General features: G+C 71.9%; 175 protein-coding genes and 2 pseudogenes (1 of these 177 cut by a window edge). 83 read left to right on the top strand and 94 right to left on the bottom strand.

The genetic code is table 11. From position 1 onward, the window contains the following. Nucleotides 1-12: 12 nt before the first annotated feature. Nucleotides 13-657: pseudogene (locus DP939_RS08205) on the bottom strand (ABC transporter ATP-binding protein); the annotation flags it as partial. An 87-nt stretch (nucleotides 658-744) separates the two neighbouring features. Between DP939_RS08205 and DP939_RS08200 the strand changes: the two are divergent. The 4 genes from DP939_RS08200 to DP939_RS08185 all read left to right on the top strand — a co-directional run bounded on the left by DP939_RS08200 (nucleotide 745) and on the right by DP939_RS08185 (nucleotide 4,357). Then, on the top strand, nucleotides 745-1,848 hold the full coding sequence (locus DP939_RS08200) for a sensor histidine kinase (RefSeq protein ID WP_147267922.1): 1,104 nt from the start codon (nucleotides 745-747) through the stop codon (nucleotides 1,846-1,848). Then, complete coding sequence (locus DP939_RS08195; protein ID WP_113979981.1) at nucleotides 1,845-2,468, top strand: response regulator; 624 nt, start codon at nucleotides 1,845-1,847, stop codon at nucleotides 2,466-2,468. The genes DP939_RS08200 and DP939_RS08195 overlap by 4 nt, the downstream gene beginning before the upstream one ends. 120 nt (nucleotides 2,469-2,588) lie before the next feature. Next, complete coding sequence (locus DP939_RS08190) at nucleotides 2,589-3,008, top strand: YciI family protein (RefSeq protein ID WP_113979980.1); 420 nt, start codon at nucleotides 2,589-2,591, stop codon at nucleotides 3,006-3,008. Beyond that, nucleotides 2,981-4,357 (top strand): RNA polymerase sigma factor, encoded by a 1,377-nt coding sequence (locus DP939_RS08185; protein WP_225878103.1) that lies wholly within the window; start codon nucleotides 2,981-2,983, stop codon nucleotides 4,355-4,357. Before DP939_RS08190 ends, DP939_RS08185 begins: the two co-directional genes overlap by 28 nt. Before the next feature lie 3 nt (nucleotides 4,358-4,360). Here DP939_RS08185 and DP939_RS08180 read toward each other — a convergent pair whose 3' ends face one another. Together DP939_RS08180 and DP939_RS08175 are read right to left on the bottom strand one after the other, a co-directional pair. After that, nucleotides 4,361-4,927, bottom strand: coding sequence for a hypothetical protein (locus tag DP939_RS08180; RefSeq protein ID WP_113979978.1), 567 nt, complete (start codon nucleotides 4,925-4,927; stop codon nucleotides 4,361-4,363). Between the two features lie 311 nt (nucleotides 4,928-5,238). Beyond that, complete coding sequence (locus DP939_RS08175; RefSeq protein WP_113979977.1) at nucleotides 5,239-6,444, bottom strand: FAD-dependent oxidoreductase; 1,206 nt, start codon at nucleotides 6,442-6,444, stop codon at nucleotides 5,239-5,241. Nucleotides 6,445-6,499: 55 nt separating this feature from the next. On the opposite strand from DP939_RS08175, the gene DP939_RS08170 reads away from it, so the two are divergent. Continuing rightward, nucleotides 6,500-7,234: a TetR/AcrR family transcriptional regulator gene (locus DP939_RS08170; protein WP_158578504.1), complete on the top strand. Its 735-nt coding sequence runs from the start codon at nucleotides 6,500-6,502 to the stop codon at nucleotides 7,232-7,234. On the opposite strand, the gene DP939_RS08165 is transcribed toward DP939_RS08170, so the two are convergent. Then, nucleotides 7,231-7,803 (bottom strand): dihydrofolate reductase family protein, encoded by a 573-nt coding sequence (locus DP939_RS08165; protein ID WP_113979976.1) that lies wholly within the window; start codon nucleotides 7,801-7,803, stop codon nucleotides 7,231-7,233. The two genes, DP939_RS08170 and DP939_RS08165, sit on opposite strands and share 4 nt — an antisense overlap. A gap of 73 nt (nucleotides 7,804-7,876) precedes the next feature. On the opposite strand from DP939_RS08165, the gene DP939_RS08160 reads away from it, so the two are divergent. Further along, nucleotides 7,877-8,449 (top strand): TetR/AcrR family transcriptional regulator, encoded by a 573-nt coding sequence (locus tag DP939_RS08160; RefSeq protein ID WP_113979975.1) that lies wholly within the window; start codon nucleotides 7,877-7,879, stop codon nucleotides 8,447-8,449. Nucleotides 8,450-8,455: 6 nt separating this feature from the next. On the opposite strand, the gene DP939_RS08155 is transcribed toward DP939_RS08160, so the two are convergent. Both DP939_RS08155 and DP939_RS08150 read right to left on the bottom strand, forming a co-directional pair. Next, nucleotides 8,456-10,810 carry a M4 family metallopeptidase gene (locus DP939_RS08155; RefSeq protein WP_113979974.1) on the bottom strand — a complete coding sequence of 785 codons (2,355 nt, stop codon included), beginning with the start codon at nucleotides 10,808-10,810 and terminating at the stop codon, nucleotides 8,456-8,458. A gap of 124 nt (nucleotides 10,811-10,934) precedes the next feature. Beyond that, on the bottom strand, nucleotides 10,935-13,097 hold the full coding sequence (locus tag DP939_RS08150) for a hypothetical protein (protein ID WP_147267920.1): 2,163 nt from the start codon (nucleotides 13,095-13,097) through the stop codon (nucleotides 10,935-10,937). 103 nt (nucleotides 13,098-13,200) lie between these two features. On the opposite strand from DP939_RS08150, the gene DP939_RS08145 reads away from it, so the two are divergent. From DP939_RS08145 to DP939_RS08130, 4 genes are all read left to right on the top strand, one after another. Continuing rightward, the gene (locus tag DP939_RS08145; RefSeq protein ID WP_113979972.1) at nucleotides 13,201-14,619 is read left to right on the top strand and encodes a M28 family metallopeptidase; all 1,419 of its coding nucleotides are present in this window, start codon (nucleotides 13,201-13,203) and stop codon (nucleotides 14,617-14,619) included. Nucleotides 14,620-15,088: 469 nt separating this feature from the next. Next, nucleotides 15,089-15,649, top strand: coding sequence for a hypothetical protein (locus DP939_RS08140; protein WP_113979971.1), 561 nt, complete (start codon nucleotides 15,089-15,091; stop codon nucleotides 15,647-15,649). A 343-nt stretch (nucleotides 15,650-15,992) separates the two neighbouring features. Beyond that, nucleotides 15,993-16,985: an ATP-binding cassette domain-containing protein gene (locus tag DP939_RS08135; RefSeq protein WP_113979970.1), complete on the top strand. Its 993-nt coding sequence runs from the start codon at nucleotides 15,993-15,995 to the stop codon at nucleotides 16,983-16,985. After that, nucleotides 16,982-17,785 (top strand): ABC transporter permease, encoded by an 804-nt coding sequence (locus DP939_RS08130; RefSeq protein ID WP_113979969.1) that lies wholly within the window; start codon nucleotides 16,982-16,984, stop codon nucleotides 17,783-17,785. Before DP939_RS08135 ends, DP939_RS08130 begins: the two co-directional genes overlap by 4 nt. On the opposite strand, the gene DP939_RS08125 is transcribed toward DP939_RS08130, so the two are convergent. The 3 genes from DP939_RS08125 to DP939_RS08115 are packed head-to-tail and all read right to left on the bottom strand — an operon-like array spanning nucleotide 17,775 to nucleotide 20,305. Further along, nucleotides 17,775-18,740, bottom strand: a complete 966-nt coding sequence (locus tag DP939_RS08125) for a DUF3500 domain-containing protein (RefSeq protein WP_113979968.1) — start codon at nucleotides 18,738-18,740, stop codon at nucleotides 17,775-17,777. The genes DP939_RS08130 and DP939_RS08125 overlap by 11 nt on opposite strands. Then, the gene (locus tag DP939_RS08120) at nucleotides 18,737-19,411 is read right to left on the bottom strand and encodes a DUF6518 family protein (RefSeq protein WP_113979967.1); all 675 of its coding nucleotides are present in this window, start codon (nucleotides 19,409-19,411) and stop codon (nucleotides 18,737-18,739) included. Before DP939_RS08120 ends, DP939_RS08125 begins: the two co-directional genes overlap by 4 nt. A gap of 9 nt (nucleotides 19,412-19,420) precedes the next feature. Next, a complete protein-coding gene (locus tag DP939_RS08115; RefSeq protein WP_113979966.1) occupies nucleotides 19,421-20,305 on the bottom strand; it encodes a LysR family transcriptional regulator in 885 nt (294 codons plus the stop codon). Between the two features lie 100 nt (nucleotides 20,306-20,405). Between DP939_RS08115 and hglS the strand changes: the two genes are divergently transcribed. From hglS to DP939_RS08025, 18 genes are all read left to right on the top strand, one after another. Further along, nucleotides 20,406-21,785 (top strand): 2-oxoadipate dioxygenase/decarboxylase, encoded by a 1,380-nt coding sequence (gene hglS / locus DP939_RS08110; protein ID WP_199565014.1) that lies wholly within the window; start codon nucleotides 20,406-20,408, stop codon nucleotides 21,783-21,785. A 67-nt stretch (nucleotides 21,786-21,852) separates the two neighbouring features. Next, nucleotides 21,853-22,956: a phosphotriesterase family protein gene (locus DP939_RS08105; protein ID WP_113979964.1), complete on the top strand. Its 1,104-nt coding sequence runs from the start codon at nucleotides 21,853-21,855 to the stop codon at nucleotides 22,954-22,956. Between the two features lie 9 nt (nucleotides 22,957-22,965). Further along, nucleotides 22,966-23,721, top strand: coding sequence for a TetR/AcrR family transcriptional regulator (locus tag DP939_RS08100; RefSeq protein ID WP_199565013.1), 756 nt, complete (start codon nucleotides 22,966-22,968; stop codon nucleotides 23,719-23,721). A gap of 83 nt (nucleotides 23,722-23,804) precedes the next feature. Continuing rightward, nucleotides 23,805-26,600: an aminotransferase class III-fold pyridoxal phosphate-dependent enzyme gene (locus DP939_RS08095; protein WP_158578503.1), complete on the top strand. Its 2,796-nt coding sequence runs from the start codon at nucleotides 23,805-23,807 to the stop codon at nucleotides 26,598-26,600. 117 nt (nucleotides 26,601-26,717) lie between these two features. After that, entirely contained in the window at nucleotides 26,718-28,361 is a 1,644-nt protein-coding gene (locus tag DP939_RS08090) for an ABC transporter substrate-binding protein (protein ID WP_158578502.1), read from the top strand. Nucleotides 28,362-28,364: 3 nt separating this feature from the next. Continuing rightward, on the top strand, nucleotides 28,365-29,309 hold the full coding sequence (locus DP939_RS08085; protein ID WP_113979961.1) for an ABC transporter permease: 945 nt from the start codon (nucleotides 28,365-28,367) through the stop codon (nucleotides 29,307-29,309). After that, nucleotides 29,306-30,205, top strand: coding sequence for an ABC transporter permease (locus DP939_RS08080; protein WP_113979960.1), 900 nt, complete (start codon nucleotides 29,306-29,308; stop codon nucleotides 30,203-30,205). Before DP939_RS08085 ends, DP939_RS08080 begins: the two co-directional genes overlap by 4 nt. Beyond that, nucleotides 30,202-31,179 (top strand): ABC transporter ATP-binding protein, encoded by a 978-nt coding sequence (locus tag DP939_RS08075; RefSeq protein WP_113980114.1) that lies wholly within the window; start codon nucleotides 30,202-30,204, stop codon nucleotides 31,177-31,179. Before DP939_RS08080 ends, DP939_RS08075 begins: the two co-directional genes overlap by 4 nt. After that, on the top strand, nucleotides 31,172-31,969 hold the full coding sequence (locus tag DP939_RS08070; protein WP_113979959.1) for an ABC transporter ATP-binding protein: 798 nt from the start codon (nucleotides 31,172-31,174) through the stop codon (nucleotides 31,967-31,969). Before DP939_RS08075 ends, DP939_RS08070 begins: the two co-directional genes overlap by 8 nt. After that, a complete protein-coding gene (locus DP939_RS08065) occupies nucleotides 31,966-33,420 on the top strand; it encodes an amidase (protein ID WP_113979958.1) in 1,455 nt (484 codons plus the stop codon). Before DP939_RS08070 ends, DP939_RS08065 begins: the two co-directional genes overlap by 4 nt. Nucleotides 33,421-33,459: 39 nt before the next feature. Further along, on the top strand, nucleotides 33,460-34,341 hold the full coding sequence (locus tag DP939_RS08060) for an amidohydrolase family protein (RefSeq protein WP_113979957.1): 882 nt from the start codon (nucleotides 33,460-33,462) through the stop codon (nucleotides 34,339-34,341). Next, a complete protein-coding gene (locus tag DP939_RS08055) occupies nucleotides 34,338-35,882 on the top strand; it encodes a class I adenylate-forming enzyme family protein (protein ID WP_113979956.1) in 1,545 nt (514 codons plus the stop codon). Before DP939_RS08060 ends, DP939_RS08055 begins: the two co-directional genes overlap by 4 nt. A 34-nt stretch (nucleotides 35,883-35,916) precedes the next feature. Further along, nucleotides 35,917-37,353, top strand: a complete 1,437-nt coding sequence (locus DP939_RS08050; protein WP_113979955.1) for a gamma-aminobutyraldehyde dehydrogenase — start codon at nucleotides 35,917-35,919, stop codon at nucleotides 37,351-37,353. A 78-nt stretch (nucleotides 37,354-37,431) separates the two neighbouring features. After that, nucleotides 37,432-38,949 (top strand): ABC transporter substrate-binding protein, encoded by a 1,518-nt coding sequence (locus tag DP939_RS08045; RefSeq protein WP_113979954.1) that lies wholly within the window; start codon nucleotides 37,432-37,434, stop codon nucleotides 38,947-38,949. A 2-nt stretch (nucleotides 38,950-38,951) separates the two neighbouring features. Next, nucleotides 38,952-39,899, top strand: coding sequence for an ABC transporter permease (locus DP939_RS08040; protein WP_113979953.1), 948 nt, complete (start codon nucleotides 38,952-38,954; stop codon nucleotides 39,897-39,899). Further along, nucleotides 39,896-40,717: an ABC transporter permease gene (locus DP939_RS08035; protein WP_147267919.1), complete on the top strand. Its 822-nt coding sequence runs from the start codon at nucleotides 39,896-39,898 to the stop codon at nucleotides 40,715-40,717. The genes DP939_RS08040 and DP939_RS08035 overlap by 4 nt, the downstream gene beginning before the upstream one ends. Further along, a complete protein-coding gene (locus DP939_RS08030; RefSeq protein WP_113979951.1) occupies nucleotides 40,714-41,643 on the top strand; it encodes an ABC transporter ATP-binding protein in 930 nt (309 codons plus the stop codon). Before DP939_RS08035 ends, DP939_RS08030 begins: the two co-directional genes overlap by 4 nt. After that, nucleotides 41,640-42,611 carry an oligopeptide/dipeptide ABC transporter ATP-binding protein gene (locus DP939_RS08025; protein WP_113979950.1) on the top strand — a complete coding sequence of 324 codons (972 nt, stop codon included), beginning with the start codon at nucleotides 41,640-41,642 and terminating at the stop codon, nucleotides 42,609-42,611. Before DP939_RS08030 ends, DP939_RS08025 begins: the two co-directional genes overlap by 4 nt. Here DP939_RS08025 and DP939_RS08020 read toward each other — a convergent pair. Next, entirely contained in the window at nucleotides 42,566-43,234 is a 669-nt protein-coding gene (locus DP939_RS08020; protein ID WP_113980113.1) for a DJ-1/PfpI family protein, read from the bottom strand. The genes DP939_RS08025 and DP939_RS08020 overlap by 46 nt on opposite strands. 54 nt (nucleotides 43,235-43,288) lie before the next feature. On the opposite strand from DP939_RS08020, the gene DP939_RS08015 reads away from it, so the two are divergent. Together DP939_RS08015 and DP939_RS08010 are read left to right on the top strand one after the other, a co-directional pair. Next, the gene (locus DP939_RS08015; RefSeq protein ID WP_113979949.1) at nucleotides 43,289-44,812 is read left to right on the top strand and encodes a GMC family oxidoreductase; all 1,524 of its coding nucleotides are present in this window, start codon (nucleotides 43,289-43,291) and stop codon (nucleotides 44,810-44,812) included. Between the two features lie 57 nt (nucleotides 44,813-44,869). Then, on the top strand, nucleotides 44,870-46,552 hold the full coding sequence (locus DP939_RS08010; RefSeq protein ID WP_113979948.1) for a DEAD/DEAH box helicase: 1,683 nt from the start codon (nucleotides 44,870-44,872) through the stop codon (nucleotides 46,550-46,552). Between the two features lie 8 nt (nucleotides 46,553-46,560). On the opposite strand, the gene DP939_RS08005 is transcribed toward DP939_RS08010, so the two are convergent. Together DP939_RS08005 and DP939_RS08000 are read right to left on the bottom strand one after the other, a co-directional pair. Next, a complete protein-coding gene (locus tag DP939_RS08005) occupies nucleotides 46,561-47,193 on the bottom strand; it encodes a hypothetical protein (protein WP_113979947.1) in 633 nt (210 codons plus the stop codon). Between the two features lie 111 nt (nucleotides 47,194-47,304). Beyond that, nucleotides 47,305-47,883: a protoglobin domain-containing protein gene (locus DP939_RS08000; protein ID WP_113979946.1), complete on the bottom strand. Its 579-nt coding sequence runs from the start codon at nucleotides 47,881-47,883 to the stop codon at nucleotides 47,305-47,307. Nucleotides 47,884-47,967: 84 nt separating this feature from the next. Between DP939_RS08000 and DP939_RS07995 the strand changes: the two genes are divergently transcribed. Beyond that, on the top strand, nucleotides 47,968-48,636 hold the full coding sequence (locus DP939_RS07995) for a type 1 glutamine amidotransferase (RefSeq protein WP_113979945.1): 669 nt from the start codon (nucleotides 47,968-47,970) through the stop codon (nucleotides 48,634-48,636). A gap of 13 nt (nucleotides 48,637-48,649) precedes the next feature. Then, nucleotides 48,650-49,336, top strand: coding sequence for an MOSC domain-containing protein (locus tag DP939_RS07990; protein WP_113979944.1), 687 nt, complete (start codon nucleotides 48,650-48,652; stop codon nucleotides 49,334-49,336). On the opposite strand, the gene DP939_RS07985 is transcribed toward DP939_RS07990, so the two are convergent. Together DP939_RS07985 and DP939_RS07980 are read right to left on the bottom strand one after the other, a co-directional pair. Beyond that, nucleotides 49,300-50,556, bottom strand: coding sequence for an AMP-binding protein (locus DP939_RS07985; RefSeq protein WP_158578501.1), 1,257 nt, complete (start codon nucleotides 50,554-50,556; stop codon nucleotides 49,300-49,302). The genes DP939_RS07990 and DP939_RS07985 overlap by 37 nt on opposite strands. Nucleotides 50,557-50,643: 87 nt before the next feature. Further along, on the bottom strand, nucleotides 50,644-52,509 hold the full coding sequence (locus DP939_RS07980; RefSeq protein ID WP_113979942.1) for a hypothetical protein: 1,866 nt from the start codon (nucleotides 52,507-52,509) through the stop codon (nucleotides 50,644-50,646). A 190-nt stretch (nucleotides 52,510-52,699) separates the two neighbouring features. Between DP939_RS07980 and DP939_RS07975 the strand changes: the two genes are divergently transcribed. From DP939_RS07975 to DP939_RS07965, 3 genes are all read left to right on the top strand, one after another. Further along, the gene (locus DP939_RS07975) at nucleotides 52,700-54,217 is read left to right on the top strand and encodes a hypothetical protein (RefSeq protein ID WP_113979941.1); all 1,518 of its coding nucleotides are present in this window, start codon (nucleotides 52,700-52,702) and stop codon (nucleotides 54,215-54,217) included. A gap of 9 nt (nucleotides 54,218-54,226) precedes the next feature. Next, the gene (locus tag DP939_RS07970; protein ID WP_113979940.1) at nucleotides 54,227-55,150 is read left to right on the top strand and encodes a phosphotransferase family protein; all 924 of its coding nucleotides are present in this window, start codon (nucleotides 54,227-54,229) and stop codon (nucleotides 55,148-55,150) included. A gap of 73 nt (nucleotides 55,151-55,223) precedes the next feature. Beyond that, nucleotides 55,224-55,394, top strand: coding sequence for a 3-alpha domain-containing protein (locus tag DP939_RS07965; RefSeq protein WP_225878116.1), 171 nt, complete (start codon nucleotides 55,224-55,226; stop codon nucleotides 55,392-55,394). Here DP939_RS07965 and DP939_RS07960 read toward each other — a convergent pair. Together DP939_RS07960 and DP939_RS07955 are read right to left on the bottom strand one after the other, a co-directional pair. Then, nucleotides 55,358-56,488, bottom strand: a complete 1,131-nt coding sequence (locus tag DP939_RS07960; protein WP_113979938.1) for a winged helix DNA-binding domain-containing protein — start codon at nucleotides 56,486-56,488, stop codon at nucleotides 55,358-55,360. The genes DP939_RS07965 and DP939_RS07960 overlap by 37 nt on opposite strands. Before the next feature lie 24 nt (nucleotides 56,489-56,512). Beyond that, nucleotides 56,513-57,247, bottom strand: coding sequence for an alpha/beta fold hydrolase (locus DP939_RS07955; RefSeq protein ID WP_113979937.1), 735 nt, complete (start codon nucleotides 57,245-57,247; stop codon nucleotides 56,513-56,515). Nucleotides 57,248-57,325: 78 nt separating this feature from the next. Here DP939_RS07955 and DP939_RS07950 point away from each other — a divergent pair, with 78 nt between their 5' ends. Next, nucleotides 57,326-58,300 (top strand): helix-turn-helix transcriptional regulator, encoded by a 975-nt coding sequence (locus tag DP939_RS07950; RefSeq protein WP_113979936.1) that lies wholly within the window; start codon nucleotides 57,326-57,328, stop codon nucleotides 58,298-58,300. Nucleotides 58,301-58,352: 52 nt separating this feature from the next. Here the strand turns inward: DP939_RS07950 and DP939_RS07945 are convergent, their stop codons facing one another. Both DP939_RS07945 and DP939_RS07940 read right to left on the bottom strand, forming a co-directional pair. Beyond that, on the bottom strand, nucleotides 58,353-58,853 hold the full coding sequence (locus tag DP939_RS07945) for a GNAT family N-acetyltransferase (RefSeq protein WP_113979935.1): 501 nt from the start codon (nucleotides 58,851-58,853) through the stop codon (nucleotides 58,353-58,355). A gap of 58 nt (nucleotides 58,854-58,911) precedes the next feature. Continuing rightward, entirely contained in the window at nucleotides 58,912-59,715 is an 804-nt protein-coding gene (locus DP939_RS07940; protein WP_113979934.1) for a crotonase/enoyl-CoA hydratase family protein, read from the bottom strand. A 101-nt stretch (nucleotides 59,716-59,816) separates the two neighbouring features. Here DP939_RS07940 and DP939_RS07935 point away from each other — a divergent pair, with 101 nt between their 5' ends. Then, nucleotides 59,817-61,163 (top strand): aminotransferase-like domain-containing protein, encoded by a 1,347-nt coding sequence (locus tag DP939_RS07935; RefSeq protein WP_113979933.1) that lies wholly within the window; start codon nucleotides 59,817-59,819, stop codon nucleotides 61,161-61,163. A 3-nt stretch (nucleotides 61,164-61,166) separates the two neighbouring features. On the opposite strand, the gene DP939_RS07930 is transcribed toward DP939_RS07935, so the two are convergent. Both DP939_RS07930 and DP939_RS07925 read right to left on the bottom strand, forming a co-directional pair. After that, nucleotides 61,167-62,534 (bottom strand): Dyp-type peroxidase, encoded by a 1,368-nt coding sequence (locus DP939_RS07930; RefSeq protein WP_113979932.1) that lies wholly within the window; start codon nucleotides 62,532-62,534, stop codon nucleotides 61,167-61,169. Nucleotides 62,535-62,750: 216 nt separating this feature from the next. Next, entirely contained in the window at nucleotides 62,751-63,593 is an 843-nt protein-coding gene (locus tag DP939_RS07925) for an aldo/keto reductase (protein ID WP_113979931.1), read from the bottom strand. A gap of 745 nt (nucleotides 63,594-64,338) precedes the next feature. Here DP939_RS07925 and DP939_RS07920 point away from each other — a divergent pair. After that, a complete protein-coding gene (locus DP939_RS07920) occupies nucleotides 64,339-67,482 on the top strand; it encodes a S8 family serine peptidase (protein WP_158578500.1) in 3,144 nt (1,047 codons plus the stop codon). An 86-nt stretch (nucleotides 67,483-67,568) separates the two neighbouring features. Here the strand turns inward: DP939_RS07920 and DP939_RS07915 are convergent, their stop codons facing one another. The 3 genes from DP939_RS07915 to DP939_RS07905 all read right to left on the bottom strand — a co-directional run bounded on the left by DP939_RS07915 (nucleotide 67,569) and on the right by DP939_RS07905 (nucleotide 72,136). After that, nucleotides 67,569-68,717 carry a chymotrypsin family serine protease gene (locus tag DP939_RS07915; protein WP_113979929.1) on the bottom strand — a complete coding sequence of 383 codons (1,149 nt, stop codon included), beginning with the start codon at nucleotides 68,715-68,717 and terminating at the stop codon, nucleotides 67,569-67,571. Between the two features lie 149 nt (nucleotides 68,718-68,866). Continuing rightward, nucleotides 68,867-70,039: a chymotrypsin family serine protease gene (locus DP939_RS07910; RefSeq protein ID WP_113979928.1), complete on the bottom strand. Its 1,173-nt coding sequence runs from the start codon at nucleotides 70,037-70,039 to the stop codon at nucleotides 68,867-68,869. Nucleotides 70,040-70,696: 657 nt separating this feature from the next. Beyond that, complete coding sequence (locus DP939_RS07905) at nucleotides 70,697-72,136, bottom strand: MFS transporter (protein ID WP_113980112.1); 1,440 nt, start codon at nucleotides 72,134-72,136, stop codon at nucleotides 70,697-70,699. A gap of 93 nt (nucleotides 72,137-72,229) precedes the next feature. Here DP939_RS07905 and DP939_RS07900 point away from each other — a divergent pair, with 93 nt between their 5' ends. Next, a complete protein-coding gene (locus tag DP939_RS07900; protein WP_113979927.1) occupies nucleotides 72,230-72,751 on the top strand; it encodes a MarR family winged helix-turn-helix transcriptional regulator in 522 nt (173 codons plus the stop codon). Between the two features lie 160 nt (nucleotides 72,752-72,911). Here DP939_RS07900 and DP939_RS07895 read toward each other — a convergent pair whose 3' ends face one another. Together DP939_RS07895 and DP939_RS07890 are read right to left on the bottom strand one after the other, a co-directional pair. Continuing rightward, nucleotides 72,912-73,463 carry an ArsR/SmtB family transcription factor gene (locus DP939_RS07895; RefSeq protein WP_199565012.1) on the bottom strand — a complete coding sequence of 184 codons (552 nt, stop codon included), beginning with the start codon at nucleotides 73,461-73,463 and terminating at the stop codon, nucleotides 72,912-72,914. Between the two features lie 24 nt (nucleotides 73,464-73,487). Further along, on the bottom strand, nucleotides 73,488-73,955 hold the full coding sequence (locus DP939_RS07890) for a MarR family winged helix-turn-helix transcriptional regulator (protein ID WP_113979925.1): 468 nt from the start codon (nucleotides 73,953-73,955) through the stop codon (nucleotides 73,488-73,490). Nucleotides 73,956-74,019: 64 nt separating this feature from the next. Between DP939_RS07890 and DP939_RS07885 the strand changes: the two genes are divergently transcribed. From DP939_RS07885 to DP939_RS07870, 4 genes are read left to right on the top strand one after another with little or no spacing between them, the layout of a single operon-like run. Next, on the top strand, nucleotides 74,020-75,267 hold the full coding sequence (locus DP939_RS07885; RefSeq protein ID WP_225878102.1) for a multidrug effflux MFS transporter: 1,248 nt from the start codon (nucleotides 74,020-74,022) through the stop codon (nucleotides 75,265-75,267). Nucleotides 75,268-75,320: 53 nt separating this feature from the next. After that, nucleotides 75,321-75,737, top strand: a complete 417-nt coding sequence (locus tag DP939_RS07880; protein ID WP_113979924.1) for a hypothetical protein — start codon at nucleotides 75,321-75,323, stop codon at nucleotides 75,735-75,737. Then, nucleotides 75,734-76,135: a YciI family protein gene (locus DP939_RS07875; RefSeq protein WP_113979923.1), complete on the top strand. Its 402-nt coding sequence runs from the start codon at nucleotides 75,734-75,736 to the stop codon at nucleotides 76,133-76,135. The genes DP939_RS07880 and DP939_RS07875 overlap by 4 nt, the downstream gene beginning before the upstream one ends. Continuing rightward, nucleotides 76,132-77,391, top strand: coding sequence for a sigma-70 family RNA polymerase sigma factor (locus DP939_RS07870; protein ID WP_225878101.1), 1,260 nt, complete (start codon nucleotides 76,132-76,134; stop codon nucleotides 77,389-77,391). The genes DP939_RS07875 and DP939_RS07870 overlap by 4 nt, the downstream gene beginning before the upstream one ends. A gap of 1 nt (nucleotide 77,392) precedes the next feature. On the opposite strand, the gene DP939_RS07865 is transcribed toward DP939_RS07870, so the two are convergent. Continuing rightward, nucleotides 77,393-77,950 (bottom strand): GNAT family N-acetyltransferase, encoded by a 558-nt coding sequence (locus tag DP939_RS07865; protein WP_113979922.1) that lies wholly within the window; start codon nucleotides 77,948-77,950, stop codon nucleotides 77,393-77,395. 151 nt (nucleotides 77,951-78,101) lie between these two features. Between DP939_RS07865 and DP939_RS49260 the strand changes: the two are divergent. The 5 genes and pseudogenes from DP939_RS49260 to DP939_RS07845 all read left to right on the top strand — a co-directional run. After that, a pseudogene (locus tag DP939_RS49260) lies at nucleotides 78,102-78,173 on the top strand (hypothetical protein); the annotation flags it as partial. 181 nt (nucleotides 78,174-78,354) lie between these two features. Further along, nucleotides 78,355-78,852, top strand: coding sequence for an SDR family oxidoreductase (locus tag DP939_RS07860; protein WP_225878100.1), 498 nt, complete (start codon nucleotides 78,355-78,357; stop codon nucleotides 78,850-78,852). Between the two features lie 12 nt (nucleotides 78,853-78,864). Continuing rightward, the gene (locus DP939_RS07855) at nucleotides 78,865-79,290 is read left to right on the top strand and encodes a cupin domain-containing protein (RefSeq protein ID WP_113979921.1); all 426 of its coding nucleotides are present in this window, start codon (nucleotides 78,865-78,867) and stop codon (nucleotides 79,288-79,290) included. A gap of 25 nt (nucleotides 79,291-79,315) precedes the next feature. Then, nucleotides 79,316-80,284 (top strand): sigma-70 family RNA polymerase sigma factor, encoded by a 969-nt coding sequence (locus DP939_RS07850; protein ID WP_225878099.1) that lies wholly within the window; start codon nucleotides 79,316-79,318, stop codon nucleotides 80,282-80,284. After that, on the top strand, nucleotides 80,281-80,934 hold the full coding sequence (locus DP939_RS07845) for a sigma-70 family RNA polymerase sigma factor family protein (RefSeq protein WP_113979920.1): 654 nt from the start codon (nucleotides 80,281-80,283) through the stop codon (nucleotides 80,932-80,934). The genes DP939_RS07850 and DP939_RS07845 overlap by 4 nt, the downstream gene beginning before the upstream one ends. A 9-nt stretch (nucleotides 80,935-80,943) precedes the next feature. On the opposite strand, the gene DP939_RS07840 is transcribed toward DP939_RS07845, so the two are convergent. The 8 genes from DP939_RS07840 to DP939_RS07805 form a co-directional block, all read right to left on the bottom strand. Next, the gene (locus tag DP939_RS07840; protein WP_147267918.1) at nucleotides 80,944-82,146 is read right to left on the bottom strand and encodes a hypothetical protein; all 1,203 of its coding nucleotides are present in this window, start codon (nucleotides 82,144-82,146) and stop codon (nucleotides 80,944-80,946) included. A gap of 98 nt (nucleotides 82,147-82,244) precedes the next feature. Continuing rightward, nucleotides 82,245-83,450 carry an MFS transporter gene (locus tag DP939_RS07835; protein ID WP_113979918.1) on the bottom strand — a complete coding sequence of 402 codons (1,206 nt, stop codon included), beginning with the start codon at nucleotides 83,448-83,450 and terminating at the stop codon, nucleotides 82,245-82,247. Nucleotides 83,451-83,474: 24 nt separating this feature from the next. Further along, on the bottom strand, nucleotides 83,475-84,410 hold the full coding sequence (locus DP939_RS07830) for a diiron oxygenase (protein ID WP_147267917.1): 936 nt from the start codon (nucleotides 84,408-84,410) through the stop codon (nucleotides 83,475-83,477). A gap of 521 nt (nucleotides 84,411-84,931) precedes the next feature. Then, nucleotides 84,932-86,374: a sensor histidine kinase gene (locus DP939_RS07825; protein ID WP_113979916.1), complete on the bottom strand. Its 1,443-nt coding sequence runs from the start codon at nucleotides 86,372-86,374 to the stop codon at nucleotides 84,932-84,934. Next, nucleotides 86,371-87,057, bottom strand: a complete 687-nt coding sequence (locus DP939_RS07820; protein WP_113979915.1) for a response regulator transcription factor — start codon at nucleotides 87,055-87,057, stop codon at nucleotides 86,371-86,373. Before DP939_RS07820 ends, DP939_RS07825 begins: the two co-directional genes overlap by 4 nt. Further along, nucleotides 87,054-87,554: a GerMN domain-containing protein gene (locus tag DP939_RS07815; protein ID WP_199565010.1), complete on the bottom strand. Its 501-nt coding sequence runs from the start codon at nucleotides 87,552-87,554 to the stop codon at nucleotides 87,054-87,056. The genes DP939_RS07820 and DP939_RS07815 overlap by 4 nt, the downstream gene beginning before the upstream one ends. A gap of 98 nt (nucleotides 87,555-87,652) precedes the next feature. Next, nucleotides 87,653-88,828: an acyltransferase family protein gene (locus DP939_RS07810; protein WP_199565009.1), complete on the bottom strand. Its 1,176-nt coding sequence runs from the start codon at nucleotides 88,826-88,828 to the stop codon at nucleotides 87,653-87,655. Further along, nucleotides 88,828-89,589: an SGNH/GDSL hydrolase family protein gene (locus tag DP939_RS07805; protein ID WP_147267916.1), complete on the bottom strand. Its 762-nt coding sequence runs from the start codon at nucleotides 89,587-89,589 to the stop codon at nucleotides 88,828-88,830. The genes DP939_RS07810 and DP939_RS07805 overlap by 1 nt, the downstream gene beginning before the upstream one ends. A gap of 722 nt (nucleotides 89,590-90,311) precedes the next feature. Here DP939_RS07805 and DP939_RS07800 point away from each other — a divergent pair. Beyond that, entirely contained in the window at nucleotides 90,312-91,460 is a 1,149-nt protein-coding gene (locus DP939_RS07800) for a hypothetical protein (protein WP_147267915.1), read from the top strand. A 356-nt stretch (nucleotides 91,461-91,816) separates the two neighbouring features. On the opposite strand, the gene DP939_RS07795 is transcribed toward DP939_RS07800, so the two are convergent. After that, nucleotides 91,817-92,392, bottom strand: coding sequence for a TetR/AcrR family transcriptional regulator (locus tag DP939_RS07795; protein ID WP_225878098.1), 576 nt, complete (start codon nucleotides 92,390-92,392; stop codon nucleotides 91,817-91,819). Nucleotides 92,393-92,511: 119 nt separating this feature from the next. Between DP939_RS07795 and DP939_RS07790 the strand changes: the two genes are divergently transcribed. Then, a complete protein-coding gene (locus DP939_RS07790) occupies nucleotides 92,512-93,381 on the top strand; it encodes an SDR family NAD(P)-dependent oxidoreductase (protein ID WP_158578499.1) in 870 nt (289 codons plus the stop codon). A gap of 336 nt (nucleotides 93,382-93,717) precedes the next feature. Here DP939_RS07790 and DP939_RS07785 read toward each other — a convergent pair whose 3' ends face one another. After that, a complete protein-coding gene (locus tag DP939_RS07785; RefSeq protein WP_113979909.1) occupies nucleotides 93,718-97,101 on the bottom strand; it encodes an indolepyruvate ferredoxin oxidoreductase family protein in 3,384 nt (1,127 codons plus the stop codon). A gap of 54 nt (nucleotides 97,102-97,155) precedes the next feature. Between DP939_RS07785 and DP939_RS07780 the strand changes: the two genes are divergently transcribed. Together DP939_RS07780 and DP939_RS07775 are read left to right on the top strand one after the other, a co-directional pair. Further along, complete coding sequence (locus DP939_RS07780) at nucleotides 97,156-97,725, top strand: Lrp/AsnC family transcriptional regulator (RefSeq protein WP_225878097.1); 570 nt, start codon at nucleotides 97,156-97,158, stop codon at nucleotides 97,723-97,725. A 238-nt stretch (nucleotides 97,726-97,963) separates the two neighbouring features. Continuing rightward, on the top strand, nucleotides 97,964-98,815 hold the full coding sequence (locus DP939_RS07775; RefSeq protein WP_225878096.1) for a hypothetical protein: 852 nt from the start codon (nucleotides 97,964-97,966) through the stop codon (nucleotides 98,813-98,815). Nucleotides 98,816-99,503: 688 nt separating this feature from the next. Here the strand turns inward: DP939_RS07775 and DP939_RS07770 are convergent. Beyond that, nucleotides 99,504-99,761 carry a MerR family transcriptional regulator gene (locus tag DP939_RS07770; RefSeq protein ID WP_113980105.1) on the bottom strand — a complete coding sequence of 86 codons (258 nt, stop codon included), beginning with the start codon at nucleotides 99,759-99,761 and terminating at the stop codon, nucleotides 99,504-99,506. Between the two features lie 724 nt (nucleotides 99,762-100,485). Here DP939_RS07770 and DP939_RS07765 point away from each other — a divergent pair. From DP939_RS07765 to DP939_RS48625, 3 genes are all read left to right on the top strand, one after another. Beyond that, on the top strand, nucleotides 100,486-100,965 hold the full coding sequence (locus DP939_RS07765) for an STAS domain-containing protein (protein ID WP_113979908.1): 480 nt from the start codon (nucleotides 100,486-100,488) through the stop codon (nucleotides 100,963-100,965). 219 nt (nucleotides 100,966-101,184) lie between these two features. Next, the gene (locus tag DP939_RS07760) at nucleotides 101,185-101,394 is read left to right on the top strand and encodes a hypothetical protein (protein ID WP_113979907.1); all 210 of its coding nucleotides are present in this window, start codon (nucleotides 101,185-101,187) and stop codon (nucleotides 101,392-101,394) included. Continuing rightward, a complete protein-coding gene (locus DP939_RS48625; protein WP_263972304.1) occupies nucleotides 101,388-101,510 on the top strand; it encodes a hypothetical protein in 123 nt (40 codons plus the stop codon). The genes DP939_RS07760 and DP939_RS48625 overlap by 7 nt, the downstream gene beginning before the upstream one ends. A gap of 43 nt (nucleotides 101,511-101,553) precedes the next feature. Here the strand turns inward: DP939_RS48625 and DP939_RS07755 are convergent, their stop codons facing one another. The 4 genes from DP939_RS07755 to DP939_RS07740 form a co-directional block, all read right to left on the bottom strand. Next, nucleotides 101,554-102,354, bottom strand: a complete 801-nt coding sequence (locus DP939_RS07755) for a hypothetical protein (protein WP_113979906.1) — start codon at nucleotides 102,352-102,354, stop codon at nucleotides 101,554-101,556. Beyond that, nucleotides 102,351-102,956 (bottom strand): papain-like cysteine protease family protein, encoded by a 606-nt coding sequence (locus tag DP939_RS07750; protein ID WP_158578498.1) that lies wholly within the window; start codon nucleotides 102,954-102,956, stop codon nucleotides 102,351-102,353. Before DP939_RS07750 ends, DP939_RS07755 begins: the two co-directional genes overlap by 4 nt. A gap of 276 nt (nucleotides 102,957-103,232) precedes the next feature. Continuing rightward, nucleotides 103,233-104,420, bottom strand: coding sequence for a cytochrome P450 (locus DP939_RS07745; protein ID WP_225878095.1), 1,188 nt, complete (start codon nucleotides 104,418-104,420; stop codon nucleotides 103,233-103,235). Between the two features lie 99 nt (nucleotides 104,421-104,519). Further along, on the bottom strand, nucleotides 104,520-105,371 hold the full coding sequence (locus DP939_RS07740; RefSeq protein WP_113979903.1) for a polysaccharide deacetylase family protein: 852 nt from the start codon (nucleotides 105,369-105,371) through the stop codon (nucleotides 104,520-104,522). 167 nt (nucleotides 105,372-105,538) lie between these two features. Between DP939_RS07740 and DP939_RS07735 the strand changes: the two genes are divergently transcribed. Next, the gene (locus tag DP939_RS07735; protein ID WP_147267914.1) at nucleotides 105,539-106,144 is read left to right on the top strand and encodes a hypothetical protein; all 606 of its coding nucleotides are present in this window, start codon (nucleotides 105,539-105,541) and stop codon (nucleotides 106,142-106,144) included. An 8-nt stretch (nucleotides 106,145-106,152) separates the two neighbouring features. On the opposite strand, the gene DP939_RS07730 is transcribed toward DP939_RS07735, so the two are convergent. Further along, a complete protein-coding gene (locus DP939_RS07730) occupies nucleotides 106,153-106,737 on the bottom strand; it encodes a TetR/AcrR family transcriptional regulator (protein WP_113979901.1) in 585 nt (194 codons plus the stop codon). 83 nt (nucleotides 106,738-106,820) lie between these two features. Between DP939_RS07730 and DP939_RS07725 the strand changes: the two genes are divergently transcribed. After that, entirely contained in the window at nucleotides 106,821-107,765 is a 945-nt protein-coding gene (locus tag DP939_RS07725) for an aldo/keto reductase (RefSeq protein WP_113979900.1), read from the top strand. 27 nt (nucleotides 107,766-107,792) lie between these two features. On the opposite strand, the gene DP939_RS07720 is transcribed toward DP939_RS07725, so the two are convergent. Together DP939_RS07720 and DP939_RS07715 are read right to left on the bottom strand one after the other, a co-directional pair. Then, nucleotides 107,793-108,413 carry a hemerythrin domain-containing protein gene (locus tag DP939_RS07720; RefSeq protein WP_199565008.1) on the bottom strand — a complete coding sequence of 207 codons (621 nt, stop codon included), beginning with the start codon at nucleotides 108,411-108,413 and terminating at the stop codon, nucleotides 107,793-107,795. A gap of 34 nt (nucleotides 108,414-108,447) precedes the next feature. Then, nucleotides 108,448-109,113 carry an FMN-dependent NADH-azoreductase gene (locus tag DP939_RS07715; RefSeq protein ID WP_199565007.1) on the bottom strand — a complete coding sequence of 222 codons (666 nt, stop codon included), beginning with the start codon at nucleotides 109,111-109,113 and terminating at the stop codon, nucleotides 108,448-108,450. Nucleotides 109,114-109,187: 74 nt separating this feature from the next. Here DP939_RS07715 and DP939_RS07710 point away from each other — a divergent pair, with 74 nt between their 5' ends. Then, nucleotides 109,188-109,676, top strand: coding sequence for a MarR family winged helix-turn-helix transcriptional regulator (locus DP939_RS07710; RefSeq protein WP_113979897.1), 489 nt, complete (start codon nucleotides 109,188-109,190; stop codon nucleotides 109,674-109,676). An 82-nt stretch (nucleotides 109,677-109,758) separates the two neighbouring features. Here the strand turns inward: DP939_RS07710 and DP939_RS07705 are convergent, their stop codons facing one another. From DP939_RS07705 to DP939_RS07575, 27 genes are all read right to left on the bottom strand, one after another. Further along, nucleotides 109,759-110,325 (bottom strand): NAD(P)H-dependent oxidoreductase, encoded by a 567-nt coding sequence (locus DP939_RS07705; protein WP_113979896.1) that lies wholly within the window; start codon nucleotides 110,323-110,325, stop codon nucleotides 109,759-109,761. Then, on the bottom strand, nucleotides 110,322-111,269 hold the full coding sequence (locus DP939_RS07700) for a pseudouridine-5'-phosphate glycosidase (RefSeq protein ID WP_113979895.1): 948 nt from the start codon (nucleotides 111,267-111,269) through the stop codon (nucleotides 110,322-110,324). Before DP939_RS07700 ends, DP939_RS07705 begins: the two co-directional genes overlap by 4 nt. A gap of 29 nt (nucleotides 111,270-111,298) precedes the next feature. Next, nucleotides 111,299-112,210: an EamA family transporter gene (locus DP939_RS07695; protein ID WP_113979894.1), complete on the bottom strand. Its 912-nt coding sequence runs from the start codon at nucleotides 112,208-112,210 to the stop codon at nucleotides 111,299-111,301. A gap of 86 nt (nucleotides 112,211-112,296) precedes the next feature. Further along, nucleotides 112,297-112,947, bottom strand: coding sequence for a uracil phosphoribosyltransferase (gene upp / locus DP939_RS07690; protein WP_199565006.1), 651 nt, complete (start codon nucleotides 112,945-112,947; stop codon nucleotides 112,297-112,299). Beyond that, nucleotides 112,944-113,615, bottom strand: coding sequence for an HAD family hydrolase (locus DP939_RS07685; protein ID WP_113979893.1), 672 nt, complete (start codon nucleotides 113,613-113,615; stop codon nucleotides 112,944-112,946). Before DP939_RS07685 ends, upp begins: the two co-directional genes overlap by 4 nt. After that, a complete protein-coding gene (locus DP939_RS07680) occupies nucleotides 113,615-114,535 on the bottom strand; it encodes a shikimate dehydrogenase (RefSeq protein WP_113979892.1) in 921 nt (306 codons plus the stop codon). Before DP939_RS07680 ends, DP939_RS07685 begins: the two co-directional genes overlap by 1 nt. Further along, nucleotides 114,528-115,334, bottom strand: coding sequence for a 4'-phosphopantetheinyl transferase family protein (locus tag DP939_RS07675; protein WP_113979891.1), 807 nt, complete (start codon nucleotides 115,332-115,334; stop codon nucleotides 114,528-114,530). Before DP939_RS07675 ends, DP939_RS07680 begins: the two co-directional genes overlap by 8 nt. Nucleotides 115,335-115,423: 89 nt before the next feature. Further along, nucleotides 115,424-117,109 carry a class I adenylate-forming enzyme family protein gene (locus DP939_RS07670; protein ID WP_113979890.1) on the bottom strand — a complete coding sequence of 562 codons (1,686 nt, stop codon included), beginning with the start codon at nucleotides 117,107-117,109 and terminating at the stop codon, nucleotides 115,424-115,426. A 4-nt stretch (nucleotides 117,110-117,113) separates the two neighbouring features. Then, nucleotides 117,114-118,970 (bottom strand): AMP-binding protein, encoded by a 1,857-nt coding sequence (locus tag DP939_RS07665; protein ID WP_113980103.1) that lies wholly within the window; start codon nucleotides 118,968-118,970, stop codon nucleotides 117,114-117,116. A 23-nt stretch (nucleotides 118,971-118,993) separates the two neighbouring features. Next, entirely contained in the window at nucleotides 118,994-120,316 is a 1,323-nt protein-coding gene (locus tag DP939_RS07660; protein ID WP_113979889.1) for an aspartate aminotransferase family protein, read from the bottom strand. Then, on the bottom strand, nucleotides 120,313-121,362 hold the full coding sequence (locus DP939_RS07655) for an HAD-IIIC family phosphatase (protein ID WP_113979888.1): 1,050 nt from the start codon (nucleotides 121,360-121,362) through the stop codon (nucleotides 120,313-120,315). The genes DP939_RS07660 and DP939_RS07655 overlap by 4 nt, the downstream gene beginning before the upstream one ends. Further along, complete coding sequence (locus DP939_RS07650; RefSeq protein ID WP_113979887.1) at nucleotides 121,359-122,510, bottom strand: acyl-CoA dehydrogenase family protein; 1,152 nt, start codon at nucleotides 122,508-122,510, stop codon at nucleotides 121,359-121,361. The genes DP939_RS07655 and DP939_RS07650 overlap by 4 nt, the downstream gene beginning before the upstream one ends. A 14-nt stretch (nucleotides 122,511-122,524) precedes the next feature. Beyond that, nucleotides 122,525-122,776, bottom strand: coding sequence for an acyl carrier protein (locus DP939_RS07645; RefSeq protein ID WP_111167523.1), 252 nt, complete (start codon nucleotides 122,774-122,776; stop codon nucleotides 122,525-122,527). Nucleotides 122,777-122,788: 12 nt separating this feature from the next. Beyond that, on the bottom strand, nucleotides 122,789-123,673 hold the full coding sequence (locus DP939_RS07640) for a 3-hydroxyacyl-CoA dehydrogenase family protein (RefSeq protein ID WP_113979886.1): 885 nt from the start codon (nucleotides 123,671-123,673) through the stop codon (nucleotides 122,789-122,791). 18 nt (nucleotides 123,674-123,691) lie between these two features. Further along, nucleotides 123,692-129,166 (bottom strand): type I polyketide synthase, encoded by a 5,475-nt coding sequence (locus DP939_RS07635; protein ID WP_113979885.1) that lies wholly within the window; start codon nucleotides 129,164-129,166, stop codon nucleotides 123,692-123,694. 38 nt (nucleotides 129,167-129,204) lie between these two features. Continuing rightward, on the bottom strand, nucleotides 129,205-130,437 hold the full coding sequence (locus DP939_RS07630) for an MFS transporter (RefSeq protein ID WP_113979884.1): 1,233 nt from the start codon (nucleotides 130,435-130,437) through the stop codon (nucleotides 129,205-129,207). Next, nucleotides 130,434-131,750, bottom strand: coding sequence for an ATP-grasp domain-containing protein (locus tag DP939_RS07625; protein WP_199565005.1), 1,317 nt, complete (start codon nucleotides 131,748-131,750; stop codon nucleotides 130,434-130,436). Before DP939_RS07625 ends, DP939_RS07630 begins: the two co-directional genes overlap by 4 nt. 23 nt (nucleotides 131,751-131,773) lie before the next feature. Beyond that, nucleotides 131,774-135,637 (bottom strand): non-ribosomal peptide synthetase family protein, encoded by a 3,864-nt coding sequence (locus DP939_RS07620; protein WP_113979882.1) that lies wholly within the window; start codon nucleotides 135,635-135,637, stop codon nucleotides 131,774-131,776. Between the two features lie 9 nt (nucleotides 135,638-135,646). Then, entirely contained in the window at nucleotides 135,647-136,981 is a 1,335-nt protein-coding gene (locus DP939_RS07615) for an MFS transporter (protein ID WP_113979881.1), read from the bottom strand. Further along, nucleotides 136,978-138,432, bottom strand: coding sequence for an FAD-dependent oxidoreductase (locus tag DP939_RS07610; protein WP_113979880.1), 1,455 nt, complete (start codon nucleotides 138,430-138,432; stop codon nucleotides 136,978-136,980). The genes DP939_RS07615 and DP939_RS07610 overlap by 4 nt, the downstream gene beginning before the upstream one ends. Continuing rightward, on the bottom strand, nucleotides 138,429-140,468 hold the full coding sequence (locus tag DP939_RS07605; protein WP_263972306.1) for a molybdopterin oxidoreductase family protein: 2,040 nt from the start codon (nucleotides 140,466-140,468) through the stop codon (nucleotides 138,429-138,431). The genes DP939_RS07610 and DP939_RS07605 overlap by 4 nt, the downstream gene beginning before the upstream one ends. A gap of 94 nt (nucleotides 140,469-140,562) precedes the next feature. After that, nucleotides 140,563-141,636: a 3-deoxy-7-phosphoheptulonate synthase gene (aroF, locus tag DP939_RS07600; RefSeq protein ID WP_113979878.1), complete on the bottom strand. Its 1,074-nt coding sequence runs from the start codon at nucleotides 141,634-141,636 to the stop codon at nucleotides 140,563-140,565. A gap of 86 nt (nucleotides 141,637-141,722) precedes the next feature. Continuing rightward, nucleotides 141,723-142,352: a mycothiol-dependent nitroreductase Rv2466c family protein gene (locus tag DP939_RS07595; RefSeq protein WP_113979877.1), complete on the bottom strand. Its 630-nt coding sequence runs from the start codon at nucleotides 142,350-142,352 to the stop codon at nucleotides 141,723-141,725. Beyond that, nucleotides 142,349-143,428, bottom strand: a complete 1,080-nt coding sequence (gene hisC, locus DP939_RS07590) for a histidinol-phosphate transaminase (protein ID WP_113979876.1) — start codon at nucleotides 143,426-143,428, stop codon at nucleotides 142,349-142,351. The genes DP939_RS07595 and hisC overlap by 4 nt, the downstream gene beginning before the upstream one ends. A 234-nt stretch (nucleotides 143,429-143,662) precedes the next feature. Further along, entirely contained in the window at nucleotides 143,663-143,866 is a 204-nt protein-coding gene (locus DP939_RS07585; RefSeq protein ID WP_113979875.1) for a MerR family transcriptional regulator, read from the bottom strand. After that, the gene (locus tag DP939_RS07580) at nucleotides 143,863-144,366 is read right to left on the bottom strand and encodes a hypothetical protein (RefSeq protein ID WP_147267913.1); all 504 of its coding nucleotides are present in this window, start codon (nucleotides 144,364-144,366) and stop codon (nucleotides 143,863-143,865) included. The genes DP939_RS07585 and DP939_RS07580 overlap by 4 nt, the downstream gene beginning before the upstream one ends. A 100-nt stretch (nucleotides 144,367-144,466) precedes the next feature. Further along, nucleotides 144,467-145,378: a hypothetical protein gene (locus DP939_RS07575; RefSeq protein ID WP_113979873.1), complete on the bottom strand. Its 912-nt coding sequence runs from the start codon at nucleotides 145,376-145,378 to the stop codon at nucleotides 144,467-144,469. A gap of 169 nt (nucleotides 145,379-145,547) precedes the next feature. Here DP939_RS07575 and DP939_RS46060 point away from each other — a divergent pair, with 169 nt between their 5' ends. Further along, on the top strand, nucleotides 145,548-145,700 hold the full coding sequence (locus DP939_RS46060) for a hypothetical protein (RefSeq protein ID WP_158578497.1): 153 nt from the start codon (nucleotides 145,548-145,550) through the stop codon (nucleotides 145,698-145,700). Between the two features lie 71 nt (nucleotides 145,701-145,771). Here the strand turns inward: DP939_RS46060 and DP939_RS07570 are convergent, their stop codons facing one another. The 3 genes from DP939_RS07570 to DP939_RS07560 form a co-directional block, all read right to left on the bottom strand. Beyond that, nucleotides 145,772-148,873, bottom strand: coding sequence for an AfsR/SARP family transcriptional regulator (locus tag DP939_RS07570; protein ID WP_113979872.1), 3,102 nt, complete (start codon nucleotides 148,871-148,873; stop codon nucleotides 145,772-145,774). A gap of 406 nt (nucleotides 148,874-149,279) precedes the next feature. Further along, nucleotides 149,280-150,224, bottom strand: coding sequence for a methionyl-tRNA formyltransferase (locus DP939_RS07565; RefSeq protein WP_113979871.1), 945 nt, complete (start codon nucleotides 150,222-150,224; stop codon nucleotides 149,280-149,282). A 65-nt stretch (nucleotides 150,225-150,289) separates the two neighbouring features. Continuing rightward, the gene (locus tag DP939_RS07560) at nucleotides 150,290-151,399 is read right to left on the bottom strand and encodes an alpha/beta hydrolase-fold protein (protein WP_113979870.1); all 1,110 of its coding nucleotides are present in this window, start codon (nucleotides 151,397-151,399) and stop codon (nucleotides 150,290-150,292) included. 36 nt (nucleotides 151,400-151,435) lie between these two features. Between DP939_RS07560 and DP939_RS07555 the strand changes: the two genes are divergently transcribed. The 8 genes from DP939_RS07555 to DP939_RS07520 all read left to right on the top strand — a co-directional run bounded on the left by DP939_RS07555 (nucleotide 151,436) and on the right by DP939_RS07520 (nucleotide 172,719). Continuing rightward, nucleotides 151,436-152,491: a FecCD family ABC transporter permease gene (locus DP939_RS07555; RefSeq protein ID WP_113979869.1), complete on the top strand. Its 1,056-nt coding sequence runs from the start codon at nucleotides 151,436-151,438 to the stop codon at nucleotides 152,489-152,491. Beyond that, on the top strand, nucleotides 152,488-153,546 hold the full coding sequence (locus DP939_RS07550; RefSeq protein WP_113979868.1) for a FecCD family ABC transporter permease: 1,059 nt from the start codon (nucleotides 152,488-152,490) through the stop codon (nucleotides 153,544-153,546). The genes DP939_RS07555 and DP939_RS07550 overlap by 4 nt, the downstream gene beginning before the upstream one ends. Before the next feature lie 32 nt (nucleotides 153,547-153,578). Continuing rightward, nucleotides 153,579-154,394: an ABC transporter ATP-binding protein gene (locus tag DP939_RS07545; protein ID WP_113979867.1), complete on the top strand. Its 816-nt coding sequence runs from the start codon at nucleotides 153,579-153,581 to the stop codon at nucleotides 154,392-154,394. Nucleotides 154,395-154,487: 93 nt separating this feature from the next. Next, entirely contained in the window at nucleotides 154,488-155,552 is a 1,065-nt protein-coding gene (locus tag DP939_RS07540; protein WP_113979866.1) for an iron-siderophore ABC transporter substrate-binding protein, read from the top strand. A 2-nt stretch (nucleotides 155,553-155,554) separates the two neighbouring features. After that, nucleotides 155,555-157,327, top strand: a complete 1,773-nt coding sequence (locus DP939_RS07535; RefSeq protein WP_113979865.1) for an ABC transporter ATP-binding protein — start codon at nucleotides 155,555-155,557, stop codon at nucleotides 157,325-157,327. Between the two features lie 66 nt (nucleotides 157,328-157,393). Further along, nucleotides 157,394-168,226 (top strand): non-ribosomal peptide synthetase, encoded by a 10,833-nt coding sequence (locus DP939_RS48620; protein WP_113979864.1) that lies wholly within the window; start codon nucleotides 157,394-157,396, stop codon nucleotides 168,224-168,226. Next, nucleotides 168,213-169,913 carry an ABC transporter ATP-binding protein gene (locus tag DP939_RS07525; protein WP_113980102.1) on the top strand — a complete coding sequence of 567 codons (1,701 nt, stop codon included), beginning with the start codon at nucleotides 168,213-168,215 and terminating at the stop codon, nucleotides 169,911-169,913. The genes DP939_RS48620 and DP939_RS07525 overlap by 14 nt, the downstream gene beginning before the upstream one ends. A 391-nt stretch (nucleotides 169,914-170,304) precedes the next feature. Next, nucleotides 170,305-172,719, top strand: coding sequence for a tetratricopeptide repeat protein (locus DP939_RS07520; protein ID WP_158578496.1), 2,415 nt, complete (start codon nucleotides 170,305-170,307; stop codon nucleotides 172,717-172,719). Between the two features lie 11 nt (nucleotides 172,720-172,730). Here DP939_RS07520 and DP939_RS49080 read toward each other — a convergent pair whose 3' ends face one another. Beyond that, on the bottom strand, nucleotides 172,731-173,228 hold the full coding sequence (locus DP939_RS49080; protein WP_113979862.1) for a MarR family winged helix-turn-helix transcriptional regulator: 498 nt from the start codon (nucleotides 173,226-173,228) through the stop codon (nucleotides 172,731-172,733). A 112-nt stretch (nucleotides 173,229-173,340) separates the two neighbouring features. On the opposite strand from DP939_RS49080, the gene DP939_RS07510 reads away from it, so the two are divergent. Both DP939_RS07510 and DP939_RS07505 read left to right on the top strand, forming a co-directional pair. Next, nucleotides 173,341-174,306 (top strand): alpha/beta hydrolase, encoded by a 966-nt coding sequence (locus DP939_RS07510; protein WP_113979861.1) that lies wholly within the window; start codon nucleotides 173,341-173,343, stop codon nucleotides 174,304-174,306. A gap of 135 nt (nucleotides 174,307-174,441) precedes the next feature. Then, the gene (locus DP939_RS07505; protein WP_113979860.1) at nucleotides 174,442-175,209 is read left to right on the top strand and encodes an FMN-dependent NADH-azoreductase; all 768 of its coding nucleotides are present in this window, start codon (nucleotides 174,442-174,444) and stop codon (nucleotides 175,207-175,209) included. Nucleotides 175,210-175,518: 309 nt separating this feature from the next. Here the strand turns inward: DP939_RS07505 and DP939_RS07500 are convergent, their stop codons facing one another. The 10 genes from DP939_RS07500 to DP939_RS07455 form a co-directional block, all read right to left on the bottom strand. Then, nucleotides 175,519-176,757, bottom strand: coding sequence for an FAD-dependent monooxygenase (locus tag DP939_RS07500; protein WP_113979859.1), 1,239 nt, complete (start codon nucleotides 176,755-176,757; stop codon nucleotides 175,519-175,521). Nucleotides 176,758-176,868: 111 nt separating this feature from the next. Continuing rightward, nucleotides 176,869-177,195, bottom strand: coding sequence for a putative quinol monooxygenase (locus DP939_RS07495; protein WP_113979858.1), 327 nt, complete (start codon nucleotides 177,193-177,195; stop codon nucleotides 176,869-176,871). A 196-nt stretch (nucleotides 177,196-177,391) separates the two neighbouring features. After that, entirely contained in the window at nucleotides 177,392-179,017 is a 1,626-nt protein-coding gene (locus DP939_RS07490) for a flavin-containing monooxygenase (RefSeq protein WP_225878093.1), read from the bottom strand. Between the two features lie 67 nt (nucleotides 179,018-179,084). Beyond that, nucleotides 179,085-179,729, bottom strand: a complete 645-nt coding sequence (phzG, locus tag DP939_RS07485) for a phenazine biosynthesis FMN-dependent oxidase PhzG (RefSeq protein WP_113979856.1) — start codon at nucleotides 179,727-179,729, stop codon at nucleotides 179,085-179,087. A gap of 32 nt (nucleotides 179,730-179,761) precedes the next feature. Next, entirely contained in the window at nucleotides 179,762-180,625 is an 864-nt protein-coding gene (locus tag DP939_RS07480; protein ID WP_113979855.1) for a PhzF family phenazine biosynthesis protein, read from the bottom strand. Beyond that, nucleotides 180,622-182,526, bottom strand: coding sequence for an anthranilate synthase family protein (locus tag DP939_RS07475; protein ID WP_113979854.1), 1,905 nt, complete (start codon nucleotides 182,524-182,526; stop codon nucleotides 180,622-180,624). The genes DP939_RS07480 and DP939_RS07475 overlap by 4 nt, the downstream gene beginning before the upstream one ends. Continuing rightward, nucleotides 182,523-183,146 (bottom strand): isochorismatase family protein, encoded by a 624-nt coding sequence (locus tag DP939_RS07470; RefSeq protein ID WP_113979853.1) that lies wholly within the window; start codon nucleotides 183,144-183,146, stop codon nucleotides 182,523-182,525. Before DP939_RS07470 ends, DP939_RS07475 begins: the two co-directional genes overlap by 4 nt. Before the next feature lie 29 nt (nucleotides 183,147-183,175). Continuing rightward, a complete protein-coding gene (locus DP939_RS07465) occupies nucleotides 183,176-184,348 on the bottom strand; it encodes a 3-deoxy-7-phosphoheptulonate synthase (RefSeq protein ID WP_113979852.1) in 1,173 nt (390 codons plus the stop codon). Between the two features lie 101 nt (nucleotides 184,349-184,449). Continuing rightward, nucleotides 184,450-184,938 carry a PhzA/PhzB family protein gene (locus DP939_RS07460; protein ID WP_113979851.1) on the bottom strand — a complete coding sequence of 163 codons (489 nt, stop codon included), beginning with the start codon at nucleotides 184,936-184,938 and terminating at the stop codon, nucleotides 184,450-184,452. A gap of 120 nt (nucleotides 184,939-185,058) precedes the next feature. Continuing rightward, entirely contained in the window at nucleotides 185,059-186,123 is a 1,065-nt protein-coding gene (locus DP939_RS07455; protein WP_225878092.1) for a ParB/RepB/Spo0J family partition protein, read from the bottom strand. Nucleotides 186,124-186,820: 697 nt separating this feature from the next. On the opposite strand from DP939_RS07455, the gene DP939_RS07450 reads away from it, so the two are divergent. Both DP939_RS07450 and DP939_RS07445 read left to right on the top strand, forming a co-directional pair. Further along, nucleotides 186,821-187,714 carry a sigma-70 family RNA polymerase sigma factor gene (locus DP939_RS07450; protein ID WP_113979849.1) on the top strand — a complete coding sequence of 298 codons (894 nt, stop codon included), beginning with the start codon at nucleotides 186,821-186,823 and terminating at the stop codon, nucleotides 187,712-187,714. A gap of 42 nt (nucleotides 187,715-187,756) precedes the next feature. After that, complete coding sequence (locus DP939_RS07445; protein WP_113979848.1) at nucleotides 187,757-188,152, top strand: VOC family protein; 396 nt, start codon at nucleotides 187,757-187,759, stop codon at nucleotides 188,150-188,152. Between the two features lie 130 nt (nucleotides 188,153-188,282). Here the strand turns inward: DP939_RS07445 and DP939_RS07440 are convergent, their stop codons facing one another. Beyond that, on the bottom strand, nucleotides 188,283-188,822 hold the full coding sequence (locus tag DP939_RS07440; protein ID WP_113979847.1) for a sigma factor-like helix-turn-helix DNA-binding protein: 540 nt from the start codon (nucleotides 188,820-188,822) through the stop codon (nucleotides 188,283-188,285). A gap of 370 nt (nucleotides 188,823-189,192) precedes the next feature. On the opposite strand from DP939_RS07440, the gene DP939_RS07435 reads away from it, so the two are divergent. After that, nucleotides 189,193-189,711 (top strand): hypothetical protein, encoded by a 519-nt coding sequence (locus tag DP939_RS07435; protein ID WP_147267912.1) that lies wholly within the window; start codon nucleotides 189,193-189,195, stop codon nucleotides 189,709-189,711. A gap of 71 nt (nucleotides 189,712-189,782) precedes the next feature. Here the strand turns inward: DP939_RS07435 and qcrB are convergent, their stop codons facing one another. From qcrB to DP939_RS07415, 4 genes are all read right to left on the bottom strand, one after another. Further along, nucleotides 189,783-191,489 carry a cytochrome bc1 complex cytochrome b subunit gene (gene qcrB, locus DP939_RS07430; RefSeq protein ID WP_113979845.1) on the bottom strand — a complete coding sequence of 569 codons (1,707 nt, stop codon included), beginning with the start codon at nucleotides 191,487-191,489 and terminating at the stop codon, nucleotides 189,783-189,785. Continuing rightward, nucleotides 191,486-192,601, bottom strand: a complete 1,116-nt coding sequence (qcrA, locus tag DP939_RS07425) for a cytochrome bc1 complex Rieske iron-sulfur subunit (RefSeq protein WP_113979844.1) — start codon at nucleotides 192,599-192,601, stop codon at nucleotides 191,486-191,488. The genes qcrB and qcrA overlap by 4 nt, the downstream gene beginning before the upstream one ends. Beyond that, nucleotides 192,598-193,560, bottom strand: a complete 963-nt coding sequence (sigJ, locus tag DP939_RS07420; protein ID WP_113979843.1) for an RNA polymerase sigma factor SigJ — start codon at nucleotides 193,558-193,560, stop codon at nucleotides 192,598-192,600. Before sigJ ends, qcrA begins: the two co-directional genes overlap by 4 nt. Nucleotides 193,561-193,942: 382 nt before the next feature. Beyond that, the gene (locus tag DP939_RS07415) at nucleotides 193,943-195,139 is read right to left on the bottom strand and encodes a PucR family transcriptional regulator (RefSeq protein ID WP_199565004.1); all 1,197 of its coding nucleotides are present in this window, start codon (nucleotides 195,137-195,139) and stop codon (nucleotides 193,943-193,945) included. 493 nt (nucleotides 195,140-195,632) lie between these two features. On the opposite strand from DP939_RS07415, the gene DP939_RS07410 reads away from it, so the two are divergent. Then, entirely contained in the window at nucleotides 195,633-196,538 is a 906-nt protein-coding gene (locus tag DP939_RS07410; protein ID WP_113980101.1) for a DUF4394 domain-containing protein, read from the top strand. Between the two features lie 119 nt (nucleotides 196,539-196,657). Here DP939_RS07410 and DP939_RS07405 read toward each other — a convergent pair whose 3' ends face one another. Beyond that, entirely contained in the window at nucleotides 196,658-197,170 is a 513-nt protein-coding gene (locus DP939_RS07405; RefSeq protein ID WP_113979841.1) for a hypothetical protein, read from the bottom strand. Between the two features lie 134 nt (nucleotides 197,171-197,304). On the opposite strand from DP939_RS07405, the gene DP939_RS07400 reads away from it, so the two are divergent. Then, entirely contained in the window at nucleotides 197,305-198,867 is a 1,563-nt protein-coding gene (locus DP939_RS07400; protein ID WP_113979840.1) for a TIGR03086 family metal-binding protein, read from the top strand. 117 nt (nucleotides 198,868-198,984) lie between these two features. Here DP939_RS07400 and DP939_RS07395 read toward each other — a convergent pair whose 3' ends face one another. Next, a complete protein-coding gene (locus DP939_RS07395) occupies nucleotides 198,985-199,929 on the bottom strand; it encodes an ABC transporter permease (protein WP_113979839.1) in 945 nt (314 codons plus the stop codon). A 70-nt stretch (nucleotides 199,930-199,999) separates the two neighbouring features. Here DP939_RS07395 and DP939_RS07390 point away from each other — a divergent pair, with 70 nt between their 5' ends. Further along, on the top strand, nucleotides 200,000-200,653 hold the full coding sequence (locus DP939_RS07390; protein WP_199565003.1) for a response regulator: 654 nt from the start codon (nucleotides 200,000-200,002) through the stop codon (nucleotides 200,651-200,653). Between the two features lie 163 nt (nucleotides 200,654-200,816). Then, the gene (locus DP939_RS07385) at nucleotides 200,817-202,055 is read left to right on the top strand and encodes a sensor histidine kinase (RefSeq protein WP_147267911.1); all 1,239 of its coding nucleotides are present in this window, start codon (nucleotides 200,817-200,819) and stop codon (nucleotides 202,053-202,055) included. 152 nt (nucleotides 202,056-202,207) lie between these two features. On the opposite strand, the gene DP939_RS07380 is transcribed toward DP939_RS07385, so the two are convergent. Then, complete coding sequence (locus tag DP939_RS07380; protein WP_225878091.1) at nucleotides 202,208-203,350, bottom strand: alpha/beta hydrolase family protein; 1,143 nt, start codon at nucleotides 203,348-203,350, stop codon at nucleotides 202,208-202,210. A 135-nt stretch (nucleotides 203,351-203,485) separates the two neighbouring features. Continuing rightward, nucleotides 203,486-205,096 (bottom strand): FAD-binding oxidoreductase, encoded by a 1,611-nt coding sequence (locus DP939_RS07375; protein ID WP_113980100.1) that lies wholly within the window; start codon nucleotides 205,094-205,096, stop codon nucleotides 203,486-203,488. 160 nt (nucleotides 205,097-205,256) lie between these two features. Between DP939_RS07375 and prcB (DP939_RS07370) the strand changes: the two genes are divergently transcribed. The 7 genes from prcB (DP939_RS07370) to DP939_RS07340 form a co-directional block, all read left to right on the top strand. Then, nucleotides 205,257-206,093: a proteasome subunit beta gene (prcB, locus tag DP939_RS07370; protein ID WP_113979835.1), complete on the top strand. Its 837-nt coding sequence runs from the start codon at nucleotides 205,257-205,259 to the stop codon at nucleotides 206,091-206,093. Between the two features lie 576 nt (nucleotides 206,094-206,669). Next, nucleotides 206,670-208,508 carry an acyl-CoA dehydrogenase family protein gene (locus tag DP939_RS07365; protein ID WP_158578495.1) on the top strand — a complete coding sequence of 613 codons (1,839 nt, stop codon included), beginning with the start codon at nucleotides 206,670-206,672 and terminating at the stop codon, nucleotides 208,506-208,508. A gap of 37 nt (nucleotides 208,509-208,545) precedes the next feature. Continuing rightward, entirely contained in the window at nucleotides 208,546-216,855 is an 8,310-nt protein-coding gene (locus DP939_RS07360; RefSeq protein ID WP_113979833.1) for a non-ribosomal peptide synthetase, read from the top strand. After that, nucleotides 216,852-222,551 (top strand): type I polyketide synthase, encoded by a 5,700-nt coding sequence (locus DP939_RS07355; RefSeq protein WP_113979832.1) that lies wholly within the window; start codon nucleotides 216,852-216,854, stop codon nucleotides 222,549-222,551. Before DP939_RS07360 ends, DP939_RS07355 begins: the two co-directional genes overlap by 4 nt. Nucleotides 222,552-222,653: 102 nt before the next feature. Continuing rightward, nucleotides 222,654-229,367: a type I polyketide synthase gene (locus tag DP939_RS07350; protein ID WP_113979831.1), complete on the top strand. Its 6,714-nt coding sequence runs from the start codon at nucleotides 222,654-222,656 to the stop codon at nucleotides 229,365-229,367. Nucleotides 229,368-229,411: 44 nt separating this feature from the next. Next, nucleotides 229,412-230,239, top strand: a complete 828-nt coding sequence (gene prcB / locus DP939_RS07345; RefSeq protein ID WP_199565002.1) for a proteasome subunit beta — start codon at nucleotides 229,412-229,414, stop codon at nucleotides 230,237-230,239. Nucleotides 230,240-230,622: 383 nt separating this feature from the next. Further along, on the top strand, nucleotides 230,623-230,686 hold the 5' end (the start) of the coding sequence (locus DP939_RS07340; protein ID WP_113979830.1) for a S1 family peptidase. It continues 1,061 nt past the right edge of the window; only the first 64 of its 1,125 coding nucleotides appear in the window; it begins with the start codon at nucleotides 230,623-230,625; its stop codon lies off the right edge, out of view.

The raw sequence follows: 230,686 nt of genomic DNA, 5'->3' as shown, positions 1-230,686 counted from the left end.
GGTGCCCGGCCGTACCAGCTCGGTGATCTCCGCGTCGGCACGCAGCCTGCCCCCGGCCAGCACGATCAGGCGGTCGGCGGTGACCGCCATCTCGCTCATCAGGTGGCTGGACACGAGGATGGTCCGGCCCTCGGCGGCCAGCGACTTGAGCAGGTCGCGCATCCAGCGGATGCCCTCGGGGTCGAGCCCGTTGGCCGGTTCGTCGAGTACCAGCACCTCCGGGTCGCCGAGCAGGGCCGCGGCCAGGCCCAGCCGCTGCTTCATGCCCAGCGAGAACGCGCCGACCCGCCTGCCGCCCGCGTCGCCCAGCCCGACCAGTTCCAGCAGCCCGCCGATCCGTGCCGCGGAGATGCCGTTGGAGCGGGCCAGCCACCGCAGGTGCTGCTCGGCGCGCCGCCCGCCCTGCACCGCGGTCGCGTCCAGGAGCGCGCCGACCTTGGTGAGAGGGTGGTCGAGTTCGCGGTAGGGCATGCCGTGCACCTCGGCCCGCCCGGCGGTGGGCCGGTCCAGGCCGAGGATCAGCCGCATGGTCGTGGTCTTTCCCGCGCCGTTCGGCCCGAGGAAGCCGGTGATCCGGCCGGGGGCGACCGTGAAGGAGAGGTCGTCCACGGCGAGCGTCCCGGCGAAGCGTCTGGTCAGTCCGGTCACTTCGATCATGTCGTCCACGATCGGGCGGGGGCGGCCCGGTCCGCATCGGTCCTGGGACCGATACGGGACGCCGGACCGCCGGGCTAGGTTCGTACCGTGCGTGAACCGATCCGTCCTCCCCTGCTCAGCCGGATACCCGGCTGGGCCTGGGTGACGGTGGACACGGCGGTCGCGCTGCTGCTCACGGCCAGTTTCATCGGGCTCGTCGCGTCGCGGAGCGTGTCCGCGCCCGGCGTACTCGACTACGCGGGGGCGCTGGCCACCGGCCTTCCGGTGGCGGTCCGGCGGCTGTGGCCGCGCGCGGTGTTCGTGGTCGTCCTGGTGGGCGGGCTCGGCATGCGCGAATTCCTGCTGCCGCACGCCGACGCGCTCTGCCTGCCGCTGGTGCTCTACACGCTGGCCACCCGGGAACGGGCCGTCCTCGCGCTGGTCGCGGCGGCGGGGGTGGGCGTGCAGGGGGTGGCCGAAGTCCCGCTGACGGACGAGGTCCGAGACCGGGCCGGGCTGGTGCTGGCGGTCATGGCGGCCTGCTGGGCGGCCGGTACCGCGGTACGCCAGCGCAGGCGCTACACCGAGCAGCTCGCCGCGCAGGCCGAGGAGCGGGCCAGGGCCGAGACCACCGCCGAGCGGCTGCGGATCGCCAGGGAACTGCACGACGTGATCGGGCACGGACTCAGCACCATCGCGGTGCAGGCGGGCGTGGCCGGGCATGTGGGCGAGGCCGCGGAGATGAGCCGTACGCTCGCCTCGATCGAGGAGACCAGCAGGTCGGCCCTGCGCGAGACCCGGCGGCTGCTCGGCGTACTGCGCGAGGACGGCGCGGCCGACCTCGCCCCCGCCCCCGGGATGGCGGATCTCGGCGCGCTCGTCGCCCGGACCAGGGCGGCCGGGCTCGCGGTGGAGCTGGACATCGACGGAGAGGCGGAGGGGGAGATGGACCTGACGGTCTACCGGATCGTCCAGGAGGCGCTGACCAACGTGCTCAAACACGCGGGGGCCCGGCGCGCCCGGGTGCGGATCGAACGGCGGCGGGCCGAACTCGTCGTGGAGGTCACCGACGACGGCACGCGCGGGCAGGCGCGGCCGTACGGGCACGGCTTGACCGGGCTGCGCGAGCGGGTGCACCTCTTCGGCGGCGAGTTCGAGGCGGGGGCCCGCCCGGTGCGCGGCTTCCGGGTGATGGCGAGGCTGCCGCTGTGATCGGCGTACTGGTGGCCGACGACCAGCCGCTGATCAGGGCGAGCTTCCTGCGGCTGGTCGACGCCGCACCGGGCTTTCGCGCGGTGGGCGAGGCCGCGACGGGCGCGCAGGCGGTGGCGGCGGCCGGTCGCGAGCGTCCGGGGCTGGTGCTCATGGACGTACGCATGCCGGAAATGGACGGCATCGAGGCCACCCGCCGCATCTGCGCGGCCCGGCCGGAGACGCGGGTGCTCATCGTCACCACGTTCGACCTGGACGAGTACGTCTACGGCGCGCTGCGCGCGGGCGCGGCGGGCTTCCTGCTGAAGGACACCCCGCCCGCCGAACTGCTCAGAAGCATGAACATCGTCGCCGCGGGCGAGTCACTGCTGGCCCCGGCCGCCACCCGGCGGCTGATCCGGCGGTACGTGAACCCGGGCGCCGACCCCCTGGAGATCACCGAACGCGAGCGTGAGGTCCTGGTCCTGGTGGCCAGGGGCCTGTCCAACGCGGAGATCGCGCAACGCCTGTACGTCAGCCTCAGCACGGTGAAGACGCACGTCAGCAGCCTGCTCACCAAGCTCGGCGCACGCAGCCGGGTCCACCTGGTGATCGCCGCCTACGAGGCCCGCCTGGTCTGAGCCCGGCACTCGCGAGATGCCGGGAAAAAACTTCGTCTAGCGTGTCGATCCATGGGAGTGCCGTTCGACCTTGGGGTGAAAGGGTCGAAAGGGCGGCCCGGTGGAACAAGGAGAGCCACGATGGCGAAGTACATGCTGATCATGCGCGGGACGGACGAGACCATGGAGGCGATGTCGAAGGTCTCCTTCGACGAGATGCTGGAGACCATGGGGCGCTTCAACGACGAGTTGATCCGGGCCGGGGTGCTGGTCGCCGCCGAGGGCCTGGACGACCCGGCGCAGGGCGTGGTGGTCGACTTCAGCGGCGAGACGCCGGTGGTCACCGACGGCCCGTACGGCGAGACCAAGGAGCTGTTCGGCGGCTACTACATCCTCGACGTGGCCACCAAGGAGGAGGCCGTGGAGTGGGCCAAGCGGATCCCGCGGATGCCCGGCTCCAAGTGCGAGGTCCGCCGGGTGCCGAGCATCGAGGAGTTCCCGCAGGACAACGAGTGGATCATCAACGAGCGGGCGTGGCGCGAGCGGACCGGCCAGCTCTGATGCCCACGGCCGAGTACGACCCGCCGGGCCTTGAGCCGGGCACCGGGACAGGCACCGGGTCAGGCGCCGAGCCGGGCACCGAGTCGGCGCGGCGGGCCGTCGAGGCCGTGTGGCGGATCGAGTCGGCGCGGATCGTCGCCGCGCTGGCCCGCTACACCGGCGAACTGGAACTCGCCGAGGACGTCGCCCAGGAGGCACTGGCCGAGGCGCTGGTCACCTGGGCGCGTGAGGGGGCCCCGGCGAATCCGGTGGGCTGGCTGCTCACGACCGCGCGGCGGAGGGCCATCGACGGCTTCCGCCGCCGGTCGGGGCTGGACGCGCGGTACGCCATGCTGGCCGGGCGGCTCGACGAGGGACAGGCCGCCGCGGGCGCGGTGGACCCGGCGCAGCGGCAGGACGACCTGCCGTGGGACCCCGACCGGGTGGACGACGACATCCTGGCGCTGATCTTCATGGCCTGCCACCCGGTGCTGTCGCCGGAGGCCCGGGTGGCCCTGACGCTGCGCGCGGTGGGCGGCCTGTCCAGCGAGGAGATCGCGCGGGCGTTCCTGGTGCCGGTGCCGACCGTCCAGGCGCGGATCACCCGGGCCAAGAAGACGATCGCCGCGGCGGGCGTGCCGTTCGAGCAGCCGCCCGCCGCCGAACGCCGCGAACGGCTCGGCGGTGTGCTCAGCGTGCTGTACGTGATCTTCACCGAGGGCTCGACGGCGACCTCCGGGGATCGCCTGCTGCGCGCCGACCTCGCGTACGAGGCGATCCGGCTGGCCCGGATGCTGGCCGCGCTGCTGCCCGGCGAGCACGAGGTGTACGGGCTGCTCGCGCTGTTCGAGCTGACCGCCGCGCGCTTCCCGGCGCGTACCGGCCCGGCCGGCGAGGCCGTACTGCTTGAGGACCAGGACCGCCGGCTGTGGGACCGCTCGGCGATCCGGCGCGGCCAGGCCGCCCTGGCCCGGGCCGCCGCCGGTCGCGGCCTCGGGCCGTACGGCCTGCAGGCGGCCATCGCCTCCTGCCACGCGTCGGCGTCCTCGGTGGCCGAGACCGACTGGGAGCGGATCGTGCTGCTGTACGAGGCGCTGGGCCGGGTGGCCCCCTCGCCCATCGTCGAACTCAACCGCGCGGTCGCCGTCGCCATGGCGGCCGGACCGGATTCGGCGCTGTCCATCGTGGACGAACTGGCCGCCTCCGGCCGGCTGGCGGGCTCCCACCTGCTGCCGGGCGTACGCGGCGAGCTGCTCGCCCGCCTCGGCCGTACCGCCGAGGCCCGCGCCGAACTGGAGTTCGCCGCCCGCCTGTGCGGCAACGCCCGGGAGCGTTCTGTACTCCTGCGCAAGGCCGCCCACCTCCGCTGACACCTAGGGCAGCAGGACGAGCGCGAGCCCGATCACGATGTCCACGACGCCGCACCACTCGGCGAACGAGCGGGCCACGACCTTGTTGGCCCGCAGGTGCGCGAAGTCCCACACGCCGTGGAAGAACCAGCCCGCCGCCACCAGGTAGCGGCCCAGCTCCGGATCGACGGCCAGCCCGGCCAGCGCCAGCCCGCCGAAGATCAGCATCCCGAGCGCCTGCGTCCGCAACGCGCCGTCCCTGCGCACCTGCCCGTCCACCCCCGCCCAGACCAGTACGACCAGCGCGATCCCGCTGAGGACGACGGCGGCCGGGATGTCCAGCGCCTGAAGTCCGAAGACGGCCACGGACCCGATCCCGAGCCCCGGCCACGTCCACTCGCGCCGCCGCAGCTTGGCCATCACCAGGTACAGCAACGGCAGCAGCGGCAGAATGTGCCCGAACCCGCCCACCCCCTGCCCCGGCCCGCCACCACCGATCATCAACGCCGCCCCGGCCAGCGCCAGCGCGGTCGGCCACCGCCCCTTCAGCCAGGTGGTCCAGCTCGTGCTCTGTGTGGTGGTGCTCGCCATCGGAGGACTCCTTCTGTGCCGGTCCGGGGTGTCTACCGGCAATCGTCGGGGAGCCGCCCGAGCGGGCGTAGTGCCGAAACCACAGCGACCGGCATGCCGATGTCACCTGTGCGCATGACATCTGTCATGCGGTGATTCCGGAGGTGAGACGGAGGCCGTTGAGGACGAGGGCGGCCGCCGACAGGGCGGAGAACACCGCCCAGGCGCGGAGGTCGTGATCGCGGGCCCGCAGGTGGGCGGCGAGGGCGGCGAATCGCGGTCATTACCGTGGGGACGTATCGGCGTCCGAGACCGTAACACCCCGGCCCTGACTAGCCCGCCGTGACCGTGCCCCAGTCGAGGTGGTGGTCGTAGAGCCAGTCGTTCTGGGGGTAGGTGCCGGTTCGGGTGGCGTGGCGCATGGCCAGGGTCATGATCAGGTCGCGGGGGAGTCTGGCGAGGGGGCTCAGGGCCTTCCAGTCGCCGGTGCGTTCGCCCTGCTTGACGACGCGTTCGACGCGGTGGCGGCGCAGGCGCTCGTAGCCGCTGAAGGCGGCCTCGATGTCCGGGGCGTCGCGCAGGCATCTGGCCAGGACGACGGCGTCCTCGATGGCCATGGCCGCGCCCTGGCCGATGGAGGGGGCGGTGGCGTGGGCCGCGTCGCCGATGATGATCATGCGGTCGCGGTGCCAGGCCGGTACGGCGGGCATGGTGTAGGTGATCCAGCCGGAGAAGATCCGGGGGGTCGCGGCGACGATGTCCCAGGCGAGGCTTCGGTCGCCCGCGAAAGCGGTGGTCAGGCGGGTGCGCCACTCGTCGGTGGTGATGGCGGCGATCTGGGCGGGGCTCGGTTCGGTGGGCTGGGCGGGATTGGCCGCCCACCACACCTCGCCGTCCGGGTGCCTGGTGAAGACGAAGAAGCAGCGCTTGCCGAAGACGGCGTGCATCAGGCCGGGCTCGGCGTCGGTGGCGACGCCTCGGACGTACCCGCCGGTGTTCAGCAGTCCGGTGTACCGGGCGGCCGGGGCCGCCGGGTCGATGATCCGGCGGACCTGCGAGCGCAGGCCGTCCGCGCCGATCAGCAGGTCGGCCTCGGCCGTGCCGCCGTCGGCGAACGTCGCCCGCACGCCGTCGCGGGTGCTGGTGGCGTCGATCAGCCGCCTGCCGTACTCGATCGGCACCCCGCGGCGTACGGCGTGGTCGCGCAGGAAGCGGTACAGGTCCGCGCGCTTGACCGTGCGGCTCACCAGGCCGTGGCCCGTCGTGCCGCCTGTGCCGTACGGCAGCTCGCCGAGCCTGCGGCCCGAGCCATTGGTGATCCGGATCTTCGGCGTGTCGAAGCCGAGGCCGTCGATGTCGAGGTCGAGCGCCTGTAACGCGTCGAGCGCGTTGACCGCGAGGGTGAGGAAGGCGCCGGCGTTGTCGGCCGTACGGTCGTACGCCTCGCACACCACCGGCGTGATGCCCGCCTTGCGCAGGGCGATGGCCACCGACGTCCCCGCGATGCCGCCGCCCACGACGAGTGCTGTGTATGTCATACACCGAGTGTATGACATACACTTGGCGGGACGTCTACCCCGAAGGTTGGAAACGATGGACGACACGCTCGGCCGGCTCTGGGCCCGGCTGGACGATCCGGCCCCCGAGCGCCGGGCCGGGCTGAGCCTGCCGCGCATCGCGCGGGCGGCGGCCGAGGTGGCCGACGAGGGCGGCCTCGACGCGGTGTCCATGGCCAGGGTCGCCGAACGGCTCGGTTTCACCACCATGGCGCTGTACCGCCATGTGCGCGGCAAGCAGGAGTTGCTGCTGCTCATGCTGGACTTCGTCGCCGAAGTGCCCGCCGAGCTGGACGAACCCGCCGCCGACTGGCGATGGGGCCTGCGGCGCTGGTGCCGGGCGCAGTGGGAGATGCTGCGCGCCCACTCCTGGATCGTGCGGCTGCCCATCACCGGGCCGCCGGTGACGCCCAACCAGCTCGCCTGGACCGACCGAGCCCTGGCCGTACTGCGCGGCACCGGCCTCAGCGAGGCGGACAAGGCCGGGGTCGTCCTGCTGGTCGCCAACTACATGCACAGCTCGGCCCGGCTCGGCGCCGACCTGGGCCCGGCCGCCTCCGGCGAGTCGATCGCCGCCCACAGCGCGCTGCTCGGCTCGCTGGCCGACGCCCGCCGCTACCCGGCGCTGCGCGCGGCGGTGGACGCGGGCGCGTTCGACTATCCGGCCGGCGCGCCGGAGGAGGAGCGGCGCTTCGACTACTCCTTCGGCCTGGACCGGATTCTGGACGGTGTGGAGTGCCTGATCCGGTCCGGGCGCGGCGGTGGTCGCTAGGCCCTGGTGAGCCAGGTGACCTGGGCGCCGTTGTCGAAGGACTCGTGGTGGGTGGGGGTGAACAGCGTGGGCTGAAAGCCCCCGGCGAACATCGGGACGCCCGCGCCCGCCACCACCGGGTAGCGCTTCAGCACGATCTCGTCGATCTCGGGGAGCAGCGCGGCGGCCAGGTTGCCGCCGCCGGCGAGGTAGACGTCCATGCCGGTGTCCTCCGCCTTGAGCCGCCGGACCAGCCCGATCGGGTCGCCGGGCACGAGCTCCACCGTCGGGTCGTCGATGGTCAGCGTGCTGGACACGACGTACTGCCGCAGGTGGGCATAGGGGCTGGTGATGGAGACGTCCAGCGCGGGCTGGTACGTGCCGCGCCCCATCACCAGCGTGTCGAAGGCCCGGTTGGGCGCGTCCGTCAGGCCGACGTGTGCGCGAATGTGGGTGGGCACGACCTCCGGGTAACGGGCGTTGATCCAGGCGGCCATCTTGTCCGACAACGGGTAGAAGTCGATTTCGCCGCCGGGGCCCGCGATGTAGCCGTCGAGCGATACGCCCACGTAGTACACGAGCTTTCGCATACCGATCAACTCCTGATGTAGTACTATGACTGAAGTGGTTTCACCGTAGTACTACACATGGAGTGGTGTCAACATGCGCAGCAACCCCGAGCGGCGGAAGGCGCTGATCGACGCGGCCATCGAGGTGCTGGCCAGGGACGGCGCGCGCGGGCTGACCTTCCGCGCCGTCGACGCCGAGGCCGCCGTGCCCACCGGCACCGCCTCCAACTACTTCGCCAGCCGCGACGAGCTGTTCACCCAGGTCGGGGGCCGGATCTACGAGCGGCTGCTACCGGATGAGGCGGTCATGGCCAGGAGCCGGGAGGGCGTACAGGACCGGGCCCGCTACGCCGAGCTGATGCACGAGGTGGTGGGCCGGGTCACCGCCTTCGGCTCCGGCTACCTGGCGCTGCTGGAGCTGCGGCTGGAGTCCACCCGGCGGCCCGAGCTGCGCGCCGTGCTCACCCAGCGCATCCGCGAGGACATCGACGCCAACCTCGCCCACCACGCCGCCTCCGGCCTGCCCGGCGACCCGACCTCCGTACTCCTCCTGTACCTAGCGCTGAACTGGCTCATCGTCGAACGGCTGACGCTCCCGGACATCTTCGACGAGCAGCAGGTCCACGACCTGGTGGAGGTCGCCGTACGCAGGTCACTCGGCGAGTGACGGGTCCTACAGGAGCCGCCACAGGGCGGGGACCTTCGGCGGGACCCGCCCCGGCCTGGAGGTGTGCGCCTTGACGCAGATGTACTCCTGGCCGGCATAGGCGACGATGGCATCGACCGCGTACCGGGTCCATGGTCGCCAGCGGGCCGGGGGCACCAGGACGCTCAGGTCCACCGATCCCGACACCGGGCCGTTGGCGTACACGTGTACCACGCCGGTCGCCGGCCGGACGTCCGGCGGCACGGTGACGGTCACCTTGGCACTCTCCCCGGCGGTGATCTCGGTCCGGTCGAAAGCGGTCGTGATCCAACCGCTGCCGGCCGAGGAGAGCTTCACGACGATCGGCGGGCCGTCGGGCGCTTCCGTGATCAGGGTGGCCGTGCCCGTCAGTTCGTCGTCGAGCCGCAGCGTGTCCGGTTCCATCCGCATGCGCAGCGACGGCGGCCGTTTGAGGATGGTCAACAGGTAGGTGACGGACTTGACGTCCTGGATCGCGCGGGCGGTGAACGTGATCGGGTAGTTCCCGGGGGCCGCCCAGGACGCTGTCTCGATCTTCACCGCCACAGGACGGCCGACCTCGAAATACGGCGGATGCCTCACCGTGACCCCCGCGGGGGCGCCGCTGGAGGTGAGCGACAGTTGCGGAGCGGGATCATGGTCGGTCTGGGAGCGGATCAACGTCCACTCCGAATCGCCCGGGTAGAGCGCGGTTCCGGGAGGTGCGGGCGGCAGAAGGTCGAACCGCACCTCGCACTCCACGATCAGCTCGCCCGGCTGGGTGGACACGCCCACCGACTCCCAGGCGTCCTTGACCGCGCCCGCCTCCTTGCAGGAGCCGCCGAAGAGCCCGTACGCGACCTCCACCGTCGCCCTCCGGGCCTCGCCCGGGCTCCAGCGGGCGGTCTTGAGCTGGAGCGCGGACACGAAGACCGCCGCGGCCTTCCTGATGCCGATGCCCCGCACCTCGCCGCCCCTGCACACAGGGCTCGGCGGGTTGCCGTTGGCCGGGTTGCTGCCCTCGGCGAGCAGGTAGAACCAGTGGTTCTGCGCGCCCGCGCCGGGGTGGGCGTCCGTGGGCGGCGTCGGGGTGAAGCAGCCCGGGTGGCCGTCGATCCGCGCCGGGTCGTACATGTTGCGGATCGGCCCGGTACCGAACAGGTCCATCTCCTCGCCGACCAGGTAGTCGGGCTCGTCGAGCGCGGCCGGGTGCCCGACGTAGTGCTCCAGGATCGCGCCCAGGATGTCGCCGGTGGACTCGTCCAGCGCCGCGCCCCAGCCGGGGCCGCCCGAGCCGCCGGAGCCGGAGAACTGGTAGACGGCGTGGCCGTACTCGTGGCCGACCACGTCGAGCGGGGTGGTCTGCTTGGTCCCCGCGAGGTTGCGGCCCATGTTCACCTCGGAGCCGGACCAGGTGGCGTTCGGCATGTTGTAGCCGACCTTGGCGGGGAAGCCGTGGCCCTGGCCGTCGATGCCGTTCCGGCCGGTCCAGTCGCGCAGCATGTCCCACTGGCGCTGGACGCCGAACAGCGTGTCCACGCAGGCGGTCTCGTGATCGGTGCCCGAGCCGTCGCCCCACTCGTCGTCGGGGCCCTCGAAGACCGCGCTCGCGGTGCCGCACTCGATGCCGGGGCGGGACGGGTCGCGCAGTGCGTACCCGGTCTCGGTGGCGGCGGTGCCGATGGTCACCGGGGCGCCGTTGTAGTGGGAGTGGCCGACGGCCTGCTTGATCGCGTCCTGCTTCTCCAGGACCTTTCCGCCGGCCGCGTCCACGAAGACGTGCGGCTCGGCCGGGAGCCCCGCCGGGGAGCGGCCTTCCGCGACGACCTCCCAGGCCAGGCGGGGGGCGGACCCGGTGACGTGGACCAGCAGCCGCGCCGACCGGACCGTGGCGTCCGGGCCGCTCGCGGCGCGGGCGATGGTACGTGCCTGCCGCTCGCCGATCTCGGGGGTGACCGGTACGTCGATCTCCGCCTGCTGGGCGGTGGTGGTGTGGTGCAGGGTCCGGCCGTCCCGGCTGATCATGAAGTTGACCTCGCCGCCGTACACGGGCAGGCCCCGGTACGTCCGGGGGAACGACAGGAACTGCAGGCCGCCCGCGCCGAAGACGGTCCGGGGCGCGCCGAACCGGTCGCCGGAGGAGCGTTCGATCACGCCCTGCCCGCCGGTCAGCGCCCGTGTCGCCAGGTCAAGGGCCCTGGCCTGGGCCTCCTTGTCCGGCGGGGCGTACATCGGCGGCTCGGGCGCGGTGGTGGCGGGCTTGGCCGGTGTCCGCGCGGCGGCGCTCGGTGGGGATGTCAGGGCCGACGCCATCGCGGCGGCCACGAGGGCGCACATGATCGCTCTGCGCGTGGTGCGTTGCATTCGCGATGACCCCTCTCCCGAAATCCCTCATCAAGGGCCGAAAGGAGCCTGGCCGGGCCGGGCTGCACTCAACGTGACAGCGGGCGGGTGGGCTGCCCACCCTTCGCCTTTGCATAACCCCCTGTTATGGGCTGTCGCTGGACTTGGCGTGGACGGTGAGGTCGTCGCCCCGGCCGGGGAACGCCATGATCAGCAGGCGCTGGCCCACGTTGTCGCCGTTCTGGCGGATCCAGGAGTAGTGGACGCGGATTCGGTACCGGCCCTTGCCGCGCACCGCCAGGTCGGGCAGGGGCGTGCCGCCCATCGCGTCGGCGAAGCGGATCTCACCGCTCAGGTTGTGGAAACCGGCCTCCGCGACGTGCTCCCAGCCCTTGGTCTCCACCGGCGGGCGGCGGGTGTAGGTCTCGGTGGTGACGCACAGCGGGGGGTCGGTGTACGTGTCGATGCTGAGCACCCCGGGGCCACCGCTCAGCACGCCGCTCCGGTACGGCGGGTCGGTGAGCAGGGGGTCCTCCGTGATCTCCGGCTCGTACGCCACCAGACTGCCGTAGTCGGTGTACACGGGCTCGGGCTGCCGGATCGCCGTCACCGGCTCGATGCGCGGCCGGTGCCGGGGCGCCCGCGCGCACACCTGCCGTTCGGCCTCCTGGAACAGCCACAGGTCGATCTCCTCCGCGGCCCGATCGGCCGCGACGATCGCCTGCGCACTGGGGCAGATCGGGGCGAGGGTGCCGGCGAACCGGCGTACGTCGAGGCCGTCGGCCCGCTGGGCGCGGGCGAGTTCGGCGGGGTCGTTCCTGCTGAAGACCCCGCACAGGGCGCGGCCGTACCGCAGGGCGGCCCGGTCGGCGACCTCCAGGAGCGCCGGCAGCGGCTTCGACCGGCGCAGGTCGCACAGGTACGCCCGCTCGCCGGTGAGCGGGCGCGCCGGATCGTACTCGGCGGGGCAGGCCCCCTGCGTGGTCACCGGCCCGGCGGCCAGGTCGCCCGCCGGGAGGAAGCAGAGCGCCAGGGACGCGGCGGTCACCGAGGCGATGACGTGGGAGCGGGTCCGGTACGCCGGGCCGCCGCCGTACTGGAGGACCAGCACCAGCGCGGCGGCCACGAACGCGGCGCCGTACCACAGCGGCGACACGCCCACCGGGCGCGGGGCGGTGGTCAGCGCGGCGATCGACCCGAGCCCGGCGGCGGCGAACAGGACGGCCGCCGTGACGCGTACCTGACGGAGGGTCCTGCGCACCACCGTGACCAGCACCAGGACCGCCATCCCGCCGACCCCGACCAGCACGTCGGCGGCCTGCCAGAGCCTCATCAGCGGGGGCTGATAGCCGGACGGAAGGGCCCATTCCGGGCCGATCCATGTGGGTACGCCGTGGGCCAGGTTCACGGCGGCGGGGATCAGCGGCAGCACGATCGCGACCAGCGCCGGGAGCCGCCGGCCGATCGGCTTCCGGGGCGGCGCGGTGGGCGCGGGCTTCGCCCGTCGGGGCGCGCCGGCTTCGTGCGCGGAGCGGGCGTACCAGGCCACCGTGAGCACGTTCGCCAGCGCGTAGAGGCCCGCGCCCGGCACCAGGAGATCGATACCGACGATGGAGGACAACTCGAAGGAGAGGACGAGCGGCAGGGAGAAGGGCGCGAGCCCGGTGGAGGCGGCCCCCACCCACACGACGCCCCGGCTCCACCTGCCGTCGCGCGCCTGGGCGATGAGGGCGAGGATCGTCCAGACGACCCAGGGCACGCCGTGGAACGAGACCAGACCGAGAATCCCGGCCAGGGCGGTGGCGTCGAGTGCGCCCGCCATCTTCGCGCCGAGCGCGGTCACTTTGGCGAGCACACCGATCAGGAGCATGCCGACCCGGAACGTGGCCGGTGCGCCGTCCAGCGCCCGGAAGAACAGCACCACCAGGGCGAGTCCGGCGGGGAGTCCGGCGATGTCCAGCCAGTCCGGCAGGCGGCCCGGGATCGCGGCGATCACCGCCAAGGCCGCGTTGAGGTAGAGCGCCCAGCGCAGCAGGCGTACGTTGCGGTCGAGTACGGGCCTCTCCCCGGCGACCGGCCCGCGCAGTATCTGCCAAAGGGCCCAGCCCTGCCCGGCGGCGATGAGGACCAGGAGCAGGATGTCCCACCAGGGGAGATCCGATTCCGTTCGGATCGGCAGATGCGTCACGGCCAGGAGAAGCGCCCTCGGGTCGCCGCCGGTCAGCGCGATGACACCGGACACGGCGGTCACCAGCACATGACCGAGGGCGAGCAGTGCCGCCGATCGGCCGAAACGGTATCGGCGCACGAATTTCCTCGGGGTCGGCCGATGAATCGCCTCACCCTAGCGGATGAAGGACGTCGATTCGCGGGCCCTGGCATTCCTCGTCGATCAGGCGTTTATTCGAGTCATGGAATCGAGTCATCCGCATTCGGGCAGGCGTACATTCCTCACCGCGTCCGCCGCCACCTTGTCCACGCCCATACTGGCCGACGCCGCACTCGCGTCCGACACGGCGGACGGGCCGGGACGCCCGATACGGCCGCAGCGGCCCGGCCGCGAACTGCGCGCGTTGTTACGCGAGATCGACCCCCGGCGGATCGAGGCCGACATACTCCGGATGGTCGCGTTCGGCACCCGGCACACACTGTCCACCCAGACCGACCCGGTACGCGGCATCGGCGCGGCCGTCGAATGGGTCCACGCCAGGTTGCAGGCGGTCGCGGCGGCCTCGGGCGGCCGGATGACCGTCGAGAAACAGTCCTTCGTGCAGCCGGTCTCCCCCCGGGTCCCCGCGCCGACGACCATCACCAACGTCGTCGCCACCCTGCGCGGCGACGCCTCACCCGCCCGCCTGTACGTCGTCACCGGCCACCTCGACTCCCGGGCCTCCGACGTCATGAACGCCACCGCCGATGCCCCCGGCGCGGACGACGACGCCTCCGGCGTGGCGGTGGTGCTGGAACTGGCCCGCCTCTTCGCCACCCGCCGTACCCGGGGGACGCTGGTGTTCGCCGTGGTCAGCGGCGAGGAGCAGGGCCTTTACGGGTCGGCGCACCTGGCGGCGAAGCTGAAGGAGGCGGGCGCGGATGTGCAGGCGATGTTCAGCAACGACATCGTGGGGGCCGGCTCCGGGTGGGACGGCACCCGGCCGGAACCGCACACGGTCCGCCTGTTCGTGGAGGGCGTGCCGACCACCGAGACCCCGCAGGAGGCGGCCCTGCGGCAGTCGGTCGGCGGCGAGAACGACGGGCCTTCGCGGCAGCTCGGCCGTTTCGTGAAGGACGTGGCGGAGAACGACGCGACGGGCATGAAGGTCCGCGTCATCTGGCGCCGCGACCGGTACCTGCGCGGCAGCGACCACATCTCCTTCATTCGTCAGGGATATCCGGCGGCGCGATTCACCGAGCCCCGGGAGAATTACGCCCACGAACACCAGGACGTACGCGTGGAGAACGGCGTCCAGTACGGCGACCTGCCGGAGTTCGTGGATTTCGACTACACGGCGAGGGTCGCCAAGGTGAACGCCGCGACGTTATGGTCTCTGGCCCAGGGCCCCGGCACCCCGAAGAACGTCACGATCGACGCGGCCACCCTGACCAACGACACCACCCTTCACTGGGACCGCGACCCCGACCCGGGCATCGCGGGGTACGAGGTCATCTGGCGAGAGACCACCTCCCCGGACTGGACCCACGCCATCGACGTCGGCGACGTCACCACCGCCACCATCGACCTGGCCAAGGACAACGTCCAATTCGCCCTCCGCGCCACAACCCCCGACGGCCACCGCAGCCCCGCCGCCTTCCCCCGCGCCACCACGACCTAGCCGATCGGCCGGCCGAGTCCGTAGATCGCACAACCCTCGAAGTCCGGTGCGGCTGGGGCCGTGGCCCGGTGGTGAGGGTCGGCGTGGTTCGGCCTGGTACTCACCTCTCGGATGAGGTCCCAGGACTTCCGCCGTGGCCTGCTGGTACACGGCATTGAGGTGCCTGTGGTGTCGGGCGAGGCGCCCACGGTGGGGGTGGGCGGACATGTAGATGGGGCCGTGGCTGTGGTGAGAGGTGCGGCGTGTGGGCGGCCCGTACGGTGATACCTCAGAAGACACCACCAGGCATTCTCGCTGCCGAGAAGAACTTTGGGACGCCAGGTCTGGCGTCTTGGCTGACGTCATGGTGACGTCGTGGCTGGTGGGGGCGGGCTTGTGTGCGGTGGGCTGCGATAGATCGCGGGTTGTGGCGTCGTGCCGATCGAGGTGGCGTCTTGCGGTGACGTCAGAAATGCGTCATAGTGACGTCATGGACCTCACGCCCTACGTTGAGAACCTTCGTCGCGAGCTGGCGACCGCCGCCGAGGCCAATGGCCCCGATGCTCGTGAGCTGGCCGAGCGGCTCACCGCTCCCCTGGAGTCGGCCGTCCGGCTCACCCTGCTCGAAGCGTTGTCCGCCGCTGCCGGTGAGATCACCCGGGATCTCGCGCCGGGATCGGTCGATATGCGGCTGCGTGGGCGCGACCCCGACTTCCTGGTGACCCCGCCGCGCGCCGAGCGGCCGGCCAGGGAGACGTCCGGGAGCAGCCTGCGCAGCGCACTGGCCGGGGCCGTGGAAGTCGCGATGGGCGTCCGCGCGCCCGTCACCGACCCGGCGGACAACGACGACGGCGGCACCTCGCGGATCACCCTCCGTGTCCCCGATCACCTCAAGACGCGCATCGAGGAGGCCGCCGGCCGGGAGGGTCTTTCGGTCAACGCCTGGCTCGTCCGAGCCGTGTCCGCCGCACTCCAGCCCGCCGGCGGCGCTCACCCCACCGGTCCGGCCGACAAGCCGTCCGGCGGCCACTACACCGGCTGGGTGCGCTAGCCGCACCGGTCGTTATCAGCGGCGTTGCCGGTGCCGGCGATTCCGCCATGTTGCCGTGCCGTTCTACCGGTCGCGCTGACGGCAGCGGCCGTAGGTCGTAATTCCCGCCGCCGGTGTCGGCGGTGTCGTTCATGACCGTGGTGCAGGCCGCCCCGGTCGCGGCAACGACGTCAGGCCGTTGGCCACGAGGACCGCGCCGGGCGTGCCGCTCACAAGAACCGCCCCGGGTCTGCCGGCAGTACTGCTCCAGCGGCAATGGCGACCACGCCGATCGTGTCGGTCGCTCCTGCCGTCATGCCGAAAACCCGAGGCCTTTTCCAATGCCGAAAGAAGGAGAAACCCTATGCCCCCCGCGATCGTGGCCGAAGGACTGACGAAGAAGTTCGGCGAGGTCAAGGCCCTGGACGGGATGGAGTTGTCCGTTCCCGAGGGCACGGTGTTCGGCCTGCTCGGTCCGAATGGCGCAGGTAAGACCACCACCGTACGCATTCTCACCACCCTGCTCGCGCCCGATGCCGGGTACGCCACCGTGGCCGGGTTCGATGTCGTGCGGGACGCGCGTGAGTTGCGTGGGCACATCGGGGCGTCCGGTCAGTACGCCGCCGTCGATGACCACCTCACCGCCGCCGAGAACCTGGAGATGGTCGGCCGCCTGTACCACCTGGGCGTCAGGCGCAGCCGTCGGCGTGCCCGCGAGTTGCTGGAGCGCTTCGACCTGGTGGAGGCGGGCGACCGGCCGGTACAGGGCTTTTCTGGCGGTATGCGGCGGCGGCTCGACCTGGCGGGGGCGCTGGTCGCCGACCCGCCCGTGCTGTTCCTGGACGAACCCACCACCGGCCTGGACCCTCGGGCCCGGGCGAGCCTGTGGGAGGTGGTGGCCGAGCTGGTCGCGTCCGGTACGACGGTCCTGCTCACCACGCAGTACATGGAGGAGGCCGACCGGCTGGCCGACCGCATCGCGGTGGTCGATCACGGCAGGGTGATCGCGCTCGGTACCGCCGACCAGCTCAAGGAACAGGTCGGCGGCGACCGTATCGAGCTGTCGCTGACCAGCGCGGCCGACCTGGAGGCCACCAGGCGTACCCTCGCGCCGCTGGCCGTCGGCGAGCCGCAGGTCGATCCGGCCGCCTTCCGGGTCACCATCCCGGTCACCGGCGGCGCCGCCGCGCTGACCACGGCACTCGGCCACCTGGCCGCCGAACGCATCGTCGTACGCGACGCCGGGCTGCGCCGTCCGACCCTCGACGACGTGTTCCTGACCTTGACCGGCCACGAGGCCGCCGCCCCGGCTGGCACCCCCGGCACCACGATGAAGATCAAGGAGAGCGCGCGATGAGCACCCTGCAGATGGTGATCGCGGACAGTGTGACGATCACCAAGCGGAATGCGTTGAAGATCAGGCGGGCGCCCGACCTGCTGGGTGGCGTGGTGATGCTGCCGATCGTGTTCGTGTTGCTGTTCACCTACGTCTTCGGCAGCATGATCAGCCTGCCCGGCATGTCGTACGGCGAGTACCTGCTCCCCGGGATCTTCGTGCTGACGATCGTGACGGGCGCGCAGATCACCGGATACACCCTCACCCAAGACCTCCAAAAGGGCGTCTTCGACCGCTTCCGCACGCTCCCCATGGCCCCGTCGGCCGTACTGACCGGGCAGACCCTCAGTGACCTGATCACCAACGTGACCAGCATCGTCACCATGGCCGTCGTCGGCCTGCTGGTCGGCTGGCGGATCAATGGTTCGCCCTGGGAGGCGATCGGCGGGTTCCTGCTGCTCCTCCTGTTCGCCTACGCCTTCTCGTGGGTGACCGCGACGGTGGCGCTCAGCCTGCGGACCCCCGAGGTCTTCAACAACGTCGCCACCCTCGTGTCGTTCCCGCTGGTCTTCCTGTCCAACGCGTTCGTGGACAGCGCGCGGTTGCCCGGCCTGTTGCGGCCGATCGCCGACTGGAACCCGGTGTCCACGATGGTCCAGGCGGCGCGTGAGCTGTTCGGCAACACCAGCGCCGCGCTGCCCGTGCCGGACGCCTGGCCGCTCCAGCACGCCGTGCCGGTGTCGCTGTTGTGGTCGGTCCTGCTGCTGGTGGTGTTCGTGCCGCTGGCCACCCGCCTGTACCGCAGGTCGGTCAGCCGCTGAGCCGGTGGTCGTCGGCGTAGTGGCGGGCGAGCAGGTCGCCACCCCAGTCGTGGCGGGGGTCGCGCCAGACGGAGTGGACGTGGTTGGCGTCGTCCTGGGTGTTGTCGTACTCCAGCAGGAACGTCGGACCGGCCACGCGGTAGTAGTGCCCCTCGCCGCGCCGGTCCGATCCGGCCCAGGCGAAGGTCACCTGGTCCAGGCCGGCATCGAGGACGCGTCGCCAGCTCGCCTCGGCGTACCCGGCCGGGGCGCGCTGGAAGTAGCGGCGGACGAGCCGTTCCAGCAGGTCCTGCGAGGACGCGGACAGGCCCCCGTACGCCACCCCCGGCGCGAAGCCCGCCAGTTCCACGACCGGATCGACGCGGGTGAGGATGTCGTCGGGCGCGGTCTCCGCGACGATCGCCGCGTGCCGCTGGTGCGGGGCGAGGCCGGCGAGCAGCGCCCGGCCGAGTTCCTCCTCCTCGGCGAGCACCCGCAGTCCGCGCTGCGGGCCGGAGAGCACCATGGCCGGTTCGGAGCCGAGGAAGCTCGGGGTGACCGTGCACTCGCCGCCCGCCACCGTGACGTGGACGGCCAGGTGGTGCCCGTTGACGCGCCACATCCACGGGCCGTCGCCCGCCGGGTCGCCGAAGATTCGGAACCAGTACCGGTCGCCGTCGATCTCCTCCACGCCGGTCACCAGCCTGCGCCTGATCCGCTCCAGCGCGATGATCGCGCGGGCGACCTCCGCCCCGGCCGCGCCGCACCCGGCCTCCAGCAGGGCCAGGGCAAGTTCCTCCTGATCGGCGGTCATCTCGACCAGCGGCAGCCCGGGGCGCGGGCCCGGCAGGTAGCTCCACTCGGTGCGTTCCGCCGAGCCGAACCCCGTCCGCGCCGCAGCCGCCCGCTCGCCGTCGAGCGCGGCGAGGAAGCGCAGCGCCGCCTCCCGCATGGCCGGTACGTCGGCACCGCTCATCTGAATCCTTCCGTGAGTGCACGCCTGCGGCGTTCGGCGAGGCCGAAGCGCACGACGATGAAGCCGATGGTCAGGGCGGCGAGGGTCCAGACGACGGCCTGCCCGATGCCCCGGACCACGTCGTTCCTGCCGGGCGGGAGCACGGCCATCTGCACGGCCGCGCCGACCGGCACGACCAGCCGGGCGAGCAGCCCGGCCACTCCGGGCCGCTTGATGTACGCCCCGGCGACACCGAGCGGCGGCCCGAGGAGGACGGCGAGAACGAACCAGTACGCCCCGCCGAACTCGTACCAGCGGTGGAAGTCCCCGCTGCGGACGGCGTCCGCGAGGTCGTAGGCGGCGGTGGCCGTGACCAGGGCCAGCGCACCGGCGATGGCGGCGTGCCACAGTTCCGCCGTACGGCCGAGCCCGCTGCGGCGGGTGAGCAGCCAGCCCGCCGCGACCGCCGCCCCCGCCCAGGCCCAGCCGGAGTCGATCATCAGGCTGACGATCTCCGGACCGGACCACCCGCTCATGGAGTAGTCCCGGCTCTCCAAGTCGTGCAGGCTGATCGCGATGCCGTTCACGATGGACGTCGCCGCCCCGAACGCCGCCCCCAGCGCCACCGCGCCCACCAGAATCCACACGCTCTGTAATGAGCCCGTACGGCCGGACTCCTGGCTGTTCGTCATGGTTTCTTCCTACCGCACAACCGACCGGTGCAAGGTGGCCAGCGCGGCGGGAAGCAGCGGGTTGGTGTTGGCCGCGCGGTGCAGGGCCAGGACGTCGCGGTATGCGGCGGGGGAGTCCAGCCGGGTGGCCTGGACGCGTTCGTCCGCGACATGACCGAGGGCCGGGACGATCGCCACGCCCAGCGTCGCCGCGACCAGTTGCCGCACCACGTCGTAGTTGTCGCTGCGGAAGGCCACCGCGGGCGCGAACCCGGCCGCCGCGCAGAGCCGGGCCAGCGACAGCGCGCCGCCGGTGCCCTCCCGGCTGGCGATCCAGCGTTCCCCGGCGAGCGCCGGCAACTCCGGCGGCTCCGGGTGCGCGCGCCCGGGACGCAGCAACAGCAGATCGTCGCGGAGCAGGTGGTGGGTGGTGAGCCCGTCCGGCCACTGCCGGGGGATCAGCGCGTACTGGTAGACGAGGGCCAGGTCCAGCGTGCCGTCCTGCACCCGGGGGAGGAGTTCGTCCGGCTCGCCCTCCTCCAGCAGGATCTCCGCGCGCGGGTACCGGGCGGCGAACGCCGACAGCGCGGCCGGGATCAGCCGTACGCTCGCCGTCGGGAAGCTGCCCAGCCGCAGCCGCCCGGTCGCGCCGCCGGCCAGTTCGCGGGTCTGGCGGCCGAGGTCGGCGAGGTCGGCCAGCACGCGTTCGCTCAGCTCGGCCAGCCGGTACGCGGCGGCGGTGGCCCGCACGCCCCGCGCCTCGCGCTCGAACAGCACCAGCCCGGAGTCCTTCTCCAGGGCGGCCATCTGCTGCGACACGGCCGAGGCCGTGTAGCCCAGCTCACGTCCGGCCGTCGCGAACGAACCGGTCCGGCACACCGCCCGCAGGGTGAGCAGGTGCAGGGGTTTGAGCATGCGGCCACCTCCAGACCAAGCAGTCCTTGGCCTCAGCCCTGAAATCTATCGCTCTGCTGGGGCTTGGCTTCCCGGCGGGGCTCCCCCCAAGGTGGGACGCATGCCAGTGATACCGCAGCGGCGGCTGCGCGCGGCCTTCGCGCGGCGGCTGTCGGAGATGTACGGCCAGGAAGTGCCCGCCTACCGGACCCTCGTCGAGGTGTCGCGCGAGGTCAACGACGCGGTCCTCGCCCGGCTCGGCGGCGACGCCGAACGACTGGGCTCCATCGACCGGGTCTCCGCCGAACGCCACGGCGCGATCCGCGTCGGCACGCCCGCCGAACTCCAGCAGGTCGCCCGGATCTTCGGCGCGCTCGGCATGCGCCCGGTCGGCTTCTACGACCTGCGCGACGCCGCCACCAGCGCCGTTCCGGTGGTCTCCACCGCCTTCCGCCCGGTCGAGGCCGACGAACTGGCCTACAACCCGTTCCGGGTGTTCACCTCGATGCTCACCCCGGCCGACCGGCGGTTCTTCGACCCGGACCTCGGCGCGCGCCTTACGGCGTTCCTGGCCGCCCGCGAACTCTTCCCGCCCGAACTGCTGGACCTCGCCGACCGGGCCGAACTCGACGGCGGGCTGCCGGAGCAGGCCGCCGAGCGCTTCCTGGACCTGGCCGCCCGCTCGTTCGCGCTGTCCACCGAGCCGATCGACAAGTCGTGGTACGAGACGCTGGAGCAGGTCTCGGCGGTCGCGGCCGACATCGGCGGCGTGGCGAGCACGCACATCAACCACCTGACGCCGCGCGTGCTCGACATCGACGACCTCTACCGGCGGATGACCGAGCGCGGCATCACCATGATCGACAAGATCCAGGGGCCGCCCCGCTGGTCCGGCCCGGACGTACTGCTCCGCCAGACGTCGTTCCGCGCCCTGGCCGAGCCGCGCCGCCTGCGGCTGCCGGACGGGCGGGTCGAGACGGGGGCGCTGCGGGTCCGGTTCGGGGAGGTCGAGGCGCGCGGCATCGCGCTCACCCGCGCGGGCCGGGAGCGTTACGACGCCCTGATGACCAGGACCGACACCGGCGCCCCGGACGCCGCCCGGAAGATATGGGAAGACGACCCGGAGGGCTTCCCCGCCAGCGAACGCGGCCTCGCCGTCGAGGGCCTGGGGTACTTCACCTACCATGCGGTCACCGACCGGGCCCCGGACGGGCGGCGGCCCAGTGCGGACCTGGCCGACCTCATCGACCAGGGCTGGGTGCGCCCCGAGCCGATCGTCTACGAGGACTTCCTGCCCCGCTCGGCGGCCGGGATCTTCCAGTCCAACCTCACCGGCGAGGGCCGCAGGGACGACAGCCGGGACGCCGCCGGCTACGACGCCGACCGGCTCGCCGAGGCGATCGGCCGCCCGGTGCTCGACCCGTACGCCCTCTACCAGGACATCCAGGACCGTTCCCTGGAAGAGGTGGCCCGAGCCCTCGACCTCCCCGCGATCAAGTAGCAGGGCTCCCCGCGATCAACCGACAGCAGAGCTACTTATTTGTACAAACGATCGATAGACTAACTGCATGACAGAACTTCCCGGACGCCGCGTGCGTACCGTCCTCGGAGACGTCGAACCCGCCGCGCTCGGGCACACGCAACCGCACGAGCACGTGCTGAGCGACATGTCGGCCATCGTCAGGTCCTGGGGGACCGCACCGGTGGCCTCGGAGGCCGGTCGGCAGGCGGGTGTCCGGCAGGAGTTCCCCGCGTCGGTCCGCGCACGGGCCGCGGAGCCGATACGCCTGGACAACTACGACTGGATCCGGCGTACCGTCCTGAACCTCGACAACCTGCAACTGCTCTCCGAGCAGGACGCCACCGAGGAGCTGACCCACTACCGCCTCGCCGGAGGCGGCACGGTGGTCGACTCCTCGCCGGTCGGCCTGGGCCGCGACCCGCTCGGGCTGGCCCGGGTCTCGCGCGGCAGCGGCGTCCACATCGTGATGGGCAGCGGCTACTACGTCCGCGACTACCACCCGGCGGGCGTGGCCGACGCGTCGGCCGAGGCCATCCGCGACGAGATCGTCACGGACGTTCAGGAGGGCGTCGGCGACACCGGAGTACGCGCGGGCCTGATCGGCGAGATCGGCCTGAGCCACCCCGTCCACCCGGACGAGGAGAAGGTGCTGCGCGCCGCGTGCCGCGCCCAGGCGATCACCGGCGCGGCGTTGCAGATCCATCCGGGCCGCCACCCGGGAGCGCCGCTCGCGGCGATGCGGACCATCGCGGACGCGGGCGGCGACCCCGCCCGCGTGATCATGTCGCACATCGACCGCACCCTGTGGCAGGCCGATGACCTGCTGGAACTGGCCCGCACCGGCTGCTACCTGGAGCTGGACCTGTTCGGGCAGGAGTCCAGCTACTACGCCTTCAACCCCGACGCGCGCCGCCCCAACGACCGCACCCGGGTGGAGTGGGTCCAGTCGCTGATGGCGGCGGGGTTCACCGACCGCCTGCTCATCGCGCAGGACATCTGCCAGAAGGTCTACCTGCGCAGGTACGGCGGCCCCGGGTACACCCACATCCTGGAGAGCGTGCTCCCGCTGATGCGCCGGATGGGCCTGTCCGCGGCCGAGATCACCACGCTCACCGTGACCAATCCCGCGACCGCACTGGCTGTGGGATAGTCCTGAATCATGGCCACGACCAACCAGACCGGCGGGAGTCCGCGGGGCAGGGGCGGCCGGATGAAGCCCAGCGCTCCCCGCCGCGCGCAGTCGGCGCGCACGCAGTTCCAGTTGCTCCGCACGGCCTGCCGCCTCTTCTCCGAGCGCGGCTTCCACGGCACCGGCATCCGCGACATCGCCGAGGCGGCGGGCGTCGCCGTGTCCGGCATGTACTACTACGCCTCCTCCAAGGACGAGCTGCTCGAAGCCGTCACCCGCAGGGTCATGGACGTGCTGGCCACCGGCAGCGCCGAGACGGTCCGCGAGATCGACGACCCGGCCGGGCGGCTGGCCGCGCTGATCGCCGTCCATGTCGCCTTCCATGCCCGAAATCCGCGTGCCGCCCAGGTCGCCGACCATGAGTTCCAGGCGCTGACCGGGCAGGCCCGCGAGGAGGTGCAGCGGCTGCGCGACGCCTACGAGGAGGTGTGGGCGGAGACGCTGCGGGCGGGGGTTCGCGCGGGCGTGTTCGAGGACCGCGGCAGCGTCGCGCGGCTGGCCCTGATCCAGATGGCCACGGGGGTGGCGCACTGGTACCGGCCGGGCGGCGAGCTGGACATCCCGCAGTTGTGCGAGCGGTTCGCCGACATGGGCCTGGCCCTGATGGGCGCGAACCACGACGGCCGGCTGCTCCGCGTCCGCGATCTCGCGCTGCCCGCGCCCGAGGTGTTGCTCGAGCGCGTCGAGCTGCCCATCGAGCCGCGCGACGAGGAGCCCGCCTCCTGAGAGGCGCGTCACATCAGGGTCTTGACATGGCCGACTATTTGAGCGATCGTTCGATCACACACAACGTCGGAAGGAGAGACGGCGTGACCCCCACGGCCAATGACCACGACGCCGCCCCCACCCTGGCGGAGGACTCGGCGCGGGTGGCGGAGGTCGTCCGGCGGCAGTACGGGCTGGACGGCCGGGTCCGGGCGCTGCCCGGCGAGCGGGACCGCAACTTCCGGCTGGTCACCGAGCAGGGCGACGGCTACGTGATCAAGGTCCACGCCCCCGGCGCGGACCCCGCCGAGCTCGACCTCCAGGACGCCGCCCTGCTCCACCTGGCGGGACACCCGGTGCCACGGCTGATCCCCTCCCTCGACGGCCGCCGTTCGGTCACCGTCACCTGGGACGACGGGCCGCGGATCGTGCGGGTCCTCACCTGGCTGGCGGGCCGCCCCTGGGCCGACGTCGAGCCCACCGAGGCGCTGCTGCACGACCTCGGCCGCCAGGTGGCCGCCATCGACGCCGCGCTGAGCGACTTCACCCACCCGGCGATGGGCCGCGACCTGGTGTGGAACCTGACCAGCGCGCCCCGGGTCGCCAAACTGGCCGCGCTGCTCGACGACGACCTCATGCCGCTGGTCACCGAGGTCTTCGACCGGTACGCCGAGCACGTCGTCCCCCGCCTCGCCGCCCTGCCGCACCAGGTCGTCCACAACGACGCCAACGAGCTGAACATCCTGGTGGACGACGACGGCGGGATCGCCGGGCTGATCGACTTCGGCGACCTGGTGTGGACCCCGCGGGTCTGCGGGCTGGGGGTGGCGCTCGCGTACGCCATGCAGGGCCACGCCGACCCGCTGCGCGCGGTGCTGCCGCTGGTGCGCGGCTACGACGAGGTGGCCCCGCTGCGGACGGACGAGCTCGCGGTGTTGTTCGACCTCGCCCGGACCCGCCTGGCGATGAGCCTGTGCATGTCCGCCCACCAGCACGCCAACGACCCCGGCAACGACTACCTGCTGGTCAGCCGGAACGGCGTGGCCGACGTACTGCGGAAACTGGCCGGGACGAGCCCGGACCTGGCGCACTTCGCGCTGCGCGACGCGGTCGGCTTCGCGGCGAACCCGGCGGCCCGCGCGGTGCGGCGGCACTTCACCTCCGGCGAGGCCCGCCCGGTCTCCGTGCTGGACGAGGTCCACCTGGGCGGACGCCACGGCGAGCGGACCCGCGAGGGCGTACGTCTGGGCCGTGACCTGCGCACGGACGCCTCCGTCACGGTCCGCTGCCCGCTCCCCGCCGTGGTCCACGCCGTCCGGGGCGACACCGTGACGCTCGCCCACCGCACCGACGACGACGTGCCGTTCTGGACCCTCTACCGCGGCGTCACCGGGCCGCTGCGCCCCGGCGGCGTACTCGCCCCCGGCGACCCGCTCGGCGCCACGAACGGCAAGAACCTGCGGCTGCACCTGCTGACCCACCTGCCCGACCGCGTACCCGACCTGGTCGAGGCCGCCGAGGCGGACCTGTGGACGAGCGTCAGCATCGACCCCAACCTGCTGCTCGGCCACCGCGGCGGCGGCGCGGCCCGCACCGGCAGGGACGCCGCCGCGCTGGCCGTCCGCCGCCGCACCAACTTCAGCCGCGCGCTGGGCCTGTCCTACAGCGAGCCGCTGCACATCGTCCGCGGCGAGGGCGCCTACCTCTACGACGAGGCCGACCGGCCCTGGCTGGACATGGTGAACAACGTCTGCCACGTCGGCCACTGCCACCCCCGGGTGGTCGAGGCCGTCTCCCGGCAGGTCGCGCTGCTCAACACCAACACGCGCTACCTGCACGAGTCGGTCGTCGCGTACGCCCACCGGCTGGTCGAGCTGCTGCCGGACCCGCTGCGGGTTTGCTTCTTCGTCAACTCCGGCTCCGAGGCCAACGACCTGGCGCTCCGGCTGGCCAGCGCGCACACCGGCGCGCGGGACGTACTGGTCCTGGACCACGCCTACCACGGCCACCTCAGCTCGCAGGTCGCGCTGAGCCCGTACAAGTTCGACGGCCCGGGCGGGCAGGGCGGGCCCACCACCACGCACGTCTGCGAGCTGCCCGACCCCTACCGGGGACGGCTGCGCGCGGGCCGCGACGACGACCTCGGCCCCCGGTACGCCGCCCCGGTCGCCTCCCACCTGGCCACCCTGAAGTCCCGGGGCCTGCGCCCCGCGGCGTTCTTCGCCGAGTCGCTGCAGAGCTGCGGCGGCCAGATCGTCTACCCCGACGGCTACCTGCGCGCCGCCTTCGAGCACGTGCGTCAGGCGGGCGGGGTCTGCGTCGCCGACGAGATCCAGGTGGGCCTGGGGAGGGTGGGCCGGCACTTCTGGGGATTCGAGACCCAGGACGCCGTGCCCGACATCGTCACCCTCGGCAAGCCGCTCGGCAACGGGCACCCGCTGGCCGCCGTGGTGACCACTCCGGAGATCGCCCGGTCCTTCGAGACCGGGATGGAGTACTTCAACACCTTCGGCGGCAACCCCGTCTCCGCCGAAGCGGGCCTCGCGGTGCTCGACGTCATCCAGGACGAGCGCCTCCAGGCCAACGCCCGCGCCCGCGGCGATCAGCTCCTCGCCGGGCTGCGCCGGTTGCGGGAGCGACATCCCCTGATCGGGGACGTACGCGGCGAGGGCCTGTTCATCGGCATCGAGCTGAGCCTGCCCGGCCGCGCGCCCGCCACCGCGCAAGCGGCGGCGGTCAAGGAGGCGGTGAAGGCCCGCGGCGTACTGATCTCCACGGACGGGCCGGACGCCAACGTCCTGAAGATCAAACCTCCCCTCGTGCTGACCGAGGCGGACTGCGATCTGTTCCTGGATGTCCTCGCCGACGCGATGATCCAGGTAGAAGCACATATTCAGTAAGAAACGCCCCTTGACGCGGGCACTTGATTGAGCGATCGTTCGACTACTTATCCCCCCCAGGAGGGGCGTAAGCAGCCCCTGGCGAACTTGGCGGTACAGATGCAAGGCGTGCGGAGAATGACCATCGCGGCCACAACGGCCGGGCTGATGCTGATAACGACCGGCTGCTACCGGGACACCGGCGGCGGCACGACCGGAACGGCGGCACCGGACGCCGCGCAGCAGCGGCAGGACCTCGTCACCACCACCCCGCCCGGCAAGGGCGAGGTGGACCGGATCACCTGGGCGCTCTACCGGGGCACCACCTCCATCGACCCGATCACGGCGGGCGACTATCCGGAGATCACCGTGACCAGCCTGATGTGCGAGGCGCTGTTCCGGCAGTCGCCGGACGGGACGGTGGAACCCGGCCTCGCCACCAAAATCGACTATCCCGACCCGAAGACCGCCGTCCTGACCCTTCGCGAAGGCGTCACCTTCTGGGACGGCTCCCCCATGACCAGCGAGGACGTCGCCTTCAGCATCGAGCGCAACATCGATCCCAAGCAGGGCGGCTACTGGGGCCCCGTGGTGGGCCGGATCGCGTCCGTCAAGGCCACCGGCCCGCTTGAGGTCACCCTGAAGCTCAAGGAGCCGGACTACTGGCTCCGCAACGTCTTCTCCTACATGCCGGGCATCGTGGTCAACAAGCGCTATGTCCAGGCCAAGGGCAAGGACTACGGCACCGTCAAGGGCGGCGCCATGTGCACCGGCTCCTACAAGTTCGGCCAGTGGCGCACCGGCGACGTGCTCTCCGTGGTGCGCAACGACGCGTACTGGAACAGCTCGGTCAAACCGCTGGTCAAGCAGATCGACTTCAAGGGCATCCCGGACGAGGCCACGCTCACCGCGGCCCTGGTCACCGGCGAGGTGGACGGGGGTTACATGGAACTCCCGCTGTCCACCCTGGACCAGGTCCGCGCCAGCGGCACGGTGAACATCCACCGCGGCCCGTCGTTCCTGATCGACGCGATGATCATCGCGGACATGGGCAGGGGCGTGCTGTCCGACGCGCGCGTGCGCCGGGCGCTGTCGATGGCCATCGACCGCGAGGGGTACATCCGCACCCTCTACAAGGGCACCGCCCAGCCGGCCCGCGCCCTCGGCACCCCCGCCACGTGGGGATACGAGCGCGAGACCTTCCAGCGCGCCTATGAGGCGCTGCCCGAGCCGAAGGTGGACCTCGAAGCCGCCCGCAAGCTCGTCCAGGAGGCCGGGGCGACCGGCAAGACCGTGCGGTTCGGCTTCAGCAACGAGCTGAACAAGCTCGTCACCGAGGCCAACCTGGTGCGGTCGGCGGCCGAGAAGATCGGGCTGAAGCCCGAACTGAAGGCGGTCTCCGCCGACGCCTACAGCGGGTTCTTCCTGGACCCCAAGGCCCGCGCCGACGTGGACGCCTTCTTCACCACGAACTACCCCAACTGGGCCGACCCCGCCGCCCTCTACGCGTCGCTGTCCGTGCCCGGCGGCCCCCAGGACTACGGGAGCTACCGCAACAAGAAGACGGCCGACCTGCTCGAAAAGGTGCGCGGCACCGAGGACCCGGCCAAGCGCGCCGAGATGACCGTCGAGGCACAGACGCTGCTCGCGGAGGACCTGCCCTGGATCCCGGTCGTCGCGCCGGACACGGTCCTGGTGCTCAACAAGAAGCTCACCGGGGCGACCGTGTCCTCCCACCACCTGTACGCGCCCTGGGCCGACCAGCTCGGAGCGGTGGGGTAGCCGGTGGCCGCCTATCTCATCCGCCGGGCCATCATGCTGGTGGGGACCCTGCTGGTGTCGAGCTTCGTGGTGTTCGCCGGCCTGTGGGCCGCGCCGGGCAACCCGCTCGCGACACTGTCGGGGGGCCGGTCGCTGCCGCCGGAGGCCGTGGCCGTCCTGGTCGAGCGGTACCGCCTGGACGACCCGTTCTTCGTGCAGTACGCGAACTGGCTGGCCAACGCGGTGCGGGGCGACCTCGGCATGTCGATCACGCTGCGGCAGGACGTGTCGGACCTCATCGCCTCCCGCGCCGGGACGACGCTGTCCCTGATCGTCTACGCCGCGCTGATCGTGCTGGTCGTCGGCATCGCGTTCGGGCTGCTGGCGGCGCTGCGGCCGGGGTTCTTCGACTCCCTGGTGGTGGTCTGCACGGCGATGGTGGTGGCCGTCCCGCCGTTCGTCGCGGCGATCGTGCTGATCGGGATCTTCGCGGTGACGCTGCGGTGGCTGCCCGCGCTGGGCAACGGCGCCGGCTTCTGGGATTCCATCCGGCACCTCACGCTCCCGGCCTTCGCCCTGGCCGCGTCCGCCACGGCGGCCGTGGCCCGGGTGACCCGGACCTCGGTACGCGAGCAGATGGGCCGCGAACACGTACAGACCGCGATCAGCCGGGGCATCCCGTACGCGACCGTCGTCCGCCGGCACGCCCTGCGCAACGCCGCCGTCCCGATCGCCACGCTGGCCGGGATGACGGTGGCCTCGATGATCGCGCTGTCGGCGGTCGTGGAGCGGGCGTTCGGCCTCAACGGGCTCGGCGCGTACCTGGTCACCTCCGCGCTGTCGAAGGACTTCAGCGTCGTGCAGGGCATCGCGCTCGTGCTCGTCACCGCGTTCGTGCTGGTCAACACCCTGGTCGACGTAGGGGCGGCGATGCTCGACCCGCGCATCAAACTAGGAGGCCGATCATGACCGTGGTATCGGCGACGATACGGCCCGGCCGCGCCGGGCGCGGCGGGCGCGGGAGACTGGGCGCGCTGGGCATGGCCGCGGCGGGCGTGATCGTCCTGGCGGTCGTGCTGGCCGCGGTCGGCCCCATCCTCACCACCGCCGATCCGAACGCCAGCGACATCACCCACGCCTACGGGGCTCCGGCGCCCGGACATCCGCTGGGGTTCGACGGGCAGGGCCGTGACCTGCTCGCGCGGCTGCTCACCGGGGCGCGGACCTCGCTGCTCGGACCGCTGTGGATCGTCGCGCTGAGCATGGCCGCCGGGACCGCCGTCGCGATCATGGCGGCGTGGGTCGGCGGCTGGCTGGACTCGGTGGTCTCCGCGGTGCTCGAAGTGATGTTCGCCTTCCCCGGCGTCCTGCTGGCGATGCTGGTGGCCGCCGTCTTCGGCCCCGGCCTCAACGCGGCGGTGCTCGCCCTGGCCGTGGCGTACATCCCCTACATCGCCCGGCTGGTGCGCAGCGCCGCGCTGGCCGAGCGGCGCAAACCGTACATCCAGGCGCTGGAGGTGCAGGGCGCGGGCGCGCTGTCGATCTGCGTCCGCCACCTCGTACCGAACCTGCTGCCGATCATCGCCGCCCAGGCGACCCTGTTCTTCAGTTACGCCATGGTCGATCTCGCGATCGTGTCGTTCTTCGGGCTCGGCGTGCAGCCGCCCGACGCCGACTGGGGCACCATGGTGGGCGGCGGGCAGTCCGGCGTCCTCCAGGGCTACCCGGCCGAGTCACTGCTGGCCGGCGGCTGCATCGTCGTCCTGGTGGTGGCCTTCAACCTGCTCGGCGAGCGGCTGTCGGAGGGCCGCCCGACGAACCGCCCATGGCCGTGGCGGCGCACCCGCGCGGGAGGTGCCGCATGAGCGCCATTCTCGACATCAGCCACCTGACCGTGACCCTGCCCACGCCGGACCGGCCCAAGCCGGTGCTCAGCGACGTCTCACTGAGCATCGCCGAGGGCGAGGCGGTCGGCCTGGTGGGGGAGTCCGGGTCGGGCAAGTCCATGACGGCCCGCTCGATCGTGCGGCTGCTGCCGCCGGGCGCGCAGGTGGAAGGGACGATCCGGTACCAGGGCACCGACGTGGGCACGCTGCGCGGCGCGGCGCTGCGCGAACTGCGCGCGGGCGTCCCGATGATCTTCCAGGACCCGCGGGCGCACATCAACCCGGTGCGCACGATCGGCGACTTCCTGACCGAGGCGCTGCGCATCCGCGGCCGGGTCGGCCGCAGGCAGGCCGAACAGCGCGCGGCGCAGGTCCTCGGTGAGGTCGGCATCCCCGACGGCGCGCGGCGGCTGCGCCAGTACCCGCACGAACTGTCCGGCGGGCTGCTGCAACGCGTCATGATCGCGTCCACCCTGCTCGCCGAGCCGAAACTGCTGCTGGCCGACGAGCCCACCACCGCGCTGGACGTCACCACCCAGGCCGAGGTCATGGCCGTACTGGACGAACTGCGCCGCGAGCGCGGGCTGGCCATGCTGTTCATCACCCATGACCTGGAACTGGCGGCGGCCGTCTGCGACCGCACCGCGGTCATGTACGCGGGCCGGGTGATGGAGGTACGCGCGTCGGCGGCGCTGCACGACGACCCGCTGCACCCGTACACGGCGGCGCTCACCGCCGCGCGCCCCGCCCTGGACCGGCGGGCCGACCGGCTGGCGACCATCCCGGGCCGCCCGCTGTCGGCGTTCGAGGCCCCGGACGGCTGCGCCTTCTGCGAGCGCTGCCCGCACGTACGCGAAGGCTGCCGCACCAAGCGGCCCGAGCTGCGGTTCCTGTCCGACGGCGAGGTGGCGTGCCTGCGCGCCGAGGAGTTGCAGGCGGCGTCCCATGGCTGAACCCATTCTTGAGCTGGCCGGGCTCCGCAAGACCTTCGGCGACGCCGTCGCCGTGGACGACCTGAGCCTCACGCTGCCTCCGGCGGGCGCGGTGGCCATCGTCGGCGAGTCCGGCTCCGGCAAGACCACCGTGGCCCGCATGATCGTCGGCCTGGAACGGCCGACCGCGGGCCGGATCACCGCCTGCGGCCGGGACCGTTCGACGCCGCCCCGCTCGGCGCGGGAACGGCGCAGGCGCGGCGGCGAGGTCCAGATCGTCTTCCAGGACCCGTACTCCAGCCTGGACCCCCGGCAGAGCCCGGGCGCGGCCGTGGAGGAGGTGCTGCGGCTGCACACCTCGCTGTCCGCGTCCCGGCGGCGCGAGCGCGTCGCCGAACTCGCGGACCTGGTCGGCCTCTCCGACCGCCACATGGCCGCGCTGCCCGCCGCGCTGTCCGGCGGCCAGCGCCAGCGGGTGGCCATCGCCAGGGCCCTCGCCGCCGAGCCCCGCATCCTGATCCTGGACGAGTCCGTCGCCGCGCTCGACGTGTCCATCCAGGCGCAGGTGCTCAACGTACTGGCCGACGTACGCGAGCGCACCGGCGTCGCGTACCTGTTCATCAGCCACGACCTGGCCGTGGTCCGCCAGGTCGCCGACGACATCGTGGTCATGCGGCACGGCTCGATCGTCGAGCGCGGCCCCGCCGCCCAGGTGCTCGACCAGCCCAGCCACCCCTACACCCGCCTGCTGCGCGCGAGCGTGCCCCGCCCCGGCTGGCGTCCCACCCGCAAGGAACAGGAGAAGGCATGACGGAGACCGTCCAGGCCGGGGATCTGCGCGATCCCGCGGGCACCGGACCCGAGGGCTGGCCGAGCGCCACCGAACTGGCCGAGCGCGTCGCCGCCGGCGAGATCGGCTCCCGGGAGCTGGTAGAGGACTACCTGGCCCGCATCGACCGGGTGAACCCGGCGCTGAACGCGTTCTGCCACGTCGCCCACGACGAGGCCCGCGCCACCGCCGACGCCGCCGACGCGAAGGTCGCCAAGGGCGAGTCGCTGCCGCCGTTCCACGGCGTGCCGATCGCGATCAAGGACCTGCACCCGGTGCTCGGCTGGCCGCTGTGCAGCGCCTCCAACGGCATCGAGCACACGGTGATGGAGTACGACGCCCACGCGGTGCGGGCGCTGCGCGAGGCGGGCTTCGTCTTCGTGGGCGGCACGACCTCGCCGGAGTTCGGCACGGTGTCGGTCACCGAGTCGCTGCGGCACGGCGCGACCCGCAACCCGTGGGACCTGGAACGGAGCCCCGGCGGCTCCAGCGGCGGTTCGGCCGCCGCGGTCGCGGCGGGCCTGCTGCCGATCGGGCACGCCTCCGACGGGGCCGGGTCCATCAGGGAGCCCGCCAGCTACTGCGGGCTGGTCGGGATGAAGCCCAGCCGCGGCCTGGTGCCCTCCGACGCCCACTACATGGAGGGCTTCGCCACCGAAGGCGTGCTCACCCGGACCGTGCTGGACACCGCCGCCGTACTGGACGTGTTCGCCAACGCCCCCCGCCCCACCTGGTACGCCCCGCCCCGCCCGGAGGTGCCGTTCCGCGAGCGTGCCCAGCGCGATCCCGGACGGCTGCGCATCGGCCTCAACCTGCAGCCCGCGTTCGCCGCCCAGGTGGACCCGGCCGCCGAAGCCCTGCTCCGCAAGGCCGCCGACCTGCTCGCCGACCTCGGGCACGAGGTGGTCGAGCAGCGCGTGCCCGGCCTGGACCCGGAGTGGTTCACCACCCGCTTCGACATCCTGTACGCGACCGGCTCGGCCGACTGCGTGGTCACCGACGAGTCCGCCATCGAACCGCTCAACCGGACGCTGCGCGAGGCCGCCCGCGGGATGGACGCCATGACGTACGTCACCGCGATCCTGGACCTCCAGATCCGGTCGGCCGAGATGTACCGGGCCTGGGACGAGGTGGACGTCCTGCTCACCCCGACCAACCCGGTGCTCGCCCCGCGCATCGGCTCGCTGTGGGAGGGCCAGGAGGAGGACCCCTGGCTGCCGCTGCGCCGGGCCGAGGAGACCGCCTCGCTCACCGTGCTGGCCAACATGCTGGGCCTGCCCGCGATCTCCGTTCCGCTGGTCGAGCGGGACGTGCCGCTCGGCGTCCAGCTCATCGGGGGCCGCTGGCAGGACGGCACCGTCCTCGCCCTGGCCGGGCAGCTCGAACGCGCCCACCCCTGGCGGCACCGCAGGCCCACCGGCCTCCCCCTCTGACGACCCCCTGTGACAGTCCAACCCCCGGAGGAACATTCCATGGATTCGGCACCTTCGACGATCATCGATTTCCGCGTGCGGGTGCCCAGCTCCGTCCGGCCCCCGATCGCCGCGGGCGGCGAGGTCTACACGCAGTACGAGGCCGTGCTCGACATCGGCGCGGGCTGGCACAAGGGCATGGACGAACTGCTGGCCGAGATGGACCTGGCCGGCATCGGGCACGCCGTGCTGCACGCCGAGTTCGAGCACGGCGACTACGCCGACGCCCTCAACGAGGAGGTCGCCGAGCAGGTACGGCTGCGCCCGGACCGTTTTTCCGGGTTCGGTACCGTGTCGCTTGAGCCCTTGTCGGTGATGCGCGCGGTACGTCAGGTCGAGCGCGTCGCCGCGCTGGGCCTGAAAGGGATCAACGTGCAGCCGTCCTTCTTCGGCCTCGCCATCGACGACCGCCCGCTCTACCCGGTCTACTCCAAGGCCACCGAACTGGGCCTGGCGGTGGCCATCCACACCGGCGTCAACTACTCGCGCAACCACCCCATCGAGGCCGAGCGCCCGGTCCGGCTGGACCAGGTCGCCTGCGACTTCCCCGAGGCGACCCTGATCGCCTGCCACGGGGCCTGGCCGTGGGTGCCGGAGATCGTCGCCGTGGCCCGCCGCCACCCCAACGTGCTCATCGACTTCGGCGGTCTCGCGCCGAAGTACCTGGGCGTGCAGGGGTCGGGGTGGGAGATGATGCGGCACTTCATGGACCGGCTGCTGCGCGAGCAGATCCTGTTCGCCACCGACTGGCCGGTCTTCCCGCACGGGCGGGCGCTGGCGGAGTGGCACGGCCTCGGCCTGCGCGCCGAGACCCTGGACGCGCTGCTGCACGACAACGCCAAGCGGCTGCTGTCGCCCCGTGAGGAGGCTGTGCTGATATGAGTGTTCCCCGGTTGCCGCGCGTCACCGACTATGTCGATCACTGGGCCGAACGCCATCCCGGCCGGGAGGCCCTGGCCGGTGAAGGCGGACGCTGGACGTACGCGCGGCTGCGCGACGACGTGGACCGCTGCGCGGCGGCGCTGCTGGCCGCCGGTGTACGGCGCGGCGACCGGGTCGCGCTGATCGGCGATCCGCAGCCCGAGTGCTTCGTGGTCTTCCTGGCCACGGCGAGCATCGGCGGCATCTGGGTGGGGCTGAACCCGAAGTACACCACCGCGGAGCTGACCCATGTGGTCGCCGACAGCGAGCCCGCGGTGCTGTTCTCGATGATCGACCAGGAGGAGTCCCGCCTGGCGGCGCTCGCCGCGGGCCGATCGATGCCGGTCGTCACCCGGGCCGGTGAGATCCCCGGCCTGTCGGTCTCCTACAAGTCCTTCGTGGACGCGGGGGCGGGCGTGTCCGGGGAGACCCTGGCCGCGGCCCGCCGCGAGGTCGAACCGGCGGACCCGGCGGCGATGATCTACACCTCGGGCAGCACCGGGCGGCCGAAGGGCGCGCTCGTCCCGCACCACGGCCTGGCGTACTGCGGCGTGGTGCAGGCCGGGCGGTGGTATGGCGAGGCCCCGCGCAAGCTGTGCGACCTGCCGCTCAACCACATCGGCGGCCTCGGCGACATCAGCACGTCGGTCCTGGTCGCCGGGGGCACGATCGTCTACCTGCCGCGTTTCGACGCTGCGGGCGCGCTGCGCACGGTGGAACGCGAACGCCTCACCCACCTGTACTGCATCCCCACCCAGTTGCTGGCGATGGTCGCCACGCCGGAGTGGCGGGAGCGGGACCTGAGCTCGCTTGAGCACATCATCTGGGGCGGGGCCGCCGCGCCGCTGAGCCTGCTGAAGATCCTTTCCAAGACCGGGGCCAAGCTGGCGACCAGCTACAGCCTCACCGAATCGACCGGCTCGGTCACCTACACCGATCCGGACGACTCGCTGGAGACGATGTCCTGGAGCGTCGGCCGGGTGGACCCGCACTACGAGGTGACGCTGCGCCGGGCCGACGGCCTGCCGTCCGCGCCGGGCGAGGCCGGGGAACTCCTGATCAGGGGCGACTTCATCACCCGCGGCTACTTCCGCGACCCGGTCGCGACCAGGGCCGCGATCGACGAGGACGGCTGGCTGCACACCGGCGACCTGGCGACGGAGGAGCGGGGCGGGCACATCCGCCTGGTGGGCCGGTTGAAGGAGATGTTCAAGTCCGGCGGGTACAACGTGTACCCGCGCGAGATCGAGATCGCGCTCGAAGAGCACCCGGCCGTGGCGCTGGCCGCCGTGGTCGGCGTGCCGGACGAGCGCTGGGGCGAGGTCGGCCACGCGTTCGTGGTCGCCCGCGCCCCGGTGACCGAGGCCGAGCTGCGCGAGCACGCCCGCGCGCGGCTGGCCAACTACAAGGTCCCCAAGGTGTTCCGGCTGGAGACCGAGCTGCCCAAGCTGGCGGTCGGCAAGGTCGACAAGGTACGACTGCGCCGGCTCGCCGCGTCCTGAAAGAGCCGGTCGAGACCTGAAAGAGAGAGAACCAATGTCGGACATCCGCGTCCTGCGGAATTTCATCGACGGCGAGTCCATCGATCCGGTCGACGAAGGGCAGATCATCCCCGTGGAGAACCCGGCGACGGGCGAGATCATCGCCCACAGCCCGGGTTCGGGGGCCGCCGACGTCGATCGGGCGGTGGCCGCCGCCCAGGCGGCCTTCCCCCGCTGGTCCGCCACCACCCCGGGCGAACGCGCGCTCGCCCTGCTCCGCCTGGCCGACATCGTCGAGGAGCACGGCGACGAGCTGGCCGAGCTGGAGTCGGCGGAGACCGGCAAGCCGCTCCACGTCGCGCGGAGCGAGGAGATCGGCACCATGTCCGACAACCTGCGCTTCTTCGCCGGTGCGGCGCGCAACCTGGAGGGCAAGGCGGCGGGCGAGTACGTCGAGGGCTACACCTCGATGATCCGCCGTGAGCCGGTCGGCGTGGTCGGCCAGATCACGCCCTGGAACTACCCGATGACCACGGCGGTGTGGAAGCTCGCCCCGGCGCTGGCCGCCGGCTGCACGACCGTGCTCAAGCCCGCCCCGACCACGCCGTCCACCACGGTCCGGCTCGCCGAGCTGGCCGCGGCCGTCCTGCCGCCCGGCGTGCTCAACGTCGTGGCGGGCGGCAACGAGCCGGGGGCCGCGCTGGTCGAGCACCCCGACGTCGAGCTGGTCTCGCTGACCGGCTCGGTGGAGACCGGCATCTGGATCGCCGAGCACGCGGCCAGGACGCTCAAGCGCGTCCACCTGGAGCTGGGCGGCAAGGCCCCGGTGGTGGTCTTCGGCGACGCCGACCTCGAAACGATGCTGGAGATCGTCGCGGGCGCCGGTTACTACAACGCGGGCCAGGACTGCACGGCGGCCACCCGCGTCCTGGTAGCCGACGCCCTGTACGACGAGGTCGTGTCCGGTCTGGCGGCGCAGGCGGGCAAGTTCGTGATGGGCGACCCCCGCTCCCCGGAGACCACGCTCGGCCCGCTCAACAGCGGCGTCCAGCGCGAGCGGGTGGCGGGGTTCGTGGACCGCCGTCCCGCGCACGCCGAGATCGTCACCGGTGGCCGCGCGCTCGACGGGCCCGGCTACTTCTACGAGCCCACGGTCATCGCGGGCCTGCGGCAGGACGACGAGCTGATCCAGCGGGAGATCTTCGGCCCGGTGATCACGGTCCAGCGCTTCTCCACCGAGGAGGAGGCGGTGGCGATGGCCAACGGCACGCCGTACGGCCTGGCCGCGTCGGTGTGGACCCGCGACGTCGGCCGCGCCCTGCGGGTGTCGAAGGAGCTGCGGTTCGGCGGCGTCTGGATCAACGACCACGTCCCGCTCGCGTCGGAGATGCCGCACGGCGGCTACAAGCGGTCGGGCTACGGCAAGGACCTGTCCTCGTACGCGCTTGAGGACTACACGCACGTCAAGCATGTGATGGCCAGCCTGCGCTGAGCCGAGGTGCCCCTCGTCGGGGGACTGGAGAGGCACGCCACTAGTTTTATAGAACGTTCAATTTACAGGTGGGCGAAAATGAGGATCAAGATCGCGGCGTGCCTCCTGCTCGCAATGACCATGGCGCTTGGCGGTTGTGGAACCGCCGAACCTCCCGCCGACGGCCCTCCGGGTCGCGGCGGGAGCCTCACCATCCTGCGTGCCGCCGACATCGACGGCTGGGACCCCGACAAAGCCATCCAACTCGCCACTTTCCAGACGCTGCCCCAGGTGATGGAGGGGCTGGTCCGCCCCTCGTCCGACGGGGCCTCGATCCAGCCCGGCCTGGCCGAGAAGTGGACGCTCGACGCCAAGGCCAAGACCATCACCTTCACCCTGCGTGAAGGGCTGACCTTCAGCGACGGGACGCCGCTGACCTCCAAGGACGCGGCGTTCTCGGTCGGCCTGTGGCGCAAGGGCCTGTCCATGGGCACCCTGTACGGGGCCATCACCGGCACCGCCACCCCCGATGACCGGACGCTGGTCATCAAGATGAAGAAGGCGAGCACGTTCACGCTCGCCTGGCTCGGCAACGGGTCCTCGATCATCGTGCCGAAGGACTTCGGCGGCAAGAGCCGCGCGGACTTCTTCACCAAGCCCGTCGGCGCCGGGCCGTTCGTGGTGTCCTCCTACCAGCCGGGCCAGCGCCTCGTCCTCGAACGCAACCCCCGCTACCACGACCCCGCCCGCCCGTACCTGGACCGCCTGGTCTACGACGTGGTGGCCGACCCCAACCAGCAGCTCCTGCGGTACCAGAGCCGCCAGGCCGACGCCATCGAGGCCGTCCCGCTCGACCTGGCCGCCCAGATCCCCGAGGAGGAACGCGTACTCGTCCACCCCTCGGCCACCATCCACGGCATCTTCGTCAACGCCACCAAGGCCCCGGGCGACGACATCCACTTCCGGCGCGCGGTGAGCCTGGCCATCGACCGCGCCCGGTACGCCCAGGCGGTGTTCGGCGGCCTCGCCGCGCCCGCGACCGGCGGCCTGCCGCCCCGGGTGCAGGGCTCGGTCGGCTGCGGCTGCACCTACGAGACCGGCATCGATGCGGCCAAGGCCGAACTGGCCAAGTCCTCCTACCGCCCCGGGACGAAGGTCGAGCTGGTGGTGGACGCGACCACCCCGTTCTCCACCCGCGCGGGCGAGACCGCGGCGGCCCAGCTCCGCGCCATCGGCATCGACGTCGATCTGCAGAAGCTGGAGGTCCAGGTACTGGTGGACCGGCAGGCCAAGGGCGCCTACCACCTGTCCCTGGGCGAGGTCGGCAGCGTCTCCCCGACCGTGGGCGACATCTTCGGCCTGATCGTCGCCACCGGCGGCCTGTACTCCGGCCTGCCCATGAAGACCATCGAGGACGCCTTCGACCGGCTGGAGGTCGCGCGTACCGACGAGGAGCGCGGAGCCGCGGTACGGGTCGCCGAGACCTGGATCCACGACAACCTGCCCTACATCCCCACCGCCTTCCCCGACCGGCTGTTCGCCGTGTCGCCGAAGGTCAAGGGGCTCACGGTCACGCCCTTCCTGTCCTACCCCGCCGACCAGCTCCGGGCGGGCTGAGCATGTCGGCCGGACGGCTGCGTTTCGTGGCCGCCAGGCTGGTCCAGGTACTGCCGGTGCTGACCGCGCTGCTGCTCATCGTCGTGCTGCTCCAGCAGTTGATGCCGGGCGACCCGGCCCGGGTCATGGCCGGGCCGCGCGCGACCGTCGAGCAGGTCGCCCAGGTACGCCGGGACCTGGGCCTCGACCAGCCGATCTTCCTGCAGTTCTGGGCCTACCTGACGAACCTGGTCGAAGGGGACCTCGGCCGGTCCAACCGGACCGGCATCCCGATCTCCGCCATCATCGGCGACCGCGCGGGCGCGACACTGTGGCTGCTTGCGGGCGGGCTCGTGGTCAGCACCGCGCTGGCCGCGCCCGCCGCGCTGCTCCTGGCGCTGCGCCCGCGATCGGTCGCGGCCCGGATCTGCGCCCGGTCGCTGACCATCCTGGTCAACTGCCCGCCGTTCTGGATCGGCCTGATGCTGGCCTCGGTGCTCGCGCTGCGCACCGGCTGGCTGCCGGTCGGCGGCTTCGGTGAGACGTTCGGCGAACGGCTGCGCTCGATGGTCCTGCCGTCGCTCACCATCGGGCTGGCCGCGATGCCGCTGCTGGCCCGCAGCGGGGCGGGCAGCCTGCGCCAGGTGCTGGCGGCCGACCATGTGACGACCGCGCGTTCGCTGGGGATCACCGGCCGGCCGCTGGTCCGGCGGCACCTGCTGCGCAACGCGATGCCGCCGGCGGTCACGCTGCTGGCCGTCCAGGCCGCCGCGCTGCTGTTCGGCGCGGTCGTGGTCGAGCAGACCTTCGGGCTGCCCGGCCTGGGCGCGGAACTGGTCAGCGCGGCCGGTCAGCGGGACTTCCCGGTGGTCCAGGCGCTCACGCTGATCTTCGGCTGCGGCATCATCCTGATCAACCTGCTGGCCGACCTGGCGGTCGCGCTGCTCGACCCGAGGACGACGTGGCGATGACGGCGGTGACCTTCATGTGGGCGCGCCGCGGCCGGGTGCGCTGGGTCGCGGTGACGTTGCTGGCGCTGGTGATCCTCGCCGCGATCTTCGCGCCCGTGCTGAGCCCGGCCGACCCGGCGCAACAGACACTGGACCAGCTCCGGCCGCCGAGCGCCGCCCATCCGCTCGGCACGGACGCGCTGGGCCGCGACGTGCTGTCCCGGATGCTGTACGCGCTGCGCACCGACCTGCTGCTGATGGTGTTCGCGGCGGGCCTGCCGATGCTGGTGGGCACGGTGATCGGCGCGCTGGCCGGATACTACGGCGGGCTGCTGGACGCGGCGGTGCGCTGGACGGCCGACATCTTCCAGGCGCTGCCCGTGTACGTGCTGCTGATCGCGTTCGTGTTCGTGCTCGGGCCGGGGACGCCGTCCCTGCTGGTCGCGTTCGGCACGCTGGGCTGGATCGTGTACGCCCGGCTGATCCGCACCGAGGTGCGCCGGGTGCGCGAGCGCGACTACGTCTCGGCCTCCTACCTGCTGGGACTGTCGCACACCACGGTCCTGGTCAGGCACGTACTGCCGAACTCGCTGCGCCAGTCCCTGGTCTACCTGACCACCGACATGGGGCTGGCGCTCCAGGGCATCGCGGTCCTGTCGTTCTTCGGGCTCGGCGTCGAGGCCGGGACCCCGGAACTCGGCGCGATGGTGGCCGAGGCCCAGGTCCTGCTGCGCAGCCACTGGTGGCTGGCGGCGTTCCCCGGACTGATGATCATCGTGATCGGATCGAGCGTCGCGGCGCTCGCCGATCGGTTCAACGAGGGCGGTGAGGCGGGATGACACTGCTCGCCGTGGACGAGCTGCGCGTCACCGTACGCAGGCGCGGCACCGAGCTGACCGTGCTCGACGGCGTGTCCTTCGCGGTCGGGGCCGGGCAGTGCCTGGGCATCGTCGGCGAGTCGGGCTGCGGCAAGTCGCTCACCCTGCGGGCCACGATGGGACTGCTGCCGCCCGGTGCCACGCGTACCGGCGGCGACATCCGTGTGGGCCGCGACGGGCTCGCGATGGTCTTCCAGGACTCCCACGCCTCCCTGGACCCCACCATGCGCGTCGGGAGCTTCCTCGCCGACGTCGTGCGGCGGCGGCGCGGCGGCACGCGGGCCGCCGCCCGGCGGCAGGCGGCGGAACTGCTCGCCGCCGTCGGCGTACCGGACCCGGAGCTGCGGCTGCGGGCCTACCCGCACGAACTCAGCGGCGGCACCCGCCAGCGGGTCGCCATCGCGCTGGCCCTGGCCACCGACCCGCGCGTCCTGCTGTGCGACGAGCCGACCACCGCGCTGGACGTGACCTTGCAGGCCGAGATCCTGCGGCTGCTGGACACCGCCCGCGCCGAACGAGGGCTCGGCGTCGTCCTGGTCAGCCACGATGTGGCGGTGATCCGCCAGGTCGCCGACGTGGTGGCGGTGATGTACGCCGGGCAGATCATCGAGGCGGGCCCGGCCGCCGAGGTGCTGGACCGGCCGCGGCACCCGTACACCCGGGCCCTGATCAGCGCGGTCCCCGCGCTGGACGGGCCGGTGGGCCCGTTCCGCCCGATCCCGGGCACCCCGCCCGACCCGGCGGCCTACACCCCCGCCTGCCGCTTCCTGCCGCGCTGCGGCCATGACGACGCGGCCTGCCGGGGTCAGGTGCCCGGCGTCCACGCGCTCGACCTGCTGCACCGCTCGTCGTGCGTGCACTCGATCCGTCCCAAGGAGCACGCATGAGCGAGCCGGTACGCGTGGAGAACCTGACCGTGAACTACGCCGTGCGGACCGGGCTGCTGCGGTCCCGCAGCGTCCGCGCGGTGGACGGGGCCGACCTGACTCTCGCCAAGGGCGAGATCCTGGGGCTGGTGGGGGAGAGCGGGTGCGGCAAGTCCACGCTCGGCCGGGCGATCGTCGGCCACGCCCGCCCGACGGACGGCAGGGTCCTGCTGGACGGCCTGCCCACGCCGAAGCGGCGGCCACCGGGCATGCGCCGCCGGGTCCAGATGATCTACCAGGACCCGGGGTCGTCCCTCGATCCGCGCCGCACGGTGTTCCAGACGCTGGCCGAACCGCTGCGCGCGCATCGGGCCGTCCCCGCCGATCAGGTCGGCCCCCGGGTCCGTGAACTGCTCGGCATGGTCGGCCTGGGCGAGGAGCACCTGCGCGTACGGCCGCGCGAACTGTCCGGCGGGCAGCGGCAGCGCGTCGCCATCGCCCGCGCGCTCGCCGTGGAGCCGGACGTGCTGGTCGCCGACGAGGCGGTGGCCGCGCTGGACGCGTCCGTGGCCGGGGCGGTGCTCAACCTGCTGCGCGAGCTGCGCGAACGGCTCGGCCTGACGGTGCTGTTCATCTCCCACGACCTGGCCACGGTACGCGGGCTGTGCGACCGGGTGGCGGTGATGTACCTGGGGGCCATCGTGGAGGAGGGGCCGGTGGCGGACGTCTTCGCGAACCCCGGCCATCCGTACACGCGCGTCCTGCTCGACGCGGTGCCCTCGCGCGATCGGCGGCGGCCCGGAGGCCCGCCGCTGGGCGAGCCGCCGAGCCCGCTGCACCTGCCGTCCGGCTGCCGGTTCCATCCGCGCTGCCCGGCGGCGGAGGAACGCTGCCGCACGACCGCCCCGCCGGAGGTACGGCGGGGCGGCCGGCGGGCCGTCTGTCACTTGGCTTCGGAGGCCGTGAGCTGGGCCCACGAGGGGCCGTAGGAGCGGGACAGGGCGTCCCGCATGAACTGCGTGATCTCGGCCGGGGCCTTCTCCACCGAGCCGGAGTCGTGCGGCGGCTGCGGGTCGTACTCGATGCCGAGCTGCACCGCCTGGGCGTACCGGGCGCCCTGGAGCCGGTCGCAGACCGTCAGCGCCATGTCGATGCCGGAGGAGACCCCGGCCGCCGTGATGATCTTCCCGTCCTCGACCACCCGTTCCGACACCGGCTCTGCCCCGAAACAGCGCATGCTCTCCAGCTCGTACCAGAACGTCGTGGCGCGGCGGCCCTGGAGCAGGCCCGCCGCGCCGAGCAGCATCGAGCCGGTGCAGACCGAGGTCGTCCAGACGGTGGTCTCGTGCACCTGGCGCAGCCAGGACAGGATCGTCTCGTCGGCCAGGTAGCGCGTGGTGGTGCTGCCGCCGGAGACCACCAGCAGGTCCGGGCGCGGCATGCTGTCCAGTGGCTCGGCGACCAGCCCGAAGCCCGGCTGGTCGGCGGCGACCATCCCCGGCGTCGCGGACACGAACCGCACCTTGGCGTCCGGCAGGCGGCTCAGCACCTCGAACGGCCCTGTCACGTCCAAGGCGGTGAATCCGTCGTAGATGAAGATGGCGACGTCCACGTTCGGCACCTGCTCTTCCGTTGATTTTATCGTTCGATCGATTAAACTCCCTCCATGGTAAGCGCCAGGAACGTCCCAGACCAGCTCGTGCGCGCGGATGTCGCGGTCATCGGCGGCGGCACGGCCGGGGCGGTCGTCGCCGGGCGGCTGATCGAGAACACCTCCCTGTCCGTGGTGGTCATCGAGGCCGGTCCGGACTACGGGCCGCTGGCCGCCGGGCACTGGCCGCGCGAGCTGCTGGACAGCACGACGCTGCCGGAGACCCACGACTGGGGCTACCGCGGTCCCGGCGCTGCCCCCGGCGCCGAGCTGGCGTTCGAGCGGGCCCAGGTGGTCGGCGGCTGCTCCGCGCACAACGGCTGCTCGCAGACCGCCGGGCTCGCCTCCGACTACCTGGCGTGGGGGCTGACCTGGACCGGGGAGACGCTGGCCGGGGCGTTCAAGGAGAGCGCGGCCCGGCTGCGCGTCCGGCATGACGACGACGACCAGCTCACGCCCTTCCAGGCCGCCGCGATGGCCGCCATGGTCGAATGCGGCCTGCCGCGCACGGACGACCTGGACGACCTGTACGGCGGCGCGGGCTGCGGCCCCTCGCCGGTGAACAACCCCGGCGGCGTGCGCTGGAACACCGGGTTCGCCTATCTCGATCCGGTGCGCGAGGAGGCCCGGCTGCGGGTCATCGACCGGGCGGTGGCCGACCGGCTGGAGTTCGACGGGCCGGCGGTGCGCCGGCTGCACCTGCTGCGCGGCGCGGACCGGCTGGTCGTGGAGGCCGATCGGTTCGTGTTGTGCGGTGGCGCGTACGGCAGCCCGGAGGTGCTGCTGCGCAGCGGCGTCGGCCCGGCGGGCGAACTGCGCGCGCTCGGCGTACGGCCCGTGCTCGACCTGCCCGGCGTCGGCCGCAACCTGCACGACCACCCCATGGCCGAACTCCGCTACGCCGCCGGTCCCGAACTCGCCCGCAGGCTCACCGACCACGCGCGGCTGCGGCCCCTGCCGGACGAGCAGGTGATCGGCAAGGCCCGCTCGGCCGCCGGACGCGAGCCGTACGACCTGCACCTGCTCCCGTGGACCGGCCGCACGGACGACGGCTGGATGTGCGTGCTGCCCGCCGCCTGCCTCACTCCGCGCTCGCGCGGGACGCTCCGGCTCACCTCGCCCGACCCGCTGGCCAGGCCCGTGATCGACCACGCGTACCTGACCGACGACGCCGACCTCGCGGCGCTGTGGGACGGCGTCGAGCTGTGCCGGAGCATGGCGGCCTCGGCGGCGCTGGGCCCGCTGCTCGGCGAGCCGCTGGACGAGTTCACCGCCGACCCGAGGCCGGACCGGCTGCGCGCGTCCGCCGCGCACTACTGGCACCCGGTGGGCACCTGCGCGCTCGGCCCCGACCCGGCGGCGGGCGCGGTGGTGGACCCGGCCGGGCGCGTGCACGGCAGCGACAACCTGTGGGTCATCGACGCCTCGATCATGCCGGTCATCCCGCGGGCCACCACCAATCTGCCGGTCGTGGCCCTCGCCGAACACCTCGCGGGCGCATTGGCCGATAATGGGTGGGCGGGGAGTGGCCTATCGTAATCATCCGATACAGTGAACCGGCCTTGTCCATTACTGATCTTGGAGGAGGCGCGGACGATGACCGTGGAAGCGTCCGAGGACACAGCCAGCTTCGCCGATCTGACCCTGCGACCCGAGCTGCTGAACGCCCTGTCCGCACTGGGGTACGAGGAGCCCACCCCGATCCAGTGCGAGGCGATCCCGCCGTTGCTGGAGGGGCGCGACCTGCTCGGGCAGGCGGCCACCGGCACCGGCAAGACCGCCGCGTTCGCGCTGCCGGTGCTCCAGGGCATCCCGCCGCGCGACGGTGACGGCGACCCGGTGGCGCTGGTCCTCGTACCCACCCGCGAGCTGGCCGTGCAGGTGTCGGAGGCGTTCCACCGCTACGGCCGCGACCTCGGCGCGCGCACCCTCCCGATCTACGGCGGGGCCCCGATCGGCCGCCAGTTGCAGGCGCTCAAGCGCGGCGTCGACGTCGTGATCGCGACCCCCGGGCGGGCGCTCGACCACATCGCCAGGGGCACCCTCCGACTCGGCGGCGTGCGCACGGTCGTGCTGGACGAGGCCGACGAGATGCTCGACATGGGCTTCGCCGACGACATCGAGGAGATCCTCCAGGCGACCCCCGAAGACCGCCAGACCGTGCTGTTCTCGGCGACGGTCCCGCCGCGCATCAACGGCATCGCCCGCCGCCACCTGAGCGACCCGGTCCGCATCGAGATCCGGCGCGAGCCCGCCGAGCCCGGCACCGCCCCGCTGGTACGCCAGAGCGCCTACGTGGTCGCCCGCGCGTACAAGCCCGCGGCGCTCGGCCGCCTGCTCGACGTCGAGGCCCCCACCGCCGCCCTGGTCTTCTGCCGCACCCGCGAGGAGGTCGACCAGCTCACCGAGACGCTGAACGGCCGCGGCTACCGCGCCGAGGCGCTGCACGGCGGGATGAGCCAGGAGCAGCGCGACCGGGTGATGACCCGGCTGCGCAACGGCACGGCCGACCTGCTGGTCGCCACCGACGTGGCCGCCCGCGGCCTCGACGTCGAACAGCTCACCCACGTCGTCAACTACAACGTGCCCTCCGCGCCCGAGTCGTACGTCCACCGCATCGGCCGCGTCGGCCGGGCGGGCCGCGAGGGCGTGGCCCTGACGCTGGCCGAGCCGCGCGAGCACCGCATGCTCAAGGCCATCGAGCGGGCCACCGGTCAGCGGATCAGCGTCGAGAAGATGCCCACCGTCGCCGACCTGCACGCCCGCCGCCTGGAGCTGACCCGGGCCGCGCTGGAGGAGACCCTGCTCCAGGACGACCTGGAGACCTACCGGGTCGTGATCGAGTCGCTGACCGACGAGTTCGAGCTGATGGACGTGGCCCTCGCTGCGGTCAAGCTCACCCACGAGTCCGGCGGCGGCTCCCTCGACGAGGAGGAGATCCCCGAGCCCGCCCAGCGCCCTGTCCAGGACAAGCGCGCCCGCCGCGAGCCGGGCGGCGGCCAGAAGTGGCGCGACTTCGCCCCGAGCCGCGGCATGGTCCGCCTCTTCCTCGGCCTCGGCCGCAACGCGGGCGTCCGCCCCCAGGACCTGGTCGGCGCGATCACCGGCGAATCCCGCCTGAGCGGCCGCGACATCGGCGCCATCGAGATCTCCGACCGCTTCTCCCTGGTAGAGGTCCCGGAAAACGCCGCCGAAGACGTCATCCACGCCCTCCGCCGCACCACCATCAAGGGCCGCAAACCCACCATCCGCCGCGAACGCCACACCCCCCGCCGCTGAAACCCCCGCTATCTGGGGCGGGCTGGGCGGATCAGGGCTTCGCTGCCGATGGGGGTGAAGCCGGTGGTGAGGAAGCTCCGGAGGGAGCGGGCGTTGCCGGGGGCGATGGCGGCGAAGATGGGGTGGCCCGCGGGGATAAGGGTGAGTGCGTCGCGGAGGAGGGCGGCGCCGGTGCCCTGGCCGGGGCGGGTGGCCTCGATGCCGAGTTCGAGGCGGCCGGCCAGGCCGTGGGCGAGGGTGACCAGGCCGCGGGCGTCGCCGTGAACGCGTACCGCGCCGCGGGTCTCGCGGGCGAACCGTACGCGTGGATGGCGGTCGGCGTCGGCGCGTTCGGGCAGGCGCGGAGGGCCGCCCGTGCCGCGGGCGACCAGGGTGACGTCGGTGACGCCGACCCAGCCCTGCGGCCCCGCGAGGTGGCACAGGAAGCCGGGGGCCAGGCAGGCCCCGTAGCCATCGGGCCGGTGGGCCTCGATCTCCCGGTACGGCAGCGCGGTGGCGACCACAGCGTGCCCCGTGAAGGCCACCGAGCACTCCAGCCCATCCGGCAGCGCCGGGACCACGGTGGCCCCGCCGTCGGCTTCGGGGAAACGACCGTCGGCGGCGTTCAGGAAGTAATCAAGGAGTGGATGTTGCTCTGACATGTCCGCCTTCGGGGCATAGAAGCTATCGATGCCTCATTGTCAGCGGTCATGCGGATGACCGCGCTCCGGCCCTCGGCTTCCCCCCGGAGCGCGGCCACAGGTGGTTCGCCGTCACCACTCCTTGCCGTCGCCGTAGGCACGGGCCCACAGCGCGACCTGGAGGACGACGGCCTTGAACCACGCCTGGAACATGGCCTCGACCTGCTCGGCGGAGTGGCCCTTGCGCTCCAGGAACGGCCGGATCGTGGCGGTGATCGGGTAGATCAGCGCGATGACGTGGCGCAGCGCCACGTAGGACGGGGCGTTGGCCGAGTCGGTGTGGTTCTTCTTCGCGGACGTGTGACGCAGGCCGATCTCGTGCTGGTAGTCGAGCCAGCTCTGGTCGTACGGCCGGCGGCAGGTGTCCAGGATCCACTGCCCGAAGCGGACGCGCACCCGGGCGAGGTACTGCTCCACAGGCTGACCCTCGGGCGTGGAGAACGAGGCCAGCAGGTGCGGGTTGGCGCCGACGAAGCCGTACCAGACGTCCAGGACGTCTTCGACCTGGCTCTCCAGCACATCGCCCGCCAGGCGCAGCGCCTCTTCGTCGTCCGGACCGAACAGGACGCTCGCCCGCAGGTCCGAGAGGTCGTCAAGCGTGACCGGGGACGTCGCGTTCTGGCCGTAGGTGTACCCGTCGATGACCGACACCGATCCTCCTCATATAGTTAGGACTCCTATGTTTATAGTGGGCATCATGGACCACACGGCACGGCAGGGTCAAGGAGGGCTCGCATGACGAACTGGTTAGTGGTGCAGCACATCGACTTCGAAGGGCCGGGCGGCATCGCGTCCGTCGCGGCCGAACGCGGCGTCGTACTCGAAACGCGCAAACCGTACCTCGGCGACGCGCTTCCCACCGTGGACGAGATCGACGGCCTGGTGGTGATGGGCGGCCCGATGGGCGCGCTCGACGACGACGATCACCCGCACCTGGCCACCGAGCGGGCGCTGCTCGCCGAGGCGGTCAAGCGCGGGATGCCCGTGCTCGGCGTCTGCCTGGGCGCGCAGCTCATGGCCGCCGCGCTGGGCGCGGAGATCCTCCAGGGGCCGGCCCCGGAGATCGGCCTCGGCACGGTCTCGCTGACCGAGGACGGGCTGCGCGACCCGGTGTTCGGCCCGGTGGGACGGCTGCTGCCGGTGTTCCACTGGCACGGCGACACGTTCACCGCGCCGCCGGGCACGGTACGGCTGGCCCAGTCCGCGAACTACGCCAACCAGGCGTTCCGGGCCGGGGACCGGGCGTACGGCCTGCAGTTCCACGTGGAACTCGACGGCGGCCTGCGCGACGCCGTCACGCCGCACCTGCCGGAGGACGTGAAACTCGACCCCGGGGAGGCGGACGTCGTGGAGCAGACCGGGCGCGCCCTTCTCGGCCGGTTGCTGGACCGGATGCTGTCATGAAGGTGCTCGATTCATGAAAGTGCTCGCGATCTACGTCGGCCGGGTCGGTTCCCTCCAGTGGCAGGGCCGGCCCGTGCCGTCGGGCTTCGTCAAGTCCCCCGCGCGGGGGCCGGTGAAGCTCAGCGTGGACGGGCTCGACGGCGACGAACAGGGCGACCCGCGGCACCACGGCGGGCCGGACAAGGCCGTGTGCGTCTATCCCGGCGAGCACTACCCGCACGTGGAGGCGGCCTTCGGCGGGCGGTTCGGCCCGGCGGGCTTCGGGGAGAACTTCACCACGGAGGGTTTGGTCGACTCCGAGGTGGTGATCGGCGCGACGTACCGCGTCGGCACCGCGATCGTCCAGGTCAGCCAGCCCCGGCGGCCGTGCTACAAGATGGCCGCCCGCCACCCTGAGATGCTGAACGCCGAACGACTGCCCATCACCCTGCAAGCGATGTCCCGTACCGGCTTCTACCTGCGCGTCCTCACTCCCGGCCAGGTCGAGCCCGGCCAGTGCTTCCACCTCCTGGACACCCCCGCCCACGGCCTGACCGTCGCCGAGGTCAACCGGGTCATGAACGTGGACCGGCGCGACCTCGACGGTGTACGCCGCCTGCTCACCGCCCGCGCCCACCTCCCCGCCCACTGGGTGGACACCCTCACCGCCCGCCTCGCCGACCGCTACGACGACGACTCCGCCCGCCTGGAGGGCGCCTGACCGGCTCCGCGCGGCCGACCGGTGGGGAGCTTCGCCGAGTGCAGTAACGGCCGGTCCTGGATGGTGATGGTGATGTGCTCGCGCGGCAGGCCGAGGTATTCGGCGGCGTGATGAACCAGTTCGCGGGCGGAGGGAGGGCTGGTGGGGGTGAGGAGCCGGATGGTCGCCTGGCCGGGGGATGGGTGGCGGACGAGGGCACAGCGGTGCCTGAGGAGCGGCCCGAGCGCGTCGAGGGTGTCGCGTGGCCACCGGCCTCCGATGGGGTGATCGTCGGCGCGGCCCAGAATACGCAGGCGGCCGTCGTGGTCGATCTGGCCGAGGTCGGTGGTGCCCAGTACCGGCCCAGGGAGGGGTTCGGCAAGGTCGAGCGGGACGGCCAGGGCCGGGGTTGCGAGGTTGATGAGCGGTCGCCCTTGTTCGCGGGTGATGGTGGCGGTCACCCCGGGCATGGCGGTGCCGACGGTGCCGAGGGAAGCGGCGCCGGCCTGGGTGTCGAAGTGGGTGAGGGATGCGGTTTCGGTGAGCCCATATCCTTCGCGGACGTCGATGCCGTGGTCGCGGTAGTGGGTGATGGCCGTGGTGCTGAGGGGGGCGCCACCGGAGTCGATCATGATGCGGGCCGGTAGGGGGTCATGCCCGGTGGCCTGGTCGAGTACGACGGGGTTGGCCAGGACGATCACCCGGTCGGCGGTGTTCGCCAGGTGTGCCGCGTCCGTGAGCACCTCGGAGAAGGTGCGGCTCAGGTGCAGGCGGGCGCCCAGCCGGGCGGCGAGGAGCACACCGGCGATGAACGGGAAGTTGTAGGAGACCGGCAGCGCGGTCACGATGACGCTGTCCTGGGTGACCTGGTAGATCGTCTCGTACCAGGCGGTGACGGTGTCGAGCCGGCCCAGGGTGAGACCGTACGCACGGGGATGTCCAGTGGTGCTTCCGGAGCTGAACAGCGAAAGGTCCCAGCCGGTGCGTACCTCGGTGCCGTACACCGGCATGGCCTGGCAGGTGCCTCCGGTGCTTACGTTGATGCCGGACCCGCTCGGCAGACACAGGTCCCGCAGGCGATGACCAGTACCGCGGGGCGGGAGCACGACCCGGTGGCCTGCCTCAAGCGCCAGGTGGGCGAGTACGGCCAGGCCGGGCTGATCCTCCCCGATCAGCAGCAGCGTGCGCGTCGTGGTTTCCCGAGTGGGGGCGAGGTGCGCGGCAAGAGCACGGGCGGGCATCGGCTCCATACCGGGAGCGGAAATCATCCAGTCACGCATGCCAGACCCCCACGGTGACTGGCCGCGACGAATGCGCCCGGGGCGGGATCAGCCATCGCAGAGCGCCAGGCGTCCAGTGGTGGCGTTGAAGTGCACGGTGACCAGACGCAACGGCAGGTCCAGCAGGTTCAGCAGGGCGCGGACCCGGTGCTGCTGGACCTCGTAGTAGTCCTCCAGCACGTTCAGGTGGGCGTAGACGGGGTCGGCTCCGGCGAGGACGTCGTTCACCAGGGCGGTGATGTGGCGGTCGGGCCGGTGCGGGTTGGTGACATCCGCGAAGCGGCGGTAGTAGTCCTGCAGGGCCGCGATGGTGGTGTCGTGCCCGCCCGCCGCATTGGCGCGATCATGACGGGACAACAGCGCGGCGGCGTGCTCATGGACGCCGGCGTCGAGCTGGTAGCGGTCGGTGAAATAGGCGTCGAAGCGCTTCGGGGCGCTGCGGTAGATCAGCAACGCGGCTTCGAAGAAGACGCATCCGGTGGTCGCGGCGCCGTCGATGTCCTCGAACAGCTCGCAGTGGGTGCCATCCTCCAGGGGCAGGTACAGGTTGCCGCCGCGCCGCTGCAGGTGGCCCGCCGGTCGGCTGTTGCGCAGCCGCTGGAACAAGGCGACCACGATCGCCCGGATGATCGGGGAGGATTCACAGATCAGGTGCATCGGCACCGGTCCGAAGGTGCGCCGCAGGAACCGGCGGTAGGACTCCGGGGTGAGACGGACCAGGACGTGGTCGTCGTCCATCATCGGCGTCAGCGCGACCGGCCGTCTCTGGCGGGCGGCCAGCATCCCGAGCAGTGCGGCGCCGATCGCGACACCGGCGTCCTGGTCGGCGTCGAGGTCGCGGTCCAGGTGGATGTGCCCGGCTTCCATGCTGACCACTTCCGGGCCGGTGTAGGCGGCGAGCCGTTCGCAGGCCCGCGTGGCCAGGTCCGCCGGGTCGGCGGGGGCGACGGCGGCGGGGGCGGACAGTTCGGCCGCGACGCGCGCGGCTTCGGTCACCACGGCCGAGGTGGGTCCGGTGGAGCGGACCTGGTGGTCGCAGATGGTCGTGGCGGTATCGGGCGGCAGGTGGGTGATGGCGGGCAGCGTGTCGCTGACCCGGCCGAAGGCGTCCCGTCCCGGAGTCCCGGAGGGCTGGTGGCGCCAGGCGACGACGGTGGTGCCGGTGGTGGCGTCGACCTGGGCCACGGCAAGTTCGACGGCGACGCCGAGGCGTTGTTCGTGGCAGTGCGCCCACAGCGCCAGCGCGGCCTCGGCCGGGGTGAGGTATTCCAGCAGGGCGGACAACTCGAAGCGGAACTGACGGCGCAGGCGGCGGCGTTCGCAGCGGACGACCACCCAGTAGTCGGGGCTGACGGTCGGCGAAGCGGTGGTCAGGTCGTCGGCCACCTCCGACTCCACCGCCCCTTCGCTGCGAAGCCAGGGAAGCGGCAGGGCACGACCACGCTGGATCAGCCGGGAGCGGGCGACGATGATCAGCTCTGACAGGACCTTCAACGCGTCCGGCAGCCGGTCCGAACCGCGCAGTCGTCGTAGCGCATGTTCGGCGGCACCGGTGTGCAGACCGAGTTGCCCCAGGTCGACGATGCGGGAGAAGTGCACGAGTTCTTGCTGCAGCTCGCTCGGGAGGCCGGTCACCTCGGCGGTGCCGCGCTCAAGGAAGGCCGCGGTCAGGTCCACCACGTCGACCGGTGCCGCGCCGGTCGCGGCGGCGGTGAGCGCGTCCAGGAAGCAGGCCGGCACCTGCGGGCCGTGCAGCGCGATCAGCGCCACCAGGCGGCGGACCAGACGCTCCAGCGCGCTGTCGAGCGCTTCGGCGGGCAGCGTGGCGGTGGTCGCGTGGTCCAGCGGCGAGTACGCGGCCAACAGGTCACGGCTGGCAACGGTGCGATCCCGGTAGGTGGTGGTGAGGATCATGGCATCTCCCATTGCTCGGAGCTGGGGGATCGATGCCTGCACTCAACACCAATGATGAGGACGTCGCCGACCCCGTACGGCGGGGCGGTCGGTGGTAGAGAGAACACCCCGCCAGGGGTGTTCCGCCGCCCGTGCTCCGCAGTACGGTCCGGGGGTGAGTCGTGCTCGTGCGGGGCAGGAACAGCCTCCGATGGACGATGGCGGCCCGCTGGCCCGGCTTCGGCGGCTCCGCGACGGGATGGCGCGCCGGGGAGCGGCAGGCGACCAGATCGCTGCCGTCCTGATCGAACGTTTCGGCGTCAACCCCAGGGTGGCCTTCCGGCACGCGGCCGGACTGACGCAGTCCCAGGTCGCCGACCGCTACAACCGGAACTGGCCCGCGACCGTGCCCAAGACCCGTAAGGACGTCTCCTATTGGGAGTGCTGGCAAGGCCCCGGGGCGGGCACCTCGGCTTCGGCCCGCGCGCCCTCATACGGCGATCTCATCCGCCTCGCGCAGGTGTACGCGTGCTCGGTGGACGATCTTCTCCTGGGCCCGCGGCGTGGTGCCGATTCGGCCCCGATCGAGGTGTCCTATCAGGTCATCACCGACATCCTGTCGAGTCTGGGGGTGGTCGATTACGCTGAAACTCTCGATGGCGGCGGCGCGGCTTCAATCACGCTCCGAGCCGCCGTCGGTGAAGGGAGCATCACCGTGAGATTGTCCCGTCGCCAATTCACCGAACTGCTGGCCACCGGCGGCCTGGCCGCGCTGCTCCCCGACGACGCCCTGGCGGCCGTGACCGCCGACGCAGGCGTCACCGACGACATGTCCACCTGGCGCAGGACCCTGTCCGCACATCAGGCAGGGCACCATCTGCTGACCCCGCAGGCGCACATCGCGGCGCTCACCGACGTGCTCGCGGACGTCTCCGCGGTGCGCGAGGAGGCTTCGAGCGAGCTGCGCCCGAAGATGCGGCGCATTCAGGCCGAGTACGCCGAGCACATCAGTTGGTTGTGCCGGGAGGCCGGAGACCTCACCTCCTGCTGGCGGTGGGCCGACCGCGCCGCGGGGTGGGCGCTGGAGAGCGGCGACACCGCGATGGGGACCTACATGATGCTCCGCCGCGCCACCGTCGCTCTCGACCATGGCGACCACGTGCGCGCCACCGAACTCGCCCGTGCCGCCCGCCGGACCAAGCACGCCATCCCCGCGGCTCTGGACGCCGCCGCCCAGTTGTACCAGGCCCGCGCCGAGGCGATGACCGGGAAGATCGCGGAGGCTCGGCTGGACGGGGCCGACGAACTGCTGGCGCAGGGGCGGCATCGTGACGATGGCCCCGCCTACCTCCGGTACTACACGCCGGAATTCGGCGAGCTGCAGCGCGCAACCTGCTACGTGACCGCCGGGATGCCGAGCCGTGCGGTGACGATCCTGCAAGCGCGTATCACCAGCCTGCCGAACACCCACCACAGGGATCGCGCCGTTCATCTGGTCCGGCTGGCCACCGCCCACGCCGTGGACCGGGCCCCCGACGCCGCCGCGATCGCCGGTCTGGGCGCTCTCATCGAGGCCCGCCGCGCGGGATCGGTGCCCACCGTCACCGATCTGGAACGAGTGGACGGGATCTTGACGCGTGGCTGGCCCCGCCAGCCCAAGGTCCGGGAGTTCCACGACGCGCTGATCAGCGCCCAGGCGGCCGTCCAACCGAGCCACCCCGCCACCTGAGCTACGCTCATGACCGCCCTCCGGCCTACCTGGGACCAACTTCCCGCGCCTTTGCGCGAAGGGCTGGCGACGCGGCTCGGCACGATCGTCGATGCGCGGACGCAGACCGGCGGATTCACCCCTGGCCTGGCCGCCAGGCTGGTCACGAAGACCGGCGAGTCCATCTTCGTGAAAGGCATCCCCGCCGACCATCCGCTCGCCGATCGGTACCGCTGCGAGGCTGCGACCGTTGGAGCCCTGCCCACGTCGGTCCCGGCACCCGCGCTTCGGTGGACCGACGACATCGCCGGCTGGGTCGTACTCGCCTTCGACGACATCCCCGGCCATCACGCCGACCTCTCACCGAACTCACCGGACGTCGCCCGCGTGGTCACCGCCGTCGCGGGCCTGGCACACACGCTCACCCCTGCCCCGATCACGGCTCCCCGCGCGCAGGTCGAACTCGCCCAGCTGGTCCACGGCTGGGCGGTACTCGCCCAAGACCCGCCAGATGACCTGGCCGGTTGGCCACGACGCCACCTCCACGCCCTCGCCGAACTTGAATCGACCTGGCTCAACGTCGCCGACGGCGACACCATGCTGCACGGTGATCTACGACCGGACAACTTCCTGCTCACCGATCAGGCGACCTGGATCATCGACTGGGCACAACCCTGCGTAGGTGCCGCCTGGATCGACCTGGTCGACCTGGTACCGCACCTCATTCTGGGGGGCCACCCGCCGGCGGATGCCGAGCAGGCGATCGCCGTCCCTCTCTCCTGTCTCGGGGTCGACCCGCGGGTGGTCACCGGCTATGCGGCGGCGTTCGCCGGCTATTGGGCACGGGTGTCGCGGCTTCCGGCTCCACCCGGCGTGCCCCGGCTGCGCGCCTTCCAGGCGCGCGCCGCTCAGGCCGCCTGCGCTTGGACCGCCCACCGAACCGGATGGATATGACCGCGTCACGGTGCGTGCGGTGGGTTGACCGAGTGGGCGACCGCGGCATCTAGCGAATGATCCGGCGACGGGCCTGACCGTCGCCGAGGTCAACCGGGTCATGAACGTGGACCGGCGCGACCTCGACGGTGTACGCCGCCTGCTCACCGCCCGCGCCCACCTCCCCGCCCACTGGGTGGACACCCTCACCGCCCGCCTCGCCGACCGCTACGACGACGACTCCGCCCGCCTGGAGGGCGCCTGACCGGCTCCGCGCGGCCGACCGGTGGGCCGGACAAAGCGGGTGACGGCCGAGACCTCCCTATCGATCAGCGCCTGGACCTGCGGCGACAAGGGCTCGAACGCGTCCACCTGAACACGGCGTCCGGCGTCACGGCGGGTCCATGTGGCGATGGCCAGGCCGTCCGCGATGACCGTGGGGCGGATGACGCCGCCGCCTGACCAGACCCGGCCGAGGTGAGCGGCGGGAACGGACGACTCCCGGGTGCGGTGCCCGACGAGGTAGTCGTCGTAGGCGGGCAGCAGCCGCACATCCGGGGTGGTGGGAATGCCCGGAGATTCCGCTTTCCATCCGGCCGGCACGCTCAGCGTCCCGTACTCGGTGATCGAGCCGGTCCGCGCCAGCGTCTTCCAGGCTCTGCGGGCCAGGGTGACCGGCAGGCCCGACCAGACGGCGAAGTCGTCCACCCCGGCGGGCGCGTGGGCGTGAAGGTAGCGGCGGGCCAGCTCGGCGGCGGCGGTGTCCTCGTCCCACGCCGGGTCCCCGGCGGTGGCCGGCAGCCAGTCGTCGAGCAGGACATACATGGCCTCATCGCCGCGCCGAGGGCCGTGACAGAGAACTCCGGTGAGCGCCGCGTGGCGGATCAGGTGGAACGGCGCCTGCCCCTCCGGTCGAACGCCGGCAGCGGCCAGGTGCTCCGTCAGTTCGGCCCGGGTGAGCGGTCCGTGCGCGGCGAGGACGCGCCGGAGCAGCCGGTCGGCGCGCTCGCGCGTTCCGCCGTCCAGGCCGAGCCGGTGATAGCGGTGGCCGGTCGCGGCGAGGATACGGGGAGCGAACAGCCGCAGCAGCCGGCGGGCATCCGAGCCGGGGACGGTGTGCAGGGTTCCGCGCATGAACCAGCCGCGGACGATGCTCCGATCGTCCTCGTAGGCCGCCCGGACGTCCTCCGCGCTGATGTCCTGTCCCCGTACGCGGATGCCCAGGTCCGCCGCCGCGGCGTCCTGCGCCTGGATGGCGAAGACGCGCCGCACGACGGCCTCGGCGGAGGTCTCCCGGACCCCGTCGGTCAGGGCTTGCGCGTGGGCCCGCATTCCACGGATGAGCTGCTGCGTCAGCATCGGATGTGCCGTCCCCCGGCAGCGTCAGGAAACGGTCGTGTGCAGGACGTCGGCGAGTTCGCCGGGCGCGGACAGCATCGGCCAGTGGCCGGTGGACAGGTCGAATCGCCGCCACGGCGGCTGGTTCATGAACGCCAGCATCGGCACTCCGGCGTCCAGCATCCCTCGGAAGTCGTCGCAGGCGATCACGACGCGGTCCACGCCGGGCCCCGGCTCGGCCAGGCCGGTGAGCCGTTGCTCGTACGTGCCGAACGGCTGGGGCACGGCCTTCGCGCGCATGAGGTCGCGCTGGTCCTCGCCGAGCCCCGCCAAACTGCCGAACGAGCCGAGAACCTCGAAGGACGGCACCGGCAGCCGCCACCCCTCCCCGTGGTCGGCGACCTGCTTGCTCAACTCCTCCGCCGCCTGCGGCGGCATGAGGTCCAGCATGCCCATGCCCTCGGCGAACGGGGCGCTGTCGAGGTAGACCAGACGCTCCAGCCGCGATCCCAGGCGCCCGGCCGCCCCCGTGACGGGAGCGGCGGCGTAGCTGTGCGCCACCAGGGTGACATTCCGCAGGCCGTGCTGGTCGACGGCCGAGACGATGTCGTCGATGTGGGTGTCCAGGTTCGTTTCCGCGGTCGCCTGGCCGGCGCGTTCGCCGAGACCTGTCAGCGTCAACGGCAGCACGGTGTGGCCGCGCTCCCGCAGCGCACGGGTGGTGTCCTCCCAGGCCCAGGCACCGAGCCAAGCGCCGGGAACGAGTACGAAAGCAGCCACGAGATTCTCCCTTTCGAGGTGGTAGGACGAGCGTAGAGTCGATACAGGACAGTTTCCGCCCTGTATAGTGAGTGATCCATGTCTCATCCCCTGACGCGCGTGCTCGCCCTGCTCGAACTCCTCCAGACGCACGCGGGGCTCACCGGCGCCCAGCTCGCCGACCGCCTGGGCACCGACGTCCGCACCGTGCGCCGATACACGGCGCACCTGCGGGAGCTGGGCATTCCAGTGGAGTCCGACCGTGGCCGCTACGGCGGCTACCGGCTGGCCCGCGGCTACCGGATGCCGCCCCTGATGCTCACGAACGACGAGGCGCTAGCGGTCGTCCTGGGCCTGCTCGCCGGCGAACGGCTGGGCATGCACAGCACCGCGCCGGCCGGCGCGGGCGCCCTGGCCAAGGTCGAGCGAGTACTGCCGCAGGCCCTGCGGGAACCGCTCGCCGCCATGCGCGACACCCTGTCGTTCACCGCCGGCACCGTGAACGCCCAGGCCCCCGAAACCGGCGTCCTGCTGGCCCTGGCCCAGGCCTCCCGCTCCCACCAGAGCGTCGCCCTGCGCTACCGGTCATGGCACGAGGAGCACAGCGAACGCGACATCGACCCGTACGGCATCGTCTTCCACTCCGGGCGCTGGTACGTCATCGGCCACGACCACCTCCGCGAGAGCCTGCGCACGTTCCGCATCGACCGGATCGCCTCCGTCACGCCCCGCGACGCCACCTTCACACCCCCCGCTGGCTTCGACCCGGTCGCCCACCTCACCGCCGCCCTGGCGCAGGCCCCCTACCGCTGGGAGGTCGAGGTCCTCATCGACGGCCCTCTCGGCGAGATCGCGCGACGGCTGCCGAAGAGCATCGCCACCCTCACCGCCCGGCCCGACGGCGTCCTGATGCGCGTCCGGGCGGAACGCCTGGACGGCATGGCCCACCTCCTCGCCTCCCTGGAATGGCCCTTCACCATCCACGGCCCCGACGAACTGCGCCAGGCCCTCAAGGACCTGGCGAGCCGGCTCACCGCGGCCGCCGAGCGGCAACCGGGGGCCGTGTCGCGGTAGATCATGGATTCACCGCGACAGCGGCCCGTGTCGTGCACCCGCCGGATGCCGGTCAGGCGGTCGTGAAGGAGATCCACACGTCCGGGGGCACATCAGGCCGGTCCGGGACCGGCCGGCGTTCCTCCGTCCACGAGTCGCCGGCGATCTCGGTGGCCACGCGCCGCCAGAACGCGACGGCCGCCGTGTTGGAGTCCTGGAAGGCGATCTTCCAGGGGCCGGGGTGCCGGGAGATCACCTCCCGCACGACCTCCATCCCGATCCCCGAACGGCGCGCGCCGCGCACCACGAAGAAACTGTTCAGCACACGCGCCGGGCCGGACACCGCGCGGACGAACGAGAACCCGACCGGCCGGTCTCCGCTGGTGAACAGGTAGGCCGCCCAGTCGTCGTCCTCGAACACCGGGCGTAGCCGGTCGCTGTGATAGGTGCCGTCGGGGCTGGGCAGCCCGCCCTGGAAGTCCGCCATATCGTGGCGGAACATGAGCCAGAGCCGCTCGACGACGGGACGGTCCGCGGCGTTCACGGGACGCACGGTCGCTTGAAGAGTGGTCATACGAACAGATTCGGCCGGAAGCGAATCCGGCCGTATGGATGAAGCCAGCAGATCACGTTCACAACCTGACCACCTGCCCCACTGAGGTGCCGGTCCGGCCCTTCCGGTCCAGGAAGCGGTCCAGACCGGCCCGGACGCCCTCGGTGGGGACGGTGGCCGCGAAGGAGGCCGCCTCGACGGCCAGGGCCTCGTCGATGGGGAGGTTGAGGCCGCGGGTGACCGCGCGCAGGCACGCCGTCACCGCCGTGGGCGCGTGCCGTACCACGCGGGCGGCCAGGTCGCGGGCCGCGCCGAGCAGGTCGGCGGCCGGTACGACGGCGTTGACCAGGCCGATCTCGGCCGCCCTGGCCGCAGGGATGGGGTCGCCGGTGAGGATCATCTCCAGCGCGCGCTTGCGTCCGACGTGCCGGGGCAGCCGCTGCGACCCGCCGAACGGCGGCGGGAAGCCGAGCGTGATCTCCGGCTTGGCGAACCGCGCGTGCTCGGCGGCGACGGCCAGCGGGGCGGCCTCGACGATCTCGCAGCCGCCGCCGTACGCCAGGCCGTTGACCGCGACGATCACCGGCTTGGGGAACTCCTCGACGCGCCGGGTCAGCCCGTGGCCGCGCCGGACGATCTCGCGCAGCGCCCGTTCCGGGCCGCCCGCGATGCTGGCGGCCAGTGACGGGATGTCGGCCCCCGCGCTGAACGCCCTGCCGCCCGCGCCGGTCAGGATGACTGCGTGCACGGAGTCGTCGGCCTCGGCGCGGTCGAGTTCGGCGAGCAGCGCGTCGATCAACGGGTAGTCCAGGGCGTTGAGCTTGTCCGCCCGGTCGAGGGTGAGGGTGAGCAGGTCGCCTTGGTGGTCGCGCCGGACGCTCATGCCGGGTGCTCCGTTTCGCCGGGGACGTGAACGCGTCCAGGCTAGGAGCGCCGATCCAGGACGATCCAATCATCGTCCTGGATACACATAGGCTCGGGAGCATGCGCTCGCCGTCGTACAAGGCCATCGTCGAGGAGTTCGCCGCGGACATCAGGTCCGGCGCGCTGCCGGGCGGCACCCGGCTGCCGCCGCACCGCGCGCTGGCCCGCAGCCGGCGGATCGCGCTCGCCACCGCCACCCGGGTGTACGCCGAGCTGGCCGCGCTGGGGCTGGTCGTGGGGGAGCCGGGGCGGGGCACGTTCGTGCGGGCGCTGTCCGGCTACGACGGCCTGGACCCCTCCCGCGCGCTGCCGGTGCCGCGCGTGGCCGACCTGTCGTTCAACCAGCCGCTGGCCCCCGGCCAGGGCGACCTGCTGCGGCGGTCGCTGCGCGCGCTGGCCGCCTCGGGCGACGCCGAGGCGCTGCTGCTCCAGCACCCGCCGGGCGGGCGCGGGCAGGACCGGGCGATCGTGGCCACCTACCTGCTCGGCCGCGGGATCGACACCGTACCGGACACCGTGCTGCTGACCAGCGGCGCCCAGCAGGCCCTGGACACGGTGCTGCGCGGCCTGGCCCGTCCCGGCGACGTCGTGGCCGTGGACGCGCTCAGCTATCCCGGCATCAAGCTGCTGGCCGCCGCGCACGGTCTCGATCTCGCGCCGATACCCGTGGCCGTGCCGCCGACCGGGCCCGGCCCCGATCTCGACGCGCTCGACGGGCTCTGCCGTACCCGGCGGGTGCGCCTGATCTACGCCATCCCGACCGTGCACAACCCGCTCGGCTGGGTGCTCGATCACGAGCAGCGCGCCCGCCTGGCCGCCATCGCCCGCGCGCACGACTGCGTGATCGTCGAGGACGGCACGTACGCGTTCCTGGAGGCGGCCCCGCCGCCGCCGGTGCAGGCCCTCGCCCCCGAGCGCACCTGCTACGTCGCCGGGCTGTCGAAGAACGTGGCGACCGGGCTGCGGTTCGGCTTCGCCGTGGTGCCGCCCCGGTACGCCGGGGCGATCACCAGGGCGCTGCGCGCGGCGGCGTGGGGCGCGCCCGGGCTGATCACCGCGCTGGTCACCGGCTGGCTGGCGGACGGCACGGTCGAGCGCCTGGAACGCGCCCGCCGCGAGGACGCCGCCGCCCGCCAGGAGATCGCCAGGGACGTACTGGCCGGGGTGCGCGTCACCGCGCACCCCGCCTCTTACCTGGTGTGGCTGGAGCTCCAGCCGCACCAGCGCCCCGACCGGGTGGCGGACGCGCTGGCCGGGGCGGGCATCCTCGTCTCGACCGCCGACGCCTTCGCCACCGGGGCGTACCGGCCGCACGCGCTGCGGCTGGCCCTCGGCACACCGCCGCGCGACGAACTCGCCCCGGCGCTGCTCAGGCTGCGGCGGACTCTCGACGAGATCCCGATGTGACGCCTACAGGCCGCGCAGATAGGCGAGGGACGGCATGAAGAAGTACTCGCCGCCCTTCATGGTGATCGTCTGCGCCACCTGCGGGATCGGGGACGACAGCTCCGGCTGCCCCCAGACCTTGGGGAACGTCACCTTGATGTCCCGCTCCCCCTGGCCGATCACCGGATCGTGGCCGGTGCCCGGGACCTGGAAGTCCGGCGCGTTGGCCCACTTCTCCTGGGTGAACTCGAACTGCTTACTCAGTTCGCCGTTGAAGGACATGAACAGCAGCCCGACCCCCGTGCTCGGCCGGTTCTCCGGCGGGGAGTCGTCGGTCGGGTCGTCGGTGCGCACGCCGTACGTCTGCCCGCGCCGGACCATCAGCACCTCCCGCCCGAACGACCGCGGGTTGCTCTTGCGGATGTGGCTGCTGAACGGGCACTTGCTCCCCGGGTCGGCGTCGAAACTGAAATCGTTGCTCACCGGCCCGCCCGCGGGCAGCGGCTTGTCGGTCAGCGGCGTGCCGTCGCGGAAGCGGCCGAACAGCATCGCCCCCGCCCGCTCGCGGTCCGCGCCGACCAGGCCGAGTTCGTCGGCGAGGTCGCGTTCGATCTGCTGGAACGCCCGGACGTCCTGTTCCAGCTTGCGGAACACGAAGTAGCTGCCGTGGTGGGCGACCGGATTGGGCGCGAGCGGGTCTTGGAGCAGGATGTTCTCCAGCGGGAGAAACGGGTCCCAGTGCTCCTTCGGCTCCTTGTCCACCTCGTCCTTGAGGAACAGCGGCTGGCTGCGGCCGTCCACGTAGCCGAAGTGCTCGATGCCCTCACCGGCGGCGTTGTGCATGCCCCGGCCGGTCTCCTCGCCGAGCACCCGGGCCGACCGGGGCAGCTCGGCGATGATCTCCCTGCGGAGCCGCGCGACCGGTTCGGGCCGGGCGTCACCGATCAGGATCACGGCGTGGATGTCACGCTGGTAGGCGTGCTCCCATTGGTCGGCGGGCGGGTCGTTGACCACGGCCACCCGCTGCTTCATTCCGTCGTGAAATACCACGTCGGTGAACTTTTGTACCTCTTCTGCCGAATGTCCGAGATCCCGGTATCCGGCCTTGCTCATACCGACCCCCACATAAGGAGTGCCGCGCTTGCCGCTAAGATTGAAGTCGCGCACTTCGGCGAGGTGCTTACGCGCCGACTTCACCCTCCTGGCCAGCCCGCGAAGAAACCGGCGGCCCTCTCTGGCGTTGTTGAACCGTACGAACAGCACGGACAGGTGCTCGCGCACGTGGGCGCGCAGGATGTTCGCCTGCAGATTGTCGAGCATCGCCTTGGTGTCCGGGTCGAGCGTGGCCGAATCCCAGGCCAAGGGTTGATCGTTTTTCAGGTCGACGGGCATGCCGTCTCCTTTCCCCCTGTGTTGATGCGTGCGATTTCACCCACTGGGTGTAACCGGGCCCCCTACGCATTCCCCACACATTAAGACTCCCGGGGGAGCGGATTTGTTTCCGCAATTCGGGAAATCTCGCTTTTTTCTTTTGTGGCTATAATGCCGGAGGGGTCGCCGCCCCTCGCCGATGTCGTCCCGGCGCGACCCCCGCGGCGTGGGGGGCCGTCAGCCGAGCTTGGCCAGCCGGTCGAACTGCTCGTCGCTCAGCCGTACGTCGGCCGCGCCCATGTTCTCCTCAAGGTGCGCGATCGACGAGGTGCCCGGGATCGGGCACATGATCGGCGACCGGTGCAGCAGCCAGGCCAGCGACACCTGTACCGGCGTCGCGCCGACCTCGGCCGCGACCTCCGCGAGCGGGCCGGTGCGGGCGGCGTGCGCGCCGGAGGCGACCGGCTCCCAGGGTACGAACATCAGGCCTTCGCGCGTGCAGTGGTCCACGACGTCCTCGTCCGTGCGTGAGTACACGTTGTACTGGTTCTGGACGCCGACGATCTCGACCGTCCGGCGTGCCTCCTCGATCTGCGCGACCGACACCTGCGACAGCCCGACATGCCGGACCTTGCCCTCGTCCCGCAACCGCGCCAGCACCCCGAACTGGTCGGCGGCCGGGACCTTCGGATCGATACGGTGCAGCCAGAACAGGTCGATGACCGGCAGGCGCAGCCGCCGCAGGCTCAGCTCGACCTGCTGGCGTAGGTACTCCGGCCGCCCGAGCGCCACCCACTCGCGGGGCGAGGGCCGGGACTGCCCCGCCTTGGTGCCGATCAGCAGCCCCGCCGGGTACGGGTGCAGCGCGCGGGCCAGCATCTCCTCGCTGGTGCCGGGCCCGTAGGAGTCGGCGGTGTCGATGTGGTTCACGCCCAGCTCGACCGCCCGCCTGGCCACCGCCAGCGCCGATGCCTCGTCGGCGGGAGGTCCCCAGGAGTGCGGGCCGGTCAGGTGCATCGCGCCGAAGCCCAGCCGGTTGATCTCCAGGCCGTCCCCGATGGTGATCGTGCGCGCTGTCATGTCAGGTCCATTCTTCACGGGTGCGTCTCGTCGGCATGCGTACTGACTCGATCATGCACGGTCCGTCGCCGCGCCCGCATGGAATCGGGCACACCCAACACGCGGAATCGGCCGTGCCCCGGCCGCATGAGCAGTGCGCCCGGGGCTCGTGGCCGCCCTGGGGGGCGGCCCGTGTCCGTATCGCGCGGCGCGTATCGCCGGAAATGGCGGCCGTCATGACGCGGCCCGGCCCAACAATGGCACTCTCCGTGGTTTTACTATTGTAAAAAGCAATGGTGAGCGGCCATGTCGTGACTCCTTGACATATCCCGGTATGGAGATTCGGCCGTACGGTCATGACGATTGGAGTGATTTGTGCTAGGAGTGGAAGGTCGCCTTGGTAATTAGGCGACGATGAGCCGACAGGAGGACCTGTGTCTCACCCCCCACAGAACCAGGTCTCGGCAGCGAGCGTGTTCATGCCGCCGATTCCTTGCACGACGCGCGACCTCGGAGCGCGCCGATGATACGGAAAACGATTACCGCAACAATTGGCCTGGTCACCGCGGTCGGACTCGGCTTACCGCCGGGCTCGGCGAACGCGGCCCCGACACAGAGCGCCATCAATCGCGCACTCGGCGATTCCGCGCTGGCAGCTCGGATCCCCTGCCAGTTCGAGAATTCGCTATCGGAGTCCGGCCCGCGTTCGACCGCCACGAAATCAGTGGAGGATGTCAAGCCGCGACTACCCGCTTTCGTCACCCTGGTGACCGGAGACCGGGTCAAGCTCTACGCTCAAGGCGAATCGGGCCCCACTTACGAGATCGAGCCCGGGCCCGGCAGGGACAAAGTACGGTTCACCGCTCAGGAACGCGATGGTCACCTGAGCGTTTACCCGGCCGACGCGCTGCCGCTCGTCGGGCGCGGGCTCGTGGACAAGCGCCTGTTCGACGTCACGCAGCTTGTGGCGTGGGGCTACGACGACTCGCGCAGTGCGGAGGTGCCCCTGATCGTCCGGTCGCCTGCGGTGCCGCGCCTCACCGCCAAGGCGGCCAAGACCGGCTGGCGCAGCGAAGCGCTCGACCTGTCCGGGGTGAAGGTCACCAAGGACGGCGCGGAGCAGGCGTGGAAGCAACTGACGGCGGGTGCGTCGGCCCGCTCGCTGGCCTCGGGCGTCACCAAACTGTGGCTGGACGGCAAGCGCACGCCGTACCTCGCGGAAAGCGTCAAGCAGATCGGCGCCCCTGCCGCCTGGCAGCGCGGCCTGACCGGCAAGGGCGTGACGGTGGCCGTGATCGACAGTGGCTACGACGAGCGGCACCCGGACCTGGCGGACAGTGTCACCGCCAAGGCGGATTTCACCGGCACCACTGGTGGTGTCCAGGACGAAATGCACGGGCACGGCACCCACCAGTCTTCGATCATCGCCGGCTCCGGGAAGGCGTCGGGGGGCAAGTACCGGGGAGTCGCGCCGGACGCCAAGCTCGCCATCGCGAAGGTGGCATGCTCTGATGGATACACCGACTCCTACGCTCTCCGGGGAATGGACTGGGCCGCGGGCGAGGCCAAGGCCAAGATCGCCCTGTTGAGCCTCGGCACGACGTTCGACAGCCAGATCCCCGACCTGCTCGAAGAGGCGGTCAACACCCTGACCGAGGTGTACGGGACGCTGTTCGTCGTCGCCGCCGGCAACTACGGTCCGGGCAAGACCACGCTTGGCAGCCCCGGCAGCGCGGACGCCGCGCTCACCGTCGGCGCGGTCTCCAAGAGCGACAGGCTGGCCGACTTCTCCTCTCGCGGGCCACGTGCCGGCGATCACGCGGTGAAGCCGGACATCACCGCGCCCGGGGTGGCGATCACCGCGGCGATGATCGTTGGAACCGGCCCGGAGAATGGCCAGTACTCGGCGGAAAGCGGCACGTCCATGGCCGCGGCGCACGTCGCGGGCGCGGCGGCGCTGCTCGCCGAGGCGCATCCGGACTGGACGGCGGAGCAGTTGAAGGGTGCCCTGATCGGGACCGCGGTGCCCAACCCGGAGAACGGCCCCTATGAGCAGGGGGCCGGGCGCGTCGATGTGGACGCGGCGACCAAGCTGAACGTAACGGCCACGCCGGGCAACGTGTGGACGACACTGCCATACGGTGAGGACGCCCCGGTCAGGAAGACGATCACCTACACCAACTCGGGCGACCGGACGGTCTTCCTTGACCTGCGCATGGAGAGCGCCCAGCCGGGTGTCGCCCTGCCGGCCGGGCTGCTCAAGCCGTCGGCGCAGCAGATCAAGGTGCCCGCGCACGGTCAGGCGACGGTGACGCTGGACATGGCACGCGCGGACGTCGAACCCGGCGAGTATCCGGGCGTCCTCGTGGCGTCGTCCGGCCAGGACGTCGTGCTGCGGACGCTGGCCGGGACGTATGTCGAGCCCGAATCGTACGACGTCGACTTCAGATTCATCGACCGCAACGGTGATCCCGCGATCTGGTCCGAGGCGCTGGTGTACAGCCTGGAGCGCAACTGGGTGGAGTACGTTCCGCTCAGCCAGGGCGAGGGCAGCGTCAGGCTGCCGGCGGGAGACTGGACGATGCAGGGAGGGGTCCACAACTACATATCGGGCGAGACCTACGACGTCATCTCGCACGAATCGATCAAGGTGGACGCTGACCACCGTGAGGTGGTCGTGGACGCCCGGGACGGGAAAGCCGTCAAGTTCGGTCTGGACGACCCTGACGGTTTCCAGGACTCGTCCCTGAACACGGTCACGACCCACTTCGGGGGCGAGCGCTTCTTCAGGTCGATGTACAACGGCACCATCGGGGGGCTTCCAATAGGGGAGTTCTACGTCATCCCCTCAAAGGTGCCTGATCTCACCTACCAGATGCATAACGCGTGGTCCAGGCTGGGCGGCGCCGATGCTGTGCGGTATGACCTGGTCAAGGAGCATTCGGGCGGCCTGCCGGACGACCCGGTGTACGACTTCGAGGTCAAGGACCTGGCGAAGATCACCATGACGATCCGGGGATCGGGCGTACCGGCCCACGGGGCGGCTGTCGCAGTGGGGCCCGCGGGGATGGGCGTCCAGTCCACCAGGGCGCGGGTGCCGGGCACTCTGATCAACTACCGCACGTTCGTACTCGGTCAGAGGTGGGACACCGTGATGCATGTGGGGCCCACTCACTCCATCTTGAGCTTGGGCAATTTCCTCCGAGGGAAGACGGCCAGTGAGACGTGGAACCAGGCCGTCCTCGGTCCGGGTCTCCAACTGGGCGACCTTGTCATAGAAGGCAATGATCTGCACTACTCGGGCGGCCGTCAGTTCGCCGACCCGGTGACCCGGCGGACCGGATTCGAATGGATGAGCGAGGGCGAGGTGTCGCTCAGGTCGGGCGGCAAGCTGCTCAAGCACCTTCGCTGTTCGGATCTCCGGCTGGGACTGCGGTGCGGCTTCGTGGCCAGACTGCCTGACGAGCTCGCGTCGTACACACTGACGGAGGTCAGCACCCGGCCCACGACGTACGCCTCGCTCGCGACTCGGGTGGAGACGAGCTGGACCTTCGACGGGGAGAAGACCCCGGTGCCCTGGGCGGTCCGCCGCCTCGCCGCGCGAATCTTCCCGGCCGGACTGGACGAGCTGAACCGGGCCAAGCGCACCGTGACCGTTCCGATCGCCATTCGCCTTGACTGTCCCGAATGCCTGGCCACCGTGATAAAGCGGATTACCGTGGAGGCGTCCTACGACGACGGAAAGACCTGGCAACCGCTCCAGGTCCGCGGCTCGGGATTGATGGACCACGCGGTCATGCTGAAACCACCCGCGAGGGGGGATTATGTATCCCTTCGGGTGAACGCCACCGCGACCGACGGCAAAGGACTCACCCAAACGGTCATCCGCGCCTTCGGGCTCAAGGATTGACCGTAGAATACCGTTCGCGCTGAGAACGAGTGCCCCCGCCCCGGGAACCTGCTGGGGCGGGGGCGTCGTTCAGTTCGCCGGAAGGGTCACTGCGTCAGCACACTGACACCGAAGTCGGTGATAGCGGTGGAAACCGGCTGGAACAGCAGTTTCGCCCCGATAATGGCGCTGAGCGAACCCTTGGCCATCGCCCCATTGCTCCCGTACAGCGTGTAGATGGGAGTGCCGCTGGCCCCCCGGGTGGGGGGCAGGCCACCGAGCAGGGTGGCCTCGAGCAGGTGGGTGACGGTGGTGGCCTCGCCGCGGGAGTTCGGGATCATGACGGTGAAGACGTTCCCGGTCACCTGGTAGGTGGCGGCCCCGATCGCCGCGCCGCCGGCGGTGACCACCTCACCGGTGTAGATGTACTCCCAGCCCTTGACCGGCAGGTCGGGATCGATCTGCCCTTCGGCGGCCGTGGGGATCAGCAGCAGATCGTGTCCGGCGTTCTTCTCGGACACGGTGCCGACCACCTGGCCGTTCTGCTGGAACTCATCGCCCACCTCGGCGCAGTGCCCGGCGGTCAGGAGGTAGGTCTGGTTGTCCTTGGTGACCGGAAATCCGCTGGTGCACGTGCTGTCCGGGGTCGCGGTGACGTTGGTGATGGGCTCCCCGGCGTGGAAGGGCGGGCCCGAGGCCGGGATGGGAACGTCGCGCTCCTCGGTCGTGTACGGCACGTTCACCGGCGGCAGGCCCAGGTTGTTCCGGTCGGCGTTCTTGCGGATGAGCACGATCAGGCCACTGGAGTCGGGGGCGATCCCCACTCCGATGACCGGCCCGGTCATGTTCGCCTCGATGTGCCGGCCGATGATCTCGACCTGGCTCCTCAGCTCGGCCAGTGAGTAGGCGGCGGGCCGGATCTCGACCGGGGCGTGCCGGCGTGCCTCGGCCAGTGTGGGGTTCAGGGACGCGGGCGGGGTGCCCTTCCAGAACAGGTGCAGGGCGGTGTCGGTCACGACGATGTTGCCGTAGCCACTGTTCGCGCCGTTCTCCACGGCGGTGCGGATGATCCGCGCGGCCTTCAGTACGCCCTCGCGGTCCGCGGCGCTCTTCGCCGGCCGCGGAATCTGGTAGGTGATCCTGTGCGCGCCCGGTTCGGGGTCCGGGATCGGGCTCGCCATCGCGCCGGTGGCGGACAGGGTGAGTCCGGCGGTACCGGCCAGCGCGATGACCGCGAAAGTAAGTCTGCTGCGCACCGGAGTTTCCTTTCGGAAAAGAAGTGGGGGGAATTGAAAGGTCCCCGGCGAGCGGAGAGGCGACCCGCCGGGGAGGGTGACTGGGATCAGCCGGTCATTGGAATGGTGTTATGCGTGGATTTTCTTCAGCGTTGTGCGCGGATGAACGGTCAGTTCGTCAGCGGGGAGACGCCGAAGTCGGCGATCGCGTTGGTGAACGGCGCGAAGAAGAGCCGGTTGCCACTGACCGCGGAAGCCGAGCCCTTGGCGGCCACCTTCACACCGAAGTCGGTGAAGATGGGCGCGCCACTGTCGCCACCGGTCGCCGGCGGCAGGCCGTTGATCTGGGCCGCCTCGATCTGCTGGGTGATGGTGGTGAGGACACCGAAGGTGTCCCGGACCGTCAGGGTGTAGACGTAGCCGGTCACCTGCAGGTTGGCGACCGTGCCGCTGCCCGCGCCGGAGGACTTCACGAGCTCGCCGACGTAGACGTAGTCCCAGCCCGCGACGGCCCGCTTGTTGTTGGTCGTAGCGGTACCGTCGTAGATGTTCCCGGCCGAGTTGGCCTGGACCAGCAGCAGGTCGTGCGCCGTGTGCTTCTCGGTCGCCGTGCCCACCGTGGTGGCGCCGTTCTTGAACTGGTTGCCGACGTTGCCGCAGTGCCCGGCGGTCAGCAGGTAGGTCTGGCTGTTCTTGGTCACCGGGAACCCGCCGGTGCAGGTGTACTGCGCCCCGGGCGCCTGGTTGGAGAGGACGTTGCCGCCCGAGAACGGGGCCGTGTCCGCCTGACGCGAGGTCAGCTCGGGCACGGCGCTCTTCTCGGTCGTGTAGTCCACGCTCAGCGACGGGATGCCGAGGTTGCCGGGGTTGGCGTTCTCCCGGATGAGCAGGATGAGGCCGCTCGCGTCAGGAGCGAACCGCACCCCGATGACCGGGCCTTCGAGGTCGTTCTTGATGTCCTGCGCGACGAGCTCGGCCTGGGCTCGCAGCTCGGCGTCCGAGTAGTCGGCGGGCAGGACCTCGACCGGGGCGTTGTCCCGGGCCGAGGCGAGGTACGGGTTCAGGCTGAGGGGCGTCTGGCCCTTCCAGAAGAGGTGGACGCCGTCGCCGCTCACGACAATGCTGCCGTAACCGGAGTTGACGCCGTCCTCCACGGCACCGCGAAGGATCTTCGCGGCCTTCTGGACGGCCTCGGGGTCCACGGCGCTCTTCGCCTGGCCCGAGATCTGATAGGTGGACGCCGACGTGTCACCGCCGGCCTTGAGGGTGTGCGCCTGGCTGGCGGTCGCACCGGCCATCGGCAGGGCGAGCCCGGCCGCAGCGGCGAACGCGACTAACGTCAAAGACAGTCTCTTACGCACCGAGTAGTCCTTTCGGAATCTCACATGGGCGTATTACCCGTGTAACGGATCCCTGCCTCTCCGAAACGCCGATTCCATGAACGGCATGCAAAGGCAGGGCGAACGACGGTTACTTGATGACCACTCCCCGATATGACCGTTCGGCCTAATGGCTGCTGTCCCGGATCAGACAGTACATAGACATGCCGAAATCTTCAAACAAGTTCGGGCGGTGGCCTAACTGGCAATTTTTATCGTCCCGCTTACCTCTGAACCGATTCGTCAGGATATCCCTGCGACGGGAAGTGCTCTACTCCAGTAAGGGTAAGCAAACCTTACCCGCAAGGTAAGTAACGATCACCGAGGGAATTGGTGGTGACGCGAAGAGTGGGGAGCGGGCCGATATCGGCTCGGAGTCAGATGTCGAGTTATGACCTTCGTCACAGAGTGCTTCCCTGCCGGGAATGTGCTTTTCGGCGGCGGCTTCCCGATGTGCTGCCGCTCAGGCGAACGCGCAGGTCAAAAGATTGTGGACCGATTGATGAAACGGTCCATATTGTATGCGCAACGACCATTCGATGGCCCGGAATCATGATTTATGGCCGACCGTGCAATGAGTCCATTTCGTTATATTCCATGTGGTGGGTCGGTGGAATGAAGCTATGGAACACGCTGGGAATCCGCGTTCTGCGGCCTTCCGGCCGTGACGGAGCGGGCCGGTACGAGCAGTAGTCCGGCGACCACCGCCGCCACCAGGAGGACGGTGCTGCCCGCGTAGGCGAGCCGGAACCCGCCGGCGGCGGCCTCCCTGGGGGCGGCGCCCGACTCCAGCAGGGCGGTGGTCTGGGTGGCGGCGAGGGTGGCGAGCACCGCCGTGCCGATCGCGGAGCCGAGTTGCTGCACGGTGTTCAGCAGGCCGGAGGCCACGCCGGTGTGCTCGGGCGTGCCGACGGACATGGCGACCCCGACGAGGGCCGGTACGGCGCCGCCCATGCCGACGCCCGCCAGCAGCAGCGCCGGGAGCACGTCGGCGAAGTACTCGCCGTCCACCGGCGCCCGTACCAGCAGCGCCAAGCCCAGCGCGGTGATCGCCAGCCCGGCGGCCAGCACCGGGCGCGCTCCGAAGCGGGCGATCAGCCGGGGGCCGAGCCAGAGGGTGACGACGGCGTTCGACAGCGGAGTGGGCACGAACGCGAAACCGGTCATCAGCGCGTCCAGCCCGAGGACCTGTTGCAGATACAGCGCGGTGAGGAACTGGAAGCCCATCATCCCGGCCACGGTCAGCACCATGACGACGTTGCCCGCCGCCACCGGGCGGACGCGGAGGAGGCCCAGCGGCAGCAGCGGGGCGGCGGCCTTCGCCTGCCGCAGCACGAACCCGGCCAGCAGCGCCGCCGCCAGCAGGAACAGCGACCAGCGCCCGGCCGCCGGGCCGGTGTCCACGATGACGTAGACCAGCAGCATTGCCCCCGCGATGACCAGGACCGCCCCCAGCACATCGACGCCCGCCCGCAGGCCCTGGCCGCGGTCCCGCTCGACGACGGCGAGCGTCGCCGCCACCACCGCGATCCCGATGGGGACGTTGACCAGCAGGGTCCAGTTCCAGCTCAGGCTCTGGGTGAGCACGCCCCCGGCCAGCATGCCGATCGAGGCGCCCGCGCCCTGCACGAAGCTGAACACCCCGAGGGCCCGGCCCTGCTCGCGCTGCCCGGGGAACAGCGTCACGATCATGCTGAGCACGACCGACGAGGCCAGCGCCGCGCCCGCGCCCTGTACGGCCCGGAAGGCGATCAGCATGGCCTGGTTCGCGGCGAGCCCGCACAGCAGGGACGCGACCGTGAACACGCACAGCCCGATCACGAACATCCGGCGCTTGCCGACCAGGTCGCCCAGCCGCCCGGAGATCAGCAGCAGGCCGCCGAACGGGACGAGGTAGGCGTTCACCACCCACGCCAGGTTCGGTGTGGTGAAGCCGAGGTCGGCCTGGATCGCGGGCAGCGCGACCACGACGACCGTCGCGTCGAGCACCAGCATCAGCGACGCCAGGCAGATCACGACGAGCGCGAGGCCGCGCGATCTGCCATGGGGGAACGGTGTCATGAGCATATCCCGTCTCTCGACTGACCATCAGTATGACTGACTAACAGCGGGACAGATTAACAGGCGGATCAACGAGGCGCTAACCTCGGGTTCATGACACGGGCCGAGCCCGACCCGCTGCCGAGCGGGCTGGGCGACAATCTGGAGTGGCTGATCGCCCAGTGCTTCCGCGCCCACATCGCCGCGCTGGAGCGGGCCATGTCCGGCATTCCGCACGGGCTACGCGGCTACCAGGTGCTGTGCGCCGCCACCCACGGCAGCGCCCGCAACCAGGCCGAACTGGGCAGGCAGCTCAACATCGACCGCACGAGCATGGTCTACCTGGTGGACGCGCTGGTGACAGCGGGCCTGGTGGAGCGGATGACCGATCCCGGCGACCGGCGCAACAACCTGATCTGCCCCACCGCCGACGGGCGGGCCCGCTTCGCGGAGGCGCAGGCCGCGGTGTCGGGCGCCGAGTCCGAGACCCTGGAGCCCCTGCCCGCCGCCGACCAGGACCGCTTCCGCGAACTTCTGCGCACGATCGTCGCCCACCACCTGTCCGCCGGCTACGAGACCAACCCCTACGAGGCGGCCATCCGTACCACGGCCAACGGCAGGGGAACCTCCCGGTAGCCGCCGTCCGGTGGAGCCGCAGGTGCGAAGTTGGCTGTGCGCCGTGCGGCTGCCTACTCTTTTCGCAGGGAGACGCGTCGCGTGAGAGCACGCCGTGAGGCGTGGTGATGCGCATCCCGTGGCCGCCGGGTTGCCGCTCGGCGGCCACAGCCGTCTTCGGCTAGGCGTCCTCCGGTACGTCGGGGAAGGCGACGAAGTACGTCATGACCTCCCGCGCGTCGCCCTCGCCCTCCTCAGGAGCCGCGTACTTGTGGAGGAGATCCAGGTACTCCAGGAAGAACCGTTCGAGCTGGGCCAGCGTGACCTTGATGGTGCCCCGGGAGTAGGGCTCGGCGTCGCGCCACGGGCCGAGGCGGTCGCGGGCCCGCTCGAACCGCTCGTGCGCCTCGGCGTACTCCGCCGACCACAGCCGGTTCAGCCAGTCCAGCGCCTCGCGGGTCTCGGTGTCCTGCTCGCTGTGGCGCGGGAAGCGCAGCTCCCGGTTGGTGGCCCGCCACCAGCGCTCCCGCCCCGAGGTACGCCCGGGCACCTCCTCGACGAACCCGTTGTCGGCCAGCACGCGCAGGTTGTAGCTGGTGCCCCCGGTGGTGACCCCCAGTTCCTTGGCCAGGCTCGTGGACGTGGCCTCGCCCCGTTCCAGGCAGCGCAGGATCCGCTGCCGCAGCGGATTGGCCAGCGCCTTCAGCGCCGCCGGATCGGCGATCTCATCCACAACCACACGATAAGTAATGCATGACTACTCGTGCAATCCGCCCGGCCGGGCGAGTTCGCGTACCGCGGTCTGGAGGGCCTGCAAGGAGGGGATCGCGGCCAGGACGGCGGCGCGGTCGGCGGCGGGCAGGGCCGCGAGGGCCTGGTCGAGGAGGGCGGCGCGGGCGCGTTCCACATTGTGGACGTTGCGGATCGCCTGCGCCGTGGGCAGCACACGGGTGGCCCGCCGGTCCGCCGGGTCGGTCTCGCGCACGACCAGCCCCGCGGCGGCCAGCCTGCGCAGCGCCGCGCTGACGTTGCTCGGCTTGATCCGCAGCTCGGCGGCCAGCCGCCCCGGGCTCATGCCCGGCCGGTGGACGACCAGTTTGATGACGTCCACCTCGGTCTCCGGCAGCGGCTCGACGCCCGCGACGCGCCGGCCCGTGCGCATCAGGTCGCGGGTGAGGTCGCGCAGCGCCGACCCGAGTGACAGCAGGTCGGAATTTCGCTCCACACCCTCGTTGCTACCATAATTTTACTTATGCCCGCATAATTATCGGGTGAGGGAGTCCACTCACGTGTCGCGTTCTGTCACGCCCCCCGGTGTGTCGGGCGTCCTTCTGCTCGTCCTGGCGCTGCTGTCCACGATGGCGCCGTTCGCCATCGACATCTATCTGCCCGCGTTCACCGGCATGGCCGCCGACCTCGCTACCAGCGCCTCGGCCGTACAGCTCACCCTGACCACGTGCCTGATCGGCCTGGCCACCGGGCAACTGGTGATCGGCCCGCTGTCGGACCGGTTCGGCAGGCGCGGGCCGCTGCTGGTCGCGACCGTCGTCGCCGCACTCGCCGGGCTGGCCTGCGCCCTCGCGCCGAACGTGTGGGTGCTCATCGCCGCGCGCTTCGTCCAGGGGTTCGCCGGTTCGGCCGGTCTGGTCATCGCCCGCGCGGTCGTCGCCGACCGTACCGGGGGCACGGCCGCCGCCAGGATCTTCTCCCTGCTGGGCAGCATCGGCGGGGTCGCCCCGGTGGTCGCCCCGCTGGTCGGCGGCCTGCTCGTGCCGCTCGGGTGGCGCAGCGCTTTTTGGGTGCTCACCGGCATCAGCGTGGCCATGCTGCTCGGCGCGCTGCTCGCGGTGCCCGAGTCGCTGCCGCCCGAACGCCGCCACACCGGCGGCATGGCGGCGACCGGCCGCACGATCCGGCGGCTGTTCACCGACCGTGGCTACGTCGGCTACTCCCTCGCCCTGGCGCTCGGCTTCGCGGGCATGATGGGGTACATCTCCGCCTCGCCGTTCGTCCTGCAGAACGTGCTCGGCCTGTCCACCACCGCCTACACGATCGCCTTCGCGGTGAACTCCTTCGGGATGATCGTCGCGGGCCTGATCAGCTCCCGCCTGGTCGGCCGGCTGCGCGCCGAGACGCTGCTCACCGCCGGGCAGTGCGTGGTGTGCGGGCTTTCGGTCGTACTGCTGGCGATGCTCATCCTGCGCCTCCCCGCGGCGGCGGTGCTGCCGGTGCTGTTCGTGGCGGTCGCCTGTACCACCTTCATCATGGGCAACGGCACGGCGCTGGCCATCGGCCGGGTCCCGTGGGCGGCGGGCACCGCCGCCGCGGGCCTCGGGGCGTTGCAGTTCGCGTCCGGCGCGGTCGTGTCCCCGCTGGTCGGCATCGCGGGCGAGGACACCGGGCTGCCGATGGGCGTCACGCTGGTGCTGACCTCCCTCCTCGGCCTGGCCGCCCGGCTGCTGGGCCGGGGCCTGCCTCCCGCGGACCGCGAAGAAATTTCCGAGGAAGTCGTCGAGAAGGTGTCGAGAGGGTCCTGAGGTCTCCGACAGAGGGGGTGAAGGCACGGAGAGCACCCCCGAAGGAGAGTGTCATGACCACCACCGCCAACGCCCTGCACAGCCTGGAGCCCCTGGTCGGCACCTGGATCATCGACGGACCCGGCCTGTCCGGCACCGCCCGCTACGAGTGGATGGACGGCGGCGGCTTCCTGGTGCAGCACGTCGAGCTGGACAGCGACGGCGAGATCACCCGCGGGGTGGAGTACATCGGCCTGCACGCCGAGAGCGGCGAACTCCGTTCGCACTTCTTCGGCGCGAAGGGCGAGATCCTGGAGTACATTTACCAGCTCACCGGCGATACCTTGACGATCTGGTACGGCGGCGTCGGCTCCCCGGCGAAGTTCGTCGGCACGTTCGACGCCGGCCGCGGGCGCAACACCGGTGCCTGGCAGTGGCCGGGCGGAGGCTACGAGTCGAACATGACGCGGGTGGAGGAACCGGCCCGATGAAGTACATGATCATGACCTTCGGCGACGCGTCGGCGTGGGACACGCTCGGCCTCGGCGGCACGGAGGCGACCTGGTCGCAGGAGGAGGTCGCCGCGCACTTCAGCGCCATGTCCGGCTTCTACGCCGACCTCGCGGCCTCCGGCGAGATGGTCACCGGGTTCGGCCTGGCCGACCCCTCCCACACCATGACGGTGGAGATCCGCGACGGGCGGCCGGTGGCCTCCGACGGGCCGCTGGCCGAGGCGAAGGAGGTGCTGGCCGGGTTCGGGATCATCGACGTGGCCTCCCACGACCGGGCCGTCGAGCTGGCCGCGCGGTTCGCCGCGATCGTGCGCAGCCGGGTGGAACTCCGCCCGATCATGGAGCCGGGGGCGGACGACCCCGGCCGGAAGATGTGACCCTGTCCCGGCCGATCGAGGACCTGCTGCGCGAACTCGCGCCGCGGGTCCTCGCCGCGCTCACCCGCCGGTACGGCCACTTCGACCTGGCCGAGGAGGCGGTCCAGGAGGCGCAGCTCGCCGCCGCGAACCAGTGGCCGGAGCAGGGCGTACCGGACAACCCGCCCGGCTGGCTGACCACCGTGGCCACCCGCCGCCTGACCGACCTGCTGCGCAGCGAACAGGCCCGCAGGCGGCGCGAGCAGCAGGAGGCGTTCCGCGCGCTGCCCGGCGACCTGCTGGCCCCGGCGGCCGACGAGCCGCGCCCGCCCGGCGACCAGGACGACACCCTGCTGCTGCTGTTCCTGTGCTGCCACCCCGCGCTGAACCCGCCCGCGCAGGTCGCGCTCACCCTGCGCGCGGTCGGCGGCCTGACCACCGCCGAGATCGCCCGCGCGCTGCTGCTGCCCGAGGCGACGCTGGCGCAGCGGATCAGCCGGGCCAAGAAGCGCGTCCTGGAGGCGGGCGGACGCTTCCGGATGCCCGGCGACGACGAACGCGCGCGCCGCCTCGATGTGGTGCTGCACGTCGTGTACCTGATCTTCAACGAGGGGTACACGGCCACGGCCGGGGAGTCGCTGTACCGCGGCGACCTGTGCGCCGAGGCGATCCGCCTGGCCCGGATGACGCACCGGCTGGCGCCCGACGTACCCGAGGTGAGCGGCCTGCTGGCCGAACTCCTGCTCACCGACGCCCGCCGCGCGGCCCGTACCGGCCCCGACGGCGAACTGATCCCGCTCGCCGAACAGGACCGCGGCCGGTGGGACCGGGCCATGATCGACGAGGGCATCGCGCTGCTGACCGAGACGCTGCCGCGCCGCCGTCCGGGCCCCTACCAGTTGCAGGCGGCCATCGCCGCCGTGCACGCGGAGGCGGCGCGGTTCGAGGACACCGACTGGGCGCAGATCGTCGCCCTGTACCAGGTGCTGGACCGGCTCGCCGACAACCCGGTGGTCACGTTGAACCGCGCGGTGGCGGTGGCGATGCTGAGCGGCCCCGAGGCCGGGCTGGCCGTACTGGAGACGGTGGCCGCCGACCGGCGGATGGCGGGCCACCACCGGGTGCACGCCGTACGCGGGCACCTGCTCGAACGCGCGGGCGAGCGGACGACCGCGGCGGAGGAGTACCGTACCGCGGCCCGGCTCACCACCAGCCTGCCCGAACGCCGCTACCTGCGAGGCCGCGCCGCCCGGCTGGAGGTCGCGGACCCGGCCTGAGTCAGGCGGCACGCCACTGGTCGCGGGTGATCGCGTACTCGACCTCGCCGAGGTCGGTGCCGGGCAGCGGGTCGTCGAAGTCGAGGTGGAAGGTGCGGACGTACCGCATGCCGATGGTGGCCATGGTGGCCCGCGAGGCGGCGTTGACGGCCATCGTCTCGGCGAAGACCCGCGTCAGCCCCAGGTCCTCGAACCCGTGCCGGAGCAGTTCCCTGGCCCCCTCACTGGCCAGGCCGCGCCGCCAGTGGTGGCGCAGCAGCCGGTACCCCAGCTCGGCCTGCCCCTCGACCGGCCCCTGGTCGGCGCGCGCGGGCGGCTCCAGGATCCACCACCCGACGAACTCCCCGTCCACGAAACCGGCCCAGAACCCCAGCCCCGGCACCCGCTCGGCCGCCGCGAGCCGCCGCTTGTGCTGGACCTCGACCTCCGCGCGGCTGCGGGCCTCCCCGAGATAGCGCATGACCTCGGGGTCGGCGTCCAGCTCGACCTCGTGCTCCAGGTGCTCGTCGGAGAGGGGGACGAGCGTGATGCGGGCCGTGTGCAGCGTCGCCTGTGCCATGTGACGCATTCTCGCGTCCGGGTAGCCCGTACAGAAAACAATTTTCCCGGAAGCTGTCACAACGGCCGATGCCGTCCGGTCATAGCCGACGACCGGGGCGGCGAGCGGCCTCCCGGGGACCGAATCGGAACCGGAACGGGAAGGATTCGCCATGAAGATCGTGGTAATCGGCGGGACCGGCTTGATCGGGTCGAAGCTGGTCGCGCGGCTCGGTGAGCAGGGGCACGAGGCCGTGGCCGCGTCCCCCGGCACCGGGGTGAACACCCTCACCGGCGAAGGGCTCGCCGAGGTGCTGACCGGCGCGTCGGTGGTGATCGACGTGTCCAACTCGCCGTCGTTCGAGGACGCCGCGGTCATGGAGTTCTTCGAGACCTCCACCCGCAACCTGCTCGCCGCGGAGACCCGTGGCCGGGGTCGGGCACCACGTGGCGCTGTCGGTGGTGGGCACCGACCGGCTGCCCGGCAGCGGATACTTCCGGGCGAAGATCGCCCAGGAACGGCTGATCGAGAAGTCCGGCATCCCGTTCTCGCTGGTCCACGCGACCCAGTTCTTCGAGTTCGTGCGGGGCATCGCCGAGTCGTCCGCGGACGGCGACACCGTGCGGATCGCGCCGGTGCTCTTCCAGCCCATCGCGGGCGACGACGTCGCCGACGCGGTCGCCGAGGTCGCGGTGGGCACGCCGTCCAACGGCAGGGTCGAGGTGGCCGGGCCGGAGCGGGTCCGGATGGACGAGTTCTTCCGCGACGTGCTGGCGAGCTGGGGAGACGCGCGCCAGGTGGTGAGCGACCCGCACGCCCGGTACTTCGGCGCCGAACTGGCCGAGAAGTCGCTGGTACCCGAGGGCGACGGGGCACGCCTGGGGCGCGTCCGGTACGCCGACTGGTCCGACACCCACAAGTGAGAGGCGCTCGCCATGGGAGACACCGAGCCGCGATCGAACGCGTGGCAGACGGCGCTGACGACGTTGCAGGAGGCCGAGCCGCCCTTCATCCCTGAGGGGGCGCACGCGATGACCGTGGTCATCGAGTACCCGCCGGGCGACCCCGGCACGCCCCCGCACCGGCACTCCGGCCCGGCCTTCGGCTACGTGCTGGAAGGCGAGATGCTGCTGGAGGTGGAGGGCTCCCCGGAGCGGGTCGTGCCCGCAGGGCAGGCGTTCTGGGAACCGGGCGGCGACGTCATCCACTACCAGGACGGCAACAACCGCGACGACGTCCCGCTGCGGTTCACCGTCACCATGCTGTGCGAGCCCGGCAAGCCGATGCTCACCCTGGTGGACGACGACGAACTCGCCCAGCGCAAGGACCGCCGCGCCCCACGCCCGGCGCGGCGGGACTGAGCGCCCGGGGCGGCGGTGGATCGGCGTGCATAATGAGGCGGACGCGGCGAAGGTACGGGTGACCACCATGCGGGCGGAACCACTGCGCGAGGCGGACGCGCTGGAACACGCGGCGGCCGTCTTCGTCGAGTTGCGCCCGCGCCTCTTCGGGATCGCCTACCGGATGCTCGGCAGCGTGGCCGAGTCGGAGGACGTGCTGCAGGAGGCGTGGCTGCGCTGGCAGAACACCGACCGCGCGGCCGTCGCCAACCCCGCCGCCTTCCTGGCGACGGTGACCACGCGGCTGGCGATCAACGTCGCGACCTCCGCCCGCGCCCGCCGGGAGTCCTACATCGGGCCCTGGCTGCCCGAACCGATCGACACCAGCCTCGATCCGACGGTGGGCGCGGAGCGCGGCGAGGCGCTCGAACTGGCCTTCCTGCTCCTGCTCGAACGGCTCACGCCGACCGAGCGGGCCGCGTACGTGCTGCGCGAGGCGTTCGTCCACCCCTACGCGCAGATCGCGGACATCCTCCAGCTCACCCCGGCCAACGCCCGCCAACTGGTGAGCCGGGCCCGCAAGCGGCTGAACGCCGCCCGGCGCGAGCCCATCGACAAGGGCGAACACCGCAGGCTGCTCAGCACCTTCCTGACCGCCGCCCAGACCGGTGACATCGCCGCCCTGGAAGACCTCCTCGCCGCCGATGTCGTCAGCACCACCGACGGCGACGGCACTCCGGGGGCGGCGCGGTTCCCGCTGGCGGGCGTCGGCCGGGTGAGCAGGTTCATGGCGGCGTTCGCGCCACGGTACTGGCCGGGGGCCCGGCTCACCTGGGTCGAGGTGAACGGCCGGGCCGCCGTCCTCGTCCCGCGCAGCCGCACCGATTTCACGCTGCTCACCATCGAGGGGTCACCGCAGGGCATCCATCAGGTGCTGTGGATCGTGGCCCCGGGCAAACTCTTGGCGTTCGAGCGCTCCCGTTCCCGGGTGGTGTCTCCCGGCGGGGTGGCATGACCACCGGGGCCGGGTCGCTCCGGGAGATGCTGGACGAACGGCGGCACCTGCTGGAGATCGCGCGCTGGATGTTCGACTCGGCGGCGATGGCCGACCGGGTGGTCCAGGAGACCTACCGCCGCTGGTACGCCCTCGCCGACGCGGAACGCGCCGGGATCACGGTGCCGCGCGCCTGGCTGACCTGGACCGCCGGAGCCGTCTGCCTGGAACTCCTGTCCGGCGCCGAACCGGCCGCGCGCGGCGGGCGGGCCCCGGTGCCCGAGCCGGCGCAGGGGCCACCGGCCACTCCTGACGGGCACGACCGGGTCGTACGCCGGTTCGCGGCGGCGTGCGAGGCGGGCGACACGGCGGGGTTGCATGCGGTCCTCGCCGCGAACGCGATGGTCGTCAGCGACGGCGGCGGCAGAGTGCGCGCCGCCGTACGGCCCGCGCACGGGGCCGACGCGGTCGCCCGCTTCGTGACGGAACTGCTGGGCGACCGGACCGGCACCGAACTGTCCGTCAGGCCGGTGAACGGGCGATCTGGCATGGTACTGCGCCGGGCTGGTCAGGCCGTGGCGGTGGTCGCGGTGAGCGTCGCGGGTACCGAGGTCACCGCGGTATGGATCATGCTGAACCCCGACAAACTCCGACACTGGCACCTCGGCTGACCGGCGGGTTCATCCGCAGCCGCGGCCCTGGCGGATGACGGCGCCGCGGATGGGCACGGTGCTGCCCGCGCCGCCGTGTCCGCAAGGTGTGCCCTGCCCGCCGTGGCCGCCGTACGCGACCAGCGTGTCCTCCGCATCGTCATGGCGGGGGGTCTTGGCGGCGGTGTGGAGGGTGCGGGTGTTGGCCGGGCCGCCGTTGCCGCCGGGGCCGTTGCCGTGGTCGTCGGTGCCGCCGCCGTTGCCGCCGATCATGGTGAGGTGGGACGTCACGGTGAGGGGGTGGGCGTTGGCGATGCCGCCGGTGCCGCCCGCGCCGTCGGCCTGGCCCGCGCCGCCCTGGCCGCCGAGCAGGGTCATCTTGCCGGTGACGCCGGGGCGTACCGGGGTGTGGATGTCACCCGCGTTGCCGACCCCGCCCGGCCCGCCGTCTCCGTCGCCCCCGTCACCGTCGCCATCGGCGTCCTCCGCGTCCATGGCCGTGCCGTGGCCGCCCCGGCCGCCCCGCACGGTGATGGTCCCGGCGCAGCGGACGCTGCCCGCGTTGCCGGTGCCGCCGGTACCGCCGTCCGGGTCGCCGTGGCTGGTCAGCGTGTCGATGCCCTGGCCGCCCTGCCCCCCGGTGACGGTGAGGGTGTCCTTGCCGTCACCGCACTCGATCACCCCTTCGTTGCCGTCGCCGCCGCTGCCCGCGTCGCCGATGCCCCCGATGCCCCCTTCGCCCCCGGTGACGGTGATGATGTCGTCGCCGGGACCGCCGTCGATCCGGCCGCCGTTGCCGCCGCTGCCCCGGCCGCTGCCCGCGGTGGAATGGCCGCCGCGCACGATGATGGTGTCGTGCCCGGGGCCGCTGTTCAGGACGCCCTCGTTGCCGGCCTTGTCGGCGAGCGGCAGGATGGTGATCACGTCGTCACCGGCCAGGCCGTTGACGACGCCGCCTGGCGGGATCGGTTCGCACATGATGTCGTCGTCGCCCGGTGTGCCCTCGATCACCGGGCCGGTCAGCCGCCCGTCGTTGACGTGGCAGGTCACGGCGGAACCACCGCCGCCGTACGCGACCACCGCGGCCCCGGCCGCGATCACCGCCACGGCGGCCGTCACGCCCAGCAGGACGCGCCCGCGACGCCGCCACCGCCCGCGCCGCTCGCCGTGCTCGCCGTGCTCGCCGTGCTCACCGGCCGGAGGGGCGGGCGCGCCGGATTCCGTGTCGCTCAACGTGCCCCCCACGGTGATCGGCGTAACGCTTCGCGCAAGGATTACCAGGCCATCGCCGCCCTGGTGGCGGCTTTGCCGTTCCTTGGCGCGTGTGCGCCTCACGGAGGCGCGGAACGCCGGGCGTACCAGGGGGCCGCCGCGCACGCGAGCATCAGCGCGGCCGACAGGCCGAAGGTCCAGCGCGGCCCGGCCGCGCCCACGATGAGGCCGCCGAGCAGGGAGCCGGTGGCGTCCGCCAGGTACGCACCGCTCAGTACGGCCCCCATCACCAGCCCCACCGAACTCCCCCCGGCCCGCTGTAGCAAGGTGATCGCGGTGACGCCCTCCATGCCGTCCCCGAACCCGGCGACGGCCGCGCCGATGACGACGACGGCGACCGCCGGGGCCAGGCCCATGCCGAGATGGCCCGCGGCTTCCACGGCGATGCCCGCCACCAGCACGCCCGCCGAGGGGGTCAGCGCCCGCAGGCGTCCCATCAGCAGCGTGGCGACCAGCGCGCCGACGCTGATGCCGCCCAGCGCCAGCCCGTACGCCAGGCCGGAGCCGCCGGCGAGGTCGCGCTGGGTCAGTACGACCAGCGCGGGCCGGTCGATGGAGGCGGCGAACGTGACGCCGATCGTGGCCACGGCCACGGCGGCGGCCTGCCGGTCGCGGCGCAGCCGGCCCAGCCCCGCCCGGGTCGCCGCCAGGAAGCCGCGGTCGTCGTCGTCCCGCACCACGGGCACCCGGGGCAGCGCGGCCACCAGGGCCGCCGACAGCACGAACGAGCAGGCGTTGACCAGCAGGGCGTACTGGTACCCGAGCGTGGTCGCGGCCAGGCCGCCGATCGCCGCCCCCGAGGCGAACCCGAGCGCGGTGACCGCCATCAGCAGCCCGTTGGCCCGGCCCAGCGCGTGCGCGGGGACGGTCCGGGCCACCAGGGCCTGGGCGGCGGGCGCGGTCACGGTCGCGGCCGACTCGGCGACCAGCACCAAGGCCAGGATCATCCCGTACCCGGGCCGGGTCCAGGCGATGAGCACGAACACCGCGCAGGAGATCAGATCGCAGCAGATGATCAGCCGCCGCGGGTCCACCCGGTCGCTGAGCCCCCCGGCCAGCGTGCCGAACAGCCGGGGCAGCACCCGTACCGCGAACAGCCCGCTGACCGCCGCCCCGGAGGCGGTGTCCTGGAAGACGTGCACGGTGAGCGCCGAGAGCGCGGCCAGGTCGCCGGTCACCGACAGCCCGCGCGCGGCGGTGAACAGCGGGAACCGGCCCGCCCGCCACCAGGGTCCCGGGGCGGCGGGCGGGCACGGTTCGGTCATGCGGTCCCTTTCTGTTGGCTTCTGTCAGCCGATGAGCAGCTTGTGCTCGGTGAAGGCGGCGTGGGTCCGGCTGTCGTCCATCGCGCCGAGTTCGGTGAGGTACCGGGTCACCGGGCGGCCCGCCTGCGCGACGTCCGCACGGACGGTCGCACGCGGATACGACTCGGTGACGATCTGCCGGGCCTCTTCGGGGGTGAAGCCTTCGGCCAGCAGCCCTTGCTCGAACATCGCATAGTCGGGCTCCAGGAAGGCGTACACCAACTCGGGCACGAACGGGCCGATCGCCCGTCGCTCACTCGTGCTCAGAGCGTGCCAGAAGTACTTGAGGAAGTCCCGGAAGTAGGCGTGGTGCTTGCCCTCGTCCAGCGCATGGTCCTGGACCAGCTCTCGCACGCCGTCCGGGAGCCGGTCGTCCTGCGGCAGGTTGGTCAGGATGGCCGAGATCAACGTTTCGCTGACCACACAGAACAGCAGGTCCTGTAAGCCGCGCAGGCTGGGATCCATGCGCCCGCCGATCTTCTTGAGGCGGGTCAGGAAGCTCGGGTCCCCGATCTCTCCGGCCGCGAGGCCGCTCTGGGACTCGACCTGGCGGAGCAGGTCGTAGGAGAACTGGGCGTGCCACGCCTCGTCCGTGACGATCTTGAACGCGTCCTCGCGCATGTTGCCGGGCAGGTCGATGCCCGCGACGCCCCGGGAGATGAGCTGGGCGACGGGCATCACCGCGAGGGCTTCCAGCTCGCTGGTGAAGTGGAGGTACTGATACAGCCTGCGGGTGAGCAGGCGGATCTCGGTACCGTCCTCGCGGGCCGTGACCAGCGGATGACTGCTGATGGGCACCAGCTCCGGCGGGAAGTAGATCACCTTTTCGTTGGAGTCGATCGTGCGCCTCGGGCCGGTGCGCACACTCGCGCGCTGTTCCCAGTTGCCGAACGCACTACGGTAGGCGAGCGAATCAGACATGGTCTTGGTGTCCTCTCGGGCGGGAGCCACGCAGGCCCCTGTCTTCTGGAGAGCGAACACACCCAAACCCGACGGCGGCCATGCGGGAGGCCGCGGTCGGTGGTACAGGGCGTCGTGCCGATCTGAAGCGCCAAGAACCGGCCGTCACTGAGCCCAGGGGAATCCGCACATAGGAAACAGGCGAGCCATAGGCCGCGGAGCGCGATAGCCGGTTCGGCGCGATAATACGTTGTGGCGTCGCGTCTTCACAATGTGCCGATATACCGTAATGCGGGGAGGTATTGATGCCATTTCGAGAGTGCTCCCATTGGCGCTGGCGCCCCTGGTCATGAGCAGGGCGGACGGACGCGCCGCCGGATCGGCGCCGCGCCTCCGGCCAGCGCGTTCCGTTCGCACTTGAACGGCCTTCCGCACTTGAACGACGCTTTTGCGGTCGCCCTCGGGACCGGCCGGATCGATGGCCACAATCGGACTACGGCCGGGGTTACGCGGCCCGCCCCGGATTCCCTACAATCGCCGTCTCAATCCGTTGCTCCGGGCAGTACCAGCGTGAATATCGCGCCGCCATCGGGGGCATTGGCGGCGGTGAGCGCGCCGCCGTGCAGTCGGGCGTTCTCGGCGGCGATGGCGAGGCCGAGGCCGCTCCCCTCGGTCCGGGCGCGGGCGGCGTCGCCCTTGGTGAACCGGTCGAAGACGTGCGGCAGCAGGTCGGCCGGGATGCCCGGCCCGTCGTCGGAGACGGTGATCACGATCTGGCCGGTGTCGTCCGCCGCCCTGGCCCGGACGAGCACCGACACAGCGGGGCCGCCGTGCCGCAGCGCGTTGCCGACCAGGTTGGCCAGGATCACATCGACGCGGCGCGGGTCGAGCCGGGCGCGCAGCCCTTCGGGTACGTCGGCGCGCACCCGGCCGGGCCAGTGCCGCAGCGCCAGCGTCTTGGCGACCAGCTCGCCGAGATCGACCTCGTCCAGGTGGAGTACGGCGGCGCCCGCGTCGAAGCGGGACACCTCGATCAGGTCCTCGACCAGGCGGGTCAGCTTGCGGGTCTCGTCGGAGACCAGGGTCAGCGCCTCGGCGGTGAGCGGGGCGAGCCTGCCGGAGGCGGCGTCGGCGTCCAGGACCTCGGTCACGGCCGACATGGCCGCCAGCGGCGTGCGCAGCTCGTGCGAGACGTCGGCGGCGAACCTGCGCGCCCGCGCCTCCATGGCGCGCAGCGCCGCGGCGTCGGCCTCCAGTGTGGCCGCCATGGTGTTGAAGGTGCGGGCGAGGTCGGCGAGTTCGTCGTCGCCGGTCACGCTCACCCGGGTGTCCAGTACGCCCGCCGCCATCCGCTCGGCGGCCGTCCGCAGCCGCCGTACCGGGCGCAGCAGCCGCCGCGCGGCCAGCAGCGCGGGGATGACGGCGGCCAGCGCCACCGGCAGCGCCCCGGCGCGGGCGGCGGCGGCCAGGGTGTCCACATCCTGCTGCTGGGAGGCGAGGGAGAAGGAGGCGTAGACGACGAGCGGCGGGCCGTCGTCGGCGCGGTTGCCGGCGACCACCGGCAGGGCCACGGCCAGCCACGGCGTGCGTTCATGGTGGAAACGCTGGGCCAGCGCGGTGGTCGCCGCGACCGCGCGGGCGCGCAGCGGCGCGGGCAGCGGCGGGGCCTGCGCCCCCGCGCTGATCAGCGGGCCGCCACGGTAGGACAGGGCGGTACGCCAGCCGCGCGGACCGGCCGCGCGGTCCAGTTGCACCGCCAGGGTGCGCAGGTCCGGCACGGTGGGGTCGGCGGGCAGGTCGGGCGCGCGGGAGCCGAGGTGGGCGCGCAGCTCCTGGAGTACGTCGGCCTGGGCGCGTTCCACGATCGCGGTACGGCCCTGGCGGAAGGTGATCGCGGCGGCGGTCACCGCACTCAGCGCGGAGACCAGCAGGAACGCCAGGACCAGATGCGTACGCAGGCCACGGGCGAGGCGCGGGCGGATCACAGCGGGCCGAACCGGTAGCCGAAGCCGCGTACGGTCTGGATGTACCGGGGGCTGCGCGGGTCGTCCTCGATCTTGGCCCGCAGCCGCATCACGCACGCGTCCACCAGCCGGTAGTCACCGTGGAAGGTGTGCTCCCAGACCTGTTCGAGGAGCTGCTGGCGGCTGAAGGTCTGCTCGGGCGCGGCCGACAGGAACAGCAGCAGCTTCAGCTCGGTGGGGGCGAGGGCGAGTTCGGCGCCGTGCTTGAGCACGCGCAGCGCGGTCCGGTCGATGAGCAGGTCGCCGTGCGCGGTACGGGCCGCCTGGCCCGGTGCGGCGGCCTGCGCGGTACGCCGGAGCACCGCGCGGATGCGCGCCTCGATGACCTCGCCGCTGGCGGGCTTGATCACGTAGTCGTCCGCCCCGGCCTCCAGGCCCACCACGACGTCCACGTCGTCGGCCCGCGCGGAAAGGATCACGATGGGGACCTGACTGAAGGCGCGAATGCGGCGGCAGGTGGCAAGACCGCTCATACCGGGCAGCATCAGGTCCAGCAGTACGACGTCGGGGGCGCTCGCGACGAGTTCGGCCAGGCCGTCCTCCCCGGTCGAGACCACGAGCACCTCATGGCCCCGATGACGCAGCCCGAGACTCACCCCGCGCCGCACGGCCGGATCGTCCTCGATCAGCAACACCCGGCTCATGAGGCGCCCTCCTGCTCGGCGGGGACGGCGGCTCCGCCGGGGTCGCACCGGACCGGCCAGGGGGTGTCGTCCGTGCGCGGCTCGAAGACGTCCACGACGGTGACGCCGGCGGCGGTGGCCGCCGTACAGACCAACTGGCTCACCGCCACCGCCGGCAGCTCCCGGACCTGCCAGGGCAGGCGCAGCTCCACCCGGCCGCCGGAGGCGGTCGCCTTGAACGGCTGCGCCGTCGCGGGCAGCTCGGTGCCCAGCCCACGGGCCCGCTCGGCCGCCGTCGGACCGGCCCGCAGCGCCGCCATGGCCTGCGGCAACAGATCCCCGTCCAGTGCCGGCCGCGACACCGGCCACGTGCCCTGCCGGGTGACGAAGTACACCCGCAGCAGCCGTCCACTACTCTCGGTGAACCCACCGCTCACCGGCGGCCCGGCAGCACTGACCCCAGTGTCGGCGATCCCACACCCCGCCACCCCCACCACCACCGCAACCAAGACAGCCACCACGCCCCGTTGTCGCCTTCCGCGTCCATGGCCGTGCCGTCGCAGGCGTCCGCGGGGCGGCGTGCGTTGGCCATCGTTGTTGCGCATGATCTCTCCGGCTACGGCAGGCCGAGCCTGCTCACATCGACCGTCCCGGCGCCCGGCTCCGGCCGCGGTATCGCCGCCCACAGTCCTGCCGTGACCAGCGCCGCGGCGGCCAGGGCCGCCCATCCGCGCCGCCCGGCGGCCCACCGGGCGCGCAGGCGTACCGGGTCCTCGACGACGGCCTTCGACACTACCGCAGCCGCGAGCGACACCCCGATGGCGGCCATGGTCCAGCCCCAGCCGTCCAGCCCGCCGAGCGGCCGGGGAAGCAGCAGGTAAACCGGCCAGTGCCACAGGTACAGGCTGTAGGAGACCTCGCCCAGTCTGCGTGGCATGACGCTGCCGACCGCTCGGCCCACCAAGCCGTCCGGAGCGTGGGCGAGCAGCGCGATCAGTACCGCACAGGCCAGCGAGTGGGCGAACATCCCGCCCTGGAACAGGCCCGGGGCCCGTTCCCCGCCGGTCAGCGCCCAGGCGGCGAGCAGCCCGCACAGCAGCGGAACACAGATCATGTCCACGGTCCGCCGGGACAGCCGCGCCACCACCCCCCGGACCGGCGCGGTTGCCGCCGCCGCGCCGAGCAGCAGGGCGAACGCCCGGGTGTCGGTGCCTTCGTAGGCGCGGGTGGTGTCCACGGCCGAGCCCAGCCTGATCATCAGGAACAGCGAGACCAGCGCGCCCGCCCCCGCGACCAGCGCGATCCGCCGCTGCCCGCCCGGCCCCCTTCCGGCCACCGCCACCACCACCGGCCAGGCCAGGTAGAACTGCCACTCGACGCCGATGCTCCACAGGTGTGCGAACAGGCGGGTGCCGGACGCGTTCCAGTAGCCGATCCGGTCGGCGATGAAGTGCCAGTTCGCGCTCTGGACGACCACCCACGGCGTGTCCTGGAGGGCGGCGCGCAGCATCGCCGGTCCGGCGAACGCCCAGGCCAGCAGCAACGTCCCGATGACCATGACGGTCAGCGCGGGCAGCAGGCGGCGGGCCCTGCGCGCCCAGAAGTCCATCAGGCCGCCGCGCTCGTTGAGCAGCAGGCCGGTGATCAGCAAGCCGGACAGCACGAAGAACAGGTCCACGCCCAGGAACCCGCCGCGCAGGTGCCCGGCGTGGAACAGCAGGACCGCGGCGACGGCGAGCCCGCGCAGGCCGTCCAGCGCGCCGATGTGCGGACGGCGCGGAACCGTGACCATCAGCCGCAGCCGAGCTTGCCGAAACGCTCGTCGCCGGTCCATCGCCCGGTGGCCCACGCGGCGGGGGCGGCCGGGGTGAAGCCGGTCAGCTCGCCGAGCCGCTTGGCGAACCACGCGGCGAAGGCCGCCGAACCCTGCTGACAGGAATGGATGCCGTCCTTGGCACGCTGGGCCCGGTCGGCGGCGGGGTCGTCGCCCCAGAGGTCGGCGGTGTCCAGGAAGGTGGCGTTCCCGGCTTTGGCGGCCATCGCGGGGGCGCTCCTGATCGCCTTCTCATGCGGCCGGAAGAAGTCGTCGATCTTGAACGGTGGGGGAGATATGAGGACGAGTCGGGCTTTGGCGTCCCCGGCGGTCCGGGCCAGTTTGCGGTAGGCGGCGAGCTGCTGCCGGGTGGTGCCCCAGTCGTAGGCGGTGATCTGGTACGCGATCACCGTGGGCCGGAAGGAGGCGATCTCCTTCTGTAGCCGCTTCCAGGTGTCCGCCGCCCCCATGGTGGTCACCTCGTGCCCACCGGCGACGACATTGCCGCCGCCGGCGGAGGTGGCGTCCTTGACCGCCACCCCGGCGGCGGTGAGTGCCGCCGCCACGGCCGGGGCCTGCGCGCCCGCGATGGAGTCGCCCATCCAGAGCACCTTGACGCCGGTCGCGGTGGGGGCCGGGGTCGCGGTACGAGCCGGGGTCGCGGTGACGGCAGCCGCGCCGCATCCGGCCAGCGCGACCGCGACGGCCAGGGCCGCCGACATCCGAGAAATGAGGTTCATCGCTTGCATGGCCATCAGGCAAGCAGCGGTTCGCGACGATCGGCCGCGTTGTCATCGTTTCATCACATGATGGGGTACCGGCCGTCACGAAGGCGGCCCACCGCCGCCGCCGGGGTGCGGGCCTTAAGGGCGTGGCCCTCGCTGTCGCTCGGACGTTCTTCTTGGCGTCGGGCTGCGCCCGACGTCGGTGTTCTGAGGTGCCGTGGGTTCTGGCTCCAGCTCGTTGTGCGGCATTTCTGCCGCCCCGGTGTTCAGTGCGTGTCGTGGTCGCTCACCGTGTTTCGAGCGCCGCTGCCGTCGGATCTGGGCGTCCGCTTTGTCTGCCCACGGCTGCGGTGTGTTCGGCTCTGGCATCAGGTGAAGTTGATTCGCATCATTTCGGTCGTCGCCCGCGCTGTGATGACAGGGAAGAGACCGCCGCGGCCGGATTGCACCTCCCAGACGAGGAACAGGTCGTCGCCTGGGGCGGTGGATCCGTAGATGTCCCCTTTGGGTGCTACGTACGGTCTATCATCGCTCACGGATCGCACTCCTCTGCGATCAAGGCCCCGTCCGTGCGTTGTGAGCGCTCGGGCGGGGCCGCTTTGATCGGCATTGACAGGGGAAAACCAGTCGATGCCAAGCGGTTGCGAGTAGCGTCTCCGGTGCGGAGAGTAGGGGCCAGGAGAACGCTGTCCGCTGGTGTCCGCAGGCAGTGGACACCGCTCGGCAAGGAGCGTGAGATGCGGCGGGAGACAGAGGAGACCTTCGGACAGGTGCTTCGGAGACTGCGGGGCGATCTCTCGCTACGCGCTGTCGCCGCGCGGGCCAACTGCGGCAAGAGCCATATTTGCGATCTTGAGCATGAACTGATCGATGCCGCTGCCAGAGCGCGCCCCGCCGAACGTTCGGGATCCGTTCTCTGGACGGAATTCGGCAGCCGGGAAAAGATCGGCCTTGAAGACGAGGAACGCCTCATAGCGGCTGCCAGAGAGCCGCGCAGATGCCTTGATGTCGCAGTGGTCGATTCGCTCGCGGCCGTTCTCGCCGCGCAACGCCGTGCGGAGGACTCGATTGGTTCTGGGCCTTTGGTCGAGCCCGTGAGTGCGCAGCTCGCGGTGATCGGAACCCTTTTGGCCGAAGCGCGAGGGCCGATACGTACGTCCGTCGTTGATATCGGTTCCCAATGGGCCCAGTTCGCTGGATGGCTCAACGCGAACGCCGGGCGTCTCTCCGACGCCAATCACTGGTACGGCATCGCTCTTGAGTGGGCGACCGAGGCCAACGATCACGACATGATCGGAACAGCGCTGAACATGAAGGGACATCTTGCCTGGATGTCCGGGAAGACAAGCCAGATGATCAGCCTGTCGGAAGCGGCGAGCCGACGGGGTGCGAGTCGTGGTGTGAGATCCCTTGCCCGGCAGCAGGCCGCCCGAGGATACGCGATCACCGGCGATTACGAGGAGACGGAGAGGCGTCTCGATCAGGCCGAAGTTCTGGCATGGGCCGCCGCAGATCATCCCGAGGATGAGCCGGATTGGATCTATTTCTTCGATCCCCACTTTTTGCAGATGCAGCGAGGATTGGCGTACAGCATTCTCGGGCGTCACACAGCGGCAATCGATCTGCTTTTGACAGGTCTCGCGGCCGTCCCTGGCGACATTCGGCGGTCGGAGTGGGTCGGATGGTACGTCTCCCGGCTGGCCACTGCGCATGCGAGGGAAGGCGACCCTGAGAGCGCCTGTCGTGTCAGCGCCGAAGCGGTCGAAATCGCCCGAGCGACCGATGCGGGCCGATTGCTCGCCGATCTGCGGCGATTGCATTCCCGTCTGGCCGGGCAATGGCTGGATCTGCCCGCTGTGATCGAACTGGGCGAACGCCTGCGGTAGTGGCCATCCCGTTGGAACGCGTCCCGCCAATCGGCCCTCCCTGATGCTCGGAGGCTTTCCGGTATCGGGCTTCGCCATTGTTCCTATGCGAGCCTCGGGTTGCGCCCTGCCGGGTGTGGCCAGTCCGTGGGGGACGGACGAGACTATGGCGTACGCGGCCATACCCAAGCCTCCCGCGTACGGGGATGTGCCTGGCCTGGCTCGCCGAGCGACCCGCCGTCGCGCCGTACCTGCTCAGTGGGAATTTCGGGCCGGGTGTGACCACGACCCGTACACGAGGAACACCGGCATCGGGCGAAGCGGGGCCGTGCCGTTCAGGCTCCCGTTGGCGTCGGAGGCGGGGCAGGCGTGCGCGGTCAGCCGGTTGTCGTTCGGACGCCCTCGATGGCGAGGTGGAGCAGGCGGGCGGCCTCGTCGGCCGCGTTGGGGCTGCTCTCGGTGGCCAGTGATATCGCGTTGACCAGGGTCAGCAGGTCGATGATCGACACGTCGGGGCGTACCGCTTCGGCGTCGGCGGCCCGGAGCAGGAGTTCGCCGCCCGCGTCGACCAGCATCGCCTCGCAGGTGCTGTCCGGTGGCGGGTCCGCTTCACGGCCGCCGCCGAGCAGGGAGCGGGCCAGGCCGCGCGTGGTCGCCCCGTAGACCGCGACCGCCTGCAGCCACTCCGTGAGCGCGTCCCCCGCGTCCGGTCTCTCGCGCATCTTTCGTGCCTGGGCGCACAGCACCTCGACCCGGTCGTGGAACACCGCTTCGAGCAGGGACTGGCGGGAGGGGAAATGCCGGTGCAGGGTCGCGGAGCCGACGCCCGCGCGGCGGGCGATCTCCTCCAGTGACGCGTCCGCGCCGTGGTGGGCGATCTCGGCCTCGGCCGCGGCCACGATCCGGTCGTAGTTGCGCCGTGCGTCTGCCCGCCTGGGCCGTTCCGATGCCACGCAGAGCCCCTTTCGCGATATGGGGTGGCACCCCGCTTTCGTTTGCCAACCGGGGTGCCACCCCATATCGTACTTCCATGGAAACGGGGACCCACCCCACTTTGGAGCGAGGAGACATCATGACGGTTGCCCTGGCCTCAGGTGCCAGCACGGGCTTCGGCCGTTTGACCGTGGAAGCACTGGCACGGCGGGGCCATCAGGTCTTCGCCGGGCTCCGCGACATCGGCGGGCGCAACGAGAAGGCCGCTGCCGAGCTGGCCGCGATCGCCGCGGCCGAGGCGATCGATCTGCGGGTCGTCGAGCTGGACGTGACCGACCAGGCGTCGGCCGACCGCGCGGTCGCCGCCGTGATCGACGCGGCCGGCCGGATCGACGCGGTGGTGAACAACGCGGGCATGATCTTTCCCGGGCCGGTGGAGGCGTTCACCGCAGAGGAGGCGCAGCGCCAGTTCGACGTGAACGTCTTCGGCGCGCTGCGGGTGAGCCGGGCCGCGCTGCCATGGCTGCGCCGACAGGGCAGCGGCGTGCTGATCCAGGTCGGCTCGACGTCGAGCCGGGTCACGATCCCGTACTCCGGGCTGTACGCGGCGAGCAAGGCCGCGCTCGCCGGCCTGACCGAGGCGTGGCACCACGAACTGGCGCCCTTCGGCGTCGAGTCGGTGATCGTCGACGCGGCCCCGCATTCGACCAACATCGGCGTCAACGCCGTCATGCCGGCCGACGCGGCGCGGATGGGGGCTTACGCCGAGGGGTTCGGCGGCTTCGTCGCCGCGCTTTCCGAACGGCAGACGCAGGCTCCGGCGGACCCTCGGGTGGTCTCCGACGCGATCGTCGCCCTGGTCGAGTCGCCCGCCGGTGAGCGCCCGCTGCGTACGGTCGTCGCGCCCGCCTCGCAGCGCGACGCGATCCGGTCGGTCAACACCGCCGCGACCGAAGCCGCCCGGGCCGTGAGCGCCGACATGGGAGTGGCCGCCTTTCTGGCGCTGTAGCGCGTACGGCGGGCTCGCCCGAGCAGTTCGTGGAGGAGCCCGGCGCAAAGGAGAGCGGGATGAGTGGAGTGGCTGCTTCGCGCGTCGTGCCGAAGGGCCCTGGAAGGCGACTTCTCCGGCGGGGGAGGGCGGGGGCCAGGCGAAGCGAAGGCCATCGGGCCGCCGCCGTACCGAGGCCGGTCGATCAGGGGTTGTTGGCGGGGCGGCCTGCTTGGGTATGCGGGCACTGCCCGGACTTCTTGCGGAACACGGTGGTTCCTTGGCCCGGCCGGTTCGTGTCGGCCTGTGATCGAGGCAAGGTCACTCTTGCCTCCCTGCCGTGCCGGTGGGTGGGGGCTAGCTGGTCATCGCGGCTCGTCCGGTCAGGTCCGCGCGGAGGGTGGCCAGTTTCTCGTGGTAGCGCTCGATGTTGCCCAGCTTCACGTCCTCGTAGCCGCGGATCATGTCCGGCAGGCCGGCGATCTCCACGGCGGCGTCGAAGGTCCGCTCGTCGAGGTGCCGGGTGAGCGCGTCGATCAGGTCCAGGTACTCGCGGACCAGTTCGCGCTCGATGACCCGGACCTTCGCCCGGCCGAACGGGTCGAGCGCGGTGCCACGCAGGCGGCGCATCGCGTACAGCACCTGGAAGCCCGGCCGGAACCAGCCGCCCAGCTTGAGCTTGCGGGACAGGCCCATGCCGCGCAGCAGCGGCGGGTGCAGGTGCCAGGAGGCGCGGGCCTCGTCGCCGAACAGCTCGGTGACCTGGGCCGAGACCGTGGGGTCGAGGCAGAGCCTGGCGACCTCGTACTCGTCCTTGTAGGCCATCAGCTTGTGCAGGTTGCGCGCCACGGCCTCGGTGAGCGCCGTCGATCCGGGGAAGGCGGCGGTCTCGCGGCGGCGGACGTTCTCGACGGCGGCCAGGTAGCGGGCGGCGTAGGCCGCGTTCTGGTAGGCGGTCAGCTCGGCGACGCGGATGCGCAGCACGCGGTCGAGTCCGGGCGGCTCTTCCGCGGTGTCCTCGGTGGCGAACGCGGCCGGGTCCGCGACGTACCGCCGTCCGGCCCGGAACGCCCGCAGGTTCACCGCCACGGCCACCCCGTTGCCGGTGATGGCGTCCTCGATGGCGGCGGCGGGCAGCGGCAGCGCGCCCGACTGGAAGGCCACGCCGATCATCAGCAGGTTCGCGTACTGGTCGTCGCCGAAGAGGCGGGCGGACAGTTCCCGGGCGTCCAGCGCGTGGCCCGCGCGCACCTGGTCCATGACGGCGGCCGTGGTGTCCGGCACCGAGGGGAAGGTGGCGGCGGGGTCGCTGACCATGCGGCCGGTCGGCACGCGCGAGGTCGAGACCACCGCGAACGTCCGGTCCGGGGAGGTCACGGCCAGGTTGCCGGGGTCGGCCGCCACCAGCAGGTCGCAGCCCAGGTAGAGGTCGCACTCCCCGGCGGCCAGCTTGTTGGACCCGCCGCCCGGCCGTGCCCGGCGGAGGCGTACGTCGGAGACGACCGCGCCGCCCTTCTGCGCGAGGCCGGTCTGGTCCAGGGACCGTACGTCCCATCCGGCGATGAGCCCGGCCGTCGCCAGGATCTGGGAGGCGGTGACGACGCCCGTGCCGCCGATGCCGGTCAGCCGGACGCCGAACTCCGCGCCGGACACCACGCCCTCCGGGTCCGGCAGGTCGTTCACGTCGGTGGCCCCGGGCCGTCCCTTCGGCCGCGTACCGGCCGGGACCTGGACGGACATGAACGCCGGGCAGTCGCCGGAAAGGCAACTGTGGTCGAGGTTGCAGGAGCCCTGGTGGACGGCCGTCTTGCGGCCGAACTCGGTCTCCACCGGCTGGACCGACAGGCAGTTGGACTTACGGCCGCAGTCGCCGCAGCCCTCGCACACCCGCTCGTTGATGAAGATCCGGGTCTCCGGTTTGGGCGACTTGTCGCGCTTGCGCCTGCGCCGCTGCTCGGTCGCGCACTCCTGGTCGTGCAGCAGCACGGTCACGCCGGGGGTGGCGGCCAGCACCTCCTGCGCATGCGCGATCCGGGAGCGGTCCCAGACGGCGACGCCGCGCGGCAGCCGGACGCCCCGGTACCTGGCAGTGTCCTCGGTGGTCACGATCACCCTGGCCACGCCCTCGGCGAGCAGGATGTCCACGATCTGCGGCACGCCCATGCCGCCGACCGCCTGCTGACCGCCGGTCATCGCCACGGCCGAGTTGTAGAGCAGCTTGTAGGTGATGTTGACGCCCGCCGCGACCGCGGCCCGTACCGCCAGCGAGCCGGAGTGGTCGAACGTGCCGTCGCCGAGGTTCTGGACGTAGTGGTCGCGGCCGAGGAAGGGGGCCATGCCGATCCACTGGAGTCCTTCGCCGCCCATCTGGGACAGGCCGGTCACCGTGCCGACCTGGGCCTCGTCCATCAGCAGCACCATCGCGTGACAGCCGATGCCGCCGCCGACCAGGGAGCCTTCCAGCGGCTTGGTGGAGGTGTTGTGCGGGCAGCCGGAGCAGAAGTACGGCGTGCGGGCGACCAGCGGCAGCTCGATCCGGCGGGATGGAAGGTCCTTGGTGGCGATGCCGTGGGCGGTCAGGCGGCGGCGCAGCCTCGGGGTGATCGCGTCCACGTCCAGCTCGCCGTACGCCGGGATCAGCTCCGCGCCGCCGGGCTCGGTCTTGCCGGTGAGCACGGGCGCGGCGGCCGTGCCGTACAGGATGTCGCGGACGGCGCTTTCCAGGAACGACCGCTTCTCCTCGATGACCAGGATCTCTTCCAGGCCCTCGGCGAACTCGCGGACGATCGTGTCCTCCAGCGGGAACGGCATGCCGACCTTGAGCAGCCGCAGCGGCGACTCGGCCAGGTCCGATTCGGCGATGCCCAGCCGTTCCAGCGCGGAGAGCAGGCCGAGCCAGGTACGTCCGGCGGCGACGATGCCGAGCCGGTCGGCGCGGCCCCGGCCGGTGATCCGGTTCAGGCCGTTGAGCCGCGCGTACTCGCGCGCGATCCGCAGCCGGTTGGTGACCAGGTCGCGTTCCAGCGGGCCGAGCATGGGCTGGAGCAGGCGGGCGGTGGGGACGTGCTTCCCGGCGCCGTCGGGCAGCAGCGGGAGCGGCCGGTCGGCGGCCAGATCGACGGTGGAGGAGCCGTCGGCGACGGCGGTCACGATCTTCAGCCCGGTCCACAGGCCCGAGGCGCGGGACAGTTCGACGGCGTGCAGGCCGAGGTCCAGGACATCGCCGCTGTCGGCGGGGTAGAGGAAGGGCGTCGCCAGGTCGGCGAAGGCGAAGTCCGAGGAGCAGGGCACGCTGGAGGACTTGGCGCCGGGGTCGTCCCCGACCAGCAGCAGTACGCCGCCGTTCGGGTGCGCGCCCATCAGGTTGCCGTGCCGCAGCGCGTCCGTGGCGCGGTCCAGGCCGGGCGCCTTGCCGTACCAGATGCCGAGCACGCCGTCCCGGGTGCTGTCCTCGAACGTCCCGGCGAGCTGGCTGCCCTGCACCGCCGTGGCCGCGGACTCCTCGTTGAGCCCGGGGACGAACGTGACGTCGCTGGCGGTCAGGAGTTCGCGCATGCGGCCGAGTTCGAGGTCGTACCCGGCCAGCGGGGACCCCTCGTAGCCGGACACGAACGTGCCGACCCGCAGTCCCGCCGCGGTGTCGCGGCGGTGCTGGTCGATCGGCAGGCGCGCGAGCGCCTGGATGCCGGTCAGTTGGATCCGACCCGCTGTGGCGACATATCGGTCGCTGGAAATCGCCATTTCGGCCCGCTTTCGTATGCCGACTGTGCACCCATTTAGGGCATTCGGCGGCTGATGGCGCAAGAGTTAGCGGATAAGGTGGGCCAATGGCTCGATCTCCCCTTCATCCGTCCCGCCGCGACCGGGCAACTGGCCATGCCTGACGCCCTCGACGAGCTGGACCTGTCGATCTTGAACCTCGCCATCGACCGGCCCCGGGCCGGGGTGCGGGAGTACGCCCGCCTGCTCGGCGTGGCCAGGGGCACCGTGCAGGCCCGGCTGGACAAGATGGCCCGGATCGGGGTGATCGCCGATTACGCGCCGACGATCTCCCCGGCGGCGATGGGCTTCCCCGGGTTCGCGTACATGCGGCTGAACCTCTCCCAGGGCGTGCTCGACCAGGTCACCGAGCACCTGGCCGCCATCCCCGAGGTCATCGAGGCCGACTCGATCGCCGGAGACAGCGACCTGCTCTGCCAGGTGGTGTCCACCGGGCCGGAGAACCTGGAGGAGGTGATCCAGCGGATCCTGGCCGTCCCCGGCGTGATCCGCAGCCGTACCGAAACGGTCCTGCGCCGCCGTATCCCGCGCCGCATCAAGCCCCTGATCGAACGCGTCGCCCGCGATCTCGCCCGGCGGCGCTGACGATCGGCGGAGTTTCCCGGATCGGTCGGCCTGGAATGCCTACACCCTGCCGCGCGACCAGGGTTGTTCAAACGCTGGAAATGCGCGCGACAAAAAGCGGACACCGATATTGTCAGAACGGCCACGGCGGAACACACTCTGTGAACAGGAGACCCCGCACCCCCCACGTTTGGAGCCCTTCGTGGACCGATCCGCCACCGCAATCCGCAGGCGTGGATTATCGGCGATCCACCGCCTCGTGTCCGCCGCCGTCGCATTACTCGCCGTGCTATTCCTGGTGACCCCGCCCGCCACCGCCGTCGCCGTTCCATCGCCCAAGGAGTACGTCTCCTACCTGGACCTGGAGTGCTTCGCCACCGACCCCTACCAGCCGCCGGGGGCCCCGAAGGTCACCATCAGCCACCTCAACCCGGTGCTCGCCAAGCAGCCGAGCCAGACCGTCGCTCTCGGCCCGCGTGAGCAACTGTGCACCCCGGTCGCCAAGAACCAGGTCATCCCGCCGAAGAGCGTCCTCGAATTCATCAGCTTCACCGACCTGGCCTGCTACCGGACCATCGGCGCGGCGCTCAACACGTCGCTCGTGCTGAGCCAGCTCAACCCGGTGCTCGCCGACCTCGGCCGGCAGCAGGTGGCCGTGGGCGCGCTGCAACAGCTCTGCGTGCCGGTGCTGAAGAACGACACCGTGCCGCCCAGCAAGGAGGCGCTGGAGTTCATCTCGCACATCGACCTGGCCTGCTACGCGATCACCCCGAACACGCCGATGAACCGGGCGCTCAGCCTCACCCAGCTCAACCCGGTCGTGGCCCGCGCGATCCGCCCGCGTGACGTCCGCGTCACCGACGCCCGCCAGCTCTGCGTCCCCGTCCAGAAGAAGGGCGACGAGATCCCGGATGAGCTGCTGCGCGTCATCCAGTGGATCGACCTGGAGAAGTACGACCTGGCCTCCGGCACGGCCATCCAGAACCTGCCGCTCACCCTGCGGCACATCAACCCGGTCCTGCGCGGCCTCCCCGTCGAGCGCGCCACCCTCCTCGGCCGCAGCCAGCTCGCGGTCCCGGTGGCCAAGAACGGCAACTTCCCGCCCGGCTGAGTTTTATGGCCCGCGATAGAATAATCAATACCGGAACGCGCTGAATCAATAAGGCGAACGCCTCTGGCGTTCGCCTTTCAGTGCTTTTGCCGAGAATGGTGTGGGGTCAAGGGAGGCCGGGTGAATCCGGTGGGTGGGCCTTCGGAGGAGGTGCCGGCGGGGTTCGGGCTGGTGGGGGACGTCCGGGCGCTGGACGGGGGCAGGGGGAGAGCTTCCGGGTCGGGGATGCGGTGGTGAAGCGCGTGGGGACGGTGGAGGAGGCCGAGTACTGCGCCGGGGCGCTGGGGGGATTGCCCGCCTCGGATAAGTTTCGGGTTCCGCGGCCCTGTCGGGCGGTGGGCGGCGGCCATGTCGTGGCGGGGTGGGCGGCCTTCGAGTACGTGCCGGCAAAGAGGGGCCCGCTGGACAGTGGACGGCGCTGGTCGCCTCGGGCCGGCCTTCCACCGTGCCCAGGCAAAACGTGGAGGTTGTGGAAGAGGGACCAAGCGACAAGAAACTGACAACCGCCGCGACAAGAAAGTGTCAGTAGCGCTCTGTAGCCGCTTGGCCGGATTCTGGCAGTGCCGGTCATGACGCGCCGAGTGTCGCGCACAGCACGGGCCTCAGGAAACGCCGCGCCTGTGCCACTGGTGCCGGACCACCGTCGGTCCCGGTGACCCCGGCTCTGCCGGGGCCGGAACGCAAGCGGTCAGTCGCGTTGGCGACGCAGTTCTTCGTTGATGCGCAACGCCTCGGCAAGCTGGTCTTCCAAGATGATGATGCGGCAGGCCGCCTCCAGGGCGGTGCCGGCATCGACGAGTTCGCGGGCGCGGGCGGCCAGGCGGAGCTGGTAGCGGGAGAAGCGGCGGTGACCGCCTTCGGAGCGCAACGGCTCGATCAGTTTGGCGGCGCCGAGGCTGCGCAGGAACGCCGGGCTGACTCCGAGGATCTCCGCGGCCCGGCCCATGCTGTAGGCCGGGTAGTCCTCGTCGTCGAGCCGCTGCTCGGGGCTGCCGGAGACGGCGGCCGGTTTGTCGGCCCCTGGGCCGGTCCTGCCGCCGGCCGGCGTGTCGGATGCGCGGTGGTGTCGTTCTCCCCTGGGATGCGACACCTGGTGGGTTTGATCCATTCAACCTTCCCAAACGCGAACAGGGGCCCCGGCGCCTGGATGCGCCGGGGCCCGAATGAGGTTTAACACCATCGACCGGCCATCGGGCCGGTTCACTTCTTCCGCAGATGGCCGCCTGCTGAGGCGGGGTGCGGGGATCGCGTAAGCGTGACCGTAGACCACCGTCCTGTCCGTGGAGCTGCGGTACCCGTGCGGCGCTGACATCTGGCCGACCACGGGCGATCCTGATGGCGTTCAACACTCCCTTCCGGTTTCTTCCTGCGCCGACACCCCGACCGCTGGTGCCGGCTTCGTACAACGGCAGCGCGTCCACCGCCCCGACCCTCTTCCACTGCACTGGCCGCGGGCAGTCCGACCTTCTGCCTTCCTCGCTCTGTACTGCTGTGTTCTATCTTGCTGTCCACGTCCGTCCGGGCAGTTCATCGTGGTGCTCGTGCTGCGCTGCCCTCGTGGATCCGTCCCTTGCTCTGCTAGAAACGTTATCCCCATCCCGCGCGAATGTCTACCGCGACGACTACAGATTTTCTTCCGCGATCAGGGAAAGCATCTGCTCGCGCACCACATGATCGACGCAGCCGCGGGCAGAGCCTGGGGTGAGGTGATGGCGATGGGCGACCACGACCACGACCACGACCAGAGGCACGACCGTGATCAGGGGCGGAGGGATGGGCTGGCGATCACGGTGTGGCATTCGGCGGTGTGTCCGGTGATCGGCCTGCGGGGCGAGCTGGGGACCACGACGGCCGCCGAGTTCGCCCGCGAGATGGATCATGCGCTGGCACCCCGGCCCGCCGCCGTGGTGGTGGATCTGTCCCGGCTGGCGTTCTGCGACTTCGAGGGCATGGGCGCGCTGATCGGCGCGCACCGCAGGGCGCGGCGGCGCGGCGGCGAGCTGGTGCTGGCCGGGGCGCAGGGCCGATGCGCACGGCTGCTGCGCCGCACCGGTCTCGACCACGTCTTCCCCCAGCTTCACAGCCGGCCCCAGGGCACCGGCACGGGCAGAGACGGCCCGGGACGCCTGTCGCCGGTGACCCGCACGTGAACCCGGGCCAGGCCAAGGATCATGACAGGCACGGCCAGACGGCCGACGGCCGAATCTGAACGGCGACCGGAACCGGGTGCTGAGCACCTGTGACCGGATCGAAGCCCCACTCGAACTGAGTCCCTGCTCCACAACCTCCACGTTTTGCCTGGTGAAAGCCACTTCCGAGGCTTCGAATCGCAATCGGCCCCGATACGCGAGGTTCGGCGAACCGTCACCGTGACGCCGCTCAGAACCGCTCACGCCGAGATCGCAGTCCACTCATGGGCGGTCGCCGACCGCGTCGCGTGGGCGAACCCGCGCCGGTGGTCTCGGCCGATCGACTTCTCCCCGTACCGGCGGCCCGTCGGGTACGCCGACGCGATCATCGTCACCGACGGACTCCTGTACCACGACGCCACCCCGGCCGCGACGGACCTCAGATGCTGATCCGCGCGATCATCTTCCGGCCGATGGCCCTGGTCATCCTCAACGGCCCCGGCGGTACCGTCCACCTGGCGGAGCGGGCCGCCCCGAAGCATGGACGGGGCGGCCCGCTGGGATAGGTGCCGGACCGAGTGGGGTCCCACACGTCCGGCTGCGCGGGGGCTAGGCGGATTCTTCGGGGGTGCGGCGGTTGCGGGTGATGGCGATGCCCGCGGTGAGGCCGGCGGCCAGCAGGGCGCCCGCGAGGATGGCCGGGGCGGGCGAGGGGGTGTCGGGGGTGGTGGAGAAGCCGCCGAGCTTGCCTTCCTGCTGGTAGGCCGAGCCCGCCTGCTTGTCGGCGTACCGGCCGTGGACGAGGGCCTGGTACTCGGCGAGGGACAGGCCCGCCGCGCCGACCGAGGCGGTGGCCTCCGGGTTGAGCGGGGTCACCCGGTCGCCGGCGAGGCGGTACCAGGCGTGGATCTGGGGCTCGGTGAAGACCTGGCCGGTTCCGGCCTGGGCCGGATAGGTCGCGTCGTACGGGCTGGAGACGATGTTGACGATCTCCCAGGCCCCCCGGGCGTTCTTCTCCAGCCACAGCGACGCCTGCTGCCCGGTGGCCGATCGCGCGCCCGTCGCCAGGTAGGCGAAGCTCGCGACCGGAGCGTTCGCGTCGCCGCGCACGAACTCGGGGCTCAGTGAGTACACCGGGTGGACCGAGCCGGTGAGCTGCGGAGCCTTGGCCGCCGCCGCGGACTCGCTCACCTCACCGCTGGTGAACCTGCCCGCCTGGTGCCGGTCCAGGCGGACGAAGAAGCGCGCGAGCCGGTCGTACGTCGCCGGCTGCGCCACCGAGGCACCGGCCGCGGAGATGTCGGCGGCCGAGGGGGCGCCGGGCGGCGGCGCCGCCGCCATCGCGGTACCGCAGGACAGTACGGTCAGGGCGGCCGCGAGCAGGCACCCGCCCAGGAACGATCGCTTCACCGCACGCCTCCGATCTGCGAGAGCGCTTCGGCCCAGCGGAACTGGCGGTTGCTGCGGTACTGGCTGTAGCTCATCTCGCTGTACGTCGGGCTGGAGGGCCACGGGTCGCCGTACGAGACGGACTGGGAGGCGTCGTCGTAGCCGTAGATCACCTGGGAGTGACCACCGCCCGCAGTCCAGTAGATCCCGGTCTGGACGGGCTTGCGCGCGTCGATCTGCGACTTGAGCGACGCGTACGCCAGCGGGCTGCCCACCACGCCCGGCGAGAGGCCGAGCGCCTGGAACCCGCGCTGCACCCACTGGAGGTAGCCCGCCTGGTTGGGGCAGCGGCCGGTCTGCGGACGCCCGCGGGAGATGTTGCAGAAGCCGTTCTGGTCGATGTTGCCCTTGCCGAGGAACTTCGCGATCGTCAGGCCGCTCGCCGCCCAGCACCACTGGTTCTGCTGCTGCTTCTCCTGCTGGATGTTCAGGTCTCCGGCCCAGGCGGCCCCGGGGGCCACGGTGGCGACGGCCACGCCGACGGCCACCGCGGCGAGCCCGGACACCACGCCCCGCGTTAATCGAGCGGCGCGCGCGCCTTCGCCCTGCGGTTTGATTCGCATTCTCCCTGCCTTTCCTCTAGAGCCTCTAGAGCCGCTGGAAGTCCACATCCATAGTCACTTGGGTTGACAAGGGCGGGTAATCCCACTTGCCCATAATGCGAGGCTGGGATGACCGGCGTTCGGAACGCTGAATACCTGAGCATGTTTTCCCGGAGAGAACGCATGGAAATGCCCCGGCCCGACGGCCTGATCGGGCTTTTCGAGGGCATGCCGGAAAGGCCGGACGGCGGAGCGGGACCTTGGCCGTTTATGCCAACGGCGCGGAAATCACCACATTCAGGCGGTGGTGACCGGGAGGGTGAGGGGGCGGAGGACCAGGCCGTCGGTCCAGGGGATGGTTTCGGGCGGGGTGGCCAGGGAGAGGGCGGGGCGGTGGACGGCCAGGGTTTTGACGGCCTCGGTGAGCTCGATCTTGGCCAGGGCCGCGCCGAGGCAGCGGTGGGGGCCGTAGCCGAAGGCCACATGGGGGCGGTGGGTGTGGCCGGCGAATCGGTGGATGTCGAACCTCGACGGGTCCGGGAAGGCGCGAGGGTCGTGGTTGGCCGCGTTCATCAGCGGCAGCACGACCGTCCCCGCGGGCAGGGGGCCGCTCGGGATGTCGGTGTCCTCGGTCATCCGGCGCATGAAGGGGTTGGCGGGCGGCCCGTCATAACGCAGGACCTCCTCCACCGCCGTGTCGGCCAGCTCCGGGTCCGCGACGAGTTCGGCCCACTGGGCGGGGTGCAGGAGCAGCCGCAGGACGCCCCGGGAGATCATCGCCGCCGTCGTCTCGTACCCGGCCGTGATCAGCGAGTACACCGCGTTGACCACTTCGGCCTCGGTCAGCCGGTCGTGCTCGTCGCCGGCCGCGATCAGCATGTCCACCAGGTCATCGCCAGGTGTGCGGCGGTGCTCGGCGACCAGCTCGGCCGCGTACCCGATGAGGTCGGTGTAGCCCTGGTACCGGGCCTGTTCGGTGGCCGTGGACGTGCTGAGGAACATGTCGGTCCACCGGATGAACTGCGTGTGGTGGTCGGTGGGCACGCCCAGCAGGTCGCAGATGACCCGGCCGGGGATCTTCATCGCGTACGCCTGGACCAGTTCGAAGTCCGTGCCTAAGCCGTCCAGCAGGCCCTGCGCGACCGCGGCCACGCGCGGTCGCCACGGCTCGGTGTGCCGCGGGCTGAACGGGCCGGACAGAATGCGGCGGTAGCGGGTGTGCACGGGCGGGTCCTGGTTGATCAGGGAGACCGGGTCGTCGTCCATGGCGGTGCCGCTGACCATCCGGGGCAGCCCCGGCCCGCGCAGGTCGCGGCTGGACGCGGGCGCGCTCAGCACCGCCCGTACGTCGTCGTACCCGACGGCGACCGGGACGCGGTCGCCGCTGGGCATGGTCGCGGGCGCGAGCGGCCCGGCCTCCCGCCTGCGGGCGAACTCCGGTGACGGTGTCCCCACCGGCCCGGGAACGATGTCCGGCCAGGTCACTTTCCGATCAGGTCCGCCGGTCATACCCAGCCCTCCGCGATCCCGGGACGCCCACACCACGTCACCCTGCGTGGAACGTACGCAACGGGGCGAGACCCGTCAACAGGGGCCGAGGTCGTGCCAGACCCAGCGGGCGGTGGCCGGGTTGGCCAGCTTGGTCCACCAGCGGGCCTGGTACACGCGGCCGTCGTGGGAGACGCGCTTGTCCTTGCCGTACAGGGTGTGCGGACGCCAGGCCGGGGCGGTGCAGGCGGGCGGGTAGGGGCCGCCGGTGACCGCGGGGAGGTCGTAGGACCAGCCCGCCTTGCGCCACTGCGGGATCACCTGCTCGTAGGCGGCGATGGTCGGGTCGCGGTCGCCGCCGCCGTCGTGGGAGAGGATGACGGCGGTCGGCTTGAGCTGGGCGTTCAGCCGCTGGATGATGACGTCGCTGGGCGAGCCGTCCCAGTCGGTCGGGTCCACGGCCCAGGCCAGCGCGGTCATGCCGAGGTCGGCGGCGGTCCGCGGGGTGACGCCCCAGGCCCCGTACGGCGCGCGGAAGTACCGGATCGGCAGGTCCGGATCGCCCGCGGCGGCGCGGATCTCGTCGTTGGTGGCGGTCAGGTCGGCCTGGATCCGCTCAGGGGTCCAGGTGGACATGAAGTCGTGGTCGTAGCTGTGGTTGCACAGCGCGTGCCCGTCGGCGGCGATGTCGCGCACGAGGCCCGGGTTGGCCTTGGCCTGGCTGCCGATCAGACAGAACGTCGCGCGCACGCGCAACCGGCGCAGCAGGTCGAGCAGTTTCGGGGTGTAGAGCGCCGAGGGGCCGTCGTCGAAGGTGAGCGCGACGACCTGGCCGCCGGTCCGGGTGGTCCTGACGAGCTCGCCGGTGGGGCCGTCGGCGTACGCGGGCGCGGCCGGGGTCAGTGACAGGGCGGTGGTCACGCATGTCGCGAGTACGCGCAGTCGCATGGCGAGGGCCTTTCGCTGGGGGGAACGAGGCGCTCAGAAATCTGAATAGGAAAGCTTCCTAACTATAAGCGGCCAAGCGATCTCCGGCCAGAGGGCTTCTGGGCCGGGGAACCACCTTGATCGACGGCCGGGTTCGGGAGAGGCTCGCGGGTGAAGGAGGTGGGATCGTGCGGCAGGGAAGCTACCACTATCAGGCGGTCCGGGAACGTGGTCTGGGCCGCCGGTGGCGATTAGCGGTCAAGAAGGAGCGACTGTGCCTGGTGGTCTCCGGCAACGTGTACAACAACGCGCCCGGCACCGAGTACATCTGGATCGTGCCCGCGGCGCCCGGGGGCGGCGGGCTGGCCGTGGAGGCGCTTGAGCACGTCGCCCGGACCGACCTCGACGAGGAGGAACTGAACGAACCCGACCAGGACCACGTCCGCCGCGTCCTGGACTTCGTGCGGTGGGGCATCTTCGGCGACGAGCCCTTCTACGCCGCCCCCGAGCCGGTGCTGTCAGCGCATCGCGCGGCGCTGGAACGACCGGCCCGGTTCGACCAGGGCGACATCGTCCACGACGGTGACGACGCCTACATCGTGATCTCCGGGCGGGCCTTCAACACCGTTCCGGAGACCGGCGTCATCTGGACCATACCGATCGGCCCGGAGAACACGCTCCACCCCGAGCGGGTCTTCGCCTTCGACACCGGCCGCCTCGACACCCCGCGACACTGTATCCCCCAGGAGGACTTGCGTGCCCTGCTGGAGGTGATCCGCCGGATCCTCGATTGACGGTGCTCCTATGGACGCAGGGAGTCGATCACCAGGCCGAGCAGTCGTACGCCCCGGTCCGGCGGGTCACCGGGCTCCGCGGACAGGAACACGCCGAACAGTAGCGAGGTGATGTCGTCGGGATCGACGTCCGCGCGCAACGAACCCGTCCGGGCCCCCTCGGCGAGGATTGCCGCGATGGCGCCGGTGATGCGCTCCCGGGTGGCGGGCGTGGCGATCCGCCCCGAGGCCCAACCGGCCCGCAGTGTGTCGATCATGCTGTGCTTCGTCGCGACGAAGGCCGCGTAACGCTGGATCCACTCGCGTAGCGCGATCTCCGGCGGGAACCGCGCGAGCAGGACGGGCACGGCGGTGGTGACATCGTCGAGTTCGGCGGAGTAGACCGCCTCGACCAGTGCCTCGCGGGTGGGGAAGTGGCGGTAGAGGGTGCCGATCCCCACACCGGCCTCACGGGCGATGCCCTCCAGCGGGACGGCGCCGTCGGCCGCCGCGAAGGCCCGGCGCGCGGCGGCGAGCAGGTTGTCGCGGTTGCGCCGCGCGTCGGCGCGGGCGGGCCGGGCGGCCCTGGGGGGCGCCGGTTCTTCGGAAGTCAAAACGGAGGCACCTCCGGTAGTGCTACAGTCGGCGTTACGGAGGCTCCTCCGTTTTCTCTTTTGCTACGAGAAGGGTAGCCCTCATGCTGGGTACCGGCACCTCGTCCACCGACCTGACCGCCGCCGGCTTACCGCGCGCCGGGGGCGCGTCCACGCTCGCCGGGCGGACCGTCTCACGTATCGGATTCGGGGCGATGCAACTGGAGCGGCTGCAGGGTGATCGCCGCACCGCCCTCGCGCTCGTCCGCCGCGCCGTCGAACTGGGCGTCGATCACATCGACACCGCGGACTTCTACGGCAACGGCTTCGTCAACGAGGTGATCAGGGAGGCGATCCGGCCCGGCGACGGGGTCCTCGTCGTGACCAAGGTCGGCGGCGCGCCGAATCCGGACGGGCCCATCCCGGTCCGCCCCGCGCAGCGGCCCGAGGAACTACGGGCGAGTGTCGAGGACAATCTGCGCGGCCTTGGGCTGGACCGGCTGCCGATCGTGAACCTCCGGCGGCTCGACATGGGGCCGGGGCTGATCGCCGAGGGCGACCAGGCGGTCGGCCTGGACGATCAGCTCGCCGTGCTGACCGCGCTGCGCGACGAGGGCAAGATCGGCGCGATCGGGCTGAGCAACGTGACCTTCAGCATGCTGCGCCGGGCCCTTCCCGCGGGCATCGTGTGCGTGCAGAACGCCTACAACCTGCTGACCCGTGGTGATGACGACATGCTCGTGGCGTGCGTCGCCGAGGGCATCGCCTGGGTTCCGTTCTTCCCGCTCGGCAGCACGTTCGCGGAGCTCCCCAGCGTGGCCGACGAACCGGCGGTCCGGGCGGTGGCGCGCTCCCTCGGCCGCACCCCGGCACAGGTCGGCCTGGCCTGGCTGCTCAGGCGCTCCCCCAACGTGCTGCTCATCCCCGGTACGGCCGACGCGGGCCACCTCGCGGAGAACGTCGCCGCGGCCTCGATCACGTTCGACGCGGACACGCTCGCCATGCTCAACGCCGTCCCGTCCCGGTCGGCCGACGTACCGCTGCGCTGACCGCCCGGCGGGCGGCGGTGCCCGGGATCAGGTGAAGCCGAGGCGGGCCAGGGGCTCGATCAGTTCGCGCTCCTCGTAGGACAGGTGGGACAGCAGCGTGTCGGTGAGCAGATCGACCGCCGATCGCAGGTCGTCCCGGCCGCCGGGGGTGGTCATGTGGGCCACCAGCGCACGGTCGATCTCCTCAAGGACCCCGTGGATCGCGTGGTGTTCCCGCTCAAGCCGATCGACCACGGGCGCGAGCCGTGGGTCGGCGCGGCGCAGGTACGGGAACAGCGCCTGGTCCTCCAGGGTGTGGTGGGCGGCCACGATGCTGCAGTAGGAGGCGCAGTAGGCGCCGAGCCGCCAGGCGTCCTGCCGCATGGTCATCGTGTTGATCTCCGAGCGGGCGGTCGCGGGGTCCGTGGCGCCGGCGATGACCTGCTCCATGAGGGCGCGCACCTGGGCGAGTTCGTGGCGCAGGTGGTCGTGGACGTCGATCAGCTGCCGGCCGCTCGCCTGCTCGTGGGGGGTGTAGTGGCGGTCCGGGTCCGGCGCGGGGCCGGTGGGCCGGGTGGCCTCGTCCCAGACGCGCCGGTCGCTCAGCCGTACGCCGTCGTCAGGGGTCGGCGAGACCGCGAACGGCGTACGCGGCACCTTCCCGGGCATCCGCACACGCTGCTCAGGCCCGCGATCGTTCATCTCACGCGACTCCGGCCGCCACCTGCGCCGCCAGGAACTCGCCGTGCCTGCGGGCGGAGCGGTGCGCCGCCGCCAGCGACTCGGCGGCCAGGCCGCGCAGCGGGGCCAGCGCGGGGTTGACCTCGGCCAGGGTCAGCTCTGCCTCGCTGACCTGGAGGTTAAAGCCGAAGACGTCCTGGAGCATGCGGACCAGCCAGGGGGTGGAGTGGTCCCAGCCCCACCTGGGCGTGCCCGGTCCGTAGCCGCCGCCGCGCGCGGTGACCAGTACGGCGGGCTTGCCGGTGAGAGCCCTTTCCGCGCCGGGGGCGAAGCGGGGGTCGGTGAGCACCAGGTCGGTCCAGGTCTTGAAGTGCTGGGAGGGCCCGAAGTTGTAGAGCGGGACCGCGAACAGGTAGGCGTCGGCCTCGACCAGCTCGTCCGCCAGCTTCGCGGCCAGCGCGCGGGCCTGGTCGGCCTCGTGCAGCGGCGGCGGCGGGGAGCCGACCAGGCTCTGCCAGGCGGAGGCGGGGACCGGGTCGGTACGCAGGTCCCTGCGGGTGAGTGTGCCTTCCGCGTGTGCCTCGCGCCAGACGCCCAGCACCGTGTCGGCCACCTCCCGGGTGACCGACCCCTCCGCGCGGACGCTCGCGTCGATCCTGAACAGGCGCATGCCGGTTCCTCTCGTCATCGCCAAAGTGTGTTGCCGTGTAGATATGTTGTATAGCAGAAGATCGGCGAAACAGAAAATGCTAGGATGAACGCATGGCGGACGAAACTCTGGTCGAAGGGGATCTCGGCTGGATGCTCGGCGCGTCCTTCCGCGGCTACGCCAAGGCGGCGGGCCATGTGCTGAGCGGCATCCCGGGCGGTCCCCGCGGCTACCAGCTCCTCACCGAGGCCACCAGTGACACCCCCGCCAACCAGGGCACGCTCGCGCAGCGGCTGGGCATCGACCGCACCGTCCTGACGTACCTGATCGACGACCTGGAGCAGGCGGGGCTCGTCGAGCGCCGCCCCGACCCGGCCGACCGCCGCCAGCGCCGCATCGTCGCCACCGCCAAGGGCCGCGCCCTGCGCGAAGACCGCCACACCGCGCTGCGCGCGATGGAGGCCTGCCTGCTCGCGGTCCTCGGCGAGGACGCGAGCACCTTCCAGGCCCTGCTGTGCACTCTGGCCCGCCACCTCAACTCCGCCGACCACCACATCGACCTCTGCTCCATCGCCGAAAGCCTCGACGACTCCCCGCGATAGCCGGACCGGGCGCGATTGGAACGTTCCAATCCCGCGCGAAAATGAAAGACGGGGCCCGAGGAGAACCCCGGACCCCGTAGTACTAGACGCTTTGGGGGAGGCCGTGTTTGAGGGCGGTGGTGAGGCGGACGACGCGGTGGGCCTGGTGGCGGGCGGCGGCGCGGGTCTGGTCGCCGATCGGGTTGGTGCCCTTGACGGTGGCGTGGGAGGTGCCGTACGGGTTGCCGTCGGTGAACTTCACCGGGTCGGTGTAGCCGGGGGCGACGATCACGCCGCCGAAGTGGTGGATCGACGTGTACAGCGCCAGCAGGGTGGACTCGTGGCCGCCGTGGTGGGTGGAGGTGGTGACGAAGCCGCTGTAGACCTTGTCCGCCAGCCCGCCGCGCCCCCACAGCCCGCCCAGCCCGTCGATGAACTGCTTGAGCTGCGCCGACACGTTGCCGAACCGGGTCGGGGTGCCGAACAGCACCGCGTCCGCCCACTCGACGTCCTCCGGCGTGGCGGCTCGTTCGGTCATGCCTTCGACCACGCCGAGCAGCCGTACCTCCGCGCCCGCCTTCTCCGCCGCCTCGGCCATCTCTTTGGCGATCTCGGCGCAGTGCCCGGTCGCGGAGTAGTAGATGACGGCCAGCCGTACCGGGGCGCTCATGACACCGCCACCAGGTCGCGGACGTGGCGGGCGTAGGCCGCGGCCAGCCGGCCGCCGGCCTCGGCGGTGCTGATCAGTACCGCCATGTTGGCCTCCGCCGTACGCCCTCCGGTCAGCTCGTCCACCGCCCGCATCAGGTACTTGGTGATCGCGTTGCCGCTCACCCCGTCCCGCCGCGCGGTGACCAGCGCCTGCTCGATGGCCGCCTCCGCCTCGTCCCGGTCGATCGCGTCCTCCTCGCGCGGCGGGGTCGCGATGACCACGCCGCCCGCGCCGCCCAGGGCCCAGTGGTGGTCCACCGTCCGTGCGATGACGTTCTCGTCGTCGATCCGGTGCGGCGAGCGCAGCCCGCTCGACAGGCAGTAGAAGGCCGGAAAGTCGTCCGACCGGTACGTGATCAGCGGCACGCAGTGCGTCTCCAGGAACTCCAGGGTGAGCTTGAGGTCCAGGATGTTCTTGGCCCCCGCGCACACCACGGCCACCTTGGACCGGGTGAACTGCACGAGGTCTGCGGAGATGTCCATCGTGGTCTCCGCGCCGCGGTGCACGCCGCCGATGCCCGCCGAGGAGAAGAACGTGATCCCGGCGAGTTCGGCCGCGACCAGCGACGAGGCGACCGTGGTCGCGCCCGTGCCGCCCCTGGCGAGGATCACCGGCAGGTCCCTGCTGCTGACCTTCGGGATGCCCGGGGTGGACGCGAAGCGGTCGATGTCCCGCTCGCCCATGCCCACGATGATCCGGCCCGCGTCGATGCCGATGGTGGCGGGGACCGCGCCACCGGCGCGTACCGCGTCCTCGACCTTCCGGGCGGTCAGCGCGTTGTCCGGGTAGGGCAGCCCGTGGGTGATGACGTTGGACTCCAGCGCGACGATCGAGTCCCCGGCGGCCAGTGCCGCCGCCACCTCTTCACCGAGGTCGATCGGCAGGGGGGTGTGGGTTGTCACGCGTCACCTCCTTGGTTGATGGTTCTGTTTCATCCGGCGCGCTGGGAAACGCGTTCGCCCGCCGGGACCGGGTCGCTCGTCCGTTTCTTTCTGGGCTGGACCAGCAGGACCGCGAGAATGATGGCCAGCGCCCCGAAGATCTGCACCGGAGTGAGCGCCTGGCCCAGAATGAAGAAGCCCAGCGCGGTGGCCGCCAGCGGGCTCACGAAACCCAGGAACGGCATCACCAGCGCGGGCAGCCGTTCGATTCCGCGAAACCAGATCGAATAGGCGAACAGCGCGCCGACGACGCCCAGATAAGTGAATCCGATGACGTTCTCGCGGGTGAGCGTGGTGGGCAGGTCCTCGGCCAGCAGGGTGACCGGCACGAGCACGACGCCGCCGACCGACAGTTGCCACCCGGTGAACGTGAGCACCCCCATCCCGGGCGGCCGGCCCCACCGCTTGGTGAGGACGATCCCGGCGGCCATGCTGCACGCCCCGGCCAGACCGGCCAGTACGCCCACCGTGTCCAGCGCCGCCTCGGGCTGGAGCACCAGCAGGCCGACGCCCGCCGAGCCCACCGCGCAGGCGATCAGGTGGTGCGCCCGGATGCGGTCCTTCAGCAGCAGCGCGCCCAGGATCAGCACCACCAGCGGCTGGATCGACCCGACCAGGGCGGCCACCCCGCCGGGCAGATGGTAGGCCGCGACGAACAGGAAATAGAAGAAGGCGCCGATGTTCAGCACCCCGACGACGATGGTCCGCAGCCACCAGATGCCGTGCGGCGCCGTCCGGCCGATGGCCAGCAGCAACAGCCCGGCCGGTAACGCGCGCATGGTGGAGGCCAGTAATGGGCGGTCCGGCGGTAACAGCTCGGTGGTGACGATATAGGTGCTTCCCCAGACGGCGGGGGCGAGGGCCGTCACGACCGAGGTGGAGGCGATCCGGTCTTTGAGCATCGCGTCACCTGAAATCCGTGGTGGAGTGGGTGTCGGTACTTTTATGCGCGGCCGTTGATCCCGGAAAACCAGGCCACTCGGGTCACTCAGGCCGCCGTACCGAAATAGCGGTCCCCGAAGTCGCCGATGCCGGGGACCATGAAGGCGTCCTCGTTCAGCCGTTCCTCGATGGAGGAGGTCACGACCCGCACCCGCGGATGGGCGCGGGCCAGCGCCGCCAGGCCCTCCGGGGAGGCCAGCAGGTTGACGAACACGATGTGCTCCTCGCTGACGCCGTGGTCCAGCAGCACCTTGATGGCCGCCCCCGCCGACCCGCCGGTGGCCAGCATCGGTTCGAGCAGCAGTACGTGATGACCGGCGATGCCGGGGGGCAGGTGCGTGTAGTACAGGTGCGGGAGCTTGGTGGTCTTGTCGCGCTGGATGAGGATCTTGCCGATGCGGATGCCGGGGCACATCGCCCGCAGTTCGGGCTCCATGCTCTCCCCGGCCCTGATCACCGGCACCGCGCACACCTCGGCGGCCTGCCGCAGCCCGGCGTACGTCGCGCCGACCGGCGTGGTGACCTCGTGCTTCTCCACCGGGATCAGCTCCATCGCGGCCTCGAGCAGCAGGCGGATGATCCGGTTGGAGTAGTGGACGAAGTCCGCCTGCGCGGCGTGCCGGTCGCGGATGACGGTGTGCATGGCCCGCAGGTGATCGGTCTGCGGGAGCAGGGTCACGTTGCCAGGGACGCTCATGACACCTGTACCTCGGCGTCCACGTACCGGACCACCTCGCCGAACGTGTCGGCGATCAGCTCGGGCCCGGCCGTCGCCAGCAGTTCCCGCCCGTGCACGCCGTACGTCACCGCCACCGACCCGACCCCCGCCGCCCGGGCCATCAGCAGGTCGTGCGTGGTGTCGCCGACCACCAGCGCGTCCTCCGGCGCCACGCCCAGCGCCTCAAGGATGATCACGCTGGACTCGGCGTCCGGCTTGGGCCGCGTCACCTGGTCGGCCCCGACGACCATCTCGAAGTGGTCGCGCAGGCCCGCGCTGGTGAGGATGTCCATGGCGCTGCGGTGGAATTTGCTGGTCGCCACGGTCAGGGTGACGCCGAGCCCGGCCAGGCGGGCCAGGCCGTCCGCCACGCCGGGGAACACCAGCTCCGCCGCCTTCGGCAGGATCGTGCCCCGGAAGTGCGCCTGGTAGCCCGCCACGAAATCGGCGATGGCGGGGTCGGTGAGCGGCACTCCGGTCAGGTCGCCGAATGCGCGTTCGAGGGGCAGGCCGATCGTCCGGCGGATGGCGGCGGCCTCCCGCTCCGGCAGGCCCGCGCCGGTGAACGTCGCGTTGAACGCCGCCACGATCGCGTTCGGCGTGTCGATGAGCGTTCCGTCCAGGTCGAAGATCACGACTTTTGTCATCAGCGGTATCCAGGCGAGGACAGGGTGAGGGCGCGGGGCCGTGCCGTACGGGACAGGTAGTGGGCGAGCATCCGCTCGGCGTCCGCCCGGAGGCCGGTGAAGTGGCCGAACGCCTCGGCGGCCTGGTGGACGAGCATGCCGCCGCCGTTGATCGTGCGGCAGCCCAGCTTCGCGGCCTCGTGCAGCAGCCGCGTCTCGGCGGGGGCGTAGATGAGGTCGGCCACCCACTGGCCGGACCGCAGCAGCCGCGGCGAGAACGGCACGCCGGGGTGCGCGGCCATGCCGATGGGCGTGGCGTTGACCACGCCGTCGGCCCGCGAGATCAGCGCCGCCAGGTCGGAGGTGAGGCCCGCGTGGACGCGCGAGCCGCCGAACCGGCCGTCCATCTTCCTGGCCAGCAGTTCGGCCCGCCGGGGGTCCACGTCGGCCACGGTCAGCCGCTCGACGCCCAGGTTCAGCAGCGCGTACGCGACCGCGGCCCCCGCGCCCCCGGCGCCCACCAGGACGACCTCGCCGAGGCCCGCGCCGGGCAGCCCGTGCGTCAGGCCCCGGGCGAACCCGGCCCAGTCGGTGTTGTGGCCGATCGCCCGCATCCCGCCCGCCCCGCGCACCCCGTCGAAGACGACGGTGTTGACCGCGCCGATGGCGTCGGCCTCGGGGGACAGTTCGTCCAGGTGGTCGAGCACGGCCTGTTTGCAGGGGTGGGTGATGTTGAGGCCGGAGTACCCCATGCGCAGGGCCTCGGCGAGCAGGTCGGGGGTCCGGTCGGGCCCGAGCCCGAGTTCGTCGATGTCGATCAGCCGGTAGACGAGCCGCAGCCCGTGGTGCTCGGCCTCGTGCTCGTGCAGCGCGGGGCTGAGCGAGCCCTGGATGCCCGCTCCGATCAGCCCCGCGAGCACCGAGTGCGTGCCCTCAGCCATCGTGATCACTCCTTGCCGTGAACGTGGACGTCGCGTCGAGTTCGACGAGGTGGTGGGGCGGTTCCCCGATGACCGCGAGCGCCGCGACCGCGGGACCGAGGAACCGCCCGGCGGGCCCGCGCAGCGTCACCATGGACAGGCTTTCCGGGTCCGGGCCCTGTTCCCAGCGGATCACGCGGGGGTCCTCCCTCGGCCCGGACACCTCGATCCTGCGCATGGGCACCCGCAGGCCGTCCCCGGTGGCCTTGAGCAGCGCCTCCTTCCTGGTCCAGTACGTCAGCAGGGCCGCGCGCCGGTCGTCCGGCGGCAGGTCCCGGTAGAAGGTCTCCTCCCCGGGGGCGAGGACCATCCCGGCGACCGCGTCGCCGTCCAGCAGCGCGGCGCCGTCCTCGACGTCCACGCCGATCGGCGTACGCCGGGCGACCGCGCAGACCACCAGCGCGTCGGTGTGCGAAAGGGAGATCTCCAGCCCGGAGCCGCCGGGGATCGCGGGCTTGCCGTGCGGCTTGCCGCAGGTGGCGCACCGCCGGTCCACGGCCACGCGCTCGGGCGGTACGCCCAGGTGGTGGCCCACCGCGGCCCGGATCAGCGCGGTCCCCAGCACGAACCGGTCCCTGGCGGGGGCCCGGCGCATCGCGGCGAGCCGCGCGGCCTCCTCGGCGCTCATCGCGTTCCTGGCGAGGTAGGACGCGGCGAGGTCGGGCCGCACCCGCGTCCACCACACCCACACCTCCCCCTGCGCCGGCAGGCGTCCGGGAGGCGCGGCCCCCGTGGGCACCGGCAACTGGATCTGCGCCATGTGCGTCTCCTATCCGTCGTCGTCCCCGGCGTGGGCGCGGGCGGGCGGGAAGATGCCCGCGCCCACGGTCCGGTGGCGGGGTGGGCCCGTCAGACGGTCACCACGGCCCGGCCGGCGACCGCCACCCGCCCGGTGCCGGCCCGCTCGACCAGTTCGTCCAGCTCGGCGTACCGCTCGCGGAGCTTGCGCTTGAGCACCTTGCCGGTCACGCCGACGGGCAGCGCGTCGATGATCTCCAGCACATTGACGGAGGGGTGCCCCGCGGCCTTGAGCGCGACGTTGGCCGCGTCCAGCACCTGCTGCGGGTCCACGGCGTCGCCCTCGGAGGTCGCCGCGGCCACGGCCACGGTCTCGCCGCCGAGCCGGGCGGCGACCACCGCGACGTCCTTGATCTCGGGGACCTCGGCCAGCAGGGTCTCCTCCATCAGCACCGAGTACCCCGGCCCCTCGGCCGTCTCGATGGTGTCCACGGCCCGGTCCACGTGGTAGAAGTTGTTGTCCGCGTCCCGGTAGACCATGTCGCCGGGGCACCAGTAGCCGCCGAGCCTGCTGCGGTAGGTGGTGTCGGCGTCGTTCCAGTAGCCCGCGGTGATCGCCGGTCCGGCCGCGCCGAGCAGGCCGATCTCGCCGACCTCGCAGGGCGTGCCGTCCTTGCGCAGCACGGCCACCTCCGAGACGCCGACCGGCTTGCCCACGCAGCGGTCGTTGCGCTCCGAGGCCAGGGTGGTGACCTTGAGCAGCACCGCCCAGCCCAGCTCGGTGGTGCCGAGCCGGTCCAGCCAGGCCGCGGGGGCCAGCCCGGGGCCGCGCAGCGAGAGCACCTTGCGGATGTGCTCGTAGTGGACGGCGTCGGCGGTGGTCACCCAGTGGCCGACCGAGTCCAGCGCGCCGGGCTCCAGGCCCAGCCCGGCCAGGTCGCTGCAGGTGTGCCCGAAGCCCATGACCGCGGTGGGCCGGTACGTCCGGATGGCCTCGACCAGTTCCTCGGGGGAGGGGTCGAAGGCCGGGATGATCGGGGTCCCGGCGAAGATCGCGTAGGTGGAGTAGTGGATGTTGCCGAGGTGCGACTGCGGCATCGCGGTGAGCATGACCGCGCCCGGCACGAGCGTCGGGTCCTCGGTGGTGAGCCGGAACTTCGGCCCGGAGACGCTGGAGCGGTGGGTCTGCGTGACCGGCTTGGGCAGGCCAGTGGTACCGGACGAGTGCATGATCGACACCGGGTCGTCCGGGGCGTGCTTCCAGCGCGCCTCCGCGGGCAGCTCGGCGGCCGGGGGCGCGGGCAGCTCCTCGCTGAGCTGCACCCACTGGACGCTGGTCAGGTCGCCCAGCTCGTCGCCCAGCCGGGCCAGGTGCTCGCGGTCGGTGTAGAGGCCGACCGGGGTGGTCTTGGCGATCAGCGAGACCGCGATCTCCCGCGGCGACTTGCTGTTGACCAGCAGCGCGATGGCGCCGATCGAGGCGAGCGCGCAGTAGTGAACGAAGTAGGCGAACGAGTCGCGCATGTAGACGCCGACCCGGTCGCGGGGCTTGACGCCTTTGTTCAGATACCAGACCGCCCAGCTCTGGGCGAGTTCATCCAGTTCCAGCAGGTTGAAATCGGTCTGCTCTGAGCCGTCCGGCATGGTGATCGGGATGGCGGAGCGGATGAACCGCGCCTCCGGGTGCGGGTTGAACGCGATGGCCGAGGCCAGCAGGTTGCCCCCGCCGACATCGGGCTTCGCGGCGAACTCCCGGCGTTGCTCCATGTTCAGCAGCGCCTTCTCTGACAACGTCATGGTCTTACCTTCCAGAAGCGGGATTGACGGACTCCAGCGAGCGGGCGCGTTCACGCAGCGCGGTCCGGTCGAGCTTGCCGACGCCGATGACGGGCAGCGCGTCCAGGACCTCAAGGCGTTCGGGCAGCTTGTGCCCGGCCAGCCCGCACGAGGTCAGGTACCTGCGCACGGCCAGCAGATCGGGCGGCTGCGGGCCGGCGGGCACCACGAAGAGGCAGACGGTCTCGCCGTACACCGGATGCGGGGCGGGCGCCACACCGGCCGCCGCCACCTCCGGCATCTGCCTGACGAACTCCTCCAGTTCCTCGGCGCAGACCTTCTCTCCGCCGCGGTTGATCAGGTTCTTGACCCGGCCGGTGACCTGGACGTTGCCGTCCGGAAGCAGCTTCACCAGGTCGCCGGTGCGGTAGAAGCCGTCGGCGGTGAACGCCTTGGCGGTGGCCTCCGGGTCGCGGTAGTAGCCGGCGATGGTGTACGGCCCGCGGGTCAGCAGTTGGCCCACCTCGCCGGGCGGCACCGGCCGCTCGTCCTCGTCCACGATCGTGATCTCGTCGTGCGGCGTGGCCGGGCGGCCCTGGGTGCCGAGGATGGTCTGGATCGGGTCGTCCAGCCGGGTGAAGTTGGTCAGGCCCTCGCTCATCCCGTACACCTGTTGCAGCGTGCAGGGCAGTACCTTGACCGCCTGCTCGGCCAGGTCCGGGTCCAGCTTGGCCCCGCCGACCTGGAGCACCTTCAGGCTGGACAGGTCGTACCGCTCGCCGCGCAGCACCCCCAGCCACTGCGCGACCAGGCCGGGCACGGCGGCGGTGTGGGTGACCCGCTCGCGCTGGATCAGCTCCAGCGCCCGGCGCGGGTCCTCCGGCCCGGCCAGTACGACGGTGCCGCCGGCCGAGAGCGTGCCGAGGATGCCGGGGTAGGCGAGGGTGAAGGTGTGGGTGCCGGGCAGCACCGCCATGTAGACGGTGCCGGCGTCCACGCCCGCGACCTCCGTGGTGGTGCGCACCACGTAGCCGTAGTCCTCGTGGGTGCGGACCATCACCTTCGGCGGGCCGGTGGTGCCGCTGGACAGCAGCATCAGCGCGGGGTCGGCGGCGTCCGCGCCGGGCGGCGGGACATCCGGCCCGGGTTCGGGGGCGCACAGCCGGACCAGGTCCGACGGCCCCTCGCCCCCGCTGATCAGCACCGTGGCCAGCCTCGGGTGCCGCCCGCGCAGCTCGGCCACCATGGCGGGGTGGTCGGCGCGGCGCTGCCTGGCGGGCACGGCGATGGCGGTGGCCTGGGTGAGTTCCAGGATGCGGTCCAGCTCGTACGCGCGCAGGGACGGCAGCGTCAGCACCGGCGGCGCGCCGAGCCGCATCAGGGCCAGCACCAGCACGACGTACTCGATGGTGTTGGGAAGCTGCACGACCACCGGATCGGGCCCGGACACGCCGAGTTCGCGCAGCCGCCCGGCCGCGCCCTCGACGGCGGTGGCCAGCTCGCCGTAGGTCATCCGGCGGGCCCCGTACACCAGCGCCACCGCGCCCGGACGGGTGGCCGCCTGCCGCAGGATCACCGCGTCCAGCGTCTCGGGACGCCACAGCCCCAGCTCGCGGTAGCGGTCGGCGGCGGGCACCCGCGGGATGTCGAGCCGGGGCCTGTCCCGCGCCTTTCGGACCAGCTCGGCCAGTTCTTCCAGCCGGTAGTCCTTGGCGTCCCACAGGTCCACCCTGACCCCGAACCCGCGGTCCAGCTCCAGTTCCAGCTCGGTGGTCTCCACCGAGCTGAGTTCCAGGTCGGCGCGCAGCCGGGCCTCGGGCGTGATCTCGTCACGCGTCACGCCGAGGCTCTGCAGCACGTCGCGGAGGACGTCAACACTCATGACGGTTCGGCTCCCGCTCAGGGTCACAGCCGGGCCAGCGAGTCCTTGACCGTGGCCACCACCGAGTCCAGGACGTCGGGCGTGTGCGCGGTGCTCAGGAACCACGGCTCCAGCGGGTTGGGGTGGAAGTACAGGCCGGCCCGCTGGCACAGGATCTGGAGCCTGCGGTGGGCGGCGAAGTCGATCAGCGGGACGGCCGCGTCGTAGTCGGACTCGGTCTCCTGCGGCCGGGTCAGCAGCGCCACCGACAGCACCGAACCGGCCCGGGTGATCCGCACCGGACGCCCGGCCTCGGCGAAGACGTCGGCCAGCCGCTGCTCGGCGTACGAGGACAGCACGTCCAGCGTGCCGTACACCGACGGGTCGCCGGTGAGCTTGGTCAGCATCGCCACCACGGCGGACATCGCCGCGTGGTTGCCGGAGAACACCCCGGCGTGGAACGCCTCGTTGCGGGCCAGCGGGGCCATCAGCTCCCGGCTGCCGCCGAACGCCGCGACCGGGAAGCCGCCGCCCAGCACCTTGGACACGATCGTCAGGTCCGGCTGCACGCCGAGCAGGCCCTGCGCGCCGCTCAGGCCGACCCGGAAGCCGGTGATGACCTCGTCGAACACCAGCAGCGCGCCGTGCCTGGCGGCGAGGTCGGCGATCTTCTCCACGAAGCCGGGCAGCGGGTGGACCATGCCGGCGTTGCCGCAGATCGGCTCCAGGATGACGGCCGCGATCTCGGTGCCGTGCGCGGCGAACAGCGCGTCCAGCGCGGCCACGTCGTTCCAGGGGAGCTGGTAGGTGAAGTCCAGCGCGCCGGGGATCATGCCGGGGGCGCCGGGCACCGCGCCGGTCGGGTCGGTGCCGTTGTTGGTGATCGCCGACTTGCGCAGGACGGTCTCGCTCCACCCGTGGTAGTGGCCCTCGAAGGTCACCACGCGGGCGCGGCCGGTCAGGTGGCGGGCCAGGCGCAGCGCCGAGGTGATCGCCTCGGTGCCGGAGTTGGCGAACCTGACCTGCTCGATGGAGGGCACCGTGGCCGCGATCAGCCCGGCGGCCTGGTGGTCCAGCCGGTGGGTGATGCCGGTGATCGCGCCCAGCCGGAGCTGCTGGGCCACCACGCCGAGCACGTCCGGGTCGGCGTAGCCGAACAGGTGCGGGCCGTACCCCATGTTCACGTCGATGAGTTCATTGCCCTCGACGTCCCACACGCGACAGCCCGCCGACCGGTCCAGCACCAGCGGATCGGTGACGCCCATGTTGCGCATGTTGCTGCTGCCGCCGCCGGCGATGACCGCCCTGGTGGCCTCCAGCAGTTGCTCGCTCGTCGCATGCGTGAGGTTGACAGAGGTCTGCGTCATGACTTAAAGCTCCTCATCGGGATGGTGACCTGCACGTGGTCGGGGTCCGGCGGGATGGCTTCGAGGTCGGCCTGGAAGAGCACCAGGTCGCCGCGGCGTTCGGCCTCGGTGAACCGGTTGAACTTGTAGGTGATGAGCATCTGGCGGTTGCGCCCGGTCTGGACGAACTCACCGAGCAGCCGCGCGCCCGCGTCGCGGGCCAGCCGCTTGATGTGGTTGATCAGGATGGTGCCGACACCGCGCGACATCACCCGGCAGGACATCAGCAGCAGCTTGATCGTCCAGTCGGTCTCGGCCTTCTCGATCAGCGCGAGGCCGATCGTGCCGTAGGGCCCGTACCGGTCCTCCAGCGCGGCGGTGAGCAGCAGGTGCCGGTCTGAGTCCAGGAAGGACTCCAGCTCGGCGTAGGAGTAGGTGTAGCCGGTGGTGTTGAGCTGGTTGGTGCGCAGCGTCAGTTCCTCGGCCCGCTGGAGGTCGTCACGCCCGGCCTCCTTGATCGTGAACCGCATGTCCAGGCTGCGCAGGAACGCGTCCTGGGCGCCGTCGAAGTCCGCCTCGGCGGTCTTCCGGTGGTGGTCGGCCTGGTACATCTGCCGCCGCCGCCGCGAGTCGGCGGTGACGAACCGCTGGGTGAACTCCGGCATGCCGGGAATGTCGGCCACCTGGACGGCGTCCAGGGTCAGCACCTCCGGCAGCGCGAACGCGACCTCCTCCCGCTCGAACGGCTGGTCGTCCACGAACGCCAGCGTGTCCACGCCGATGTTGATGTCGGCGGCGATGGCCTTCACCGACGCCGACTTGGGCTGCCAGCCGATCTGCGGGTACAGGAAGTACTCCTCCAGCCCGAACTCGCGCAGCTTGGCCAGCGCCGGCTCCGGCTCGTTGCGGCTGGCGATCGAGTGCAGCACGCCCCGCTCGTCCAGGGCCTTGAGGGTGGCGACGGCGTGCGGGAAGGGGCGCACGTCGTCGCCCTCCAGCAGCACGCCGTCCCACAGGGTGTTGTCCAGGTCCCAGACCAGGCACTTGACCGGCTTGCGGTCGCTCATGATCGCTTCTCCTCGTACGGCACCAGGCGCGCGATCATGGTCTGCTGGATCTGGGTGCTGCCCTCGATGATCTCCATGACCTTCGCGTCTCTGAACAGTCGCTGCGGGGAGCCGTCCGGGTCGCAGCCGTAGGCCCCGTGGATCTGCACGGTGTCCGAGGCCGCCCGGAACGCGCTGGTGGAGGCCCAGTACTTGGCCATCCACACGGCGGCGACCGCGGTGGGCGCGCCGCTCTGGACCAGCTCCCCGGCCTGGAGGCAGAGCAGCCGGGCCGCGGACACGCCGGTCGCCATGTCGGTGATCAGCCGCTGCACGAGCTGGTGGTCGAAGACCGGGCCGCCGAACGCCCGGCGTTCCCTGGCGTGCCCGAGGGACAGCTCCAGGCACGACTGGGCCAGGCCCACCGAGCCCCAGGCCACGCTGTACCTGCCCACGTCCAGGGCCGCCGCGGCGATCGGGGCCAGCCCGAACCCCGGACGGCCGAGCAGCGCCGAACGCGGCACCCGGCACTTGTCGAACCGCAGCTCGGCGAGCATCGAGGCCCGGGTGCCGAGCATGCCGTCGATGGGGGTGACGGTCAGGCCGGGGGTGTCCCGGCCGACCACGAAGGCGCTGTGCCGGCCGTTGTGCCGGGCGAACACCAGGAACACGTCCGCGCCCTGGCCGTAGGTGATCCACCGCTTGGTGCCGGACAGGACGTAGCCGTCCCCGTCGTTCTCGGCGACCGTGGCGATCTGGGCGACGTCGCTGCCCGCCTCGGCCTCGCTGAGCGCGAACGCGCCGACCTGCTCGCCGCTCGCCAGCCTGGGCAGCCAGGCCCGGCGCTGGTCCGGGTTGCCCCACCGGGTGACGGCCTGACTGACCATGCTGTGCACGGTCAGCACGCTGCGCACCGAGGAGCAGCCGAACCCGATCGCCTCGTTGAGCAGCCCGAACTCGGTCATGTCCAGCTCGGTGCCGCCGTACTCGGCGGGGATCAGCGCCCCCAGGTAGCCCGCCGCGCCCATCGCGGCGACCACCTCGCGGGGCACCCGGCCCACCTGGTCCCAGGCGTTGGCGTGCGGCGCGATCTCGTCCTCGGTGAACCGCCGGTGGCTCTGCAGGATCTTGTTCTGTACGTCGGTGAGTGAATGCACACCCGCGCGCATGATCCTCTCCCGCGTCAGGTGCCCGCGGGCACGGCCGACTTGGCGGTGACCAGCCGGGCCACCGCGTCGATCGACCGGAAGTTGTCGAACTCCAGGTCCTCGTCGCCCACGGTGATCTGGAACTCCCGCTCCACCATGTAGATGAGCTGCATCACGAACAGCGAGTTGGCGTAGCCGGAGGCGAAGATGTCCTCGTCGTCGGCGAACTCGTGGTCGGCGATGTAGCCGCGCAGAAACTCCCTGACCTTGGCCTTGACCGTTTCCATTGGATTGCCCTCCTACTGGTAGACGTGGAAGCCGCGGCCGCTCTTGCGCCCGTGCAGACCGGCGTCGACGAGCTGCTTCAGCAGCGGGCACGGCCGGTACTTGCTGTCGCCGAACGCCTGGTACAGGCCCTCGATGGACAGCAGGATCGTGTCCAGTCCGATCAGGTCGGCGGTCTCCAGCGGGCCCATCGTGTGACCGAAGCAGCCCTTGAAGATCCGGTCGACCTCAGTGGCGTCGGCCACCCGCTCGTGCACGAGGTAGGCGGCCTCGTTGACGGTGAGCATCAGCACGCGGTTGGAGACGAAACCGGGGGAGTCGGCGACCACGACGCCCTCCTTGCCGATGGCGGCGAGCAGGTCGAGCATGGTCTGGACGGTCTCGTCGGAGGTGTGGAAGCCCCGGATGACCTCCACCATCGGCTTGAGCGAGACGGGGTTCATGAAGTGCGCGCCGATGATCTTGCTGGGCCGGTCGGTCACCCCGCCGACCCGGGTGATCGGGATGCACGAGGTGTTCACCGCGAACACCACGTCCGGCTTGCACACCTGGTCCAGCTCCTCGAAGACCGGGCGCTTGAGGTTCCAGTCCTCGGTGACGTTCTCCACCACGAAGTCGGCGTCGGCCGCGTCGGCGAGCCGGGTGGTGAAGCGGATGCGGGCCAGTACCGCGGCCCGGTCCACGGTGGGCGGCGCGGCCAGCCCGCGCTGCGCGCCCAGCATCCTCTGGAAGCGCAGGTTGCGCTCGATGGTCTGCCGGGCCCGGTCCAGCGCCTGGTCGGTGACGTCCACGAGCACGACGTCGAAGCCCGACTGGGCGAAGACCTGGGCGACCTCGCTGCCCATCACACCGGCGCCGATGACGCCGATCGTGTGGATGCCGCTGTCGTTGTCAGGCATGTTTCCTCCAGTCCGTCGTTACGGGGTGGCGACCGCGCCGGCCGTGCGGAGCACGTCGGCCAGTCCGGCCACGGTCAGTGCGTCGAAGATCGTGCCGATCGGCAGGTCCACGCCGAAGCCCTCGCGCAGCCGGGGCGCGAGCTGGAGCCCGAGCAGGGAGTGGCCGCCCAGCTCGAAGAAGTTGTCGTGGACGCCGACCTTCTCCACGCCGAGCAGTTCCTGCCAGACCTCGGCCAGGGACTCCTCCAGCGCGTCGCGCGGCGCCTCGTAGGGCACCAGCAGGGCGGGGCGCGGGTGCAGGGCGCCGGTCGCGGCGTCCTCGCGGCGCTCGGCCGCGCCGGGGGCCGCGCGGCCGGCCGCCGCCTCCCTGAGCACCGCGTCCAGCGCGCGGGTGCTCACCATGACCTGCGGGGCCGCGCCCGAGGTGAGGATCTTGACGAACGCTGCGGTGCCCTCCTCGGCGCTCATGCCGTGGTCCAGCGCGGCGCGCAGGAACCCGGTGGACTCCGGCCGGTCCTCGTCCGGCAGCGGCGGCAGGTCGTACAGCTCCACCCGGCCGGGCGTGGCGTCGTGCGCCACCCGCAGCCGGTCGTCCAGGTCGTGGACCCGCTTGAGCACGAACCGGTCGGCGTGCACCAGCACGTTCCCGTCCTCGTCCGTGATCGTCACATCGGAGGTGACCGTCTCCTTCCTGGCGCGGTCGCCGTCCAGGTACTCCTGGAAGCTGTAGAGGGAGGCGGTCAGCGGGGCGAACATCCGCAGCCGGCCGTAGTGGATCGGGATGCGGAACTCCTCGGCGTGGTGGACGCCGACGAACGCGGTCGCGATGTCCAGCAGCGCCGGGTGCAGCGGCAGGTCGCCGACCTCGGCGCGGTAGGGGGCGGCGAGGTCGAGCCGGGCCAGGAAGCGGCCGTCCCCGACGTACATCCGGCTCAGGCACTGCGAACGCGAGCCGAAGCCCATCGGGCCGGTGCCGTCCGGGCGGCCGAGATCGCGCATGCCCGCGCGGGCCGCCTCGACGTCCAGCGGGGGCGGGCGCTCGCCGGTCAGCTCGCCGACCCGGCCCGTGGAGTGCAGCTGCCAGCGCTGCGTTCCCGAGCCGTCGTCGTGCGCGCTGACCACCGCGAACGCCGTGCCGTCCGGCGTGCGTTCGAGGACGACGCGGACCTCCTTGGCCGCCGCGTCCGGCACCACGATCGGGGTGTAGAAGGTGACGCCGGTCAGCTCCACGCCCTGCCCGTTGTGACCGGCCGCGTGCGCGTAGGCGGCCCTGACCAGTTCCAGGTGGCCGACGCCGGGCACGACCGGGCGGCCGAGCATCCGGTGCTCGTCCACCAGCCAGGACCGCTCGGGGTGGAAGTGCGCCACGTACACCGACAGGCGGTCATCGCCCAGCCGCCGTTCCAGGAACGGGTGGTCCACCGGCCGGGTGGCCGGGGCGATCGACTTGGCGGCCATGCCGATGTCGCGCCAGGCGTCCCAGTTCACCGACACGGAGTCCGGCTCGCGGGCGGCGAGCGCGTCCAGGAAGGAGTTGGCCGCGGCGTAGTCCACCTGGCCGACGCCGCCGGTGACCGCGATGCCGGAGGAGCAGTGCAGCACGAAGTCCAGCGGCCGCCCGGCGCACGCCTCCCGCAGCGCCAGGGCCCCGGCGACCTTGGGCGCGAGCACCTTGGCCACGGCGGCGGCGTCCTTGAGCTGGATCAACCCCCCGCCGGGGACACCGGCCGCGTGGACGACGCCGTGCAGCGCGCCGAACCGCTCGACGGCCTGCCGCACCACGTCGCCGACCTGGGCGGCGTCGGTGACGTCGGCGGCGGCGAACAGCACGGTGCCGCCGAGCTCTTCGAGCCGGAGCAGCGCCCTGATCCGCTCGGAGCCACCGGCGTTCCACTCGGCGCGCGGCGGCAGCGGGGTGCGGCCGACCAGCACCAGGTTGGCCTGGTAGTGCTCGGCCAGGTGGGCGGCCACGGACAGGCCGATGCCGCCCAGCCCGCCGGTGATCAGGTACGTGCCGCCCTGCCGGAACCGCCGGACGTCGCCGGGGCTCTCCAGGTCGGCGGGCTGGAACGTCTGCCGCAGGCGCAGCCGCCCGCGGATCGCCACCACCTCGGCCCCGGTACCGGCCGCGACGCCCCGGCCCAGCTCGCCCAGCAGCGCCTCCGCGCTCGCCGGACCGGGCTCGCCCAGGTCGACGCTCCGGCAGGTGATCGACGGGTTCTCCAGCGGCCACACCTTGACCGGGCCGAGCGCGAGCGCCTTGGCGGGCTGCGCGTCGTCGCCGGGCACGATGGCGTGCATCTCGCTTGAGACCACGGTGACCTCGACCGGCTCGGTGAGCCGGGTCCCGCCGAGCGCCTGGGCCAGCGCGATCAGGCCGGTCAGGCCGTCGCGGGTGGCCGCCTCGACCGCCTCGGCGGCGAACGGGCCGGCCGGGCGCGGGCCGGTCAGCCACAGGTGGGCGATCCTGGCCGGTACGCCGCCGCCGGCCTCCAGCGCGCGCAGCAGCGCCGCGTAGTCGCCCGCGTCGGCCGGATCGACGGTGAAGGACCCGTCAGGCAGTTCGGCGAACCCGTCGCCCGGCCGGACCAGTATCGGGGTCGCGCCGCGTCCGGCCAGCAGCCCGGCCAGCCTGTCGGCGACCCCTGCGGCGTCGGCGAACAACAGCCAGCGCTGCCCGTCCGCCGCGAGGGGCGGCGCGGGCGGCAGCGACTCCCAGTGCGGGGTGTAGAACCAATCGGCGGGGTTGCGCCGCGCGCCGTCCGGTTCGGTGGGCTGGGCCTGCCGTACGGCGGGGCCGCCCGAGGGCCAGTACCTGCGGCGCTGGAACGGGTAGGCGGGCAGTACGGCCTTGCGCCGCTGCGGCTGCACGCCGTCCCAGTCGGTGTCCACGCCGCAGACCCACAGCTTGGCCGTGGTCGCCGCGATGGACTGCGCGTCCGACGCGGTGTCGCCCGAACCGGGCAGCGAACCGAGCACCAGCGAACCCGCGTCGGCGGTGCGCGGCCTGGACTGCAGGGCCAGCGAGCCGAGCGACTGGCCGACGCCGACCTCCAGCAGCATCCGCCCCGGCTCCTCCCACAGGCGGCGCACGCCGTCCCAGAAGCGCACGGTGTGCCGCAGGTGGCGGGCGTAGTAGGCGGGGTCCTGGGCCTCGGCGTCGGTGATCCAGTCGCCGGTGACGTTGGACAGATAGCGCCGGGCCGGGCGGCTGCGCGGCACGGTGGCGACCAGCTCGGTGAACCGGTCGATGATCGGGTCCATCATGCTGGAGTGGAAGGCGTGCGTGGTGCGCAGCCGCCGGGCGGCGACGCCGCCGGCCTTCAGCCGTTCCTGGACCTCGCCGATCGCCGCGGGCGGCCCGGCGAGAACGCACAGGTCGCGGCCGTTGACCGCGGCGAGCGACACCTCCGGCCCGAGCAGGGCCGTCACTTCAGGTTCGGGGAGCTGCACGGCCAGCATCGCCCCGCCGGGCAGCTCGTCGATCAGCTTGGCCCGCTCGGCGACCAGCCACAGCGCGTCTTCCAGGGTGAAGACCCCGGCCAGCGTGGCGGCGACGAACTCGCCGAGGCTGTAGCCGAGCAGCCCGTCCGGCGTGATGCCGCGCGCCGCCCAGGTCTGGGCCAGCGCGTACTCCAGGACGAACATCGCGGGCTGCGCGTAGCGGGTCTGGTCCAGCGCGGACGCGGCGTCGGCCCGGCCGAGCATGGCGCGCAGGTCCACCTTGCCTGAGCCGTCGCCGCCGGCCCGCCGCCGGTGCGGCGGGAACAGCACCGGGCGCAGGTCGAGCCCGGCGCGTTCGAGCAGGACGTCGAAGCACCGGTCGAGCTGCTCGCGGAACACCGGGTCGCGTTCGTACAGCTCCGCGCCCATGTGCTCGTACTGCTCGCCGAGCCCCGGCAGCAGGAACGCGACCTTGCGCTCGGTGGCGGGCACGGCGAAGGTGAGCACCCGCTGCGGCGTGCGGTCGCGCAGCGCGGCCACGGCGTCGTCGCGGTCGCGTACGGCGAGCGCGCGCCGGTGCGGGAAGGCGTGCCGCCCGGCCTGGAGGGTGCGGGCCACCTGGTCCAGCGGGACCTCGGGGTGGGACTCCAGGTGGTCGGCCAGCCGGTCGGTCGCCGACTCCAGCGCCTCGGGACCGGCCGCCGACAGCGGCAGCACCTGCCACCCGCCGTCCGTCTCGGCAGCCGCGGGCGGTTCCGGGGCCTCCTCCAGGATGACGTGCACCCCGGTGCCGCCCATGCCGAAGGAGCTGACCCCGGCCCGGCGCGGCCCTTCGGAACGCCACTCGGTGAGCGCCGCGGCCACCCGGAAGGGCGACTCGGCGAACCGGATGCGCGGGTTCGGCCGGTCGAAGTGCAGGCTGGGCGGGACCTCCCGGTTCTCCAGGGTCAGAATGGCCTTGATCAGCCCGGCGATGCCCGCCGCCGCGTGCGTGTGCCCGATGTTGGTCTTGACCGAGCCGATCAGGCGGGAGCCCGCCGTCCAGCCCGCCGCGCGGTAGGCGCGGGTCAGGGCGTCGATCTCGATGCGGTCGCCCAGCGGGGTGCCGCTGCCGTGCGTCTCGACGTACCCGATGGTGTCGGGGTGGACGGCGGCGCGGCGCAGCGCGGCTTCGACGATCCGGGACTGGCCCGCCACGCCGGGCGCGGAGAACCCGACCCGCTCGGCCCCGTCGTTGCCCATCGCCGAACCCTTGATCACCGCGCGGATGCGGTCGCCGTCGGCCAGCGCGTCGGACAGCCGCTTCAGCACGACGACGCCCGCGCCCTCGCCGATGACCGTGCCCTCGGCGTCCGCGTCGAACGCCCGGCAGTGGCCGTCGGGGGAGTAGATGCCGCCCTTGTGGTACCGGTAGCCGGGCACCTCGCCGGAACGGATGGTCACCCCGCCTGCGAGGGCGAGGTCGCTGGAGCCGTTCTGCAGTGACTCGCAGGCCATGTGCACCGCGACCAGGGCGGTGGAGCAGGCGGTCTGCACGGTCACCGAGGGGCCGTTCAGGTTGAGCTTGAAGGAGATCCTGGTGGCCAGGTAGTCGTCGTCGGTGGACACCCCGGCCAGGAACGCCTCGGCCGGTTCGGTGAACGTGCCGAGCAGGCCGCGGTAGGCGTTCTTGTAGGCGCCGGCGAAGACGCCGACCCGGCCGGGCGGGCTCTTGGGGTCGTGCCCGCTGTCCTCAAGGGCCTCCCACGCGCACTCCAGCATGACCCGGTGCTGCGGGTCCATCAGCGTGGCTTCCTTGGGGTTCAGCGCGAACAGCCCGGCGTCGAAGGCGTCGGAGTCGGCCACGACGCCCGCGGCCGGCACGTAGTCGGGGCTTTCGATCAGGTGCGGCGGCGCGCCTGCGGCGGCGAGTTCCGCGTCGGTGAAGACCGTGACCGGCTCGGTGCCGGACCGCAGCATCCGCCAAAACTCGGCCGTGCCGGTGGCTCCGGGGAAGCGGCAGGCGGTACCGATCACCGCGATGTCGTGTGCGTCAACGTTTTCGGGCATGACGAAGGCGTCCCTCCGGCCTTTTGCGGGGTTTTCGGCTAGGTGGTCTGGCCTGTCAGGGTGTTCTCGGGCGCAGGCTGTGGCCTGCGGATGGCCGTGACGACGACGAGGCTGGCCGCCAGCGACACGATCGCCAGCGGGATCCACACGCCGTGGCCCAGCTTCACGAGCAGCCAGCCGCCGACGACCGGGCCGATGGCCGAGCCCAGGCCGAAGACGAAGTGGAAGCCGCCCAGGTAGTGGCTCTTGGCCCGCGCGGGGGCGATCAGGGCGGGGTAGGCGAAGATGGCGGGGCCGCCGATGATCTCGCCGATCGACCACACCAGGGTGCCGATGACGATCACCGCGGGGCCCATCGGCAGCGCGTACACCGCGATGCCCGCGCCCATCAGCGCGAAGCTGATCCCGATCGTCACCCGCATCGGCCAGCTCTGGGTGACCCTGGTGGTGAGCAGTTCAAAAGCGATGACGATGAATCCGTTGAGCGAGACGGCCACCGTGTACCAGACGATGTCCACGCCCGACGCCGCAACGTCCAGCGGCAGAGTCGACAGGTACTGGCCGTAGACGACCGTGTGGACCAGCGTGGAGATCAGGTAGACGAGGTACCTGCGGTCGCGGAGCACGTCCAGGTAGCTCCCGGACGCCTCCCCGCCCGCGTCGGTCACCGGCCGTTCGTCCGCCCGGCCGGGCAGCGTGAGCAGGGCCACCACGGCGAACGCCAGCGCGATCAGCGCCTCCCCCCAGAACAGCAGGTCGTACTGCTGGCGCTGGAGGTTGTACAGGCCGAAGCCGATCAGCGGCGCGGCCGTGGCGCCCAAATTGATCCCGAAGCGGGACATGGCGAACACCATGACCTGCCGGTCGTCCGGGGTGAGCTGGGACAGCAGGGTGGCCGAGGCCGGGCGGAACATCTGCGCGGTCAGCCCGGCCAGCGCGACGGCGGCCAGCAGGACGCCGTAGCTGTTCAGGTACAGCAGTGAGGCGATCATCACGCTGGACCCGGCCATGCCGATGACCACGGTGTTCCTGGTGCCGAGGCGGGCGGCCAGCGAGCCGCCGAGCAGGGTGCCGACCATCGCGCCCGCGCCGTACGCGCCGAGCGCGAAGGCGGCGGCGTCCGGGGAGTACCCCTGGGCGGTCAGGTACAGCACCAGGAAGATGTTCAGGAAGCCGCTGAGCCGGTTGACGAAGATCCCGGCCAGCAGCGTCTTGACCGCGATCGGCGACTCCCGCCAGGTCAGCAGGACCGAGCCGGTGCCCGCGCTCATTTCGGGCCTGCTAACGGGCGGGTCTCGACGGTGAGCGCGGCGCGTACCTGTCGTTCGAGTTCGTCCAGCTCGTCCAGGGTGGGCGCGTCGATGAGGAAGCTCGCCACCCGGTCCGCCGAACTCAGCAGCGGGCCCAGCGCCGCGCCGCGGTCCTGCTGCACGAACACCGCGCGCAGCGCGGGCGGGTCGCCGGGCTCGCCCGGCCGCAGCTCCGGCCAGGGCGCGGTGTCGCCGACCCACTCGGGGCCGACGCCGGGCCAGTCCAGCCGTACGTCCAGCAGCTCGCCGGGGGTGTGCTCGGGGTAGACCTCGCGGGCGTGCCGGGCGAGCGGCGGGTAGATCGCGGTCTCGCCCAGCGCGATCCGGACGACCTCGGGTTCGATCGGCCGGCCGGTGGCCAGGTGGTACAGCACGGTGATGCCGTCGCCCGGGGTGCGGGCGGCCACCTCCATCAGGTACGGCGTGCCGTCCTCGGTCAGGCGCCACTCGGAGTGCGCGATGCCGTCCTGGAAGTCCAGTTTCTCCAGCATCCGCCGGTTGGCCTCCAGCAGGACGTCCCGCTCCCGGCCCGGCCGGGCGGTGACGGTGTGGGCCAGTTCGACGAAGGTGTCGGAGTCCTGGTCGGTGGTGCGCTTGAAGGTGACCGACGCGAAGATCACCTTGCCGTCCTGTACCAGGGTCTCCACCGAGTACTCCGGCCCGATCACCTTCTCCTCGACCAGCAGGGTCTCATAATCGGGATACTCGGCCAGCCGCTCGCGCAACTCGGCCTCGTCGTGCGCGGTCCACACGCCCGAGCTGGAGTGCCGCGAGGCGGGCTTGACCACGACCGGGTAGCGGGCGGCCACGGGCTCCCGCGCGCCCGGCGGGAGCACCTGCGAGGCCGGGCTGAACTCGGGCAGGTAGAGCCGCTGGAGGTACTTGCTGCGGCAGGCGCGGGTGGCGCGCAGGCCGGGCGAGCGCAGCCCGAGAGCGTCGGCCACCACGCCGGTCGGCTCGACCATGGTCTCGCCCACCGCGCAGATGCCGACGATGGTGTGCTCGGCGAGCCAGCGCCGTACGGCCGCGATCGAACCGGGCAGGAAGGAACCGTCCTTCTTGACGTCACCCTCGACGAAGGCGAAGTCGGCGATGGCCGTGGCCGGGTTGCCCGGTTCCTCCGCCGCGGCCAGCGCCGCCGCCCGCCCGCTCGCGGGCGTCATGACCAGGATCTTCAGGCCCCGGGCGCGCAGCTCCGAAAGGTACCGCGGGTTGCGGCTGATGACGTGGTACGACCCGGTGAGGACGAACGCCTCGGCTTTCTGGAGTGGCACTGTGGCCTCCTCTCGTGGGTGAGTCAGTACTGCTTCGAAGGGATGAGCCGGTCCCTGACGGCCTGGAGGAGTTCGTCCAGGCCGGGGCCGGTGAGGGTGCCGTAGTGGTCGGCCGCCAGGTCGACCAGGACGGGGGAGCGGCATTCGATGAACGACGGCTCGTCGCCGCGCGCCCGCAGCACGGTCACGGGGGCCGCGACGGGCCGGGCGGCGAGGTCCGCCGGGGTGTACGTGAGGTTGTACGTCAGGCGCACGATCCGGACGATCCGCCGGATGAGGTCGGTGCCCAGCGTGGGGAAGGCCCGCGCGGTGAACTCCACGAAGCCGTCCTCGTCGTGGACCGTGTCCAGGCACTCCTCCAGCAGCGGGCCGCTGACCGAGGCGGCGAAGACCGACCACAGGATCGTCACGAACACGGGGTCGCGGTAGCCGGGGCTGCCGGGCGGGCGGCCGGTCACGCGCGGGCTGCCCGGCGCGACCAGCAGCAGGTGCGCGACCTGCTCCCCGGCCTGTTCCAGCCGGTGCGCCACCTCGTACGCGACCCGCGCGCCGAACGAGTAGCCGACCAGCGTGTACGGCCCGGCCGGCTGCACCGCGCGGATCAGTTCGATGTCGGCCGCCGCCATCTCGGCGATCGACGCGTACGGCGTCTCGCCCTCGTTGATGCCGTGCGCCTGCACGCCGTACACCGGCCGGTCCAGCCCGGCCCGCCCGGCGAGGCCGCGCAGGTTCATCGGGTAGCCGCCCAGCCCCGGCCACATGTACACCGGCGGGCCGCCGCCCGCGCTCTGCAGCGGGATCAGCCGGGACACGGTCCGCCGGTCCGCGCCGATCCGCAGCGCGAGCTGTTCGACGGTCGGGGCCTCGAACACGATCTGGAGCGGCAGCGCCCGGCCGAACTCCCGGTTCAGGGTGTTGACCAGGGCCATCGCGACCATCGAGTCCCCGCCGATGTAGAAGAAGTCGTCGCGGACGGAGACCTCCTCCACGCGCATGATCCGCCGCCAGACCTCGGCGACCCGCCGTTCGGCGTGGGTGCGCGGCGGGACGACCTCCCGGTCCGCGTCGGCGGCGGTGGTGAGGTCCATCGCGGCCAGCGCCCGGGTGTCGATCTTGCCGCTGGGGGTGAGCGGCAGCCGTTCCAGGATCTCGACCCGGCCGGGGACCATGTACTCCGGCAGCAGCGCGACCAGGTCGTCCCTGATCAGCTCCCTGGGGCCCTTCATGTGGACGCTGTCCTCGCGCATGCCCGTGTCACGGACCTGCTCGTCGCTGACCCGGCCGCCGACGCAGAAGTACGACGGGCCGGTCCGCAGGCCCGCGCCGCGCAGGATGGCCGAAAGGCGGGTCGCGGACGGCAGGTCGTGGCCGGACTTGGAGCTGTAGCCCGACGACATGAAGCCGAGGTTCAGGTCGTTCATCTGGAGCCGTTGCAGCGCCCTGCCCAGGTCGATGTACTGGAGCCAGCCGGGGCCGCGGCTGGCGACCATGGAGATGCCGAAGCCCGCCAGCCGGTACACCCGCTGGTTGATCGCGATCACGTGCCTGCGTTCCACGACCTCCTGTGACACGGGCGTGAACGCGCCGCCGGCGTATCGGTACAGGCCCGCCGGCAGCCCGTCGACGCCGCCCGGGTGGGCCTGGACGTAGAAGTCCACGGCGTCGTCGCCGGGCCGGTCCGGCTCGTACCGCACCACCTCGAACGTGCCGAGGTAGTCGTGGCCGGGCCCGCACTCCAGGTGGGCCATGACGCCGGGCGTGTGGCCCGCCGGGCGTACGTCCAGCCCGTGGCCGGGCAGGATCTCCTCCAGCATGCCGACCATGTGGCCGGTCTCGATCTCCAGGACCTCGCCGACGTTGTCGTGGTAGACGTGCTCGATGGCGGGCCGCTTGCCCGCGAAGTGCAGGCGCAGTACGGGCCGCTCGGCGTCGGGGCGGGGCTGGACGCGCACCAGCCGGTGGTGGACCGGGTGGTAGTAGTAGAAACCGGCGTCGAGTCCGGCGATCCCGGCGAGTTCCAGGTAGAGCTGGGTGGCGTACAGCGCGCCCGGCGAGGCGTACCCGTACTTCGGCAGCAGCCGCTCGCCGCTGTGGAACTGCCCGAAGTACCGCAGGATCGCGCCGAGTCCGGCCAGGTCCAGCGCCTCGGGGGAGCGCGGCGGGGCGGCGGGCGTACGCCGGGCCAGCAGCCGCGTCAGGTCGTCCCTGGTGACCCGGCCGCCCTCGTAGAAGCGGTAGGTCTTGCGGGCGAACACCCGCCGCCACTGTTCGGCGGTGGGCTCGCGGCCGGGCAGGTCCACCGCGGGGCGGCCGGCGACCTCGGCGTCCTCCCGGCAGCCGCCGTTGGAGAGCTGGGCGCGGACCTGCAGCCTGCTCGCCTTGGACAGGTGGTGCGCCGAGTGGCGGTCCTGGTCCATCAGGGCCGCTTCCTGGGAGTCCAGCTCGACGAACGCCACGAGCTGGTCGGCGGCGGTGCGCGGGTCCTGCCGGACGATGACCGCCGCGTTGCGCACCCAGTCGTGCGCCTCGATCGTGCGGCTGACCTCGTCCAGCTCCACCCGGAACCCGCGGACCTTCACCTGGTTGTCCACCCGGCCGACGAACTCGGCGGTGCCGTCGGCGGTCCAGGTGGCGAGGTCGCCGGTCCGGTACAGCTTGGGGGAGCCGTGGTCCAGCGGGAACGGGCTGTCGATGAACCGCTCGGCGGTCAGGTCGGGGCGGTTCAGGTAACCGCGGGCGAGCTGGACTCCTCCGATGTACAGCTCGCCGACCTCGTCGATGGACACCGGGGCCAGGGTCTCGTCCAGGATGTAGAAGCGGGTGTTGTGCACGGGCTTGCCGATCGGCACGGTCTGCGGCCCGTCGGCGACGTCCTGCCTGGTGACGACGTGCGCGGAGGCGTTGATGGCGCACTCGGTGGGGCCGTACAGGTTGGTCAGGCCCGCGCCGGGCAGCGCGCCCAGGCAGCGCCGGGCCAGCGGCCGGGACAGCGCCTCGCCGCCGCTGAACACCTGCCGCAGCGAGGTGCACGTGCCCAGCCTGCCGGTCTCCAATAGCGCCTTGAGCAGGGTGGGCACGCACTGCAGGGTGGTGACGCCGTGCTCGATGACCGTGTCGATCAGCCGCTCGGGGTCCCGGTACAGGCCGGGCTCGCCCATCACGACCGTGCTGCCGCAGCCGGTGGCCAGGATCTCCCACTGCGCGGCGTCGAAGCTGATCGGCGTCTTGTGCAGCACGACCCGCCTGCGGTCCAGCCGGTGCACGGTGTTCAGCCAGCGCATCTGGTTGACGATCGCGCGGTGCTCGATCATCACGCCCTTGGGCCTGCCGGTGCTGCCGGAGGTGTAGATCACGTACGCGAGGCCGCCGGGCCGGGCCGCGCCGCGCAGCTCCCACTCCTCGACGGGCTCGCGCCCGGCGGCGAACCGGGCCGCGTCCGCCGGGGTGACCGCGCGGACGTCGGTCAGCTCGGCGAGCATCGGCGCGAGCGCGTCCTGGGCCACGATCAGCTCGATGCCGCTGTCGTCGATCATGTACCGCAGCCGCTCGGCCGGATAGTCCGGCGACAATGGCACGTACGCGCCGCCCGCCAGCAGGATCCCCCACACCGCGATCGTCATGTCGATCGACGGATGGGCGAACAGGCCCACCCTGGCGTCGGTGGCGACGCCGAGGCCGCGCAGGTAGACGGCCATGCCGGCGGCCCGCTGGGCCAGCTCGCGGAAGGTCGGCCGCCGGTCGCCGGAGACGACCGCGACGGTGTCCGGCTGCGCCCAGACCTGCTCCCACAGCAGGTCGGGGAGGCATTCGCCGCCCCGGGGCGCGGTCCTATGGTGGTCTTCTGCGTACGGCAAGCCCGCACGATGCACGATGGCCTCCTTGGTCATCCGGGTGTTCTAGACCTTGGCGTGCGCCAGGCTGGGCGAACGCTCGGCGGCCAGGGCGGTGCGCAGGTAGTACCACCAGGTGATCGCCATGCAGGCCGCGTAGAACAGCAGGAACGCGGCCAGCGCCGGGCCGAGCGACCCCGCCGCCTGGCGGGAGAAGGTGAAGCCAAGGTTGATCAGCACACCGCCCGCCGCGCCGACCGCGCCGACGATGCCCACTGCCGCCGCGGCCTGCCGCCTGGCGGCCCCCGCGCTGCCGCCCGGCCGCGCCCGCTCCTGCGCCGCGAAGATCAGCGGGATCATCCGGTAGGTGGCGCCGTTGCCCAGCCCGGCCAGCACGAACAGCCAGACGAAAGCGCCGAAGAACAGCCAGAAGGCGTCCTGCCGCAGGCTGAGCAGCACCCCGGCCACTCCCGCCGCCATCGCGGCGAACGTCCACAGGGTCACCCTGGCCCCGCCCAGCCGGTCGGCCAGCCAGCCGCCGAGCGGCCGGGACAGCGAGCCGATCAGCGGGCCCAGGAAGGCCAGGCCCACAAAGCCCGCCCGGCCCGCGAACTCCTGCTGGACCAGCAGCGGGAAGGTGAACGAGAAGCCGATGAAGGAGCCGAAGGTGCCGATGTACAGGAAGGACATGATCCAGGTCTGCCGGGCGCGCATGGCCAGCCGGTAGGAGACTCCGTCCGGCTTGGCCGAGGTCAGGCTGTCCATCCGCAGCCAGCTCGCCGCCGCGGCGACGATCAGCAGCGGCATCCACATCAGCGCCGCGTACGCGAGCTGGAGCCCGGTGCCCAGGTGGATCACCACCGGCACGACGAGCTGGGCGACGGCCACCCCCAGGTTGCCCGCGGCGGCGTTGATCCCGAGCGCCACGCCCTTCCTGCCCTCGGGGAAGAAGAAGGAGATGTTGGCCATGGAGGCGGAGAAGTTCCCGCCGCCCAGGCCCATCAGGGCCGCGGTCAGCAGGAAGAACCAGTACGGCGTGCCCGGGTCGCTCACCGCGACCGCGAGCATCCCGGTGGGCACCAGCAGCACCAGCGCGCTGAACGCCGTGAAGCCGCGCCCGCCGAAGCGCGGCACCGCGAACGTGTACGGGATGCGCAGCGCCGCCCCCACCAGGTTGGGCACGATCAGCAGCCAGAACGTCTGCGTGAGGTCGAAGCGGAACCCGGCCTGCCCGAGGTAGGTCACCACGACGCTCATCAGGATCCACACCGAGAACCCCAGGTTCTCCGCGAGGATCGACAGCGCCAGGTTGCGGATCGCGACCCGCCTGCCGGTGCCCTGCCAGAACGCCGGGTCGTCGGGCTCCCAGTGGTCGATCCATCGCCCGCCGTGCCGATTCATGACGCCTCCCGTTCCCGCCCGGCCAGCCAGCCGGCGATGCCGCGCAGCAGCGGCACGCAGGTGCCGCAGCCGGTCCCGGCCCTGGTCTTGGCGGACAGGTCCGCCGCGTCGGCCGCGCCCGTCCGCCAGGCGGCGGTGAGCTGGGCCTTGGTGACGTGGTTGCACCGGCAGACCGTCGCGGTGTCCGCGAGCGCCGCCGGATCGTGCGCCGGGGCCTCGGGCGGCAGCTCCCGGCCCAGCAGCACGGCCAGCCGGTCCTCGGGGACCGGCACGTCGTTGGTGTAGTAGTAGGCCACGGACGCGGCGGCGTCGGGCAGCCCGAGCATGATCGCGGCGCGTACCCGGTCGTCGCGCAGCACGAGCTTGGCGTACCGGCCGCGGGCCGGGTCGGACAGCCGCAGCGCCTCGTCCGTGTCGTCGTCGGGGTCGATGGTGGTCTCGCCCATCGCGGTCAGGTCCACGCCGCGGGCCTTCAGCCGGGTCACCACGGGGGTGCCCCGGTACCTGGCCTGCGGTTCGGTGCCGGTCAGCAGCCCGGCCAGCACCTCGGCCTGTTCCCAGGCGGGTTCCACCAGGCCGGGCGTCGCGCCGGGGTGCCGGGCGACGTCGCCGATCGCGTACACGGCCGGGTGGGCGGTGCGCAGCGTGTCGTCCACGACGACGCCCCCGGCCACCGGCAGCCCGGCGGCCTCGGCCAGGCCGGTCCGCGCCCGCACCCCGGCCGCCACGACCACCAGTTCGGCGGGCACATGGCTGCCGTCGTCGAGCTTGAGCCCGTCGCCGGGCACGTAGCGGGAGGCGGTCCGGCCGATCCGGAACGCGACCCCGTGCCGGGTCAGCGCCTTGGCCAGGACGGCTCCCGCCTCGGTGTCGAGCTGGCGTTCCATCAGGTGGCCCACCGGGTGGACCACGGTGACGGCGCAGCCGCGCACGGCCAGCGAACGGGCCGCCTCCAAACCGAGGAGGCCGCCGCCGATGATGGTGATCGGCACGCCGGGCCGGGCACTGGCGGAGATCCGCAGGCAGTCGGCCAGCGTGCGGAACGCGATCACGCCCCGGGCGGGCGTGCCGTCCTCGCCGGACAGGCCCTCGGTGGGCGGGATGCGCGGCTCCGCGCCGGTGGCCAGCACCAGCGCGTCGAACGGGATCTTCGTCCCGCGGCCGGTGGTCACCGTGCGGGCGGCGGTGTCGATCGCGGCGGCCTCGACGCCGTCGCGCAGGTCGATGTGGTGCTCTTCGGCCCAGCCCTGCGGGTACAGCACCACCGAGGCGGCGCTCATCGTGCCCGCGAGCACGCCGGGCAGCAGCACCCGGTTGTAGGCGGGGCCGGGTTCGGCCCCGAGCACGGTCACCCGTACCCGCTCGCCGTCCGGGTCGCGCCGCCTGATCTCGTCGGCCAGCCGCATTCCGGCCATGCCCGCGCCGACGATCACCACCGCGCGCGGGCTCACGCCGCACCCTCCGTGCCGGGCGGTACGGCCTCCAGCCGCACGGCGCAGACCTTGAACTCCGGCATCCGGCTCACCGGGTCCAGCGCCGGGTTGGTCACCAGGTTGGCCCGGTGGTCGCCGGGAAAGTGGAACGGCAGGAACACCGTGTCCACGCGGGCCGTGGGCGTGAAACGTACCGTGGCGCGCACCCGCCCGCGCCGCGAGACGACCACGGCGGGTTCGCCGTCGTCCAGGCCGTGCCGCCGGGCGGTGTCCGGGTGGACCTCGACGAACATCTCCGGCTCGGCGGCCGTCAGGGCGTCGATGTTCCTGGTCTGCGCGCCGGACTGATAATGCGCCAGCACCCGGCCCGTGGTGGCGCGCAGCGGATAGTCGGCGTCGGCGGGCTCGTCCGGCGGCCGGTGGGTCACCGGGACGAACCGCGCCCGCCCGTCCGGGTGGGCGAAGCGGTCCAGGAAGGGCCGCGGCGTCCCCGGGTGATCGGTGCCGGGCACCGGCCAGAAGAGCTGGTCACCGGCCCGCAGCCGGTCGTAGGTGACGCCGTGGTAGTCGGCGGGGCCGCCGCGGGCGGCCTCGCGCAGCTCGGTGAACACGGTCTCGGGGTCGGTGGGGAAGCGCTCGGCGGGCTGCCCCAGGCGGGTGGCGAGGCCGTGCAGCACCGCCAGATCCGAGCGCACGCCGGGCGGCGGCGCGACGGCACGGCGGCGCAGCAGTACCCGGCCCTCCAGGTTCGTCATCGTGCCCCCCTCCTCGGCCCACTGGGTCACCGGCAGTACGACGTCGGCCATGGCCGCCGTCTCCGAGCGCACGATGTCGGCGACGACGAGCAGGTCCAGCGCGGCGAGCCGGTCGCGCACCCGCGTCGAGCGGGGCGCCGACACCGCGACGTTGCTGCCGAACACCAGCAGCGCCCGCGGCCCGTCCGCGGTGCCCAGAGCGTCCAGCAGCTCGTAGGCCGACCGGCCGGGGCCGGGCAGCGTGCCCGGATCGACCCCCCAGACCCGGGCGACGTGCTCACGGGCCGCGGGGTCGCGGATCGAGCGGTACCCGGGCAACTGGTCGGCCTTCTGCCCGTGCTCCCGGCCGCCCTGGCCGTTGCCCTGCCCGGTCAGGCAGCCGTGCCCGGAACCGGCCCGGCCGGGCAGCCCGAGGGCCAGCGCCAGGTTGATCCAGGCGCTGACCGTGTCGGTGCCCTTGGCGTGCTGCTCGGCCCCGCGCCCGGTCAGGATGTAGGCGTTGCGCGCCCCGGCCAGCCGTCCGGCCACCGCGCGCTGGTCGGCCACCGCCACACCGGTGACCCGCTCCACTCGTTCCGGCCACCAGGCCGCCGCCGCGCGCCAGGCGTCGGCGAACCCGGTGGTGCGTCCGGCCAGGTAGTCCTTGTCGAGATGGCCGTCCTCGACGACGCAGTGCAGGATGCCCAGCGCGAGCGCCAGGTCCGTGCCGGGGGCGGGCCGCAGGTGCACGGCGGCCCGTTCGGCGGTCGGGGTGGTGCGCGGGTCGATGACGATCAGGCCGCCCGAGTCGGCGCAGGGCGCCAGGTGCCGCATGAACGGCGGCATGGTCTCGGCCGGATTGGACCCGGCGAGCACGATGGTGTCGGCCGCGCGCAGGTCGGCGACCGGGAACGGCAGCCCCCGGTCCATGCCGTACGCCCGGTTGGCCGCGGCGGCGGCCGACGACATGCAGAACCGGCCGTTGTAGTCGATCTGGGAGGTGCCCAGCGCGACCCTGGCGAACTTCCCGAGCAGGTAGCAGACCTCGTTGGTCAGCCCGCCGCCGCCGAAGACGGCCACGCTGTCCGGGCCGTGCCCGGCGCGCAGCCGGGTCAGCCGGTCGGCGATCAGGTCCAGGGCCGCGTCCCAGCTCGCCGGCCGTAGCCCGTCGCGCCCGCGTACCAGCGGCGTGGTGAGCCGCGCGGGCGAACGCAGCAGGTCGGCCGACGTCCAGCCCTTCACGCACAGGGCGCCGTCGTTGACCGGGAAGCGCCTGGCCGCGATGGCCGGCGGCCCATTGGTGCCGGTGGCGATCCCCATTCCGCATTGCAGGGCGCAGTAGGGGCAGTGCGTGGGGGTGACGGTGTGCGTACCGGTCACGGTGGCCTCCAGGGCGCATCCGGGGGTACGGACTTTAGGCGATACCGGCGACCGTCGCGTCGCGGACATCTACGTCCATGACGACGCTGACGTCCCGGCCCAGGCCGAGGACCAGCATCTCCAGCCGGCCCATCAGCTCGTGGAAACCGGACGGCCGCAGCGCCTGCGCGCCGTCGCAGAGCGCCTGCTCCGGCTGCGCGTGCACGTCGATGAGCAGCGCGTCCGCGCCCGCCGCCACGGCGGCCAGCGACACCGGTGCGACCAGGTTGGGCAGGCCGGTGGAGTGGCTGGGGTCCACCATGACCGGCAGGTGGGAGCGCTGCTTGAGCAGGGCCACGGCGGAGATGTCCAGGGTGAAGCGGGTGGCGTGCTCGAAGGTCCTGATCCCGCGCTCGCACAGGATCACCTGGTCGTTGCCCGCCGCCAGGATGTACTCCGCGGCGGACAGCGTCTCGTCCACCGTGCAGCCGAATCCCCGCTTCAGCACCACGGGCCGTCCGGTCTCGCCCACCTCGCGCAGCAGCTCGAAGTTCTGCATGTTGCGCGCGCCGATCTGGAACGCGTCGGCGATCTCGGCGACCCGCTCGACGTGGCGGGTGTCCACGACCTCGGTGAGGATCGGCAGGCCGGTCTTCTCCCTGGCCTCCTGGAGGAGGTCCAGGCCCGACCACTTCAGGCCGTGGAAGGCGTACGGCGAGGTGCGGGGCTTGAACGCGCCGCCGCGCAGGCCGACCACGCCGTTCCCGGCGGCGACGGTCGAGACGACCGCGTCCATCTGCTCGCGGCTCTCCACGGCGCACGGCCCGGCGAAGACCGCCAGCCTGCCGTCCCCGATTCGGGCCGGGCCGATGGACACGACGGTGCCCTCCGGCCGTACCTCGCGCCTGGTCAGGCGGACGCCGCCGGTGACGCGTACCGTGGCGACCGGGCGCGGCAGCCGGGCCGGGGCGGTGATCTCGACCGTGTCGGTCGTCGCGATCACCGGGGTGGGCCCGAGCCGGATCAGCGAGGAGCCGCCGCCGCGCGCGGCCAGCAGCGCGAGCCATTCGTCCAGCTCGGCGGGCTGCGCGGAGGGCTGAAAGACATAGAGCATCTCGGAACTGGGCATGGCGTGGCCTTTCCTGCCAGGGCGGGGAAACGCAGAAGGGGCAGGCGTCGGGCCTGCCCCTTCGGGGTCCGTGGAGGTGCCGGGATCTAGGTGAAGTCGAACCCGCCCGTCCGCGAACGCTTGAGCTCGAAGAATTTGGGATAGGAGGCCAGCTCTCTGGCCGCGTCGAACAGGCGGCCGGCCTGCTCGCCCCGGGGGATCGCGGTCAGCACGGGCCCGAAGTAGGCGGTGCCGTCGATGTGGATGGTCGGCGTGCCGACCTCGTCGCCGACCGGCTCCATGCCCTCGCGGTGGCTCTGGCGCAGGGCCTCGTCGTACTCGTCGGTGGTGGCGGCCTCGGCCAGCTCGGCCGGCAGCCCGACCTCGGCCAGCGCCTCGGCGATCACCACCGAATGGTCCTTGATCTCCTTGTTGTGGATGCGCGTGCCCATGGCCGTGTAGAGGTCGCGCAGCACGTCCTCGCCGTGGTGCTTGGCGGCGGCGATGCACACGCGCACCGGGCCCCAGGCCCGGTCACAGAACTCGCGGTACCACTGCTCGATCTCCCGGTGCTCGTTGAGCACCGAAAGGCTCATCACCCGGAAGTGCAGGTCGATGTCGCGGATGCGCTCGACCTCCAGGATCCACCGGGAGGTGACCCAGGCGAACGGGCACACCGGGTCGAAGTAGAAATCGACCCGCGGCGTCGTCGCGGTGTTCCCGGAGTCATCGGTCATAGTGCTCCAATCAGCTTCAAAAACGCGTCGCCGGCCTCGGGGAGGCCGATCGTCACCCGCACGCCGTCGCCGGGGTAGGCGCGGACATGTACATTTTCCGCCGCGCAGGCGGCGGCGAAGGCGGCGGTGCGCTCTTTCAGCGGCGCCCAGACGAAATTGGCCTCGCTCGGCGCGACCGGTACGCCGTGCGCCAGCATGGCCGCGCGGATCCGCTCCCGCTCGGCGATCGTCTGATCCACCCTGGCCATCAGCTCGTCGTGGGCGCGCAGGGACGCGCGGGCGGCCACCTGGGCCAGGTGGCTCACGGTGTACGGCAGGCGCGTCTTGCGTATCTCCGCCGCCACCGAGGGGTGGCCGACCAGATAGCCCACCCGCAGCCCGGCCAGCCCGAACGCCTTGCTGAAGGTGCGGACCACCACGACGTTGGGGTGGTCGGCGAGCAGGCCGAGGCCGTCGGGCACGCCCGGGTCCCTGACGTACTCCCGGTACGCCTCGTCCAGGACCACCAGGCACTCGCGCGGCACCCGGTCCAAAAAGCCCTTCAGCTCCTCGTCCCGCACGGTGGTGCCGGTGGGGTTGTTCGGGTTGCAGACGACGACGATCCGGGTGTCCGGGGTGATCGCGTCGGCCATCGCGGCCAGGTCGTGCCGCTCCTCGCGGAGCGGCACGGTGACCGGCCGCAGCCCGGCCAGCTTGGCGAGGGTGGGGTAGGCGTCGAAGGAGCGCCAGGCGTAGAGGATGTCCGTGCCCGGCTCGCCCGCCGCCTGGAACAGCATCTGCAGGACGCCGACCGAGCCGCAGCCGACCGCGACCTGATCGGTGTCCACGCCCAGCCAGGCGGCGATGTCGGCGGTCAGGCCGGCCACGCCGTAGTCGGGGTAACGGTTGACCTCGCCCGCGGCCTCCGCGATCGCGGCCACCACGGAAGGCAGCGGCCCGAACGGCGACTCGTTGTTCGCCAGCAGAATGGGCGCCCGATCGTCAGCGCGGCCATTGTCCGCACCGGCCGCACCGGCTCGATGACCGGTCAGTTCGGTCAGCACAGAACGCAATCTGGGTAATATGACGTTCATCATCGCTCCTTGGAGCGGAATGTGCTCCCTGATGGAAATGCCGGGGCTTTGGGGCCCCGGTGGGGGAGGTGGGCACAATGGTGCCACGGGAAAAGTGTGACACTACGCCGGGTTGCGGGTCAACACCCTCTTCGAGAGTAATTGCGGGGATTTGTTCGGCGGGTTGCCGGAGAAATGCCGATATCCCGCCCGGCGTTGCCGCCGGGCGGGTTGAATATGCGCTCTGGCTGATTTAAATCAGTGGCCGCCGGTCCGCCGGCGTGATTCATGCATGATGCCGAATATCTCATCCAGGTCGTATTCCGCGCGGCCCGGCGTGCCGTATCTCCGCAGTTTCCCGCGGCTGGCCCATTTCCTGATGGTGGCCTCGGTGACGCCCGCGGCCAGGGCGGCGAGCTCGGTGGGCACGGTACGCGGCCGGCGTGCGCGCGCGTTCGTCATGCCACGTACTCCTGGCGGGCCAGGCGCGAACTGAGGGACAGCCACTCGTGCGGCTGCCAGACATGCCCGGAACCACAGCCGACCCGGCCGCCCGTGTCCGGGCGCAGCGCCACGACGGCGGTGCATCCCGGGCGCGGGCACGGACCGAGGCCGCGCGCCCGGCCGCGCCGGGGGTCCAGCGCCTCGGTCGCGTCCCCGGCCAGCTCGGCGATCTCCGCGGCGAACTCCCCGGCCGCCGGGTGGGCGGCCAGCCAGTCCAGCCGGGCGGTCAGGAAGGCGGCCAGTGCGGCCACGTCCCGCTCGGCGGGCGCGGGGATCCCGCGGCCCTCCGCGACCAGCGCGCACCAGGACGACAGCGTGTCCCGCATCCGCCCGCGCGCCTCCACCACCGCCTCATCCAGGACGATGCCGGTCGATGATCTGGTCGTGCTGATCCGTTCGGTCAGGCCGGTATGCGCGGGCGTCAGCATCCGCTCGCACTCCTTGTACAACCCGGGCAACGTGCGCAGATTGGTTCTCAGCGTGCTCAGGCAGGGCGCGCACAGGCGCGTGTCCGGGGTGGCTAGGTCAGTGCAGATTGCCGATACGCAGTGCATGCGATCACTCTCCGTGCTGCCGCGGTCGTGGGTTTTCGATCCTTTGGCCCAATCCGAGGTCGAGAGCCGCCCGCCCGATCCCGAGGGCGAACCCCCGGCTGATCGTGCCGACGCTGAGCAGTTCGACGAGGATGAACCTCGCCGGGAAGGGCGGGGCGCACCGGTCGCCTCGCAGCAGGGTCTTGAGGTCGCCGATGTCCGGGGCGGCCCGGTGCCCGCGCGGCCGGCCACCGGCCGAACCGCAGTACGCCCGGTCCCGCCGGACGAAGCCCCGGTGCTGGTGCTCGGGGAGCAGCCGTACGTCGTCCACGTACACGGTCGAGGCCCGCTCCACCACCGCGGCGGGCAGGTCCTGCCCGCTCGTGTTGACGATCACCGCACGCGGCGACGCCCAGTCCACCCGTAACTCGACACCGGCGGTGTCGATGACCACCAGATTGGCGCCGAACAGCGCCTCGTTGACGTTGTTGCCGACACTGAGGCTGACCCCCGCCATGAACAGGTCGTCCAGTGTGCCCGGCGCGACGGATCGGTCCGCCGCGTCCCCCAGCACGCACGCGGCCACATGGGCGACGTTCTCCAGGCGTTTGGCCAGCATCGTCATGTGGATCGTCGCGCTCTCCCGCGATCCGACGATGCAGATGGTCGCCGCGCTCGGCCCGACGAGCCGGCGCGCGACCGCCGCGGTCAGCCCGGCCCGGTGTACCCGGTGCACCGCGCGCCGCGACAGGACGAAGGTCACCGCGGTGGCGGGATCTTCGACGATCAGTGCCTCGTGTCCCCCGTACGATCCGGTCTCCGCCGGCGGGTGCCCGCCGTCGTCCGCCAGGAGTTCCTGGACGAGCGGGGTGACGGGCTCGAACGCGTCCAGCGCGCCGTGCACGTCATCGCCGTTGAGCCAGAGGGCCGAAGTCATCCGTCCTTCCTCACACAGCCGGGGGTGCTGCCCTCACAGTGCTCAGAACGGCTACCGATCCGCTTCCTCTCCGCTTTCTCCCGGCGCGAAGCCGGTCAGGGCCGATCGCGTAGCGGGGGGCGATCGAATACAGGTGTCAGACAGCGAACGACCTCGGGAGGATGCAGCGATGACCATTCACAGGACCGCCGCCGTATTCGTGATCGCCCTGTTCTTCGCCGCCGCCGGCGCCCTCATGACGGCGCAGGCCGCCTCCGCCGACACGCACTGGGGCGGCGGCAACGGTGACACCACGACCGTTCCTGCGGATACCCACTGGTAAACACTGGTAACACGAGCGGGCTCGGCACGCGGTCTGTGTTTTCCGTGCTACCCGTGCTCCCGTGCTTCCGGTCAGCCGTCCACCGGGAGCACGGATTTCACCTTGCTCACCTCGGTCAGCATGCCGCGCGCCTCCGGTGAGCCGTCGGCGGTCAGGAAGTCGATCGCGTCGTTCAGCTCCAGGCGGGCCAGGGTGAGTTCGCCGCCGGTGACGTAGGAGTCGGACAGCAGCAGCGCGGCCTTGGCCGCCCATACGGTCGAGCCGAGCTCCAAAAACGTGCGCCTGGCCGCCACGATGTGCCGGTTGGCCTGGGCGACGTTGCCCCTGGCCAGCGAGATCTCGCCGAGCGAGTAGAGGGCCTTGCCCTCGATGAGGCGTTCGCGCATGTTCCTGGCCAGCTCGATGGCGTGCGCCATGGTGGTCTCGGCGCTGTCCAGCCGGCCCTCGCGCAGGCGTACCATGCCCAGGCCGTACAGGGCGTGCGCCTCGCCCAGCCGGTCGCCGCTGTCGCGGACGACGCGCAGCACCCGGTCCAGCTCGTGCCGGGCCTGCTCCAGCTCGCCGGTCATGACGTGCAGCTCGGCGTACGTGTGCAGGACCTGGGCCTCGACCCGCACGCAGCCCTGCTCGTGGCAGATCCGCAGCGCCTCCTCAAGCAGCTTCTGCGCCCGGTCGGTCTCGCCGAGCGGCAGCCAGTGCTTGGCCCGGGTGCGCATGACGTGCGCCGCGCCGATCCGGTCGCCGACCCGTTCCAGCAGGTCGAGCGCCCGGTCGTACTTGGCGATCATCTGCTCCTTGTCGCCGCGCAGCCCGTCCACGTTGGCGTAGTTGCGCAGCACGAGCGCGTAACCGTGGTCGTTGCCGACCGACTCGAACAGCTCCAGCGCGGTGCGGAAGTTCTTCTCGGCCTCGGCCAGCCGTCCCTGGGACATGTGCAGCGTGCCCATCGAGTACGTCATGGCCGCGATGCCCGTGACGTTGCCCGCCCGCAGCACCGCGTCCAGGGCGGCCCGGGTGACGACGTACCAGTCGTCGAAGTACGCCTTGGCCTCGAACAGCGTCACGCAGGTGAGGGCCAGCTCCCAGGCCAGCTCGTCGAGCCCGGCGTCGGCCGCCTGGCGCACCGCGGCCACCAGCGCCGCCCGCTCGCTGTCCCACCAGTCCATCGGCGAGCCCATTAGGTCGGCCGGCTCCGCGTCCGGGGGCCGCCAGCGGGCCGCGCGGCCGTGGATGATGGTGAAGTCGCCGCCGTACTCCTGCCGGTGCGCCTCCTCCGCCAGGGCCAGCCACATGCCGAGCACGCGTTCGAGGGCCTTGGCGCGGGCCTCGCCCCCGTCGGTCTCGGCGAGCTTCTCGCGGGCGTACACGCGCACCAGGTCGTGGAAGCGGTAGCGCAGCACCCGGGCGTTGCGGTAGTCGACGGACTCAAGTACGTGCGCGTCCACCAGGCGTTCGAGCACGTCCTCGGCGCGCATCAGATCGATGTCCAGCAGCGCGGACGCGGTCCACGACGGGACGTCCGGGGCCTGGATCAGCGCCAGCAGCCGGACCAGCCTCTTGGCCGCCTCGTCCAGGCTGTGGTAGGTCATGCCGATGCTGGAGCGCAACTCCCAGCCGCGGTGCTCCAGCTCGTCCAGCCGCCGCACCTCGTTGCGCAGCCGCTCGACCAGCCGCCCGATCCGCCAGGTGCGGCGGGAGGCCAGCCGCGCCCCGGCGATGCGCAGCGCCAGCGGCAGGCCGTCGCACATCTGGTACAGCTCGGTGACCGCGCCCTCCTCGGCGGTGACCCGCTTGACACCGAGGATCTTGGTCAGCATCTCCACGGACTCGTCGGGCGCGAACGCGTCGATGCCGATGTGGTAGGCCCCGGGCAGGCCGGTCAGCCCGTGCCTGCTGGTGATGATCACCGCGCAGGTCGAGCTGCCCGGCAGCAGCGGGCGTACCTGCTCCTCGTTCAGGGCGTCGTCGAGCAGCACCAGCACCCGGCGCGCGGCCAGCGTGCTGCGGTACAGCTCGACGCGTTCTTCCAGGCTCTCGGGGATGGCGCTGCCCGCGACGCCGAGCGCGCGCAGGAAGCGGGCGAGCTGGCGGTAGGTCCGCTCGCCGCTCACCGGGCCCTCAAGCTGGGCGTACAGCGCCCCGTCGGGGAACTCCTGGTACAGCTCGTGCGCCACCCGGATGGCCAGGCTGGACTTGCCGACGCCGCCGCGGCCGGAGATCGCCACGATCGGCACCGCGTAGTGGGCGGCCTGCGCGCCGGGCCCGCCGGTGAGCAACTCCTTGATCTCGGCGATCTGCCCGGCGCGGCCGGTGAAGTCGGCGATGCTGGCGGGCAGTTGCCAGGGGGAGGCCCAGACCTGGAAGTCCTTGGCGGCCTCGGGCTGCGCGGGCGTCTCGATCGGCTCGGGCCTGGCCGGCTGCGGGAGGTCGAGCGACGGATCGCGGGTGAGGATGGCCTGGTGGAGGGTCTGCAACTCCTGGCCGGGCTCCACGCCGATCTCCTCGATCAGGATGGCTCTGGCGCGTTGATACGCCTCCAGCGCCTCGGCCTGCCGCCCGGAGCGGTAGAGCGCCAGCATCAGATAACCGTGCAGCTTCTCGCGCAGCGCGTATTCGGCCACCAGCGGGCCCAGCTCGGCGGTGAGCCCTTCGTGCAGGCCGAGCTTGAGCTGTAATCGGATCAGGTCCTCGATGGCCGAGGTGCGCTTCTCGTCGAGCGCGGCGGCGGCCCGGCGTACCAGGCCGCTGTCCAGCCCGGCCAGCGCCGGGCCGCGCCACAGCGCGAGCGCGACGCGCAGCGTGCCGACCGCCTCCGCCGGGTCGCCGGTCTCCGTCTGCCGCCTGGCGAGGTCGAGCTTGGCGTCGAACTGCAGGGTGTCCACGTGCTCTTCGTCGAGCTGGAGGCAGTATCCGGCGCTCAGCGTGCGGATCGCGCCGGGCAGCCCGGCCTCCGCGAACAGCTTGCGGATATTGGACATGCACACCTGGATCTGGCCCCGCGCGGACGGCGGCGCGTCCTCGTCCCAGACCGCCCGGATCAACTGATCGACCGTGGTCACCTTGCCGACGTTGAGGCCGAGCACCGCCAGGATCACCTGCTGCCGGAAGCCGCCCGGGTTGAGCGAGCGGCCTTGCGTGATCAGCTCAAGCGGCCCCAGCAGACGAAGTGTCATGGCTTACCTCTCCCACGTGCCGAAGTGATCCTTTGGGTGGACGGATATGCCGATCGATCGCTTCCCCTATGTCATCGGCTCAGCCCAACACCGCCGGGCTCCTTCACGAAGAGATAACCATGAACCCCCCGCATTGCCGGATCCGCCGATCCGGCGCCGCTTTCTTGTTCATTAGACCACTATCTTGGTGCCTTCCGATACCTCGTTGTGGCCTTCCGGTGTATTTCAACGATCTTCGTAGGATGTACACATCAATTTCAGAGGTTCAGAAACCAGGGTTTCATGCATCGCCGCACCCCGTTCCCCGCTGGCCGCTACCGGCCACACCGCGGGGGCGGGGGCGGTGCGCGGCCGGGGGAGTCATGATCGAAATGAGCCGGAGTCGCCTTTTACTCCGCTTTCGGGGTCAGGGGTGGCGGGAAAGGTAACCGCCCATTGTGGTGAACACCTCGGTGGCGGGGAGATCGGTGCCGTCGTCGGTGCGGACGCGTTCGATCACCAGGCCGTGGCTGCGGCCCCGGCGGGCGTCGGCCCCGGCGACGATGACGACGCCGGCGCCCTCGCGGATGAACACCCGGCCCGGCGTGCCGCCGTAAACGTCCTGGGAGACCGAGGCGGCGAGGACGCGGACGCGGCGGCCCCTGTAGTGGGTGAAGGCGTTGGGATAGGGGTCGGACTGGGCGCGGACCAGGCGTTCGATGTCCTCGGCGGGCCAGGTCCAGTCGATGTTCGAGTCCTCTTCCGCGCGCTTGTGGAAGAAACTGGCCTTGGAGCGGTCCTGTGGCGTCCAGTCGGTACGGCCGGAGGCGATCAGGTCAAGGGCCTCGGTGACGATCGGGGCGATGAGATCGACCGTGCGGTGGAACAGGTCGGTCGTGGTGTCACGGGGGCCGACCGGGATGGCGCGCTGGACGACGATGTCACCGGCGTCGAGTTCGGCGTTCATCATGTGGGCGGTGACGCCGACCTCTTTCTCGCCGTTGATGAGCGCCCAGATGAGCGGGGAGAAGCCCGCATAGGCCGGCAACAGCGAGTCATGGACGTTGAGAATGCCGTGCCGGGGAAGCGCGATGAATTCCGGCGGGATCCAGGTGCGCCAGTTGTTGGCGACGATCAGATCGGGGGCGATGTCTTTGAGGGTGCGCAGCAGGTCGTCGTCGGGGCGGTTGCGGATCACGGTCGGTACGCCGTGCGCCTGCGCCAGGTCGGCCACCGAGTCGTCCCAGATCTTCTCGTACGCGTGGTCGCTGCGCGGATGGGTGACCGCCAGGACCACCTCGTGCTCGGAGTCCAGTAACGCGGAAAGAGTGCGATGTCCCCAGGTCTGGTATCCGAACATGACGACCCGCATCGGCGTTCTCCTCAATGGTGGAGGGAATAAGGGCCCGGCAGATTAATTAGGTGAGCCTAACCTAATCAATGCCGGGCTTCCACCCCCGGCCCGGCCCCGAGCACCCAGGCCACGTCCCTGAGCAGGGCGTTCCGCCAGCTCGCCCGGTCGTGGCCCGCCGGGGATCGCGACACCCGTACGGTCGCCCCCGCCTGCCCGGCCAGCTCCTCGACCGCCGCGCAGTGCGGCAGCATCCGCCGCTCGTGCTCGCCGACGTCGAACGCGGCGCGCAGCCCCGACAGGTCCGGGCCGCGTTCGCGCAGGCGGGCGGCGATGGCACCGCCGGTCGGGCCGCCCATCGGGTCGGGAAGGTCCGTCGCGCCGGGCGTCCACCAGAACGACGCCGACTGGCACGCGATGCCGGACACCAGGCCGGGAAACTCCAGCGCCGCGTACATCGCGCTCAGCCCGCCGAGGCTCTGCCCGGCGACCACCAGCCGCCCCGGGTCGGCGGGCACGCCGGAATCGGCCAGCAGCGGCAGCAGTTCGTGCCCGATCGCCCTCCACAGCGCGGGCGCGCAGCCGTACTCGGCCTCGCGATCCCTGGCGGGCAGGAAGACCAGCGTGACCGGGGGCAGCGCGCCGTCGGCGACGGCCGCGTCGAACGCGGTCATCGCCGGGTGCAGGTGCAGCCAGTCATCGCCGTCGAGCAGCAGCACCACCGGCCCGCCGCCGCCCGCCGGGTGGACCCGCACGGTACGGCGTCCGCCGAGCCGCGCGCTCGCCCAGCGCAGCCGGACCTCGGGCAGCGGCAGCACGTCGGCGGGGCCGATCGCGGGCCAGTACGGCTGGGCGGGCGCGTCCGGGACCGCCGCGATGGACCGGTCCCCGCCCGCGCCGAGCGGGTTGAGCGGGTCGGCGTACGCGTCGCCGCCGCTGTGGATCTGGTACGTCACCCGCAGCCCGGCGGGCATGGCGACCTCGGCGTACCAGCAGTTGGTGCCGCCCCACCGGCGCATCGGCACCGGCTCCGACCAGCTCTCGAAGGCGATCTCCGCCTCAGCGCCCCGCCACAGGAACAGCGCGGCCCAGCCGCCGTCACCGCCGGGCACCGCGAGCGGTGTCCGCGCCGCCGCCCAGAACGCGTCGCTCCCCGGCTCGCCACCGAGCCCGAACCTGGCGAAGGTGTCCCTCATGCCCCCAGTGGTACCAAAGGGATAACGTACGTCGCCATGGGCACGACTGTGGAGAAGCGCCCCGCCCCCGGGGTCGCGGCGGCCCACCGGCGGCGGGTCGCGGGCGCGGGCGCGCTGGTGGCGGGCCTGGTGCTGGCCGCCGCGCTGTCGCTCGCCGTCGGCGCGCGGGCGCTGAGCCCGGCGGAGGTGTGGCAGGGGCTGTTCGGCGAGCCGGGCGCGGACCAGCGGCTCACCGAGATCACCCTCATCGTCCAGACCGTGCGGGTGCCGCGGACCGTGCTCGCGATCGTGGCGGGCATCGCCCTGGGGATCAGCGGGGCGCTGATCCAGGGGTACACCCGCAACCCGATCGCCGACACCGGGTTGCTCGGGGTCAACGCGGGCGCGTCGTTCGCCGTGGTGATGATGATCCTGCTGTTCGGGCTGACCAGTCCGTTCCAGTACGTCTGGTTCGCCTTCCTGGGGGCGGCGGTCGCCGGGTTCATCGTGTTCGGGCTGGCCAGCATCGGCCGGGGTTCGGGCAGCCCGCTCACGCTCGCGCTGACCGGGCAGGGCGTCACGGTGTTCCTGGCCGCGATGACCACGGCGGTCGCGCTGTCGGACCAGGCGTCGCTGAACGCGCTGCGCTTCTGGAAGGCGGGGTCGGTGGCGGGCGTCGGCTTCGACACCATCTGGCCGGCGTCCGTGTTCATCGCGATCGGCCTGACGCTGGCGCTGATCATGCTGCCCACCATCAACCTGCTCAACCTGGGCGATGACGTGGCCCGCGGCCTGGGCGTGAAGATCGGCCTCAGCCGGACCGTCGGCGTCGTGGCGATCACCCTGCTGGCGGGCGCGGCCACGGCGGCGTGCGGCCCGATCGCGTTCCTCGGCCTCATGGTCACCCACGTCGCCCGGTACCTCACCGGCCCGGACTACCGCTGGCTGGCCCCCTACGCGGGACTGCTCGGCGCCCTGATCCTGCTGGTCTGTGACATCCTGGGCCGCGTGGTGACCCGGCCGGGCGAGTTGCAGGCGGGCGTGGTCGTCGCCCTGGCCGGTGCGCCGTTCTTCGCGGTGCTGGTGTGGCGCGGAAAGTTCAAGCAGGCATGAGCGAGACGAAGATGGCCCCCGGTGTGCGGCTCGGGCGCGCGTCGTTCGTGTGGCGGCCGTGGATGGTGCTGGTCACGCTGCTGCTGGTGGCGGCGGTGTTCCTGGTGTTCTGCCTGTCCATCGCGGTCGGGGACTTCCCGATCGGGCTGCCGCAGGTGATCGCCACGCTGTTCGGGCGGGGCGAGCGGGTGGACGAGTTCGTGATCATGGATCTGCGGATGCCGCGGGCGCTCGCCGGGCTGGTGGTGGGGATCGCGCTCGGGGTGTCCGGGGCGATCACGCAGTCGGTCGCGCGCAACGCGCTGGCCAGCCCGGACGTGCTGGGGATCACCCTGGGCGCGGGGGCGGTCGCGGCCTTTCTGGTGACGGTGTCGGGCGGGGCCGCGGCGGCGATCACCAACTCCGTGGGGCTTCCGGCGGCGGCGCTGGCTGGCGGGCTCGGTACGGGGCTGCTGGTGTACTTCCTGGCGTGGCGGCGCGGGATCGACGGCCTGCGGCTCATCCTGATCGGCATCTCGGTCAGCGCGGTGATGGAGGCGATCACGGTCTGGCTGCTGGTCACCGCCGACATCCGGGACGTGGCGCGGGCCCAGGCGTGGCTGGTCGGCTCGCTGGACAACAGGTCGTGGGGCGAGGTCTGGATCGCACTGTGGGGCACGCTCGGCCTGATGGTCGTCGTGGCGTACGTCTCGTTCCAGTTGCGGCCGATGCACTTCGGCGACGACATCGCGGCCGGGCTGGGCGTCCGGTACTCGATGGTGCGGGCGGTCCTGCTGCTCAGCGCGGTGCTGCTGGCCGGGGTGGCGGTGAGCGCGGCGGGGCCGGTGCCGTTCGTGGCGCTGGTGGCGCCGCAGGTGGCGCTGCGCCTGGCGCGGTACCCGACGCCGCCGATGGTGGCCTCCGGGCTGGTCGGCGCGCTGCTGCTGATCGGCTCTGACCTGGTGGCGCGTACGGCGCTGCCGGTGACCCTCCCGGTCGGCGTGGTCACCGCCGCGATCGGCGGCCCTTTCCTCGTCTACCTGCTGGTACGCGCGAACCTGAAGAGGGGGATGTGAAGGCTAGGCTTGCCTAAGTAGAGTGGGTAGGCGTGACCGTTCAACACATCGCCGACATCGCGCCGCTGGCGGCCGAGGGCGTCACCGTCGGGTACGGCGGCCGGGCCGTCATCGATGACCTCGACGTCGTGATCCCGCCAGGTGTGATCACGACGATCATCGGGCCCAACGGCTGCGGCAAGTCCACCCTGCTGCGCACGCTGTCCCGGCTGCTCAAGCCGGCCAAGGGCACGGTCGTGCTGGACGGCCAGGACATCGTCAAGCTCAAGACCAAGGACGTCGCCAAGAAACTCGGCCTGCTCCCGCAGGCCCCCGTCGCCCCCGAGGGGCTGACCGTGGCCGACCTGGTGGCCCGGGGCCGCCACCCGCACCAGAGCTGGCTGCGGCAGTGGTCGTCCGACGACGCCGCCGTGGTCGAGCGCGCGCTGGCCATGACCGGGGTGTCCGACCTCGCCGACCGCCCGATCGACGCGCTGTCCGGCGGTCAGCGCCAGCGCGTGTGGATCTCGATGACCCTCGCCCAGGGCACCGACCTGCTGCTGCTGGACGAGCCGACCACGTACCTGGACCTGGCGCACGCGCTCGAAGTGATCGACCTGGTGGACGATCTGCACGAGTCGGGCTGCACGGTGGTCATGGTGCTGCACGACCTCAACCTCGCCACGCGCTACAGCGACAACCTGATCGTGATGCGGTCGGGCTCGATCCTGGCGCAGGGGCATCCGCGTGAAGTGATCACCGCCGACCTGCTGCACGAGGCGTTCGGGCTGCGGGCCAGGGTGATCGAAGATCCGGTGAGCGATCGTCCGCTCATCGTGCCGATCGGCCGTACCCACGCGCTTCAGTAAAAGTAAGGTTAGCCTTACCTAATGCCAGCGTGTTACGGTTTGCCTGCCCTCAGTAGGGTTCGCAGCGAAAAGCACTAAAGCAAGGGATTCCGGATGCTTCTCCAACGAACGACAGTCGCGAAGGCCGTGCGGCGGGTCGCGGTGGCACTGTCCGTCGCGACGCTCGGCGCGGGCCTCCTCGCGGGGTGCGGTTCCGGCTCCGGCACCACCGGGGCCAAGCCGAGCGACGCGGCCACGCCCGCCGCCACTTCGGGCGGCGCGTTCCCGGTCACCGTGGAGCACGCGTTCGGGTCCACCGAGATCACCAAGGCCCCGGAGCGGGTCGTGTCCGTCGGCTACACCGACGACCAGGCCATCCTGGCGTTCGGCGTGAAGCCGGTCGGCATGGTCGACCAGTACCCCAACCCGCCCGGCAAGGCCCCCGACATCAACACCCAGTGGCCCTGGGTGAAGGACCACTGGGGCGACACCCGCCCCGAGGTCATCATGACCAACGGCGACTCCGGCCCCAACTACGAGAAGATCGCGGCGCTGCGCCCCGACCTGATCATCGCGGTCTACTCTGAGATCGACCAGGCCGCCTACGACCGGCTGTCCAAGATCGCCCCGACGGTGGGCCGCACCAAGGGCGAGGCCGAGCCGTTCAGCGCGCCCTGGCAGGACAACGCGCTGCACATCGCCAAGGCGCTGGGCAAGGCCAAGGAGGGCGCCATGCTGGTGGGCGACATCGACGCCAAGCTGAAGGCCGCCGCCGCGGCGCACCCCGAGTTCGCCGGCCAGACCGCCGTCGCGGTGTCCTGGTACAAGAACTCCGTCGCCCCCTTCACCACCACCGACGTGCGCGGACGCCTGGTTTCCGGGATCGGCTACAAGGGCGCCACGGAGATCGACAAGATCGCCGGAGGCAAGTTCTACACCGTGCTGTCCCCCGAGCGCATCGACCTGATCGACGTCGATCGCATCTTCGTCATCGCCGACAAGGCCGACCAGGACGCGCTGAAGAACTTCAAGCTGTTCGCCAACCTGCCCGCGGTCAAGGCGGGCAAGGTGTCGTACCTGCTGGACAGCGAGGGCCCGGCGATCGGCGCGGCCATGTCGCAGAGCACGCTGCTGTCCCTGCCGTACGCCATCGACGAGCTCGTCAAGTCGGCAAGCTGACCATGCAGGCGCCCCCCGCCCCGGCCGCGCTGCGCACCGCGACCGGACGCGAGGCAGCGCGGTGGGTCGCGGCGCACTGCCGCGAGGTGCCGTGGCTGACCACCGCGACCGTCCTCACCTCGGTCGCCGGGGCGGCCCTCCAGGTCGTGCCGGTGTTCCTGCTCGGCCGGGTGGTGGACGGCGTGGTCGGGCGCGAGGCGCACTCGATCCTGGTCACGATCGGCGTGCTGCTGGTGGTGGCCGCGCTGCTCGCCGCGGCGGCCACCACCGCGGCGACGTACCTGATCGGCAGGCTCGGCGCGGACCTGCTCGCCAGGCTGCGCGAGGCCGCCGTGCGGGCGGTGCTGGGCATGCCCAGCGCGCGGATCGAGCAGGTCGGGGCCGGTGACGTGCTGTCCCGGGTGGGCGACGACGTGGCCGTGGTGTCCAAGGGCATCCAGAAGGCGATCCCCACGCTGTTCTCCTCTGCGGTGCTGGTCGCCATCGCCACGGTCGGCATGTTCGGGCTGGACTGGCGGCTCGGGCTGGCGGGGGCGGGGGCGCTGCCCGCGTACGCGCTGGCCCTGCGGTGGTACCTGCCCCGGTCCGCGCCGCTGTACCGCAGGCAGCGGGAGGCCCAGGCCGACCGCGCGCAGGCACTGATCAGCGGCCTGAACGGGATCGACACCGTGCGCGCCTACCGGCTGGAGGCCGCCTTCGAGGAGAAGGTCACCCGCGAGTCGTGGCGGGTGCGCGACCTCGGCATCGAGGTGTTCCGGTTCTTCGGCCGGTTCGTGGGCCGGGAGAACCGCGCCGAGTTCATCGGGCTGGTGCTGATCATCGTGGTCGGGTACGCGCTGCTGGAGGCAGGCGCGGCGACCCTGGGCGAGGTGGCGGCGGCCCCGCTGCTGTTCCACCGGCTGTTCGGGCCGCTGGGCCTGATCATGTTCACCTTCGACGAGGCGCAGAAGTCCGGGGCGAGCCTGACCCGGCTGGTCGGCGTGCTGCGCGAGCCGACCGAGGAACGGCTGGTCGGCGAGGTCGCCCCGGCGGACGCCGGGGCGTACCCGGTGACCGTTGCGGGGCTGACCTTCGGTTACCCCGACTCCGAGCGGCCGGTCCTGCACGACGTGGATCTGGAGATCCCCGCGGGCGGCTCGCTCGCGCTGGTCGGGGCCACGGGCGCGGGCAAGACCACGCTGGCCACGCTGATCGCGGGCATCGGCGCCCCACAGACCGGCTCGATCCGCATCGGCCCGACGCCGATCGCCGACCTGGACGAGGCCGGGGCGCGGGTCCTGGTCGGCATCCTGACGCAGGAGACGCACGTCTTCGCCGGTTCGCTCGCCGATGACCTGCGGTTGGCCGCGCCGCGGGCGACCGACGCCGAGCTGATGGACGCGCTGCGCGTGGCCGGGGCCGACACCTGGGTGGCGGCGCTGCCCGGCGGGCTGGACACCATGGTCGGCGAGGGCGGCGAACGCCTGGACGGGACCAAGGTCGCCCAGCTCGCGCTGGCCCGGCTGATCCTGGGCCGGGCCCCCGTGGTGGTGCTGGACGAATCGACGGCGGAGGCGGGCAGCCAGGGCGCCGCCGAGCTGGAACGGGCCACGCTGGCCGCGTGCCGGGGCCGTACCGCGCTGTTCGTCGCGCACCGGCTGACCCAGGCGATGGCGGCCGACCGGATCGCCGTGCTGGACGCGGGGCGCGTCGTGGAGCAGGGCACGCACGAGGAACTGGTCGCCTCAGGCGGCCGGTACGCCCGGTTGTGGCGGGCGTGGCGGGAAAGCGGTTAGGATCCGAATTTAGGTAAGCCTTACCTAAATAGCCTGGAAGGAACGGCTGAGTCTTCGATGGCTTCGATGACCGAATCCGGCACGCGTCTCCTACCGCTCACTTCCGCCAACCTCACCGACCTGCGCCGCCGCGCCGGCGACCACACCGACCTCGCCTTCGCGCGGGCGTGCGCCATCGGGCTGGCGTACTGGGCGACCGGCGAAAGCCCCGGCGGTCTCGACCTCAGCCCCAAGACCCTGTTCACCGACGTCCTCGGCTGGGCCGCCGGCGGCGGGGACTCCGGCTGGGAGATCGGCGCGGACGGCCGGAGCATCGCCGTTCCCGAGGGCGTCGCGCTGGACGACGCCCGGCTCGCCCTGGACGACCTGGCCGCCTTCCCGGACCGGCCGGTCGGCACCATCCGCCCGGACAGCGTGGCCGCCCGGCTCGCCACCTTGGCCGAATGGAACGCCACCAAGGCCGACCGGGACCGCCCGTCGATCGTGGAGTTGTTCCGCGAACAGGCGCGGACCAGGCCCGACGCCATCGCCATCGTGGACGAACACCGCTCGCTGACCTACCGCGAGGCCGCCGCGCTGTCCAACCAGCTCGCCCACCACCTGATCGACCGCGGGCTCACCGCCGAGCAGACCGTCGGCATCTCGCTCGGCCGTTCCGCCGAGATGGTGATCGGCCTGCTGGGCGTGCTCCAGGCCGGAGGCGCGTTCGTGCCGCTCGACCCGCGCTGGCCCGCCGCCCGCCGCGCGGCCGTCATCGAGGACGCCCGGATCACGGTCCAGCTCAACGCCACCGGCGAGCGCGAGGCGGGCGAACCGGACGCCGTGGCCGTCGATCTCGCCGACTGGCGGTACGGCTCGCGCCCCGCCGAGTGGACCGGCATCACCGTCCCCGGCCCCGCCCTGGCGTACGTGATCTTCACCTCCGGCTCCACCGGACGCCCCAAGGGCGCGATGATCCGGCACGAGGCGATCAGCGAGCGGCTGCTGTGGCAGTCCGGCGAGATCCTGGGCTTCGGCCCCGACGACGCGTCGCTGTTCAAGGCCCCGCTGTCGTTCGACATCTCGATCAACGAGATCTTCCTGCCGCTGGTGCGCGGCGGCCGGCTGGTGATCCTGCGGCCCGGCGGCGAACGCGACCCGCACCACCTGCTCGGCGTGATCGCCGAACAGCGGGTCACCTTCACCTACCTGGTGTCGTCCATGCTGGACGTACTGCTGGAGATCGAGGGCGGCGACGGGCGGCTGGACAGCCTGCGGCACGTCTGGTGCGGCGGCGAGGTGCTGACCCCCGAGCTGTACGAGCGGTACCGCACCCGCCTCGGCATCCCGCTCTACCACGGCTACGGCCCCGCCGAGGCGACCATCGGCGTCTCCCACGTCATCTACCGCGGCGCGGCCGAACGCCTCACCACCTCCATCGGCAGGGCCAACCCCAACACCGCGCTGTACGTGCTGGACGACGAGCTGCGCCCGGTCCCGGTCGGCGTCGGCGGCGAGCTGTACGCGGGCGGGTTCCTGCTCGGCCGCGGGTACGTCAACGCGCCCGGCCTGACCGCCTCCCGGTTCGTGGCCGACCCGTTCGCCGCGGACGGGTCCCGGCTGTACCGGACCGGCGACCTCGCCCGGTTCGCCCCGGACGGCTCCCTGGACTTTCTGGGCCGGGCCGACAACCAGATCAAGATCCGCGGCATGCGGCTGGAGATCGAGGACGTCGAGGCGGGCCTGGCCGAGCACCCCGGCGTCCGGCACACCTGCGTGGTGGCCAAGAAGAACGCGGCGGACGGCACCTACCTGGTGGGGTACGTGATCCCGGCGGCCGGAAGCGAGGACCTGCGCGCCGGCGAGGTCAGGGCGTGGGCCGCCGAGCACCTGGTCGAGTACATGGTGCCCGCGCACATCGTGGTGCTGCCGGAGTTCCCGCTCACCCCGAACGGCAAGCTGGACCGGCGCGCGCTGCCCGAGCCGGTGATCGAGACCGCCGCCGTCGTCCCGCCCGCCACCGAGAACGAGCGCCTGGTGTGCGCGGCCGTCGCGTCGGTGCTGAAGCTGGAGCGGGTCGGCGTCGACCAGGACTTCTTCACGCTCGGCGGGGACAGCATCCTGGTCATCTCGCTGCTCGCCGCGCTGCGCGAGGCGGGCCTGTACGTCACCGTGCGGCAGATCTTCACCAACGGCACCATCGGCGCGCTGGCCGCGGTGGCGAGCCGCGAGGAGGTCGCCACCGCGGACCACCGCGACGTCGCCACCGGCCCGGTCACCGGGTCGCCGATCGTGCGCTGGCTGGGCGAGACCACGGACGCGATCGACGGCTTCGTGCAGTCCGTCGTGCTGAACACCCCGGCGGACCTGACCCCCGACACTCTCAGCGAGATGCTGAACGCCCTGGTCAGGCGGCACGACATGCTGCGCGCCCGGCTGGTGCGCGGCGACCGCTGGGGCTTCGACGTACCGGCGGCGGACGGAACCGTCGCCGGATGGCGGGAGAGCGACCGGCCGCTGGAGGAGTGCGTCGCGCTCGCCATCGGCGGGCTGGACCCGGACGGCGGCGCGATGCTGCGCGCGGTCTGGCGGCGCGCGGCGCGGCAGTTGGTGGTCGCCGTGCACCATGTGGTGATCGACGGGGTGTCCTGGCGGGTCCTGATGGAGGACCTGGCCACCGCCTGGCGGCAGGTTCGCGCCGGTACGCCGGTCGAACTCCCGGCGGCGGGCACGTCGTTCCGGCGCTGGACCCAGTTGCTGGAACGCGCGGCGGCCGGCGCGGACCCGGCCTACTACCGGCGTCCGCTTCCCGGGCCGGACGTACGGCTGGGCGGGCGCGCGCTGTCGGCGGCCGACACGGTCGAGCGGGAGCGGGTGCTGGCCGTCCAGGCGGACCCCAAGGTCACCGCGGCGCTGCTGGGCGAGATCCCGGCGCGGTTCCACGCGGGCGTCAACGACGTACTGCTGACCGGGCTCGCCGTCGCGCTCGCCCGCTGGCGGCGCGACCGGGGCCGCGAACAGACCTTCGCGCACATCGAACTCGAAGGCCACGGCCGTGAGGGCGGCTTCGTGGCGGGGTCGCCCGAGCCCGAGCTGTCGCGGACGGTGGGCTGGTTCACCACCCTGTTCCCGGTGGTCGTGGATCCGGGACCGGCGGCCGACTTCACCGCGCCCGCGTACCTGGCCGCCGCGCTCAAGGCGGTCAAGGAGGACCTGGCGCGGGTGCCGGACAACGGCGTGTCGTACGGCGCGCTGCGCTACCTGGCCGACGCGCGCTTCGACGCCCCCGCGCCGCAGGTGCTGTTCAACTACCTGGGCCGCTTCGACGCGGGCGAGGGCGGCGACTGGCGGCCCGCCGGGAGTACCGGCCAGCTCGGCGAACGACGCGACCCGAAGATGCGCCTGCCGCGCCCGCTGGAGTTCAACGCCATCGCCGAACCCGGCCCGACCGGCGAATACGAGCTGGTCACGAACATCTCCTGGCCCGAAGGGGTGTTCACCGACGAGGACGTGGCCACGCTCGGCGCGTACTTCCTGGCCGCCCTGACCGGCCTCGCCGCGCTGGAACACGGCGGCCACTCGCCCAGCGACTTCCCCCTCGTGCGGCTCACGCAGGCCGACGTGGACGCCCTTGACGGCCCGGCGCTGCGCGACATCCTGCCGCTGACGCCGTTGCAGGAGGGCCTGTACTTCCATTCGGTCTTCGACGACGACTCGGCGGGCAGCTACGTCGAACAGCAACTGCTCACGCTTTCCGGCGACGTGGACGCCGACCGGCTCGCGGCGGCGGCGTCCCGGCTGCTCGCGCTGTATCCGAACCTCGCCGCCCGGTTCGTCGCGCTCGCCGACGGGCGGGTGGTGTCGGTGCTGGAGAGCGGGGCGCAGGCCCCGTTCACCACGCTGGACCTGCCGGGTGCCGCCGAAGAGGAGATCCGCGACCTGGCCGAACGGGACCGGCGTTCCGGGTTCGACCTGGCGGCCGGGCCGCTGATGCGGTACACGCTGATCCGCACGGGGCCGAGTCGCTGTGTGCTGGTGCAGACCGTGCATCACATCGTGGCCGACGGGTGGTCCGTGCCGCCGATGCTGCGCGCGCTGCTGGCGGAGTACCACGCGCCGGGGTCGGTGTACCCGAGGGGCGGCTTCGCCGACTACGTACGCCGGCTGGCCGAACGCGACGCCGCCGCGAGCGACGAGGTGTGGCGCGACCAGCTCGCCGGGCTGCCCGGCCCCTCGCTGGTCGCCGAGGGGCACACGCCGAGCGGCCGGTTCGCCGACACCGCCGTGGAGCCCGACGCCGACATCGACGCGGCGGCCCGTACGGCGGGCGTGCCGCTGAGCGTCGCCGTGCACGCGGCGTGGGCGGTGACGCTGGGCACGATCCTGCCCGGCCGGGACGTGGTCTTCGGGTCCACGGTGTCCGGGCGGGACGCGGACGTCCCCGGCATCGAGGACATGGTGGGGCTGTTCATCAACACCATCCCGGTGCGCGTCCGGTGGGCGGCGGGCACGACGGCGCGCGAGCTGCTGGCCTCGGTACGCGACCACCAGGGTGCGGTACTTCCGCACCAGCACGTCTCGCTGACCCGGATCGGACGCCTGGCGGGCGGCGGCGCGCTGTTCGACACGCTGGTGGTGTTCGACGTCGCGGCCGACGTGGCAGAACTGCGCCGCCCTGGGGACGAGTTCGCGATCACTAGTATCGGGAACGAGGGGGCGCCGCACTACCCGCTGACGCTGGTGGTGGAACGCACCTCCGGCGGACGGCCGCGGTTCAACCTGATCTACGACGGCGAGCTGCTGCGGGAGCCGGGCGCGCGGACCCTCCTGGACACCTTCACCCGCGCCCTGACCGGCCTGCTCACCCGGCCCGACGCTGTGGCCGCCGCTTCGGCGCGGCCCTCCGCCCAGATCGCTCCGGTCACCCTGGGCGGTCTTTTCGACGCCGCCGCGGGGCGCGACCCGGCCGCCACCGCCGTCACCCAGTGCGCCCTGGACGGCACCACCCGGTCCCTGACGTACGGGGAGCTGGCCGAGGCCAAGAACCGGCTGGCCGCGACGTTGCGCGCGGCGGGCGTCGGGCCGGGGGAGCGGGTCGCGGTCGCGGTGCCGCGCTCCGCCGAGCAGGTGGTGGCGCTGGTCGGGATCGTGAGCGCGGGCGGGGCGTACGTGCCGCTGGACCTCGCGTACCCGGACGAACGGCTCGCGTACATCCTCACCGACTCCGCGCCGAAGGTCGTACTCGTTGCCCCCGAGCAGCGCGACCGCTTCGTCAGGCTGGTGGCCAGGACGGGCGTGCCCACACGCGTCCTGGTCCAGGGAGACGACCTGCCTTCGGCCGCTGCCGGGCCCGAGGCCGGTTGGCACGATCCCGCGTACGTGATCTACACCTCCGGCTCGACCGGGCGGCCCAAGGGCGTGGTGGTCCCGCACTCAAGCGTGGTGTCCCTGCTCGCCAACACCCGTCCCGACCTGGACTTCGGCCCGCGCGACGTGTGGGTCCAGTTCCACTCCTACTCGTTCGACTTCGCGGTGTGGGAGCTGTGGGGGGCGCTGGCGCACGGCGGTGAGCTGCTGGTGCCGGAGTACGCGCTGACCCGCTCCCCGGTGGACTTCCACCGGCTGGTCCGCGAGCGCGGCGTGACCGTGCTGAACCAGACCCCGTCGGCGTTCTACCAGTTCATCGAGGCGGACCGGCACGTCGGCGAGCCGCTGCCCGCGCTGCGCGTTGTCGTCTTCGGCGGCGAGGCGCTGGACCTCGGACGGCTGCGCGGCTGGGTCGAACGCCACGGCACGGCCTCACCCGCGCTGGTCAACATGTACGGCATCACCGAGACCACCGTCCACGTCACGTACCGCCCGCTGACCGACGCCGATTTCGCGGGCACCGCCGGCCCCATCGGCGGCCCCATCCCCGGCCTGGCGGTCTACCTCCTCAACGACCACCTCCGCCCGGTCCCCCCGGGCCAGGTCGGCGCCATCTACGTCGCAGGCGCCCAGCTCTCCCTCGGCTACCTGGGCAGACCGGACCTCACCGCGAGCCGCTTCGTGGCCGACCCCTTCGCCGCCGACGGCTCCCGCATGTACCACACCGGCGACCTCGCCCGCCGCACCCTGGACGGCGAACTGGAGTTCATCGGCCGCGCGGACGACCAGGTACAACTCAAGGGCTTCCGGATCGAACTGGGCGAGGTCGAATCCGCCATCAGACGCCTCGACGGCGTGGTCGATGTCGCCGTCACCGTGGCCCCTGAAGGCGACCACCTCATAGCCCACATGGTCGGCCACATCCCCACCGACCTCCCCACCCTCCTGGCAGCCCACCTCCCCGCCCACATGATCCCCACCCAAGCCCTCCCCATCCCCGCCCTCCCGTTGACCATCAATGGCAAACTCGACCGCCCCGCCCTCACCCAGCGAACCCCGCGGACCAACCCCTCTGACTCCCCGGGCACGGATTCGGGCGAGGCGATGTTGGTGGGGATCTTCGGGGAGGTGTTGCCGGGGGAGGGGGTTGATGGGGATACCGACTTCTTCGCCGCCGGCGGGGACAGTATCGTCGCCATCGCGCTGGTGAATCAGGCCAGGGCGCGGGGGCTGGCGATCACGCCGCGGGATGTGTTCCTGTACCGGACGCCGCGGGCGCTCGCTCAGCGGGTAGCGGCCGAAGAGCCGCGCGTACCCGTGCCCGCTCAGGCCGTGGACGGGCCGCTGACGCCGACGCCGATCATTTTGCGGCAGCGGGAGATCGGGGGCTCGCTCGACAGGTTCGCGCAGGCCAGGGCGTTGCCCGGGGTGGGGTTCGCGGAGGCGGAGCGGGCCGCGAACGCCGTGGTGGCCGCGCATCCCGCACTGCGGATGCGACTGCGGGCCGAGCACGGGGTATGGGCGCTGCGTACCGAACCCGCCCGTGCCGTCACCGTCGTACGGGCCGCCACCGACGACCCCGCCACCGCCGCGAACGAGGCCGCCGCCGAGCTCGACCCCGAAAAAGGCGAGGTGATCGCGTTCGCCTGGCTGGAGGCGACCCGGACGCTCGTCGTCACCGCGCACCACATCGCCATCGACGCCGTGTCCTGGCTGATCCTCCTGGACGACCTCGCCACCGCCATGCGCGGCGCCCCCCTGCCCCCGCCCACCACCCCCTACGCCGAGTACGCCGACGCGCTGGCCACCGCCTCCGCGCACGATATCGACGGCCTCGGACACTGGATCGACACCCTCCAAGCCCCCGCCCCCCTCCCCACCGGCAATCTGCGCGAGATCACCGTGGACCTCCCGCCCGCGCTGACCGCGAGCGTGACCCGCACCGCGCCCGCCGTACTCGATACCGGCCTGACCGAACTCCTGTGCGGCGCACTCCGCGCCGCCCTGACCCACATCCAGCCCGACCCCACCGACCTCGCCATCGACCTGGAACGGCACGGCCGGGTCCCGGCGCACGAGCACCACGACTACACCCGCACGATCGGCTGGTTCACCGCCATCGCGCCGGTCCGGCTCACCGCGCACACCGACCCCGTCGCCGCCGCCCGCGAGGTCGCCGAACGCCAGCCGGACGAAAACGGCCACATCGCCTACGGCCGCCTCAGGTACCTCAACCCGCAGACCGCCCCCCTGCTGAAAGCCCGCCCCCAGGTCCTGTTCAACTACCTGGGCCGGGCCACCGAGTCCCAGGCCCTGCCCATCACCGGTGACCAGCAAGGCCCGTACGCCGTCGAGGTCAACGCCTGGATCGACGGCGAGACCCTGCGCGCGACCTTCACCCTCGCCGAGGGCGTCCCCACCGAGCTGACCGGACACTGGCTCCACGCACTACAGCAGATCGCCCAAGCCACCGCCGTACGCACCGCCCCCGTCACCCCCCTCCAGAAGGGCCTGTACTACCAGTCCCAGCTCACCGGCTCGACCGGCCACTACGTCGCCCAGAGCTACTTCGCCTTCGACCGCCGCCTGGACCCCGCCGCCCTGGCCGAGGCCATGGCACACGTGATCGCCCGGCACCCGGTCGTCGGCGCCGGTTTCACCACCGATGACGACGGGACCCCGGTCCAGGTACTCGCCGCGGGCCGCCGGGTCGATGTCCGCACGGCGGTACTGTTCACGGACGCCGACGTCGAAGACCTGCGCGCCCGCGACCGCGCCACCGGCTTCGACCCCGCCGAGCCGCCGCTGGTCCGGCTGACTGTCGTACGTCTGCCGGACGACCGTGACGGCCTGCTGCTCAGCTACCACCTGCTGCTCTGGGACGGCTGGTCGCGCGAGATCGTGCTGCGCGACCTGTTCGACGCCTACCAGGCCGTCCTCGACGGAAGACCCCTGGACCCGATCCCCGCCACCCCGAGCTTCGAGGACCACGCCCGCGCCCTCGCCGCCAGGGACGCCTCCGCCGCCGAACGCTTCTGGGCCGCCCACCTGACCGGTCTGTCCGGCCCGACCCTGCTCGCCGGGCCCGCCCCCGCCCTGTCGGAGGAACTGCCGCCCGCCCTCGTCCGCACCCTGTCCGCCGAAAGCTCGGAAAGCCTCAAAACCGCCGCCAGGACTCACGGTGTCACCCTCAACTCCGTCCTGACCGGCGCGTTCGGCCTGCTGCTCGGCGCGCGGACCGGCCGCGGCGACGCCGTGTTCGGCGTGACCGTCTCGGGCCGCGAGGGCCGCGACGGGGAGGCGCTGGACGAGGTGGTCGGCGTACTGCTCAACACCGTGCCCATGTGGACCCGGCCGCGCCCCGCCGACACCGTGGCGGAGTACCTCTCCGCAGTCCAGGCCGGCCGGGTGGCCGCGATGGACCACGAGCACCTGGGCCTCGGCGAGATCCAGCGCGCCGCCGGGCACGACACCCTGTTCGACAACCTGTTCGTGCTCCAGAACTTCCTGGACCTGGACGCCTTCGCACGGATGAACGCCAGGCACGGCATCACCGCCGTGCGGGCCGACGACTCCACGCACTACCCGTTCACCTGGGTCGTCACGCCCGGCGACCGGCTCACGGTCAAGCTGGAGTACCGGCACGGCGACGCCGCGCACGCCCACCGCCTGCTGGACGACTACCTGCGCGTACTCGACGACCTGGCCCGATCCGCCGGCCCGCTGGGCGCGCTGCCCGGCCTCGCGCCGGCCCCCGAGCCGGGCCCGCGCACGGACATCGGCACCGACACCGTGGTGGACCGGTTCGACCGGGCCGCCGACCGCGACCCGGAGCGCGTCGCGCTGGTGGCGGACGGCCGGAGCATGACGTTCGCCGCGCTGCGCGACCGCAGCCGCGCGGTCGCGGGCGTGCTCGCCGCACGCGGCATCGGCCCGGAGCGGACGGTGGGCATCGCGATCCCGCGTTCGCTCGACTCGATCGTGGCGCTGTTCGCGGTGCTGCGGACCGGCGCGGCGTACGTCCCGCTGGAACTCGACCACCCCGACGAGCGGATCAACGCCATCATCGCGGACGCCCGCCCGGATGTGATCCTCACCGTCAGCCCCGTCACCCCCCGCCTGACCGGCGACCTGATCGAACTGGACCGCCCGCTGCCGGACGCCCCGCCGTACGTCACGTTCGCGCCCGGCGACCCACAACGGCTGCGCCACCCCGCGTACACGATCTACACCTCCGGATCGACCGGCCGCCCGAAGGGCGTGGTCACCGAGTACGCCGGGCTGACCAACATGCTGATCAACCACCAGCGCCGGATCTTCGAGCCGGTGCTCGCCGAGCACGGCCACCGGGTCTTCCGGATCGCGCACACGGTGTCGTTCGCGTTCGACATGTCGTGGGAGGAACTGCTGTGGCTCGCCGATGGCCACGAGGTGCACATCTGCGACGAGGAACTGCGCCGCGACGCGCCGCGGCTGGTCGAGTACTGCCTTGAGCACCGGATCGACGTGATCAACGTGACCCCCACCTACGCTCAGCAACTCGTGGCGGAAGGGCTGCTGGACGACCCCGCGCGGCGGCCCCCGCTGGTGCTGCTCGGCGGCGAGGCGGTCACCCCGGCGCTGTGGCGGCGGCTCGCCGAGACCCCGGGGACGGCCGGCTACAACCTGTACGGGCCCACGGAGTACACCATCAACACCCTCGGCGTCGGCACCTTCGAGTGCGCGGACCCGGTGGTGGGCGTGCCGATCGACAACACCGACGTGTACGTGCTGGACCAGTGGCTGCGTCCGGTGCCGGACGGCGTGCCCGGCGAGCTGTACGTCTCCGGGATCGGCATCGCCCGCGGCTATCTCGGGCAGCCGGGCCAGACCGCGCACCGGTTCGTGGCCTGCCCGTTCGGCCGCCCGGGGGCGCGCATGTACCGCACCGGCGACCTCGTCGCCCGCCGCCCCGACGGCAACCTCGCCTATTTGGGCCGTACCGACCAGCAGGTAAAGATCCGCGGCCACCGGGTCGAACTCGGCGAGGTCGAGGCGGCGTTCGCCGCGCACCCGGCGGTGCGGTTCGCCGCCGCGGTCGCCCAGTCCGACCCGCAGGTGGACGGCGCGTACCGGCTGGCCGCCTACCTGGTGCTGACGGCAGGTTCGGACCTCGCGGCGGTGGCCGCGGAGGTCGGCGCGGGCCTGCCCGACTACCTGCGCCCCACGCACTACGCGCAGGTCGATCACATCCCGCTGACCGTGAACGGCAAGGCCGACACCAAGGCGCTGCCGCCCGCCCGGCCGCTCGGCGCGCTGACCACGGGCGGCGAACGCGGCCCGGCGACCGAGACCGAGACCACGGTGTGCGAGTACTTCGCCGAGGCCCTGGACCTGGACGACGACGAGGTGAGCGCGGTGAGCGACTTCGGGGCCCTCGGCGGCCACTCGATGCTGGCGGTACGGTTGGTCGGGCTGCTCCGCCGCGAGTACGGCCCTGTGATCACCATCCGCGACCTGCTCACCCTGCGAACCCCCGAAGCGATTGCCCGGCACCTCGATGACCACTCCTGACCGGCCGGAGCCCCGTACCGGGGCGGCCATCCTGCGGACCGCGCTGCGCCGCAACGCGGGCGCGATGGCCTGGGGCACCCTGCTCATGGGCATGTACCAGGCGGGCGAGACCGCCTTCCCGATCGCGCTCGGCCTGATCGTCGAGCACACGATGCGTGAACGCAGCCTCGGCGCGCTCGCCCTGTCGATCGCCGCGCTGGCCGTGATCATCACCACCGTCTCGCTGTCCTGGCGGTTCGGCATGCGCGTCCTGCAGAAGGCCAACACCACCGAGGCGCACCGCTGGCGGGTGCGGGTCGCGGCCTGCGGACTCCAGCCGGTGGCCAGGAGGACCGACCTGAAGTCCGGCGAGGTGCTGACCATCGCCACCGAGGACGCCGACCAGACCGCCGACATCATCGAGGTGGTGCCGCTGCTGATCAGCTCACTGGTCGCGGTGGTGATCTCGGCGGTGGCGCTGGGCATCGCCAGCGTCCGGCTGGGCCTGCTGGTGATCGTGGGGACCGTCGCGATCCTGTCGATCCTGAGCGTGCTGTCCAAACGGATCGGCGACGGCACGCGCGAGCAGCAGGCCCGGGTGGCACGGGCCGGGGCGAAGGTCGCCGACCTGATCAGCGGCCTGCGCCCGCTGCACGGCTTCGGCGGCAACCACGCGGCGTTCGGGTCCTACCGCAGGCTCAGCGCCGAGGCCAGGAACCAGGCGGTCGCGGTCGCCAAGGTCAACGGCGCGTACGCCGGCGCCGCGCTCACCCTCAACGCCATCCTCGCCGCCGCCGTCACCCTCACCGCCGGGTGGGAGGCGCTGAGCGGCGACATCACCATCGGGCAGCTGGTGATGGCCGTGGGCCTGGCGCAGTTCATCATGGAACCGCTCAAACTGTTCTCGGAGATGCCGAAGTACGTGGTGGTGGCGCGGGCGTCGGCCGAGCGGATGGCGCTGGTGCTGGCCGCGCCCCCGGTGCAGACCCCGGGGTCGGCCCGCCCGGCCGGTGACGGCGGGCTGGAAATCGACGGGGTGCGGTACGGCGCGCTGCGCGACCTGAAGTTCCACGTCTCGGCGGGCGAGTTCGTGGCCGTCGCCGCCTACCAGGCCCGCGCGGCGGCCGACCTGGCGTCCGTCCTGGCGGTGAACGTGCCGCCGGACGCGTACGAAGGCGTGGTACGCGTCGGCGGGCACCCCCTCGCGGACCTGTCGATCGAGGCGGTACGCGAGCACCTGCTGGTCAACCCGTACGACGCGGAGATCTTCGCGGGCACCCTGCGCACCAACATCGACCCGGCCGACGCCGGCCGCATGGTCCCCGAGGCCGTCGAGGCCTCCATGCTGACCGACGTCGTCGCCCTCCACCGGGACGGACTCGACCACGGCGTCCGCGACCGCGGCGCGAACCTGTCCGGCGGCCAGCGCCAGCGCCTCTCCCTGGCCCGCGCCCTGGCCGCCGACCCGCCCATCCTGGTCCTCCACGACCCGACCACGGCGGTGGACGCGGTCACCGAACAACTCATCGCCCGCAACCTCGCCGACCTGCGCCGCGACCGCACCACCATCGTGATCACCACCAGCCCGGCCATCCTCGACACCGCCGACCGCGTCCTCATCCTCGACGGCGGCACCATCACCGCCGAGGACACCCACCGAAACCTCCTCACCTCCGACGAAACCTACCGCCGCTCCGTGGCCCGCTGACCCCGCCCCAGTAGAGGGTCAGAGCGCCCGGCACGGCGGAGCCCGGTCGTGTGCCGCGCCGCCTGGATCAGCGGCGGACACCCGCCGTCGCTCGGTAAGTGCGGGTGCCGCGCCATGGTGGGCCCGGCGCGGGCTCCCGGCAGGGACCTGATCCGCCTTGTGCCATTCGCAGTTCATCGTCACACCGTCCGGAGAGTGGCGCTTGATGTCGGCAGGGCTGACGGTGGCATCGATCGGCGCGGGAGGGCAATGGACGCGTTGTCCGGAAGTGGTGAATGGCCTTATCGGCGGCCTGTCACCTGTTTTCCGCTCCGGTTCCGGTGCGGAACCGGATCCGGTGGCAGCATGGATCTCCCCTGTCCGATCGGTGTGGGAAAGGACATGTGCAGCCATGCGGTCTTCCGACGAACGTCCCCGGGTTCTGTTCGCCGAGCGGTTCGCGCAGTTGTACATCGAGGCGGGCGACCCACCGCTGAAGGCGATATCGGAGGCGGTGGCGCGGGCCCGGCGTACCGATGACCGGGGGCGCCCGGTGCGGGCGAACGTCCAGCGGCTGAGCGACTGGCGGCGCGGGAGGAACATCCCGGCGCGGTTCGCGGTGCTGGGCTCGGCGCTGGAGGTCCTGATCGCGCTGGCGAAGAAGAGGTCGGGCGGCTCCGGCTCCGGACCGCTCTACGACATGACCGCCTGGCACACCCTGTGGCGAGAGGCGCTGGCGCAACCCGTCGGCGAGGCCGCACCCCGCGCGGCCGGGACCCGATTAGGCGGCAGGCCGCGGCAGTTGCCGCTCGACATCGCCACCTTCACCGGCCGGGACCGCGAGCTGAGCACCATCGCCGGGCTGCTGGACCCGGCGTCCGCCGGCACCGGCCCGGTGGTGGTCGTGCACGGCCCGCCGGGCGTGGGCAAGTCGGCCTTGGCCGTCCGCGCCGCCAGCCGATCCTCCGGGCAGTACCCCGACGGCGACCTGTACGTGAACCTGCGCGGCGCGACCCCCGGTACGGCGGCGCTGGACCCGGCCGAGGCGCTGGGCCGGTTCCTGCGCGCTCTTGGTCTGCCCGCGGCCGAGGTGCCCGCCGACGCGGAGGAGGCCGCGGCCCTGTTCCGCAGCCAGGTGGCCGACCGGCGGCTGACGATCCTGCTGGACAACGCCGCGACCGCGGCCCAGGTCAGGCCGCTGCTGCCGGGCACGTCCCGCTCGGCCGTACTCATCACCAGCCGGACCGGCCTGGCCACTCTGGAGGGCGCGACCCACCTGCGCCTCGGCCCGCTGGAACCGGACGCCGCGCAGGAGATGCTGGCCCGTCTGATCGGGACCGCGCGCACGGCCGAGCACCCGCCGGACACCCGCAGGCTCGCCGAACTGTGCGACCACCTGCCGCTGGGGCTCCAGATCGCCGCCTCCCGGCTGAAGACCCGGCCGGACTGGACCGTCGGGACCCTGGTGGAGCGGCTGGCCGACGAACGGTACCGGCTCAGCGAGCTGGACGCGGACGAGTCGGCCGTGCGCGGCGGCCTCGAACTGAGCCACGCCGGTCTGGCCCGCTCGGCGAACCCCGCCGACCGCGCGGCGGCGCTGGCGCTGTGCATGAGCGGCCTGGTCCCGGTGACGGGCTTCGACGCGCACCTCGTGGCCTCGCTGATCGAGACCACCGCGATCGAGGCGGACCGGGCGATCGAGCGGCTGCTGGACGCCCACCTGATCGAGGTGGCCGCGCCCGGCCGCTTCCACATGCACGACCTGATCCGGCTGTTCGCCCGCGAGCTGGCCGAGGGCACCGTACTGCACGGCCAGGCCAACGCCGCGATCACCCGGGTGCTCGGCCACTACGTGGCCACCGCGTACAGAGCCGCCCAGATGGCCTACCCGAACCGCATCCACTACTCCGTGCCGGACATCGAGGCCCGCGCGAAGGCGTTCGGCGACCCAGGCGAGGCCCACCGCTGGCTGGAGGACGAACGGGCGAACCTGCGGGCGATGATCCGCCGGTCGTGGGGCGGCTCCGACGAGCACGCCCGGCTCGGCCTGTGGCTGACCCTGGCGCTGCACTGGCACCTGATCGTGGGCTGCTACCTGGATGATGCGGTCGAACTCAACGTCCAGGCCGTCGCCCAGGCCAGGCGGCTCGGCGACCGGTACGCGCAGGCCATGGCGCACAGCGCGCTCGGCGCGGGGTACATGCAACTCGGCCGCCTGGGCGACGCGGAAACGGCGCTCAAGGCCGAGTTGGCCATCTGCCGGGAGACCGGGAACCGGGTGGGGGAGCAGCGGGCGCAGGGCAATCTCGGGGTCCTCTACCTGCTGTGGGCCCGCCCCGAGGAGGCGATCGTCCATCTGGAGGGACAACTGGCGACGGCCCAGGAGATCAAGGTCACGGTGGGTGAGATGTTCGCCCGCCACGCCATGGGCAAGGCGTACCGCCTGCTCGGCCGATATACCGAGGCCATCGAACTGGTGGAGAGGGCGCTGGCCTGGTACGAGGAGACCGGCGACGACTACAGCGCCTCGGCGACGCTGGAACAGCTCGGCCTGATCCACATCGATCTCGGCCGCCTGGAGGCGGCGGCGGACCTGCTGTCCCGCAGCCGTGAGCGGGCGCGTCAGGGCCACCACCGCGGGGGTGAGGTGGAGGCGCTGATCGCTCTGGCCCGCACCTGGCGGCTGCGCGGCGCCCCGGACAAGGCGCTGGACTGCGCCGAGGAGGCGATCGCCATCGCCTCCTCGATCGGCGCCATCCGGCTGGGGGCCCAGGCGCGCGCGGAGCACTCCGCCGTACGTGGCGCCGCCGACGTGCCGGACGCGTAGCCGGGGGCGGGTCAGCCGGTGGCGCCGGTGTAGGCGGCGACGCCGGCGGTCATCCGGCGCAGCAGGGTCTTGAGCTGTTCAAGCTCGCCGTCGGTCAGGCCCAGGGCGAAGTCCAGCGACGGGACGCTCTCGTTGGCCTGGCAGCGCAGCGCGGTGCCCTCCTCGGTGAGGGAGACCTCGACCAGGCGTTCGTCGTCGGCGCGGCGGCGGCGGGTGACGAGCCCGGCCGCCTCCAGCCGCTTCAGCAGCGGGGTGAGGGTGCCGTAGTCCAGGTGGAGCTTCGCGCCCAGGCCCTTGACCAGGGACGGGCCGTTCTCATAGAGGGCGACCAGGACCAGGTACTGGGGGTAGGTGAGGCCGATCTTGTCCAGCAGCGGGCGGTAGGCCGACATCAGCGCGCGCTGGGCGGAGTACAGGGTGAAGCAGACGAACTCGTCCAGGCGGCGGAACTCCTCCTGGTCGTCGTGCCCTGGGGGCGGGGCGGTGGGGGTGGTGCCGATGGTGGTCATATGGGCATGCTACCGCCGGAACGCTCAAAAGTTAATCGAAGCGCATTAACTTGCGCACGAGGAAACCGTGTTCTATTGTCTTGCCTGTCGCCAAGAGCAAGGGAGCACCGAAATGACCGCCACCACCCCGGCCATCGTCCTCGAACCGGCCGCCGCCGCGTTCGCCGAGGCCACCGCCAATCCGCCCTACCTGTTCCAGATCCCGGTGGACCAGGGCCGCGCCGCCGTCGATGACGTCCAGTCCGGCGACATCGCCAAGCCCGAGGTCGATGAGGAGTGGGTGACCGTGCCGGGCGGCCCCACCGGGTCGGTCCAGGCCCGCATCGTCAGGCCGAAGGACGCCACCGGCCCGCTGCCGGTCGTCATCTACATCCACGGCGCGGGCTGGGTCTTCGGCAACGCCCACACCCACGACCGCCTGGTACGCGAACTGGCCACCGGCACCGGCGCGGCCGTCGTCTTCCCCGAATACGACCGCTCGCCCGAGGCCCGCTACCCGGTCGCGATCGAGCAGAACTACGCCGTTGCCCGCTGGATCGCCACCGAGGGCGGCGCCCACGGCCTGGACGCCACCCGCCTGGCGGTGGCGGGCGACTCGGTGGGCGGCAACATGGCCATCGCCCTGACGCTGATGGCCAAGCAGCGCGGCGACCTGCCGCCGCTGCGCGCCCAGGTGCTGTTCTACCCGGTCACCGACGCCGCCTTCGACACCGGCTCCTACGAGCGGTTCGCCGAGGGCTACTTCCTGCGCCGGGACGGGATGCGGTGGTTCTGGGACCAGTACACCACCGACCCCGCCCAGCGGAACGAGATCACCGCCTCCCCGCTGCGGGCCGCCCACGACCAGCTCGCCGGACTGCCCCCGGCGCTGGTCATCACCGCCGAGGCCGACGTCCTGCGCGACGAGGGCGAGGCGTACGCCGCCAAGCTCCGCGAGGCCGGGGTCCCGGTGATCGCGACCCGCTACGGAGGCGTCATCCACGACTTCGTGATGCTGAACGGGCTGCGCGAGACCAACGCCGCGCAGGGGGCGATCGACCAGGCCGTCCACACCCTGCGCACCGCCCTGCACGCCTGATCCGCCGCCGGCGACCGGCGCCGCCGAGGCGAGGGGGCCGAGATTTTACCCGCGCTCAGGTCACCTTTCATGGTCACCCTGCGTCACCTAGATGACGGCCGATGACCAGAGACGATTACTGAGAGCTATAGGGAAATGTCGGATATCTATCTTCAGCAGCACGCTCCCGGACGGCTCCGCGAGCCTGGTGACGGGACGAGATCCCTGCTGCACCTCGACTCCAGCGCCAGCCGCCCCGGCGACTCGACCAGCCGTCAGCTCACCGCCCTGTTCGCGGAGACCTGGCGCCGCCGCCACCCCGGCGCCGAGTACCGCTACCGCGACCTGGCGGCCCAGCCGGTGCCGTTGATCTCTTCCGACTTCGTCGCCCTGGGCCTGCGCAGCGAGCGGCGCGGCAACGTCCCGCTGGGCGCGGTGTCCGCGCTGGCCGAAGGGCCGGGCGAGGCCCGGGAGTGGTCGCTCACGCTGCCGCTGATCAACGAGGTCCGCGCCGCGGGCACGGTGCTGCTCGGCGTCCCGATGTACAACTTCTCGGTGCCCGCCGCGCTCAAGGCGTGGATCGACCGGATCACCTTCCCCGGCGCGTTCACCGACTCCGTGACCGGGGAGAGCGTGCTCGGCGACACCGAGGTGGTGGCGGTCACCGCCCGCGGCGGCTGCTACCTGCCCGGCACGCCCCGCGAGGACTTCGACTTCCAGACCTGCTACCTGCGCGCCTACTTCACCGAGCTGGGCGTGCCCGAGGACAACCTGCACGTGATCAGCGCCGAGATGACCCGGGCGGGCGACGTGCCGAAGCTGGCCCGCTTCCGGGTGCTCGGCCGCCGATCGCTGGACGAGGCCAGATCCGAGCTCCTGGCCCTCGCCGCGCCCCGGCCCGACGCCGAGCCCTGGCCCCTGTGAGGGGGTGGGCCCGGCCGGCGGTGGGGGGACGCCGGCCGGGCCAGGGGGAGGGGCCGGATGTCACCTTCTCCTTGCGCGGTACGTCATAGTCGGTGACACGATCGGTCGCGCAGGGGCCGCCGGTGCACGGCGCGGGCAGATTTCTGCCAGCCGGCGGCCTCTGCGTTTTTGAATGTGGTCCCCGGACCCGGAGGTGAAGACTCGACGAGCGCCGGGGAAACAGCAGGTGCGCTTACCGGATGCATTCCCGGTGGGGCCGGATCGATTACGGCCGCATTCACAAAGGGACTCCGGAAATCACTCATGCCGCTATTCTTTTGTCGCCGACCGGCTCGTCGGCCGGCGTCCTTCGACCACCGCGCGGTAGGTGCCGGTGATGTCGGCCAGGGCGCTTCCCTGGTCGGCGCGGTCACTCTGCGCGACCTTGCGCTCGGCGCCGTCCATGTTGCGGTTGGCGACCACGATGGCCGTGGTCGCCGGTCGGCGGACGGCCTCGTAGCGCTGCAGGGCGGCCGGGATGTCGCCGGAGGCCGCCAGCTCGGCGGCGAGCTCGGTGGCGAGCGCGGTGGCGTCCAGGATCGCCTGTGAGCCGCCGTTGGCCCCGATGGGGTACATCAGGTGCGCGGCGTCGCCGAGCAGGGTCACCCGGCCGCGGCCCCAGACCGGCAGCGGGTCGCGGTCCACCATCGGGTAGCACAGGATCCGCTCGCTGCGGGACAGCAGGTCGGGGATGTCGAGCCACCCCATGTCCCAGTTCGCGTAGTACGGAAGGACCTCTTCGAGGGTGCCCTCGCGGCTGTGGACGTCGTCGGGGTCGGTGTGCATGGCGACGATGCACACCCAGTTGACCAGGGCCTTTCCGCGCCGGAAGTGCCGGGCGGACATCGGGTAGGCGATGATCCTGGTGGTGTTGCGGTCGTTGACCAGGATCATGGTGCGGCCGTCGAGGAACTCGTCCATCTCGGTCACGCCGCGCCACATCCGCACGCCGCCCGGGGAGATCTTCCCGGCGCCGGGGTGCAACTGCGCGAGGACGGCCGAGCGGGCGCCGTCGGCGCCGATCAGGGCGGCGCCTTCGTAGGCGACGTCGCCGGTCGCGCGACCGTGGGCATGGACGCGTACGCCGCCGCCGGTCTCCTCGAAGCCGCGCACCTGGGTGCCGGTGCGCACGGCGTCGTCGCCGAGCCGCTCGCGCACCGCGTCGAGCAGCATCAACTGCAGCTCGCCGCGGTGGAGGGAGTACTGGGGGCTTGCGTGCCCGGCCGCGATGCCGCGCGGCTCCGCCCACAGGGTCGTACCGTGATTGTCCAGGTAGAGGTGCTCGCGGGTGGGGATTCCGGTCTCCGCGAGCGCGTCGCCCAAGCCGAGCGCGGTGAGCTCGGTGATGGCCGCGGGCTGGATGTTGATGCCCACGCCGAACGGCCGGATCTCATCGACCGTCTCCAGCACGAGGGCCCGGATGCCGCGGGCGTGCAGGGCGAGGGCCGCGCTCAGCCCCCCGATTCCGGCGCCGGCGATCACGATGTCAGCGGTGTCCTGGGTGCTCATGACAGAGGTGCTCCCTGCGCCGATGAGGGGCGAGGACTGGAACCCCGGCGGGGCGGCCCGCCGGGGGGCTTCCTGCCCGGGAATGGCGTAAAGCCCTGGGTGCCCGGGAGGTCAGGCGTGGTGGATGGCGTTCACGGCGTAGAGGCCGGGGCCGGGGGTGCCCAGCTCGGCGACCCTCTTGGCGAAGGCCTGCGCCTCGGGGTCGCTCAGGAGGGCCTGAACGTCCGCCGGGCTACGCCACTGTGCGTAGTTGATGACCCGCTTGCCGTCCTTGCTGGCGATGATGTTGACCGAGACGAATCCCGGCTTCTGCGAAATCACCTTTTCCGTCCCCTCGTTGAGGACGGCGATGAGCTCCTCCTGCTTCGCGGGGTCCACGTCGATGACGTTGATGAAAGTGGCGAGCTGGTCGTCGGTGCGAATCGTCGTTTCACTCATGCTTCATATGTTAACGCCACCCGGGTGCACTAACAAGGAATTCGGGTTGTTGCGGATCTGTGCAATGCACGCCGCCAAGACGCAATGCACGCCCTCAAGACGCGGAATTAATAACTAAAGAGGACGATCCGGACAAAGCCCGAATCGTCCTCAACTACCCGGCCGGAGCCGTACTACACAGTACGATGTGGCGCGGTTACATGGTGAAGCCCTCGTAACCGCCCGTCACCACGGCGTCGAGCTTCTCGCGGTAGGACCGCAGCCCGCCGAAGTAGAACATCGCCCGGTTCTTCTTGCCCGGGATGTTGGCCCCGAAGATCCACGAGTCGACCTTGGGGAAGAGGGTGAAGTCCGCCGACTGCTGGCAGGTCACCGTCCAGGTCTCCTCGGCGGCCTTGACCGCCTCGACCGAGCGCCGGCCGGTCGCCTCCGCCGCGCCGATCAGCTCGGTGAGCCATTCGACCTGGGTCTCGATGGCCGGGGGCAGGTTGCTGAACACGCTGTTCGGCCCGAGGACCATGAACATGTTCGGGAAGCCGGTGACGGCCAGGCCCAGGTAGCTGGTCGGGCCGTCGGACCAGTGCTCGTTCATGCTCACGCCGCCGCGGCCCCGGATGTCCATCCGCTTGTAGCTGCCGTCCACCGCGTCGAAGCCGGTCGCGAACACCAGGACGTCCAGCGGGTGCTCGACGCCGTCCTCGGTGATCACGCCGGTGGGCGTGATCTCCCGGATCGGGTTCTCCTTGATGCTGACCAGCGTGACGTTGTCGCGGTTGAAGCTCTCGTAGTAGTCCTCGTTGCAGATCGGGCGCTTGGCGTACGGGTCCGTGGGGCTGAGCTTGCGCGCCGTCTCGGGGTCCCGCACGATCTCCTTGATCTTGGACCTGATGAACTCCGCCGCGGCCTCGTTGGCGGCCGGGTCGGTGGCGATGTCGGAGAAGGTGCCGAACATGAACCGGAAGCCGTTGCCCTTGTCCCAGTTCTCCTGGAACACCCTGCGGCGTTCCTCCTCCGACACGCTCATGGCCGGGACATCGCTTTCCTCGAACCCGCACGCCACCCGCGACAGGCGGACCTGCCGCCAGATCTCGTCGTAGTTGGCGCGGTACTCGGCCAGGTACTCCGGGCTCACCGGCGCGTTGCCGGACGGGACGTTGTACTGCGGCGTCCGCTGGAACACCGTCAGGTGCTCGGCGACCTTGGACGCCGCGCAGACGAACTGCGTACCGGTCGAACCGGTGCCGATGAGACCGACCCGCTTGCCCTCGATGGAGAGGTCATCGGGCCACGAACCGGTGTGGACCAGCCGGCCGCGGAAGGTGTCCCTGCCCTTGATGTCCGGGAAGTTGGCGGCTGATAACGGGCCGAGCGCAGTCAGAAGGTAGCGTGCTGTGAACGACTCGCCGCCATCGGTCGTCACCGTCCACAGGTTGGCCTCCTCGTTGTAGACGGCGGCCTCCACGGCGGTGTTGAGCTGGATGTCCTTGCCGAGGTCGTAGCGATCCACAACGGTCTGGAGATACCCGAGGATGTCCCGCTGCGGGATGTACCGCCGGTTCCACGCGACTTCCTGGGCCAGTTCCCGGTCGAAGGAGTACCGATATACCAGACTCTCCGTGTCGGACATGGCGCCGGGATAACGGTTCCAGTGCCAGGTGCCGCCGACGCCGTCGCCCTTCTCGAAGCAGCGGACCCGCAGGCCCAGCTCGTTGCGGAGCTTGTGCACGGTGTAGATCCCGCCGAACCCGGCGCCGATGACGATCGCATCGAACCGGGCTTCGGCGCTGTGGCCGCCGGCGGTGTGAGTAGTGGTTTGGGACACAGAGTTCGCCTTTCTCATGATGTGAACTGTTGGAGAGGGGTGGTATGGGGCGCTGACCAGGGCGTGATCAGGGCTGTAGCCGCTCGACCTCCCAGCCGTCCGTGCGCCGCTCGTAGCGCAGCCTGCGGTGCAGCCGGTCGGACGCGGCGGCCCAGAACTCGACGACCGCCGGCTCCAGGCGGAAGGCGGCGAACCGCGGCGGGCGCGGCAGCGGCAGGCCGGACGCGCCTAGGCGTTCGGCCTCCTCACGCAGCCGGCCGATGTCCGCGAAGTCGGTGAACGGCTCGCTCTGCCGCGAGGCCGTGGTCATGGAGTGCAGCGGTACCGGGCGGGCGTTCCACAGCGCCTCCTCCTCGGAGTCGCCCAGCCGCACGATCGGCCCGGAGATGCTCAGCTGCTGCGCGGTCTCGCGCCAGTAGAGCATCCCCGAACCCCAGCCGGTCGCGGCGATGTCGCGCGCCTTCCTGCTGGTCAGGTGGCTGGTGAAGATCACGCCCCGGGCGGAGACGTCCACGATGGCGACCATCCGGTTGGAGGCGCGGCCGTCGCGGTCCGCGGTGGCGAGCGCGAGGGCCAGCGGCTCCCGCACGCCCAGCTCCTTGGCGGTGGAGATCCACTGCCGCGCCAGGTCGAGCGGTTCGGCGGGCGGCAGGTCGTACTCCGGAAAAGCGCGGTCCGTGCTCCCGCTGATGGTCTCGAACTTGCTGCTCACGATCACCTCCCGGTGAGGGGCGCCGGGGCGCCTCAGACGTAGATCAGGCCGCGGGCGACGGTGACGCCCGCGCCTTCGACCCGCACCGACGCGATGTGGTCGCCCGCGCCGTCCGCGCGGGCCCGCATCAGCGAGGGGCGGCCCATCTCGACCCCCTGGTGGATGTCGATCCACTCGCCGAACCGCACCCGGCCGTGCCGGGCCAGGTGGATGGCCAGCGGCCCGGCGGCCGAGCCGGTCGCCGCGTCCTCGGTCACCCCGTACGCGGGCGAGAACATCCGGCTCCGCCAGCTCGTGCCGGAGCCCGCGTAACAGTTGGTGGCCATGTCGAGGAACACGGCCAGCGCCCGGTGGTCGGGGTTGACCGCCGACAGCGCGGGGATGCCGGGCAGCCCCACGAACACGTGCCGCGGGCCGTTGGAGTAGATCTCCACGGGCAGTTCGGGCTCGCCGACGCCGAGCGCGGCCAGCAGTTCCTCGGCGCGGTCGAACTTCGTCCACACCGGGATCGGCTGTTCCATCTCGGCGGCGACGACCTTCCCGCCGGCGCGCCGCAGCGCGAAGTCGATGATCCCCATGGCGGTCTCCAGCCGGAGCCGGTCGCCCGGGAAGCTCTCGCCCAGCGCGACGGCCGTGCCGAGCAGCGGGTGCCCGGCGAACGGAAGCTCGTTGACCGGGGTGAACACCCGGATGTGCGCGTCCCCGCCCTGCTTGGGGGAAAGGACGAACGTCACCTCCGACAGGTTCATCTCCCTGGCGATCCGCTGCATCCGGCCCGCGTCGAGGTCGTCGGCGTCGAAGAACACGGCGACGGGGTTGCCCTGGAGCGGGGTGTCACTGAAGGCGTCCACGACCACGTAGGTGTGGCCGCGCTGCGCGGTCTGGTGAACCGTCATGTGCTCAGCGCCCTTTCGATGGAGGAGCCGAGGATGCGTGGTCCGTGCTGGGTGAGCACGGACTCCGCGTGGAACTGCAAGGAGGAGAAGCGCGGCCCGTGCAGCGCGTGCACCTCTTCGGTCAGCGGGTCGCGGCAGATCCGTACCGTGCCGACCCCGCCGATCACTGCCGTGTCCAGCTCCGAGCGGGCCGCGAAGGTGTTGTAGAAGCCGACCCGCTCGGGCTCGCCGAACAGGTCGATCTCCATCTGGAGCCCCTGGTTGGGGGTCTCCTTGCGGCGGATCTCGAAGCCGAGCCGCAGGCTCAGGACCTGGTGGCTCAGGCAGACCGCGAGGAACGGCCGGCGTTCGCGCAGCAGCGCGTCCACCGCCGCCCGCAGGTAGGCGATCTTGGGGTGCGCCTCGTCGCGCGGGTCGCCGGGGCCGGGCCCGAGCACCACGAAGTCGTGGCCCTCGAACGACAGGCTCTCGCCGTACCCGCGCACGGTCACCGGCATGTCGAGCGAGCGGAGCTGGTGGTCGAGCATCGAGGTGAAGGTGTCCTCGGCGTCGATGATCAGCGCGCTGCGCCCGGCCAGCCGGGGGATCGCGGGCGTACGCCTGGGCGCCGCGCCCAGCCAGAAGCCCGCGATGGTGGCGTTGCGCCGCTCCAGGGCGTCGCGGACGTCGGGGTGCGTGCCGAGCCGTTCGGCCTGGGTGGTGCGCAGGGCGGCGAGCAGGCCCGCCGCCTTGGCGTTGGTCTCGGCGACCTCCGCGAGCGGGTCGGAGTGGCGGACCAGCGTCGCGCCCACCCCGATCCGCGCCTGGCCGCGGGCGTCGATGTCGGCGGTGCGGATCAGGATGGCGGAGTCGAGCGCGCGCTCGCCGTCCGCGTCGCGTCCGATCAGCGCGGCCACGCCGCTGTAGTAGCCGCGGCCCTGCGGCTCGTGCCGGCCGATGACCCGGCAGGCGTTCTCCAGTGGGCTGCCGGTGACCGTCGGCGCGAACATCGACTCGCGCAGGATGTCGCGTACGTCCCAGCGGCTGTCGCCCTCGATGACGTACTCGGTGTGCGCGAGCCGGGACATCTCCTTCAGGCGCGGCCCGACCACCCGCACGCCGGGCTCGCAGATCCGCGTCATCATCTTCAGCTCTTCGTCCACGACCATGTACAGCTCGTCGGACTCCTTGCGGTCGGCGAGGAAGTCCATGACGCCCGGCAGGGTCGGGCCGGAGGGCGGGTAGCGGTAGGTGCCGCTGATCGGGTTCATGGTGACGACGCCGTCGTTCAGCGTGATGTGCCGCTCCGGCGACGCGCCGACGAACGTGCGGGTGCCGGTGTGGACGATGAAGGTCCAGTACGCGCCGGACTCCATCTGGACCAGGCGGCGGAACAGGGACAGCGCGCTGTGCGGCGTGTAGTCGCCGATCTCGACGACGAACGACCGCTTGATCACGAAGTTCGCGCCCTCGCCCTCGCCGATCGCCTCCTTGATCACCCGGCGCACGGTCTCGGCGTAGTCGTCGTCCGCGACGTCGAAGCGCCCCTCGGACACGGCGATCGGCAGGTCCGGGATGCGGGCCAGGGCGTCGGTGATCGGTACGGTCCGCTGCCCGGTCACGGTCATCGCGATCAGCGGGGCGCCGTCGTCGGCGCAGTCGAAGCCCCGCTCGCGGATCTGCCGGTAGGGGATGAGGGCCAGTACCTCGTGCCGCGGCCCGCCGCCGTCCGCCGCGGAGTGGCGGGGCAGCGGGATGTCGGCCAGGGCGTTCACCTCGGCGACCTCGCCGACGAGGACGTCGAGGAGGTCGGGGCGGTTCGCCTCCGGGCGGTGCAGCAGCGCGAAGGCGGGCGCCTGGAGATCCAGTACCGTGGCCAGCAGGTCGCCCTCGCTCCGCGCCCCGGGGGGCGGTCCTGTCACGGGAACACCTCCTTCGCCGTGACCACCACCGCGCAGCGTTCGGCGGCGTAGTTGAGGGTCAGCCAGTGGTAGTCGGCGGTGAAGTCGCCGATCGCGTCCCCGGCCAGGAACGTCTCAAGATCGTTCGTGTAGGACTCGATCGCCGTCGCCAGAATCCCGACGTGCGCGTACACGCCACAGATGATCAACTGGTCCCGGCCGCTCTCACGCATGCGCGCGAGCAGGTCGGAGCGGAAGAACGCGCTGTAGCGCAGCTTGCCGAACATCCAGTCGCCGGGCGCGGGGGCCAGTTCGTCCACCACGGCCTGCTCTTCGGGGGTCCTGCGCATGCCGGGGCCCCAGAAGTCCTTGAGCAGCCCGCGCTGCTCGTCGGTCATGTCGCCGGGCTGCGCCGTGTACCCGACGGGGACGCCGAGTGCGGCGGCGCGGGTCCGGAGCAGGGCGATGTTGCGGATCAGCTCGGCGCGCATCTGCCCGGGGAACGGGCTGAGGAAGTACCGCTGCATGTCGTGGATCAGCAGGACCGCGCGCTTCGGGTCGGGCGTCCAGGTGGCGATGCTCTGGGGCAGTTCGCCCGCGGTCGGAAGGGGATAAGGCTCGATCGGGGGTATACCGGGCATGGCCGTCCTTTCTCGTCGGATCGTCCGGCTCACTCGCCCCAGGCCGAGATCACCGAGACCGCCTGCCACAGCGTCAGCCGGGGGTCGCACAGGCTCTCGTACCGATCGCCCAGCGACTCCAGCCCGGCCGGGTCGGCGACGCACTCGGTGACGTCATCGGGGGTGGTCTCCAGGTGCAGGCCGCCGGCCAGGCCACCGGCGTGCTCCACCGCGCGCACGAAGTCGCGTACCTCCCGCATCAGCGTCTCCACCACGCGGGTCTTGCGTCCGTCAGATGCGCGGACCGTGTTGGCGTGCATCGGGTCGCACAGCCAGATGACCGGGTGCCCGGCGTACCGCACCGCCTCGACCAGCGGGGGCAGCTTCTCGGCGACCACGTCGGCGCCCATCCGGGCGATCAGGGTCAGCCGTCCGGGCACGCGGTCCGGGTCGAGCTGCTCGCACAGCGCGAGGGCCTCCTCCGGGCTGACATTGGGCCCGACCTTGCAGGCCACCGGGTTGTCCACCTCGGCGAGCATGGCGATGTGCGGGCCGTTCACCTGGCGGGTCCGCTCCCCGATCCACGGCCAGTGCGTGGAGGTCAGGGTCAGCGAACCGGCCATGTCCTGGCGCAGCATCGGGAACTCGTAGTCCAGCAGCAGCGCCTCGTGGCTGGTCCACACCGGGGGGTCGGCCACGGCGCGGGAGAACGGGCCGCGCCAGCCCAGGTGCTCCATGATGTCGCTGGCCGCCATGTAACCGGTGAGGAGGCGCAGCGGGTCGGGCCGCCTGCTCTCCATCGTGGGCTCGGGGCCGTTCACCAGGTGGCCGCGGTACGCGGGCAGGGTGAGGTCGCCGACCTTCTCCACCGGGCTGGACCGCGGCTTGGCGAACTGGCCCCCGATCCGGCCGACCCGGATCACCGGTTTGTGGGTGATCATTTTCAGGGCGCCGGCCATCACGTCCAGGGCGGCCGACTTGCGGCTGATGTGCTCCGCCGTGCATTCCTCTGGATCTTCGGCGCAGTCCCCGGCCTGGACGATCAGGGCTCTGCCCGCCGCCACTTCTGAGAGGTGGGTATGTAAGCTGCGTACGTCTTCGGCCCGCACGAGCGGGGGACGTGCCGCCAGGACCTCACTGACGCGTTTGACCTGTGAGGTGTCGCTCCACTCCGGCTGCTGCTGCGCTTCGCTGAGCCGGAGTCCTGCCATGGTGCTGTCCATGGGTCTCCACTTGTCGAAGGGACCTGGGCCGGGCCGGGGTCGGTGACGCCCGGCCGGCCAGGTCAGGAGGTGCGACGTGCGTGGAGCCGCGTTGCCTCGGCTCAGGTGGGAATGCCCTCGCGCTTGATCTCGGGTACGGGGATGCCCAGTGCGCGCAACTGCTCGAACGGGTTCATGAACTCCCGCTGGAGCTTGATCTTCCCGTTCTCCAGGTGGAAGGAGTGCAGGAAGTGGTTCTTGTAGTGGCCGTCGGGATACCCGGGGAAGATGATGGCGCCCTCGCCGTCGCACTCCACCCAGAAGAAGTTGGGGTCTTGGGTCTCGAAGATCTGGACGTTGGTCCAGACCCAGTCGGGGAAGCAGCGCAGCGACCAGACCGCGTGCTCGCCCAGCCGGTCCCGGCCGCGGATGGCGATCGGCTCGCCGGTGTCGTTGGTCCAAAGACCGCCCACACCGTCCTCGGTGAAGAGCAGGTGCCGGGTCAGGCGGTCTTGGCCAAGAGAGTTCATGTACTTTTCGACCGTCGCTCGGTTCAGTTTGCGTAGCTCGTCTTCCGCCTGGTTTCCGGACGGATAAGCAGGGCTCGTCATGATTAACCTCCTCCGGCTCTTGGGCGACGATAATTCACCGACCCGGAAAGCGGAAGAATTTCAATGGCGGCCCATCTTCAGTGAACGGCCGGGAATGCACGCATGTTCGACTTGCACGATCTACTGAGGTACCATGTTCGCAAGTTTCTTCCAGTCCTCGCAGCGCTTGAGGACGATGGCGCGGATCAGTGGCACGCAATGCGGCGGAATCGCGTCGGCGATCTCCTCCCATTGGGTCTGGTCCATTTCGGTGGCGAGCAGAATCCGCAGCAGTGTCCGGCGCGACTCGGTGGCGCGCATGGACGGGTCGCGGGCGAGTTTGCGCACCGCGGTCGCGGTCTCCACGCCGGTGGCGCAGTCCCGTGGCGGCCGTCCGGGCCGGCCGCGCGCCGGATTGCCCGCGGGGGCCGGAGCAGGTCCGCGATCGGGTCCGGGCGGCGGCGCCGTCCCTGCCTGGCCCATCGGCCTGGCCGGTGCGGCACGCAGCTGCGCGGGGATCGGATCCTGGCCTCGGCTGAGACGATCACGCACGTCACGGACGGTTCCGACGGAGAGCCCGGTACGCCGGGACAGCTCACGCAAGGAGATCTCCGAGTCGTTCTTCAGCAGGGCCGCGGCGCTGCGCCGGCCCTCCACACTGCTGATCGGCCGCACCTTGCCGTCCCTGCCGACCCGTCCGCCGGAGTGCGCGTCCACGCCGGCGCCCGCCTTGCGGCGCAAGGCCCCCACGGTGAACGGGCTCAGGCCGGTGGACTCGGCCACGGCACGGTCGGACCAATGCGGGTGCGACTTCAGGATGCGCTGCGCCGCCGCCTTTCGCTCCTCCATTGTCAGCGGCAGCCCATGCCTGATGTTGAGCTGCGCGGAAAGCACGAAGGCATCGGCCTCGCTGCCGTCGTAGAACTGGACGGAAATTTCGGTGCGCCCTCTTAATATGGCGGCGCGCAGCCGGTGCGCCCCGTCGATCACACGCATCGTCGGGCGATGCACGAGCACCGGGTCGATATCGTTGCCCGACTCGACGATGAGACGGACGTGCGCGGGGTCCTCACCCTTTTTGCGTGGCGACATCGACGGCATCAAATCCCGGATCGGGACGCTTTCAGCAGGCAGGTCGCGGAGCAGGTCGGACACCTCGGGAGCAGCATTACCCGACTGCCCGATATCGGCCATCTGAAGTGTCACTACTGAAACCTTCCTAGACAAAGGGGCGGGTGGGCCGGGTGACTGCGGTGATCGCCTGGGCGGAGAATCGGCATCACCTTGATCGTGCGGATCATGGTTTTCCGCAACACGAAATCCCCCCGTGTATGCGGGTGTTGCGGCGAAGAACCCCCGACAGCATTTTCGCGGCCGGCCGGACGGCGGCGCTCACAAGGGTACGCCACACGGTCGGGCCGGGCGGAAAGCCCGTCTCGGCTTGTGATGTGACCCCAGCGACGGCGGGATTGTCAATACCTTTCTAATATCGGGCGACCATTGCGGTGTGAAAGAGACGGCCATCGTGGGGTGCAGCCGGCCGCGTACTCGCCACGATTCAGCAGTGGCGGGTTCGTCGGTATCTGTGCAGGGTACGTCGTCGGCAGAGCCGCGCGGCGCGCCGCCGTCGAGGCGACCCCCGCGGCTCCGGCCGGCGGCATCCGGGCCTAGCGTTGTCGAGTGCGGCGGTCAATGGGTTTTCGACAGGTACGCCACGCGTCCGCGGGTAGCATGAACGTGGTGCTGTCAGCGCGGCAATGGTGTACATACCGAACGCCCCTCGACCGCTCTACCCGTAAGTCCGCGACGATCGCCCGGTCGCCTGGTTAGCGTGTTCCTTGTCGACCGCGCGCCATTTATCGCGTTCGCTGATATGACGAACCGCGACCACGAAAGGTGACCGATGGACACTCAGACCGAGTTGGCCACGCACTTCGATAACTCCCGCAAGCATCTGCGAGCGGTCGCGTTCCGGATGCTCGGGTCAGCCGACGAGGCGGAGGACGCGGTACAGGACGCCTGGCTGCGGGCCTCGCACAGCGGCATAGAGGGCGTGTCCAACGTGACCGCCTGGCTGACCACCATAGTGGCGCGCATCTGCCTGGACATGCTCCGCTCGCGGCGCCGCCGCAGCGAGGAGTTCACCGACATCGCCGAGCTGGATTCGATCATCGCCCATGAGGACTCCGACCCGGCGGAGGAGGCGGTGCGCGCCGACTCGGTGGGGCTGGCGCTGCTCGTGGTCCTCAACACGCTGGGGCCCGCGGAGCGGGTGGCGTACGTGCTGCACGACCTCTTCTCCGTGCCGTTCGACGAGATCGCCGAGATCCTGCAGCGCAACACCGCCGCCGCCAAGAAACTCGCCAGCCGGGCCCGGCACCGGGTGCTCGGCACCGACGCCGTTCCGTCCGGCGACGTGGCCAGCCAGCGGCGGGTGGTGGACGCCTTCCTGGCCGCCTCCCGCGCGGGCGACCTGACCGGGCTGCTGGCCGTACTGCACCCGGAGGTCGTACGCCGGGCGGACCTGCCCGCGCTCGCCTCGCACGGGCGCACCGAGATCCGCGGCGCGCGCGACGTCGCCCGCGAGACGCTCAGCAACACCGTCCGCGCCTACCTCGCGCGTCCCATTCTGGTCAACGGCGGCGTGGGCGTGGTGGTGGCCCCCAACGGCCTGCTGCGGCTTGTCCTGGCGTTGACCATCGAGGAGGATCGCATCACCGCCGTCGATGTCATCGGCGACCCGACCCGCCTGCGGGAGCTGCGGCTCTCCCTGGTGGAGCCGCTTCCCGTGTCCTGACACCCCCCGCCCGCGACCCCATCGAGGCTGTGAAGCGAAGAGATGATCACTAATCCCCGGCTCGCCGTGCTCTACGTCACCGACCAGACCGCGAGCGTCGAGTTCCTCACCGGCATCCTCGGTTGCGAACTGGTGGCCGACACCCTCGACGCCCAGGGCCGCCGCTGGGTCGAGGTCCGTTTCCCCGGCGCGCGGACCTGCGTCGCGCTCGCCGCCGTGGAGCCGGAGGTGATGGAGGTCCTTGAGGCCCGCGCCGGGCGGATGACCCACGGCTGGTTCGACTGCGACGATCTCGACGCCACCTCCGCGGACCTCCGCGGCAAGGGCGTGGAGATCACCGTCGAACCGCAGGCGGCGCCGTGGCGGGAGGGCGCCCGCTGGGCGCAGATCCGCGGCCACGACGGCCGTCTTTACGGACTCACCGAAACCCACCGTTAGACCCCGCCCCGCCGGCCGACCGCCGCCCCGGGCGCGGGGCGCGGCGGCGGCGAGGGGCGTGCAACTGCCAGATTCTCACAGTTGAACCCCTCCGCCGGGCAGTGGATCCTCGCCGGGAATCCGATCACGATCACAAGCCGTCCCGGCGGCAGTTCACCGACCGCGGCTCACAGCGGATCTTCGCCTCGGCCCGCGCGCCGATCATGCGGACGCTCGGCTCCGGCCGCCCGGTCAGCGCGGCGATGTCCGGATAGGGCAGCCCGAACCCATTGTGCAACAGGAACACCGTGCGCTCCGAGTGCTCCAGCGCGTCGAGCACGGCGGCCAGGGCCGCGGACACCGACTCGGCCAGGCTGAGGTCGGAGTCGTTCCGCACCGGCTCGGGCAGCCACGGCCCGAGATGGGACTCCCCGCTGTCCTGCGCGGTCCGCAGCCGCACCAGCGACAACACGGTGGTCAGCGCGGTGAGCCCGACCGGCCGCCCCGCCTCCTCCGGGGGCCTGGCCAGCCAGCGCGCATGGGTCTCCTGGACGACCTTCTCCGCCTCCATGATGTCCCCGAGCATGCTGTAGGCGACCGAATAGAGCAGGGGCACATGCTGCTGGAATGCCTCGGACGTGTCGGGGTCCCCTTCGAGCGGCTGATTCCCGGAAGAATGTTCGGCCACCATGCGGCCTCCTTGTGGATGTGTCTCCCGACTAATGATGCCGTTCCACTACGAAATTAGCCGTTGTCGTGCTCCGCGGTCGATGAATCCGGCCGCCAGAGGGTCAACGCAGCCGCCGCCGGGAGCACCGCGTGCCGCGGAAAATCCGTTAACCTCTCTATATGACGTTTCACGCAGCCTTGAAGTGACATGATCGTAGAGCTTTTTCGGCGCCGGTGAAATGATGGTTAGCGCGCGGAATCGCACGGGCCGCACTCCTGACCACGCGATGTCACATTTCCGGGCCGCGCTGCGTCTTTACATATAGATAAACCTATGCGGGAGGCCGCATCAAGTGCCGTCGCCCGTGCCGCCGCACAGCGAGGTGACTCACATGGATCTCGTCCCCGATGACCCCCACGCCAATCCCACCGCCTGGCGGATCGCCTTGGACGCGTGTGCCGGGATGCTGTCAATGAACACCTCGAAGGGCCTGCGGCCGCTGTACGAACTGCCGCATTTTCAGGGGTCGTTTTCCATATCCCGGGAGGGAGTGCTCGCCGGATTCAGGTTACGCCTGCCGCTCCCGTCCGAGGCCCGCCTGGCGCAGGCGGGCACGGCGGCGGAACTCTCGTGGGAATCGATGAGCCTCGACGCCGACGGGCCGGTGAACAGCCTTGGCGGACGTGCCCGGTTGTTACTGGGACGCAGGGAGACATTCACTGACGTGTCGGCGCTGTGCGCGAAGATACCGGGGGAGCGTCCCTACATCAAGATTGTCCTGGAGACCGTCTTCTCGCCGGTGGCCCTGCACTGGCCGACCGACGGGTGGCAGCGGCTCAGGCCGGTGACGCTCACGCTGTTCAGCGAGATCCGCCCGGCGGAGGTGGGAAGCCAGGAACCGCCGGCCTGACCGGCGGCTCCCATGCGTAGGGCCCGGACGAATCCTCGTCCGGGCCTTTTTGGTGCGTTCTCGCGGTCCCTTTACCGGTCGAGGGCGTGATCGTCGTCCCCGCCGGTCACGGCCGCGCGGTCGCCCTCGCCGTTATGGCCGTTGTGACCGTTATGGCCATTACCGTTGTGGCCGTTGTGGCCGTTGTGGCCGTTCGCGCCGTTCAGCGGGATCTTCTCGCCGCCGTAGGCGGTGGACATCCGGCCGCGCAGGCCGCCGATCAGGCCCCGCATCGGCTTGGGCGGGACGCCTTCGCCGTTGGTGGCCGCGGTGAGCTGGGGTACCGCCTCCTTGCCGCGGATGTGCGCGTCGGCGTCCTCCGTCAGCGGCGCGTGCACCTCGATGAACTCGCCGCTGGGCAGCCGCTTGATCACACCCGACTCGACGCCGTGGCCGACGATCTCGGCGTCCCTGCGCTGCAGGCCCAGGCACATCCGGTAGGTGATGATGTAGGCCAGCACCGGCATGGTGATGATCATCACGCGCCCGGCGTACGTGGTCAGGTTCAGGCTCACGTGCAGGAACGCCGACAGCTCGTCGTTCGCGCCGAACAGCCACAGCACGCCGTAGAACGCGATGGCCGACATGCCGATGGCGGTGCGGTGCGGGTTGTTGCGCGGACGCTCGGCGATGTGGTGCTCCCGCCGGTCGCCGGTGATCCAGCGTTCCGCGAACGGATACAGGATCAGCCCGACGAGGATGATGCCGAGTGGCAGCAACGCCGGGATGATCACGCTCAGCGGCAGTGTGCCGATCTCCGACGTGCCGAACAGGTTGATCTCCCAGGCCGGCATGATGCGCAGCGCGCCTTCCAGGAAGGCCAGGTAGAAGTCCGGCTGAGAGCCCGCCGAGATGTCCGCCGGGGTGTAAGGCCCGTACAGCCAGATCGGGTTGATCTGGGCGAACGTCGCCAGGCCCGCCACGACGGCGAGCGTGAACAGGAAGAACGCCCCCGCCTTGGCCATGAACATCGGGTAGAACGGCGCGCCGACCACGTTGCGGTTCGTCTTGCCCTTGCCGTTCATCTGGGTGTGCTTCTGCCGCCACATGAGCACCAGGTGCGCCGAGACCAGGGCGAGCAGAATGGCCGGGATGAGCAGGATGTGGACGGAGTAGAACCGGGCGATCACGTCATCGCCTGGATACTCCCCGCCGAATATGAAGAACCGCAGGTACGTGCCGACCACCGGCAGCGAGATGATGACGCCCTCGGTGACCCGCAGGCCCGCGCCGGAAAGCAGGTCGTCGGGCAGCGAGTAACCGGTCAGGCCCTCGGCCAGGGCCAGCGTCAGGAGCAGGACGCCGATGATCCAGTTCAGCTCGCGCGGTTTGCGGTACGCGCCGGTGAAGAACACCCGCAGCATGTGCGCCATCATGCTGGCCACGAACAGCAGCGCGGCCCAGTGGTGCATCTGCCGGACGAGCAGCCCGCCGCGCACCTCGAAACTCAACTCCAGCGACGAGGCGTACGCCTCGGACATCATCACGCCATGTAAAGGCCCGTACGGGCCGTCGTAGGCGACATGGGCCATCGACGGCTTGAACCAGAACGTCAGGAAGGTGCCGGTGAGCAACAGGATGACGAACGAGTAAAGCGCGATCTCCCCGATCAGGAACGACCAGTGATCGGGGAAGACCTTGCGCATGTTGCGCCTGAGGAAGGAAGCCCCGCCCAGGCGCGCGTCCAGGAACCCGGCCGAGTGCGAAATGCGGCTCGGGACCGTTTTCAGTTCGGTCATGACCCTCCTCCATGGGTATTCGCCTTGGCCTCCGCGTCGCCGCGCTCCCAGAAGCTCGGGCCGACCGGAACAGCGAAGTCGCCCTTGGCGATGAGGTATCCCTCGGCGTCGACGGTGATCGGAAGTTGCGGCAGCGGCCGGGCGGCCGGGCCGAAGACGACCCTCGCGCCGTCGGTGGCGTCGAAGGTGGACTGGTGGCACGGGCAGAGGATGTGGTGCGTGTTCTGCTCGTACAGGGCCGCCGGGCAGCCGACGTGGGTGCAGATCTTGCTGTAGGCGACGATGCCGTTGTGCACCCAGTTCTGGTTCGTGCCGGACTTGATCTCTTCGGGCCGCAGGTTGATCAGGATCACCGTGGCCTTGGCCAGGGCGTCGAGGTCGTGCTCGTGGCCCTCGGGCACCACCGACAGCAGGCCGCCGGGGGTGTTGAAGTCGGCCGCCCGGATCGGCCGGCCGCTGCCCTCGATGATCAGCCGTAGCGGCTTGCCCTCCTTGGTCTTCTCGCCCCAGACGGTGTGGCGGAGCCGGTTGGGGGTGTTGGCCCCGGCCGTCTTGGTGTTGTCGAGGTCGCGCAGCAGCACGATCGGCACGACCCCGAGCGCCGCCGCCGCGGGGATCAGCGCGCGGCGAAGTACCTTGCGCCGCACGAAGCCGCTCTCGTTGGCGCCCCGCACGAAGTCCTCCGCGACCGCCTCGCGGTCCTCCTCCTCGGAGAGCATCGGGTGGCGCTCCTGCACGAGGGTGTACTTCGGCATGATCTGGCGGGCCCAAAGGACGATGCCGACGGCGAGCGTGAGCACCGCGACCATCAGCGAGAGCCCGAGGGCGAAGTTGGAAAGGCCGGTCGCCTGGGTGCTGCCGACCTGGAACGTGACGTAGAAGTAGACGAACGCGACGACGCTCAGCGAGGTGATGCTGAAGCAGAGCACCACCATGCGTTCGGCCCTGCGGGCCTGTCGTTCGTCCGCCGGTTTGACCCCCTCGGGCGGCGCCTGGTCCTCTTCGGGGGTGTCCGGCGCGCCGAGCATCGGCGGGTCCGTCGCGGGGGTTCCGATGACGCGCTGCGGTACGCGCTCGGCCCGCTCTTCGATGGGTTGATCCTCGGCTGTCATGACCTCTGTCGCTCCTCCACCGCGGCCCCGTGGCCCGCGGAAGCGGCAATGCCGACGTCTGCGTACTCGCCGTCGATGCCGCCGAGTTTGTCCTGGTTTGCGATGATCCAGATGTGGCTGATGCGGTCAGTGGCCGGGTCGATGTCCACGACGACGACGGCGACCGGCAGCCCGGCCGCGGTGATCACCGCGGCCGGCCCGCCGTTGACGTCGAGGATCGACCCGCCCGCGACGAGTGGCGCGAGCACCCACTGGATGCCGTGCGCCAGCATGCGGCTGACCTTGAGCGCTCCTTGCACCGGGCTTTTGGCCGCGCCACGCCGGCCGTTCCCGTCGATCCACAGGGTGACTTCGGGGGCGAGTACGTCCAGCAGGGCCTTGATGTCGGCGCCCAGGCACGCCGCCAGGAAGCGCTCGGTGGCCTGCTTGCGGACCGCGCGATCGTGCCGGAACCTCGGTTGCCGCCTGCGCACATGGCCGCGGGCGCGCCTGGCCATCTGCCGTACGGCGGGTTCGGAGCGGTCGAGGACACCGGCGATGTCGGCGAAGGAGAACTCGAACGCCTCGCGCAGCACGAAGACGACCCGCTCCAGCGGAGTGAGGGTCTCCAGCACGACCATCATGGCGATGGACACCGAGTCGGTCATCTCCGCGTGTTCCTCGGTGTCCGGCTGGGTCGGCAGAGGCTCGGGCAACCAGGGCCCGACGTACGCCTCCCTGCGCGCCTTGGCGCGCCGCAGCCGATCCAGGGCCAGCCTGGTCGAGACCTGGACGAGGAAGGACTGCGGATCGGCGACCATGGAGTGGTCGACGCGGTGCCAGCGCAGCCACGCCTCCTGGACGACATCTTCGGCATCGGTCACACTGCCCAGCACCCGGTAGGCCACCCCGAACATCAGGTCCCTGTTGTTCTCGAAGTGCGCGACCGGCATGACCTCCGCATCCGCCGCTGCGGGCATATCGCCTCCTTGTCGTTCCCTTTGCTTATTTAGACGTTGGGGACGAAGGAGAAGTGACATTTGCGCATGCGTGCGGGCACCCCGCGGAGGCGTCCCGGAGGCGAATGGACGCAGTTGCGGCAAGGGCGGAAGCGGGTTGTGTAGACGATCTATTATGCGGTGTCGTGCCTGGTGGGAATGGGTCTGCTCGGGGAGGGTGTACCCCAGTGCATACGCCGCGGGGATGCGGCGATACAATCGGATGGCGGACGTCGGGATGGCCGTGCGGAGCTATTCTCCCAGGGCGGTATATGGCAACCGGCGAGCACGAACCCGGGCAGGCCGCCACATATTATCCCGCCACTTTCACGTATTCACTTTCACGTGTTCACGAGTGCCGGCTTCACGTGTCCCGGCATTCATGGGTCCATGCGCCGGACAGCACCCGGGTGATGGTGGTGCTCAGGACGCGTACGCCGTGGACGGTGGAGGGATCGAGGCCGGACAGGGCGCGAACGCGCTGGAGGCGGTAGTCCAGGGTGCGCGGGTGGATGTTCAGGGCGGCGGCGGTGAGCAGGCGGTTCATGTCGGCGCGGTAATAGGCGTCCAGGGTGGTCACCAGGTCGGGGCCGGTCGCCAGGCGGCGGGCGATCTCGCGTAGCCAGCGGTCGACCTCGGGGAGCTGGGTGGCGGCGAGTTCGGCGAAGACGTCGGCGACTCCGGAGAAGGTCCGTGGCGTGGTCTCCAGCGGGGCGACGTGGGCCACGCGGCGGGCCAGCTCCGCCGTACGGGTCAGGTCGCCGGCCGGGCCGGCCGCCGTACCGACCGCGCAGGGCCGGCCCACCCGTTCCACGATCTCGCGGACCAGGCGCGGCAGCCGGTCCCCGGACGACGCCGTTGGCGGCGACGCCCTGGCGGACACCAGTACCGAGCCGTCGTGCGGCACCAGGGCGAGCAGTTCGTCCGGACGCTGCCAGGACAGCGGCACCAGATGTTCCTTGAAGACGCCCGCGATCAGCTCGTCCTGCGCCGCGCCGATACGGCAGAGCGACTGGCCGGGCATCCGCACGACCACCACCAGGTAGTGGTCGTGCAGATCGACGCCCAGACTGATCGCGAGGCTCGGGGCGGCGGCGTCGCCGGTGAGCAGCAACTGGGCCAGCGCGCGCACCCGCGTGGCCACGGAGAGGCGCAGGTGCTGCTCGTCCATGTGCGCCTGGAGGTAGGCCGCGGTGCCCCGGGCGCCCTGGCTGCCGCACCACGCCATCAGGTGCAGCAGCTCCTGCACGTCCTGCCCGTCGGCGGCGTCGTGGATCTCCCGGAGCATCTGGTTGGCGTGCAGCGTCAGCACCCGCTGCGCCGTGTTCAGGGTGAAGCCCTGCCGGGCGCGCTGCCGGCCGATGCCCCCGATGAGGGACAGCTCTCCCGCGACGAGTTGCCGGTCCTCGCTGACGCACTCGATGGTGCGCCGCCGGAACCAGACGGCGTAGTCAAGGGTCTCGGCGTACACCCGCGAATCGGACGCCGCTTTCCGGTAGTCCGGAAGCTCGCGCATGTACACGCTGACTTCCGCGCGCGCGTTGGCGTCGGACCTTTTCATCAACAAACGCAAAAGATCGCCCATGCTGCATCGGTCTTTCCCGTTGAGGTGAGCGGCCTTTCACGCGCCGCGCACCGACCGAATACCCTGTAGACCTTGGACCGAATGCCGCCGGACCGGCAGAGCGCGCCGCCATGGTAACCCGCCGGGCCCGGCGAATGACCCCCGAATTCCGTCAGCATTCGTGACACTGCGCTATTGTCGCAGTAGAGGGTGTGCCGGTGCGCGGATCGGCCATTTGGCGGGCGCATTTGTGAAGGTGGTATCGATTCCACCGGCAGCTTTGATCAGCGCCCTTCTTTCGTGGTGGCCGGGGTTGCGGAGAATGACAATGCGTTCGTCCCCGTGGCCGGATTTTTCCGTAAATATCACGACGACAGCGCCGCTTTCTCCCGGCCACTCTGTTACCGCACACAACGCCGGTAATTCCGGCGACATGGGGAGAGCTGCCGGCTGAATCCGTCGCCGGCATGACTCGATGGAGGTCGAATCGATGCACGGACGCATCAAGAGGAGCTTCACCGTACTGATCGCACTGGCGACCATCGCGGCACTCGCCGTGGGGCCCACCGGAACCGCCATGGCGGCGAGCAAGAAAGGTTCGACGGCGGTCCCGTCGCTGCGGGCGTACGGGATCTCCGGTGACGGCAAGCTGATGGGCACGTTCCTCACCGACCAAACGTGGAAGATCGACTGGGTCAGGCGGTTCAGCGGGCTCGTCGGCGACACGGCCGCGATCGGGCTGGACTTCCGGCCGAAGGACGGCAAGCTCTATGCCGTCGGCAACAAGGGAGGCATCTACGTCATCACCATGCCGAAGGACGACGGGCCGGTGATCGTCGCGAAGGTCTCCCAGCTCACCGTGGGACTGCGCGGCACGTTCTTCGGCGTCGACTTCAACCCCGCCGCCGACCGGCTGCGCGTGATCAGCGACGCCGGCCAGAACCTGCGGCACAACCTCGACGCCCACACGACGGACACCGACACCAACCTGAGCACCGGCACCTGTGACCCGGTGGCCACCGGGGTCACCGCCGCGGCCTACACCAACAACGACAACAACCCTGCCACCGCGACCACGCTGTTCGACGTCAACACCGCGACCACCCAGCTCGTCGTCCAGTCACCGGCCAACCTCGGCCTGCTGGCCCCGGTCGGCGCCCTCGGCGAGGCCGTCAACATCAACGCGGGCCTGGACATCTACAGCGACCTGACCAACGGCAAGACCGTCTCCAACTCCGCCTTCGCCATCTTCATCGTCACCAGGACGGTGAACAACGAGAAGGTGACGCTCAACACGCTCAACTCGGTCGACCTGCTCACCGGCGCCGCCACCCAGGTCGGTGAGCCGCTCCCGCTGGACTTCACCGACATCGCCCTCGCCCCCGACACCTACTGACCGCCCAATCCACCCAGCACCACGAGCCCGCCCCGGCCCCGCCGGGGCGGGCTCCCCCCTTCCCACCGACCTTCCCAACCCCCACCGTGGCCGAAGCGCCTGGCCCTGCCGGAGCGGGCTCACCCCGTCGTGCCGAGGTTCCAGACGCTTGGCAGGGGCGTCTCGCAGGCTGCGCAGCCGAAGTGATCGTCTTTGACGATGTTGCGCTGCCCGCACCGGGGGCAGCGGCGGAAGACGATGGGGTGGGTGAAGCCGCCGGGATGATCCAGGCCCGCGCGGTCCAGCGCCGCCGCGACCGCCGCCCACGAGGTGACATCGGGACAGTAGCCGGTGGACTGATTACTGACCTCGCGTACCGCCCATCGATCACCGTCCCGGACAAAGCCCATCTCGCCCGCACTCAGCACGGGCCCACCCCCGGCACAGACGACATGCTCACTCCGTCGCGGCGCAAGGCGCAACGCCCCACCGGCATCGACGACGAACGTGAACGGCTCCTCCCGCTCGTCGGCAGGCCACTCCGCCAGCCACACGGCAAGATCGCCCGCCGAGCCGATCTCCCGCCCCAGGCACCCGGGGACGACCCGATCCCGTATCTCGGCGGGGCCGATATAGGGGTAGCGCCGGTCCATGTGGCGATCCTGCCGTACGGCTCTTCTCTCCTCACTCGGCCGGCCCGATGGCGGAGTCATGCACCGATGGGTCGAGTGCGAGGTACCGCCGGGCCGCTTGACTCTCCCAATGTGGGAGACCGGAGACTGGCCAGGTGCGTGAGGAGGAGACTCGCCTGCTGAGCATCGGCGAACTGGCGGCGCGGACCGGTATGTCAGTGAAGCTCATCCGCCACTGGTCGGACATCGGCGTGGTACCGCCCGCAGGCCGTACGCCGAGCGGGTACCGCCGGTACTCCGAGGAGGCGGTGGCGCGGCTGCGGCTGGCGCGGGCGTTGCGCGATCTCGGCATGGGCATGGCCGCGATCCGCGACGTCGTCACCAGCCAGCGCGGCCTGCGCGAGGTCGCGACCCGCCATGCCGACGCGATCGAGGCCCAGATCCGCACACTCCGGTTGCAGCAGGCGGTGCTGCGATCGGTCACCGACCGAAGAACCGATATCGAGGAGTTCACCACGATGACCGAACTGGCCCGGCTGTCGGCCACCGAACGTACCGCCATCGTCCACGACTTCGTGGCCCGGACCATGGGCGACATCGACCCGTCCGCCTACCGGGACGGGCTGCTGGCCACCATGCCCGACCTGCCCGACCACCCCACCGCCGAGCAGGCCGCGGCCTGGATCGAGCTCGGTGGCCTGGTACGCGACCCCGCGCTCGGCGCGGCAATGCGCCGCATCGCCCAGTACGCCGCCACGATCGCCCCCACGACCACCGTCGATGACGAGCAGGCCGTGCGTACCGTGGAGCGGGTCACGGATCTGTGGACCCGGCTGGTGCGGGAGGCCATGGTGGCTGGGATCGCCGCGGACTCGCCGACCGCCGCCCCGGTGGTCGCGGAGATCGTCGCCGCCTGGCTGCCCACCCAAGCGGAGGGCGGTGCTGACGGGGCGGAGGCGCGGCGGCGGTTGCTGGCGCAGCTTGAGACCGTCGCCGACCCGCGCGCCGAGCGGTACTGGCAGCTCATGTGCATCATCAACGGCATGCCGGTACGCGCGAGCATCAAGGCGGAGGGCGAATGGCTCATGACCGCGCTGCGGGCGAACCCCGAACCGGGGGCGCGCGAGGCGGGCCTGGCCGAAGTACTCGAAACGCCCGCCGCGCTGGAGCCGGCCGCGCTGCTGGAGGCGTGCGCCCGCGTACTGGACGAGGTCGGCGCGCTCGTCGCGGCCGTCACCCCCGCCCAGATGGGCGACCCCACCCCCTGCGCGGACTGGAACGTACGCGACCTGCTCAACCATCTGACGTACGAGAACCTGATGTGGACCGGTCTGGCCCAGGGCGTCCCGCGTGCCGACTTCGACGCCGACCACCTCGGCGACGACCACGTCGGCGCGTTCCGGGCCGCCGCGGCCGGGACGCTGGCGGCGTTCGGGCGGCCGGGGATGCTCACGGAGCGGTACGGGCCCGCGCCGGGGTGGCGGCTGGTCGAGCAGGTGCTGATCGAGATGCTGGTACACGGCTGGGACCTGGCCAGGGCCACCGGCGCGCCCACCGACCTGGCCCCGGACGTGGCCGAGGCGATGCTGCCCGCCGTACGCGCCATCTACGGCGACCTCCCCCGCACTCCCGGCGGCTCCTTCGCCCCCGCCCAGACCCCACTCCCCGGCGCCACCCCCGCCGACCGCCTCGCCACCTACCTCGGCCGCCACCCCTGACCGGTGCCGCACGCGGCCGCGTCCGTGAAGTACACGGCCCTCACCGTTGCTCTACTAACTAACCGCGACTCGGTCCGAGTCCCTATGGAAGCGGCCTTTCGGCTTGCGGCTCGGCGGTCAGCCGCGTCCGTACCTCTCTTCGGCGGACCAGAAGTACCAGCCGCCTCCGATGAGGCCGACGACTGCCCAGGCGGCGCAGGTCAGCCAGGTGGTGGCGGTCGGGCCGGTGGCTGATGTGAGGAGGCCGCGCATCAGCTCGATGTACGCGGCGGCGGGGTTGGCGTACATGAGGTCGGCCACCCACTGTGGGAGATGCGCTCCGGACCACTCACCGTCAGGGAGGGGATGGCCGACCACCTTGTCCTGGATGGAGAAGAAGATGCCCGACAGATAGAGCCAGGTGCGGGTGATGAACGGCATGAGATGGTTGAGGTCGCGCACCTGGTCGCCCAGTCGGGCGACGGTGAGCGCGGCTCCGGCGTTGAACATGGTCTGCAGGAGCAGCGCGACCGGTATCAGCAGCCAGTACGCCGAAGGACTCGCGCCGTCCAGTAGAACAATGGCCAGCAACACGAGCATCGACCATAAAAGCTGCTGGAGTTCCTGAAGGGTGCGCGCGAGCGGCAGGACCGCTCGTGGGAAATGCAGGGCGCGAATGAGACCGAGGTCGGTGCTCATGGATTTCGCGCCCGCGGCCACCGTGCGCTGTGTGTAGGTGAACACGAACATTCCGGTGACCAGGAATGTGACGTAATGCTCAACTTCGTCGCTGCCGCCCAGGATCAGGCCGAACATCACGAAGTAGACCGCCGCGTTAAGCAACGGGGTGATGACCTGCCAGAGTCGGCCGACCACAGTGCCGCTGTATTTGGAGGTGTTCCGCGCGTCGGCATAGGCCGAGATGAACCGGCGGCGGTCCCATAATCGTCTCAGGTAAACGGTGAATCGGGGCCGTGCCGCGCTGCGCTTCAGGCCGTGGCGGGCCGCGAGTGCGGCGAGTTCTCCGGGTGCGTATCGGCGCGGATCGTAAGTCCGTTCCGTCGTGGATTCGTTGCCCGACATGATTGCACGGTACGTCTCCACGACTTCTCCGGCTTCGCGCCGCCCGTCGCCGCCGGGTACGGTCGGCGCTGTGATCAGGGTGCTGCTGGCCGATGACGAGGCGATGATCCGGGCGGGGGTCCGCGCGATCCTGGCCGCGGCCCCCGACGTGGCGGTGGTCGCCGAGGCGGGCGACGGCCGTGCGGCGGTCGAGCAGGCCCGCGCGCACCGGCCCGATGTCGCCCTGCTGGACATTCGCATGCCGGTGCTGGACGGGCTGGGCGCGGCGGCGGAGCTTCGGCGGGCGGTGCCGGAGACGGCGGTGGTGATGCTGACGACGTTCGGCGAGGACGAGTACGTGGCGGGCGCCCTGGAGGCGGGGGTGTCGGGGTTCCTGCTCAAGTCGGGCGACCCGTACGAGCTGATGGCGGCGGTGCGGGCGGCGCGCGACGGGGCGGCGTTCCTGTCGCCGCGGGTCGCCCACCAGGTCATCGCGCAGCTGTCCGGCGGGCTGATGGGACGTAGGCAGGCCGCGCGGGCGAAGGTCGCGGCGCTGACCCCGCGCGAGCGGGACGTACTGGCGCTGCTCGGGGAGGGGCTGAGCAACGCCGAGATCGGACGCCGCCTCTTCCTGACGGAAGGTACGGTCAAGGCGCACGTCTCGGCGCTGATGACCCGCCTGGCCGTACGCAACCGGGTGCAGGCAGCCGTGATCGCGCACGAGGCGGGCATGGCCGGCGAGTGAACTGCCTCCGGTTTCCACCGGGGTCACGCGTCGCGGGCACGAAGTACGCCGATGGCCGCATCGGGCATGCACCGGGCCCTTCCGTGTGAATGGGCCGATCGGTGGGCGCGTCCCCGACTTTCGTCAGGGGTGGTGGCGGGGGCGGGGCGCCTAGCGTGGCGGGGTGAAGGTGCTGGGGTCGCCGCGGGGGCGGCGGGTGTGCGTGGACGGGCTGCTGTGGGTGGGGGCCGTCGCGTCGATGTGGTTGTCGGATGATCCGCTGCCGGAGTACGCCTTCCTTGATACGGCGGCGCTGCGGGGGTGCGGGGCCGTGGTGCTGGGCGTCGCGGTGGGGGTCTGGCGGCGCTGGCCGGGGCTCGCCGCGGCGTTGCCGCTGCTGGCGGGGGTGGTCGTCGCCGATGATGTGCATGTGGCGCAGCTCGCGCCGTCCGTGGTGGTGTTCGCGTTCCTGCTGGGCCGCGCGGCCGGGGGCCGGGTGGGGGTGCTGGTGGCGGGGGCGGCGCTGGCGTTGGTACTCGTGCCGGGGCGGCCGGGCGGGGAGGACTGGTTCACCGCCGCTTCTACGTTGTTTCTGCTGGTCCTGGGTCCGTGGGCGGTCGGGCGGTACCTGCGGGCGCAGGCGGACCTCGCCGCCGCCGGGTTCGAGCTGGCCGCGCGGGCGGCCGAGCATGAACGGTTGCGCGAGCGGACGCGCATCGCCTCGGACATGCACGACTCGCTGGGGCACGAGCTGAGCCTGCTCGCCGTACGCGCCGCCGCCGTGCAGGTCGCCGCCGACGCCACCCCGGCGCTCCGGCAGGCGGCGGCCGAACTGCGCGAGTCCGCCGCCACGGCCACCGACCGGCTCCGGCAGGTCATCGGGCTCCTGCGGCAGGACGGCGAACCTCCTGAGGGTTCGGTGGCCGCGCTGGTGGCGCGGGCCGCGGCCTCCGGCGTGGACGTACGCCTGGACGGCGACGAGGAGACCGCGGCGGCCGGACTCCCCGGCCCCGTCCTCCAGACCGCCGCCCGCGTCGTACAGGAGGGACTGACCAACGCCACCAAACACGCCCCCGGCTCGGCCGTCCGGGTCCGTCTCCACCCCACTGCCGATTCCCTTGAGGTCACCATCGCCAACGGCCCGCCCACCCGGGCGGGCGGGGCGGCCCAGGCGGGGTACGGGCTGGTGGGCCTGGCGGAGCGGGTACGGCCGGCGGGCGGCACCCTGGAGGCCGGGCCTGACGGGGACGGATTCAGGTTGCGGGCCCGGCTGCCCGCGTACGCCCCGCCGGAGACCCCGACCCGGCAGGCCCTTGCGGCGGCCCGGCAGCGGCTGCGCCGTGGCCTGGTCACCATGTTCTGGGCCCCGGGCGTGCTCGTCGTCGTCCTGGTCGCGGTGTTCCTGCTCCGCGGCGGGACCTGAGCCGGCCAGGCCCGTCCGTGCGGGCCGGATCACCCGGGCGGGCCTGGTACCCCGTGGTCGCCTCCTGACCACCCGGGGCCGTAGGAGCGGCCGCTGGCCGGTCGCCCCTTCCCGGGGCCCACCCGATGGCGGTTCCGGGGCACCAAGGCCGGTCAGCGGTGAGCGGACGGGGTCCGGGCGGTGGCCGGGCCGACGAAGTGGACCTCGGGGAATCGGGGTGACGGGCCGTTCAGCAGGGGGCGGTTGCGGTGGCGTAGGTGGCGGTCGGCGAAGGCGGCCACGTACTCCCGGACGATCCACACGCAGCGCGCGCCCGGCAGCGCCTGGGTCCGGAGGCCCAGCGCCTCGGCGATGAACGGCACGTCGCTGGGCGACCTGTGGGCCATCCCCGGCACGTTCAGCCAGCGACGCCAGCCGGTCAGGTGCGCCCAGGTGTCGTTCCAGTTGCCGCCGTGCTTGCCGTGCGCGTCGGCGGCCAGCATCAGGAACGGCCGCGCCAGGTCACGCGCGAGCGGCGGGCGGAAGGAGCCGTCCATGTCGATCCCGGCGTCGATCCGCCGGTCGGCGAGCATGGCCGCCGCTGCCGCCGCGCCGCCGATCGAATGGCCGACGGCCGCGATCCGGCCGTGGTCGATCATCCGCCCGTACCGGGTGTGGCCCTTCAGCCGGTCCAGCACGAACGCGAAGTCCTGTACCCGGCCCGCCACCACCTTCTCCCCCTGGTCGCCGCCGTCGCACACCCGGCAGGTGGCCACCCGCCCGTCGGGGAAGGTGACCGCCGCCGCCTCGTAGGGATGGTCCACCCCGGCCACCACGTACCCGCGGCTGGCCAGGTCCTCCGCGAGGGAGGTGAGCATCCAGCGCGGGTCGGTCAGCCCCGGCGAGAGTACGACGAGCGGGAGCCGGTGCCGGGCGCGCAGCGGCGGCGCGCCCGCGCGGGCGTGGGTGCGGACGCGCGTCAGCGTGTCCGGGGGCAGGCCGTCGGTCCCCTCCATCTGCTCCAGCAGCAGCCTCGACTCCTCGGCCGTGGCGTAGGGCACCGCCGCGCCCCGCGCCGCGGCGGCCGGGTACCACACCGAGACCATCAGCTCGCGCGGCGCGGGCGGCGCCCACGGGTCCGGCCGGTCCCGATCGACCAGGTGCAACTCCTCCCAGCCGACCGGATGCGGCCCGGTCGGCGCGGGCAGCGTGATCGGGTCCCCGCCGCTCCGGCTCGCCGCGCCGGCCGGTACGGCCAGCGCCAGGGCCGTGACCAGGCCCGCGACCGCCACGCCGATCCTTCGGATCGTCTTCAACGCGTTACCTCCTGTCCGGGTACGCCCTCCGGCATCGCGCCGGAGGGCGTACGTCATGGCTCAGGAGGCTAGGTACGGGCCAGGGGCCCGCGGATCCGGCGATCGGCGGTGCTCACCCCCGACGAAGGTCAGGGGTCAGGGCTGGACGCCGAGGGTGTGGGTGAAGACGTTGCGCGGGTCCCAGCGGGCCTTGGCCCGTTGCAGGCGGGGGTAGTTGTCCTTGTAGTACAGCCGGTGCCAGGGGACCCCCGACGTGTTGTGCGCGGGGTCGGCCAGGTCGTTGTCCGGGTAGTTGATGTACGCGCCGTCGCGTGGGTCCGGTACGCCGCCGGTGTCCCGGTACACGTCCCGGTACAACTCGCGCAGCCAGTTGTCGTAGCGCTCGTCCACCGCGGGGTCGTTCCAGGTGGACATGAACAGCACCCGCATGACCGCGTCGCGGTGCCCGTGCGCGGTGGCGGACGACGGGACGGTGTTGATCTTGCCGCCGTAGCTGGCGAAGCCCACCGAGCCGATGATCAGCTCCGGGTCGCGTTCCTTGGTCAGGTGCCGGTAGATGGCCTGGACCTGGCTCTCGGCGTAGCGTTGGCGCAGGTAGCCGGACTTGGCCTTGAGCCGGTAGAGCTTGGAGGCGTTCGGGCCGGACAGCGCCGCGGTCAGCCACGGCTTGCGTTCGCGGACCACGTTGATCGGGGCGCCGACGCCCGCGCCGAGCGCGGTGAGGTAGTCGTCGACGAGCCGTTCGGCGTCGGGGCCGTGGGCCTGGCCGACGGTGAGGTTGACGTCCGTCGCGCGGCGGGCGACGGTGAGGTCGCAGTAGAGGGCGGTGCCGGGGGAGCCGGGGGCGCTGTTGCGCTCGCACCACTCGCCGTGGTTGCGGATCAGCCGGGCGAACTTCTCCTCGTCCATGTTCAGGCCCTGCCACGGCCAGGTGCAGGAGAAGTCGATGACCGAGGCGGGGGCCTTGGGCAGCAGGGCGGACGGGTCGGTGCCGCGGGCTCCGGGGGTGCGCAACCAGTAGCGGGTGACGATGCCGAAGTTGCCGCCGCCGCCACCGGTGTGCGCCCACCAGAGTTCGCGCTCGGCGCCGGTACCGTCCCGGGTGGCGACGACGGCGCTCGCCCGGCCCGCGCCGTCCACCACCACGACCTCGACGCCGTAGAGGTGGTCCACCACCAGGCCGTGCGTACGGGAGAGCACGCCGTACCCGCCGCCGGAGAAGTGGCCGCCCGCCCCCACCTTGGGGCACCAGCCCGCGGGGATCGTGACCCCCCAGCCGAGGAACAGCCGCCGGTAGACCTGCTCCAGGTCCGCGCCGCCCTCCACGGCGAACGCGTTGCGCTCAGGGTCGAAGTAGACCTGGGTCATCCCGGAAAGGTCGATCAGCACGCGGATGGACGGGTCGTCCACCCAGTTCTCCAGGCAGTGGCCGCCGCCGCGGACCGCCACCCGCTTGCCGTCCCTGACCGCCTCCTGGACGGCCTGCACGACCTGCTCGGTCGAGCCCACCACGCGTACATGGTCGGGACTGCCCACGTAGCGCTTGTGCCCACGGCGTACCAGATCTTGGTACCGGGAATCATCGGGATCGACCGTCACCGGGCCGAGCGGGGGCACGCAGTCCCGGCCCGCCGGTGGGCCCTTGGGCTGCGGGGACTCCGGCGCCAGGAGATCGGCGCCCGCCCCGGCCGCCGCCCCCGTCACCGATAACGCCGCTGCCTGGAGTACCTGCCGGCGAGCCGGCATGTTGACCACTTCCTCCCATGATCAGTACGTATGACCGGACAGTCATGATCAGAACGTCTAGTCGAACAGTTTGATAAATCGGCGGCGGGCGACGCAAGGGAGGGCCGGGTGTTAGGGTCCTGGAGGAGGAAGATACGACACGGAGGACGGGGGCGGCTTCATGCGCGACGACTCACAGCCTTTCCAGGGTTTGTTCTCTCCGGCCGGGACTTCTTCTTTCACCGACTTCGCCGCTTCGGCGGCGCCGGGGCTGGTGCCATGGGAGCGCCGGCCACCGGCCACCGCGGTCGCGGACCAGATCCCGCACTCCACCACGATCATCGCGGCGACCTGCGCGGGCGGCGTGGTCATGGCGGCCGACCGCCGGGGCACCTCCGGCAACATGATCGTGGAGCGCAACGCCGAGAAGGTCTACCGGGTGGATGACTTCTCCTGTGTGGGCGCGGCGGGCGCGGGCAGCATCGGCATGGAGCTGACCCGGCTGTACGGCGTGGAGCTCGAACACTACGAGAAGGCGGAGGGCCGGGCGCTGTCCGTCGAGGGCAAGGCCAACCGGCTGGCGGCCATGATCCGGGGCAACCTGGGGATGGCGATGCAGGGCATGGTGGTCGTCCCGATCCTGGCGGCCTACGACGACGAGCGGGGCATCGGCCGGATCTTCACCTACGACGTCGCGGGCGGGCCGTACGAAAGCTGGCAGTTCCACGCGATCGGGTCGGGTTCGATCTTCGCCAGGGGCGCGCTGAAGAAGCTGTACCGCGAGGACGCCTCGCCGGACGAGGCGGTGCTGACCTGCGTGCAGGCGCTGTACGACGCCGCCGAGGACGACGCGGCCACCGGCGGTCCCGACGTCACCCGCCGCACGTACCCGCGGGTCGCGGTCATCACCGCAGAGGGCTTCCACCAGCTCTCCGACGATGAGGTCGAGGTGCACGTCCGGGCCATGCTCGACGGCCGGATGACCCGCCCCGACGGCCCGGCCGCATCCCTCTCCTGATCCTGCCCTCCTGATCCTGCTCTGATCGATTCCGTTCTGATTCTGTTCTGAGGCGCGGTACCGGCCCCTCGGCGTGGCGTACGCCCCGAGGGGCCTTTGGCTTGCCCCGTTTGTTTTGGGTGTGTCCGAAAACCGGCTCTCCTGTCCAAAAATGCGATGCCCCTAATGCATTTTCGTGGGCGGCCGGAATCAGAGCGCGGTGGTGGCCGCCGCTTTGTATGTGATCGGCCGAGGTGGAAACGGACGCTTGGTCGAATACCCACCGCTGCCGTCCGTATCCGAGTGATGCGACTTACCGCCTTGCCTCGGGTGGTGAGGGGTTGACGATGCTTTGCAGGAAATGTTTCCATGACTGCGCGGGTCAGCCAACCTGACCGGCGACGGGGCACGCTCGGGGAACGATGGATCGCGCCTGGCCGTCGCCGGCCGATCTTCATACTCTCCAACCGCATGAGGAGTGCCGTGCCTGGCGTGCGCAATCTCTTTCATGACCCGGAAGTCGCTGGATTCCTTGAAGGTCTGTATTTAGGTAAGTTTCTGTGGCATTTAGTGGAACATTTCCCCCAACAGGAGGCGGTGGACCGGAAAGCGGGCGACGAGGTTCTCGCCGACCTCGACGCCCTGCTCCGCAGCCGGGTCGATCCGACCGAAGTGGACCTCACCGGGCGGCTTCCCGAGGGCCTGCTGGACGAACTGCGCACCCGGGGGTTCATGTGCCTCCAGGCGCCCAGGGAGCTGGGCGGGCACGGGCTGTCCTGCTACAACACCTACCGAGTGGTACGGCTGGCGGCGAGCTGGTCGGTGCCGGTGGCCCTGGTGATCGCCATCCAGAACGCGGTGGGCGTCGGCGCGCTGCTCCCGGCGCTGCCTCCCGGGCCGCTCAGCGAGCTGGTCCGTGCGCAGGTCGCGGGCGGTGTGCTGTCCGGCTCGGCGGACACCGAGCCGGAGGGCGCGGCCAACGCCCGGCGGACCACGACGGCCCGCCCGACCGAGGACGGCACGGCGTACCTGATCAGCGGCGAGAAGATCCACATCGGCAACGGGCCCATCGCCGAGATGATCACGGTCTCGGCGGCCGTGCGCGGCGAACCAGGGGAGCCCGCGCGCCTGTTCTTCACGCCCACCGGCGGGCCGGGGTTCGAGGTCCGGTCTGAGCACGAGTTCATGGGTGTCAAGGGTTTCCCCAACGCCGCGTTGACGTTCACCGACCTGCGCGTGCCGCGCGAGCACATGTTCGTGGAACAGCGGCAGGATTCCACCGTGCGCATCACCGGCGAGCTGACCAAGCTCGTGTCCCGGGGCAGGCTGTACCTGATCGTGGCGCCCTCGTCGGCGATCGCGAAGCTGTGCCTGGAATGGTCGCGCGATTTCATCTCCCGCCGGAAGATCGACGGGCGCGAACTCGGCGAATATGACGAAATCCAGCGCATGATGGCCGAATCCCTCGCCGAGGTCTTCGCCATCGACGCGATCAGCGAGTGGAGCCTGCTGTGCGAGGACCAGCCGCGCGCGGTCAATGTACGGTTCGAGCAGAACGTCGCCAAGAACATCGGCTCGGTCACCTGCTGGCGGATCATTGACCGCACGATGTCACTGCTCGCGGGCGAGGGATATGAGACCGCGCGAAGCAAGGAACGCCGGGGCGCGCGGCCACTGCCACTCGAACGCTTTTTCCGCGACGCACGTAATTTCCGGATATCCGGGGGCATTGATTTCCAGATCGACAACTGGACGGCGCAGCTCGCCATCTTCAGCTACTACTACCCGGAGCCGTACGCGGAGGAGCCGGCCGACGGGCCCGACCCGGAATGCCCCGATCTGAACGCCCGCAACCAGGACCACCTGATCTTCGCGGCCCGCGAAACCCGCCGTTTCGGCCGCATCTGCCACCGCCTGGCGGCGGCCCATCCGGCGGCGGAGCTGTTCCAGCGCGAACACCTGATGATCGCGCTGAACCAGATCGTGGACGAGATCCTCACCATGTCCCTGACCCTCGCGAGGGCCGCCCAGTGGTCCCGGGACGGTAGGGAGGACGGCCAGGACCTGGCCGACATCTTCTGCACCCGCGCCCGCCACCGCCTCACCGCCCTCTGGCACGAGGTCGATGCCCAAGGCCACCCCGAACCCGCCTACGCCCAGGTGAGCACCACCTGGCTCGCCGGTGGCGATGGCCACGGCGGTGACGGGGACCGCCGCTTCGGCGGCCTGCTCGACGGCATCATCACCGAAGTGCCCTCCGCCGTCGGCCGTACGGCCGAAGCGGGAACGGCGGGCCGTGAGGCCGGCGGTGTGGCGCGGGCGGCGGGTGACGGGGCACCGGCCGTGAATGGCCAGGGCGAGGGGGGGACCCGGCTGTGCGCGGTGAGGGCCAGGTGCCGGGTGGGTGAGGTGGGGGCGGACGGCGACCGATGTTGACCGAACGCTGACGACGACTACACGGGGGACTACGGTCATGAGTGTTGAGGCGACGGCCACGCCCGCTACCACGACGGAGGCGTCCGAGGTTCCTCTGTCGGTCGCGCAGGAGGCCATCTGGATCTATTGGCAGGTCGCCCCGGACGACCCCGCCTACACCGTGTGCCTCCCGCTCCTGCTGGAGGGCGAGCTGGAGGAGGCCCGGCTGCGGCGGGCCGTGACCAGGCTCGGGGAGCTGCATCCGGCGTTGCGGGGCAGGGTGGTGACCACTCCGCAGGGGCCGAGTCTGCGGTGGGCGGACGCGCCGCCGATCCCGGTCGTCGAGCGTCCGGTGACCGGCCCGGCCGAGGCGGCGGTACGCGAGCGCGCCACCGTACCGTTCGACCTGCGGCGCGGCCCGCTGCTGCGGGTCGAGACACTGCGCGGGCCCGGCTACCGGATCGTGCTGTTCGCCGGGCACCACATCGTCCTGGACGCGACCGCGTGCGGCCTGCTTCTGGGCGAACTGTCCCGGCTCTACGCCGGACACGACCTCGCCCCGCCCAACGACGCGCACGTACTCGCCGCGTTCGCCCGGCGGCAGCGCGAGCTGTCGGACGGCCCAGAGGGCGAGGCCCACCGCCGCTTCTGGCGCGACCACCTGGGCCCCGACGTACCACCCCTCCTCCTCCCAGCCCCCACTGACGAACCGGGTCATGCCGTGTTGCATCGGATGGTGGATTCGGGGTTGGTGGGGCGGGTTGAGGAGGTGGCGGATGAGCTGGGGGTTCATCGGCTGGTGCCGTTCTATGCCGCTTGTTGCATCCTGATCGGCCACTACACCGGACGTTCCGACCTGGTGCTCGGTACCACGTACCACGGTCGCCGGGATCCCCTCGTGCAGGACCGGGTGGGGTTCTTCGCCAACACGCTGCCGCTGCGCCATCGTCTGTCCCGGGACCTCACTTACCGCGAGGTCGTCCAGCGGTTGCACCGAAATCTGGTCGGGGCGACGGCGTACGGGGATCTGCCGATGCCGGTGATCCTCAGGGAGGCCGGGCTGGGGGGTGAGGCCGCTCGGAAGAGCGCCAATCAGGTGGTGTTCGGGTACTGGGCCGCGCCGCCCGTTGATGTGATCGACATCCTGCGGGTCCCGCTGGGGGCCGCCACGCTGCGGATGCTGCCGACGGAGGACGTCGCCGACTACGCGCTCACCGTGTTCCTCCGGGAGGACTCCGCCGGGGCCACCGTGAGCTGGCGCGACCCCGGCGGCGTGGTCGGCCCCGAGATGCTCGCCCGGCTCGCCGACGACTACCCCGTGATCCTGGATCGGCTGCTGGCCGCGCCGGACGAGCCGCTGTCGGCCCCGGTTCCCGCGCTCACCGCGTACGTCGATCGGCTGCGCGGCGATGACCCACCGCCGCTCCCGATCCAGAGCGGCACGAGCGGGTTCGAGCCGCCCGGCGACCTGGCCGCCGCCGCCCATAAGCTCGGTGTCACCGTCGAAGCCCTTCTCCTGGCCGGGGTCGCGGGGGTGCTGCGCCGCCACACGGCGGGCCCCCGGCTGAGCGTGACGCGCCCTGCGGGCCCGGTGCCGATGCGTCTGGAGCCGCCGCCGGAGGCGACGTTCGCGCGGTTCGCCCGGAACATCCACGAGGAACTGGCCGTAGCCCGCGACCTCCGCCTCCCCCCACCGCACGTCCTGCGGCGGCTGCTCGGCGACCACGACCCCTACGGCGCGGCCGTCGTCTCCTTCGGCGGCATCGAGCCACCCGGGGACGGCCCCGCGCTGCGCTTCACGTTCGACCTCGAAGGCGGGTCAGGGCAGGTCCCGGCGGCCTTCGCCGGGCACCTCACCCGCTTCCTGGCCTCCGTGATCGCCGACCCCGCCCAGGCCGTCGATGACGTCGAGGTGCTGTCGCCGGACGAACGCCGGGCGCAGACGACCGGCTGGGAGGACATCGGCCACCCCCAGGTCAGCCTGCCCGAGCTGCTGCGCGACCGGATGCGCGCCGCCCCGCAGGCCGTCGCGCTGACCCATGGCCGCGAGCACGTGACCTACGGCGACCTGCTCGAACGCGTCGAGGCGCTGGCCCGTGGCCTGGTGGCCCGGGGAGTACGGCCCGGAGACCTGGTGGGTCTGCTGGTGCGGCGCGGGATCGGGCAGGTCGAGGCGATCTTGGCGGTGCTGTTCGCGGGGGCCGCGTACGTGCCGATCGACGTGACCACCCCGGCCGCCCGGCGCGCGTTCATCCTCGCCGACTGCGGCGCGAAACTGCTGGTCACCGACGACGAGCAGGTGAAACCGGCCGTCACCCTCGCCGAACTCCAAAGCGCGGCAGCCGCCCTCCCCGACATCTCCCCGGACGCCCCCGCCTACTGCATCTACACCTCCGGCACCACCGGACGCCCGAAGGGCGTGCTGATCACGCATCGCAACGTGGTCCGGCTGATCGTCAACGACCGCCCGCCGTTCGCGTTCGGCCCGGACGACGTGTGGACCCTGTTCCACTCCTACGCGTTCGACTTCTCGGTCTGGGAGCTGTTCGGCTGCCTCGCGTACGGCGGCAGGCTGGTGATCGTCGGGGCCGAGCAGGCCAGGGACACCGAGCAGTACCTCGCGCTGCTGCGCGCCGAGCGCGTCACCGTGCTCAACCAGACCCCCAGCGCGTTCGCCCACCTGCTGGCCGTCGCCCCCGAGGCGCGGCTGGACCACCTCCGGTACGTGATCTTCGGCGGCGAGCGGCTGCGCCCGCGCGCGCTCGCCGGCTTCGCCCGCCGCCACCCCGGGGTGGAACTGGTCAACATGTACGGGATCACCGAGACCACGGTTCACGTCACCGTCCACCGGATCACCGAACAGGACATCGCGGACGACCGCAGTAATATCGGCCGTCCCATCCCGACCACCACCGTCTACCTGCTCGACGACCGGCTGCGGCTGCTGCCCGCCGGGGCGGTGGGGGAGATCTGCGTCGGCGGTCTCGGCGTGTCGCCGGGGTACGTGAACCGGCCGGAGCTGACCGCCGAGCGGTTCGTGCCCAACCCGTTCGGCCCCGGCCTGCTGTACCGCAGCGGCGACCTGGCCCGGTGGCTCCCGGACGGCGCGCTGGAGGCCCTGGGCCGGGCCGACGGCCAGGTCAAGGTACGCGGCCACCGGATCGAGACCGGCGAGATCGAGTCCTGCCTGCGCGAGCACCCCGGCGTGGCCGGGGCGGCGGTGCTGCTGGAGGGGGACCGCCTGGTCGCGTACGTCCGTCCGGCCGGGGAGCGGATCGGCGCGGCCGAGCTGCGCGAACACGTCCGCGCGGCGCTGCCCGGTTACATGGTCCCGGCGGCGTTCCACGAGGTCGCCGCGTTTCCGCTGACCGTCAACGGCAAGCTGGACCGCGCCGCCCTGCGCGCGACCGCCACCCCGCTCGCCGCGACCGGCGACACCACCGGCACCGCCGACACCGCCGAGGGCACCGCGGGCGAGGTCGCCCGGCTGTGGGCCGACCTGCTCGGTGTACCCGAACCCGGCCCCGGCGACTCCTTCTTCGACCTCGGCGGCCACTCCCTGCACGCCACGCGGGTCATCGGCGCGGTCCGTGAGCGCATGGGCGTCGAACTGCCGCTGCGCGTGCTCTTCGAACGCCCCAGGCTCGGCGATTTCGCCCGCGCCCTGGACGAGTACCGCGCCGACGACCCCGAGGAGGACGACGGCGAGTGGGTGCCGCCGTCCGGCATCCAGCGGCAGATCTGGCTGGCCGAGCGGGTCGCCCCCGACGAGGGGCTGTACCAGGTCCCCATCGTGCTGCGGGTGCGCGGCGACCTGGACCCCGTCCGGCTCGCCGACGCGCTGGCCCGGGTGATCGCCCGCCACGAGGTGCTGCGCACCCGGTTCGCCGAGCGCGACGGCGAACTGTGGCAGGTGGTCGGCCAGGGCTGGCACCCCGAGATCGAACGCCATGACCTGCGCGGCCTCACCGCCGCCGCCCGGGAGCGCCGGGTCCGCGCGATCGTCGCCGACGGCATGGACCCGGGCTCCGGGCGTCCGCTCAAGGCCGCGCTCGCCGACCTCGGCGACGGCGAGCACCTGCTGATCCTGCGCCTGCACCACCTGGTGTGGGACGAGGGGTCCACTCCGGTGTTCCTGCGCGACCTGCGCCACTGCCACGACTCCCCGGAGAACCCCGCGCCACCGGCCCCGGCCGCGCCGATCGCGGGCGACACCCTGCGCCGGGTCGCGGACGTGTGGGCCGACCTGCTCGGCGTACCGGCCCCCGGCCCGGACGCCTCCTTCTTCGACCTCGGCGGGCACTCGCTGCTCGGCGCGCGCATGCTGGCCCGGATGCGGGCCGCCTTCGGGATCAAGGTGCCGCTGCGCACGCTGTTCGAGTCGCCCCGGCTGGGCGACTTCGCCGCCGCGATCGAACGCGGGCTCGCCGCCCCCCAAGCCCCCGACGAGGTGATCCCCGACGCGGACTGGCTGCCCGCCTCCGGCTTCCAGGAGCGCATCTGGTTCGCCGAACGCCTTGAGCCGGACACCGCCGTCTACCACGTACCGCACACCTGGCGGATCTCCGGGCGGCTGGACCGCGACCGGCTCGCCGGCGCGCTGGCCCAGGTGATCGCCCGCCACGAGATCCTGCGCACGCGCTTCGCCGAGCGGGACGGGCGGCTGTGGCGGGCGGCCGGGGAGCCGTGGCGTCCGGCGGTGGAGTACCACGACCTGCGCGCCCTGCCGAACGGCGAAGCGGAGGCCGACCGGCTGCGCGAGGAGGCCGTGCGGACACCGTTTACGCCGTCCTCCGGCCGGCCGCTGCGGGTCCTGCTGCTCGACCTGCCCGGCGATGAGCAGTTGCTCTTCCTGTGCGTCCACCACCTGGTGTGGGACGGGCAGTCCGCGCCGCCGTTCCTGCGCGATCTCGCCGCCTGCTACGACGGCCGCCCCCCGGCCGGGCCGCCCGCGCGGTACGACGACGTGGTGGCCCGGCTCGCCGCCGGGCGGGAGGGTGCGGGGCTCGCGTACTGGGCGGGGGCGCTGGCGGGCGCGCCGCCGTACCCGGACGTCGCGCCGCCGGTCCCGGCCGAGCCGCACGGCGCGGTGACCGTCCCGCTGCGCCCCGACCTGGCGGACCGGCTGCGCGCGTTGCAGCGGGCGCGCGGCGCGAGCCGGTTCATGATCTTCGCGGCGGCGCTGGCGGCGACGCTGCACCGCCGTACCGGCCGCTCCGAGCTGACCGTCGGCACCCCGGTCGCGCTGCGCGACGACCCGCGCGCCCGGTCCGTGGTGGGGCCGTGCCTCAACTCCGTCGTGCTGGTCTCCCGGGCGCTGCCCTCCGACACCCTGGGTCAGCTCCTGCTGCGGACCCGCGACGCCGTACTCGACGCGGTGGCCCACCACGACGTGCCGTTCGAGGCGGTGGTCGAACGGCTCAACCCGCCGCGCAGGCCCGGCTGGACCCCGTACCTGGACGTCACCCTCAACCTGAACACCGTTCCCGCCGAATGGCCCGCGATCGGCGGGCTGAAGACGACCGCCGAGCCGATGGACTGGATCTGGCGGCACGAGCAGAAGTTCGGGCTGACCTTCACCGTCACCGACCGGGGCGACCGGCTTGCGGCCGTGCTGTCCTACCGCGGCGACCGCTACCGGCGCACGGAGGCCGAGTGGCTGGCGGGCGCGCTCGGCCGGACCCTCGACGCGTTCGGCGACCTGCTGGACCGCCCGCTGGAGAGGATCGAGCCCGACACGGTCCGGCAGGCGCCGCCCGCCGCCCGGTACCGCGACTTCGTCGCCGCCGAGGCCGCCGCCAGGGACGACGCGGCCGGGCTCGGGCACTGGGCGCGGGTGCTCGACGGCGCTCCGGCGTACCTGGACCTGGCCACGCCCGTCGCGCCCGCCCCGCACGGCACGGTCCCGGTCGAGCTGCCGCCCCGGCTCGCCGACCGGCTGCGCGACCTGGCCGCGACGCGGGCGGTGACGCCCTTCCAGGTGCTGGCCGCCGCGCTCGCCGCCGCCCTGCACGCCTGGACCGGCCGTCCGGACGTCACCTTCGGCACCCCGATGGCCAACCGGGACCGCGAGGAGTTCGCCGACCTGGTGGGTCCGCTGCTGAACACCGCCGTCGTGCGGTCGCGGCGGACGGCGGACACCACGCTCGGCGGGCTGCTCACCGCCGTGCGGGACGCCCTGCTGGACGCGCACGAGCACGCCGCCGTGCCGTTCGAGGCGGTGGTGGACCGGCTCAACCCGCCCCGGCTGCCCGGACGCACGCCGTACGTGGACGCCATGCTGTCGGTGGAGACCGGGCAGCCGCCGGTCCGGCTGGGCGCGGCCCGGCTGGAGCTGGACACCGGCCACGAGGACGCGGCGGTGTCCGCCAAGTTCCCGCTGACCGTGCACTTCCGGCAGGAGGGCGGCCACTTCACCGGCCGGGTCGCCTACCGGGGCGACCAGGTGGCGGCGGCCGACGCCGCCACCCTGGCGGGGCTGGTCGGGCGGCTGGTCAGGCGGTTCACCGAAGACCTGGACCGGCCGCTTTCCGCGTCGGTCCTGCTGGACGCGCCCGAGCGGGCCCGGCTCGGCATGTTCGAGCACGGGCCGCGCCCCGCGCCGCCGACCACCGTGCCCGCGCTGCTCGCCGAACAGATCGCCCGCCGCCCGGACGCCCCGGTCATTGGCTCGCTCACCTACCGTGAGCTGGACGAACGGGCGCGGGCGCTGGCCGGGCGGCTGCGCCCGCTGGTCCGCGGCCCGCTGCCGGTGGCCGTCCTGCACGCGCCGCGCGGGGCCGACTTCGTGGTCGGCATGCTGGCGGCCTGGTACGCGGGCTGCGCGTTCTGCCCGATCGATCCGGATCACCCCGATGAGCGGGCCGCGTACGTGCTGCGCGACACCGGCGCGGTCGCCCTGCTGACCGCCGGGTCCCCGCCCGGCACGGACGTCCCGGTGCTCGACATCGCGGCGGACGAGCGGCCCGCGGGGGCGTTCGAGCCGGTCACGCCCGATCCGGCCGCGCCCGCGTACGTCATCTACACCTCCGGCAGCACCGGCACCCCCAAGGGTGTCGTGGTCGGCCACGGCAACCTGGCCCACCTGGTGCGCTGGTACATCGACGCCTTCGACGTCGGCCCCGATGACCGTGGCGCGCACCTGTCCAGTGTCGGGTTCGACGCCTCGCAGTGGGAGGTGTGGCCCTACCTGGCGGCGGGCGCGCGGGTCGTGCCGCACGAGCGGCCGGTGGTGATCTCGGACGTGGCGGGCTGGCTCGCCGAACGGGAGATCACCGTGTGCTTCCTGTCCACGCCGCTGGCCGAGGTGGTGTGGGCCGATCCGGTCCCGCTGCCCGCGCTGCGCTGGATGCTGTACGGCGCGGCCCCGCTGACCCGGCGTCCGCCCGCCGACCTGACCTACGAGGTGTGCAACAACTACGGGCCCACCGAATGCACGGTCGCCGTGGCGTCGCTGCCCGGCCCGCCGCCCGCCGATGGGCCGCTCAACGTCGTCGGCCGCCCGATCACCGGGGCGTCGATCCACGTACTGGACGAATCGGGCGGCCGGTGCCCGGCCGGGGTGCCCGGGGAGATCCACATCGGCGGTGACGGGGTCGCCCTCGGCTACCTGGGCCGGCCCGAGCTGACCGAGGAGCGGTTCGTCCGCGACGCGCGCACGGGGGAGCGGATCTACCGCACCGGCGACCGCGGGCGCTGGCTGCCGGACGGCACGCTCGCGTACCTGGGGCGGCTGGACCGGCAGCTCAAGGTACGCGGGCACCGGGTCGAGCCGCGCGAGGTCGAGGCGCACCTGCTGGCCGACCCGCTGGTCGGGCGGGCCTTCGTGACGGGCGACGCTACGCGGCTGCTGGCCTACCTGGTCCCGGCCCAGAGCGACCCCGACGGCCGGGCCGTGCTCGCCCGGCTCGCCGGACGCGTCCCGCGCCACCTCGTGCCGGACCGCGTGGTGTGGCTGGACGACCTGCCGACCACCCCCAACGGCAAGGTGGACGTGGACCGGCTGCCCGCCCCCGCCCGCGAACCCGAGGGCACCGTCGCCGAGCCGGACACCGACCTGGAACGACGGGTCGCGCGGATCTGGGCGGCGGTGCTCGACCTGGACCGGGTCGGCGTCGAGGACAACTTCTTCGACGCCGGAGGCAACTCGATGCTGCTCGCCCGGCTGCACGCCCGGCTCCAGGAGGAGCTGGACGCCGGGCTCTCGATGCGACTGCTGTTCCAGTATCCGACCGTGCGGTCCTTCGCCCAGGCGTACGCCGGGGCCGCCCCACCGGCGCGCGACCACGACGACGGTTCGATCCGCGACCGGGCCGCGCGCGCCCGGCGGTACCGCACCACACGCCCCCGGAGGGATGCAGAGCGATGATGATCGAGAACGCGGTCGCCGTCGTCGGGATGTCGTGCCGGTTCCCCGGGGCCGCCGACACCGCCGAGTTCTGGGCGAACCTGCGCGCCGGACGCGACACCATCAGCAGGTTCACCGACCGGGAGCTGCGCGCCGCCGGGGTGGACGGCCCCGGCCGGGTGGTCCCGGCGGGCGGTACCGTGCCCGGCGGCGAGACCTTCGACCGGCGCTACTTCGGCTACAGCCTCGGCGAGGCCGCCACCATCGACCCGCAGCAGCGGGTGTTCCTGGAATGCTCGGCCGCCGCGCTCGACGACGCGGGCATCGACCCGCACCGCTACAAGGGCTGGATCGGCGTGTTCGCCGGGTGCGACCTGGCGAGCTGGGAGCTGGACGTCGGCGCGGGCGACCCCACCGGCCAGATCATCGGCAGGGAGAAGGACTTCCTGGCCACCCGGGTGGCCTACAAGCTGGGGCTGCGCGGCCCGGCGATCACCTTGCAGACCGCCTGTTCCACGTCGCTGGTCGCGGTACACGAGGCGCGGCTGAAGCTGCTCGGCCACGAGTGCGACGTCGCGCTCGCCGGCGGCGTGTCGCTGCGGCTGCCGCAGACCGGCGGCTACCGCTACACCGAGGGCGGCATCCTGTCGCCGGACGGCCACTGCCGGCCGTTCGACGCGGCGGCGGCGGGGACCGTGCCGAGCGGCGGCGTGGGCGTCGTGGTGCTGCGGCGGCTGGAGGACGCGCTGGCCGACGGCGACCGGATCCTGGCGGTACTGCGCGGCGCGGCGGTCAACAACGACGGCGCGGACAAACCCGGCTACACCACCCCGTCGATCTGGGGCCAGCGCGACGTCATCCGCTTCGCCCACCAGGACGCCGGGGTGGAGCCCGGCGAGATCGGCTACGTGGAGGCGCACGGCACCGGCACCAAGGTCGGCGACCCGATCGAGATCGCCGCACTGACCGCCGCCTTCGGCGACGCCGCACCGGGTACCTGCCGGATCGGCGCGGTCAAGAGCAACATCGGGCACACCGGCGCGGCGGCCGGGGTGGCCGGGCTGATCAAGACCGTGCTCCAGCTCAGCCACGGCGAGCTGGTGCCGACCGTCCACTTCCGGGAGCCGAACCCGGAGATCCGGCTGGAGTCCACGCCGTTCCGGATCTGCCGGGAGCGCGAGCCGTGGGAGTCGGCCGGGCCGCGGCTGGCTGGGGTCAGCTCGTTCGGCATCGGCGGGACCAACGCGCACGTCGTACTGCAAGAGGCCCCCGCCGTGCGGCGGGCGGCGCAGCCGGACCGGCCACGGATCTTCCCGGTGTCGGCCGCCGATCCCGACGCCCTGACCAGGCTGCGCACCGCGCTCGCCGATCGGGTCGCGGACTCCGCGGACCCGCTCGGCGACGTGGCGTTCACCCTCACCGAGGGCCGCCGTACGCTGCCGCACCGGCTGGCCGTGCTCGCCGAGGACCGCGCCGGGCTGGCCGCCGCGCTGCGGGACGGTACCGGCGCGCAGGCCACCGAGGAGCCGGGCGCGGTCCTCGCCTTCCCCGGGCAGGGCGTGCTGCACCAGGGCGCGGGACGGGCCGCGCACCGGCTTTTGCCGGAGTTCCGGACCTCCTTCGACGAGATCAGTGAACTGGTCGCGGCCCGGTACGGCATCGATTTGAAGGCGCTGTTCGCGGGCACCGCCCCGCTGACCGACACGGTGTTCGCGCAGCTCGCCCAGTTCGCCCTCGGGTACGCCCTCGGCGCGCAGGTCAGGGCGTGGGGGGTGCGGCCGGTCGCGATGATCGGCAACAGCGTCGGCGAGTACGTGGCCGCGGCGCTCGCGGGCGTGTGGGACCTGCCGGACGCGCTGAGCGTCATCCACGGGCGCGGGCGCGCGATGCGGGCCGCCCCGCACGGGCGGATGCTGGCGATCCCGCGCCGTCATGCCGACCTGTGCGAGGGCCTGGACGGCGTCACGGTCGCCGTCGATGCCCCGCATCAGCTCGTGCTGTCCGGCCCGGCCGGGCGGATCGAGGCGCTGCACGAGTCGTGGCGGGCGCGCGGGGTGGGCGGCACGCTCCTGGAGACCGCGCACGCCTTCCACTCGCCGCTGATGGACCGGGCGGCGGGCGAGCTGCGCGAGGCCGTCGCGGCGGTGCCCGCCCGGCCGCCGCGCGTGCCGTTCGTCTCCAACCTGACCGGTACGTGGGTCGGCGACGACCAGGTGGGCGACCCGGAGTACTGGACGGCGCACCTGCTCGGCACGGTCCGGCTCACCGAGGGCCTGGCGGCGGTGCTGGGCCGCGACGACGCGGACCTCCTCATCGAACTCGGGCCCGGCGGCAGTACGATCCGCGCGGCCCGGCGGCACCCGCTGTGGAACGAGCGGCGCGCGGCCCTGGCGTCTCTGGGCCGCTCGGCCGACACCGAACGCGCCGACGTGCTGCGCCTCACCGCCGGTCTGTGGGAACGCGGCGCGGAGGTCGGCCTCGCCGCCTTCCTGGATGCCGAGGGGCGGCGCTGCGCGCTCCCCGCCTACCCGTTCGCCCCCCTCCGCTGCGACCGCCCCCGCCGCCGCCCGGCCACCGCGCCCCCCACCGGCTCCCCGCTGACCGCCCTGGCCTGGGAGGAGACCCGCGACCGTCTCGACCTCACCACGGGCGTGGCGGCGTCCGATCCGGCCCTCGCCGAGATGTTCGGCGTGCCGCACCTGACCGGGGACGTGCCGGTCGCGACCGTGCTGGCGATGATGCCGGAGCACGACGTCTTCGCGTCGCTGGACGGGCTGGCGGAGGGCGCGCAGGCGGCCGGGGCGATGCTGGTGGTCGCCGGGTACGGGCTGGCCGACCCGCTCGGTACCGAGCCGTCCCACCCCGCCGCCGCCGAACTGGCCGCCTGGGTCGCCGCGCGCGGGCGTACCGGCGTCCAGGCCGCGGTGGTGGACCTCGGCCCCGGCGACCCGCCCGCCCACCTGCCGCTGCCCCGGCCCGGCGTGACGTACGGCTGGCGGGGCCGCCGCTGGTGGGCGCTGCTGCCCCGCCCGGTGCCCCTCGCCCCGCCCACCGGGGAAAGCGCGCCGAACGCGCTGGTCGCCGCCACCGCCGGGCGGAGCCTCGCCGCCGACCTGGCGAGCGCCGGTGTCCGCGTGGTCGGCAGCCTCACCGACGGACCGCCCCCCGCCGAGCTGGTGCCCCAGGCGGTCGCGAGCGACGCGCCCTGGCGTCCGGCGGACTCCCGCCTGTCCGCGCGCCCCGACCTGATCGCCGCGCTGAACCGGTACGCGGGCGGCCTGATGGGCCGCTTCGTCCTCGCCCGCGCCGGAACCCGGCAGACCTTCACCCCCGGCGACCTGCGCCGCCGCCTCGACCCCGGGGACCGCATCCCGCGCATGGCGGAGTTCATGATCTGCTCGGCGGCCGAGGAGGGCTTCCTGCACGAGGGGCCGGACGGTCACCGGGTCGCCCCCGACGCCCCCGCCCTGGTCGCCGCCGCGCTGGACGCCCGCCGCGAGCTGACGGAGGTCGCGGGCGGCGTCCGCATGCTCGACCGGATCGCCGACGCTCTGCCGTACGTCTTCGACGGCGAACGCGAGCCCGTCGCCGTCCTGTGGCCCGACGGCGACGAGAGCATGCTCCGCGCGCACCTCGGCGACTGCCAGGTCGAGATCTACGACGGGGCCGCCTGCCTGGCCGCGCTGCGCCGCTCGGTACGCGACATCCACGCCCGCCGCGACGGCGGGCCGCTGCGCATCCTGGAGATCGGCGCGGGCCACGGCGGCTTCACCTGGCCGCTGATCGACGACTGGCCCGGCCGGGACGACGTCGACTACCACTTCACCGACATCAGCACGCTGCTGGTGCGCCGCGCCGCCAAGCGGGCCGCCGACCGCGGCATCACCGGCATGCGGTTCTCCACCTACGACATCACCCGCGACCCGCTCACCCAGGGCCTGCCCGCGGGCGGCTTCGACCTGGTGATCGCCTACAACGTGATCCATGTCGCGCCGTCCGTGCACGCCGCGCTGCGCCGGATCGGCGGGCTGCTCAGCCCCGAGGGCATGCTGGCCATGGTCGAGGTCACCCAGGTGGACCGCTGGAGCCACCTGCTGTGGGGGCTGGCCCCCGGCTGGTGGGCCTTCGACGACGACCTGCGCCGGGACTCCATCCACCTCGACGCCCCGACCTGGGAACGCGTGCTGCGCGAGTCCGGGATGTCGCGCGTCGCGCTCGTCCCCGGCGACCCCGGGTTCGACCACACCCTGATCCTCGCCGCCCCCGAGCAGCACCCCGAGCAGCACCCCGAGCAGCACCCCGCCCCCGGGGACGCCGACGCCCTGGTGTACCTGGTGACCGGCGGGGACCTGGCGGCGGCCGGGCGGCGGTGGGCCGAGTTGCGGGCTGACAACTCGTCGAAGGCGGTGGTCGTCAGCGTGGACGGCACCGACGCCGCCGCCGAACACGCGCGCGCCGCACTGGACCCGCCCGAAACGGACGGGCCACCCGCCTGGCACCACGTACGCGTCCCCCGGCTCGGCCCGCCGGAGATCGCCGCGCTGCCCGCCCTGCTGCGTTCCACGCTCCCTGGCACGGCCAGGCTGGACGCCGCCGCGCTGCCCCCCGAGATCGTCGAGGAGACCCCCGGCCCCCAGGCGACGACCCCGGCGGCCACGGCCGACGGCCCGCTCGCCGCCCTCTGGTGCGAGGAACTGGGCGTCGCCCGAGCGCGCGAGTCCGACGACTTCTTCGCGCTGGGCGGCGAGTCGCTGGCCGCCGTCCACCTGCTGGCCCGGGTCCGCGACACGTTCGGGGTCAGCGTGCCGATGCCGGAGTTCGCCCGCCGCCCGACGTACGGCAGGCTGTCCGAACTGGTCGGCGAGCGCCCCGCCGCCGCCGAGCCGGCCCACGCCGACCTGATGGTGCTGGCCGAACGCGGTGACGGCGTCCCGATCTTCCTGGCCGCCCCGGCCGCCGGGAGTTCGCTGTGCTACCGGCACGTCGCCGCGCTCATCGACGACCGCCCCGTCTACGGCCTGGAGGCCCCCGGCCTGCACGACGGCGGCGTCTCACCGGCCCGGCTGACCGACATCGCCGCCGCGCACGTGGCGCTGGTCAAGAAGGTGCGCCCGCACGGGCCGTACCTGCTCGGCGGCTGGTCCTTCGGCGCGATGGTGGCGCACGAGATGGCCCGGATCCTGGCCCGGCAGGGCGAGAGCGTCGAACTGCTGCTCGCCATCGACGGCTTCCTGCCCGACACGCGCGGCCGTGCGGTGGCCACCCGCCCGTCCTGGCTGCTGCGCGGCCTGTGGTTCCAGGGCCAGGCCCTGCTCGGGCTCGGCGGCCCGCGCCGCGAACTGAACCTGCACGGCCTGGCCCGCGACGGCGGCCGGGTGCACCGGATCGGCGAGGTCACCCAGGGCGGGCGGGCCGTCGGCGACCTCGTCCCCGACTACGCGGGCGTCCACAACCGCAACATCACCGCCATGCTCCGGCATGTGCCGCGCCCCGCGCCGTGCCCGGTCGTGGTGTTCAAGACCAGGGCCGACGCCGGGCTGCGCGCCCGGCTGCGCGCCCACCTGGCGCCGCTGTACCCGCGCGGCGTCCAGGTAGTGCCGGTGCCCGGCGACCACTGGACCGTACTCGACCAGCGGCACGCGAAGATCCTCGCCGACCGCATCCGGGCCGCCCTCCCGGCGGCCGTGACGTCCGACGCGGAAGGAGACACCCGGTGAGTGACGCGTCCACCGTGACGGCGTTCCCCTCCGACTTCAACCTGCTGCGGGTCGCGGTCGAACCGCCCCTCCAGGTCAGGCCTTCCCAGAAAGGGAGTGCGCATGAGTGAGACCGTGCCGTGGGTGGTCTCCGGTCCGGACGCGGGCGCGCTGCGGGAGCGGGCGCGGCGGCTGGCGGAGTTCGTCGCGGGGGATTCGTCGCTCCGGGCGGCGGACGTGGGGGTGTCGCTGGCCGGGGCGCGTCCGGTGTACGCCCACCGCGCGGTCGTCGTCGGCGAGGATCGGGCGGAGTTGCTGGCCGGGCTGGAGCGGGTCGCCTCTGACGTACGGGCCGGTGACATGGGCAAGATCGCGTGGGTCTTCCCAGGTCAGGGCGCGCAGTGGCAGGGGATGGGCCGGGAACTGCTGGCCACCGACCGGATCTTCCGGCAGGCGGTGCAGGAGTGCGCGGCGGCGTTCGGGCCGTTCGTGGACTGGTCGCTCGCCGACGTACTGGCGGGCCGGGCCGACGAGTCGTGGCTGGGACGCGTGGACGTCGTGCAGCCCGCGCTGTTCGCGATGATGGCCGGGCTGGCGCGGGTGTGGCGGGCGCACGGCGTCGAGCCGGACGCGGTGATCGGGCACTCCCTGGGGGAGACCGCGGCGGCGTACGTCGCCGGGGCGCTGTCCCTGGAGGACGCGGCACGCGTGACCACCCTGTGGGCCAAGGCCCAGGCCCGGCTCGCCGGGCAGGGCGCGATGGCCGCGATCACGATCCCCGTGGACCGGATGCCGGAGCTGCTGCGGCCGTACGGCGAGCGGATCATCCTGGCCGGGGTCAACGGGCACTCCTCGATGCTGCTGTCCGGCGAGGCCGGCGCGATCGAGGACCTGCTGGCGGCGTGCGCCGCCGACGGGCTTTGGGCCCGCCGGGTGCCGGTGTCCTTCGCGGCCCACTCGCCGTACGTCGAGGCCGTGCGCACCGAGATCCTGGACTCGCTGGCCCCGATCAGGCCGCGTCCCGCCGCGATCCCGCTGTACTCCTCGGTGACCGGCGACCTCCTGGACACCCGGGAGATGGACGCCGGGTACTGGTACGCCAACCTGCGCCGCACGGTCCGCTTCCACGACGCGACGCTGGCGCTGCTGCGGCAGGGGTTCGGCGCGTTCGTCGAGCTGAGCCCGCACCCGATGCTGACCGGCGGCATCGAGCAGAGCGCGGAGGCGGCGGGCCGCACGCCCGGCGCGGTGACCGTGACCGGCTCGCTGCGCCGCGACGACGGCGGCCGGGCCCGGCTGCTGACCTCGATGGGGGAGGCGTACGTCCGGGGCGTGGAGGTGGACTGGACGGCGGCGTTCGCCGGGCTCGGCGGGCGCGCGGTGGAACTCCCCGAGCCCGGCTTCGCCGGTGATGGGCCCGGCGCGGTCCTGGACCTGGTCAAGACGCAGGTGGCCGCGCTGCTCGGCGACGTCGCCGGGCCGGGCGGCGTGCCGTCCGACGCGGCCTTCCAGGACCTGGGCATCGACTCGATGCTCGCGGTGCGACTGCGCGACCGGCTGGCCGAGGCCGCCGGCGTGCCGCTGCCCGCCACGCTGGTGTTCGACCACCCGACGCCCAGGGCGGTCGCCGGCCTATTGCTCTCCCTGCTGCCGTCGCGGCAGGCTCCGGCCGCGCCCGGCGTACCGGCCGCCGAGGCCGCGCCGGACGACGACCCGATCGCCATCGTCGGCATGGGCTGCCGGTTCCCCGGCGACGTACGCTCCCCCGAGGACCTGTGGGACCTGGTGATCTCCGGCCGCGACGCGATCACCGACTTCCCCGCCACCCGGGGCTGGGACCTTCCCCGCCTGTTCAGCACCGACCCCGACCGGCCCAACACCAGCCTCGCGCGCAAGGGCGGGTTCCTGAGCGACGCGGAGCTGTTCGACGCGGAGTTCTTCGGGATCAGCCCGCGCGAGGCCGCCGCGATGGACCCGCAGCAGCGGCTGCTGCTGGAGACCGCGTGGGAGGCGCTGGAGCGGGCCGGGATCGTCCCGGCGACGCTGCGCGGCAGCCGTACCGGCGTGTACGCCGGTGTGATGACCCAGGACTATGGCCCGCCGCTGTACGCCGCGCCCGCCGACGTCGAGGGCTACCTGCTCACCGGCAACGTGGCCAGCGTCGCCTCCGGGCGGATCTCCTACTCGCTCGGCCTGGTCGGACCGGCGATCAGCGTGGACGCGGCGTGCGCGTCGTCCCTGGTGGCGCTGCACCTGGCGGCCGACTCGCTGCGCCGCGGGGAGTGCTCGCTGGCGCTGACCGGCGGCGCGACCGTGATGGCCAACCCGGGCATCTTCGTGGAGTTCAGCAGGCTGCGGGCGCTGGCCCCGGACGGGCGGTGCAAGCCGTTCTCCGCCGCGGCGGACGGTACGAGCTGGTCCGAGGGCGTGGGCATGCTGCTGCTCGAACGCCTGTCGGACGCCCGCAGGAACGGGCACCCCGTGCTGGCGCTGATCCGCGGCAGCGCGGTCAACCAGGACGGGGCGTCGAACGGGCTGACCGCGCCGCACGGCCCGTCCCAGGAGGCGGTGATCCGCCAGGCGCTGCGCGGCGCGCGGCTGGACCCCGGCGACGTGGACGTGGTGGAGGCGCACGGCACCGGCACCACGCTGGGCGACCCGATCGAGGCCGGGGCGCTGCTCTCCGCGTACGGCCGGGACCGGCCCGCCGCCCGGCCGCTGCTGGTCGGGTCGCTGAAGTCGAACATCGGCCACCCGCAGATCGCGGCGGGCGTGGCGGGGATCATCAAGACGGTGCAGGCCATGCGGCACGGCATGGTCCCGGGGACGCTGCACGTCGGCGAGCCGTCGCCGCACGTGGACTGGGACGCGGGCGCGGTGCGCGTCGTCACCGAGCCGACGCCCTGGCCCCGGGTGGACCGGCCGCGCCGCGCGGCGGTGTCGGCGTTCGGGATCAGCGGGACCAACGCCCACGTGATCCTGGAGGAGGCCCCGCCGTCGGAGCCCCTGGCGGTCCCGGCCTCGGTGGACGTGGTGCCCTGGGTGATCTCCGGCCGGGACGCGGGCGCGCTGCGGGATCAGGCGCGGCGGCTGGCGGGGTTCGTTTCGGCGGATTCGTCGCTTCAGGCAGTGGATGTCGGGGCGTCGCTGGCGGGGTCGCGTTCGATCTTCGCCCACCGGGCGGTGGTGGTCGGCGGGGATCGGGCGGAGCTGCTGGCCGGGCTGGAGGAGCCCACCTGCGCTGGCGTGGCCGGTGACATGGGCAAGGTGGTGTGGGTCTTCCCCGGTCAGGGCGCGCAGTGGCAGGGGATGGGCCGGGAGCTACTGGCATCCTCCTCGGTGTTCCGGGAGGCGGTGGAGGAGTGCGCGGCGGCGTTCGGGCCGTTCGCGGACTGGTCCCTGATGGACGTACTGGCCGGTCAGGCCGACGAGTCGTGGCTGGAACGGGTGGACGTGGTGCAGCCCGCGCTGTTCGCCATGATGGTCGCGCTGTCGCGGGTGTGGCGCTCTCACGGCGTCGAGCCGGACGCGGTCATCGGGCACTCCCAGGGCGAGATCGCCGCCGCGTACGTCGCCGGGGCGCTGTCCCTCGCGGACGCCGCCCGGGTCGTGACGCTGCGCAGCCGGGCGCTGGTCCGGCTGGCCGGGACCGGCGGGATGGCCGCGATCACCCACCCCGTGGCCGAGCTGGACGGGCTGGTCGCCCGGTACGACGGCCGGCTGTCCGTCGCGGCCGTCAACGGCCCGGCCGCCGCCGTGGTCGCGGGCGAGGCCGACGCGCTGGACGACCTGCTGGCCGCGTGCGAGGCCCGCGAGATCCACGCCCGCAAGGTCGCCGTGGACTACGCCTCGCACTCGCGGGCCGTGGAGTCGATCCGTGACGATCTGCTGCGCGACCTCGCCCCGATCGCGCCGCGCGCCTCCCGGGTGCCGCTGTACTCCACCGTGACCGGCGACGTCCTGGACGCGCGGACGATGGACGCCGGGTACTGGTACGACAACCTGCGGCACACCGTCCGTTACGCCGACACCGTGCGCGGGCTGCTGCGCGCCGGGCACCGGGCGTTCGTCGAGCTGAGCCCGCACCCGGTGCTCACCCTCGGCACCCAGCAGACCGCCGAGGACGCCGGGGCCGACGTGGTGACGGCCGGGTCGCTGCGCAGGGGCGAGGGCGGCGCGCGGCGGCTGCTGACCTCGATGGCGGAGGTCTTCGTGCGCGGGGTCGCGGTGGACTGGACGCCCGCGTTCGGGGCCGGGGCCCGGCGGGTGGACCTGCCGACGTACCCGTTCCGGCGGGAACGCCACTGGCTGCGCGACACCCACCCGAACGCCGGGACCCTGACGGCGGCGGCGGTGCACCCCTTCGCGGACAGCGCGGTCGAACTCGCGGGCGGGCACGGCCGGCTGTTCACCGGCCGCCTGTCGCTCACCGCGCACTCGTGGCTGTCCGGCCACACGCTGCTGGACGCCGCCGTGTTCCCCGGCACCGGCTTCGCCGAACTGGCCCTGCTCGCCCGCGACCGCACCGGCGCGGGTCAGGTCGAGGAGCTGACCCTACAGGTCCCGCTGGTCATTCCCGAGGACGGCGTACTGGAACTCCAGATGCTGGCCGGTCCCGCCGACGGGTCCGGCAGGCGGGCGCTCGACGTGTACTCCCGTCCCGACGGCGAGGACGCCTGGACCCACCATGCCACGGGCGTCCTCGCGCCCGGCGACGCCGCGCCCCCTGTGGCCGTCGGGGCGTGGCCGCCGCCGGACGCGGTACCGGTGCCGATCGGCGGCCACTACCGGCGGCAGGCCGAGCGCGGCATCGGCTACGGGCCGGAGTTCCAGGGGCTGCGGGCGGTGTGGCGGCGCGGGGAGGACGTGTTCGCCGAGGTCCGGCTGCCGGAGGGGCTGCGTGGGGGGTTCGGCGTCCATCCGGCGCTGTTCGACGCGGCGCTCCAGGCGGTGGCGGCGGGCGGGCTGCTCGACGGCGACGACCCGCGCGGGCGGCTGCCGTTCTCGTGGGGCGGGGTGCGGCGGTACGGGAAGAGCGGCGGGTCCGCGCTGCGGGTACGGCTGACCCGCACCGGACCGGACGCCATCGCGCTCACCGCCGCCGACGACACCGGGACGCCGGTGGTGTCCGTCGATTCGCTGGTGCTGCGGCCCATGTCGGCCGAGCAGATCCGCGACGCGCGCGGCGTCCACAAGGACGGCCTGTTCCGGGTGGACTGGGTACCGGCCCCCGCCGCCGCCCCGGCCACCGGGACGTGCGCGGTCATCGACGCCGACCCGCTCGGGCTGGAGAAGACGCTCACCGCGGCCGGCCTGACCTGCCGCAGTCATCCCTCGCTGTCCGTTCTGGCGGAGGATGACCTGATCCCCGATGTGGTGCTGGTGACGTGCCTGTCCGAACCGCTCCCGGCCGCCGCCGCCGTGCGGCAGGGCGCGGGGCGGGCGCTGGCGTTCGTGCGCGAGTGGCTGGAGCAGGACCGGTTCGCCGCCTCCCGCCTGGTGTTCGTCACCCGGGGCGCGGTCGCGGCGGACGACGGCGACGACGTACCGGACCTCGCCGCGGCCCCGGTGTGGGGGCTGGTGCGGTCGGCGCAGTCGGAGGCCCCGGGCCGGTTCACCCTGGTGGACGTGGACGACGGCGGGGCGCTCCCGGCCGCGCTCGCCCGCCCCGAACCGCAGCTCGCCGTACGCCGGGGCACGGTCCTCGTGCCGCGCCTGGCCGCCGTGCCCGCCGCTGCCGGTGTCCCGGCGTGGGATCCGGACGGCACGGTACTGGTCACCGGCGGCACGGGCACGCTCGGCGCGGCCCTCGCCCGGCACCTGGTCACCCGGCACGGGGTGCGGCGGCTGGTGCTCGCCGGGCGGCGCGGCGGCGGCTCTGAGGCCGCCGAGTTGGACGCCGAGCTGACCGCACTCGGCGCGCACGTCACCTGGGCCGCCTGCGACGTGAGCGACCGGGACGCGGTGGCCCGTCTGCTGGCGGGCATCCCCGCCGAGCATCCGCTGACCGGGGTCGTGCACGCCGCGGGCGTACTGGACGACGGCGTCGTCACCTCGCTCACCCCCGAGCGGCTGGACCGGGTGTTCGGGCCCAAGGTGGACGCCGCGCTCAACCTGCACGAACTGACGGGGGACCTGGCGCACTTCGTGCTGTACTCGTCCTTCGCGGGCACCTTCGGCACGTCCGGGCAGGCGAACTACGCGGCGGCCAACGCGTTCCTGGACGCCCTGGCCCATCGGCGGCGGCGGTCCGGGCGGGCCGCCGTGTCGATCGCGTGGGGGCTTTGGGCGCAGGCCAGCGGCCTGACCGGGCACCTGGGCGAACGCGACCTGGCCCGGCTGGCGGCCTGGGGCCTGGCCCCGATGCCGTCGGACCGCGCGCTGGCGCTGTTCGACGCGGCGAGCGCGGGGGACGCGGCGCACGCCGTCGCCGTACGCCTGGACACCATCGCCCTGCGCGCCGCGAACGGCCCGGTCGCACCCCTGCTGCGCGGCCTGGTCCGCGCCCCCCGGCGGACAGAGCCCGCCGGCCCCGGGGCGTCGCTGGCTCGGCGCGCGGCCGAGGCGTCCGGCGGCGAACGCGAACGCCTCCTGCTCGACGCGGTGCTGGCCCAGGTCGCGGCGGTACTGGGGCACGTCTCGCCCGAACGCCTGGACCCCGCGCGCTCGCTGCGCGAACTGGGCTTCGACTCACTGACCGGCGTCGAGTTGCGCAACAAGCTGAACGCCGTGACCGGGCTGCGGCTCCCGGCCACCCTGGTGTTCGAGCACCCGACGCCGGTACGACTGGCTCGGTTCCTGGACGGCAGGCTGTCTGGCGGCGGCGGCGCGGGCTAGCATCGGGGAAGCGGGTGCAGGATGAGGCGAGGAGTGCATTTGTGATGATGGGTCCTGGAGTGGAAGAGCCGTCGTTCTTCTCCCACCACACGTCCTCGTTTCTCGACCTGATGGAGCTGCATCGGGCCGAGCAGTTGCCCTGGAACCGCGTGGACGAAGCGGGCACCGAGCCCTTGGAGATCCCGCACGGCACGACCGTCCTGGCCGCCGCCTTCCCCGGCGGGGTGGTGATGGCGGGCGACCGCCGCGCCACGTCCGGCAACATGATCGTCAACCGCGAGCTGGAGAAGGTCGCGGTGGCCGACGAGTTCTCGCTGATCGCGTACGCGGGCGCGGTCGGCATCGCGGTGGAGCTGATCCGGTTGTTCCGCTTCGAGCTGCAGCACTACGAGAAGGTGCAGGGCCGCACCCTCTCCACGAGCGGCAAGGCCAACCGGCTGGCATCCATGGTCCGCGCCAACCTCCCCGCCGCCACCATGGGCATGGCCGCCCTGCCCCTGTACGCGGCCTACGACGAGGCCGAGGGCCGCGGCCGCATCTTCAGCTACGACGTCGGCGGCGGCCCGTTCGAGGAAGGCGACTTCCACGCCCTCGGCTCCGGCTCCGTCTTCGCCCGCGGCGCCCTGAAGAAGCTCTACCGCCCCGACCTCACCGAGTCCGAGCTGGCCAGAGCATGCGTCGAGGCGCTGTACGACGCCGCCGACGACGACACCGCCACCGGCGGCCCCGACACCATCCGGCACATCTACCCGGTCCTCACCGTCGCCACCGCCGAGGGCGCCCGCCGCTACACCGACGAAGAAGCCGCCGCTGTCGCCCGGACCGTCGTCGACGCCCGCCTGGCCAACCCCCTCGGCCCCACCGCCGGCTGACCGCTGATCCGCCGCCTGCGGCGCAGGGTCCTCAACTGGGCGGTGCGGGCCCACAGAATCGCGGTGAAGGCCACGCTCATCCATCCCGCGAGCGGCCATGGCAGTGGCCTTTCGCCGGTCAGCCACGCGCCCAGCATCCATAGGGCGAAATAGCACGCGCCGCCGATCGGCGCGGTCGAGAACGGGTGGCTTATCATCCGCCTGCGCACCCGACCGGCGAGGGCGACGCAAATCCCAATGATCTTCGATAAGCCGACCAGTATCGATTTTCCTCGCCTATGTTCCGGTGGTGTGGTCATATCACTGCGAGATAACGCAATTGATAGCTCCTTTTCCCGGTGACCCGTCTTAACGTTACGGCACCGCCAAGGGAGGAGACCGCCATGCCCCGAACCCCCCTGTCGATCGCGGGCGCGGTGCTCGCGGCCGGCGTACTCGCGTTCACCG

It is taken from the genome of Spongiactinospora rosea (assembly GCF_003315795.1).
GTDB classification, from domain to species: Bacteria; Actinomycetota; Actinomycetes; order Streptosporangiales; family Streptosporangiaceae; genus Spongiactinospora; species Spongiactinospora rosea.
This window is presented reverse-complemented; position numbering and strand designations above follow the sequence as displayed.

Bases quoted from the DNA above. Each gene is read 5' to 3' on its own strand.
- DP939_RS08190 (WP_113979980.1), top strand. From the start codon at position 2,589: ATGGCGAAGTACATGCTGATCATGCGCGGGACGGACGAGACCATGGAG.
- DP939_RS08180 (WP_113979978.1), bottom strand. From the start codon at position 4,927: ATGGCGAGCACCACCACACAGAGCACGAGCTGGACCACCTGGCTGAAG.
- DP939_RS08175 (WP_113979977.1), bottom strand. From the start codon at position 6,444: ATGACATACACAGCACTCGTCGTGGGCGGCGGCATCGCGGGGACGTCG.
- DP939_RS08170 (WP_158578504.1), top strand. From the start codon at position 6,500: ATGGACGACACGCTCGGCCGGCTCTGGGCCCGGCTGGACGATCCGGCC.
- DP939_RS08165 (WP_113979976.1), bottom strand. From the start codon at position 7,803: ATGCGAAAGCTCGTGTACTACGTGGGCGTATCGCTCGACGGCTACATC.
- DP939_RS08160 (WP_113979975.1), top strand. From the start codon at position 7,877: ATGCGCAGCAACCCCGAGCGGCGGAAGGCGCTGATCGACGCGGCCATC.
- DP939_RS08155 (WP_113979974.1), bottom strand. From the start codon at position 10,810: ATGCAACGCACCACGCGCAGAGCGATCATGTGCGCCCTCGTGGCCGCC.
- DP939_RS08145 (WP_113979972.1), top strand. From the start codon at position 13,201: ATGGAATCGAGTCATCCGCATTCGGGCAGGCGTACATTCCTCACCGCG.
- DP939_RS08140 (WP_113979971.1), top strand. From the start codon at position 15,089: ATGGACCTCACGCCCTACGTTGAGAACCTTCGTCGCGAGCTGGCGACC.
- DP939_RS08135 (WP_113979970.1), top strand. From the start codon at position 15,993: ATGCCCCCCGCGATCGTGGCCGAAGGACTGACGAAGAAGTTCGGCGAG.
- DP939_RS08130 (WP_113979969.1), top strand. From the start codon at position 16,982: ATGAGCACCCTGCAGATGGTGATCGCGGACAGTGTGACGATCACCAAG.
- DP939_RS08125 (WP_113979968.1), bottom strand. From the start codon at position 18,740: ATGAGCGGTGCCGACGTACCGGCCATGCGGGAGGCGGCGCTGCGCTTC.
- DP939_RS08120 (WP_113979967.1), bottom strand. From the start codon at position 19,411: ATGACGAACAGCCAGGAGTCCGGCCGTACGGGCTCATTACAGAGCGTG.
- DP939_RS08115 (WP_113979966.1), bottom strand. From the start codon at position 20,305: ATGCTCAAACCCCTGCACCTGCTCACCCTGCGGGCGGTGTGCCGGACC.
- hglS (WP_199565014.1), top strand. From the start codon at position 20,406: ATGCCAGTGATACCGCAGCGGCGGCTGCGCGCGGCCTTCGCGCGGCGG.
- DP939_RS08105 (WP_113979964.1), top strand. From the start codon at position 21,853: ATGACAGAACTTCCCGGACGCCGCGTGCGTACCGTCCTCGGAGACGTC.
- DP939_RS08100 (WP_199565013.1), top strand. From the start codon at position 22,966: ATGGCCACGACCAACCAGACCGGCGGGAGTCCGCGGGGCAGGGGCGGC.
- DP939_RS08090 (WP_158578502.1), top strand. From the start codon at position 26,718: ATGACCATCGCGGCCACAACGGCCGGGCTGATGCTGATAACGACCGGC.
- DP939_RS08080 (WP_113979960.1), top strand. From the start codon at position 29,306: ATGACCGTGGTATCGGCGACGATACGGCCCGGCCGCGCCGGGCGCGGC.
- DP939_RS08075 (WP_113980114.1), top strand. From the start codon at position 30,202: ATGAGCGCCATTCTCGACATCAGCCACCTGACCGTGACCCTGCCCACG.
- DP939_RS08070 (WP_113979959.1), top strand. From the start codon at position 31,172: ATGGCTGAACCCATTCTTGAGCTGGCCGGGCTCCGCAAGACCTTCGGC.
- DP939_RS08065 (WP_113979958.1), top strand. From the start codon at position 31,966: ATGACGGAGACCGTCCAGGCCGGGGATCTGCGCGATCCCGCGGGCACC.
- DP939_RS08060 (WP_113979957.1), top strand. From the start codon at position 33,460: ATGGATTCGGCACCTTCGACGATCATCGATTTCCGCGTGCGGGTGCCC.
- DP939_RS08055 (WP_113979956.1), top strand. From the start codon at position 34,338: ATGAGTGTTCCCCGGTTGCCGCGCGTCACCGACTATGTCGATCACTGG.
- DP939_RS08050 (WP_113979955.1), top strand. From the start codon at position 35,917: ATGTCGGACATCCGCGTCCTGCGGAATTTCATCGACGGCGAGTCCATC.
- DP939_RS08045 (WP_113979954.1), top strand. From the start codon at position 37,432: ATGAGGATCAAGATCGCGGCGTGCCTCCTGCTCGCAATGACCATGGCG.
- DP939_RS08040 (WP_113979953.1), top strand. From the start codon at position 38,952: ATGTCGGCCGGACGGCTGCGTTTCGTGGCCGCCAGGCTGGTCCAGGTA.
- DP939_RS08035 (WP_147267919.1), top strand. From the start codon at position 39,896: ATGACGGCGGTGACCTTCATGTGGGCGCGCCGCGGCCGGGTGCGCTGG.
- DP939_RS08030 (WP_113979951.1), top strand. From the start codon at position 40,714: ATGACACTGCTCGCCGTGGACGAGCTGCGCGTCACCGTACGCAGGCGC.
- DP939_RS08025 (WP_113979950.1), top strand. From the start codon at position 41,640: ATGAGCGAGCCGGTACGCGTGGAGAACCTGACCGTGAACTACGCCGTG.
- DP939_RS08015 (WP_113979949.1), top strand. From the start codon at position 43,289: ATGGTAAGCGCCAGGAACGTCCCAGACCAGCTCGTGCGCGCGGATGTC.
- DP939_RS08010 (WP_113979948.1), top strand. From the start codon at position 44,870: ATGACCGTGGAAGCGTCCGAGGACACAGCCAGCTTCGCCGATCTGACC.
- DP939_RS08005 (WP_113979947.1), bottom strand. From the start codon at position 47,193: ATGTCAGAGCAACATCCACTCCTTGATTACTTCCTGAACGCCGCCGAC.
- DP939_RS07995 (WP_113979945.1), top strand. From the start codon at position 47,968: ATGACGAACTGGTTAGTGGTGCAGCACATCGACTTCGAAGGGCCGGGC.
- DP939_RS07990 (WP_113979944.1), top strand. From the start codon at position 48,650: ATGAAAGTGCTCGCGATCTACGTCGGCCGGGTCGGTTCCCTCCAGTGG.
- DP939_RS07985 (WP_158578501.1), bottom strand. From the start codon at position 50,556: ATGCCCGCCCGTGCTCTTGCCGCGCACCTCGCCCCCACTCGGGAAACC.
- DP939_RS07980 (WP_113979942.1), bottom strand. From the start codon at position 52,509: ATGATCCTCACCACCACCTACCGGGATCGCACCGTTGCCAGCCGTGAC.
- DP939_RS07975 (WP_113979941.1), top strand. From the start codon at position 52,700: ATGGACGATGGCGGCCCGCTGGCCCGGCTTCGGCGGCTCCGCGACGGG.
- DP939_RS07970 (WP_113979940.1), top strand. From the start codon at position 54,227: ATGACCGCCCTCCGGCCTACCTGGGACCAACTTCCCGCGCCTTTGCGC.
- DP939_RS07960 (WP_113979938.1), bottom strand. From the start codon at position 56,488: ATGCTGACGCAGCAGCTCATCCGTGGAATGCGGGCCCACGCGCAAGCC.
- DP939_RS07950 (WP_113979936.1), top strand. From the start codon at position 57,326: ATGTCTCATCCCCTGACGCGCGTGCTCGCCCTGCTCGAACTCCTCCAG.
- DP939_RS07945 (WP_113979935.1), bottom strand. From the start codon at position 58,853: ATGACCACTCTTCAAGCGACCGTGCGTCCCGTGAACGCCGCGGACCGT.
- DP939_RS07940 (WP_113979934.1), bottom strand. From the start codon at position 59,715: ATGAGCGTCCGGCGCGACCACCAAGGCGACCTGCTCACCCTCACCCTC.
- DP939_RS07935 (WP_113979933.1), top strand. From the start codon at position 59,817: ATGCGCTCGCCGTCGTACAAGGCCATCGTCGAGGAGTTCGCCGCGGAC.
- DP939_RS07930 (WP_113979932.1), bottom strand. From the start codon at position 62,534: ATGCCCGTCGACCTGAAAAACGATCAACCCTTGGCCTGGGATTCGGCC.
- DP939_RS07925 (WP_113979931.1), bottom strand. From the start codon at position 63,593: ATGACAGCGCGCACGATCACCATCGGGGACGGCCTGGAGATCAACCGG.
- DP939_RS07905 (WP_113980112.1), bottom strand. From the start codon at position 72,136: ATGACACCGTTCCCCCATGGCAGATCGCGCGGCCTCGCGCTCGTCGTG.
- DP939_RS07900 (WP_113979927.1), top strand. From the start codon at position 72,230: ATGACACGGGCCGAGCCCGACCCGCTGCCGAGCGGGCTGGGCGACAAT.
- DP939_RS07880 (WP_113979924.1), top strand. From the start codon at position 75,321: ATGACCACCACCGCCAACGCCCTGCACAGCCTGGAGCCCCTGGTCGGC.
- DP939_RS07875 (WP_113979923.1), top strand. From the start codon at position 75,734: ATGAAGTACATGATCATGACCTTCGGCGACGCGTCGGCGTGGGACACG.
- DP939_RS07865 (WP_113979922.1), bottom strand. From the start codon at position 77,950: ATGGCACAGGCGACGCTGCACACGGCCCGCATCACGCTCGTCCCCCTC.
- DP939_RS07855 (WP_113979921.1), top strand. From the start codon at position 78,865: ATGGGAGACACCGAGCCGCGATCGAACGCGTGGCAGACGGCGCTGACG.
- DP939_RS07845 (WP_113979920.1), top strand. From the start codon at position 80,281: ATGACCACCGGGGCCGGGTCGCTCCGGGAGATGCTGGACGAACGGCGG.
- DP939_RS07835 (WP_113979918.1), bottom strand. From the start codon at position 83,450: ATGACCGAACCGTGCCCGCCCGCCGCCCCGGGACCCTGGTGGCGGGCG.
- DP939_RS07830 (WP_147267917.1), bottom strand. From the start codon at position 84,410: ATGTCTGATTCGCTCGCCTACCGTAGTGCGTTCGGCAACTGGGAACAG.
- DP939_RS07820 (WP_113979915.1), bottom strand. From the start codon at position 87,057: ATGAGCCGGGTGTTGCTGATCGAGGACGATCCGGCCGTGCGGCGCGGG.
- DP939_RS07810 (WP_199565009.1), bottom strand. From the start codon at position 88,828: ATGGTCACGGTTCCGCGCCGTCCGCACATCGGCGCGCTGGACGGCCTG.
- DP939_RS07805 (WP_147267916.1), bottom strand. From the start codon at position 89,589: ATGAACCTCATTTCTCGGATGTCGGCGGCCCTGGCCGTCGCGGTCGCG.
- DP939_RS07800 (WP_147267915.1), top strand. From the start codon at position 90,312: ATGCGGCGGGAGACAGAGGAGACCTTCGGACAGGTGCTTCGGAGACTG.
- DP939_RS07790 (WP_158578499.1), top strand. From the start codon at position 92,512: ATGACGGTTGCCCTGGCCTCAGGTGCCAGCACGGGCTTCGGCCGTTTG.
- DP939_RS07785 (WP_113979909.1), bottom strand. From the start codon at position 97,101: ATGGCGATTTCCAGCGACCGATATGTCGCCACAGCGGGTCGGATCCAA.
- DP939_RS07780 (WP_225878097.1), top strand. From the start codon at position 97,156: ATGGCGCAAGAGTTAGCGGATAAGGTGGGCCAATGGCTCGATCTCCCC.
- DP939_RS07770 (WP_113980105.1), bottom strand. From the start codon at position 99,761: ATGGGCCGGGCCGCGGAGATCCTCGGAGTCAGCCCGGCGTTCCTGCGC.
- DP939_RS07765 (WP_113979908.1), top strand. From the start codon at position 100,486: ATGATCGACGCAGCCGCGGGCAGAGCCTGGGGTGAGGTGATGGCGATG.
- DP939_RS48625 (WP_263972304.1), top strand. From the start codon at position 101,388: ATGCTGATCCGCGCGATCATCTTCCGGCCGATGGCCCTGGTCATCCTC.
- DP939_RS07750 (WP_158578498.1), bottom strand. From the start codon at position 102,956: ATGCGAATCAAACCGCAGGGCGAAGGCGCGCGCGCCGCTCGATTAACG.
- DP939_RS07740 (WP_113979903.1), bottom strand. From the start codon at position 105,371: ATGCGACTGCGCGTACTCGCGACATGCGTGACCACCGCCCTGTCACTG.
- DP939_RS07725 (WP_113979900.1), top strand. From the start codon at position 106,821: ATGCTGGGTACCGGCACCTCGTCCACCGACCTGACCGCCGCCGGCTTA.
- DP939_RS07720 (WP_199565008.1), bottom strand. From the start codon at position 108,413: ATGCCCGGGAAGGTGCCGCGTACGCCGTTCGCGGTCTCGCCGACCCCT.
- DP939_RS07715 (WP_199565007.1), bottom strand. From the start codon at position 109,113: ATGACGAGAGGAACCGGCATGCGCCTGTTCAGGATCGACGCGAGCGTC.
- DP939_RS07710 (WP_113979897.1), top strand. From the start codon at position 109,188: ATGGCGGACGAAACTCTGGTCGAAGGGGATCTCGGCTGGATGCTCGGC.
- DP939_RS07705 (WP_113979896.1), bottom strand. From the start codon at position 110,325: ATGAGCGCCCCGGTACGGCTGGCCGTCATCTACTACTCCGCGACCGGG.
- DP939_RS07695 (WP_113979894.1), bottom strand. From the start codon at position 112,210: ATGCTCAAAGACCGGATCGCCTCCACCTCGGTCGTGACGGCCCTCGCC.
- upp (WP_199565006.1), bottom strand. From the start codon at position 112,947: ATGAGCGTCCCTGGCAACGTGACCCTGCTCCCGCAGACCGATCACCTG.
- DP939_RS07685 (WP_113979893.1), bottom strand. From the start codon at position 113,615: ATGACAAAAGTCGTGATCTTCGACCTGGACGGAACGCTCATCGACACG.
- DP939_RS07680 (WP_113979892.1), bottom strand. From the start codon at position 114,535: ATGGCTGAGGGCACGCACTCGGTGCTCGCGGGGCTGATCGGAGCGGGC.
- DP939_RS07675 (WP_113979891.1), bottom strand. From the start codon at position 115,334: ATGGCGCAGATCCAGTTGCCGGTGCCCACGGGGGCCGCGCCTCCCGGA.
- DP939_RS07670 (WP_113979890.1), bottom strand. From the start codon at position 117,109: ATGACGTTGTCAGAGAAGGCGCTGCTGAACATGGAGCAACGCCGGGAG.
- DP939_RS07665 (WP_113980103.1), bottom strand. From the start codon at position 118,970: ATGAGTGTTGACGTCCTCCGCGACGTGCTGCAGAGCCTCGGCGTGACG.
- DP939_RS07660 (WP_113979889.1), bottom strand. From the start codon at position 120,316: ATGACGCAGACCTCTGTCAACCTCACGCATGCGACGAGCGAGCAACTG.
- DP939_RS07655 (WP_113979888.1), bottom strand. From the start codon at position 121,362: ATGAGCGACCGCAAGCCGGTCAAGTGCCTGGTCTGGGACCTGGACAAC.
- DP939_RS07650 (WP_113979887.1), bottom strand. From the start codon at position 122,510: ATGCGCGCGGGTGTGCATTCACTCACCGACGTACAGAACAAGATCCTG.
- DP939_RS07645 (WP_111167523.1), bottom strand. From the start codon at position 122,776: ATGGAAACGGTCAAGGCCAAGGTCAGGGAGTTTCTGCGCGGCTACATC.
- DP939_RS07640 (WP_113979886.1), bottom strand. From the start codon at position 123,673: ATGCCTGACAACGACAGCGGCATCCACACGATCGGCGTCATCGGCGCC.
- DP939_RS07635 (WP_113979885.1), bottom strand. From the start codon at position 129,166: ATGCCCGAAAACGTTGACGCACACGACATCGCGGTGATCGGTACCGCC.
- DP939_RS07630 (WP_113979884.1), bottom strand. From the start codon at position 130,437: ATGAGCGCGGGCACCGGCTCGGTCCTGCTGACCTGGCGGGAGTCGCCG.
- DP939_RS07620 (WP_113979882.1), bottom strand. From the start codon at position 135,637: ATGACCAAGGAGGCCATCGTGCATCGTGCGGGCTTGCCGTACGCAGAA.
- DP939_RS07615 (WP_113979881.1), bottom strand. From the start codon at position 136,981: ATGAATCGGCACGGCGGGCGATGGATCGACCACTGGGAGCCCGACGAC.
- DP939_RS07605 (WP_263972306.1), bottom strand. From the start codon at position 140,468: ATGGGGATCGCCACCGGCACCAATGGGCCGCCGGCCATCGCGGCCAGG.
- aroF (WP_113979878.1), bottom strand. From the start codon at position 141,636: ATGCCCAGTTCCGAGATGCTCTATGTCTTTCAGCCCTCCGCGCAGCCC.
- DP939_RS07595 (WP_113979877.1), bottom strand. From the start codon at position 142,352: ATGACCGATGACTCCGGGAACACCGCGACGACGCCGCGGGTCGATTTC.
- hisC (WP_113979876.1), bottom strand. From the start codon at position 143,428: ATGATGAACGTCATATTACCCAGATTGCGTTCTGTGCTGACCGAACTG.
- DP939_RS07585 (WP_113979875.1), bottom strand. From the start codon at position 143,866: ATGACGAACGCGCGCGCACGCCGGCCGCGTACCGTGCCCACCGAGCTC.
- DP939_RS07575 (WP_113979873.1), bottom strand. From the start codon at position 145,378: ATGACTTCGGCCCTCTGGCTCAACGGCGATGACGTGCACGGCGCGCTG.
- DP939_RS46060 (WP_158578497.1), top strand. From the start codon at position 145,548: ATGACCATTCACAGGACCGCCGCCGTATTCGTGATCGCCCTGTTCTTC.
- DP939_RS07570 (WP_113979872.1), bottom strand. From the start codon at position 148,873: ATGACACTTCGTCTGCTGGGGCCGCTTGAGCTGATCACGCAAGGCCGC.
- DP939_RS07565 (WP_113979871.1), bottom strand. From the start codon at position 150,224: ATGCGGGTCGTCATGTTCGGATACCAGACCTGGGGACATCGCACTCTT.
- DP939_RS07560 (WP_113979870.1), bottom strand. From the start codon at position 151,399: ATGAGGGACACCTTCGCCAGGTTCGGGCTCGGTGGCGAGCCGGGGAGC.
- DP939_RS07555 (WP_113979869.1), top strand. From the start codon at position 151,436: ATGGGCACGACTGTGGAGAAGCGCCCCGCCCCCGGGGTCGCGGCGGCC.
- DP939_RS07550 (WP_113979868.1), top strand. From the start codon at position 152,488: ATGAGCGAGACGAAGATGGCCCCCGGTGTGCGGCTCGGGCGCGCGTCG.
- DP939_RS07540 (WP_113979866.1), top strand. From the start codon at position 154,488: ATGCTTCTCCAACGAACGACAGTCGCGAAGGCCGTGCGGCGGGTCGCG.
- DP939_RS07535 (WP_113979865.1), top strand. From the start codon at position 155,555: ATGCAGGCGCCCCCCGCCCCGGCCGCGCTGCGCACCGCGACCGGACGC.
- DP939_RS48620 (WP_113979864.1), top strand. From the start codon at position 157,394: ATGACCGAATCCGGCACGCGTCTCCTACCGCTCACTTCCGCCAACCTC.
- DP939_RS07525 (WP_113980102.1), top strand. From the start codon at position 168,213: ATGACCACTCCTGACCGGCCGGAGCCCCGTACCGGGGCGGCCATCCTG.
- DP939_RS07520 (WP_158578496.1), top strand. From the start codon at position 170,305: ATGCGGTCTTCCGACGAACGTCCCCGGGTTCTGTTCGCCGAGCGGTTC.
- DP939_RS49080 (WP_113979862.1), bottom strand. From the start codon at position 173,228: ATGACCACCATCGGCACCACCCCCACCGCCCCGCCCCCAGGGCACGAC.
- DP939_RS07510 (WP_113979861.1), top strand. From the start codon at position 173,341: ATGACCGCCACCACCCCGGCCATCGTCCTCGAACCGGCCGCCGCCGCG.
- DP939_RS07505 (WP_113979860.1), top strand. From the start codon at position 174,442: ATGTCGGATATCTATCTTCAGCAGCACGCTCCCGGACGGCTCCGCGAG.
- DP939_RS07500 (WP_113979859.1), bottom strand. From the start codon at position 176,757: ATGAGCACCCAGGACACCGCTGACATCGTGATCGCCGGCGCCGGAATC.
- DP939_RS07495 (WP_113979858.1), bottom strand. From the start codon at position 177,195: ATGAGTGAAACGACGATTCGCACCGACGACCAGCTCGCCACTTTCATC.
- DP939_RS07480 (WP_113979855.1), bottom strand. From the start codon at position 180,625: ATGACGGTTCACCAGACCGCGCAGCGCGGCCACACCTACGTGGTCGTG.
- DP939_RS07470 (WP_113979853.1), bottom strand. From the start codon at position 183,146: ATGCCCGGTATACCCCCGATCGAGCCTTATCCCCTTCCGACCGCGGGC.
- DP939_RS07465 (WP_113979852.1), bottom strand. From the start codon at position 184,348: ATGGACAGCACCATGGCAGGACTCCGGCTCAGCGAAGCGCAGCAGCAG.
- DP939_RS07460 (WP_113979851.1), bottom strand. From the start codon at position 184,938: ATGACGAGCCCTGCTTATCCGTCCGGAAACCAGGCGGAAGACGAGCTA.
- DP939_RS07450 (WP_113979849.1), top strand. From the start codon at position 186,821: ATGGACACTCAGACCGAGTTGGCCACGCACTTCGATAACTCCCGCAAG.
- DP939_RS07445 (WP_113979848.1), top strand. From the start codon at position 187,757: ATGATCACTAATCCCCGGCTCGCCGTGCTCTACGTCACCGACCAGACC.
- DP939_RS07440 (WP_113979847.1), bottom strand. From the start codon at position 188,822: ATGGTGGCCGAACATTCTTCCGGGAATCAGCCGCTCGAAGGGGACCCC.
- DP939_RS07435 (WP_147267912.1), top strand. From the start codon at position 189,193: ATGGATCTCGTCCCCGATGACCCCCACGCCAATCCCACCGCCTGGCGG.
- qcrB (WP_113979845.1), bottom strand. From the start codon at position 191,489: ATGACCGAACTGAAAACGGTCCCGAGCCGCATTTCGCACTCGGCCGGG.
- qcrA (WP_113979844.1), bottom strand. From the start codon at position 192,601: ATGACAGCCGAGGATCAACCCATCGAAGAGCGGGCCGAGCGCGTACCG.
- sigJ (WP_113979843.1), bottom strand. From the start codon at position 193,560: ATGCCCGCAGCGGCGGATGCGGAGGTCATGCCGGTCGCGCACTTCGAG.
- DP939_RS07415 (WP_199565004.1), bottom strand. From the start codon at position 195,139: ATGAAAAGGTCCGACGCCAACGCGCGCGCGGAAGTCAGCGTGTACATG.
- DP939_RS07410 (WP_113980101.1), top strand. From the start codon at position 195,633: ATGCACGGACGCATCAAGAGGAGCTTCACCGTACTGATCGCACTGGCG.
- DP939_RS07405 (WP_113979841.1), bottom strand. From the start codon at position 197,170: ATGGACCGGCGCTACCCCTATATCGGCCCCGCCGAGATACGGGATCGG.
- DP939_RS07395 (WP_113979839.1), bottom strand. From the start codon at position 199,929: ATGTCGGGCAACGAATCCACGACGGAACGGACTTACGATCCGCGCCGA.
- DP939_RS07375 (WP_113980100.1), bottom strand. From the start codon at position 205,096: ATGCCGGCTCGCCGGCAGGTACTCCAGGCAGCGGCGTTATCGGTGACG.
- prcB (WP_113979835.1), top strand. From the start codon at position 205,257: ATGCGCGACGACTCACAGCCTTTCCAGGGTTTGTTCTCTCCGGCCGGG.
- DP939_RS07360 (WP_113979833.1), top strand. From the start codon at position 208,546: ATGAGTGTTGAGGCGACGGCCACGCCCGCTACCACGACGGAGGCGTCC.
- DP939_RS07355 (WP_113979832.1), top strand. From the start codon at position 216,852: ATGATGATCGAGAACGCGGTCGCCGTCGTCGGGATGTCGTGCCGGTTC.
- DP939_RS07350 (WP_113979831.1), top strand. From the start codon at position 222,654: ATGAGTGAGACCGTGCCGTGGGTGGTCTCCGGTCCGGACGCGGGCGCG.
- prcB (WP_199565002.1), top strand. From the start codon at position 229,412: ATGATGGGTCCTGGAGTGGAAGAGCCGTCGTTCTTCTCCCACCACACG.